At 64.6% G+C, this 222,020-nt stretch carries 224 protein-coding genes, 5 tRNA genes and 8 pseudogenes (1 of these 237 cut by a window edge); 101 read left to right on the top strand and 136 right to left on the bottom strand.

Annotation, left to right across the window (positions count from 1 at the left end):
- Nucleotides 1-674, top strand: partial view of a DUF5305 family protein gene (locus HSR122_RS13435; RefSeq protein WP_229110316.1) — the 3' portion only. Its footprint begins 604 nt before the window's first position; the window shows 674 of its 1,278 coding nt (coding positions 605-1,278); the start codon falls outside the window, past its left edge; its stop codon occupies nt 672-674.
- Nucleotides 675-1,160: 486 nt separating this feature from the next.
- Here HSR122_RS13435 and HSR122_RS13440 read toward each other — a convergent pair.
- Both HSR122_RS13440 and HSR122_RS13445 read right to left on the bottom strand, forming a co-directional pair.
- Nucleotides 1,161-1,234 (bottom strand) — tRNA-Lys (locus HSR122_RS13440).
- 179 nt (nt 1,235-1,413) lie between these two features.
- The gene (locus tag HSR122_RS13445) at nt 1,414-2,817 is read right to left on the bottom strand and encodes a hemolysin family protein (RefSeq protein ID WP_229110317.1); all 1,404 of its coding nucleotides are present in this window, start codon (nt 2,815-2,817) and stop codon (nt 1,414-1,416) included.
- A 164-nt stretch (nt 2,818-2,981) separates the two neighbouring features.
- On the opposite strand from HSR122_RS13445, the gene HSR122_RS13450 reads away from it, so the two are divergent.
- Nucleotides 2,982-3,305: a hypothetical protein gene (locus HSR122_RS13450; RefSeq protein WP_229110318.1), complete on the top strand. Its 324-nt coding sequence runs from the start codon at nt 2,982-2,984 to the stop codon at nt 3,303-3,305.
- Between the two features lie 207 nt (nt 3,306-3,512).
- Here the strand turns inward: HSR122_RS13450 and HSR122_RS13455 are convergent, their stop codons facing one another.
- Nucleotides 3,513-4,619 carry a tRNA (guanine(26)-N(2))-dimethyltransferase gene (locus HSR122_RS13455; protein WP_229110319.1) on the bottom strand — a complete coding sequence of 369 codons (1,107 nt, stop codon included), beginning with the start codon at nt 4,617-4,619 and terminating at the stop codon, nt 3,513-3,515.
- Nucleotides 4,620-4,701: 82 nt separating this feature from the next.
- Between HSR122_RS13455 and HSR122_RS13460 the strand changes: the two genes are divergently transcribed.
- The gene (locus HSR122_RS13460) at nt 4,702-5,049 is read left to right on the top strand and encodes a hypothetical protein (RefSeq protein ID WP_229110320.1); all 348 of its coding nucleotides are present in this window, start codon (nt 4,702-4,704) and stop codon (nt 5,047-5,049) included.
- A 295-nt stretch (nt 5,050-5,344) separates the two neighbouring features.
- Here HSR122_RS13460 and HSR122_RS13465 read toward each other — a convergent pair whose 3' ends face one another.
- From HSR122_RS13465 to HSR122_RS13495, 7 genes are all read right to left on the bottom strand, one after another.
- Nucleotides 5,345-6,100 carry an SDR family NAD(P)-dependent oxidoreductase gene (locus tag HSR122_RS13465; RefSeq protein WP_229110321.1) on the bottom strand — a complete coding sequence of 252 codons (756 nt, stop codon included), beginning with the start codon at nt 6,098-6,100 and terminating at the stop codon, nt 5,345-5,347.
- A gap of 135 nt (nt 6,101-6,235) precedes the next feature.
- Nucleotides 6,236-7,366 (bottom strand): ORC1-type DNA replication protein, encoded by a 1,131-nt coding sequence (locus HSR122_RS13470; protein WP_229110322.1) that lies wholly within the window; start codon nt 7,364-7,366, stop codon nt 6,236-6,238.
- 82 nt (nt 7,367-7,448) lie between these two features.
- Complete coding sequence (gene dapB / locus HSR122_RS13475; protein ID WP_229110323.1) at nt 7,449-8,213, bottom strand: 4-hydroxy-tetrahydrodipicolinate reductase; 765 nt, start codon at nt 8,211-8,213, stop codon at nt 7,449-7,451.
- Entirely contained in the window at nt 8,210-9,124 is a 915-nt protein-coding gene (gene dapA / locus HSR122_RS13480) for a 4-hydroxy-tetrahydrodipicolinate synthase (protein WP_229110324.1), read from the bottom strand. Before dapA ends, dapB begins: the two co-directional genes overlap by 4 nt.
- Nucleotides 9,125-9,361: 237 nt before the next feature.
- The gene (locus tag HSR122_RS13485) at nt 9,362-10,357 is read right to left on the bottom strand and encodes an NAD-dependent epimerase/dehydratase family protein (RefSeq protein WP_229110325.1); all 996 of its coding nucleotides are present in this window, start codon (nt 10,355-10,357) and stop codon (nt 9,362-9,364) included.
- A gap of 25 nt (nt 10,358-10,382) precedes the next feature.
- Complete coding sequence (locus tag HSR122_RS13490; protein ID WP_229110326.1) at nt 10,383-11,321, bottom strand: NAD-dependent epimerase/dehydratase family protein; 939 nt, start codon at nt 11,319-11,321, stop codon at nt 10,383-10,385.
- Between the two features lies 1 nt (nt 11,322).
- Entirely contained in the window at nt 11,323-12,498 is a 1,176-nt protein-coding gene (locus HSR122_RS13495) for an NAD-dependent epimerase/dehydratase family protein (protein WP_229110327.1), read from the bottom strand.
- Between the two features lie 81 nt (nt 12,499-12,579).
- On the opposite strand from HSR122_RS13495, the gene HSR122_RS13500 reads away from it, so the two are divergent.
- The 4 genes from HSR122_RS13500 (at nt 12,580) to HSR122_RS13515 (ending at nt 15,787) form a co-directional block, all read left to right on the top strand.
- The gene (locus HSR122_RS13500; protein WP_229110328.1) at nt 12,580-13,188 is read left to right on the top strand and encodes an MBL fold metallo-hydrolase; all 609 of its coding nucleotides are present in this window, start codon (nt 12,580-12,582) and stop codon (nt 13,186-13,188) included.
- 54 nt (nt 13,189-13,242) lie between these two features.
- Complete coding sequence (locus tag HSR122_RS13505; protein ID WP_229110329.1) at nt 13,243-14,115, top strand: CheF family chemotaxis protein; 873 nt, start codon at nt 13,243-13,245, stop codon at nt 14,113-14,115.
- A gap of 518 nt (nt 14,116-14,633) precedes the next feature.
- Nucleotides 14,634-15,203 (top strand): magnesium transporter, encoded by a 570-nt coding sequence (locus HSR122_RS13510; protein ID WP_229110330.1) that lies wholly within the window; start codon nt 14,634-14,636, stop codon nt 15,201-15,203.
- 2 nt (nt 15,204-15,205) lie between these two features.
- Entirely contained in the window at nt 15,206-15,787 is a 582-nt protein-coding gene (locus tag HSR122_RS13515) for a magnesium transporter (protein ID WP_394355574.1), read from the top strand.
- 19 nt (nt 15,788-15,806) lie between these two features.
- On the opposite strand, the gene HSR122_RS13520 is transcribed toward HSR122_RS13515, so the two are convergent.
- The 5 genes from HSR122_RS13520 to thiE all read right to left on the bottom strand — a co-directional run bounded on the left by HSR122_RS13520 (nt 15,807) and on the right by thiE (nt 19,191).
- Nucleotides 15,807-16,130, bottom strand: coding sequence for a transcription factor S (locus HSR122_RS13520; protein WP_229110332.1), 324 nt, complete (start codon nt 16,128-16,130; stop codon nt 15,807-15,809).
- Between the two features lie 36 nt (nt 16,131-16,166).
- Entirely contained in the window at nt 16,167-16,676 is a 510-nt protein-coding gene (locus tag HSR122_RS13525; protein ID WP_229110333.1) for a hypothetical protein, read from the bottom strand.
- Nucleotides 16,673-17,572 carry a hypothetical protein gene (locus tag HSR122_RS13530; RefSeq protein ID WP_229110334.1) on the bottom strand — a complete coding sequence of 300 codons (900 nt, stop codon included), beginning with the start codon at nt 17,570-17,572 and terminating at the stop codon, nt 16,673-16,675. Before HSR122_RS13530 ends, HSR122_RS13525 begins: the two co-directional genes overlap by 4 nt.
- Before the next feature lie 102 nt (nt 17,573-17,674).
- Nucleotides 17,675-18,517 (bottom strand): RAD55 family ATPase, encoded by an 843-nt coding sequence (locus tag HSR122_RS13535; RefSeq protein ID WP_229110335.1) that lies wholly within the window; start codon nt 18,515-18,517, stop codon nt 17,675-17,677.
- Between the two features lie 32 nt (nt 18,518-18,549).
- Nucleotides 18,550-19,191 (bottom strand): thiamine phosphate synthase, encoded by a 642-nt coding sequence (gene thiE / locus HSR122_RS13540; protein WP_229110336.1) that lies wholly within the window; start codon nt 19,189-19,191, stop codon nt 18,550-18,552.
- A gap of 282 nt (nt 19,192-19,473) precedes the next feature.
- Here thiE and HSR122_RS13545 point away from each other — a divergent pair, with 282 nt between their 5' ends.
- Together HSR122_RS13545 and HSR122_RS14930 are read left to right on the top strand one after the other, a co-directional pair.
- A complete protein-coding gene (locus HSR122_RS13545; protein ID WP_229110337.1) occupies nt 19,474-19,755 on the top strand; it encodes a type II toxin-antitoxin system HicB family antitoxin in 282 nt (93 codons plus the stop codon).
- Nucleotides 19,756-19,757: 2 nt separating this feature from the next.
- Complete coding sequence (locus tag HSR122_RS14930; RefSeq protein ID WP_394355528.1) at nt 19,758-20,000, top strand: type II toxin-antitoxin system HicA family toxin; 243 nt, start codon at nt 19,758-19,760, stop codon at nt 19,998-20,000.
- A gap of 99 nt (nt 20,001-20,099) precedes the next feature.
- Here the strand turns inward: HSR122_RS14930 and HSR122_RS13555 are convergent, their stop codons facing one another.
- On the bottom strand, nt 20,100-20,915 hold the full coding sequence (locus HSR122_RS13555; RefSeq protein WP_229110338.1) for a DUF6159 family protein: 816 nt from the start codon (nt 20,913-20,915) through the stop codon (nt 20,100-20,102).
- Between the two features lie 185 nt (nt 20,916-21,100).
- Here HSR122_RS13555 and HSR122_RS13560 point away from each other — a divergent pair, with 185 nt between their 5' ends.
- Nucleotides 21,101-21,517 (top strand): CoA-binding protein, encoded by a 417-nt coding sequence (locus HSR122_RS13560; protein WP_229110339.1) that lies wholly within the window; start codon nt 21,101-21,103, stop codon nt 21,515-21,517.
- Between the two features lie 41 nt (nt 21,518-21,558).
- Here the strand turns inward: HSR122_RS13560 and hisE are convergent, their stop codons facing one another.
- Nucleotides 21,559-21,849, bottom strand: a complete 291-nt coding sequence (gene hisE, locus HSR122_RS13565) for a phosphoribosyl-ATP diphosphatase (protein WP_229110340.1) — start codon at nt 21,847-21,849, stop codon at nt 21,559-21,561.
- 64 nt (nt 21,850-21,913) lie between these two features.
- Complete coding sequence (pdxT, locus tag HSR122_RS13570) at nt 21,914-22,492, bottom strand: pyridoxal 5'-phosphate synthase glutaminase subunit PdxT (protein WP_229110341.1); 579 nt, start codon at nt 22,490-22,492, stop codon at nt 21,914-21,916.
- Between the two features lie 113 nt (nt 22,493-22,605).
- On the opposite strand from pdxT, the gene HSR122_RS13575 reads away from it, so the two are divergent.
- Nucleotides 22,606-23,601, top strand: coding sequence for a PrsW family intramembrane metalloprotease (locus HSR122_RS13575; RefSeq protein WP_229110342.1), 996 nt, complete (start codon nt 22,606-22,608; stop codon nt 23,599-23,601).
- Nucleotides 23,602-23,673: 72 nt separating this feature from the next.
- The gene (locus tag HSR122_RS13580) at nt 23,674-24,930 is read left to right on the top strand and encodes an MFS transporter (protein ID WP_229112219.1); all 1,257 of its coding nucleotides are present in this window, start codon (nt 23,674-23,676) and stop codon (nt 24,928-24,930) included.
- Nucleotides 24,931-24,959: 29 nt separating this feature from the next.
- Here HSR122_RS13580 and HSR122_RS13585 read toward each other — a convergent pair whose 3' ends face one another.
- The 10 genes from HSR122_RS13585 to HSR122_RS13630 form a co-directional block, all read right to left on the bottom strand.
- Entirely contained in the window at nt 24,960-25,229 is a 270-nt protein-coding gene (locus tag HSR122_RS13585; RefSeq protein ID WP_229110343.1) for a hypothetical protein, read from the bottom strand.
- Between the two features lie 82 nt (nt 25,230-25,311).
- Nucleotides 25,312-26,391, bottom strand: a complete 1,080-nt coding sequence (locus HSR122_RS13590) for a M20 family metallopeptidase (RefSeq protein ID WP_229110344.1) — start codon at nt 26,389-26,391, stop codon at nt 25,312-25,314.
- Nucleotides 26,388-27,251: a diaminopimelate epimerase gene (dapF, locus tag HSR122_RS13595; protein ID WP_229110345.1), complete on the bottom strand. Its 864-nt coding sequence runs from the start codon at nt 27,249-27,251 to the stop codon at nt 26,388-26,390. Before dapF ends, HSR122_RS13590 begins: the two co-directional genes overlap by 4 nt.
- On the bottom strand, nt 27,248-28,495 hold the full coding sequence (gene lysA, locus HSR122_RS13600) for a diaminopimelate decarboxylase (RefSeq protein WP_229110346.1): 1,248 nt from the start codon (nt 28,493-28,495) through the stop codon (nt 27,248-27,250). The genes dapF and lysA overlap by 4 nt, the downstream gene beginning before the upstream one ends.
- 273 nt (nt 28,496-28,768) lie before the next feature.
- A complete protein-coding gene (thsB, locus tag HSR122_RS13605; RefSeq protein ID WP_394355529.1) occupies nt 28,769-30,433 on the bottom strand; it encodes a thermosome subunit beta in 1,665 nt (554 codons plus the stop codon).
- A 418-nt stretch (nt 30,434-30,851) separates the two neighbouring features.
- Nucleotides 30,852-30,923, bottom strand: a tRNA-Ala gene (locus tag HSR122_RS13610).
- 186 nt (nt 30,924-31,109) lie between these two features.
- A complete protein-coding gene (gene rpsJ / locus HSR122_RS13615; RefSeq protein ID WP_229112221.1) occupies nt 31,110-31,421 on the bottom strand; it encodes a 30S ribosomal protein S10 in 312 nt (103 codons plus the stop codon).
- The gene (tuf, locus tag HSR122_RS13620) at nt 31,418-32,689 is read right to left on the bottom strand and encodes a translation elongation factor EF-1 subunit alpha (protein WP_229110347.1); all 1,272 of its coding nucleotides are present in this window, start codon (nt 32,687-32,689) and stop codon (nt 31,418-31,420) included. Before tuf ends, rpsJ begins: the two co-directional genes overlap by 4 nt.
- 114 nt (nt 32,690-32,803) lie before the next feature.
- Nucleotides 32,804-33,760, bottom strand: a complete 957-nt coding sequence (locus HSR122_RS13625; protein ID WP_229110348.1) for a homoserine dehydrogenase — start codon at nt 33,758-33,760, stop codon at nt 32,804-32,806.
- Complete coding sequence (locus tag HSR122_RS13630; RefSeq protein WP_229110349.1) at nt 33,760-34,287, bottom strand: amino acid-binding protein; 528 nt, start codon at nt 34,285-34,287, stop codon at nt 33,760-33,762. The genes HSR122_RS13625 and HSR122_RS13630 overlap by 1 nt, the downstream gene beginning before the upstream one ends.
- Before the next feature lie 176 nt (nt 34,288-34,463).
- Here HSR122_RS13630 and HSR122_RS13635 point away from each other — a divergent pair, with 176 nt between their 5' ends.
- Nucleotides 34,464-35,054, top strand: a complete 591-nt coding sequence (locus HSR122_RS13635) for a hypothetical protein (protein WP_229110350.1) — start codon at nt 34,464-34,466, stop codon at nt 35,052-35,054.
- Between the two features lie 72 nt (nt 35,055-35,126).
- On the opposite strand, the gene HSR122_RS13640 is transcribed toward HSR122_RS13635, so the two are convergent.
- The 3 genes from HSR122_RS13640 to HSR122_RS13650 form a co-directional block, all read right to left on the bottom strand.
- On the bottom strand, nt 35,127-36,080 hold the full coding sequence (locus HSR122_RS13640) for a homoserine dehydrogenase (protein WP_229110351.1): 954 nt from the start codon (nt 36,078-36,080) through the stop codon (nt 35,127-35,129).
- On the bottom strand, nt 36,080-36,604 hold the full coding sequence (locus HSR122_RS13645; protein WP_229110352.1) for an amino acid-binding protein: 525 nt from the start codon (nt 36,602-36,604) through the stop codon (nt 36,080-36,082). Before HSR122_RS13645 ends, HSR122_RS13640 begins: the two co-directional genes overlap by 1 nt.
- A 107-nt stretch (nt 36,605-36,711) precedes the next feature.
- Nucleotides 36,712-37,977: a hypothetical protein gene (locus tag HSR122_RS13650; RefSeq protein ID WP_229110353.1), complete on the bottom strand. Its 1,266-nt coding sequence runs from the start codon at nt 37,975-37,977 to the stop codon at nt 36,712-36,714.
- Nucleotides 37,978-38,074: 97 nt separating this feature from the next.
- Here HSR122_RS13650 and HSR122_RS13655 point away from each other — a divergent pair, with 97 nt between their 5' ends.
- Entirely contained in the window at nt 38,075-39,865 is a 1,791-nt protein-coding gene (locus HSR122_RS13655; protein WP_229110354.1) for an ABC1 kinase family protein, read from the top strand.
- A gap of 204 nt (nt 39,866-40,069) precedes the next feature.
- Nucleotides 40,070-41,008, top strand: a complete 939-nt coding sequence (locus HSR122_RS13660; RefSeq protein WP_229110355.1) for a transcription initiation factor IIB — start codon at nt 40,070-40,072, stop codon at nt 41,006-41,008.
- A gap of 14 nt (nt 41,009-41,022) precedes the next feature.
- Here HSR122_RS13660 and HSR122_RS13665 read toward each other — a convergent pair whose 3' ends face one another.
- The 6 genes and pseudogenes from HSR122_RS13665 to HSR122_RS13680 form a co-directional block, all read right to left on the bottom strand.
- Nucleotides 41,023-41,844, bottom strand: coding sequence for a damage-control phosphatase ARMT1 family protein (locus HSR122_RS13665; protein ID WP_229110356.1), 822 nt, complete (start codon nt 41,842-41,844; stop codon nt 41,023-41,025).
- Between the two features lie 110 nt (nt 41,845-41,954).
- Complete coding sequence (locus tag HSR122_RS13670) at nt 41,955-44,501, bottom strand: Ig-like domain-containing protein (protein ID WP_229110357.1); 2,547 nt, start codon at nt 44,499-44,501, stop codon at nt 41,955-41,957.
- 1,335 nt (nt 44,502-45,836) lie between these two features.
- A pseudogene (locus HSR122_RS15070) lies at nt 45,837-45,932 on the bottom strand (surface glycoprotein); the annotation flags it as partial.
- Between the two features lie 285 nt (nt 45,933-46,217).
- Nucleotides 46,218-48,488, bottom strand: a complete 2,271-nt coding sequence (locus HSR122_RS13675; RefSeq protein WP_229110358.1) for a BGTF surface domain-containing protein — start codon at nt 48,486-48,488, stop codon at nt 46,218-46,220.
- A gap of 312 nt (nt 48,489-48,800) precedes the next feature.
- A pseudogene (locus tag HSR122_RS15075) lies at nt 48,801-48,893 on the bottom strand (surface glycoprotein); the annotation flags it as partial.
- 470 nt (nt 48,894-49,363) lie between these two features.
- The gene (locus tag HSR122_RS13680) at nt 49,364-49,972 is read right to left on the bottom strand and encodes a TetR/AcrR family transcriptional regulator (RefSeq protein WP_229110359.1); all 609 of its coding nucleotides are present in this window, start codon (nt 49,970-49,972) and stop codon (nt 49,364-49,366) included.
- 193 nt (nt 49,973-50,165) lie between these two features.
- On the opposite strand from HSR122_RS13680, the gene HSR122_RS13685 reads away from it, so the two are divergent.
- The 5 genes from HSR122_RS13685 to HSR122_RS13705 all read left to right on the top strand — a co-directional run bounded on the left by HSR122_RS13685 (nt 50,166) and on the right by HSR122_RS13705 (nt 59,070).
- Nucleotides 50,166-51,794: a COG1361 S-layer family protein gene (locus HSR122_RS13685; protein ID WP_229110360.1), complete on the top strand. Its 1,629-nt coding sequence runs from the start codon at nt 50,166-50,168 to the stop codon at nt 51,792-51,794.
- A 3-nt stretch (nt 51,795-51,797) separates the two neighbouring features.
- A complete protein-coding gene (locus HSR122_RS13690) occupies nt 51,798-54,242 on the top strand; it encodes an efflux RND transporter permease subunit (RefSeq protein WP_229110361.1) in 2,445 nt (814 codons plus the stop codon).
- A gap of 268 nt (nt 54,243-54,510) precedes the next feature.
- On the top strand, nt 54,511-56,127 hold the full coding sequence (locus HSR122_RS13695; protein ID WP_229110362.1) for a COG1361 S-layer family protein: 1,617 nt from the start codon (nt 54,511-54,513) through the stop codon (nt 56,125-56,127).
- 3 nt (nt 56,128-56,130) lie between these two features.
- The gene (locus tag HSR122_RS13700; RefSeq protein ID WP_229110363.1) at nt 56,131-58,656 is read left to right on the top strand and encodes an efflux RND transporter permease subunit; all 2,526 of its coding nucleotides are present in this window, start codon (nt 56,131-56,133) and stop codon (nt 58,654-58,656) included.
- Between the two features lie 150 nt (nt 58,657-58,806).
- Nucleotides 58,807-59,070: a hypothetical protein gene (locus HSR122_RS13705; protein ID WP_229110364.1), complete on the top strand. Its 264-nt coding sequence runs from the start codon at nt 58,807-58,809 to the stop codon at nt 59,068-59,070.
- 101 nt (nt 59,071-59,171) lie between these two features.
- On the opposite strand, the gene HSR122_RS13710 is transcribed toward HSR122_RS13705, so the two are convergent.
- The 5 genes from HSR122_RS13710 to HSR122_RS13730 all read right to left on the bottom strand — a co-directional run bounded on the left by HSR122_RS13710 (nt 59,172) and on the right by HSR122_RS13730 (nt 62,563).
- A tRNA-Cys gene (locus HSR122_RS13710) sits at nt 59,172-59,247 on the bottom strand.
- A gap of 97 nt (nt 59,248-59,344) precedes the next feature.
- Nucleotides 59,345-60,394, bottom strand: coding sequence for an LEA type 2 family protein (locus HSR122_RS13715; protein ID WP_229110365.1), 1,050 nt, complete (start codon nt 60,392-60,394; stop codon nt 59,345-59,347).
- A gap of 148 nt (nt 60,395-60,542) precedes the next feature.
- Entirely contained in the window at nt 60,543-60,743 is a 201-nt protein-coding gene (locus tag HSR122_RS13720) for a cold-shock protein (protein ID WP_229110366.1), read from the bottom strand.
- Nucleotides 60,744-60,889: 146 nt separating this feature from the next.
- On the bottom strand, nt 60,890-61,279 hold the full coding sequence (gene fer / locus HSR122_RS13725; RefSeq protein ID WP_229110367.1) for a ferredoxin Fer: 390 nt from the start codon (nt 61,277-61,279) through the stop codon (nt 60,890-60,892).
- A gap of 84 nt (nt 61,280-61,363) precedes the next feature.
- Nucleotides 61,364-62,563 (bottom strand): inorganic phosphate transporter, encoded by a 1,200-nt coding sequence (locus HSR122_RS13730; protein ID WP_229110368.1) that lies wholly within the window; start codon nt 62,561-62,563, stop codon nt 61,364-61,366.
- Between the two features lie 149 nt (nt 62,564-62,712).
- On the opposite strand from HSR122_RS13730, the gene HSR122_RS15080 reads away from it, so the two are divergent.
- Nucleotides 62,713-62,973, top strand: coding sequence for a DUF5789 family protein (locus HSR122_RS15080; RefSeq protein WP_394355575.1), 261 nt, complete (start codon nt 62,713-62,715; stop codon nt 62,971-62,973).
- A gap of 41 nt (nt 62,974-63,014) precedes the next feature.
- Here the strand turns inward: HSR122_RS15080 and HSR122_RS13740 are convergent.
- The 4 genes from HSR122_RS13740 to HSR122_RS13755 form a co-directional block, all read right to left on the bottom strand.
- Nucleotides 63,015-63,096: transfer RNA gene (locus tag HSR122_RS13740), tRNA-Ser, on the bottom strand.
- Nucleotides 63,097-63,343: 247 nt separating this feature from the next.
- The gene (radA, locus tag HSR122_RS13745) at nt 63,344-64,393 is read right to left on the bottom strand and encodes a DNA repair and recombination protein RadA (RefSeq protein ID WP_229110370.1); all 1,050 of its coding nucleotides are present in this window, start codon (nt 64,391-64,393) and stop codon (nt 63,344-63,346) included.
- 131 nt (nt 64,394-64,524) lie between these two features.
- Nucleotides 64,525-65,136 (bottom strand): PspA-associated protein PspAB, encoded by a 612-nt coding sequence (gene pspAB / locus HSR122_RS13750; RefSeq protein WP_229110371.1) that lies wholly within the window; start codon nt 65,134-65,136, stop codon nt 64,525-64,527.
- A 43-nt stretch (nt 65,137-65,179) separates the two neighbouring features.
- Nucleotides 65,180-65,728 (bottom strand): DUF192 domain-containing protein, encoded by a 549-nt coding sequence (locus HSR122_RS13755; RefSeq protein ID WP_229110372.1) that lies wholly within the window; start codon nt 65,726-65,728, stop codon nt 65,180-65,182.
- Nucleotides 65,729-65,779: 51 nt separating this feature from the next.
- On the opposite strand from HSR122_RS13755, the gene HSR122_RS13760 reads away from it, so the two are divergent.
- Together HSR122_RS13760 and HSR122_RS13765 are read left to right on the top strand one after the other, a co-directional pair.
- Nucleotides 65,780-66,238: a DUF7109 family protein gene (locus tag HSR122_RS13760; protein ID WP_229110373.1), complete on the top strand. Its 459-nt coding sequence runs from the start codon at nt 65,780-65,782 to the stop codon at nt 66,236-66,238.
- 42 nt (nt 66,239-66,280) lie between these two features.
- The gene (locus tag HSR122_RS13765) at nt 66,281-66,880 is read left to right on the top strand and encodes an NUDIX hydrolase (protein WP_229110374.1); all 600 of its coding nucleotides are present in this window, start codon (nt 66,281-66,283) and stop codon (nt 66,878-66,880) included.
- A 6-nt stretch (nt 66,881-66,886) separates the two neighbouring features.
- Here HSR122_RS13765 and HSR122_RS13770 read toward each other — a convergent pair whose 3' ends face one another.
- Nucleotides 66,887-67,306, bottom strand: a complete 420-nt coding sequence (locus HSR122_RS13770; RefSeq protein ID WP_229110375.1) for an Hsp20/alpha crystallin family protein — start codon at nt 67,304-67,306, stop codon at nt 66,887-66,889.
- A gap of 300 nt (nt 67,307-67,606) precedes the next feature.
- Between HSR122_RS13770 and HSR122_RS13775 the strand changes: the two genes are divergently transcribed.
- Nucleotides 67,607-68,761: a Fic family protein gene (locus HSR122_RS13775; RefSeq protein ID WP_229110376.1), complete on the top strand. Its 1,155-nt coding sequence runs from the start codon at nt 67,607-67,609 to the stop codon at nt 68,759-68,761.
- Between the two features lie 38 nt (nt 68,762-68,799).
- Here the strand turns inward: HSR122_RS13775 and purB are convergent, their stop codons facing one another.
- The 7 genes from purB to HSR122_RS13810 form a co-directional block, all read right to left on the bottom strand.
- Complete coding sequence (gene purB, locus HSR122_RS13780; protein ID WP_229110377.1) at nt 68,800-70,185, bottom strand: adenylosuccinate lyase; 1,386 nt, start codon at nt 70,183-70,185, stop codon at nt 68,800-68,802.
- 105 nt (nt 70,186-70,290) lie between these two features.
- Entirely contained in the window at nt 70,291-72,051 is a 1,761-nt protein-coding gene (locus HSR122_RS13785) for a bifunctional N(6)-L-threonylcarbamoyladenine synthase/serine/threonine protein kinase (protein ID WP_229110378.1), read from the bottom strand.
- A 312-nt stretch (nt 72,052-72,363) separates the two neighbouring features.
- Nucleotides 72,364-73,560, bottom strand: a complete 1,197-nt coding sequence (locus HSR122_RS13790; RefSeq protein WP_229110379.1) for an MFS transporter — start codon at nt 73,558-73,560, stop codon at nt 72,364-72,366.
- Between the two features lie 152 nt (nt 73,561-73,712).
- The gene (locus HSR122_RS13795) at nt 73,713-74,690 is read right to left on the bottom strand and encodes an AAA family ATPase (protein WP_394355576.1); all 978 of its coding nucleotides are present in this window, start codon (nt 74,688-74,690) and stop codon (nt 73,713-73,715) included.
- A 169-nt stretch (nt 74,691-74,859) separates the two neighbouring features.
- Nucleotides 74,860-75,408: a KH domain-containing protein gene (locus tag HSR122_RS13800; RefSeq protein WP_229110381.1), complete on the bottom strand. Its 549-nt coding sequence runs from the start codon at nt 75,406-75,408 to the stop codon at nt 74,860-74,862.
- Between the two features lie 50 nt (nt 75,409-75,458).
- A complete protein-coding gene (locus tag HSR122_RS13805; protein WP_229110382.1) occupies nt 75,459-75,659 on the bottom strand; it encodes a hypothetical protein in 201 nt (66 codons plus the stop codon).
- Nucleotide 75,660: 1 nt separating this feature from the next.
- Complete coding sequence (locus HSR122_RS13810) at nt 75,661-76,038, bottom strand: Rid family detoxifying hydrolase (protein WP_229110383.1); 378 nt, start codon at nt 76,036-76,038, stop codon at nt 75,661-75,663.
- 201 nt (nt 76,039-76,239) lie between these two features.
- On the opposite strand from HSR122_RS13810, the gene HSR122_RS13815 reads away from it, so the two are divergent.
- Both HSR122_RS13815 and HSR122_RS13820 read left to right on the top strand, forming a co-directional pair.
- Nucleotides 76,240-77,370 (top strand): serine hydrolase domain-containing protein, encoded by a 1,131-nt coding sequence (locus HSR122_RS13815; RefSeq protein WP_229110384.1) that lies wholly within the window; start codon nt 76,240-76,242, stop codon nt 77,368-77,370.
- Between the two features lie 73 nt (nt 77,371-77,443).
- Nucleotides 77,444-78,463 carry an NADP-dependent oxidoreductase gene (locus tag HSR122_RS13820; protein ID WP_229110385.1) on the top strand — a complete coding sequence of 340 codons (1,020 nt, stop codon included), beginning with the start codon at nt 77,444-77,446 and terminating at the stop codon, nt 78,461-78,463.
- Between the two features lie 36 nt (nt 78,464-78,499).
- Here HSR122_RS13820 and HSR122_RS13825 read toward each other — a convergent pair whose 3' ends face one another.
- From HSR122_RS13825 to HSR122_RS13835, 3 genes are all read right to left on the bottom strand, one after another.
- A complete protein-coding gene (locus tag HSR122_RS13825) occupies nt 78,500-78,787 on the bottom strand; it encodes a hypothetical protein (protein WP_229110386.1) in 288 nt (95 codons plus the stop codon).
- A gap of 93 nt (nt 78,788-78,880) precedes the next feature.
- Entirely contained in the window at nt 78,881-79,387 is a 507-nt protein-coding gene (locus tag HSR122_RS13830) for a twitching motility protein PilT (RefSeq protein ID WP_229110387.1), read from the bottom strand.
- Nucleotides 79,384-79,737: a UPF0175 family protein gene (locus tag HSR122_RS13835; RefSeq protein ID WP_229110388.1), complete on the bottom strand. Its 354-nt coding sequence runs from the start codon at nt 79,735-79,737 to the stop codon at nt 79,384-79,386. Before HSR122_RS13835 ends, HSR122_RS13830 begins: the two co-directional genes overlap by 4 nt.
- Nucleotides 79,738-79,911: 174 nt before the next feature.
- Between HSR122_RS13835 and HSR122_RS13840 the strand changes: the two genes are divergently transcribed.
- From HSR122_RS13840 to HSR122_RS13855, 4 genes are all read left to right on the top strand, one after another.
- Nucleotides 79,912-80,226, top strand: coding sequence for a hypothetical protein (locus HSR122_RS13840; protein ID WP_229110389.1), 315 nt, complete (start codon nt 79,912-79,914; stop codon nt 80,224-80,226).
- Nucleotides 80,227-80,338: 112 nt separating this feature from the next.
- Complete coding sequence (gene pheA / locus HSR122_RS13845) at nt 80,339-81,142, top strand: prephenate dehydratase (protein ID WP_229110390.1); 804 nt, start codon at nt 80,339-80,341, stop codon at nt 81,140-81,142.
- Between the two features lie 61 nt (nt 81,143-81,203).
- Nucleotides 81,204-81,635, top strand: coding sequence for an Hsp20/alpha crystallin family protein (locus tag HSR122_RS13850; RefSeq protein WP_229110391.1), 432 nt, complete (start codon nt 81,204-81,206; stop codon nt 81,633-81,635).
- A 223-nt stretch (nt 81,636-81,858) separates the two neighbouring features.
- The gene (locus tag HSR122_RS13855) at nt 81,859-83,562 is read left to right on the top strand and encodes a histidine kinase N-terminal 7TM domain-containing protein (RefSeq protein WP_229110392.1); all 1,704 of its coding nucleotides are present in this window, start codon (nt 81,859-81,861) and stop codon (nt 83,560-83,562) included.
- A gap of 478 nt (nt 83,563-84,040) precedes the next feature.
- Here HSR122_RS13855 and HSR122_RS13865 read toward each other — a convergent pair whose 3' ends face one another.
- Complete coding sequence (locus HSR122_RS13865; RefSeq protein WP_229110393.1) at nt 84,041-84,280, bottom strand: DUF7533 family protein; 240 nt, start codon at nt 84,278-84,280, stop codon at nt 84,041-84,043.
- Between the two features lie 109 nt (nt 84,281-84,389).
- On the opposite strand from HSR122_RS13865, the gene HSR122_RS13870 reads away from it, so the two are divergent.
- Complete coding sequence (locus HSR122_RS13870) at nt 84,390-85,013, top strand: riboflavin synthase (RefSeq protein WP_229110394.1); 624 nt, start codon at nt 84,390-84,392, stop codon at nt 85,011-85,013.
- 127 nt (nt 85,014-85,140) lie between these two features.
- Nucleotides 85,141-85,650: a coenzyme F420-0:L-glutamate ligase gene (locus tag HSR122_RS13875; protein WP_229110395.1), complete on the top strand. Its 510-nt coding sequence runs from the start codon at nt 85,141-85,143 to the stop codon at nt 85,648-85,650.
- 32 nt (nt 85,651-85,682) lie between these two features.
- Here the strand turns inward: HSR122_RS13875 and HSR122_RS13880 are convergent, their stop codons facing one another.
- Complete coding sequence (locus HSR122_RS13880; RefSeq protein WP_229110396.1) at nt 85,683-85,844, bottom strand: hypothetical protein; 162 nt, start codon at nt 85,842-85,844, stop codon at nt 85,683-85,685.
- Nucleotides 85,845-85,899: 55 nt separating this feature from the next.
- A pseudogene (locus HSR122_RS13885) lies at nt 85,900-86,031 on the bottom strand (zinc ribbon domain-containing protein); the annotation flags it as partial.
- 348 nt (nt 86,032-86,379) lie between these two features.
- Between HSR122_RS13885 and HSR122_RS13895 the strand changes: the two are divergent.
- On the top strand, nt 86,380-88,041 hold the full coding sequence (locus HSR122_RS13895) for a sensor histidine kinase (RefSeq protein ID WP_229110397.1): 1,662 nt from the start codon (nt 86,380-86,382) through the stop codon (nt 88,039-88,041).
- A gap of 80 nt (nt 88,042-88,121) precedes the next feature.
- Nucleotides 88,122-89,183, top strand: coding sequence for a glycosyltransferase family 4 protein (locus tag HSR122_RS13900; protein ID WP_229110398.1), 1,062 nt, complete (start codon nt 88,122-88,124; stop codon nt 89,181-89,183).
- A gap of 135 nt (nt 89,184-89,318) precedes the next feature.
- Here HSR122_RS13900 and HSR122_RS13905 read toward each other — a convergent pair whose 3' ends face one another.
- The 5 genes from HSR122_RS13905 to HSR122_RS13925 all read right to left on the bottom strand — a co-directional run bounded on the left by HSR122_RS13905 (nt 89,319) and on the right by HSR122_RS13925 (nt 96,840).
- Complete coding sequence (locus tag HSR122_RS13905; protein WP_229110399.1) at nt 89,319-91,238, bottom strand: PDC sensor domain-containing protein; 1,920 nt, start codon at nt 91,236-91,238, stop codon at nt 89,319-89,321.
- Nucleotides 91,239-91,268: 30 nt separating this feature from the next.
- A complete protein-coding gene (locus HSR122_RS13910) occupies nt 91,269-92,816 on the bottom strand; it encodes an ABC transporter substrate-binding protein (protein WP_229110400.1) in 1,548 nt (515 codons plus the stop codon).
- Between the two features lie 258 nt (nt 92,817-93,074).
- On the bottom strand, nt 93,075-95,516 hold the full coding sequence (gene folP, locus HSR122_RS13915) for a dihydropteroate synthase (protein WP_229110401.1): 2,442 nt from the start codon (nt 95,514-95,516) through the stop codon (nt 93,075-93,077).
- A gap of 69 nt (nt 95,517-95,585) precedes the next feature.
- Nucleotides 95,586-96,080, bottom strand: coding sequence for a hypothetical protein (locus HSR122_RS13920; RefSeq protein WP_229110402.1), 495 nt, complete (start codon nt 96,078-96,080; stop codon nt 95,586-95,588).
- Between the two features lie 112 nt (nt 96,081-96,192).
- Entirely contained in the window at nt 96,193-96,840 is a 648-nt protein-coding gene (locus HSR122_RS13925) for a WD40/YVTN/BNR-like repeat-containing protein (RefSeq protein WP_229110403.1), read from the bottom strand.
- 62 nt (nt 96,841-96,902) lie between these two features.
- Between HSR122_RS13925 and HSR122_RS13930 the strand changes: the two genes are divergently transcribed.
- The 3 genes from HSR122_RS13930 to HSR122_RS13940 all read left to right on the top strand — a co-directional run bounded on the left by HSR122_RS13930 (nt 96,903) and on the right by HSR122_RS13940 (nt 98,516).
- The gene (locus HSR122_RS13930; protein ID WP_229110404.1) at nt 96,903-97,415 is read left to right on the top strand and encodes a hypothetical protein; all 513 of its coding nucleotides are present in this window, start codon (nt 96,903-96,905) and stop codon (nt 97,413-97,415) included.
- Nucleotides 97,416-97,448: 33 nt separating this feature from the next.
- The gene (locus HSR122_RS13935; protein WP_229110405.1) at nt 97,449-97,832 is read left to right on the top strand and encodes a hypothetical protein; all 384 of its coding nucleotides are present in this window, start codon (nt 97,449-97,451) and stop codon (nt 97,830-97,832) included.
- A gap of 84 nt (nt 97,833-97,916) precedes the next feature.
- A complete protein-coding gene (locus HSR122_RS13940; protein WP_229110406.1) occupies nt 97,917-98,516 on the top strand; it encodes a hypothetical protein in 600 nt (199 codons plus the stop codon).
- Nucleotides 98,517-98,558: 42 nt separating this feature from the next.
- Here the strand turns inward: HSR122_RS13940 and hisH are convergent, their stop codons facing one another.
- The 4 genes from hisH to HSR122_RS13960 all read right to left on the bottom strand — a co-directional run bounded on the left by hisH (nt 98,559) and on the right by HSR122_RS13960 (nt 101,577).
- The gene (gene hisH, locus HSR122_RS13945) at nt 98,559-99,209 is read right to left on the bottom strand and encodes an imidazole glycerol phosphate synthase subunit HisH (protein ID WP_229110407.1); all 651 of its coding nucleotides are present in this window, start codon (nt 99,207-99,209) and stop codon (nt 98,559-98,561) included.
- Between the two features lie 22 nt (nt 99,210-99,231).
- Nucleotides 99,232-100,035, bottom strand: coding sequence for an inositol monophosphatase family protein (locus tag HSR122_RS13950; protein ID WP_229110408.1), 804 nt, complete (start codon nt 100,033-100,035; stop codon nt 99,232-99,234).
- A 106-nt stretch (nt 100,036-100,141) separates the two neighbouring features.
- On the bottom strand, nt 100,142-101,104 hold the full coding sequence (locus HSR122_RS13955) for a metallophosphoesterase family protein (protein ID WP_229110409.1): 963 nt from the start codon (nt 101,102-101,104) through the stop codon (nt 100,142-100,144).
- A complete protein-coding gene (locus HSR122_RS13960) occupies nt 101,101-101,577 on the bottom strand; it encodes a DUF7529 family protein (RefSeq protein WP_229110410.1) in 477 nt (158 codons plus the stop codon). Before HSR122_RS13960 ends, HSR122_RS13955 begins: the two co-directional genes overlap by 4 nt.
- A gap of 149 nt (nt 101,578-101,726) precedes the next feature.
- On the opposite strand from HSR122_RS13960, the gene HSR122_RS13965 reads away from it, so the two are divergent.
- From HSR122_RS13965 to HSR122_RS13985, 5 genes are all read left to right on the top strand, one after another.
- Complete coding sequence (locus HSR122_RS13965) at nt 101,727-103,655, top strand: ABC transporter substrate-binding protein (RefSeq protein ID WP_229110411.1); 1,929 nt, start codon at nt 101,727-101,729, stop codon at nt 103,653-103,655.
- Between the two features lie 86 nt (nt 103,656-103,741).
- Nucleotides 103,742-104,761, top strand: a complete 1,020-nt coding sequence (locus HSR122_RS13970; RefSeq protein ID WP_229110412.1) for an ABC transporter permease — start codon at nt 103,742-103,744, stop codon at nt 104,759-104,761.
- A 1-nt stretch (nt 104,762) separates the two neighbouring features.
- Entirely contained in the window at nt 104,763-106,232 is a 1,470-nt protein-coding gene (locus tag HSR122_RS13975) for an ABC transporter permease (protein WP_229110413.1), read from the top strand.
- Nucleotides 106,229-107,227 (top strand): ABC transporter ATP-binding protein, encoded by a 999-nt coding sequence (locus HSR122_RS13980; protein WP_229110414.1) that lies wholly within the window; start codon nt 106,229-106,231, stop codon nt 107,225-107,227. Before HSR122_RS13975 ends, HSR122_RS13980 begins: the two co-directional genes overlap by 4 nt.
- Entirely contained in the window at nt 107,224-108,780 is a 1,557-nt protein-coding gene (locus tag HSR122_RS13985) for an ABC transporter ATP-binding protein (RefSeq protein ID WP_229110415.1), read from the top strand. Before HSR122_RS13980 ends, HSR122_RS13985 begins: the two co-directional genes overlap by 4 nt.
- Here HSR122_RS13985 and HSR122_RS13990 read toward each other — a convergent pair.
- The 3 genes from HSR122_RS13990 to HSR122_RS14000 all read right to left on the bottom strand — a co-directional run bounded on the left by HSR122_RS13990 (nt 108,777) and on the right by HSR122_RS14000 (nt 110,237).
- Complete coding sequence (locus tag HSR122_RS13990; RefSeq protein ID WP_229110416.1) at nt 108,777-109,355, bottom strand: uracil-DNA glycosylase; 579 nt, start codon at nt 109,353-109,355, stop codon at nt 108,777-108,779. The two genes, HSR122_RS13985 and HSR122_RS13990, sit on opposite strands and share 4 nt — an antisense overlap.
- 33 nt (nt 109,356-109,388) lie before the next feature.
- On the bottom strand, nt 109,389-109,946 hold the full coding sequence (locus HSR122_RS13995) for an endonuclease dU (RefSeq protein WP_229110417.1): 558 nt from the start codon (nt 109,944-109,946) through the stop codon (nt 109,389-109,391).
- A 111-nt stretch (nt 109,947-110,057) separates the two neighbouring features.
- Complete coding sequence (locus HSR122_RS14000) at nt 110,058-110,237, bottom strand: DUF5786 family protein (protein WP_229110418.1); 180 nt, start codon at nt 110,235-110,237, stop codon at nt 110,058-110,060.
- Between the two features lie 145 nt (nt 110,238-110,382).
- Between HSR122_RS14000 and HSR122_RS14005 the strand changes: the two genes are divergently transcribed.
- Both HSR122_RS14005 and HSR122_RS14010 read left to right on the top strand, forming a co-directional pair.
- Nucleotides 110,383-111,612: a YihY/virulence factor BrkB family protein gene (locus HSR122_RS14005; RefSeq protein WP_229110419.1), complete on the top strand. Its 1,230-nt coding sequence runs from the start codon at nt 110,383-110,385 to the stop codon at nt 111,610-111,612.
- Between the two features lie 2 nt (nt 111,613-111,614).
- Nucleotides 111,615-112,517, top strand: coding sequence for a phosphatase PAP2 family protein (locus HSR122_RS14010; RefSeq protein ID WP_229110420.1), 903 nt, complete (start codon nt 111,615-111,617; stop codon nt 112,515-112,517).
- Here HSR122_RS14010 and glnA read toward each other — a convergent pair.
- Nucleotides 112,514-113,872 carry a type I glutamate--ammonia ligase gene (gene glnA, locus HSR122_RS14015; RefSeq protein WP_229110421.1) on the bottom strand — a complete coding sequence of 453 codons (1,359 nt, stop codon included), beginning with the start codon at nt 113,870-113,872 and terminating at the stop codon, nt 112,514-112,516. The genes HSR122_RS14010 and glnA overlap by 4 nt on opposite strands.
- A 128-nt stretch (nt 113,873-114,000) precedes the next feature.
- Here glnA and lrp point away from each other — a divergent pair, with 128 nt between their 5' ends.
- The 5 genes from lrp to HSR122_RS14040 all read left to right on the top strand — a co-directional run bounded on the left by lrp (nt 114,001) and on the right by HSR122_RS14040 (nt 117,670).
- A complete protein-coding gene (gene lrp, locus HSR122_RS14020; RefSeq protein ID WP_229110422.1) occupies nt 114,001-114,456 on the top strand; it encodes an HTH-type transcriptional regulator Lrp in 456 nt (151 codons plus the stop codon).
- 125 nt (nt 114,457-114,581) lie between these two features.
- The gene (locus HSR122_RS14025; RefSeq protein WP_229110423.1) at nt 114,582-115,739 is read left to right on the top strand and encodes a DHH family phosphoesterase; all 1,158 of its coding nucleotides are present in this window, start codon (nt 114,582-114,584) and stop codon (nt 115,737-115,739) included.
- 70 nt (nt 115,740-115,809) lie between these two features.
- Nucleotides 115,810-116,886, top strand: a complete 1,077-nt coding sequence (locus HSR122_RS14030) for an aldo/keto reductase (protein WP_229110424.1) — start codon at nt 115,810-115,812, stop codon at nt 116,884-116,886.
- A 79-nt stretch (nt 116,887-116,965) separates the two neighbouring features.
- Nucleotides 116,966-117,283, top strand: a complete 318-nt coding sequence (locus HSR122_RS14035; protein ID WP_229110425.1) for a class I SAM-dependent methyltransferase — start codon at nt 116,966-116,968, stop codon at nt 117,281-117,283.
- Nucleotides 117,284-117,331: 48 nt separating this feature from the next.
- Nucleotides 117,332-117,670: a class I SAM-dependent methyltransferase gene (locus HSR122_RS14040; RefSeq protein ID WP_229110426.1), complete on the top strand. Its 339-nt coding sequence runs from the start codon at nt 117,332-117,334 to the stop codon at nt 117,668-117,670.
- A gap of 1 nt (nt 117,671) precedes the next feature.
- On the opposite strand, the gene HSR122_RS14045 is transcribed toward HSR122_RS14040, so the two are convergent.
- On the bottom strand, nt 117,672-117,842 hold the full coding sequence (locus HSR122_RS14045) for an HVO_0758 family zinc finger protein (RefSeq protein ID WP_229110427.1): 171 nt from the start codon (nt 117,840-117,842) through the stop codon (nt 117,672-117,674).
- Nucleotides 117,843-117,931: 89 nt separating this feature from the next.
- Between HSR122_RS14045 and HSR122_RS14050 the strand changes: the two genes are divergently transcribed.
- Nucleotides 117,932-119,104, top strand: coding sequence for an MFS transporter (locus HSR122_RS14050; protein WP_229110428.1), 1,173 nt, complete (start codon nt 117,932-117,934; stop codon nt 119,102-119,104).
- Between the two features lie 221 nt (nt 119,105-119,325).
- Here the strand turns inward: HSR122_RS14050 and HSR122_RS14055 are convergent, their stop codons facing one another.
- Together HSR122_RS14055 and HSR122_RS14060 are read right to left on the bottom strand one after the other, a co-directional pair.
- Nucleotides 119,326-119,832 (bottom strand): twitching motility protein PilT, encoded by a 507-nt coding sequence (locus tag HSR122_RS14055; RefSeq protein ID WP_229110429.1) that lies wholly within the window; start codon nt 119,830-119,832, stop codon nt 119,326-119,328.
- Nucleotides 119,829-120,155 (bottom strand): UPF0175 family protein, encoded by a 327-nt coding sequence (locus HSR122_RS14060; RefSeq protein ID WP_229110430.1) that lies wholly within the window; start codon nt 120,153-120,155, stop codon nt 119,829-119,831. Before HSR122_RS14060 ends, HSR122_RS14055 begins: the two co-directional genes overlap by 4 nt.
- Before the next feature lie 253 nt (nt 120,156-120,408).
- On the opposite strand from HSR122_RS14060, the gene HSR122_RS14065 reads away from it, so the two are divergent.
- Nucleotides 120,409-121,503, top strand: a complete 1,095-nt coding sequence (locus HSR122_RS14065; RefSeq protein WP_229110431.1) for a glycosyltransferase family protein — start codon at nt 120,409-120,411, stop codon at nt 121,501-121,503.
- A gap of 91 nt (nt 121,504-121,594) precedes the next feature.
- On the opposite strand, the gene htpX is transcribed toward HSR122_RS14065, so the two are convergent.
- Together htpX and eif1A are read right to left on the bottom strand one after the other, a co-directional pair.
- Nucleotides 121,595-122,482: a zinc metalloprotease HtpX gene (htpX, locus tag HSR122_RS14070; protein ID WP_229110432.1), complete on the bottom strand. Its 888-nt coding sequence runs from the start codon at nt 122,480-122,482 to the stop codon at nt 121,595-121,597.
- A 72-nt stretch (nt 122,483-122,554) separates the two neighbouring features.
- On the bottom strand, nt 122,555-122,842 hold the full coding sequence (gene eif1A / locus HSR122_RS14075; protein ID WP_229110433.1) for a translation initiation factor eIF-1A: 288 nt from the start codon (nt 122,840-122,842) through the stop codon (nt 122,555-122,557).
- Nucleotides 122,843-123,048: 206 nt separating this feature from the next.
- Here eif1A and HSR122_RS14080 point away from each other — a divergent pair, with 206 nt between their 5' ends.
- The 10 genes from HSR122_RS14080 to HSR122_RS14125 all read left to right on the top strand — a co-directional run bounded on the left by HSR122_RS14080 (nt 123,049) and on the right by HSR122_RS14125 (nt 129,079).
- Nucleotides 123,049-123,480 (top strand): SCP2 sterol-binding domain-containing protein, encoded by a 432-nt coding sequence (locus tag HSR122_RS14080; RefSeq protein WP_229110434.1) that lies wholly within the window; start codon nt 123,049-123,051, stop codon nt 123,478-123,480.
- Nucleotides 123,481-123,521: 41 nt separating this feature from the next.
- The gene (locus HSR122_RS14085) at nt 123,522-123,728 is read left to right on the top strand and encodes a hypothetical protein (RefSeq protein ID WP_229110435.1); all 207 of its coding nucleotides are present in this window, start codon (nt 123,522-123,524) and stop codon (nt 123,726-123,728) included.
- 70 nt (nt 123,729-123,798) lie between these two features.
- Nucleotides 123,799-123,987: a DUF7470 family protein gene (locus tag HSR122_RS14090; RefSeq protein ID WP_229110436.1), complete on the top strand. Its 189-nt coding sequence runs from the start codon at nt 123,799-123,801 to the stop codon at nt 123,985-123,987.
- Nucleotides 123,988-124,044: 57 nt separating this feature from the next.
- Nucleotides 124,045-124,293: a zinc ribbon domain-containing protein gene (locus HSR122_RS14095; RefSeq protein ID WP_229110437.1), complete on the top strand. Its 249-nt coding sequence runs from the start codon at nt 124,045-124,047 to the stop codon at nt 124,291-124,293.
- Nucleotides 124,294-124,376: 83 nt separating this feature from the next.
- Nucleotides 124,377-125,642, top strand: coding sequence for a threonine synthase (gene thrC / locus HSR122_RS14100; protein ID WP_229110438.1), 1,266 nt, complete (start codon nt 124,377-124,379; stop codon nt 125,640-125,642).
- A 70-nt stretch (nt 125,643-125,712) separates the two neighbouring features.
- Nucleotides 125,713-125,886 carry a hypothetical protein gene (locus tag HSR122_RS14105; RefSeq protein WP_229110439.1) on the top strand — a complete coding sequence of 58 codons (174 nt, stop codon included), beginning with the start codon at nt 125,713-125,715 and terminating at the stop codon, nt 125,884-125,886.
- 197 nt (nt 125,887-126,083) lie between these two features.
- Complete coding sequence (locus HSR122_RS14110; protein WP_229110440.1) at nt 126,084-126,794, top strand: phosphoribosyltransferase family protein; 711 nt, start codon at nt 126,084-126,086, stop codon at nt 126,792-126,794.
- A gap of 80 nt (nt 126,795-126,874) precedes the next feature.
- The gene (locus HSR122_RS14115; protein WP_229110441.1) at nt 126,875-128,314 is read left to right on the top strand and encodes an NCS2 family permease; all 1,440 of its coding nucleotides are present in this window, start codon (nt 126,875-126,877) and stop codon (nt 128,312-128,314) included.
- 50 nt (nt 128,315-128,364) lie between these two features.
- Nucleotides 128,365-128,619, top strand: a complete 255-nt coding sequence (locus HSR122_RS14120; protein WP_229110442.1) for a glutaredoxin family protein — start codon at nt 128,365-128,367, stop codon at nt 128,617-128,619.
- A gap of 193 nt (nt 128,620-128,812) precedes the next feature.
- Entirely contained in the window at nt 128,813-129,079 is a 267-nt protein-coding gene (locus tag HSR122_RS14125; RefSeq protein WP_229110443.1) for a sensor histidine kinase, read from the top strand.
- Here HSR122_RS14125 and HSR122_RS14130 read toward each other — a convergent pair.
- Nucleotides 129,076-129,501, bottom strand: coding sequence for a DUF2391 family protein (locus HSR122_RS14130; protein ID WP_229110444.1), 426 nt, complete (start codon nt 129,499-129,501; stop codon nt 129,076-129,078). The two genes, HSR122_RS14125 and HSR122_RS14130, sit on opposite strands and share 4 nt — an antisense overlap.
- 274 nt (nt 129,502-129,775) lie before the next feature.
- On the opposite strand from HSR122_RS14130, the gene HSR122_RS14135 reads away from it, so the two are divergent.
- Entirely contained in the window at nt 129,776-130,456 is a 681-nt protein-coding gene (locus HSR122_RS14135) for a class I SAM-dependent methyltransferase (protein WP_229110445.1), read from the top strand.
- 16 nt (nt 130,457-130,472) lie between these two features.
- Here the strand turns inward: HSR122_RS14135 and HSR122_RS14140 are convergent, their stop codons facing one another.
- The 6 genes from HSR122_RS14140 to HSR122_RS14165 are packed head-to-tail and all read right to left on the bottom strand — an operon-like array spanning nt 130,473 to nt 135,149.
- Entirely contained in the window at nt 130,473-130,922 is a 450-nt protein-coding gene (locus tag HSR122_RS14140) for a hydrogenase maturation protease (protein WP_229110446.1), read from the bottom strand.
- Complete coding sequence (locus HSR122_RS14145; protein WP_229110447.1) at nt 130,919-132,244, bottom strand: Ni/Fe hydrogenase subunit alpha; 1,326 nt, start codon at nt 132,242-132,244, stop codon at nt 130,919-130,921. Before HSR122_RS14145 ends, HSR122_RS14140 begins: the two co-directional genes overlap by 4 nt.
- Nucleotides 132,241-133,044 (bottom strand): NADH-quinone oxidoreductase subunit B family protein, encoded by an 804-nt coding sequence (locus tag HSR122_RS14150; protein WP_229110448.1) that lies wholly within the window; start codon nt 133,042-133,044, stop codon nt 132,241-132,243. The genes HSR122_RS14145 and HSR122_RS14150 overlap by 4 nt, the downstream gene beginning before the upstream one ends.
- Nucleotides 133,041-133,901 carry an FAD/NAD(P)-binding protein gene (locus HSR122_RS14155; RefSeq protein WP_229110449.1) on the bottom strand — a complete coding sequence of 287 codons (861 nt, stop codon included), beginning with the start codon at nt 133,899-133,901 and terminating at the stop codon, nt 133,041-133,043. The genes HSR122_RS14150 and HSR122_RS14155 overlap by 4 nt, the downstream gene beginning before the upstream one ends.
- A complete protein-coding gene (locus HSR122_RS14160; protein WP_229110450.1) occupies nt 133,891-134,940 on the bottom strand; it encodes a 4Fe-4S dicluster domain-containing protein in 1,050 nt (349 codons plus the stop codon). Before HSR122_RS14160 ends, HSR122_RS14155 begins: the two co-directional genes overlap by 11 nt.
- Nucleotides 134,937-135,149: a hypothetical protein gene (locus HSR122_RS14165; protein ID WP_229110451.1), complete on the bottom strand. Its 213-nt coding sequence runs from the start codon at nt 135,147-135,149 to the stop codon at nt 134,937-134,939. The genes HSR122_RS14160 and HSR122_RS14165 overlap by 4 nt, the downstream gene beginning before the upstream one ends.
- A 268-nt stretch (nt 135,150-135,417) precedes the next feature.
- On the opposite strand from HSR122_RS14165, the gene HSR122_RS14170 reads away from it, so the two are divergent.
- From HSR122_RS14170 to HSR122_RS14200, 7 genes are all read left to right on the top strand, one after another.
- Nucleotides 135,418-135,993 carry an NADH-quinone oxidoreductase subunit NuoE family protein gene (locus HSR122_RS14170; protein ID WP_229110452.1) on the top strand — a complete coding sequence of 192 codons (576 nt, stop codon included), beginning with the start codon at nt 135,418-135,420 and terminating at the stop codon, nt 135,991-135,993.
- Between the two features lie 2 nt (nt 135,994-135,995).
- Nucleotides 135,996-137,879 carry an NADH-ubiquinone oxidoreductase-F iron-sulfur binding region domain-containing protein gene (locus HSR122_RS14175; RefSeq protein WP_229110453.1) on the top strand — a complete coding sequence of 628 codons (1,884 nt, stop codon included), beginning with the start codon at nt 135,996-135,998 and terminating at the stop codon, nt 137,877-137,879.
- A gap of 4 nt (nt 137,880-137,883) precedes the next feature.
- Nucleotides 137,884-139,761: a 2Fe-2S iron-sulfur cluster-binding protein gene (locus HSR122_RS14180; RefSeq protein WP_229110454.1), complete on the top strand. Its 1,878-nt coding sequence runs from the start codon at nt 137,884-137,886 to the stop codon at nt 139,759-139,761.
- On the top strand, nt 139,758-140,324 hold the full coding sequence (locus tag HSR122_RS14185; protein ID WP_229110455.1) for an NADH-quinone oxidoreductase subunit B family protein: 567 nt from the start codon (nt 139,758-139,760) through the stop codon (nt 140,322-140,324). Before HSR122_RS14180 ends, HSR122_RS14185 begins: the two co-directional genes overlap by 4 nt.
- Before the next feature lie 2 nt (nt 140,325-140,326).
- Entirely contained in the window at nt 140,327-141,745 is a 1,419-nt protein-coding gene (locus tag HSR122_RS14190) for a Ni/Fe hydrogenase subunit alpha (protein ID WP_229110456.1), read from the top strand.
- A gap of 2 nt (nt 141,746-141,747) precedes the next feature.
- Nucleotides 141,748-142,248, top strand: coding sequence for a hydrogenase maturation protease (locus tag HSR122_RS14195; protein WP_229110457.1), 501 nt, complete (start codon nt 141,748-141,750; stop codon nt 142,246-142,248).
- Nucleotides 142,249-142,309: 61 nt separating this feature from the next.
- On the top strand, nt 142,310-143,671 hold the full coding sequence (locus tag HSR122_RS14200) for a PAS domain-containing sensor histidine kinase (protein ID WP_229110458.1): 1,362 nt from the start codon (nt 142,310-142,312) through the stop codon (nt 143,669-143,671).
- Between the two features lie 52 nt (nt 143,672-143,723).
- Here the strand turns inward: HSR122_RS14200 and HSR122_RS14205 are convergent.
- The 5 genes and pseudogenes from HSR122_RS14205 to HSR122_RS14225 form a co-directional block, all read right to left on the bottom strand.
- Nucleotides 143,724-144,647, bottom strand: a pseudogene (locus HSR122_RS14205) (RNA-guided endonuclease TnpB family protein); the annotation flags it as partial.
- Between the two features lie 479 nt (nt 144,648-145,126).
- On the bottom strand, nt 145,127-145,513 hold the full coding sequence (locus HSR122_RS14210) for a type II toxin-antitoxin system VapC family toxin (RefSeq protein ID WP_229110459.1): 387 nt from the start codon (nt 145,511-145,513) through the stop codon (nt 145,127-145,129).
- Complete coding sequence (locus HSR122_RS14215; protein ID WP_229110460.1) at nt 145,503-145,751, bottom strand: AbrB/MazE/SpoVT family DNA-binding domain-containing protein; 249 nt, start codon at nt 145,749-145,751, stop codon at nt 145,503-145,505. Before HSR122_RS14215 ends, HSR122_RS14210 begins: the two co-directional genes overlap by 11 nt.
- A 106-nt stretch (nt 145,752-145,857) precedes the next feature.
- A complete protein-coding gene (locus HSR122_RS14220; RefSeq protein ID WP_229110461.1) occupies nt 145,858-146,148 on the bottom strand; it encodes a hypothetical protein in 291 nt (96 codons plus the stop codon).
- A gap of 276 nt (nt 146,149-146,424) precedes the next feature.
- On the bottom strand, nt 146,425-146,664 hold the full coding sequence (locus HSR122_RS14225; RefSeq protein WP_229112222.1) for a ribbon-helix-helix domain-containing protein: 240 nt from the start codon (nt 146,662-146,664) through the stop codon (nt 146,425-146,427).
- Between the two features lie 89 nt (nt 146,665-146,753).
- On the opposite strand from HSR122_RS14225, the gene HSR122_RS14230 reads away from it, so the two are divergent.
- Entirely contained in the window at nt 146,754-147,545 is a 792-nt protein-coding gene (locus HSR122_RS14230; RefSeq protein WP_229110462.1) for a 23S rRNA (uridine(2552)-2'-O)-methyltransferase, read from the top strand.
- Nucleotides 147,546-147,626: 81 nt separating this feature from the next.
- The gene (locus tag HSR122_RS14235; protein ID WP_229110463.1) at nt 147,627-148,097 is read left to right on the top strand and encodes a thioredoxin domain-containing protein; all 471 of its coding nucleotides are present in this window, start codon (nt 147,627-147,629) and stop codon (nt 148,095-148,097) included.
- A 15-nt stretch (nt 148,098-148,112) separates the two neighbouring features.
- Here the strand turns inward: HSR122_RS14235 and HSR122_RS14240 are convergent, their stop codons facing one another.
- The 4 genes from HSR122_RS14240 to HSR122_RS14255 all read right to left on the bottom strand — a co-directional run bounded on the left by HSR122_RS14240 (nt 148,113) and on the right by HSR122_RS14255 (nt 151,211).
- Nucleotides 148,113-148,958 (bottom strand): ribose-phosphate diphosphokinase, encoded by an 846-nt coding sequence (locus HSR122_RS14240; protein WP_229110464.1) that lies wholly within the window; start codon nt 148,956-148,958, stop codon nt 148,113-148,115.
- Between the two features lie 48 nt (nt 148,959-149,006).
- The gene (locus HSR122_RS14245) at nt 149,007-149,234 is read right to left on the bottom strand and encodes a hypothetical protein (RefSeq protein ID WP_229110465.1); all 228 of its coding nucleotides are present in this window, start codon (nt 149,232-149,234) and stop codon (nt 149,007-149,009) included.
- 75 nt (nt 149,235-149,309) lie between these two features.
- Nucleotides 149,310-150,125, bottom strand: a complete 816-nt coding sequence (locus tag HSR122_RS14250) for an HVO_0234 family beta-propeller protein (RefSeq protein ID WP_229110466.1) — start codon at nt 150,123-150,125, stop codon at nt 149,310-149,312.
- 72 nt (nt 150,126-150,197) lie between these two features.
- Nucleotides 150,198-151,211 carry a phosphotransferase family protein gene (locus HSR122_RS14255; RefSeq protein WP_229110467.1) on the bottom strand — a complete coding sequence of 338 codons (1,014 nt, stop codon included), beginning with the start codon at nt 151,209-151,211 and terminating at the stop codon, nt 150,198-150,200.
- Between the two features lie 155 nt (nt 151,212-151,366).
- Here HSR122_RS14255 and HSR122_RS14260 point away from each other — a divergent pair, with 155 nt between their 5' ends.
- Nucleotides 151,367-151,516, top strand: a complete 150-nt coding sequence (locus HSR122_RS14260; protein ID WP_229110468.1) for a 50S ribosomal protein L40e — start codon at nt 151,367-151,369, stop codon at nt 151,514-151,516.
- Nucleotides 151,517-151,826: 310 nt separating this feature from the next.
- The gene (locus HSR122_RS14265) at nt 151,827-152,771 is read left to right on the top strand and encodes a cation transporting ATPase C-terminal domain-containing protein (protein WP_229110469.1); all 945 of its coding nucleotides are present in this window, start codon (nt 151,827-151,829) and stop codon (nt 152,769-152,771) included.
- A gap of 220 nt (nt 152,772-152,991) precedes the next feature.
- On the opposite strand, the gene HSR122_RS14270 is transcribed toward HSR122_RS14265, so the two are convergent.
- Nucleotides 152,992-153,139 (bottom strand) — tRNA-Leu (locus HSR122_RS14270).
- Between the two features lie 146 nt (nt 153,140-153,285).
- Here HSR122_RS14270 and HSR122_RS14275 point away from each other — a divergent pair.
- Nucleotides 153,286-153,570: pseudogene (locus HSR122_RS14275) on the top strand (type I restriction endonuclease); the annotation flags it as partial.
- Nucleotides 153,571-154,078: 508 nt separating this feature from the next.
- On the opposite strand, the gene HSR122_RS14280 reads toward HSR122_RS14275, so the two are convergent.
- The 3 genes from HSR122_RS14280 to rnz form a co-directional block, all read right to left on the bottom strand.
- The gene (locus HSR122_RS14280; RefSeq protein ID WP_229110470.1) at nt 154,079-155,302 is read right to left on the bottom strand and encodes an IS701 family transposase; all 1,224 of its coding nucleotides are present in this window, start codon (nt 155,300-155,302) and stop codon (nt 154,079-154,081) included.
- A 55-nt stretch (nt 155,303-155,357) separates the two neighbouring features.
- Nucleotides 155,358-156,428 carry a sensor histidine kinase gene (locus HSR122_RS14285; protein WP_229110471.1) on the bottom strand — a complete coding sequence of 357 codons (1,071 nt, stop codon included), beginning with the start codon at nt 156,426-156,428 and terminating at the stop codon, nt 155,358-155,360.
- Between the two features lie 186 nt (nt 156,429-156,614).
- Nucleotides 156,615-157,541 carry a ribonuclease Z gene (rnz, locus tag HSR122_RS14290; protein ID WP_229110472.1) on the bottom strand — a complete coding sequence of 309 codons (927 nt, stop codon included), beginning with the start codon at nt 157,539-157,541 and terminating at the stop codon, nt 156,615-156,617.
- Nucleotides 157,542-157,624: 83 nt separating this feature from the next.
- On the opposite strand from rnz, the gene HSR122_RS14295 reads away from it, so the two are divergent.
- From HSR122_RS14295 to HSR122_RS14310, 4 genes are all read left to right on the top strand, one after another.
- Nucleotides 157,625-158,278 (top strand): potassium channel family protein, encoded by a 654-nt coding sequence (locus HSR122_RS14295; RefSeq protein WP_229110473.1) that lies wholly within the window; start codon nt 157,625-157,627, stop codon nt 158,276-158,278.
- A gap of 276 nt (nt 158,279-158,554) precedes the next feature.
- Nucleotides 158,555-158,701, top strand: coding sequence for a DUF7331 family protein (locus tag HSR122_RS14300; protein WP_229110474.1), 147 nt, complete (start codon nt 158,555-158,557; stop codon nt 158,699-158,701).
- 76 nt (nt 158,702-158,777) lie between these two features.
- On the top strand, nt 158,778-160,037 hold the full coding sequence (locus HSR122_RS14305) for an ABC transporter substrate-binding protein (RefSeq protein ID WP_229110475.1): 1,260 nt from the start codon (nt 158,778-158,780) through the stop codon (nt 160,035-160,037).
- A 52-nt stretch (nt 160,038-160,089) separates the two neighbouring features.
- Nucleotides 160,090-161,835: a sensor histidine kinase gene (locus HSR122_RS14310; protein ID WP_229110476.1), complete on the top strand. Its 1,746-nt coding sequence runs from the start codon at nt 160,090-160,092 to the stop codon at nt 161,833-161,835.
- A gap of 33 nt (nt 161,836-161,868) precedes the next feature.
- Here the strand turns inward: HSR122_RS14310 and HSR122_RS14315 are convergent, their stop codons facing one another.
- From HSR122_RS14315 to HSR122_RS14330, 4 genes are all read right to left on the bottom strand, one after another.
- Nucleotides 161,869-162,897, bottom strand: a complete 1,029-nt coding sequence (locus tag HSR122_RS14315; protein ID WP_229110477.1) for an AIR synthase family protein — start codon at nt 162,895-162,897, stop codon at nt 161,869-161,871.
- Nucleotides 162,898-162,943: 46 nt separating this feature from the next.
- Nucleotides 162,944-163,819: a DMT family transporter gene (locus HSR122_RS14320; protein ID WP_229110478.1), complete on the bottom strand. Its 876-nt coding sequence runs from the start codon at nt 163,817-163,819 to the stop codon at nt 162,944-162,946.
- Between the two features lie 39 nt (nt 163,820-163,858).
- Nucleotides 163,859-164,815 (bottom strand): L-lactate dehydrogenase, encoded by a 957-nt coding sequence (locus HSR122_RS14325; RefSeq protein WP_229110479.1) that lies wholly within the window; start codon nt 164,813-164,815, stop codon nt 163,859-163,861.
- 113 nt (nt 164,816-164,928) lie between these two features.
- Nucleotides 164,929-165,072, bottom strand: coding sequence for a hypothetical protein (locus tag HSR122_RS14330; RefSeq protein ID WP_229110480.1), 144 nt, complete (start codon nt 165,070-165,072; stop codon nt 164,929-164,931).
- Between the two features lie 110 nt (nt 165,073-165,182).
- Between HSR122_RS14330 and HSR122_RS14335 the strand changes: the two genes are divergently transcribed.
- The 4 genes from HSR122_RS14335 (at nt 165,183) to HSR122_RS14350 (ending at nt 168,359) form a co-directional block, all read left to right on the top strand.
- Nucleotides 165,183-165,359 (top strand): hypothetical protein, encoded by a 177-nt coding sequence (locus HSR122_RS14335; protein WP_229110481.1) that lies wholly within the window; start codon nt 165,183-165,185, stop codon nt 165,357-165,359.
- 28 nt (nt 165,360-165,387) lie between these two features.
- Entirely contained in the window at nt 165,388-166,641 is a 1,254-nt protein-coding gene (locus HSR122_RS14340; RefSeq protein ID WP_229110482.1) for an MFS transporter, read from the top strand.
- A 72-nt stretch (nt 166,642-166,713) separates the two neighbouring features.
- A complete protein-coding gene (locus HSR122_RS14345) occupies nt 166,714-167,604 on the top strand; it encodes an NAD(P)H-binding protein (protein WP_229110483.1) in 891 nt (296 codons plus the stop codon).
- Nucleotides 167,601-168,359 carry a DUF7530 family protein gene (locus tag HSR122_RS14350; protein ID WP_324254643.1) on the top strand — a complete coding sequence of 253 codons (759 nt, stop codon included), beginning with the start codon at nt 167,601-167,603 and terminating at the stop codon, nt 168,357-168,359. Before HSR122_RS14345 ends, HSR122_RS14350 begins: the two co-directional genes overlap by 4 nt.
- Nucleotides 168,360-168,385: 26 nt before the next feature.
- Here the strand turns inward: HSR122_RS14350 and HSR122_RS14355 are convergent, their stop codons facing one another.
- Nucleotides 168,386-168,727, bottom strand: a complete 342-nt coding sequence (locus tag HSR122_RS14355; protein WP_229110484.1) for a thioredoxin family protein — start codon at nt 168,725-168,727, stop codon at nt 168,386-168,388.
- A 93-nt stretch (nt 168,728-168,820) separates the two neighbouring features.
- Here HSR122_RS14355 and HSR122_RS14360 point away from each other — a divergent pair, with 93 nt between their 5' ends.
- Nucleotides 168,821-169,444: a TetR/AcrR family transcriptional regulator gene (locus tag HSR122_RS14360; RefSeq protein WP_229110485.1), complete on the top strand. Its 624-nt coding sequence runs from the start codon at nt 168,821-168,823 to the stop codon at nt 169,442-169,444.
- Nucleotides 169,445-169,568: 124 nt separating this feature from the next.
- On the opposite strand, the gene HSR122_RS14365 is transcribed toward HSR122_RS14360, so the two are convergent.
- Nucleotides 169,569-170,432, bottom strand: coding sequence for a ZIP family metal transporter (locus HSR122_RS14365; RefSeq protein ID WP_229112224.1), 864 nt, complete (start codon nt 170,430-170,432; stop codon nt 169,569-169,571).
- A 200-nt stretch (nt 170,433-170,632) separates the two neighbouring features.
- Between HSR122_RS14365 and HSR122_RS14370 the strand changes: the two genes are divergently transcribed.
- Nucleotides 170,633-171,685: an NAD(P)-dependent alcohol dehydrogenase gene (locus HSR122_RS14370; RefSeq protein ID WP_394355577.1), complete on the top strand. Its 1,053-nt coding sequence runs from the start codon at nt 170,633-170,635 to the stop codon at nt 171,683-171,685.
- A 7-nt stretch (nt 171,686-171,692) separates the two neighbouring features.
- Here the strand turns inward: HSR122_RS14370 and HSR122_RS14375 are convergent, their stop codons facing one another.
- On the bottom strand, nt 171,693-172,619 hold the full coding sequence (locus tag HSR122_RS14375) for a calcium/sodium antiporter (protein WP_229110490.1): 927 nt from the start codon (nt 172,617-172,619) through the stop codon (nt 171,693-171,695).
- Between the two features lie 365 nt (nt 172,620-172,984).
- On the opposite strand from HSR122_RS14375, the gene hjc reads away from it, so the two are divergent.
- The 3 genes from hjc to HSR122_RS14390 all read left to right on the top strand — a co-directional run bounded on the left by hjc (nt 172,985) and on the right by HSR122_RS14390 (nt 175,556).
- On the top strand, nt 172,985-173,509 hold the full coding sequence (gene hjc / locus HSR122_RS14380) for a Holliday junction resolvase Hjc (RefSeq protein WP_229110491.1): 525 nt from the start codon (nt 172,985-172,987) through the stop codon (nt 173,507-173,509).
- A 70-nt stretch (nt 173,510-173,579) separates the two neighbouring features.
- Nucleotides 173,580-174,620, top strand: coding sequence for an A24 family peptidase (locus HSR122_RS14385; RefSeq protein WP_229110494.1), 1,041 nt, complete (start codon nt 173,580-173,582; stop codon nt 174,618-174,620).
- A 39-nt stretch (nt 174,621-174,659) separates the two neighbouring features.
- The gene (locus HSR122_RS14390; RefSeq protein WP_229110495.1) at nt 174,660-175,556 is read left to right on the top strand and encodes a carbohydrate kinase family protein; all 897 of its coding nucleotides are present in this window, start codon (nt 174,660-174,662) and stop codon (nt 175,554-175,556) included.
- A gap of 16 nt (nt 175,557-175,572) precedes the next feature.
- Here the strand turns inward: HSR122_RS14390 and HSR122_RS14395 are convergent, their stop codons facing one another.
- From HSR122_RS14395 to HSR122_RS14415, 5 genes are read right to left on the bottom strand one after another with little or no spacing between them, the layout of a single operon-like run.
- Nucleotides 175,573-175,971 (bottom strand): helix-turn-helix domain-containing protein, encoded by a 399-nt coding sequence (locus HSR122_RS14395; RefSeq protein WP_229110496.1) that lies wholly within the window; start codon nt 175,969-175,971, stop codon nt 175,573-175,575.
- Between the two features lie 2 nt (nt 175,972-175,973).
- The gene (locus HSR122_RS14400) at nt 175,974-176,603 is read right to left on the bottom strand and encodes a TorD/DmsD family molecular chaperone (RefSeq protein ID WP_229110498.1); all 630 of its coding nucleotides are present in this window, start codon (nt 176,601-176,603) and stop codon (nt 175,974-175,976) included.
- Nucleotides 176,604-176,605: 2 nt separating this feature from the next.
- Nucleotides 176,606-177,748 (bottom strand): NrfD/PsrC family molybdoenzyme membrane anchor subunit, encoded by a 1,143-nt coding sequence (gene nrfD, locus HSR122_RS14405; RefSeq protein WP_229110500.1) that lies wholly within the window; start codon nt 177,746-177,748, stop codon nt 176,606-176,608.
- A 2-nt stretch (nt 177,749-177,750) separates the two neighbouring features.
- Nucleotides 177,751-178,419, bottom strand: a complete 669-nt coding sequence (locus HSR122_RS14410) for a 4Fe-4S dicluster domain-containing protein (RefSeq protein ID WP_229110501.1) — start codon at nt 178,417-178,419, stop codon at nt 177,751-177,753.
- Between the two features lie 2 nt (nt 178,420-178,421).
- Nucleotides 178,422-180,737 carry a molybdopterin-containing oxidoreductase family protein gene (locus HSR122_RS14415; protein WP_229110502.1) on the bottom strand — a complete coding sequence of 772 codons (2,316 nt, stop codon included), beginning with the start codon at nt 180,735-180,737 and terminating at the stop codon, nt 178,422-178,424.
- A gap of 266 nt (nt 180,738-181,003) precedes the next feature.
- Here HSR122_RS14415 and HSR122_RS14420 point away from each other — a divergent pair, with 266 nt between their 5' ends.
- Entirely contained in the window at nt 181,004-181,264 is a 261-nt protein-coding gene (locus HSR122_RS14420) for a hypothetical protein (RefSeq protein ID WP_229110504.1), read from the top strand.
- Between the two features lie 148 nt (nt 181,265-181,412).
- On the opposite strand, the gene HSR122_RS14425 is transcribed toward HSR122_RS14420, so the two are convergent.
- Both HSR122_RS14425 and HSR122_RS14430 read right to left on the bottom strand, forming a co-directional pair.
- Nucleotides 181,413-182,684, bottom strand: a complete 1,272-nt coding sequence (locus HSR122_RS14425) for a hypothetical protein (RefSeq protein WP_229110505.1) — start codon at nt 182,682-182,684, stop codon at nt 181,413-181,415.
- Between the two features lie 113 nt (nt 182,685-182,797).
- The gene (locus tag HSR122_RS14430) at nt 182,798-183,457 is read right to left on the bottom strand and encodes a helix-turn-helix domain-containing protein (RefSeq protein WP_229110507.1); all 660 of its coding nucleotides are present in this window, start codon (nt 183,455-183,457) and stop codon (nt 182,798-182,800) included.
- A gap of 159 nt (nt 183,458-183,616) precedes the next feature.
- On the opposite strand from HSR122_RS14430, the gene hisI reads away from it, so the two are divergent.
- Together hisI and HSR122_RS14440 are read left to right on the top strand one after the other, a co-directional pair.
- Nucleotides 183,617-183,988 carry a phosphoribosyl-AMP cyclohydrolase gene (hisI, locus tag HSR122_RS14435; protein ID WP_229110508.1) on the top strand — a complete coding sequence of 124 codons (372 nt, stop codon included), beginning with the start codon at nt 183,617-183,619 and terminating at the stop codon, nt 183,986-183,988.
- On the top strand, nt 183,972-185,111 hold the full coding sequence (locus tag HSR122_RS14440) for a DUF7118 family protein (RefSeq protein ID WP_229110509.1): 1,140 nt from the start codon (nt 183,972-183,974) through the stop codon (nt 185,109-185,111). Before hisI ends, HSR122_RS14440 begins: the two co-directional genes overlap by 17 nt.
- Nucleotides 185,112-185,122: 11 nt before the next feature.
- Here the strand turns inward: HSR122_RS14440 and glmM are convergent, their stop codons facing one another.
- Both glmM and HSR122_RS14450 read right to left on the bottom strand, forming a co-directional pair.
- The gene (gene glmM / locus HSR122_RS14445; RefSeq protein WP_229110510.1) at nt 185,123-186,499 is read right to left on the bottom strand and encodes a phosphoglucosamine mutase; all 1,377 of its coding nucleotides are present in this window, start codon (nt 186,497-186,499) and stop codon (nt 185,123-185,125) included.
- 93 nt (nt 186,500-186,592) lie between these two features.
- Complete coding sequence (locus tag HSR122_RS14450; RefSeq protein WP_229110511.1) at nt 186,593-187,192, bottom strand: DUF5789 family protein; 600 nt, start codon at nt 187,190-187,192, stop codon at nt 186,593-186,595.
- Between the two features lie 94 nt (nt 187,193-187,286).
- Between HSR122_RS14450 and HSR122_RS14455 the strand changes: the two genes are divergently transcribed.
- A complete protein-coding gene (locus HSR122_RS14455; RefSeq protein WP_394355530.1) occupies nt 187,287-188,732 on the top strand; it encodes a hemolysin family protein in 1,446 nt (481 codons plus the stop codon).
- Here HSR122_RS14455 and HSR122_RS14460 read toward each other — a convergent pair.
- The 3 genes from HSR122_RS14460 to HSR122_RS14470 form a co-directional block, all read right to left on the bottom strand.
- Nucleotides 188,721-189,911, bottom strand: a complete 1,191-nt coding sequence (locus HSR122_RS14460) for an inorganic phosphate transporter (protein WP_229110513.1) — start codon at nt 189,909-189,911, stop codon at nt 188,721-188,723. The two genes, HSR122_RS14455 and HSR122_RS14460, sit on opposite strands and share 12 nt — an antisense overlap.
- A gap of 85 nt (nt 189,912-189,996) precedes the next feature.
- Complete coding sequence (locus HSR122_RS14465; RefSeq protein WP_229110515.1) at nt 189,997-191,238, bottom strand: glycosyltransferase; 1,242 nt, start codon at nt 191,236-191,238, stop codon at nt 189,997-189,999.
- Between the two features lie 151 nt (nt 191,239-191,389).
- On the bottom strand, nt 191,390-192,094 hold the full coding sequence (locus HSR122_RS14470) for a DUF5828 family protein (RefSeq protein WP_229110516.1): 705 nt from the start codon (nt 192,092-192,094) through the stop codon (nt 191,390-191,392).
- Nucleotides 192,095-192,268: 174 nt separating this feature from the next.
- Between HSR122_RS14470 and HSR122_RS14475 the strand changes: the two genes are divergently transcribed.
- Entirely contained in the window at nt 192,269-192,961 is a 693-nt protein-coding gene (locus tag HSR122_RS14475; RefSeq protein WP_229110517.1) for a type 1 glutamine amidotransferase domain-containing protein, read from the top strand.
- Between the two features lie 57 nt (nt 192,962-193,018).
- On the top strand, nt 193,019-193,693 hold the full coding sequence (upp, locus tag HSR122_RS14480; protein ID WP_229110518.1) for a uracil phosphoribosyltransferase: 675 nt from the start codon (nt 193,019-193,021) through the stop codon (nt 193,691-193,693).
- Between the two features lie 47 nt (nt 193,694-193,740).
- Here the strand turns inward: upp and tnpC are convergent.
- The 4 genes and pseudogenes from tnpC to HSR122_RS14495 form a co-directional block, all read right to left on the bottom strand.
- Nucleotides 193,741-194,514, bottom strand: a pseudogene (gene tnpC / locus HSR122_RS14485) (IS66 family transposase); the annotation flags it as partial.
- An 8-nt stretch (nt 194,515-194,522) separates the two neighbouring features.
- Nucleotides 194,523-195,053: an IS630 family transposase gene (locus HSR122_RS14935; protein WP_267491204.1), complete on the bottom strand. Its 531-nt coding sequence runs from the start codon at nt 195,051-195,053 to the stop codon at nt 194,523-194,525.
- Entirely contained in the window at nt 195,022-195,546 is a 525-nt protein-coding gene (locus tag HSR122_RS14940) for an IS630 family transposase (protein ID WP_267491203.1), read from the bottom strand. Before HSR122_RS14940 ends, HSR122_RS14935 begins: the two co-directional genes overlap by 32 nt.
- A gap of 84 nt (nt 195,547-195,630) precedes the next feature.
- Nucleotides 195,631-196,374: pseudogene (locus tag HSR122_RS14495) on the bottom strand (IS66 family transposase); the annotation flags it as partial.
- 229 nt (nt 196,375-196,603) lie between these two features.
- Here HSR122_RS14495 and HSR122_RS14500 point away from each other — a divergent pair.
- Both HSR122_RS14500 and HSR122_RS14505 read left to right on the top strand, forming a co-directional pair.
- Nucleotides 196,604-197,206 (top strand): hypothetical protein, encoded by a 603-nt coding sequence (locus tag HSR122_RS14500; RefSeq protein ID WP_229110519.1) that lies wholly within the window; start codon nt 196,604-196,606, stop codon nt 197,204-197,206.
- A gap of 64 nt (nt 197,207-197,270) precedes the next feature.
- On the top strand, nt 197,271-197,927 hold the full coding sequence (locus tag HSR122_RS14505) for a CRISPR-associated protein Cas4 (protein WP_229110521.1): 657 nt from the start codon (nt 197,271-197,273) through the stop codon (nt 197,925-197,927).
- A gap of 25 nt (nt 197,928-197,952) precedes the next feature.
- On the opposite strand, the gene HSR122_RS14510 is transcribed toward HSR122_RS14505, so the two are convergent.
- Nucleotides 197,953-198,531: an L-threonylcarbamoyladenylate synthase gene (locus HSR122_RS14510; RefSeq protein ID WP_229110522.1), complete on the bottom strand. Its 579-nt coding sequence runs from the start codon at nt 198,529-198,531 to the stop codon at nt 197,953-197,955.
- 138 nt (nt 198,532-198,669) lie between these two features.
- Here HSR122_RS14510 and pyrE point away from each other — a divergent pair, with 138 nt between their 5' ends.
- Complete coding sequence (pyrE, locus tag HSR122_RS14515; RefSeq protein WP_229110523.1) at nt 198,670-199,197, top strand: orotate phosphoribosyltransferase; 528 nt, start codon at nt 198,670-198,672, stop codon at nt 199,195-199,197.
- A 49-nt stretch (nt 199,198-199,246) separates the two neighbouring features.
- Here the strand turns inward: pyrE and HSR122_RS14520 are convergent, their stop codons facing one another.
- The 3 genes from HSR122_RS14520 to HSR122_RS14530 form a co-directional block, all read right to left on the bottom strand.
- The gene (locus HSR122_RS14520; RefSeq protein ID WP_229110525.1) at nt 199,247-199,426 is read right to left on the bottom strand and encodes a hypothetical protein; all 180 of its coding nucleotides are present in this window, start codon (nt 199,424-199,426) and stop codon (nt 199,247-199,249) included.
- An 82-nt stretch (nt 199,427-199,508) separates the two neighbouring features.
- A complete protein-coding gene (gene serA / locus HSR122_RS14525) occupies nt 199,509-201,098 on the bottom strand; it encodes a phosphoglycerate dehydrogenase (RefSeq protein ID WP_229110526.1) in 1,590 nt (529 codons plus the stop codon).
- A gap of 96 nt (nt 201,099-201,194) precedes the next feature.
- Complete coding sequence (locus tag HSR122_RS14530; RefSeq protein WP_229110527.1) at nt 201,195-201,824, bottom strand: uracil-DNA glycosylase; 630 nt, start codon at nt 201,822-201,824, stop codon at nt 201,195-201,197.
- A gap of 90 nt (nt 201,825-201,914) precedes the next feature.
- Between HSR122_RS14530 and HSR122_RS14535 the strand changes: the two genes are divergently transcribed.
- Nucleotides 201,915-202,154 carry a hypothetical protein gene (locus HSR122_RS14535; RefSeq protein ID WP_229110528.1) on the top strand — a complete coding sequence of 80 codons (240 nt, stop codon included), beginning with the start codon at nt 201,915-201,917 and terminating at the stop codon, nt 202,152-202,154.
- Between the two features lie 53 nt (nt 202,155-202,207).
- Here HSR122_RS14535 and aroC read toward each other — a convergent pair whose 3' ends face one another.
- Entirely contained in the window at nt 202,208-203,455 is a 1,248-nt protein-coding gene (gene aroC, locus HSR122_RS14540) for a chorismate synthase (RefSeq protein ID WP_229110529.1), read from the bottom strand.
- Between the two features lie 133 nt (nt 203,456-203,588).
- Here aroC and epsC point away from each other — a divergent pair, with 133 nt between their 5' ends.
- Entirely contained in the window at nt 203,589-204,464 is an 876-nt protein-coding gene (epsC, locus tag HSR122_RS14545; RefSeq protein WP_229110530.1) for a serine O-acetyltransferase EpsC, read from the top strand.
- Between the two features lie 112 nt (nt 204,465-204,576).
- On the opposite strand, the gene HSR122_RS14550 is transcribed toward epsC, so the two are convergent.
- Complete coding sequence (locus HSR122_RS14550) at nt 204,577-204,777, bottom strand: YccF domain-containing protein (RefSeq protein WP_229110531.1); 201 nt, start codon at nt 204,775-204,777, stop codon at nt 204,577-204,579.
- Nucleotides 204,778-204,860: 83 nt separating this feature from the next.
- On the opposite strand from HSR122_RS14550, the pseudogene HSR122_RS15085 reads away from it, so the two are divergent.
- Nucleotides 204,861-204,953: pseudogene (locus tag HSR122_RS15085) on the top strand (PIN domain-containing protein); the annotation flags it as partial.
- Nucleotides 204,954-205,319: 366 nt separating this feature from the next.
- On the opposite strand, the gene HSR122_RS14555 reads toward HSR122_RS15085, so the two are convergent.
- The 9 genes from HSR122_RS14555 to HSR122_RS14595 all read right to left on the bottom strand — a co-directional run bounded on the left by HSR122_RS14555 (nt 205,320) and on the right by HSR122_RS14595 (nt 219,272).
- On the bottom strand, nt 205,320-205,748 hold the full coding sequence (locus HSR122_RS14555; RefSeq protein ID WP_229110533.1) for a hypothetical protein: 429 nt from the start codon (nt 205,746-205,748) through the stop codon (nt 205,320-205,322).
- Between the two features lie 355 nt (nt 205,749-206,103).
- Nucleotides 206,104-207,369, bottom strand: coding sequence for a saccharopine dehydrogenase family protein (locus tag HSR122_RS14560; protein ID WP_229110535.1), 1,266 nt, complete (start codon nt 207,367-207,369; stop codon nt 206,104-206,106).
- A 119-nt stretch (nt 207,370-207,488) separates the two neighbouring features.
- Entirely contained in the window at nt 207,489-207,698 is a 210-nt protein-coding gene (locus tag HSR122_RS14565; protein ID WP_229110536.1) for a TOBE domain-containing protein, read from the bottom strand.
- 213 nt (nt 207,699-207,911) lie between these two features.
- Nucleotides 207,912-210,767: a hybrid sensor histidine kinase/response regulator gene (locus tag HSR122_RS14570; protein WP_229110537.1), complete on the bottom strand. Its 2,856-nt coding sequence runs from the start codon at nt 210,765-210,767 to the stop codon at nt 207,912-207,914.
- A 56-nt stretch (nt 210,768-210,823) separates the two neighbouring features.
- Nucleotides 210,824-211,240: a chemotaxis protein CheW gene (locus tag HSR122_RS14575; RefSeq protein ID WP_229110539.1), complete on the bottom strand. Its 417-nt coding sequence runs from the start codon at nt 211,238-211,240 to the stop codon at nt 210,824-210,826.
- Nucleotides 211,237-213,606 (bottom strand): HAMP domain-containing methyl-accepting chemotaxis protein, encoded by a 2,370-nt coding sequence (locus tag HSR122_RS14580; RefSeq protein WP_229110541.1) that lies wholly within the window; start codon nt 213,604-213,606, stop codon nt 211,237-211,239. Before HSR122_RS14580 ends, HSR122_RS14575 begins: the two co-directional genes overlap by 4 nt.
- 870 nt (nt 213,607-214,476) lie before the next feature.
- The gene (locus HSR122_RS14585) at nt 214,477-216,327 is read right to left on the bottom strand and encodes a PAS domain S-box protein (RefSeq protein WP_229110542.1); all 1,851 of its coding nucleotides are present in this window, start codon (nt 216,325-216,327) and stop codon (nt 214,477-214,479) included.
- Entirely contained in the window at nt 216,320-217,813 is a 1,494-nt protein-coding gene (locus tag HSR122_RS14590) for a two-component system sensor histidine kinase NtrB (RefSeq protein ID WP_229110543.1), read from the bottom strand. Before HSR122_RS14590 ends, HSR122_RS14585 begins: the two co-directional genes overlap by 8 nt.
- Entirely contained in the window at nt 217,806-219,272 is a 1,467-nt protein-coding gene (locus HSR122_RS14595) for an ATPase domain-containing protein (protein WP_229110544.1), read from the bottom strand. The genes HSR122_RS14590 and HSR122_RS14595 overlap by 8 nt, the downstream gene beginning before the upstream one ends.
- 423 nt (nt 219,273-219,695) lie before the next feature.
- On the opposite strand from HSR122_RS14595, the gene HSR122_RS14600 reads away from it, so the two are divergent.
- Together HSR122_RS14600 and HSR122_RS14605 are read left to right on the top strand one after the other, a co-directional pair.
- A complete protein-coding gene (locus tag HSR122_RS14600; protein ID WP_229110545.1) occupies nt 219,696-219,995 on the top strand; it encodes a hypothetical protein in 300 nt (99 codons plus the stop codon).
- A gap of 219 nt (nt 219,996-220,214) precedes the next feature.
- Nucleotides 220,215-221,489: an IS4 family transposase gene (locus tag HSR122_RS14605; protein WP_229109028.1), complete on the top strand. Its 1,275-nt coding sequence runs from the start codon at nt 220,215-220,217 to the stop codon at nt 221,487-221,489.
- Nucleotides 221,490-222,020: the final 531 nt, after the last annotated feature.

Raw genomic sequence — 222,020 nt, forward strand, 5'->3', positions numbered from 1 at the left:
CCTACCGGCTCCCACTCACGATCGAAGACGGGCTCTATCGCGTCAACGACACCGGCCCCGTCGTGCACGAGGGCGAGCGAACGGTCCGCGACGAGCGGACAGTGCCGGTCACGGTCGGTCCGATCCGGACGTACGGCGGCCCGCTGCTCGCTGTTCTCGGACTCGCAGGCTTGGCTGGACTGGTCGCCGGCCGCTGGCGGGGCTGGCTTGCGGTCAGCGAGCAGGAGCGTGACTACCTGTCCTACCGGTCGGAGCGCCGCGAGTTCGACGAGTGGATCACCGAGGTCAGGCGACCGGCAGATCGGATCGCCGACGCCGACAATCAGGCCGAAACGACGTCGCTCGCTGGACTGGTCGATCTGGCGATCGATACCGACCGGCGAGTGCTCGAAACGCCCGACGAACGGTATCTGGTCTTCGAGGACGACGTCGTCTACAGGTACGAGCCGCCTGACGTATCTGTCGGAGACCGTGATCCGCTTGCGACGGCCGCTGAGACAGACGGTTCGTCCGGGTTGTCTGACTCGATCGGGAGCCTCCTCGACGGCGACCGCGACGTATCAGAGACGGACGACGGAGAATCGGGGACTGACGAGGCTGATACGCAATCGGATTCCGACAGCATTGATCGATCTGAATCCGTCAGCGACGACGCACGGGACGTCGAACGGTGACGGCGATTTCCGCTCGAGAGGCTGTGACCGACTGATACGGTCGGTTGTAACGATCTACCGGTACGATCGCATACCGGGTGCGATCGACCCGGAACAGACTTACAACCGACCGTATGACACTGGTGGCGATACCATTTCGAACTGATCCGACACGCCGTCGTGCCGGATGTCTTTCCGAACGGATAGCCACCAGTGTGAACAACCGGGACTGCGTCGCAGAAGCGGACCGGGCGCGATTTGAACCGGAGGAAGACGGTCGCTCACTTCGTTCGCGCTGCGACTTCCAGGGTGCAAATCGCTTCGGCAACGTACAGCAACCGCTCGCGATTTTGCTCGCGGTAAAAGTACGGGCCGGGCGCGATTTGAACCACGCGAAGACGGTCCTGCTCGCTCACGATGTTCGCTGCGCGGGCTGCAGCTTCTCTCATTCAAATCGCTCCGGCAACACACAGCAGTCGCTCGCGGTGTTGCGAGCGACAGCATGAACGGGCCGGGCGCGATTTGAACACGCGACCGTCTGATTAAGAGTCAGACGCTCTGCCGGACTGAGCTACCGGCCCTCGCACTACGAGGTAACGGCAGGGCGGTAAAATAGGTTTCCTTTCGGGACTGTCGACGGACGGCGACGCGGTTCGACACTCCGTGATTCGATGGGAGCCACGACTCGATCTCTCCTCGGGCGAGAGTCGCATGGCGTTGCCGGTGACGGCAGTCACATTGGTAATATCCCAACGGAGATCTAGTAATCACCGGACGGTTCGTCGATGTCGCGGCCACGGTCGTCGGTGTCGCCGGCACCGTCATCTCGGTCGTCGGTATTGCTGACCTCGGGGCCCCGGTCCGTCTCGTCTCGGGTGAGTCGTACCGACTCGATCCGGGAGCCGTCGACGGCCGTCACCGCTGCGAGAAATCCATCGAGCGAAACAGTGTCCCCCTGTTCGGGCGCGCGTGCCAACTGATCGAGCACGAGCCCAGCGAGCGTCTCGTAGCCTGCAGCCTCGAAGTCCGTCCCCAGGACATCGTTGACGGTCGAAAGCGGGACGGCCCCGTCAGCGTCGTAGGCGTCCGGGCCGTCCTGGCGGATTACCGGTTCGCTGGTTTCGACATCGAAGTCGTCGCGGAGATCGCCCACGACGGCCTCGACGGTGTCTTCGATGGTGACCATTCCCTCGAACGCGCCCCACTCGTCGACGACAGCGGCCATCTGGCGGTGTTCGTCCTGAAACTGCAACAACAGCTCACGGAGTGACGTCATCTCCGGGACGACCATGATCTCGCGGGAGAGTTCGGCGGCTGTCGTCTCCGCCTCGCCGGCGCCGAGCACGTCCTTCACGTCGAGATAGCCGGTCACCTGATCGTGATTTTCCGCCGCGACAACGGGGTACCGGGTGTGACCGGCCTCGAGAACGGTGGCGCGAATCTCGGAGAGGCTCCGGTCGCCGGAGAGGGTCACGACGTCCGGTCGGGGGACCATCGCTTCTCGGACAGTCGTATCGTCGAGGTCGAAGACGCTCTCGATCATCTCGACCTCGGACTGGGCGACGTGACCCGCTTCGCCGGAGCGGGCGAGGACGCGTCGGATCTCGCGTTCCTCGAGCGTCTCGTCGCTCTCGGAGGCCGGCGGGACGCCGAGCAACTGGGTGAACGCGTTCGCGGTCCCGTTGAACACGACGATCCCGGGTGCGAACAGCCGATAGGAGAGTTTCATCGGTGGCGCGAGAAACAGCGAGAGCCGTTCAGCCTGTGAGATGGCGATCGTCTTCGGGGCGAGTTCGCCGAAGACGACGTGCAGGAACGTGATGATGCTGAAGCCGATCGCGAACGCGACAAGGTGGACGAGCCCCGCGGGAAGCAACGGCCCGAGGACGGGTTCGATGAGTGCCGCGACCGCGGGTTCGCCGACCCACCCTAGACCCAGCGACGCGAGCGTGATCCCGAGCTGGGTCGCGGCCAGGTAGTCGTCGAGGTTGTCCATTACTTCCTGTAGCGTCGCCGAACCCGTCCGTCCCTCCGCGGCGAGCTGCTCGACCGACGTGGCGCGCACCCTGACGAAGGCGAACTCCGAGGCGACGAAAAACCCGTTCAACACCACGAGCACGAGCGCGAGCACCAGCTGCAGTGACGAGACAACGAGATCTACCATCGACGTTCACCGGGCCAGCGCCCGCAGCGAATCTGTGTGACCATACCGTCGTCTCGTGCGGCCCACACTAAAAGGTCGATCGATCTATAATTTGGATTTCATGACGAGGCGGGCCGAGACTGCTTCAAAAGTTTTTTCAGTTCCGAGTTAATAGATACACCTGTATGGGACGAGAGGCATATCGACTGACCGAATCGGTCGCTGGGTTCCCGGAAGGTGAGGTGCTGGACGTGACGGCGCGGTTCGGAAACTGGCACATCTACGACATGGAACTGGAGCCGCGCCGCGAGACGGCGACGACGCCGAGCAAGGTCGTGGTTTCCGAAGAAGACGCGGGGTTCAGCGAAGAAGAGATCCTCGACGAGACGGCACGGATCGGCGACTGGCACGAGTACGAACTGGCGTTCGAGCCGGGCAGGTCCGACGACGAGCCGACCGCGCTCACGATGGACGATCTGGAGACCGTCGCCGAGCGCGTCGAAGGCTAGCTACCACCAGGCTGCTTCGGCCCCTGCTTTTCCGTTCCGAGCGACATGTGATCGTCTCTCTCGAGACGCTGCAGCGGTAGTGAGGCGAACGCCCGTCTGTAGCCGGAGGACGAGAGTGACGAGGAAGTCATACTGCCGGCTGTAAGTTCGTAAAGATATTCGCCACCCTGGGTGGCGAATTCCTTCAGTGTGTTACAGCCGGCAGTATCAATCCGTGTGGATCGCTGCGTCGATCCCGGTCACGTCGGCGTCGGTCTTGAATGTCGTCCCGCCGTAGTGGGTGCGCGACGCCTCGTGGCCCGCGTTCCGGAGTCGCTCAAGGAAGTCGTCCATCGCCATCGCGCCCTCGCCCCAGCGCTTGGCGAGCCGGTGCTGGTCGTAGTGGGTCGGCGTCGCCAGTTCGGCGGCCAGCCGCTCGGTCAGTTCACGGGCCTCCTCGGCGGTTCCCATCCCGTCGTCGACGTGCTGGCCGACCCGCTCGAGGAACTCGCGGTCGTGAACCGGCCCGAGCCACAGCGGACCGGCGGTCTGGAGGTGCTCGCCACAGTTGGGACACTCCGCGGGCGGGTCGGCGATCAGCCCGCGTTCGTGAGTGCGCCACAGGCAGTGCTGGCAGTGATGGACGTGCCCGAGTTCGTCGAGCGCCCGGTTTGCGACCGTCGCGCCGTCCGCCAGCGCGAGGTAGGTCCGGACGTAGTGTTTCGTGGCGTGTGTCGTGACCGGCGTGATCGCCCGGTCGTATCGGGCGGCGGTCCGGGCCAGCGCTCCCAGCAGGATCCGGACGCCCATCTCCCGGTGATATTCGGTGTTGCGCGGGACCGCGCTGTAGGACCGGACGCCGCTCTCGAAGTGTGCGCCACAGAGCGGCGCGGTGTCGGTCGCGGTGACCGCGAGCAGATCGATGGCGCTCCGGACGGCGGCATCAGCGAAGGGGATCGGCGTGCCGAACGGATCCAGATCGACGACGTCGAAGCGTCGCTCATGCATGAGCGCGTTGACGTTCCGGTTGACGACCTCGCCGGCGAGCCCGTTCCGATCGAGGTTGGTCCGGCAGAGTTCGACCGCGTCCTCGTCGCGGTCACACAGCGTCACGTCCCAGCCCTCGGCGGCCGCTCGCACGCCCCGGACGCCGCTCGCGGCGGTCGCATCGAGGTACGTCTCGGCGTGTTCGAAGCGCTCGCGGGCGGCCCGCAGGACCGCCACCGTCAGATCGCGGTTCAACTCCTGGACGGGGTTGTAGAAGACGCCGTCGCCGATTCCCGCCTCGGGTTGTTCGGGGACCTCGATCTCGACGCTGCCCTCGGTGACGCGCATGTCGACATCTCGACGACCGGGACGCAAATCCGTTGCGCTCCGGTGCCGAAGCGTTTTGTCCTCGCTGTCCATAGCCGGAGACGTGAACGCCGTCGAGCAGTGGCAGGCAGCTCTCGCCGACGCGGGCGAACTCGACCCCGACGTAGTCGATCGGATCATTTCGGTCCACGGGTCACGCGGCGTCCAGGCGATCGAGGCCGTCTCCGAAGGACGGGTCAAACAGTACAACGATTTCACGGTCGTAGTCGGTCACGACGACGAGTACATCGTCGAGGACGGTGGCTGCACCTGCAAGGACGCCGAGTACAACCTCGATCCGGCGGATCCGACCGAACTGTGCTGGCACGTCCTCGCCGTGAAGATCGCCCGCGAAATCGACGCCGTCGACGACCACGACATGTTCTACTCCGAAGTCCGGGACTTGCTCTAGAGCAAGAGTCTCATACGGTCGGTTGTAAGTCTGTTCCGGATCGATCGCATCCGTTATGCGATCGCACCGGTAAATCGTTACAACCGACCGTATCAAAGACGGCGCTGTATCTCCTCTCTACTGCGTCCTCAGAACGCGAGCGTTCTGATGTGCGAACGAAAGGTCTGCGCTCGTTAACGCTCCTTGTCCGCTTGCGCTGACTGCGGTGTCGTCCGGAAATCTTCGATTTCCGTGATCACGAGAATCGGAGATTCTCGAACCACTCCTTGAGGGAAGCGTAGCGCCTACATTCAGGTCACTGACTGGTGTATCCGCCGTCAATCACAAATGTCTCGCCGGTGACGAACGTGGCGTCATCCGAACAGAGCCACACCGCGGCGTCACCGATCTCTTCGGGTTTCCCGAGTCGGCCCAGCGGTGTCGCAGCGATTGCCTGCTGTGTGGTCTCGTTTTCCTCAGCGGACGCTTCGACCATCGGCGTCTCGATGACGCCCGGCGCAATGACGTTGACCCGGATCCCCTCGCCACTGTACTCCAGTGCCGCGGTCTTTGTCAATCCGATCGTGCCGTGCTTGCTGGCGACGTACGGGCTGATCTGCGGGAACCCGACCTCGCCCGCGATCGAAGAGACGTTTACGATCGATCCGCCGCCACCATCGAGCATCACCGGGATCTCCGCCTTCATCGACTGGAACACCCCTTTCAGATTGACGTCGATTACCTGTTCCCAGTTCTCAAGGGGCTGGTCGCCGAGTGCCTCGTTTTCCCCTTCGATACCGGCGTTGTTGAACGCGAAATCCAATCCGCCGTATGTGTCAACTGCTGTGTCTACCATCGCCTGGACGTCGTCCCAGTCACTGACGTCTGTCTCGACGAATGTTGCCTCCCCGCCCATCTCTTCGATTTCTTCGGCAGTTGCCTCGCCATCCTCCACGTTGACGTCCGCGGCGACTACACTCGCCCCTTCTTCGGCGAAACGCAACGCTGCTGCGTGTCCAATACCTGTGCTCGCTCCGGTAACGACTGCAACTTTGTCGTTGATGCCATCCATAGCGGTTCACGTCTGTCTGCCAGACAGAACGAATTCGCCCGAACATATGTTATATCTTGCGCCGTCAGAGAACTGTTAACATGCCAATCGACGGCACGAAAACCGGCAGTCAATTTCTGCCAGGACGGAACAGCGTCACTCCAGTCGCTCGAGGACGGCGTCGGCGTCGTAGTTCAGCGTCAGTTCCCGCGAGCGGCCGCGGCCGTCGACAGTGGTGTACTCGGTGTCGATGATGTCCAGCTGGTCGAGCTTGTTGATGATCTCCGAATAGCGGGTATAGCCCAGCTCCGAGCGGTCGTGAAACGCCTCGTAGATGTCGCCCGCGCGGCCACCGCCCTCTTCGGCCAGTACCTCGACCAGCATCTGTTCGGAGTCAGACAGTCCCCGGAGATGCCGGGAGAGGTGTACGTACTTGGACTTGTCGTAGGCCGCCTCGACGTCCTCGAGTTCGACAGTCCGACTGGCACGCATTTCGGCGTGCATGCCCGCCCGCCGCAAGAGATCGATACCGACGCGCAGGTCGCCGCCCTGCGCTGCGGTCAGGCCCGCGACGCGGTCGAGCACCGTCGGGCCGACGGCGTCCTCGTGAAAGCCGCGATCGACCCGCTCCCGCAGGATGTCGACGATCTCGCGCTCGCCGTACTTGTTGAAATAGACCTCTTCCGGGCGGAAAACGCTCTGGACGCGGCTGTCCAGTTCCTCGATCACGTCCAGATCCAGGTCCGAGGAGATGACGATGACGCCGATCTTCGCGCCGCTGTGTGCCTCGTGGGCGCGCAACAGCGAGTACAGCGTCTCGCTGGCCTCGCCCTCGTAAAAGAGATAGTTCACGTCGTCCAGCGCCACCGCGAGGACCTCGTCGTCCTCGACGAGTTTGTCGGTGATCTGCCCGAACAGCTTCTTGAACGAGATGCCGCTTGCCGGCGGTTCGTACTCGAAGACGTGCTCGAACAGCCGCGAGAACACCGAATAGCGGGTCGAATCGACCTGACAGTTGACGCGAGCGACGTTGACGTCCGTCCGGGCGCGCAACTCCGAGAACAGCTTCTGGACCGCGGTCGTCTTGCCGGTCCCGGGCGGACCGCGCGCGATCACGTTCAGCGGCCGCGATCCCCGGACAGCCGGTCGGAGCGCGTACTTCAGGCTCTCCATCTGGCTGTCACGATGGCGAAAGGTTTCGGGGACGTAGTCGATCTCGAAGACGTGCTCGTCGCGGAACACCGACTCGTCCCAGGACAACATCCCCTCCTCGGGGTCGTCGCTCATCACTTTCACCGAGCTTCCCGCACCACTTAACTGTTGGCCAGAAGCTGGGAGTCAGCGTCTGACGGGCGTCTTGCCCGGCGTATTACCCGTCGATCATATCATCGAACTCGTACCAGCCGGGATCCTGATCGGCCAGCCAGACGGCGGCGTCGATCGCGCCCGCCGCGAAGACGCCGCGGTCCTCCGCCCGATGAGAGAGGCTGAGGACCTCGTCGTTGCCGGCGAGCACGACCTCGTGTTCGCCCCGGATGTCGCCGGCGCGGCGGACGTGGACGCCGATTTCGCCGTCCTCGCGGGGCTGGATCCCCTCGCGACCGTAGACTTCCCGGAAGTCCTCGTCGCCGGCGTCCCGGATCGCCTCGAGGATCGTGTTCGCGGTCCCGCTGGGGGCGTCGCGCTTGCCGTTGTGATGGGTCTCGGTGAGTTCGATGTCGTAGCCCGGCAGCGCCTCGACCGCCGCCGAGACCGACCGCAGCAGCGCCTGGATCCCGCGGGCGAAGTTCGTCGCCTTCAGGACCGGCGTGCGTTCGCTGGCGGCCGCGACCGTCTCGAACTGCAGGTCGTCGTGGCCGGTCGTCCCGGTCACAAACGGCACGCCCGCCGCCGCACAGGCGGTCGCGAACGTCGTCGCCGCTCTGGGGACGGTGAAGTCGATCACCGCGTCCGGCTCGTGGGTTTCGAGCACCGTCTCGAAGGCGTCCGGGTCCTCGACCGGGACGCCCAGCACGTCCTCGACGTCGGCGGTATCGACGCCGAAGACGACCTCGACGTCGTCGCGATCGGCAGCGGTCTCGACGACGGCCTCGCCCATCCGCCCGGCCGCGCCGGTGACGCCGAGCGAGATCATCGTGCACCTCCCCTGTCCTTGAGGTCGGCCTCGGCCAGTCGACGGAGTTCGGCTTCCAGCGTCTCGCGATGGGGCTCGGAGAGGCGCGTCAGCGGCGACCGGATATGTGGCGTGCCGTGCCCGCGGATGTGCATCGCTTCCTTGATCGGGATCGGGTTCGTCTCGACGAAGAGCTGTCGGGTCAGCGGCCCGAGTTCGTGATGCAGGCGTCGCGCGCGCTCGTAGTCGCCGGCCAGCGCCGAGCCGACCATCGCGCAGGTCCGCTCGGGTTCGACGTTGGCGACCACGGAGATGCAGCCGTCGGCCCCGATCGACAACAGCGGCAGCGTCATGCCGTCGTCGCCCGACAGCACCGCGAACGCCTCGTCGCGGGTGCGCTCGATGATCTCGCTGATCTGTCCGACGTCGCCGCTCGCGGCCTTGAAGCCCGCGATATTCGGATGGCTCGCCAGTTCGACCGCCGTGTCGGGGTCGACGTTGCGGCCGGTCCGCGAGGGGACGTTGTAGACGATCTGGGGGAGATCCACCTCGTCGGCCAGCGTCCGGTAGTGCTCGAGCAGTCCGTCCTGTTCGGGCTTGTTGTAGTACGGCGAGATGAGCAGCAGGGCATCGGCTCCCGCGTCGGCGGCCCGCCGGGAGAGCTCCAGCGCCTCTCGGGTGTTGTTCGATCCGGTGCCGGCGATCACGGGGACATCCTCGACGGCGTCGACGACCGCCTCGACGACCTCGACGTGTTCGTCGTGGCTGAGCGTCGCCGACTCGCCGGTCGAGCCGACGGGGACGAGCCCGTCGACGCCCGCCGCTTCCAGTCGCCGGGCGTCCGCCCGGAGCTGTTCGAAGTCGATGCGTCCGTCCGTCTCGAAGGGCGTCACCATCGCGGGGTAGACGCCCTCGAAGAGCTGTGTCGTCATGTGTCGTGTCTCGTTGTCGCAATACTTCGCGCGCGAGCAGTTAACAGGACCGACCCGGGACGGGACGCCACCCCGCCACGAGTCACCGCTCGCGTTTCGAGACCGCCGTCTCACCGAGGGAATCGCGCACGTCGGCGGTGAGACGAGTCATATCAGACTGGTACTCGCTCATCGACTTAGGGCTTGTGTGTGGAGCGTGGACACATCCCATCCGGGAAAAGCGGACGAACCGCGGTCCTAGGCATCCTCGGCCCGCCGTTCGAACAGTTCGCTGACGGCGTCTTCGATCGAGTGTCGGGTCTCCCAGCCCAGCGTCTCGTGGGCGCTGGTGGTATCGACTTCGAACTGTTCGACCAGCGTTTCGTCGCCCGCCCGAGGGTTCTCGACGAGTTCGACGTCGACGTCGATCCCGTACTCGCCGGCGATCGACTGGACGCGCTCGGCGACGGTCATCACGCTCGGGTCCTGATCGCTGGCGATCTCGTATTTCTCGACGCCGGTCTCGCCCGCCGCGAGTTGCTCCTCGAACCGCTCGGCGCTTCGGACGTAGGCGCGGGCGACGTCCTTGACGTGGATGTAGTTGCGGGCCTGCGTGCCCGGCTCGTAGACCGTCAGGGGCTCGCCGGCCATCGCGCGACCGAGGAAGAAATTGATCACCGTTCCCTTCGAGACGATCCGATCGCCGACGCGGTGATCGCCGTAGAGGTTCGATTTCATGAACAGATGTGCCGGGAACGCGCCGTCGGCGTAGGTCTCGATCAGGCGCTCGCCCAGCACCTTCGTCCGGCCGTACCAGTTCATCGGGTCGCGTGGCTGGTCGATCGTGATCGGGAACTGTCCGGGATCGCCCAGCACGGCCATGCTGAACGGGAACGTCAGCGCGGCACCGGTCTTCCGGCAGAACCAGGCGACGTTCGCGGTCCCCTCGACGTTGACCGCCTGCGCGAGATCGGCGTTCTCCCGGCAGTCGTCGACGCCGCTGATCGCGGCCAGATGGAGCACGACGTCCGCGCCGTCCAGCGCGGCTTCGAGGCGGTCGCGCTCGCGGATGTCGACGTGCTGGACCTCGACGTCGCCGACCTGTCGGACGTCGCCGCGATAGAAGTTGTCGATGGCAGTGACGGTCCAGTCGGGGTGTGTCTCCTGGAGTCGGTCGAGCACGCGACTGCCGATGTACCCCGCGCCGCCAGTCACCGCGACGTGAAACCCGTCCGTCGTGGATTCGTCAGTCATAGATGTCGCTGTGTGGGCATGGCGGTTATCGCTGTCGTTCCGTCAGCGTCGCCGCGAGATCACGAACCCCATCGCGCAGCGTCCACTCGGTCTCGAAGCCGGTCTCGGCCACGCGATCGAAGTTGACGTGATAGGACGGGCCGGGGTGTTCGTCCTCGAGGTACGTGATGTCGACGTCACCGACTTCCTCGCTGACGACCTCGGCGATCTCGCTGATGCGGTAGTTGCCCTCGTTTGAGCCGACGTTGTACACCTGCCGTGGCCAGTCACCGGGCGAGACCGCGGCGTGTTTGAACGCCCGGGCGGCGTCCCGGACGTGGATGAAGGGTCGCCAGTTGGTCCCGTCGCCGTACACCGTCAGCGGGCGATCGGTCAGCGCGCGGAAGACGAACAGGTTGACGACGAGGTTGAACCGCACCCCGGGCGCGTACCCGAAGTTCGTGGCCATCCGCAGGGCCGTCGCGTCGAACCCGCTCGTCTCGGCCCGCTCGGCCAGTTCGCGCTCGGACTCGACCTTGGTCTCGGCGTAGGGATTCAGCGGGTCCATCGCCGTCTCCTCGTCGATGTTCGTCTCGGTCGTCCGCCCGTAGTTGTTACACGAGGAGGCGAAGACCACGTTCTCGACGTCGAGTTTCGCCGCGGCGGTGAGCACGTTCGTCGTCCCGTCGCGGTTGACCGCGAAGGTCTCCTCGCGGCGGTCGTGCGTGCTCGAGGCACCGGTGATCGCCGCCAGATGGACGACCGTGTCCGCCCCGCGCATCGCGCTCTCGACGTCGCCGTATTCGCGGACGTCACCACGGCGAAACGCCAGCCCGTCGCCGAGTTCGGCCTCCAGCAGGTTGCGCGGCGACCCGTTGGCCAGCGAGTCCAGTACCGTGACTCCCTCGACGTCCGGGTCGTCCTGCAACAGCGGGAGGAGCGCGCTGCCGATGTAGCCACAGCCGCCGGTGACGAGTACGTGCATCTTACTCGTCGGGTTCGAGCACGCCCGGCAGGAACCGGTCCTCGTGGGACTCGATGCGGCCCTCGTAGTCCGTCAGCGTCTCGAAGACGTCCTCGATTCCCTCCCGGAAGGTGACGTCCTGTCCGTCAATGAGATCGAGATAGCGGTCGTTCTCGATCTCCATCTGGTGGGTCTCGTCCTCGTCGCGCGGGTTCTCGAAGTGCTCGACCTCGACGTCGAAGTCGTGTTCGCGGGCGACCTCCGCGATAGTCTCGCCGACCTCGACGATGGAGATGGGTCGCGTGACCTGATTGTAGACGACGTGGTCGTCCTCGCGCTCGTCGGGGTCCATTACTCCAAGACGCGCGAGCCCCTCGACGGCGTCCTCAAGGCTGCCGAACGGCTTGCGCTGCTCGCCCTTGCCGTAGATCGTGACGGGATAGCCCGCGACGGCCTGGGCAGCAAAGCGGTGGGCGACGACGCCGAAGTAGTAATCGAAGTCGAAGCGGGTCTTCAGCCGGGGGTCCTGTCGGGTCTCCTCGACCTCGGTCCCGTAGATGATCGAGGTCCGGACGTCGCTGATCGGGATGTCGAACTGCGAGTTGGCCAGCCGGAGGTTCGCGGCGTCGTGGCTCTTCGTGAGGTGGTACCACGAGCCGGCCATCGCCGGGAACGGGACCTCGTCGCGCTCGCCCTGGTTCTCCATGGTCGCGCCGCCCTCGGGGATGGGGAACTCTGGGGCACCGTAGACGCCCGTCGTGGTCGTCTCGATGAAGTGCGTGTCGGTCATGTCCTGTTCTTCGAGCCCCCACAGCAGGTTGCGCGTCGCCTGCATGTTGTTGTGCTGGGTGTAGTTGGCCCGCTCGCCGTTGATCTGGCTGTAGGGCGCGGAGGGCTGGGCGGCGGCGTGGACGATCGCCTCGGGTTCGTGAACCGCGAGCAACTGGTCGACGAAGGACTTCTCGGTGAGATCACCCTCGACGAAGGAGAGGTTGCTCAGCCCGAGGACCTCCTCGGCCGCGTCGAGGCGCTCGTCGATCGAGGCGATCGGCACGGCGCTGACCGACCCGATCTCCTCGACCCACTCCCGTCGGGCGAAGTTGTCCACGAGGACGACGCGGTCGTCGGTTCGGTCCGCAATACGCAGGGCGGCCGGCCACCCGAGGTAGCCGTCGCCGCCGGTGACGATGATCGACATGAGTGTTACTCAATTTCTGAGTAACGGATATAAATCTTCTCATCCCGAAGTATCAAGCCCGTCACGGCCCTGTCCCCGTCCATGGACGTGTACAACGTCACGGCCGACGCGGAGACGTTCACCGCCAACGCGTATCTGGCCGTCGGCGAGCAAACGACGCTGGTCGACGCGGGCGCGATGGAGGGTGTCGTCGACGTCGTCGCTTCCCACGTGGACGACCTCGACGCCGTCGTTCTCACCCATCAGCACGGCGATCACGTCGCCGAACTCGACGCCGTCGTCGAGGCGTTCGAGCCCGATGTCTACGCCTACGCCGACCACCCGCTCCGGACGCATGCGATCGCGGACGGGGACACCGTAGCCGTCGGCGACGAGGACTGCGAGGTGATCTACACGCCGGGTCACGCCGACGATCACGTCTCGCTGGTCGGCCCGGCCTCGCTGTTCAGCGGCGACCTGGTCGTCCACGACGACGGGGCCTTCGAGTACGGGAGTTTCGGCCGGACCGACCGGCCCGGCCAGTCCCGCGAACGCCTGATCGAAAGCATCCGTCACCTGCTGGATCGGCTCCCCGAAAGCGTCGAGCACATGTACGCCGGCCACGGGTCGGTCTTTCACGGCGACGTCCGCGACGTCGTCGAGACCGCGCTCGAACGGGCCGAGAAACGCGAGCCGAAATATCCCGACTGAGAATCGGGGCCCAACGCTCAAGTCGATACACGCGAATCGTCGAACAACTGGGAGATGCCGTCGGTCCTCGCGGATTTCACTGGCCGGTTCAGCGTCGCCGGGTCCGACCGTGACGGCCCCGTCGAGGGGCGGATCCTCCTCGGCGAGGAGCAGTTGATACTGGCGGCGAGCGAAACCGACCGGCAGACGATCCCGCTGACCGAGGTCTTCGACGTCGCGAGCGGCAACGAGGCCGCGCTGATCGATCCGATGGCGGGGACGCCGCTGACGGTCGCCTACCGGAACGGTTCGAGCCGGACGACCGCCGTCGTGGCCGGCGAGGAAGCGACCATCGAGAAGTTCACCACGGTGCTGTTCAAGGCACTGCTCAACGGGACCGCAGTGCAGGTCAAACACCCCGCGAAAGTCGGGGGTCGCGTCCTCGAGACGGCGTTCGCCGGCGGCCTCCTCTCGCTGCGGTCCGGCGGCGTCGTCTTCGACACCGAGGACGGGCCGATCACGGTCCCGCTCTCGTCGATCGTCGATTTCGACCGCAGGGAGGAGTCCGTCGGCGGTCACAGGCGGCCGGTCGTGGCCGTCGCCCACGTCGACAGCGGGCAGGCGCTGACGACCGTCGCCGCGACCGAGACCTCGCGGGAACTGTCGCTGCTCGGGCGGTATCTCCGACGGACCTACGAGGACGTGCTGGCGTCGCTGCGGGACCTCTCGCTGAGCGAACGCGAGACCGAGACGCTCGCCGCACTGTACTCGACCGGCGACGCAGACGTCTCGCTGTCGAGCGTCGTCGATGCCGACGCCCGGACCGTCAAACGCATTCTGCACGCGCTCCACGAGAAGGAGCTCGTTGAGTCGGGCGAACACAATCCCATCCTGACCGCCAAGGGGCAGATCGTCGTCAACCAGTACCTCGAACGCGTCAACGAATGACATCCTCCTCGGCGTAAACGCCGAGGTTTCCACGCGCTTGGGGCCGGCAAGCCGACACCAACGGTGGCAAGATTCCCTTTGCAGGTACTCCGGTTTGCACGCAAGCCGTCAGTCCCGCGAGGGAGTGGTGTGCTTGAGTATCTGCTTGGCCCGTGCGGGCGGTGCCATCCGCCTGACTGCGCCTCGCGGCGGAGTCTGACTCGGGCAGGCTCGCGTTTTTGATGACGGGTGAACGCCAAACCACACCCACTTTTCCCGAGTAACTACTGGTGTTTCCGGCCCCAACGGGTTTCAGTTTTTCGCTGGTTGCCCGGAGTGGACGCGCTTCACGCCCGCCCTGTTCGGCGCTCGGTTCCGACAACAGAGTGTCGGAACACTCTCGCCTCACGGGAAGGCCGGGACTCTCGCGCTGTTACAGGTAGGGACTGGCCGGGCCATCGCTCGCGACCGCGTGTGGCCGACAACGGGCCCCGCTACCACCCGCTGGATTTAACCGCTGTCTCCGAGAAACGCCGTCAATGTCGGCTTCCGAGGAGTTCGCCTCCATCTACCGGGAGGCGCTGCCGGTCCTGCTGATCTCGCTGGTCGGGGGCCTGTTCTCCGGGCTCGTACTCGAGATCGTCATTTCGCAGGCCGACACCTTCCCGGGGCTTCTCGTGGCAGTGCCGGTCTTTCTCGCGACGCGGGGCAACGTCTACGGCGCGCTGGGCGGTCGGATCGCCAGCGGCCTCCATCAGGGGTTGATCGAACCGCGGTTTCAGCGCGACGAGCGGCTGCTCAACGCCGTCCTCGCCTCGTTCACCATCGCGATCAGCATGTCGATCGTGATCGCGACCCTCTCGTGGGCGGCGCTCGCGCTGCTGGGCTGGGAGTCGGCCTCGCTTCCGGAGTTCGTCGCGATCCTGCTCGTCGCCGGCGTGCTCACGTCGGTCGTGCTGATCCTCGGATTGCTGGTCGTGATCTTCGCCGGGTACAAGCGTGGGTACGACCCCGACAACCTCGTCGGGCCGATCGTGACGACGCTGGGCGACGTCTTCGGGATGTCGTTTCTACTCCTGGCGACGATCCTCGTGGAGGCGATCGGTTGATGATGATCGGATCGAACGAGTCGCTGGGCTCCTGGCAGGCGAACCGGATCGTTCGACACATGGCTCCGCTGTTGATCGCGCTCTCGATGATCGTCCTCATCGCGGGGGTCACGCTCGAGGACGCCCGGGGACTGCTCGCGGAGTACGGCATCCTGGCGGTCATGGTCCCGACGATGATCGCCGCCGGGGGGAACCTCGGAGCGATCCTGAGCGCGCGCCTCTCGACGCGGCTGCACCTCGGGCTGGCGGACCTGCGAGTCCGCGACCGGACGCTGTGGGCGAACGTGGCGGCGATCTACGCGCTCGGGCTGACACTCTTCGTCGCGCTCGCGGTGGGTGCCTACACGATCTCACGACTGACCGGCGATCCGGCCGTCACGCTGTTCGAACTACTGACGATCGCGCTGGGCAGCGGGCTCGCCATCGTCTCGATCGCCGTCGTGGCCAGCATTACGGCGACGTGGGCCTCCTACCGGCTGGGAGTCGATCCCGACGACGTCACCATCCCGGTCGTCACGAACGTCGTCGACGTGCTGGGCATGCTCGTGTTCGTCGCCGTGTCGTCCGCCGTGCTCGGGTTCTGAGAGTTGCAAGTTCGGGGGCTCAGTTATACTCCCGCCACCGATGGCCACACTCCTGGCATTTGAAAAACCGCGTCGGCGGCTCGTCGGCCGACCCGGTCTGTTTGATCGTGTACCAGGCTTTCGTGTGGCCACACTCCTCACAGACGACGTCGTCGGCGGTGGGCTTGCCCTCGAAGTTCGCGCCCTCTTCGGTCTCGATGACGTCGTCGGTGCTCTGAGATTCCGTCGAGACGAACTGTTCGGCCGCGGCCTCGTCGCGCGGCTGCTCGTGCCCGCAGGATGAACAGACCATCACGTCGCCGTCGGCGTGCATCATCGAACCGCACTGCTCGCAGAACTGCATCCTTGCGAGGAATTGGCGCCGAGAGGATGTTAAGTGCTACTGCTCGAAGCCGCCCTGTTCCAGCCGTTCGCGCTCCTCGACGATCGGACAGTCGACGACGCGGACGGTGTCCACGTCCGGGAACGACAGGATCTCGGTCCCCTCGTGCGTGCAGGCGATCTCCGGCGGTTCGGTGAAGTGCCGACATCCCTCACAGAAGCGGTGCTTGTCGACCGCCGAGATCCGCCGCCCGTCTTCCGCCTCGGTCTCGATCTCGGACTCGGTCGAGAGGTCCTCCCAGACGGAGTCGTCGGTGCCACTCCCCGTCCAGTCGCCGCTCTCGAAGGGGTCACCCTCGACGTCTCCGGCGAGATCGGCCAGCGGATCGGCCTCGATGTCCCGATCAAGGTCGTCAGCCTCGGCTGTCCGGTCGAAGTCATCCGCCTCGGCGTCCGGTTGCCCCGCAGAACGGTCCGGGAAGGGGTGGTCGTCGAACGGGTCCTCGTCGGGCACCTCGTCCGCGAGGCCGTCGAAGGGGTCGACGTCGTCGGTCGGATCCTCGCTCACGGCTGCTCAACCCCCGTGTCGATACCGTCGACGGCGTCGCCCGTCTCGTCGGCCCCGGAACCGATCCCCGAGGCGGCGGTGAGCGTGGCGCTGCCGAGCCCGAAGATCCGGCCCGAGGGCTCGAACCCGTCGAGCGCGGCCGAGCAGTGCGGGCAGGACGGCTCAGTCAACAGCCCGATCTCGACGCCCTCACCGCAGTTCTCACACCGGGCGCGACGGACGTCGTGTTCGGCCGCCTCGCGTTTGATCGCGTCGACGGTCGTTCCGTCGCCGCTCTCGCGGAGGTCCCGGACGACCCAGGCGACCGTCCGGAGCTTCTCGCGGGCGTCCTCGAGGTCTTCCGCCAGCGCGGCCACGTCGTCGCTCGCGGCGGTGTCCTCGAGGTGTCCCCGCAGTTCGTCTTCGAGGGTCTCGACGCGGTCGAGTTCGCCGTCGACCCGCTCGATCCGGGACTCGACGGCGTCGAGGCGATCGACGAGCGTGTCTAGCCGGTCGTGGGTGTGATCGGCGGGCGCTTTCGCGTCGGCCTCGCGTTTGACCTGGATGACGCGCTGGCGGACGTCGTCGAGCTTGTCCTGGAAGTCCGCTTCGAGGGCCTCGACCCGGGCTTCGAGCCGATTCCCATCGTCGGGCGAGCCGTCCTCAAGCTGTGACTGGACGGCCTCGGTGATATCGGGGAGCCGGTCGGCGACGACGGATCTGACCGCCGGTTCGAGGAGTTCGGCGTCGAACGCCTCGCCGTCGTGTTCGGCGAGTTCGCGGTAGGACGCGAGCAACTGGACGAGAACGGTTTCACGGTCCAGATCGCGTTCGGCGGCGTGCTGGTCGAGCCACGACTCCAGTTCCGGCGGCAGCGAAACCGTCAGATCCGTGCTCTCCTGTGACTCGCCCGCCATCACCCGGATATCGGGCAGCGCGTAGTTAAGGGTTCCCCACGGATTTTCAGGATCGAATCTGGCGGATGTGCCGGCGTCACCGCTGTCGAGGCCGGTACGGGATCAACGGATCTTCCGGACGTCGCTGATGTCGAAGCCGGCGTCGGTGAACTCCGTCTCGAAGCGGACGATGTCCTCCGATTCGAGCTGGCTCAACACGCCGCGGAACTGCTTGACCACCATCGTCCGGGCGAGCGTGCTGCCGCCGCTGGCCCACTCGAATTTGAGCGTCCCGTCGGCGGCGTCGACGAGCTGCCCGTTGCGCTCCTCGGAGATCGTCTCGAAATTGAGATACGTCAGGATGAGCCCGCCCCAGTCGTGGGCGACCTTCTGCAGGCCCTTCAGGAAGAACGTGACATCGGCCCACTCGATGTCCGCGCGGTCGCCGATAGCGGTGATCAGGTCGGTCAGCGAGTCGATCACGACCAGGTTGTTCGCGGCGTGATCGCTCAGCAGGTCGCCCAGGACCGTCAGCAGTTCCTCGCGGTCGTCGCGCGTCCGGATGTCCTTGATCGAGGGGGCCCGATCGGCGTACCACTGGCGAGGGACGGGGCTGACGTGGAAGTACGTTGTCGAGAGGTCGTGATACTCGACCGCCTCCATCCCCGTCTCGAACAGTTCCGACTCGAAGGCGCGGCTGGCCTCCTCGCGGAACTGCGCTTCGCTCGCGGTCAGCGAGATATAATGCACCGCTTCAGGAAGTTCAGCGGCCGCCGGCAAATCGCCGTAGTACAGGTCGAACAGTTCCGGATCGGCCGTCGCGAGCCCGGTGATCAGCGGACTGGTGTACATGAACTCGCGAGCGCCGGCCCCGGCCTCCCCCGAGAGCAGCACGACGCTCCCCGGCGGGGCACCGCCGTCGATCGTCGTATCGAGCTGGCGGATCCCGAACGGAATGCGGACCATACAACCCAGTTTCGGGGCCGTCCGCTTGTGCGTTACGGCGATCGTCCGGCGCGGACAGCCTCACCCAGCTCGCGCGTCGCGGCCGCCGGATCGGCCGCGCCGGTGATCGCGGAGATGACCGCCACGCCGTCGGCACCCGCCGCCGCGACGTCACCGGCGTTGTCGGCGTCGACGCCACCGATCCCGACAACCGGGATGTCGACCGCCTCGCAGATCGCTTCGAGGCGCTCGAGCCCGATCGCGTACTCGTCGTCGTCGATATCGTCTTTCGAATCGGTCGGGTAGATCGCCCCGACGCCCAGGTAGTCCGCGCCGAACCGCTCGGCCTCGCGGGCGTCCTCGACGAACGACACCGATCGGCCGACGATCGCCTCCTCGCCCAGCAACTCCCGCGCGACCCGAACCGGCAGATCCTCATCGCCCAGATGAACGCCGTCGGCGTCGATCGCCTGCGCGATGTCGACCCGATCGTTGACGATCAGCGGCACACCGGCGTCGCGCGTCAGCGCGCGCAGTTCGCGCCCGAGGTGATAGCGGTCACGGGCGGGCACGCCCTTCTCGCGCAACTGGACGATGTCGACGCCGCCCTCGATCGCCTTGCGAACGATCGCTCTCGTTTCCCGTCCCTCCGAACGGCCGGCCTGCGTGACGAGATACACGTCCCAGTCGGTCATTGACCGTGCTACTGGCGGGACGGAAGTGGGTCTTGCGATCGGATCTAGTGGCGCATCAACTGTGGAGTTCGAAGTCCCGCAATCGAATCCCCCACCTATCGATTAGCATGCATGTATTTTGAGGGGTGCAAGACAGAGGGCGACATTCGTACTGCCGGCTGTAACAAACTGAAGGAATTCGCCACTCCGGGGTGGCGAATATCTTTACGAACTTACAGCCGGCAGTATCAGCAGTCACCAGACTACCGAAGCGTTTTCACGTTCGGTCAAGTACTGAAGAATATGGCACGAGCTGACACCGGGAATTCGGATTCGGAACGGCGAGAGATTCGCCTCGTCGAAGAGGAAGACGGCCGGTGGTCAGCAATCGACGAAGGGGTGGGCGTGGCAAGTCAGGGCGAGACACGGTCTGAGGCGCTCGCCAATCTGGACGAGGCAGTCGCACTGCACAGGGGAGAGATCGGGGACCCGGTAACAGACGCCGATCTACACGACCTCGGGATCGACCCGGATACAGTCCCGGACGAACCCCAGGTACCTGATGCACCGTGGTTTTCTGAGTAACTGTGCCTGCCCCGTATTCGTCTCGAGAACTCGTGAACGCGCTCACTGAGATGGGATACCAGCCAGTTGACCGAGCTGGCAGTCACCTCAAACTCCGGTATATCCATCCAGAGACCGGGGAAGTCCGAAATGTTACGATCCCAATGGGCAAAGAAATCAGCGGCGACACGCTCCGAAACATCGCTAATCAATGCGGTGCCGACGACTTCCAGCGATGGTGTGACTGGATCGACGACATTCTCTGAGGCGGAATTGCGAAGTATTGTACGGCCGTTATATCAAAACAACCACCTTCTCGCGAGTAACCGAGGGCGTGGACTCGCAAGTCGAGGCTTGAAGTACCACTAGATCCGGCCGCCGACACTGCTCGACCCGCGGTCTCCGCCGAGTCCGGAGAAGTCCATATCCTCGAAGAACTCGGGTGCGGTCTGTTCGGTCGCGTAGACGTACAGCGCGGTCTTGGCGATGCCGGTCAGGGACTTGCCGATCAACAACCCGAGGACGATCCCGCTGAGTCCGACGACGACCGCGGCGGCGACGCCGATCCCCGACGGGACGACGAGGAAGGTGACGACGCCGAGCAACGCGCCGACCAGCACGAACGCGAACGTGACGAGGTTTATCGCGCCCATTGCGCCGATGGACTCGCCCCAGGTGTCTTTGAACGTGCGCGCACTCTCGGAGAATATCCCCGTCACCGAAGTATCCTCGAAGACGATCACCGGAACGACGAAGTACGTCATCACCGACCACGCGACGGCGAACAGCCCGGCGAGGACCTCTGCGACGATGTTGTCCTGTGATTCGATCGCCTGGATGATCACGCCGACGACCGCCGCGATGACCGACCAGACCAGCAGCGGCCACTTGTGGTCCCAGGCCTGTCGCATCGCGCCGGCGACGGTCGGTTCGTCGCCGTGGAACACGCTTCGCGTCGCCGCGACCAGCGCCGCCGCGAAGAAGGAGGCGACGAACGTCTCGACGAGATAGATCACGAACAGTGCGACATACAGCATCGCGCCGCCGCTATCGTAGACGCCGCCGGCGTACAGCGCGCCGAACAGCGTCGCGACGAACGCGATCCCCGCGATTCCACCCAGCAACGGCAGGATCAGGAGGTTCGGATGCGCACGCAGGACGCGACCGCTCCGACGCGCCATACCGAACCCGATCTTCAGTCGTCTGAAGACCCCGAACATGGTCGCCCGAGTGGTACACGAGACCCGATGTTAAAAGTACCTGATCGGCCTGCTGCAATCAGAACGGTAGCGACAGGCGTCCGAGAATCACAGCCGGACCATCGGACCGACGACGACCTTTTCGCAGGTGACGCCGTATAGATTATATGCCCGTCGAGACAGACGCAGACATCCGAAATATACTGGAATATGACACGGTCGCTGTCGTCGGGTGTTCATCGACGCCCGGGAAGGACGCCCACGAGATCCCGAAATACCTCCAGGCGCAGGGCTACGAGATCATCCCGGTCAATCCCACTGCAGACGAGGTTCTTGGACGGCCCGCCTACGACTCCCTCGCCGACGTCGAGGAGGAAGTCGATATCGTGGACGTGTTTCGACCGAGTCCCGAAGTCGCCGGGATCGTCGACAAAGCCCTCGCCCGTGACGACCGCAAGGTCGTCTGGCTCCAGCTCGGTATTCACGACGACGAGGCCGTTGCCAGAGCGGAAGCGGCCGGCCTGCGCGTCGTCCAGGACCGGTGTATGGAACCGGAACATCGACGGCTAGTCGAATCCACGTGAATCACCCCGGAGTCGGTCGGAGTCGATAACCGGCAGTACGATTACCGCCGATCTTCCAGTTCCGATCGCAGGTCGGCAAGGTCCATGTCCTTCATCGAGAGCAACACCAGCATGTGATAGACGATGTCGGCCGCCTCGTGGGCGATCTCCTCGCGCTCGTCATCTTTGGCGGCCAGCACGAGTTCGGTCATCTCCTCGCCCAGTTTCTCCAGCACGGCGTTCTCGCCTTTCTCGTGGGTGAACAGCGACGCAGTGTAGGAGTCCTCGGGCAGAGTCTCCTTGCGGTCCTCGATGACCTCGAACACCTCGTCGAGCACGTCAGCGTCGGTCATACTCGGGGCGAAGCGGCCGGGAAGCAAAAAGGTCGCTACTCGACAGTGACCGCGAAGATCGCGCTCACTCGAAGAATGCCAGATCGTGGACCCGCGAGTCGCCCGTGAGTTCGGGATGGAACGAGGTCCCGAGGACCGGGCCGTCCCGGACCGCCACGGGGCGACCGTCCCAGGAGGCCAGCACTTCGGCGTCACCGACCTCGTCGATGACGGGCGCGCGGATGAACACGGCGTGGAACGGCTCTGTGAGACCATCGACGTCGAGGTCGGCCTCGAAGCTGTCCCTCTGGCGGCCGAAGGCGTTGCGCTGGACGCTCACGTCCAGCAGATCCAGCGTCTCGACGCGGTCGTCGTTGGCGTCGCTCGAGGCGACGATCAGGCCCGCACAGGTCGCCAGCAGGGGCTTGCCCTCGGCGACGTGGGCTTTGACCTCCTCGTCGATCCCCTCGCGGGCGAGCAGCCGCGAGATCGTCGTCGATTCGCCGCCCGGGATCGAAAGCAGATCACATTCGGGGACGATCCCCGACTCGCGGATCTCGACGACCTCGGCGGACTCGCCGTGGGCGGCGGCCGCCGACTCGATCGCCGCGGCGTGTTCGCTGACGTCGCCCTGGACGGCGACGACACCGGCTGTGAGACTCATCACCGGCGGTAGCTGATCGACCGCGAAAAGCCTCTCGTTCCGGAGCCCGAACACGTCGGGACTGCGATGCTGGTCGCCGGGAGTATTAGGTACTGGGAGTTCGAGAACCCGATATGGACAGTCGTCGGGATCCGGTGCAGGCGCGCAACGACGGCTCGCTCGACCTCCACGACATCGCCGACTGGGACCAGCGGACGGTTCTGGACGCCGTCTCCGTGTTCATCTATCAGGCGCTGCTGATCGCGGCGCGGGCGTTCGTCGTCCTGCTCGCGCTGTTCATCCTGCTGGCGGAGATCGCCCTCGGGACGCTCGGCGGACTGGCCGACCCCTGGATCGGCGTGCTGACGGCGCTTTCTGCCGTGCCGGCGCTCGGACTCGCCGCGTTCGTCTGGTACGCGGACGTGACGACACAGGAGCCGCTGTCGCTGCTGGTCGGCACGTTCCTGCTCGGCGTGCTCGTCGCCGGGTTCGCCGGCGTGCTCAACGCGACGGTCCCGGCCGTGTTCCTCGAGGCCGGGATCGACCTCGGGCTCGCGGCGTTTTTCTTTCTGGTCGTCGGTCCGGTCGAAGAGGGGGTCAAGTTACTCGCCGTCCGGCTGTATCCGTTCCGCGACGACCGCTTCGACGCCGTGATCGACGGCGCGGTGTACGGCGCGGTCGCGGGACTCGGCTTTGCGACCATCGAGAACGCGCTGTACATCACCCAGAACGTCGCCGCGGCAAGCACGAACTCGCTTGCCATCGGCGGCGGGACCTCAGTCGTCCGCGCGCTGGCCGGGCCCGGCCACGTCATCTACTCGGCCATCGCCGGGTACTACCTCGGGCTGGCGAAGTTCAACCCCGAAAACGCCGGTCCGATCGTGATCAAGGGATTGATGATCGCGTCGGTCATCCACGGCGGATACAACACGCTCGCACAGTTCGTCCCGGAGCTGCTGGCGACCGTGACGGGACTCGGCTGGTTCGGCGGGTTCGTCCTGTTCGTCGTCGTCTTCGACGGCGTGTTCGGGCTCGTACTCGTCTGGAAACTGCGGGCCTACCGCCGGGCCTACCGGCTCGTCCACGACCGACCGGCCCCGAGATCGGAGCCGACGGAGTTCGAACCGTGACGGTCACACGTGGTGGGTGATTCGACAGTGTTCGATACGGACTCGCGGGTGCTGACGCTGTCGGTCGCACGGATGGCCGACGCGCTGGGCAACTCGTTTCTGATCATCGTCCTCCCGCTGTACATCGCCAGCGGCGAGATCTCGCTGGCCGGGATCGCGGGCACCGAGATTCAGCTCGCCGGGATCGGGGGGTTCGTCCTTCGGAAGGAGACGCTGATCGGGGTCGTCCTCTCGCTGTTCGGCCTGGTCAACAGTTTCGGCCAGCCCTTTACCGGTCGCTGGTCCGATCGACTCGGCCGCCGGCGGGCGTTCGTCCTCGGCGGACTTGCCCTGTTCGGAATCGGGAGCGCGGCCTATCCGTTCGCTGGATCCTACTGGACGGTACTGCTGGCGCGGGCGATTCAGGGGATCGGCGCCGCCTTCACCGTCCCGGCGACGGTCGCGCTGATCAACGACTACGCCGAAAGCGACAGCGAACGCGGGGGGAACTTCGGCGTCTACAACACGCTCCGCTTGCTCGGGTTCGGCTCCGGGCCGATCGTCGCCGGGATCGTCGTCACCGGTGGGCTCGCCGCCGAGGGCGTCGTCACCTACGATCTGTCCGGACTCGCAGTCTCCGGGTTCGACGCCGCCTTCGCCGTGGCCGCCCTCGGCGCGGTCGTGAGTGTGGCGCTGGTCGTGCTGTTCATCGAGGACCCGCCGGAAGCGGCCGACGCCGCGAGCAAGGACCTCTCGATTGCGATCCGAGATCCCGACGGGCGGGGTCTCGACTCGGTGTTCGTCCTCGGAGTCGGCACGTTCCTGATGGCGACGACGATCGCCCTGTTCGCCACGCTGGAGGGGCCGATCCGGGCGCGGCTCGACGAGTCGACCTTCTTTTTCAGCGTCCAGTTCGCCGCGGTGACGCTCGCGAACGTCGTGTTCCAGGTCCCGGTCGGACGGGCCAGCGATCGTCACGGGCGACGCCCGTTCGTCGTCGCCGGGTTCGCCGTGTTGATCCCTTCGGTGTTCGTCCAGGGGATCGTCACCGATCCCTGGCTGATGCTGGGCGCACGCTTTCTCCAGGGCGTGGCCGTCGCGCTCGTGTTCGCGCCGTCGCTGGCGCTGGCCGGCGATCTGGCCGGCGAGCGCGGCTCGGGAACGACGCTGTCGGTGCTGACGATGGCCTTCGGCTTCGGCGTCGCCGTCGGACCGCTGGCCTCCGGCGTCCTGTACAACGTCGGGAGCTTCGGGACGCCGTTTTTCTTCGGCGCGGTCCTGAGCGCGCTCGCGCTCGCGCTCGTCTACAGTCAGGTCGAGGAGACGCTGCCCGCATCTGCTGCCCGGTGATGGCGATCGCCGATGAGACGCGGGCTCGCTTAGGCCAGCTGGATCGCGCGTACGATGACGTACATGAGCACGATCCCCGACCCGACGGCGAGAATGAGCTGTCCGAGCCACGTCAGTGCTGTCCCGATCAGCGACGAGAACCCGGTCGCCGCGGTGACGGCCGCGCCGAGATACAGCGGGAGCAACCCCAGGATCCCGAACAGCAAGACCAGTCCCAGGATCGGATAGGCTTCCCGCCAGATCTGTTCGAAGTCGAACGTCCCGGTTTCCCTGTCGATGAACGGCGTCGAGGATGGCATCGGGTACCGCTTCGACCACCCGATCAAAATCACTTCGGGAAAGTACAGTGGCTGTTTGGGTTTCCCGTCGGGAGTAGCCCGTTCACCGGAGCATCGCTTCGAGCGTCCCGGTGACGGCCTCGGCGGCGGCGTGTACCTCCGGCAGACGGACGTACTCCCGGTCGCTGTGGGCGACGGCACCCTCCTCGTCGGCCAGCACGCCCGGCCCGAACACGACCGTCGGCGCTTCCTGGGCGAAATACGAGGCCTCGGTCGCGGCCCCGAACGGCCGCACCGCGCCGCCGCTTTCGGCCGCGAGCGTCTCGGCGAGCGGGTCGTCGGGATCGGTCGCGAACGCCTCCAAAAACGGGGTGTCGCGATCGCTGAGCGCGACCGAGAGGTCCACGCCCTCGGGCAGTCGCCGGCGGAGCCACTCGGACAGCCCCGACCGGAACCCATCGGCCGTCTCGGGCGGGACGCTCCGACGATCGAACGTGACGGTACATACGGCGGGGATCTGGTTCGGGGCCTCGCCGCCCTCGATCAGCGTCGGCACGAGCGACGGCCGACCCAGTTGCTCGTGCTCGCCGGGCCCGCAGCCCTCGTCGTAGGTCGCCACCCCGTCGAGGATCGGTCCGGCAGCGGCGATAGCGTTGTCGCCGCTTTCGGGCTCGGCCGCGTGCGCGCTCGTGCCCGTGATCGTGATCGTCCCCTCGAAGCGACCGCGAGCAGCCGTACAGACGTCCAGCCCCGTTGGCTCGCCGACGATGAAACCGTCAGCGTCGAACCGCCCCCGCAGCGCGGCCGCGCCCGTCGAGTGGACCTCCTCGTCCGGCGTGATCGCGAGGGTCACCGACCCCCGTTTCGGGTCGACAGCCAGGAAGGCCGCGAGCAGCGCGGCAAGCGGCCCCTTCGCGTCACAGGACCCGCGACCGGTGACGACCTCGCCGTCGCGCCCGTAGGGAATATGCGGCGGGACCGTGTCGATGTGGGTGTTGAGCACGAGACGGGGGCCGTCCTCGTTCCCCACGCGGGTCGCCAGCACGTTCCCGGCGTCGTCGACGGTCGGATCGATCCCCTCCTCTGCCAGCGTCTCGACCAGCAGCGTTCGCATCTCGGCGACCGACTCGTGAGACGGGGTCTGCACGGCCCGCTCGTGGAAGACCTCGAGGTCGAAGGTCATCGTTCGGCGACCGCTCCGTCGGCCGGTACGGTCGTCTCGAACTCGCGCTCGACCGGGCCCTGCAAGATCGCCCCGTCGGCAGTGCGCGTGACGACCAGCCGCCCGCCAGGCGGATGAACGGGGACGGACTGGTCGGTCTCGACGCGACCGAGTTCGTGGGCAGCAGCGACGATCGCGACCGCGCCGGTCCCACAGGAACGCGTCTCGCCCTCGACGCCGCGCTCGAATGTGCGCTGGTCGTAGCCGAACACCGAACCGTCCGTCCGCTCGGAGGCGACCGTGACGTTCGCGCCCTCGGGGAACACCGCGGCGTGGCGCACCGGCGGGGCGATCGCTTCGAGATCGATCTCCGCGACGTCTTCGACGAACGCGACGGCGTGGGGGACGCCCGTATTGACCGCCGTAACGGTCAGGCCCTCGGTCTCGCGCTCGATCAGCGGTTCGTCGAGGGTCGTCGGCACGGCGTCGGGATCGAACGTCGGTTCACCCATCTCGACGGCGACGCCCTCCTGCCCGACTTCGGCGGGGTACTCGCCGGCCGGCGTGTCGATGACGAACTCGCGGTCGCCGGTCCGGCCGGCCGCCCACGTCGCGACGACTCGGGCACCGTTGCCACACATCTCGGCGACCGAGCCGTCGGGCTGGACGAGCGTCATCTCGACGCGCGTCGGCGCGGTGCTGGCGTCCAGCTTCAGAAACAGGACGCCATCGGCACCGACTCGCTCGCCGTCCGGGTGGTCGAGGCCCGTCTCCCGATCGGCGAGTCGACGGGTAAAGGACGCTCTATCTTCGATAGGGGCGTCGGCCTCGACCACGACGAAGTCGTTGCCAGTGCCGTGGTACTTCTCGACGGTGATCATTGCTCGATCTCTAGTCGGGTCAGCTCCGAAAGGGTTTCGCGTTCGACGGCGAGCCGCGACTCGCCTCCGTCGAGGGAAACGACGGCCGGACGGGGCCGGGAGTTGTAGTTCGAGGCCATCTCGTAGCCGTACGCGCCGGCGTTGCCGATCGTCAGCACGTCGCCCCGTTCCGGGCCCGGCAGCTCGCGGCCGCGGCCCAGAACGTCGGCGGTCTCACAGATCGGGCCGGCGACCGTCGCCGTGACCGACTCGCGCTCGTCGGCGTCGGGTGCCAGCGTCCGGATCTCGTGGTATGCGTCGTACATCGCCGGGCGCAACAGCGTCGTCATGCCCGCGTCGACGCCGACGACCGTCGTCTCGGGCGTCGGCTTGACGGTGTTGACCGTCGTCAGAAGGACACCTGCGTCGGCGACGACGTACCGGCCGGGTTCGATCCCCAGTCGAGCGTCCAGTTCGCCGACCGCCTCGCGGGTCGCCGCCGCCACGCTGTCGAGATCCAGCGGTTCGTCTGTCGGTCGGTAGGGGATGCCCAGTCCGCCGCCGACATTGAGAAAGTCGAGGTCGTGATCGAGCTCGCGTGCCAACTCGCCCATTCGAGAGACGAGTTCGCGGTGGGCCGCCAGATCCGACGCCTCGTGGATCCCGCTGCCGGCGTGGGCGTGCAGGCCGACGAGGTCGAACCCCCGACTGACGATCTCGCTCGCGAGTTCGGAGACGCGATCGTACGGGACGCCGAACTTCGGGGCGTCGCCGGTCGTGACCTTGGCGTGGTGGCCCGCACCGACGCCCGGGTTGACCCGGATCGCCAGCGGGCCGTCGTAGCCCCGCTCGGCGAGCGCCTCGAAGGCGTCGGCCGCGCCGACGGTGATCACCAGATCGAGGTCCCGGGGCGGATCCGCAGCGAGGTCGACGACGTGATCGAGATCCCCGGCGGGCGGGTTGACCGCAGTGTATCGGAGCCGGTCGAAGCCGGCGTCGACCGCACGCTGGAGTTCGCCGGCAGAGGCACACTCCGCGCCGATCCCCGTCTCTGCGATCGTTTCAAGCGTCGCGCGGACGGTGTTGGCCTTGACGGCGTAGCTGATCGACTCCTCGTGAAAAGCGGCTCGGAGGTTGGCGACGTTCTCCCGAACGCGTCGCTGGTCGAGAACGTAGAGCGGCGTCCCGTGTCCGTCGGCGAGATCGCGCAGCGTGGCCGCGTCCCAGTCGGCCAGGCGGCGGATCGGTGGTCCCTCGGTGGTCATTACGGGTCGTTCGATCCGGCCGCAAATCATAGTGACTATCCTGACCCGCCGTCAGAGATCTGCAAAGAGAACTGTCGGTGGAGATAGAAACCGTCTGACGTCGCGAACGCGACTGTGGGGGGTATCGCCCTGTTTACCGCTATTTACGCTGTGAAACGATCACAGCCGGATATCTCGAAAAGTACGACAGACGCGCCCGGCGGGCACTGATCTCGTCCGTACGACGGCTGATGAGGGGCCGGCGGCCCGCCCGGAGAGCTCCCGACGGTTCTCCTACATCATGCCGCCCATGCCGCCGCCCATACCGCCCATGCCGCCGGCGCCGGGTCCGCCAGCGCCTTCCTCGTCGCCGCCGGACGTCGACAGGTCGCCGGCAGCGATGATGTCGTCGATCTTCAGCACGAGGTTGGCGGCCTCGGCGGCCGAGGACAGCGCCTGCGACTTGGCGTGGGCCGTCTCGACGACGCCCGCCTCGTAGGTGTCTTCGATATCGCCGGTGAAGACGTTCAGCCCGGCGTTCTGGTCGCCGTCCTCGTGGGCGGAGCGGAGTTCGACCAGCGTGTCGATCGAATCGAGGCCGGCGTTCGCCGCCAGCACTCGCGGGATCAGTTCAAGCGAGTCCGCGAAGGCCTCGATGGCGAGCTGTTCGCGGCCGCTGATGCCGTCGGCGTAGTCGCGCAGCCGGCTCGCGAGTTCGACCTCGACGGCACCGCCGCCGGCGAGCACGAGCCCGTCCGCGACCGCCGCGGCGACGACGTCCAGCGCGTCGTTGACGCCGCGCTCGAGTTCGTCGACCACGTGGTCGGTCGACCCGCGCAGCAGCAGCGTCACGCCGTGGGAGTTGTCGCCCTCGACGACGAACCACTCGTTGTCGGCGTCGTAGGTGACGTCGCCCGATCCCAGATCCGCCCCGGAGAAGTTGTCCAGATCGGAGACGATGTTCGCATCGAGGACCTCGCGCATGAACTCGATGTCGGACTTCTTCGCTCGCTTGACCGCGAGGATTCCCTCCTTGGCCAGCATGTGCTGGACCATGTCGTCGATGTTCTTCTGACAGAAGACCACGTCGACGCCGGCGTCGGCGATCGTCTCGACCATCTCCTCGAGCTGCTGTTCCTCCTGTTCGACGAACTGCTGGAGCTGGGACGGGTCGTCGACGCTCAGCTGGGCGTCGGCGTTGGCCTCTTCGATCTCCAGTGCCGTGTCCATCAGGAGGACCTCGGCGTCCTCGAAGTCGGTCGGCATGTCCTCGTGGACCGGATCCTCCGTGAGGAGGACGCCCTCGACGAGTTCCGAGTCCGCGGCGGTTCCGCTGGCCTCGGTCGTGATATCCAGGAACTCCAGATCGACGACCGAGGAGCCGTCCTCGGCTTCGACCGTGACGTTCTCGACGGCGTCGACGATCAGCTCGCCGAGCAGATCCTTGTTCTGCTCCGCGCCCTTGCCGGTCATCGCCGTCTCGGCGACCTGCTTGAGGACTTCCCGGTCATCGACGCTGACTTCCTCAGCCACGTCGTCGATCTGGCTTCGGGCCTCCTTGGCGGCCATGTCGAAGCCCTTGATGACCGTCGAGGGGTGGATGTCCTGTTCGAGCAGGTCCTCGGCGTTTTTCAGCAACTCGCCCGAGATCGAGACGGCCGAGGTCGTGCCGTCGCCCGCCTCGTCTTCCTGGGTCTCGGCGACCTCAACGATCATCTCCGCCGTCGGGTTGTCGATGTCCATCTCCCGGAGGATGGTCACGCCGTCGTTGGTGACCGTGACGTCGCCCGTCGAGGAGACGAGCATCTTGTCCATCCCCTTCGGACCGAGCGTCGAGCGTACCGACTCCGCGACCGCCCGGGCCGCGGAGATGTTGTGGCTCTGTGCGTCCTTGTCCTGCATCCGCTGAGAATCCTCGCCCAGAATGACCATGGGCTGTCCCTGCATTCGCTGACTCATACTCAGTCGTGGATTGAATGTGGTTCTATATAAGCGTGTGGGTTCGAAGTCGCCTCGCGTCTCGTGGTCCTCGCCGGTGAGTCCGCGCGGCAGCAACAAGCATCCGCGCCGCGCGGTTCACCGGACACGAGGCCGACGGCCGAGTGGCCGGCAGTTTTTCGCCACGTTTTTACGAGGAGTGGTGCCCGCAGGGCCGAAGGCCCGAGGACACCCGACGAAGTAAAAAGTGGTAGTGGTCCACCGAAAGACTCACTCCGTTCGTCTTTCGAGCCCTCACTCGCTCACGACGCTCGTGAGGACGACGGGGATTTGAACTGAGGAAGACGATCGCCTCGCGTTGCTCGGCGCTGCGTGTTCTCTCATTCACATCCCGCCTCTCAGATTTGCGTCGCTCGCGGTTTGCGAGCGACAGCAAATATGGACCGGCGGGGATTTGAACCCCGGGCCTCTTCCTTGCGAAGGAAGCGATCTGCCACTGATCTACCGGCCCGCGTATGTCGTCCCACGAAGCGCAGGCGTTTGAATGATGCGATTCCCCTGCGCGTGAGACCCGCGTTCCGAACGGCGCGGTGCCGCTTGACTCCCAAGCGTCGTCATAGTGACCGTTGTAAGTCTGTCCCGGATCGTCCGCACGCAGTCGTGCGGTTGCACCGGTACATCGGTACAACGGTCACTATCAGTCCTCGAGCACGATCTCGATCGAGACGTCGTTGGGCACCTGGATGCGCATCAGCTGGCGGAGCGCCCGTTCGTCGGCGTCGATGTCGATCAGCCGCTTGTGGACGCGCATCTCCCAGTGCTCCCAGGTCGCCGTCCCTTCGCCGTCGGGCGACTTCCGGGCAGGCACTTCCAGCGTCTTGGTCGGCAGCGGGACGGGCCCGCTGAGCTTGACGCCGGTCTTGTTGGCGATCTCGCGGACGTCGTCGCAGATGTCGTCCAGATCGTCCGGGTTCGTGCCCGCGAGCCGAACGCGTGCTTGCTGCATTATTCGCGCTCTTGAACGCTCAGGACCTTCCCTGCCGCGATGGTCTGACCCATGTCACGGATGGCGAAGGACCCGAGCTCGGGGATCTCGCTGGACGGCTCGATGCTGAGCGGCTTCTGCGGCCGAACGGTGACGACCGCCGCGTCACCCGACTGGATGAAGTCGGGGTTCTCCTCGGCGACCTCGCCGGAGGAGGGGTCGATCTTCTTGTCGATGGACTCGACCGTACAGGCGACCTGTGCGGTGTGGGCGTGGAAGACCGGCGTGTAACCGGCCGTGATCACGCTGGGGTGCTGCATGACGACGATCTGCGCCTGGAAGGTCTCGGCGACCGTCGGCGGGTCGTCGGCCGGACCACAGACGTCGCCGCGGCGGATGTCGTCCTTGCCGATACCGCGGACGTTGAACCCGACGTTGTCGCCGGGGCCCGCGCTGTCGACTTCCTCGTGGTGCATCTCGATGGTCTTGACCTCGCCACCGACGTCCGAGGGCTGGAAGCTGACGTTGTCGCCGGGGTTCATCGTCCCGGTCTCGATCCGTCCGACGGGAACGGTCCCGATGCCGGAGATCGTGTAGACGTCCTGGATCGGCAGTCGCAGCGGCGCGTCCGTCGGCGGCTGGGGCTCCGGCAGGTTGTTGAGCGCTTCCAGCAGGGTCGGGCCGTCGTACCAGGGCGTGTTGTCCGAAGCGGACTCGACGTTGTCGCCCTCGAAGGCCGAGGTCGGGATGAAGCTCGCGTCGTCGGTGTCGAACGACACCTGGTTGAGCAGCTGCTTGACCTCTTCGACGACCTGCTTGTAATCGGACTCGCTGTAGTCGACGAGGTCCATCTTGTTGACGGCGACGATGAGTTCGTCGATACCCAGCGTCTTCGAGAGGAAGACGTGCTCCTGGGTCTGGGGCTGGACGCCGTCGTCGGCGGCGACCACGAGCACGGCGTTGTCGGCCTGGCTCGCGCCCGTGATCATGTTCTTCACGAAGTCGCGGTGCCCGGGACAGTCGACGATGGTGAAGTAGTACTCGTCGGTGTCGAACTCCTGGTGGGCGATGTCAATGGTGACCCCGCGCTCGCGCTCCTCGGCGAGGTTGTCCATGACGTAGGCGAACTCGAAGCCGCCCTTGCCCTTCTCTTCTGCTTCCTCGCGGTACTGTTCGATGACGTGCTCGGGGACGGACCCTGTCTCGAACAGGAGTCGCCCGACCATCGTACTCTTTCCGTGGTCGACGTGGCCGATAATGGCCAGGTTCTGGTGCGGTTTGTCCTCACTCATTGGTATCTCACGCGCAGAGGCGCTGTATCGGAATCATTCGGCAGAAGCAATTAAAACCGTTTCGATACGGCGTAAGCGGTATCCCGTTGCTGTCTGGCGATTTGGGAACTGCTGTCACGGATCGGGCCGGGGAAGGCGATTAATATCGGCCAGTATCGCCGTCGCAGTTTCCGGGCCGCCAGCACCCCGCCCCGAGAGGTTGAGTCGGCCGGCGTTTTCGGTTTCCAGCTGGACGATATTGGTCGTCCCCGTAACCGCGAGGTCGGCCTGTTCGGGGACCAGCCGCGGCCCCACGCGGATCTCCCCGCCCGCAACCTCGCCGATCAGCCGGATCGTCCGGCCGTCCTCGCGGGCCAGTTCCAGCGCGCTGGGCGGGATCGCGTCGATCCCCTCGACGGTCGCGTCAGCGAGTGTGTACTCCCGATCCTCCGCGAGGACGTTCGCCAGGATGACGCACTTCAGCGCGGCGTCGGTCCCCTCCACGTCGAAGGACGGGTCCGCTTCGGCGACGCCCAAGTCCTGGGCCTCCGCCAGCACGTGCTCGTAGCCGAGCCCCTCCGCGGCCATCCGCGAGAGGACGAAGTTCGCGGTCCCGTTGAGCACGCCCCGGGCGGCGGTGATCGTCGACGGGCCGTAGTCCTCAATCGTCGACAGCACCGGGATCGCACCGCCCACCGTCGCTTCGAACCGAACCTCGCCAGCGCTGTCCTCGGCCAGCGCCGTCACCTCGCCGTAGCGCTCTGCGACCGGCCCCTTGTTGGCCAGCACGACGTGGCGGTCCCGTTCGAGCGCACGCTCGACGTGACCAAAGCCAGGCTGGGCGTCGCCCAGCGTCGTCGGCGTCGCCTCCACGAGCGCGTCGTACTCGGCCGCCAGCGCGTCTTCCGGATCTGCCGTCCCGACAGCGCCCTCGCTGTCCTTGCGTTCGAGGACGGCGTCGATGTCGAGACCGTCGGGGTCGACCGCGGCCGAACGCGAGTCGGCTATCGCGGTGACGTCGTGCCCGTCATCGCCGGCCAGTTGCGCGACCGAGCGACCGACAGCACCGGCGCCTGCGATCGCCAGCCGCATCAGACGCCACCTCCCGCCGCCAGCGGCTCGATCACGCGCAGCTCCTTCTCGTCGGCGACCGTCCGCACGGCCGCGAGCGTCTCCTCGACGGCACCCTGATCGGCCTTCAGCCGGAGTCGGGCACTCGACTCGTCGTCAGTTCCCTCGGGTGCGGACAGCGACAGGTCCGCGACGCGGCTGTTCGCTTCCGTCCGCAACCGCGAGAGCGTATCCGAGAGGTCGGTGTCGACGAGATGGCCCACGAGGACGATCGTCAGCTCCTCGCTGTAGCGTTCCTGGCCGGCCTGAACGACGTTGACGCCGGCCTCGCGCAGCGCCTCGACAATCGTCTCGAACCGCTCCGGCGTCGCCTCCAGGTCCACCTCCACGGGGATCCGACCGCGCGGCGTGACGTTGCCCCGCTCGTGGAAGATCGACAGCAGGTTCCCGCCGTTGTCGGCGATCGGTTCCAGCGCTCGGAGCAGTTCCCCTGGTTCGTCGACCAGCTCCAGTCGCACGGTGTAGGCCTGGGTTCGCGTCTCGCTCATCGGACGCTCACCCCGCTCTCGATCGGGTTCATGCTACCTGGCGTACGCCGGACGCCGTCAAGAAAGTTCGGACGAGAAACCGGTGGCGGTCGCCACAAACCAGACGTATCGTCTTCGCTCGACACCGCGCTCCGAAATAGCATACACCTATCACCTTAGACAGCCAACATATGGGCATGGATATACGATCACGAACTCGTAACGCCGAACTCGCCCGCGGGGCGGTCGCCGGCGCTGTCGGTTTCGTCGCTGGCTATCTGCTCACGTGGATCTTCGCCGGCGCAAAGATCGCGGATCTCACGATCGGCGGGGTCTTCGGCGGCGGTGTGCCGGACTGGCGGGCGGTCCTGTGGGTGTTTTATGACAGTCATTTCGTCGGCACGCGGACGCCCGAGGTATTCGGCCCGGGCGGCGATCGCTGGGCCGGCGGCGACCTCATCGACACAGTCGAACTGCTCGGCGTCGAGTACCTCTATCTCGTGCCCGTCGTCGTCCTCCTGATCGGGGGCGTGGCGATGGCACGTTTCGCCGGCGCGAGGACGGCCAGGGACGGAGCGATGGCCGGCGCCACGCTCACACTCGGGTATGTCCCGCTCGTGGTCCTCGGGCTCTTCGTCGCCACCCAGGGCGGCGTGGCGCCCAGTCCGCTCCGCGCGCTCGTGATCGCGGGTGTCGTCTACCCGATCGCGCTCGGTGCGATCGGCGGTGCTGTCACCGGTTTCTATTTCGATTCAGCGAGAGAAACCGGCCACACCCAGCGGACGTGAACGGCGTTTCGGCACGCTGTCGGCGTGCAGCCGGGCGGTGAGAAATCGCTGCTCGGAGTCGCGTGACGGCTGTCAGAGCGGCGGGAGCCGACCCACGTCCGCGAGCATCGCCGTCGCGGTCTCGGGGCCGCCGGCACCCCGCCCCGAGAGGTTGAGTCGGCCGGCGTTTTCGGTCTCCAGCTGGACGATGTTGGTCGTCCCCGTGACCGCGAGTTCGCTGTGTTCGGGGACCAGCCGCGGCCCCACGCGGATCTCCCCGCCCGCGACCTCGCCGATCAGCCGGATCGTCCGGCCGTCCTCCTGGGCCAGTTCCAGCGCGCTCTCGGGGATGTCCCTGATTCCCTCGACTGTCGCGTCCGCGAGGGTGTACTCCCGATCCTCCGCGAGGACGTTCGCCAGGATGACGCACTTCAGCGCGGCGTCGGTCCCCTCCACGTCGAACGCGGGATCGGTCTCGGCGACGCCCAGGTCCTGGGCCTCCGCCAGCACGTGCTCGTAGCCGAGCCCGGCGTTGGCCATCCGCGAGAGGATGAAGTTCGCGGTCCCGTTGAGCACGCCCCGGGCGGCGGTGATCGTCGCCGGACCGTAGTCCTCGATCGTCGACAGCACCGGGATCGCACCGCCCACCGTCGCCTCGAACCGGACCTCGCCAGCGCTGTCCTCGGCCAGCGCCATCACCTCGCCGTAGCGTTCGGCCATCGGCCCCTTGTTGGCCAGCACGACGTGGCGGTCCCGTTCGAGCGCACGCTCGACGTGGCCAAAGCCAGGCTGGGCGTCGCCCAGCGTGACCGGCGTCGCCTCGACGAGCACATCGTACTCGGCCGCCAGCGCGTCTTCCGGGTCGGCCTCGCCGAGGTGGCGCTCGCCCTCCTGCTGGCGTTCGAGCGCGGCCTCGACGTCGATCCCGTCGGCGTCGATCGTCGCCGCCTCGACGTTGGCCATCGCGGTGACTTCGTGCTCGTACTCGCTGGCGAGTTCCGCGACGGAACCCCCGACGGTGCCGGTCCCGACGATCGCCAGCCGCATCAGACACCACCTCCCGCCGCCAGCGGCTCGATGACGCGCAGGTCCTTCTCCTCGGCCACCTGCCGCACGGCCGCGAGCGTCTCCTCGACGGCACCCTGATCGGTCTTCAGCCGGAGTCGGGCGCTGGACTCGCTCTCGGCACCTTCCGGCGCGGACAGCGACAGGTCCGCGACGGCACCGTTCTCAGCGCGCAGTTGCGAGAGCGTGTCCGACAGATCGGTATCGACGAGATGGCCGACCAGCAAGACTGTCAGTTCCTCGCTGTAGCGTTCCTGCCCGGCCTGAACGACGTTGACGCCGGCCTCGCGCAGCGCCTCGACGATCGTCTCGAACCGCTCCGGCGTCGCCTCCAGGTCCACCTCCACGGGGATCCGACCCCGAGGGGTGAGGTTGCCCCGCTCGTGGAAGATCGACAGCAGGTTCCCGCCGTTGTCGGCGATCGGCTCCAGCGCGGCCAGCAGTTCACCAGGCTCGTCGGCCAGTTCGAGTCGAACCGTGTAGGACTGGGTGCGCGCCTCGCTCATCGGACGCTCACCCCGGGATCGGAAACGCTCATGTTGGGTTCAACTGGTCGCGGCGATTGTAAGTCAATTTCGTCTCTGGGGCGCTGTGCGAGGTGTCGGCCACGGCTCTAGCCGATATACTCGAACAGCGTCCCGAGCAACAGCCCGGCCCACAGCAGGAGCCCGGCGACGAGCAGGCGGTTCCGGTGGGTGTCGGCGGTCGCGCGCTGGGCGGCCCCGCCGGCGATCAGCCCCAGCGCCAGGACGACCCCCACCCGCTGGAGGACGATCTCGATCGGCAGCACCTCGACGCCGAGATAGCCGTAATCCAGGAAGAACGCGACCGAGAGCGCGCTCGCACCCGTGACAGCGGCGTCCATCCGTCGCCGGATGCCGCTGGCGAACGCGTAGGTCACGATCGGAATCCCGACCGCAACGAACGGATACAGCAGGGCTGCGATCGCGTGCATCGACAGGGCGGGCACGTACCACTCCAGCAGGACGCCGGCAGCGCGAACGCCCAGCACGAGCGCGACGATACTGCCAAAAAGCAGGCCGTGACGAACGGTCACCCGGTCGACGACCGCCCGGATCCGCCTGCGATCGACCGCGGTGAGTCGCTGTCGCCAGAGCTCCCGTGCGGAGACGAGTCCGAGCCCGACGGGAATCGCGACGAACAGCTCGACGACCGTCGCCCAGCCGTCGGCGTCCGAGGGCCCGTCGTTGTCGAGATACGCCCGCCAGACGCGCTCGACGTACGGTTCGGACATGAGATCCCGTTCGACCTGTCGTTGCCCCCGCTGGACGCCGTCGACGGCGTGGCGGAGCGTGAACCAGTCGAAGTGCTCGGTATGCACCTGCATGGCGACCCACGGCTCCTCGTCGGGAACCGGGGACTCGTAGAGGCGGATGTGCGTCCGGTAGCCGTAGTAATCCCCGTTGTGGAGCTGGTCGGTCTCGCGGATCCACTCGCCGGACTCCCCGTCGTGGACGTAGGCGTAGCGGGCAGTCCCGGTCGTCTCGCCCCACTCGATTGTCGTCCCGGTGAGGTTGAACCCCTCGGGGACCGGATCGGTCGGCTCGGCCGGTCGCTGTGTCTCGTCAGTCCGGTTCCAGGTATGCTCGTCGCTCGAGCGCAGCAGCTCGACGACGGTGTCGGCGTCCTCGCGGACGACCACGTTGATCGGGCTGCGCTTTCTGAACTCCCGGCTGGGGCTGAGATACGTCCAGACGCCGCTGTCGTCGCCCTCGAAGCGGAACAGCTCGCGCTCGTCGCTGTCGGCCGTCTCGGGTGGCAGCGTCTGTACCGTCGGGGTCGTGAACACGACGAGAACCGCGCCGAAGACGACCGCCAGCGCGAGTATCGTCCCGGCTATCCTGACGCTGCGACGCATAGTCACGATATCGAGACGCCACGAGTATGGTTCTACTGGTCGATCGCGGCCGAGAGCCAACCTACAAGGCCGGCCGGCACGTGGAGACACCAACGCGATGCAGCCTGAGTCGTCGGGGCGGACCGCCGAGCGATCGAGTGCTGAATCGGAGGCTCCAGCCGCCGGTCTGCAGGCCGCCTCGGCGACCGGGACGGGTGTCCGGCTTCGGGCGCTGTGGCGGCTGCTGGTCGTCGTCAGGACGTTCCTGCCGCTTGCGATCGCCTGGTGGCGCGACCGTCGTCGGTACCTGCTTTTCGGCGGCCGGCGTGACGTCTCGGACGAACAGCGCCGCGAGCGGGCCGAGTACCTGCTCTCGGCGTTCGTCTCGCTCGGCCCGACGTTCATCAAGCTCGGGCAACTGCTCTCGACGCGCCCGGACGTGCTCCCGCGGGCGTACGTGGACGTGCTCTCCCGACTGCAGGACCGGGTGCCGCCTGACCCCTGGACAGAGGTCGAACCGTTGCTGGAGGGGGAGATCGGCGACGTCGAGTCGGTCTTCGACTCGTTCGACCGCGAGCCGATTAGCGGGGCGAGCCTCGGGCAGGTCTACACCGCGAACCTCGACGGCCAGCGCGTGGCGGTGAAGGTCCTGCGGCCGGGCATCAGACGACGCGTCGAGGCCGACATCCGCGTGCTGTCGGTGCTCGTCCCGGTGCTTGCCAGGTTTGCACCCCGATCCCAGCAGTTCACGCTTGAGAACCTCACCGAGGAGTTCGCGGCCTCGATCCGCCGGGAGATGGACTACGAGCTGGAGGCACAGACCCTCGAGCGGATCGCCGAGAACTTCGCCGACGACCCGAAGATCCGCCTCCCTGAGGTCGAACACGAGTACTTGACCGACCGCGTACTCGTCATGGAATACGTCGACGGGATCAAGATCACCGACCTCGACGCGCTCGAACGCGAGGGGATCGACCGGTCGACGGTCGTCGAACGGCTGGAAGACGCCTACATCAGGATGATCGCCGAGCACGGGCTCTTTCACGCCGATCCCCATCCAGGGAATCTGGCGGTCCAGCCCGACGGGACGATCGTCTTCTACGACTTCGGGATGGCGGGGCGACTCGACGATCGGACCCGCGAGCAACTGTTCGAGTTCTACGTCGCCGTCGCCGAGGACGACGTCGACCGGATGATCGACGCGTTCGTCGCGATGGGCGCGCTCGATCCGAACGCCGACCGACAGCTGATGACGGAGGCGTTCGGGCTCGTGCTGGACAGCTACCGGGGCGAGGACATCAGCCAGTACCAGGTGGCCGAGCTGTTCGAGCAGTTCCAGGGGACGATGCAGGAGATGCCGATACGGCTCCCGCAGAACCTCGCGCTGGTCGTCCGCGTCTCGAGCGTCCTCGAGGGGGTCTGTCGGACGCTCGACCCCGAGTTCGACTTCATCAGCGTCGTCAGGGAGTACGTCGCCGAGCGCGCGACTGAGACGGCGACGACAGAGCGAGTCCGCGAGGAACTTCGCTCGCGTGCGGTCGATCTCGAACGGAGCGTGCGGCGTCTCCCCGGACAGGTCGACGCCGCCCTCGATCGCGAGGAACGCGGCGCGCTCGGAATCTCGATGGATATCGAGTCCGACGACGACGTCTTCGGTCGGCTGGCCCGGCAGGTCGTGTTCGGGAGCGCGACCGCGGCCGCCGTCGTCGCCACTGCGGGCCTGTACGGCGTCGGCAACGGGACATGGGCGGCCATCGGCGGGGGCACGGCGCTGGTGCTCGGCGCGCTCACGAAGCGAGCGTTCGCGACCGACGGACCGCGGCGGGACGTCCAGGCCGGCACCACGATGGCCCAGCGTAGCCTCCGGGGTCGAAAGCAGGGCGACAGCGAAAGGCAGCGCGGCCGGTGAGCGAACCGCGTCGCCGATCGAGCCACCGGATTCGATGTCCCGGGCACGGCCGATGGATTTCTTTTCGGGTTTCTAACTGTTTCGGACGGAATCAGAAATTTTAACCTGTTTCTTCGTTCTATCATCGGCTGTATGCTGTCACGGGGGTGGCCGTGCGGAGGTCGTGGGGACCTGTCGGTACCGATCGTGGCGGCCGTGTGAGACATGTATCGAGGACCTCTGTCGTCTGCGGACAGTCGCATCGACACCTGCCCGGAGTGTGGCGGTCGCGTGACAGGCGGAGCCGAACGCGTGTGTCAGGCGTGTGGGCTCGTGCTCGAGGCCTCGCCGCCCGACCGGCGTCCGCGACAGACGCGGCCGCGAGCGCGCGACGGCGGCCGCGGGACTGGTGCGCCATTGCGTCCGGCACGTCCGAACCAGCGGCTCACCACGCGAGTGGGGCGGCGACGGGACGCACGCGGACGGCCCGTCTCGGCCCGGACGCGGCGTCGCCTGCACAGACAGCGGACACAGCACCGGCGGGCCGCCCGGGCGGCGAACAAGGAGACGCTCCGGCCGGGGCTCTCCGAGATCGCCCGCGTGTGCGCGGTGCTGGATGTCTCCGATAGCGTCCGTGCGAGCGCGAGCGTGCTGTTCCGGCGGGCACTCGGGGAGCATCTGCTGTACGGCCGGGCCTACGAGTCGATCGCCGGTGCGACGGTCTATCTGGGAGCCCGACAGGTCGACGTCGTGCGGACGCTCACCGAAGTGGCGAACGCGAGTCGGTGTCCCAACACCACCGTCGTTCGTGACGTCCGGTTTCTCCAGCGTGAACTGAAAATCGCCGTCGGCCCGCTCTCGGCGGCCGTGTACCTCCCGCGGTTGCGGTCGGCGCTCGGCCTCGACGAGCGGGCCGTCCGGTCGGCGCGCAGGCTTCTCGAGGCCGCGATCGCGGAGAACCTTCACAGCGGGCGCGACCCGAAAGGCGTCGCCGCCGGCGCGCTGTACACCGTCTCGCGACTCGACGGCTGCGCTGCGGACCTCAGACAGACCGAGGTCGCGGCGGCGGCCGACGTCTCCCCGGAGACCGTCCGCACGCGGTTCGACGAGTTCGCGTCGTGCTGTCCGGAGGTGCTCGCCGGCGGGAACGCGGCGTCCCCGTAGCCGTCGCGTCGCGGTCACGCGACGACGATGCTCCCCTCCGGCGCGCCGACGCTGTCGGCGACGACGCCGCACTTGACCAGAAACAGGAAGTAGACGTCGGCGTCGACGTCGCTGAACAGTTCGTAGTTGCCCTGGCCCTTGCTGATGACGACGTCGGCCTCGCGGAGGCGCTGGTCGAACCGCTCGGAGATCGTCCCGACGCCGTCGGCCCCGCGCGTTCGCACGCTCGCAACGTCCCCCAGCCCGACGGCACGCGCCTCCGCCGCCGTCGCGTCGTTGAGAAACGGTCGGTCCTTGACGACGACCTCGACGTCGGCGTCGAGGCGTTCGATCAGCAGCCGATCGAGGACGATCTCGCCGGCGTTATCGGCCAGATACAGCACGTCCGAGGCCGTCTCGAGGTCGGCACGCAGTTCGTCGAGTCGGTCCACCGCGAAGGGCTGCTCGAGGACGTCCTCGATCGTCGCCTCAATGTCGACGTCGTGGCCCGGGCCGACGTCGATGACGTTGCCGGCGATCGCCAGCCGGACGCCGTGTTCGAAGGGGTCGTCGGCGCGTTCGAGGCCCGCCCGCAGCTCCGGCACGAGGCCCTCGACGGTCTCGTTTGCGACGCGTTTGTGCTCGGCGAACGGGTCGCCGTCGCCGGTTTCCTCGCGGACGATCGACTGCGCTCGCGCGGCGATCTGCATCGGCGTCGCCGCGAACGACATCTCGCTGATCGCCGCCGCCGCCCGTCGCAGGACGCGCTCGCGGGTCGCGTCGCTCGCGTCGGTCTGCTGGGCTGTCTCGAGGGTCTGTCGCAGGACACAGGGTGCACACTGCAGGTTCGCGTCCATGTCCGGACGGTCCACGGCGAGGACGAAAACAGCGACGATCGCGCTCGGAGAGGGCTGTGGCTATCGGGCGTGAAAAAATGAAAAATCGTCAGGAGTCAGCGGCTGCTGACTTAGTTGTTGCGGCGGGCCGCGAGCATCGCAGCACCGAGCAGCGCGACGAGCGCGACGGCGATACCGAAGCCGGGTCCGTCACCGTCACCTGCGTCGGTGGTGGTGTCGGCCGGTTCTTCGGTCGGCTCCTCGGTCTCGGTCGGTTCCGGCGTCGGTTCCGGCGTCGGCTCCGGCGTCGGTTCCGGCGTCGGTTCCGGCGTCGGCGTTGGCTCTTCCTCGGCCTCGACGACTACGCCGTCGGTCGTGTCGTCCAGAGTGTAGCCAGTGCCGGTCGTCCGCACTTCGAATTCATCGTCGACCGGGCGGTCGCTGAAGTCGAAGGTCGCGCTGAACGTGCCGTCCGCTTGGACGACGACGTCCTTCATCTGCTTGAGGTACCCAGCGTCACCCGTGCCGGTGGCACGGACGTCGAACTCGGTCCCGGGCGCGAGCGTGGTCGTGCCGGTGATCGTCTGGTTCTCGGCGCTCTCGACGACCACGTAGTCCTCGTCATCGACTTCCTCGGTGTCGAATTCGACGTCAGGATCGACCATCTCGAACTCGGTCGTCATCGTCTCGTAGAGGTCCGTCCCGTCGTCATCCCAGTCTTCATCGTCCTCGTTAAGCAACCAGGAGTCCTGAAGCGCGAACTCCATCTCGAACTCGTCACCGTCTTCGACCACTTTGTCGCCTTCGTCAAGGTTGTCAGCGATGGCGTTCGTGTCGACCACGACGTACCAGTTGCCTTCACCGTCGTAGAAGACCTCGAGGTCGTCTTTTTCGAGGTCATCCCTGAAGTCAAGCTCGTTGGCGTCTTGGTTGGAACCAGGGTTGAGCTGCTCCAGCGTCAGCGCGAAGTTATCGGCGAGGTTGTCAGAGTCGACATCGGAATCGTATTCCTCAAGCGCGGTCCAGAAGGCGTCAGTCGCGACGCCGTCCTCGTCGACGGAGTCCTCGTCAACTTCGACAAGGCCTTCAAGACCGGAGCCGCTGATCTGGGCGACCATCGTGTCGCCGGTGGCAAGCGAGGTCGACTCGGTCAGCTCGCCGTCTTCGGCGGCCGTGGTGACGTCACCGATCGTCTCGATGTCGCCCGCGTTGCTGTCCGAGATCGTCCAGGTGTTCAGCGATTCGAGCGAGGGCTCCTCAACGAACAGCGACGCCACGTCGTCCGGGCTGTCGATGGCGTCCGCGTACGCACCATCACCGACGATGGAGGAGACCGTGTAGCCACCCGTGTCAAGCACGGAACTCAGATCGTCCCAGCCCTGGCCGCTGGCTTTAACCGAAATGGTGTCGTCTTCTTCCTCTTTGTCGACCCACACATCGTCCTTGGGAGTACCGTCACCAGCAGCAGCGGTGTCGAAGTAGACGATGACTTCGCCGTCACCGTCGTCTTCGACGGTCGCGTTCAGCTGGTACCCGTCTTCCTCGTAGTCGCCGATGGCGAGCGTCCCGATATCACCCTCAGCTTCGCCGTCGAAGCTCAGGACCATCTCGGTGACGTCACCCTGAGCGACGTCCTCGACACTCTCGATCGTGACCTCGCCGTCACCGACGTCGGTCACCGTGATCGAGTCGGAATCGGACGCGTCCGTGTCGGCGACATCGAAGTCGAAGTCGTAGTCACCGGCGTCCTGGCCGTCGAAGTCAGCATCAATCGACTCGCCATCCGCAGCTGGGACGACAACGTAGTCCGGATCGTCGTCTTCCTCGACTGCCTTCGTGGCGGACGGGAAGATCTCGTCAAGCGTGTCGTACTCGACTTCGCTGCCGTCGAGTTCGGCACTGATCTCGACATCGAACTCGGGGCGCAGCGACTCGATGTCGATAGCGGTGGTCTCGTCGTTGCCGACCTGATCGTTGTCCTCATCGAATTCGGCGCTCAGATCCTGCGTTAGCAGCTCGAACTCAGTCATATCCTCCCCAGGGGAGGCACTGAAGCTGCCACCGGCGAGGAACTGTCCGCCCGAACGAAGGACGTAGAAGCCCTCACCGCGCAGGCGATCAGTTTCCACATTGATGAACAAGTCATTGCCAACTTCGTACGACCGGGCCTGACCGGTGGTCACTGGGTCACCGTCACTGCCTCGATCCTGCACGATGCGAACATCGACCTGGTCACCGGGGGCAACACCGGTGCCAGACAGGTCGATCGCGACTTCCTGACCGATCCAGGCGAGTTGGCCGTTGGTTTCCAGCGTCGCGTCCGTCGCGGTCGCAGTGAAGTTACCGGGCGAGTCGTTCGTGTTCCCGACCGCGTCAGTGAGTGACGTGAAATTCACGAGGAGGTCTTCGCTCGGTGTGACGTCCCGTTCGAGTTCCACGGTCACTTCGCCGTTCGTGGCATCCGCGTCCACGTTCGAATAGCTCAGTTCGCTTCCGTCAGCGTACACCGACAGATCACTACTAACATCCGTCGAATCGAGAGGTTCACTGAAGCTGATCTTGAGACGGCTCTCACCAGTAGCGGAGTCCTCGTACTCGGAGGCCGCATCGATCTCGGGGGGCGTCGTATCGGGTAACGCTTCGCCCGTCCACGGTGCATACTCTACGTTGGAGGTCACGGACGCGCCGCTACCGGGACCATCTCCACCCGGTCCATCAACTGCACCCCACCAGTTCGAGGTGGCATCGACATTGCTTGAGGTCTGCTTGAGATTTGGACCATCAACATCAACAGAAACACCTTCGGAAACATCAGCGATGTTGTTTTCAGTGACGACGGTACTACTGGCGACATCAGACGCTACTTCGACACCAGTACCGCCGTCGTTCACCAAGCTAAATCCAGAGACCGTTACGTCTGGTACATCAATATCAATCACAGGCTGCTCCGAATTAGGTGCGTCAATAGTCGTCTCTCCAGCACCGTCCGTCGATTCGACCGTGACATCCTCCGTGTTGATGCTCACTCTCTCGTTGTAGGTGCCAGGCGAGACCTCAATCGTTTCTCCCGAGCTGGCCTCACTGTTAGCGAGATCAATGGAGTTCGCTACCGAGGTGACGCTAACACTGTCACCAGTTCGTTGTGCGGCGCGGTCGAATTGGTTGTTGTCAACAACGTCCTCCCTGAACTCGCTTTGATCGTCAACATAGATGACCTCCGTGCCGATATCGGACGAGAAGTCATTACCTTCGAGTGTGGTGACGCTTGAACTGCTGGAGATTTCGACACCCTTAGCCGGGTTAGTACCATCATCGGCGTTGGTGGTTACGATAGTGTTATCAGAGACCACACCATCTTGAGCGGCATTATCGCCACTATCGACAGTGAACAGAATTCCAGTGACGTAATTCGCCCGATCTACCGGTGACTGGTGGTCATCTGAAAGTTGAATCTCATTGTTCGTGATTGTGACGCCGTCACCGACCACCTGAACGGTGTCTCCAAATGTCTCGGTCTGTACCGTAGAGTCTTCGATTACGTTGGACTCTATTGTGGCGTCTTCACCTGCAACAACACCAGCTTGTCTCCAATCGCCTCCGATAGTGAGACCGCGCACTTCTGCGCCGTCATTGATATCAAAGACAGTGGAAGCGGAGGCACCAGAGCCATCGAAGGTGATAGTTGTTTCTCCAGGCCCGTCATATGAGGCTACCTGATCAACAACGTCCCCGTCAATGATGACTGCAGGATTGTCCGCACCATATGGACTGGAGCTGTCACTGTCCCCTCCAGACTGATCGATATTCGTCTCGGTCGTGTCGGAGAAGACGAGGATTGAGTGCGGACCATCACCTGCGTCATCAGCAGCCTGTACTGCTGCCCCTATCGTTTGATACGATTCTTCAGCAGTGAAGTCACCTGCGCTAGGTGCATTTCCGTCACTGGTAACTGCGTAATCGAAGTTTGCCGGATCAGGCTGTTGGTAATTGCTGAGATCTGCGTCTGCCGCCGCACTCCCGGCAAACGACGCGCCCATCACGAAGACCGACATTACCATCAGCGCGGCCAGGAAGACCGCACGGACTTGCTCACCTGTGCTACTATTCATGCTGTTTCCTCCTGCGGGAGAGCCGCTCCCGCACTACGCGGGTTCGCTGTTCCCTCCAGAGAGTATCCACCGGTCGCCGGTACGCGCGTTTCGGCGTTGGGATACGTAGACCTGTTGTCGAGTATACCGGTCGTCATTGTATGATACGTCCAAGTCATATATTTGATTAGATATAAAAATAATGGTCTCTACAACACGGGGCCAACACTGGCCAGCGCCACGACGAGTGCTGTGGCTATCGGGCGTGAAAAAATGAAAAATCGTCAGGAGTCAGCGGCTGCTGACTTAGTTGTTGCGGCGGGCCGCGAGCATCGCAGCACCGAGCAGCGCGACGAGCGCGACGGCGATACCGAAGCCGGGTCCGTCACCGTCACCTGCGTCGGTGGTGGTGTCGGCCGGTTCTTCGGTCGGCTCCTCGGTCGGCTCCGGCGTCGGTTCCGGCGTCGGTTCCGGCGTCGGCTCCGGCGTCGGTTCCGGCGTCGGCTCCGGCGTCGGTTCCGGCGTCGGTTCCGGCTCGGCGTCGACGACTACGCCGTCAGTCGTGTCGTCCAGAGTGTAGCCAGTGCCGGTCGTCCGCACTTCGAATTCATCGTCGACCGGGCGGTCGCTGAAGTCGAAGGTCGCGCTGAACGTGCCGTCCGCTTGGACGACGACGTCCTTCATCTGCTTGAGGTACCCAGCGTCACCCGTGCCGGTGGCACGGACGTCGAACTCGGTCCCGGGCGCGAGCGTGGTCGTGCCGGTGATCGTCTGGTTCTCGGCGTTCTCGACGACCACGTAGTCCTCGTCATCGACTTCCTCGGTGTCGAATTCGACGTCAGGATCGACCATCTCGAACTCGGTCGTCATCGTCTCGTAGAAGTCCGTCCCGTCGTCGTCCCAGTCATCCTGGTCTGCGTTGAGCAGCCATTCGTCCTGGAGCGCGAACTCCATCTCGAACTCGTCACCGTCTTCGACCGCTCCGTCGCCTTCGTCAAGGTTGTCAGCAATGTCGTTCGTGTCGACCACGACGTACCAGTTGCCTTCACCGTCGTAGAAGACCTCGAGGTCGTCTTTTTCGAGGTCATCCCTGAAGTCAAGCTCGTTGGCGTCCTGGTTGGAACCAGGGTTGAGCTGCTCCAGCGTCAGCGCGAAGCCTTCAGGGTTGGCCTCGTCGTCGTCAGACGGGCTGCCATCGTAGACATTGAGCGCTTCCGTGAAGTCGTCAGTCGCGACGACGCCGTCCTCGTCGACGGAGTCCTCGTCAACTTCGACAAGGCCTTCAAGACCGGAGCCGCTGATCTGGGCGACCATCGTGTCGCCGGTGGCAAGCGAGGTCGACTCGGTCAGCTCGCCGTCTTCGACGGCCGTGGTGACGTCACCGATCGTCTCGATGTCGCCCGCGTTGCTGTCCGAGATCGTCCAGGTGTTCAGCGACTCGAGCGAGGGCTCCTCAACGAACAGCGACGCCACATCGTCCGGGCTGTCGATGGCGTCCGCGTACGCACCATCACCGACGATGGAGGAGACCGTGTAGCCACCCGTGTCAAGCACTTCGCTCAGGCCTTCCGTAGTGTCGCCGTTCTCGACGACGACATTTTCGGCGTTAACACTGTCGTCTTCTTCCTCTTTGTCGGCCCAGACACGCTGCTCGTCTGTATCAGTACCGGCAGCCGAAGTATCGAAGTAGACGATGACTTCGCCGTCACCGTCGTCTTCGACAGTCGCGTTCAGCTGGTACCCGTCTTCCTCGTAGTCGCCGATGGCGATCGTTCCAACATCACCCTCAGCTTCACCGTCGAAGCTCAGGACCATCTCGGTGACGTCACCCTGAGCGACGTCCTCGACACTCTCGATCGTGACCTCGCCGTCACCGACGTCGGTCACCGTGATCGAGTCGGAGTCGGCCGCGTCCGTGTCGGCGACTTCGAAGTCGAAGTCGTAGTCACCGGCGTCCTCGCCGTCGAAGTCAGCCTCGAAGGATTCACCGTCGGTGGCTGGGACGACAACGTAGTCCGGATCGTCGTCTTCCTCGACTGCCTCCGTGGCGGACGGGAAGATCTCTTCGAGGTCCTCGTAACTGAGTTCGCTCCCGTCGAGTTCACCGCTGATCTCGACCTGGAAGTCCTTGCGGAGCGACTCGATGTCGACATCGACGGTCTCGTCGTTGCCGACCTCGTCATCGTCATCGTCGAATTCGGCGCTCAGGTCCTGAACGAGGAGTTCGAACTCGGCGATGTCATCGTCAGTAAGTGAATCATCAAAGTCTCCATTTGAGGCGTTAAAGTAATTGCCATCGAAGCGGAGGGCGTAGAAGCCTTCCCCACGGAGACGATCCGTTTCGACGAGGATCGTCTCGTCGTCACGGACAGTGTACGAGCGGGCCTGACCAGTGTTGGCCGGATTTCCGCTGTCGTCGCGGTCAGTAATATACCGGACGTCGATGGTATCACCAGCTACAACGTCATCACCTTCTGAGTCAGTCGCACTGGAGAGGTCGATTTCGACTTCCTGGCCGCTCCAGAAGAGCTCCCCGTCGACGCTATCAGGCTGCTCGTCACCATCGTCAATGGTCACTGTGGCCGAGTCTGAAGTGTAGATCACGTCCTTATTAGGACCTTCAGCATCCCCCGGATGCACCGCAGCTACAATGTCAGTGGACTCGGTGATGTCTGTATCTAGTTTGATAGTCGCCTCATCTCCTGTGATATCGGTAAACTTGGTAAAACCAAGGACCGTATCGAGTTCCCCGTCAGTAACGTTCCAAATTGCAACGTACTGAGTACCAGTATCAGACGTATTCTCATTCACACCCGTAACTGTAACTTGAGTGACATCACTACCGGAGGCGATGTCATCGACAGTCACGGCCTCACCTTCTGCCGCAGCACTTCCTGTGAGCGCGATGCCACCAGCGAAGACGCTGAGTACCATCAGCGCGCTCAGGAAGAGAGCGCGTATCTTGTCTGTTTTGCTTGTCATAGTTTGTGTTGTTGTTCTGTTTGTGCTAGCAGTTTTGCAGGTCTACCGTACCTGCGACCCGACTAGCAGCGGGCAGTACGTCGTGAGGTTCCTGTGCCACCCATAAATACTTTCTGAACGATATTGGCATCCGTTGACACGCCGCGTCCGGCGATTTCGGGCCCCGAAGCCCCTCCCCAGTCGGGTGATCTCCACCCATCCCGGCGGACGACATTCCCCGATCCACATCCCGCCGTAACTGGCGATTCCAACCGAGTCGTCATACTGCCGGCTGTAAGTTCGTAAAGATATTCGCCACCCCGGGGTGGCGAATTCCTTCAGTTTGTTACAGCCGGCAGTATCACGAACCGCGAGCAATTGTCGTTGACATCGATATTGATCCTCCACACGTGCGGGCGCGTGATCACCACCCGTGTATCGAATCCCGTGTATCACCGAATCCCGTGTATCGAATCCGCCGTCCCTGCTGCTCACGCAGGCTCGACGAAGCCCCGGACCAGCGTCTCGATGAGGGCGTCACGGGCGGCTTCGTAGGCCGCCACCGACCGCAAGGTCTCGAACGCCTCGCGGGTCCGCACCGTCTGGGCGAGCATCCGGAGGACGTTGACCACCTCCTGTGGCTCGTCGACCCGGAACCGGGGATGGTCCGTCCACCGCTCGGCCAACACGAGCAGCGTGTCCTCGCCCTCCTTGAACTGCTGTTGCCTCTCGGGCGCGAGGCTCCGCAGGAGCTGCTGGCGTTCGTTCTCGACGACCGACCGATAGAACAGCGGATTGGTCTCGAGCTCCTCGAAGAGGATCTCCAGACCGACCCGGACTTCCGACTCGATATCGGGCTCATCGCGCAGGACGTCCGTGTACGACCGGGCGAGACGCTCGATCTCGTCGTCCAGCACGGTCAGATACAGCTCCCCTTTCGAGTCGAAGAACGTGTAGAACGTGCTCGTCCCGATCCCGACCTCGTCGGTCAGATCGGTTACCCGGGTCCGTTCGAGCCCCAGCCGCGAGAACAGGTCGGAGCCAGCCTCGATCAGGTCGCGGCGGATCCGTTCGCGCTCCGCGCTCGAAAAGCCGCTCATCGATCGCTACCTCCCGATCGCCCGGCGTTTGCGCTCATGCTAGCTCCCGCTACGAACGCAAGAACAAAATCGTTTTGTGTTTCTGACCCGCAGGATGGACCATGCAGCGACTAGCGACGACGGCCGCGCTGCCGTCGACTCAGTCCGATCGGTATCGACCGACAACAACCCACTCACACGGGAGGCCGACTCGATGAGCCAGCGCCGATCAGCCGTCACGATCGCGCTGGCGCTCGCGATCGCACTGTCCGGGACAGTCGCGATTGCGGGCGTCGGACTGGCACAGACGACCGACCCACCCGCACCGACGGGAGTGGCTCAGGGCGAACCGGATATCGACGTCCATCTACCGGAAGACACGGTCCTCCCCGGAGAGACAGCCCGGCTTAATCTACAGATCTCGAACGGCGGGGAGATGCATTACGGTCCACCCGAGATGCAGGAGACGGTGACCACCGCCCGCAACGTGCGCGTCGAGGCCGAAGCGGAGGGACCACTGACCGTCGAGACCGGCCAGCAGGCGATCGGTGGGGTGACGACCACCCGGCCGGGATCGTCGACTATCGCACTGACGGTCCCCGAAGGGACCGAACCGGGGACCTACGAGATCGACGTCGAAGTGGCGTACAGATACACCGATCTCGTTCGACTCGGAGGGACGGTCATCAACGAGGACACCGAGACCGTGACGCGCACGGTCGAAGTGACCGTCGACGACGCCCCGCGCTTCGAGATCACGAACGCCACGACCGACGTCCGATCAGGCGATCAGGGAACGATGGACGTGACCCTGCAGAACACCGGGTCACAGACGGCCGATGACGTCCAGCTAGCGCTCGACTCCACGAGTTCGTCGTTCCTCTTCGGACAGGTCCGGACGGACACGGCCCGCGTCGACACGCTCGCGCCGGGCGACAACACGACGCTCGAATACGACGTGACCGTTCCTCCGGACACGACCGCTCGCGACTACGCTCTTTCCGGAACCGTGACGTACACTGACCCGGACGGAATCCCGGGCGTCCATAAAGGGTTGTCCGTCGGCGTGCGGCCGCTGGCCGAGCAGACGTTCGCGGTCGAGACGGTTGCGTCGACGCTCCGGGTCGGCGAAGAGGGACAGCTCCGGGGCACGGTGACGAACACGGGCCCGAGTACGGTGAACGACGTCGTCCTCCAGTACGCTGACGAGTCGGCGACTTCGATCGTCCCGACGGTCAGTAACGTCGCTATCGGCGACCTCGAACCCGGCGAGACGGGCACGTTCGAGTTGCCGCTGGAAGTGACCACGAGCGGCAAGGCGACCACGCGGTCGCTGGATATGGCAGTCACCTATCGCAACGACGAGAACGAAAAACGGGCCTACGAGGCCGCGAACGCGATCGCGTCGATCGAGCCGCGCCGCGATCAGTTCGCGATCGCGGTCGACGACGACACCGTCGCTGCCGGCGGCCAGCGGACCGTCACGGCCACGGTGACGAACCAGCTCGACGAACCCGTCTCCGACGTCAACGTGCGAATGTTCGTCGACGATCCCCTGGATAGTACCGAAGACGAAGGCTACATCGGCTCGCTCGCGCCCGGCGAATCCGAGACGGTCACGCTACAGCTGAGCGCGTCAGGTGACGCGGTCGCGAAAGTATATCCGACCGATTTCGACGTCAACTACGAGGATGCCGACGGCATCTCGAAGAACGCCGATACCGTGACCCTCCCGATCACCGTCACAGACGGGGGCGATTCGGGGCTCCCCGTGATCGCGATCGCGATCGGTGCGTTACTCGTCGTGCTCGTGGTCGGGGGCTTCTGGTACTGGAGGAGCTGACGGATGAGCGCGAGGGGTCGTATCGACGCGTGGGTCGAACGAGTCACGGGTTTCGTGACCGAGCGACCACGGGTCGTTATCGTCGGGTTCCTCCTGATAACGGCCGTCTTCGCCGGCGGTATGGGTCAGGTATCGATGGGAAGCAGCGATCAGACCGAATCGTTCACCGAGGGAATCCCCGAACAGGAGGCCCTCGACAGTATCAACGAAGAGTTCCAGGGCCCGTTTGAAGCCGATACGCCATCCACCCAGCTGATTCACGAGAGCGAAAACGTCCTCTCGCAGTCCAGTATGCTCGAGATGCTGCGGCTTCTCGAGCGAATCGACCAGCGCGAAGAGCTGTACGTAGCATCCACAGCGGGGCCGGCACCGGCAGTCGCACAGGCACTCGACCCGACGGCGACGACGCCCGAACAACAGCAGCGAGCCATCAGACGGGCGAGCGAGACCGAGTTCCGGAAGACTGTATCGGCCCTCGCCGAACGGCCGGGGTTCTCGCGATCGCTGAGTGACGACTTCAACGCCCGCGAGGGCACTGCATCCGCCGCGATCACCGTCGTGACACACTCGCCGCCCGACCAAGGCGACCACACGGAAGAGATCCAGACGACGATTCAGTCGCTGGCCGGGGACGGGGACGCGACAGTCTACGTCCTGGGTGACGGGATCGTCCAGTCCGAGATGAACAACGTGATCAACGACTCGCTCGCGATCGTGATGCCGCTGGTCGTCGTGCTCATCCTGGGCTTTCTGGCCGTCGCCTACCGTGATCCGATCGACATGCTCCTCGGGCTCATCGCCCTGGCGATGACGATCGTCTGGACGTTCGGGTTCGTCGGCTTCGCGGGCATCCCGTTCGATATGACGATGATTACCGTCCCGGTGTTGCTGTTGGCCGTCGGGGTCGACTTCGGGATTCACATCATCAATCGCTACCGCGAAGAGACGGTGATCGGCCGCGAGAAGATCCCCTCGATGCGGGTCGCGCTCTCCCAGCTACTCGTCGCGTTTGTCATCGTCGCGATCACGACGTTGTTCGGCTTTGCCGCGAACATATCGTCCGATCTGGAGCCCATCCGCCGCATGGGCTTCGTCGCGGGGATCGGCATCCTGTTTACGTTCTTCATTTTCGGGATCTTCCTCCCGGCGGCCAAGATCGAGTCCGACCGGTTTCGCGACCGATACAACGTCCCCGAGTTCGACAACACGCCGGTTTCGAGCGGCGACTCGGTACTCGGGCGGGTGCTTGCGGTCCCGGCCCGGATCACGAACCGGGCGCCCGCAGCCGTGGTCGTGGCCGTACTGTTGGTGACCGCCGGCACTGCCGTGTACGGTGCCGGCGTCGACAACACCTTCGAGACCGAGGACTTCCTCCCGCCGGAGGAGCAACCCGATGTCGTTGAGAACCTGCCCGGCGATCTCGCACCCAGCGAGTACACGATGACGGCCACGTACAATTTTGTCGAGGACAATTTCGAGACGGCGACTGGCGAGGAGGTCATACTGTACGTCGAGGGCCCCTTCGAGCAAGCACACGCTCTCGACTCGCTCGTCGCGCCAAACGACGACCCGCCGGAACCGTTCGCCGTCGGAGAGCACGGCCGGGCAGAGAGCGAGAGCATCGTGACGGTGATCCAGTCGTATGCTGAGGAGAACCCGGAATTCGCCGCACTCGTCGCCAGAAACGACCTCGACGACGACGGCATCCCCGATCGGAACCTGGTACAGATCTACGACGAACTCGATCGATCACCGTACGGCGATCGGGCGTCGGAGTACCTGACCGAGGACCGACGAGGGGCGAAAGTCAGTTACTCGGTCGATGCCGAAGCGTCGCAGGGCGAGATCGAAGCGGCCGGGCGAACGTTCGCGGACGATTTCCAGTATGAGGCGACCGCGACCGGCAACACGATCGTCTTCGGGGCCGTCTCCGACATCGTCTTCGAGTCGTCGATCCAGAGTCTCGCTCTCGCGATCGGGCTCTCGGGCGTGTTCCTGATCGTCGTGTACTGGCTGCTCGAGGGACGGCCGATGCTTGGTGTCATCAACACCTTCCCGATTATCGTCGCCGTCGTCGGCCTCCTGGCCACGATGCGTGCCCTGGGCATGGCGTTGAACGCGGTCACGGCGACGATCCTCTCTATCGCGCTGGGCGTCGGTATCGCCTACTCCGTCCACGTCATCCACCGCTACGTCGACGAGGTCGGCGACGGAACCGGGACCCAGGAAGCGCTTCTCACGACGCTGACCGGGACCGGCGGTGCGCTGACGGGGAGTATGGCCACGACTTCGCTCGGGACGGGAGCGCTCGCGTTCGCCATCTCGCCAGTCCTCGGCGACTTTGGGTTCCTGATGGCGATCAGCGTGTTTTACTCCTTCGCGACGTCGATAATCGTCCTGCCCCCGACCGTCCAGGCGTACGCCCAGTGGGACGGCTATCCGAAGTGACAGCGTTGCCCGCTCACGGGCCACTTCGTTCGGAAGTCCCCTGCATCTCCGCGAGTTCACGTCGTCGAAGCAGCCGATCGGGTGGTTCGGGATTAGCGTCGGGGCGAACCGGCTGGTTAACCGACACGTTGCTGACCGGTCAACTGTGCAAAAAGTATACCAATACGTGGGCCAACATTCGGTGCATGAACGAGAAGCGTGCTACCGAGACGGAGGAGTCGGGGCAGGCGGTCACCGCGAGTACCGCACGACAGGGAGGCACCAGCTGATGGGCCGGATTGGTCCCCGAAACACGGTCGCAGTGACGCTCCTCGTCGTGCTCGCCGCGACCGTTGCCCTCGTCAGTGCGACGGGCGTATTCGCGCAGGAAATAGAACGGGACGGGGGCATAACGCGTGGTGAACCCGAACTGGACGTCTGGGCCACAGAGGACGAAGTGACACCCGGAAGCGACTCGCCACTGGAGGTCACGATACAGAACAACGGGGATCTCGACTTCGGCAGTCAGGCCGAGACCGTCCTCACCGCTCGGGGCGTCACGATCGAGGTCGAGGACGCGGGCCCCTTCGAATCGGCAGCGGGGAAGACCGGCCTCGGCCGGATTCAGGACGGTGTGTCACGGACCGTCCCGCTGGAACTCGAGGTCCCTAATGATATCGAACCCGGCACCTACGACGTCGAGGTCGAAATCGAATACGAGTATACGAACCGGGTGACCAGCGACGGGAGACAACAGCGACTCTCCGAGAGCGATACCCATGAGATCGAAGTCGTCGTGCCCGACGAGCCGCAGTTCGAACTCGGAGCCGTAGAGACCGATATCGCGCCGGGAACGACCGATACCGCGTCGGTCGAGATCGAGAACGTGGGCACGGAACCGGCGAACGAAACGCGGGTCTCCTTTACCGGGGCCGGTGGCGTGACAATCGACGGTGGGGCGAGCGAGAACTACCTCGGCGACCTCGAGCCGGGTGAAGCGGCAACGACGACCGTAGAGGCAGCGGTCGCTGAGTCGAGCGGCGCGGCAACCACGTCCATCGAGGCCGCGTTCACGTACACGGACGGGAACGGAATCGAGCGACAGGGAACGTCAGATCGAGCGCGATTCTCGCTCGGCGAATCGCAGTCGTTCTCGATATCGAACCTGGAAGGGACGCTCGCGGTCGGATACGACGGGATCGTCTCTGGCACGGTCCGCAACGACGGTCCCCGGACTGTCGACGATGCCGTGTTAATCGTGGAGCCGATGAGCGACTCGATGGTCGTCGAAGATACCCGCTATGCACTCCCCGAGATGAGACCCGGAACGACGGCGAACTTCAGCTACCCGACTGACGTCACCGGCAACGCCGACCCGGGCGATCGGCAAGTCCGGTTCACCGTCGAGTACACGGGGAGCGGCGACACGACACTGCAAGACGGGCCACTCTCCGAACGGATCACCGTCAACGACGTGAGCGACGAGTTCTCGATCGGCGGCGACAGGGAGTCGATCCGCCAGGGTGAGTCGCGCGAGATCGTCCTAGAGATAACGAACGAACGCCCCGAGACACTGTCAAACATCGACGCGAAGCTCTACGACGACTCGCCGTTCGATGCCACGGACGACGAGGCGTTCGTCTCCGAACTCGAACCGGGCGAGTCGGCACAGCTCCAGTTTGCTGTCTCGGCTGAGCGCGGCGCGCCCGTCGAGACCCACCCGATAGAACTCGACTTCGAGTACGACACCGAACGCGGTGACACGGTCCTGTCCGACACGTACCAGTATCCGATCGACATCGAAGCGTCCGAAGACGACAGTGGTGGCGTTCCCACCTGGGTTCTCGGAGCCGCGGCCCTGGCCGTGATTGTCGTCGGCGCAGCGATCTGGTCCCGGTATCGATAACGAATGCGAGAATCCACACAGCCTGTCGCCAGCGAATCGGACGGCGACGGACCGGAACGCGGGCGTCGGCTTCCCACCGACCGCATCTCGACGGCGATTACCCAGTACTCCGGCCGAGTGGTGCTCGCGTTCCTCCTCGTCACGGTCGTGCTGGCTGGCGGGATGACCAACGGCGGCGGGCAGGAGTCGGGGACCGACCAGTTCACCGAGAACTTGCCCGAACAGCAAGCGCTCGACGATATGGAGGCGGACTTCCGACTCGATGGACGGTCGGAGGGCGGCTCCACGGCAACCCTGTTCGTCAGTGATGATCGGAACGTCCTATCGAGGCAAGGCCTCTTGCGGATGGTCGAGTTTCAGGACCGGGCCGAGAACGAAGACGGACTCCGGATCCGGTCGACGACGAGCCCGGCGTCACTGGTCGCACAGCAACTCGATCCGAGCGCCGAGACGCCCGACGAGTACCGCTATACCATCGAAGGGGCGACACAGCGAGAGCTAGAAAGAGCCATCGCAGCGGCCGATCGAAGCCGTGGGCTGCCGGTGAGTACGGATTTCACACGCGAGTCCGTCTCGGCCAAGGTCGCCCAGGTCGCGATGACCTACGACACCGCCCCGGCCGCGGACACCGACGACGAACTGGCGCTGCAGACCGATACCGTCGAGTTAGTCAACGAGATCGATGGCTACGAATCAGGCGAGAACGTCGACGTCTTCGGCAACGCGATCATCGACAGCGAGAGCCAACAGTTGCTGCTGGATACCTCGATCGTGGTTTTCCCGGCCGCGGCCCTCTTGATCCTCATCCTCCTGCTGTTGGCCTATCGCGATCCGGTTGACCTCGTGCTTGGGCTGGTCTCGCTGATGATGACCATGGTCTGGACGTTTGGATTCATGGGTTACGCTGGGATCCCGTTTTCGGAGTCGTTTATCGTCGTGATCGCACTCCTGCTGGCCGTCGGGATCGACTTCGGCATCCACAGCATCAACCGCTACCGCGAGGAGCGAGCGAAAGGGACGGACATCACGAACTCGATGACTGCGTCGATCGACCAACTGACCGGCGCGTTCCTCCTGACCACTCTGACGACCGCAATCGGGTTCGCATCGAACCTGACGAGTTCGATCGGGCAACTGCGAGACTTCGGGCTCGTCTCGGCCGTCGGAATCATCTTTACGATGTTGATCTTCGGGGTATTCCTTCCCGCCAGCAAAGTCGGACTGGACCGCCTCCGGGAACGGTTCGGCCTTCCATCACTCGGGGGCGCACCTCTGGGAAGCGAGGGATCGCTCCTCAGCCAGGCCCTCACGGTCGGGGTAAAGATGGCCCGTATCGCCCCTGTCGTCGTTCTCGTGAGCGCACTGCTTGTCGGTGCCGGCGCGGCGGCGTACGGAACTGGCGTCGAGGCCGAGTTCTCACAGGAGTCGTTTTTCCCGAACGAGGATCGCATCGAACAGTACGAACAGCTGCCGGAGCCGTTTTCGCCCGGCGAATACACCTTTATCGCGGTGCTCGATCACCTGGAGGAGGACTTTGACCAGGGATTTGTCGGCTCGGTGACCGTGTACGTAGACGATCCGGACGTGCGCTCGGCTCGCGGGTTCCGGGACGTAGATCGCACTCTGGACGATCCGCCGGACGCGATCAAACAAGAGCGAGGTCGGGCGGACGCGACCAGTATCGTCTCGATCACCAATCAACAGGCCAACAGCGATCCCGCGTTCGCAGCCAAACTCGCGCGGGCGGATTCGAACGGCGACGGACTCCCAGAGCGCGATATCGACAAGGTGTATGACGAGCTGCTCGAGAGCGAAACCGCCCGGGAATACGTCACGAGCGAGCGGGACGCGACGCGGATCGTCTATCAAGTCGACAAAGACGCGGACGAGACCGGGGCAACGCGCGCTGCGGCGGCGATCGCCGAAGAGATGGAGATGGACGCGACACCGACCGGCGAGCTCGTCGTCTTCAGCGCGTTGACCGACCGGCTCACTGAATCAGCACTCGTCGGGCTTGTACTCGCGTTGCTGCTGACGGCGATCGTGCTGATGGTCGCCTATCAGTGGCTCAACGGGCGTGCGATATACGGCGTGATCAACCTCATCCCTGTCGTCGTCACGGTCGCGGCGATCGCAGGTTCGATGCGATATCTCGGGATCTCGATCTCGGCGTTCAACGCGCCGATCCTCTCCGTCTCGATCGGGCTGAGCGTCGACTACACGGTCCATTTCATGCACCGATTCGTCGACGAGTTCGAATCCGGCAAGGACGTCCACGACGCACTCGACGTGACCGTCCGCGGCACGGGAAGCGCACTCACGGGCAGTATGCTCACGACTGTGTTCGGATTAGGCGTGCTCGCACTGGCGTTGATCCCCCTGATCGCCGAATTCGGGATCCTACTCGCGATGAGTATCTTCTACGCCTACGTCGCGTCGATACTGATCCTTCCTTCGACTATCGTCGTGTGGGATCGGTTCGGCGAACCGATCGTCGAACGAGTCGCGACAATACGCGCGATGCGGTGAGTACTGTCCCGAAAACGGCGAGCAATCGACGCGAAGCAACCGGGACCACGACAGCACGATGGCGGTGACACTACGAGCGAACAGCCCGAGCCGGTCTCGGCGTCGCGCTGGCGCCGGTCAAGGTAACGCGACCCGATATCGAAGCCGAATATGAGCGACTCAAACGCGCGTGAACGCCTCGATGCGAAGCACGAACGCAACCGTGACCACCGTATCGAAGGCATCAGGCGCTGGGTCGAATACATCGAGTCCGAACCCCCCGAAACATGGGGACCACAGCAGAACGCAATCGTCAACGACCAGATCGAAGCGGCCCAAAGCATACAGACTTCGACATCCCATCAACAGAAAATAAATGGCGTAGCAGCGGAGAGTCTCGAAGTGACCGACGAGTCTGACGCCGATTCGAAGTGAAGTCTCAAGAGGTTCGACTCAGAAAGCAGACATAGCATCGCCAAGACAAAGTCATCTTGGGCTTTGCCGTTTGCTCGCGACGCACTGTCGCTCGCAAAACAAGCCAAGGGCCGGATTTGAACCGGCGATGATCCGCTCTGCAGGCGGACGCGTTCGGCCGGACTCTGCCACCTTGGCGCAGGTTAGACTAACCGGCTATACTGCTTAAGGCTAGCGCTTTCGATCGTACGAATCACTTGGGGATATCGGACACGAGCACGTTGTACCCGGAGAGTCAGCCGGCCGAGACCGAACCGCCGGACCCGCAGTTCGAGCCGCTCTCCTGGTCTTCGAGGATCGCCGTCCGGAACTGACACTGATAGCCGACGCCGTCTTCGGGGATCGTGATCGAAGTGCCGGTTTCCGGAACGGCGAACTCCAGCCGAGGGTCGATCACCAGCCGCGAGGACTCGCCGTTGGCGATGTGGCTCAGGAACCAGTCGTCGACGTTCTCGTTGGTCATCGTCACCGTGTACTCGACAGTCCTGGTTTCGCCGGGCGCGAGCACTGCGTCCCTGTCGACGCTGTCCGTCGAGAGCGCGTCCCCGCTTGCGGTGAACAGCGGCACGTCATTGGCCGTGGCGTCGAGTCGGAACCCGTCCGGGACCAGCGCAACTGGAACCGATCCGGAGTTGTGGACATGCATCGTCAGCGTCATGTTCGAGCGGTCCTCGGTCACTGTCGCCCACTCCGCGCCGGCGTCGCGGATTTCATAGCCGGCGGTCGCCGGTCCACTCCCGGCCGTGTATTCGCCTTCCATCGTCGAGACGGCGGCCGAGAACGCCTCGATCACGGGCTGGCGGTCCTCAAGCAGCGTGCGCTCGTGCTCCGGGAACGAGACGTGTTGCTGTCCGAACGCCTCGACCGTCGCGTTCCCGGTGGCGCGCAGTTCGATCGTCTCGTCCGCGCGGACGTACGCGACCCACCACGGCACGATCCTGTCGTTGTCGAGCGTCGATGTGAGCGTGATCGTGCTCGATCCGCTCGGGACCGATACCGAGTCGCGCTGGCCGTCGACGAGTCGCACACCGTTGAGGTCGACCCAGTACCGCGCGTCGAACCTCTCGGAGAGGCTGATGCCGAGCGGGTTCGGGTTCTCGACGCGGATCGTCGTCTCTATGTCGGTCGTCTCCTCGGTCGTCGTCCCCCACTCGCCCGGATCGTCGACCGTCACGCTCGGGACTCCGAGAATACCGGTCGCGAAACCGAGCGCGACCAGCACGACGCCGAGAACGAACAGCACGCCGACGAGCTTGAGGAGTCGCTTCGCCAGCGAGAGTACCATATCCGAATGTATCTGTAAGTCAATATACGTCTGGTGGCCGCGGAAACGCTGTCGACGGTCGCGTCGGGGTCGCCGATCCGATACGACAGCCTAACCGCTCACCGCCTGAAAGAAACGAAAATTGTGTGCTCGCGTCCGCAGTCAGAGCCTACTCGTCGAGGCGCTTGACGTTGGTCGCGCGCGGGCCTTTGGGGGCCTGTTCGATGTCGAATTCCAGTTCTGTGCCTTCCTCAAGGTCCGGGCCGCCAACGTCTTCCATGTGGAAGAAAACGTCCTCGTCCGCGTCCTCAGTCTCGATAAAGCCGTATCCGCCCGTGTCGTTGAAGAAATCAACCGTACCTTTCGCCATTGCAGGTAGACAGACGCCACGAAGACTGATAAACGTTGCGAGGTTCGCCGGGATGTCTCCTCGATCGACGAACGAGCGGCTGGCCGTGGACGGCAAACGGGGTCGAACCGCTGTGACCCCGGAGAACGGGTCAGTGCGCGTAGCGTCTAGATGACGCGGTTCTGCAGGTAGTCGAGGTGCTTGGCGTTGTATACGATCTGCACCTCGTCGCTGCCGGGCGTGCCGACGCAGGTCAGGCGGACGCCCTTGTCTTCGACCTCTTCGTCGCTGAGGATCTGTTGCATGTCCATCTCGACTTCGCCCTCGCGGACGATCGACGCACAGTTCGCACAGGCGCCCGCCCGGCACGAGAACGGCCAGTCGAACCCTTGTGCTTCGGCGGCCTCGAGGATGTACTCACCCTCGGCAACCTCGAGTTCACCGTGATCGGCCTCGTCGAGGTCGGCATCTTCGGCCTTCTCGAAGAGGTCGTCGTCGTAAATGTCCCAGTCCTGGTCGTCGACTACTTCGTAGTTGAGGTACTCTACTGTGGGCATCACCCGAAGTATACTGAGGCCTCACGGTTAGACTTTGCTGTTTGATGTGGTGCACGATAACACGCCTGCGTGTTCGGGACACGGTCAGACGATCGGGACGAACCGGAACACGAGGAAGGCGGCGATCGTCGCGATCGACGGGACGAGATTCTGCATGAGTACGACTCTCGCGGTCGTCTTCGGTTCGAACAGTTCGTCCGCCGCCGGGATCTCCTCGCTCCGTTCTTCGCCGATCGGGCGGGTCTCGACGTCGGTGGGTGTGCCGGTCTCCCCGCCGACGGTCGGCGCGTCGTCGGCGGCGGTGAGCGCACCGACCGAGACGTCGGGCGTCTCCCCGTATACCGTCTCGCCGAGTGTGACCGTCCGCGTCGCCCGACCCCATCCCAGACCGACGATGCTCATCGTGGCGATGACGACGAAACTCGCCGGGATCCCGATCGCCGAGAGCCCGGTCACGACGGTCGAACTGACGACGGCGACGACGATCGCCGCGAGCAGCGGCAGGTCGGTCAGGTCGTTGCCGACCGTGTCCATCGTCCGGCGGGCGATCGTGAACGCGCCGAGCCCGATCGCGCCGCCCGCGAGCAGGATCCCCTCCGTCTCGCCGAGCGATCCGCTGCCGACCAGCGGCGCGACCGCGTTCGCGACGTTCGAGGCCCCCGCGGCGAAGGCCATATAACAGCCGATCCCAACGACGACGACCGTCCCGAACACCTCCCGGGACGTCGTCTCCTCGCCCAGCCGCGGTCGCGGAAGCGCCCCGGTGCGATCGAGGACGAACAGCGATCCTCCGGACTGGTCAATCGCGAACCGCTCTACGAGCGTCGGATAGAGATACCGCCCGATGACGCCGCTGACCCAGAAGGCGACGACCGGCGCGACCAGCCACCAGGCCACGATCTGCCCCATCGTGCTCCACTTGAGGGTGTGTTCGGCCAGTCCGAGCCCGGCGATCGCGCCGACGGCCGTCATCGACGTCGAGGCGGGTACGCCCGCGACGTTCGACAGAAAGAGCGCAAAGCCGACGAAAAACAACACGACAATGCTCACGACCATCGTGAACTCGGTCGTGACGATGTCCGATCCAAGGGTGTCGACGACCTCTCGGCCAACGGTCAGCCCGCCGGCCAGCGCGAACACCGTCATGAGCGCCGCCGCGCCGAGTTTCGAGATCGTCCCCGCCCCGACCGCCGGCCCGAACGCTACGCCCGTCGAGGACCCGCCGATGTTGAAGCCGACGAAGGCGGCGACGAGGATGCCGACTGCGAACAGTACCCCGTCCATCGTATGCGATGACAGGGCAACCGGCGGCTAAACTGTGACGCATCGATCTGAGAAGTGCTAATCGACACAATGCGCGACTGCGAGCGGACCGACCTGACGTATCAGATTCACAGACAGGGCAGTTAATACCGCGCCGTACATAATGATTAATCGTAACGGATAAAGTAACGCTCAGTGAAAGCCAGTCGGTCCTCAGCGAACTCACATACCCGGTTGATCGGACTGTCGCAGCGGACGAGTTCGCCGAAGTCACCTTGCAACTGGCCGACGGAGAGAGGAACCTCGGCGAATTGATCTCACAGACGACCAGCGAGACGTTCGACACCCCCCGTGACCTCGAAACCGAACTCCACAACGTCCTGCCACGCGAGGCAGTCGGGGAACCGTTCCAATCCGAAGGTGAAGGATAACAATCTAGTCGAGCTTGGATTCGCTGCTCGCGGCAAAAGTACGCCAGGACTGGGATTTGAACCCAGAATCCCGAAAGGGAACACGCTTTCCAGGCGTGCGCCTTACCGTTCGGCCATCCTGGCTCGTTCGAATCGTGAGTCTCCCGTCGATTAAGGGCTTTCGTTATCCGGCGACTGATTGGATACTCGCGGGCCGCCGCTCCGCCACACGCGAGTCGTTCCCAACCCCCTGTCTTCGGATCGAAACCAACCTACGTATTGCGATTACGGCCCGTTCCGTTCACTTTCACTCCGGGGCTAGATACGAACGCGGCGCCGGAGCGCGCTCGACACGAAACGAGGGTCGGGACGGAAACCAGTGATACCGGCGCTACTCGGCCATCAGGCCGCCTTCCTCGACGCGCATGACCGCCTCGCCGTCCGGCAGGTTCGGCGCGTCGACCAGCTTGACGATCCGCTTGTTGTTCTTCGACTTCCGGAGGTACATCCGGAACGTCGAGGTGTGGCCGAGGATGTTGCCACCGATCGGCTGGGTCGGATCGCCGAAGAACGAATCGGGATTGGAAGCGACCTGATTGGTGACGACGACGGCGGTGTTGTTGAGGTCGCCGACCCGCATCAGGTCGTGCAGGTGCTTGTTGAGTTTCTGCTGGCGCTCGGCGAGTTCGCCACGACCGACGTACTCCGCGCGGAAGTGGGCTGTCAGTGAGTCGACCGCGAGCAGCCGGACCGGGAACTCGTCGTCCTGGGACTCGCTGGCGATCTCCTGGGCCTTCTCGGCCAGCAGGATCTGGTGGTTGGAGTTGAACGCCTTCGCGACGTGGATCTTGTCGAGCATCGACTCGACGAGTTCCTCAACGAGCGCTTCGTCACCGGCGTCAGCGTCGTCCGCCTCCTCGACGATCCCGTGCAGGACCATCGTCGCCTCGATGGTCTCGTCATCGAGCCCGTTGACCATCTGCTCGATCCGCTCGGGTCGGAACGTGTCCTCGCTGTCGATGAAGATCGCGCTGCCCTCCAGTCCGCCGTGTTCGGCCGGCAACTGGACGGTTACAGCCAGCTGGTGGGTCACCTGGGACTTGCCGGCCCCGAACTCGCCGTAGACTTCGGTGATCGACTGGGTCTCGACGCCGCCGCCAAGCAACTCGTCGACCTCCTCGACGCCCCAGGAGAGCTTGCCGATCTGCTCGCGCCGCTCGAGGACCGTCGCACCGCTCTCGAACCCGCCGATGTCGGCGGCCTCGCGGGCGGCCTGAATGATGTCCGCCGCCGACGATTCGCCGACGTCGGCCGTGTTCGACAACTCGCCCGGCGAAGCGACTGCGATCCCCTGGTAGGACTCGTATCCGTTCTCGCGCAACTTTTCGGCTGTCGCCGGGCCGACGCCCGGCAGGTCTTCGAGGTCTTCGGTCGCTGCCATACCCCTCGCTTGTATCGGATGGGTCATAAACCCTCGTTAACAGCAGACTGAAAGTGAAAGCGCATGACGTAAGTCCCACGGTTCGTGCTCGAATCGCCGGGTTTAGGTGAGAAGGCGACGGGACGAGACCGTCACTCCCAGGGGTGTCCGTCGTCTTCGGGCCAGAGCGGATACCAGTAGGCTTCGTCGGCTTCGAGGTCGAGTTCGCCGTCGAGCACGCTCTGGAGTTTGAACTCGGCGCTCGAATCGCGCTCGCGCTTGCCGGGCAGCGGCGCGAACGGATAGTATGCCCCCCGGCGGAACGAGTACACCCAGTAGACAGAGCGGTCCTCGGTGGGGTGCTCGAAGGCGAACAGCGCCGCGAGCAGCCGCGAGCCGTACCCCTGTTCGATGAGTTCGTCGGCGGCGAAGTGGATGCTCGTCACCAGGTCCTCGAAGGTATCGTCTTCGAGGACGACCCAGTGGTAGCCGTGGCCGTCCTCGACGAACTCGGCGGTCGTGCCCGTCTCGGCCTCGCCGGCCCGCAGAATCGCCTCGACGTTCTCCAGCGCGTCGGTGAAGTCCGTGCTGTCGACGGCGGCGAAACACAGCGCGGCGTCGCCGGTCGGCGCGTAGTCCAGATCGGCCTCCATTGTCACGTACGCGGTACTCATCCCCCAGAGGTCGTCGGGATCGGCGTCCCGGGTCGCGTCGGCCTCGGCCTTGAGCCCGAGCGCCTGCTTGAGCCCGTCGAACAGTCCCATGGCTGTCGGTTCGGCCGTGTGCTATATACATTCGACGGGTGACCTACAGTTCGAACGCAAGCCTGTCCCCGGCTTCGACGCCCCGGTCTGCCGTCCACCCGTAGGCGACTTCGAGGACGTACTGTCCGCGACCCGGATACCGCTGGTCGTTCCCGTCTTCGTCGGGGGCCGGCACAGGCGCGTGACGGATCGCTGTGATCGTCTTCTCGCTGTCGGCGTAGACGATGTCGATCCCGAAATCCATCCGCCGCATGACGAACGAGCGATCCGCGACGCCGTCGAAAACGAACAGCATGCCGCGGTCGACCGGCAGCGTTTCCGTCCCGCTGAGACCCCGATATCGAAGCTCCGGGGTGTCCGCGATCGCTGCCGTCACCTCCCCGAGCGACTCCCGGTCCGGTGTCAGCGCACGAACCGTCGTGGTCTCGTAGCCTCGGTGAACGCTCGAGGCGGTCGCCGGACCGGACGTGCCGGCGCTCGTCGATCGGTTCGCCGTCGATTCCGCGTCCGTCCGTTCGGACTCACGACTGGCACAGCCTGCCAGCACCGCGACGCCGGCCCCGACCCCTCGAAGATACGTCCGGCGGTCCATGGGTCGGGTTCGACCGCCACCGTCAAGACAGCGGCGGTCGCTCTATCACGCATGGAGTTCACGCCGGACGAACTCGCCGGGATCGTCGACCTGTTCGGCGCGCTTGACCGGTCGGCGCTCCAGCGGGCCTGCGTCGAACTCGCCTACAAGCGCGGCGCGGACCGCGAGCCTGCGGGTTTCGACGACGCCATCGACGCGGCTGTCGCCGACTACCACCTGCTGGTCCTGGACGACGAGTTGCTGGTACCGGGACCGATCGCGTTCCCCGAATTGCCCGAGGGCGCGACCGACCTCCCGCACATCCTCGATGTCGAGTCACGGACGATCGATCGCGACCGGCTGGCCGAGGCCGCTCAGCGGCGGTTTCGAGCTGACGCCGCGGCGGCCGTCGAGGCCGGCGACCGCGAGCGCATCGAACACCTGCTCGACGTCAGTTACGAACTCGAGGTCTGGGCACCGGTCGAACTCGCGCAGGCGCGACGCCGACTAGACGACGCGCTCGGGGAGTGACCTTGCCGGACGAATTATTAGTGCTCGCGTCCGAGTACCGGTATGGACCTGGGGCCGATCCGCGAGTACGATCCTGCCGACCTCGACGGGGACGCCCGAGAGGCGTCGGTGTTGCTCCCGATCGTCGATCGGCCAACGGGCCCGCACTTGCTGTTCACCAAACGCGCCGACCACCTCGAGAATCATCCCGGACAGATGAGCTTTCCCGGCGGCCGCCGCGAACCCGAAGACGACGACAGGGTCGAGACCGCGCTCCGGGAGGCCAGAGAGGAGATCGGGCTCCGGCCGATCGAAGCACGACTGCACGGCCGTCTGGACGACCTCGAAACCGTCTCGGCGTACGTCGTCCGACCCTACGTCGGGACGATCCCCGACCGGTCGTACACGCCAAACGACGGCGAGGTGGCCGAGATCACGGTCCTGCCACTCTCGGGCATCCTCGACTCCGACAACCACGAGAGCGAGTGTCGCGATCACCCACAGTACGGGGAGATCCAGCTGCACTACTTCACCGTCGACGGCTACACCGTCTGGGGGGCGACGGCCGACATCCTCGTGCAGTTTCTTGAACTCGCGACTGACTGGCGTGCCCCCGCCGAACCCGACTGTGCGGCAAGCCACGAGACCGATCTCACGACGTGATTCGGTTCACGCTTCGTCTTCTGTGTCGCTGTCCGGGGACTCCGCTTCGTCGGCTTTCGGCACCTCGACCCGAAGCGTCCCGTTGTCGTGCAGCGTCGCGGTCGCGCCCTCGGCCTCGATCGCCGCGTCGTCCGGGAGCGTCACGGTCCCGTCCAGCGACAGCCCGCGACCGGGCAGCACCATCTCGAAGTGCTCGTAGACCTCCCGGAACCGGTCGACCCGCACGTCGATCGTCCGACCGCTCAGTCGGACCTGCACGTCGCTGCTGGTCGCACCCGGCGCGTCGAACACGGCCAGATACGCGTCGTCGCTCTCAAGCAGATCCACCGGGAGCGGCGTCCGTTCCTGTGCCTGTCCCATCGCCCGGCCGACGTTCTCGAGCACGGCGTTGCTGATCGTCTTCCCCACGTCTCGAATCGAGGTCATACGTCTCCTTGGGACGGTAGCGTCTTAGGGGTTATGTCCTCGGCAGAACGACAGGACTGTTCGGGGCCCGGCAGTTCGAGAGTCGCGTAGCGATCTGCGGACTTCGCCCGTGAAGCCGACCTCGGTCAGTATGACTGTATACGTCATGCAAGCAAGCCGACTTCCCTGGAGTGGAACCGGATTTGAGTCAGCGCCCGGGACAGCAATCGAGAATTAATAAACCCTGTGCTGATATGAACGTTTAACTCCAATCTAGCGAAGATATTTTGAGCCAGGGGTGGTTTCGGGTGAGTAACTACAATGCCCACCGAGGAGCTACCCGAGCGGGCACCCGGCAAATACGTCCCGTTCGGACAGCAGTCGTACTACCTTCCGGAAGAGCTGCCGCCGTCGCGTGAGATCGAACTCGGCCCGAAGTTTCACGAAACGCTCCAGGACGCGATCTACCAGCTCGGTCGACTGGAGGGAATCAGCGAAGAGACGGACGCGAGCCCCATCGTTTACACCTCTCTAGTGCGGCGTGAGGCCGTCGAGTCGGTACTCATCGAAGGTGCGGACCTCGAACTCGAAGACCTGTTTCGACCCTCGGACATCGATCGCGGTGAAACGACCAGAGACCTCCGCGAGGGGTTGAACTACGAGAAAGCAGTCAAAGAAGGGGCGAACCGCGTCACCGAAACCGGCGGGATATCTATCGAGTTGATCCATGGCCTCCACGAAACGATCATGGCGGGCGTCCGCGACGAGGGAGATGAAACCGGCAGATTCCGGTCACAGCCGGTACACATTCCGCCACCCGAGCCCCATCGCGCACCGTTCATCCCGCCCGCCCCTAGCCATGTTCCCGGGCTCATGGACAACCTCGTAACCTACATCAAGCAGGGCGGCCCCTACCACGATCTCGTTGACCTCGGAATCGTCCACTACCAGTTCGAGACGATCCACCCTTACGGCGACGGGAACGGTCGGATCGGTCGACTGCTAATCACGCTGCAACTTGTCCAGCAGGGGTACCTGAGCGATCCCTACCTCTATCCCAGCGCGTACTTCAACGAGCACAAAATCGAGTACGTCAAACTACTGCGGGCGGTGAGCGAAGACGGTGCCTGGGAGCAGTGGCTTCACTTTTTCGTTGACGGCATCCGCCAGCAGGCCGCCGACGCGGTGGCGAGGACCGACGAACTTCGCGGATTGCGCCAGGAGTACGACGCGCGGTACGGCCACGAGAAGACCGCAACCGACCGCCTCGCAATGCGCCTCTTCCAGTATCCCTATGTGACGACCAACGACGTGGAGGAACTGCTTGACGTGTCTCATCAGACGGCCCGGAACGCGATTACGGAGCTAGAGCAAGACGGTGTGCTTCAGGAGACAACTGGCAAGAAACGTTATCAGGAATTTAAAGCGGTGGACATCTTCGACATTCTGACGCGGTCGTTCGGGAACGAGTCGTGAGCGGCAGATTAGGTAAGGCTATTCACACTTCCCGTGTGTCACCGTCGGTCGGCGGCCAGTTCGTCAGCGAGCCCGGTGTATTCGGCGGGCGTCAGCGCTTTCAGTTCCTCGCGTACGGCTTCCGGGACGTCCATGTCCTCGAATCGCTCCCGGAAGTCCGCGAGCGAGACGCGCCGGCCGCGCGTGAGGTCTTTCACCCGCTCGTAGGCGTCGTCGTAGCCCTCCCGCCGGAGGATCGTCTGGACGGCCTCGCCGATCACCTCCGGGTTGGCCCGCAGGTCCTCGGCCATGACGTCCTCGTTCGGCGTGACCTTCCCCAGTCCGGTCTGGAGTTTGTCGTAGCCGATCAGACAGTGTGCCAGCGCCGCGCCGACGTTGCGCTTGACCGTCGAATCCGACAGGTCGCGCTGGAGCCGGGAGTGAGTGACGTAATCGCCCAGGAAGGTTAGATCGGAGTTGGCCTTCGAGAGGTTGCCTTCGCTGTTCTCGAAGTCGATCGGGTTGACCTTGTGCGGCATCGTCGAGGAGCCGGTCTCGCCCTCGCGGGTCTGCTGGCCGAGATACCGGTCGGAGATATACAGCCACATGTCCCGATCGAGGTCCAGCAGGACGTTGTTCGCCCCTCGAAGCGCGTCGAACAGCGCCTGGAGGTCGTCGCCGGGGTTGACCTGCGTCGTGAGCGGTTCGTGTTCCAGCCCCAGCGAGGCCACGAACGACTCGGCGAAGGCGGGCCAGTCGACCTCGGGATAGGCGGCGTGGTGGGCGGCGTAGGTCCCGGAGGCCCCGGCGAGCTTGCCCGAGAGGTCGTCGGTCGCACGCTCGATCCGGCCGATCGCGCGCCCCAGCCGCGAGGCGTAGACGGCCATCTCCTTGCCGAAGGTCGTCGGCGTCGCGGGCTGGCCGTGAGTCCGCGCGAGCATCGGGACCGCCCGGTTTGCCCGGGCGAGTTCGGCCAGCGCGTCGCGGACGGCGCGCAGCTCCGGGAGGAGCACGTCCTCGATGGCCGGGCCGAGCAGGAGCCGGTACGCGAGGTTGTTGACGTCCTCGCTGGTCAGCCCGAAGTGGATCCAGTTGTCGATCGCCAGCCCCTCGGGCAGGCCCTCGCGGACGAAGTACTCGACGGCCTTGACGTCGTGGTTGGTCGCCGGGTAGTCCCCGTAGCCCGTCGTCTCCAGTCGCTTGACGATCTCCGCGTCGCTCTCGTCGAACTCCTCGTACAGCGCCTGCAGGTGCGCGCGCTGGTCGTCGGTGAGTTCGAGCGGCGTGGCCTCGAGGTCGGCGAGCGCGAGGAGGTACTCGACCTCGACCTCGACGCGAGCGCCGATCAGCGCCTGCTCGCTGGCGTACGGCACCAGCGGCTCGGTGTATCGGGCGTAGCGACCGTCCAGCGGCGAGACGGCCTGGAGTGCGGACCGGTCTGTCATGGCTGTGGCTCCGCGGCAGATCCGCAAAAGCGTGCCGAAACGCGATACCCGCGTCCGTTCCGACCGCGGGGCCAGCACAGCCGTCTCGGCACATCCGGCTCTCGGTCACTGATACCGGCCGCGCCCCTCGATCTCCCGGAGACTGTCGAGGACGGGCTCAGGTGCCGAACTGGCCGTCCGGTAGGCCCCGCGGGCGGCCGCGATCAGCGACTCGCTGTTGTCGGCGGTCCCGGTCAGCGACTGGTCGAAGACGTGCAGGTCCATCGCGTAGTCCTCGGGATCGTCGGTGAAATACCCCAGGCCGAAGTCGATGAGATAGCGACGGTCGTCGCTCGCCGCGCGTTCGATCCGGACGTTGCGCGTGGTTGGATCGCCGTGGACGAACCCGGCGTCGTGAATCGTCGCGAGGTGCCGGGCGACGGCCCGCACGTGGCGCTCGGCCGGGTCGTCCCGCAGGTCGGCGTCGCCGACGCGCTCGAAGACGAGCAGCCCCCGCTCGGGGTCGACGTCCTCGAGGATCGGTGTCGGGACGCCCACGCGGCGGGCCTGACTGGTGAGCCTGGCCTCGAGACGGGTGCGCTCGCGGCGCAGGCGCGAGTCGAGGCGCTCGTGGCGATAGGCCCGCGGGTTCCGCCGCTTGGTGACGGTCCCGTCCTCGATCGTGACGGTCGCTTCCGCCCCCTGCAGGGCGTCTACGTGGGCGCTCTTATTTCGGCTGTCGTTGCCGAGCCGAACACTATCGTCTCGGCTGTCGCTGCCGAGCCGAACACTATCGTCTCGGCTGCTAGTGCCGAGCCGAACACTATCCCCATCTGCGGTCCAATCTTCCTCCTCGCGCCAGGTGACCGGTACCTGATCGGGCCGGAAGTTCGAATCGATTCGGGAGTCTTCGATCGCGATCGTGTCGCCGGCCTCGTACATCTTCGCGCCGAGCACGGCGATCATCCCGGCGTTATCCCGGAGAAATCGGGGTTCTGGGGCGTAGAACTCGGCCCCGCGCTGTTCGCACATCGACGCCAGCATCTCCCGGAGTCGCTCGTTCTGGGCGACCCCGCCGCCGAGGACGAGCTGGCCGCTGCCGGTCAGCGACAGCGCTCGCTCGCTCACCTCCGTCAGCATCGCAAACACGTGCTCCTGCAGGCCGAAACAGACGTCCTCGACCGCTTCGCCGCTGTCGACGGCCTGTTTGGCTGCGCTCATGATCCCCGAAAACGAGAAGTCCATCCCCTTGACGACGTACGGCAGGTCGAGGAACTCGCCGTCTTTCGCGCGCGCTTCGACCTTCGGACCGCCGGGATGGGACCATCCGAGGTGGCGGGTGAACTTGTCGATGGCGTTGCCGACGCCGGTGTCCATCGTCTCGCCGAGCACGCGATAGCGGCCGTTGCGATAGCCCAGGACGTGGGCGTTCGCGCCGGAAGCGTTCAGACACACCGGCGAGGCAAACTCCGAGCGGTGGCGGCCGATCTCCAGATGGGCGACCATGTGGTTGACGCCCACGAGTGGAACGTCGAAGCGCTGAGCCGTCGCGCGAGCTGCGGTGGCGACGATCCGCAGGCAGGGCCCAAGTCCCGGGCCACGCGAGAAGGCGACGGCGTCAATGGCGTCGTCCCCGCCGCGCTCGTCGGCCCACTCGCGGGCGGTCTCCCGCGCCTGAGCGACCACCTCGGGGATCGACTCGTGCATGTGCTCGGCGGCCTCGCGGGGATGGATCCCGCCGCTGTCGGGTTCGTAGGCGTCGGTGTAGATCTCGACGCGCTCGTCGTCGGTCCGACGGGTCGGATCGGTCGTCTCGAAGACCGCAGCCGAGGCTGCCCAGGCCGTGCCTTCGATCCCGAGGATCCGAAGCGGTCGACTGCGGGCCATTGGATACTGCTCGGAGGGGGACCGAAAAGACGACTTCGATATTCGGTCGTACCGGCGGCGACCGCTCTCATACGGTCGGTTGTAAGTCTGTTCCGGATCGATCGCATCCGTTATGCGATCGCACCGGTAAATCGTTACAACCGACCGTATCATACAGTCGGTTGTAATACTGGTGGCGATACCATTTCGAACTGATCTGGCACGCCGCTGTGCCAGATATCTTTACGAACCTATAGCCACCAGTATAAGTCTGTTCCGGATCGATCGCACCCGTTATGCGATCGTACCGGTAAATCGTCACAACCGACCGTATCACGCCGCGCCAGCGGCGGATCGCCCGCGACGGGCCAGTGCGAGTCCGAGCGCCGCGAACGCCGCGAGCGCCGCTAGCGTCGCAGCGGCGAACACGCCTCGGATCTCTGCCACCCCGAGCACGGCACCGAACACGACCGGCGCGGCGAACTGCCCGAGATACCCCGCCGAGGCGAGATACGAACTGAGACTGCCCTGCCGGTCCGGCGGCGCGAGCGACTCGATCCACGCGAACGACGACGGGAACACCAGCCCGAGTCCGAGGCCGAACATGACGACCGGGACGAACGCGGTCAGCCGCGTCGAGACGACGACCGCTGCGCCGAGACCGCCGATCCACAGCGCGAACGCACCGAGCACGAGGGCATGCCGGTCGAGAGCTCCCAACAGTCGGTCGTACAGCACCGCCGAGACGCCGCCGGCCGCGCCGTTGACCGCCAGATAGAGCCCGACGAGTCCGGTGGAGGTGACGCCGAGTTCAGCCAGCAGTTGCGGGTAGAACACGACGATCGCGTACAGCAGGAGGTTCGCGCCGAAGTACAGGAGATACACCGCCGGGATCGACGGAACCCTCCGGAACACGCCGAAGAAGGCTTGCAGGCGCTCCAGACGGCTCCGGTCGTCGTCCGGTCGCCCGCCGTGGCCGGTCTCGGGGATCGCCGCGATCGCGGCCAGCCCCAGCGGGATCGCGACGAGGTAGACGGCGAAGGGTGCCTGCCAGGAGAGGGTCCCCAGCGCGCCCCCGACCAGCGGCCACACGGCCGCGCCGGCGCTGTTAGCGCTACTGCGCAGTCCCAGCGCCCGATCCATCCGCTGGCCCTCGTAGAGCGTATAGAGCAACACCGTGATACCAGTGTAGACGAAGGCCACGCCGACCCCGAGGACGACCCGCGAGAGGAGCAAGGGGACGAACGAGTCGACGAACACGCCGGCTCCGCCGCCGATCCCGTACAGAAACAGCCCGAACACGTAGGGGCGACGCGGCCCGACGCGATCGACGATCGTTCCTGCGATCGGGCTGACGACGACGATCAGCGCGCCGTGCGTCGTGATGATCAGACCGGCCAGCGACTCCGAGACGCCCACGCCGAGCTGGATCTGGCGGACGACCGGCCCGATGATCGCCCCCGCCATCACTGTCAGCGTCGCGGAAGCGAGGATCACCGCGAGCGTCCCGCGGTGTCGGTCACCACTCATCGTGTGGTCGGTTCGGACCCAGCGTCCAAACGGCGTTTCGGTTCGGTCGTCTCCGGCGGGGCGGCGCTGTCATAGTGACCGTTGTACGTCTGTTCTGGATCCACCTGACGAAGCCGTGCGGTCGCGCCGGTAAATCGGTACAACGGTCACTATCAGTACTCCATGCCGAACCGGCGCTCCCGGAGTTCGGGCGTGATTTGGATCCGGTCGACGCTCTGTCCAGTCCGATACCAGACGAACGCCGCGCGGATGAACAGCTCCCGACACTCGATGCGAACCTCGCGGGGGTTGCCCTCGGTCACCTCGTGGATGTCCCGGATCGCCTCGCGGGTGAACAGGTCCGGAAACGACCCGTCGTACTCCTCGCCCCGGAAGTACGCGAGCGATCGCCCGATGTACTCGGCGATGTCGGACGGCTCGAACGGATCGATCCCCTCGTAGTAGCGAAGCCGCGAATCGAGCGTTCCCCGCAACTCGGCGACCCGGCGCTTGCCCTCCGGCGTGCCCATCAGGAACAGTCGCACTCCCATGTCGCCGGCGACCTGCAGCGTCGAGAGTAATTCCTCGGGTAGCACCTCGATCTCGTCGACCAGCAACAGCAGGGTCTTCCCGTCGGCCCTGATCTCCGTGACGACCGCTCGGACGGCGTCTTTGGCCTCCTCAGTGATCCAGGGGACACCTTCTCGCACCTGTTCGTACTCGTCGGGATCGATCCCGTAGCCGTCCCCGGCGGCTGCGTCCAGCAGCGCCGCGTACAGCTTCCGGGGCGTGATCTCCCGGGGGTTGTCGAGCGTCGCCAGGACGTACTCGTCGTGTTTGCCCAGGTCCCGGCGGACGATCTCCCGGAAGGCGGTCTTGCCCGTCCCGTAGGGGCTGACGAGCCCGATGTGCTGGTCGCCCAGCAGCCATGCGGTAACCTGGTTGAGCATTTCAGTGTCGTGGCGGACGTACAGCGGTTCAGGCATCCGCGACAGCCCGGCCTCCTCGGTAAAGGGTAGATCCGTCACTTCCTCCGGGTCGCCACCCAGTTCCCGCCCGAACGACAGCAGGCGCTCGCGGACTTCCTCGAGCTGATCGAGCAACACCCCCTCGGACGGCGACTCCGAGCGCTGCTGCTCGTCGGCCCGCAGCTCGCGCAACCGCTCGACGACGTCCCCGACGCGCTGGTCGTCCGATCGAGTGACGTCGACGCCCGAGTCGGTGTTTTCTGTCACTGTCGTGCGGTGGTTTTCGGAGCGGACAGATATATGTTCCGGCACTTCCGAGAAAAGCGGCGTCTCGTCGGCGAAACCGCCGAATTCACCCGGTGAACTGGTGGTAGTCCATCCCGCGCTGTTTCATCTCGTTGTGCTTGCGTTCGAGGAACGAGTAGACCGATCCGTGCGGTGCGCCCTCGATGATCATCTCGGCGGCTTCGCGGGCAGCCTCGACCTGTTCGGGATCGCCGATCATCCCGAACGTCGACCCGTAGATCGCGACCGACGCGCCGGACAGCTCCTCCATCAACTCTCGCGTCCGTCCGTTCTCCCCGATGAGTCGCCCCTTGATCCGCTTGAGGTCCTTCTTGTTGCGAGCAACCTCGCCGATGTCGATCACATCGAACAGCATCAGTTCGTCTTCCAGCAGCGCCAGCGCGTCCTCGGGCGCGAACCCGCGCCCGATCGCCTTCACGATATCCGGGCCTTTCAGTGCCGTCACGGGATCGCCCACCGACTCGACTTTGACCGCGCCGCTCTCGCTGTCAATGTCCAGACGGACCTCCGCCCGGGACTCGATCTCACGCATCGTCTCACCACCCTCGCCGATGAGAACGCCGATCCGGTCCTGCGGAATCTTCACGTGTTGCATGAGCGACGCTATGCGACGAAACTGGATAAGCGTTCGGTACCGCAGTCGTACTACCGTGGCTCAGCCGATAGCCTGGTCTGGACGCCCTGCGTGACGGCGGTGGTCACGACCCCGACGCCGACCGCGACGCCGAACTTCACGAGCAGGTTGACTCGTCGGTCGGCCAGCAGCTCGTAGCCCTGCAGCAACACCAGAAACGAGAGCGTCCCGATCACGCCCCACAGGACGGCGGCCCGGTGCGTTCGATCCATGCTACTTCGTCGCCACGGCCTCGATCTCGACGTCGACGTCTTTCGGCAGGCCGGCGACCTCGACGGCGCTTCTCGCCGGCGGCTCCGCCTCGAAGAACGTCTCGTAGATGTCGTTCATCGCCTCGAACTGCTCGATGTCGGTCAGGTAGACCGTGACTTTCAGCACGTCGTCCATGCTCGAACCTGCCGCCTCGAGGATCGCCTCGACGTTCTCCAGAGCCTGTTCGGTCTGGACGTCGATCGCGGTGTGATCGAGGAGGTCCCCCTCCGGCGTCAGCGGGATCTGCCCCGCCGTGAACACGAGGTCGTCCGTCTCTGTCGCCTGACTGTAGGCTCCGACCGCGGCCGGGGCGTCGTCCGTATTGACAATGCGGCGCATGCGTGTACAGTCGCGGGGATCGACCATAAATGTCGGCCGCTACTCGACTTCTTGCTGGCAGACCTCGCTTGTCTGGTGACGGGCAGTGACTATCTGTAATAAATCAATAATCGATATATGAAATTGCTTGGGGTGGCGCTCTTCGCCCTTCCGTATCGACACCGAAACGTCAATCAGCCCCGATCAACATTATTAATATGTATGAAATCGATCACCGAGAGCGATCACGAGCAACTCAGAGCAGCATTCGACCGTCAGCTCGCTGTCGGCCTGCATCACGGTGCGCAACTCGCGGTCTACGTCGACGGCGAGCTGGTCGTCGATTTCGCAGGCGGCACGACCGGACCCGAGGGCGAAGAGACGACCTCCGAAACCCGCCATCTGCTCTTCTCGTGCACGAAACCGTATGCAGGCGTCGGACTACATCAACTGATCGAGGACGGCAAAGCCGAGTATGACGACCCGGTCGTCCAGCACTGGCCCGGCTTCGCTGACCCCGGCACACGGAAAGCCGATATCACGATTCGGCACGTCCTCAGTCATACGGCTGGCATCCCCTACGGCGAATTTGACGAGCAAGCCGAGAAGTGGAGCGACTGGGACGCGGTCGTCCAGGCCATGGAAGACATCGAACCGGTGTTCGAGCCGGGCGAGCAGCCGGCCTACCACACGTTCAACTACGGCTGGCTCGTCGGCGAACTCATCCGTCGCCTTAGCGGACAGCCCGTCGAGGAATACGTCGCCGAGCACGTCTTCGATCCGCTGGGGATGGCGCGGACGTCGATCGGGCTTGCGCCCGATGCAGACGACGTCGCCACGCTCACCGGGTTCGAGGTGTTCGACCGCTGCTGTGATCCGGGCGAAGGTCTCGGTATTCCGGCATCCGAATCGGCAGCTGCGTTCAACGACGAGGGCGTCCAGAGCGCCGTGGTCCCGGCTGCGACCGGGATCGGGACCGCCCGCGACATGGCGCGGTTCTACGCCGCTATGGCCAACAGTGGCGAACTCGACGGGACTCGCCTCCTGGAGGAGACGACCGTTGCGGAGGCGACGCGGACGCACGCCGAAGCTGACTCGGACGGCACGCTCTCGCGGCCGGCACGCTACGGCCTCGGGTTCTGGACCGGCGGCCTGGCAAACGACATGTTCGGGTCGCTCAGCCGCGAACGCATGTTCGGTCACGCCGGTCTCGGCAGCGTCTTCGGATGGGGTGATCCGGAACTGAACGTCGGGTTCGCCTACGTGACCAACGGCATCCGCGAGGAATCCTGGGAACACGCCGCCCGCGTCGCCGGGCTGTCCGACGCTGTGCGGCTCGCACTCCTGGAGTAGCGGGGCATGTCTCCGTCACCGACGCAGTTGCTGGAAGGGGAACTGCTTTCGGTGCGAGACCGCAAGACGGCATATGCGTGACTCGAACCGCGAGTGGGTGTTCGCACAGCGCCCCGACGGCGAACCGGACATGGACAGCTTCGAACTCCGTGCGGGCGACGTCCCGGAGCCACACCACGGCGAGCTCCTGGTGCGCGTGCGCTACCTCTCGGTCGATCCCTACATGCGAGGCCGAATGCGCGACGCCGAGTCGTACGCCGAACCGTGGGACGTCGGCGACGTGATGGCGGGTGCCGTCGTCGGCGAGGTCGTCGAGAGCGAGAGCGACGCCTACGAAGCGGGCGACCTCGTGACCGGCAACGGGACGTGGGCGGACTACAGCGTCCTTGACGCCGATAGCGTCGCTCCCGTCGACCCGTCGGTCGCGGACCTGCCGGCGTATCTCGGCGTCCTCGGCATGCCCGGTCGGACCGCGTACTTCGGGCTGCTGGAGGTCGGCGAGCCCAAACCCGGAGACACCGTCGTCGTCTCGGGTGCCGCGGGCGCGGTCGGTTCCGTCGTCGGCCAGATCGCGACGCTCAACGGCTGTCGCGTCGTCGGGTTCGCGGGCACCGACGAGAAAGTCGAGTGGCTCACCGAGGACCTCGGCTTCGATGCCGCGATCAACTACAAACAGGTCGACGACTACCGGGCGGCACTCGACGATGCCGCGTCCGACGGCGTCGACGTCTACTTCGACAACGTCGGCGGCCCGATCACCGACGCCGTCTTCACGCGGCTGAATCTCGACGCCCGCGTCGCCGTCTGCGGACAGATCGCCCATTACAACGACGAGGGCGTCCCGACCGGGCCGCGGAAACTCCCCCAGCTCATCTCGGTGCGCGCGAAAGTTCAGGGGCTGCTCGTCGGCGACTACGCCTCCCGGTTCGAGGAGGCGAGCGAGCGACTCGGCGAGTGGGTCGCCGCCGGCGAGATCACTCATCGCGAGAGTGTCGTCGACGGGCTGGAAAACGCGCCCGACGCGTTCCTCGGACTCTTCGCCGGTGACAACATCGGCAAGCAAGTCGTCGCCGTCTCCGCGGACGGGCTCTGATCCGGCCGGGATCGACGTCGTCCGTCTGCCGGGCAGTCAAATCACGTCGCCAGGCTCGTGTGCGTCCCGCATCCGTCGGGCTTCGCTCGCGTATTGCTCCCGGCGGTCGGAATTGTCGACGGAACCGAGATTGTCCGGGTCGGCGTCGACGGCGGCCGTCGTGTCGCGGGCGTCGGTGAACGAGGTGAGCGCCCGCTCCTTGCGGTAGTAGCGCTCGCCGTCCGTGGTCGCGTAGGTGAGGATGATGAGGTTCTGCTCGTCGTCGGAGTACGTTCGCTCAACGAGCCAGACGCGAACACTCCCCGAATCGGAACCGCTGGACATGGGTGTTCGTTCGCTCCCTGGCCGGAAGTCATCTGCGCCCGAACGCCATGCGGGGGAAGGCGAGACTTTCAACATCACGGCACACTAAGCCCGTCATCGATACTCCGAAATCGTTTGATACGGGACATAGTAGCCGATCTCATCGATCCACGTCGACAGCCACTCGTCAGCAGTGGCTTCATCGATCTTCCCAGCATCGATTGCAGCCAACAGCACGCCAACCGACCCGACAACGGTCACGCCCTGGTCTTTCGCAAACGACCGGGCATCTCCGTCGTCTGTGAGCAGTCGACCGTCGTGTGCGTCGGCGAGGGCAAATGCCTGTGCTTCCCCGGGATCAAGATGCCCACCAACAACGGTTTCTCTGTTTGCGACAGTATCCGAAATCGTCGCGACTGGGATTTCGTCATCGAGTGTATCGAGTGTTCTCTGGAGATATGGGTGGTCATCAACGCCGTGTTCGAGTTCCTCACGAACGACGGGTACCGTACAGATTCCAGAGAGGTCAGCAACTACCCACAGTTGATCGATGTACGCAAAATTCGAGAGGACAGTCGTGTTCAGGACGCTCGGGCTCGCTGGGAGGTCGTCATCTGTCATTTCGCACGTGAGTCCGCATCGTCGAAGTCGAGTTCGCGTGCTGCTTCTCCCTCGTAGGCTGCATCGTCTTCGTCAGCGAGTCCGAGGCGGAGTTCAACGCCGTGCTCACGGAGGATCTCACGCATCGTCCAGCGGTCGACATCAGCGAGTCTCGCAGCATCACCGAGTGTGATCCGCTCGCGTTCGTAGAGGGCGACCGCAGCTGCAATCCGTTCGTTCTCGTGGTCCTCGAAGTATTCACGCACAAATTCGCGCAACGCGTCGCTCTTGCCCCCGAACACACCAGCCTCAACAGCACCCTCGATGAGGAGGTCGAGGTCATCTGGGTAAGAACCGGTGATTCGCGTCATCGTTCTATCCAAAACTACGGCTTCATACTATTTATGAACTGCGCCAGGCTGCCATATGCATTGAGAGGCCGGCCTCACTACTGACAGAGCGAATTCTATATATCGATATCTGGTTTACCTCGGGTCGGACACCGAAGGGAGCGTTTAACATCACACCGCCCGGAGACGCCAGCCATGGCGCGTTCGGTCGGCTCAGTGGTGGTTCCGCGTCGGCTCTACGGGATCGGGCTGCTCGTCCTCGGCGTCGGCAACGTGAGTTTCGGCGCTGGCCAGTACGTCAACGGGTCGCAGCTGCCCGTGCTGTCGCTCGTCCAGCTGGTGATGGGAGCGACGCTGCTCGCGATCGGCGGGCTCGTCGTGGTCGACTCGGACCGACTGTCGACGCCGGATCTCTCGGATCGGGTGCTGATAGCGATCGGTATCGTCGGCACCGTCGTCGGGCTGTACATGGCGGTCGCGGGATTCGTCCTGCTGTCGGGGCCGGCGTGATCGCCGTCGTCCTTTCGGGATCGATCACACGACTCGTGTGGTTGCAGCGGTATCGCGCCGTCTCTTCGGAGACACCGGGCGGTTTTTGACGGCCTACGGTCTATCGTGACGTATGCAGACGCTCACGCTGGGGCCGAGCGGGACCTACTCACACCGGGCGGCACAGTCGGTCTCCGAAGATATCGAGTTCACCGAATCGGTGACGGAAATCGTCCAGGCGGTCGCAAACGGCGCGTACGATCGCGGGGTGATCCCCATCGAGAACAGCATCGAGGGCAGCGTCACCGAGAGCCTGGACGCGCTGGCCGAGTACGACATCGCGGTCGTCAGAGAGATCATCACCCCGATCCGCCACGCGCTGCTGGCCCGGGGGGAGTCGTTCGAGACCGTCGCCAGTCACGCCCAGGCGCTGGCTCAGTGTCGGGGCTACCTTGAGGAGCAGTATCCCGACGTCGAACTCGAGGCGGTCGCTTCGACCGCCCGCGGGGTCGAACGCGCCCGCGAGGACGACTCGGTGGCTGCGATCGCTCATCCCGATAACGCGGGCGACCTGGAGACGCTCGCGACTGACATCCAAGACAAGACGTCCAACGCGACGCGGTTTCTGGCCATCGCCGGGGCCGACGAGCGCTCGCCGGCCGGCGGCAAGACCTCGATCGTTATCTACCCGAACTCCGACTATCCCGGGCTCTTGCTGGAACTGCTGAAACCGTTCGCGGAGCGCGATATCAACCTCTCGCGGCTGGAATCACGACCGAGCGGGGAGCGCCTCGGCGACTACGTCTTCCACGTCGACTTCCAGGCCGGCCTCTACGAGGACCGCACGCAGGCCGCCCTCGAAGAGATCGAGACCCTCGCCGAGAACGGTTGGGTCCGCCGGCTCGGCTCGTACGATACCGAACACGTCGTCTCGTAGCCCACCTTCTGACCTCTCGCCATCAACATTAAGTCGAGACGGAACGTACTAGCGACCGATCATGCCATCTAAATCAGATCCTTTCGACGACATCGAGCGGATGTTCGACCGACTGAGCGAGCAGTTTTCGAACGTCGATCCGGTCGAGTTCGGCGGTCGGCTCTCGGGGCCGGCGGTCGATCTCCGGGACGAGGGCGACGACCTGGTCGCCGTCGTCGACCTGCCCGGCTACGACACCGAGGACATCGACGTGACGCTGCCCGACGAGCGGACGCTGCGAATCACCGCCGAGCGCGAACGCGAGGTCGAAGCACACGAGGAAGGCGTCTACGTCCGGAGCGAGCGATCCCACGAGGCCGTCGAGCGGTCGATCCGGCTGCCCGATCCGATCACCGAAGACGGCACCAGCGCGGCCTACGAGAACGGCGTGCTGACCGTCACGCTCCGAAAACAACACCCCGACGACGAGGGGCGGTCGATCCCGGTCGAGTAACGGTCTGTGGTTCTTCAGCAGTTTCGAGGCAGAGCCTCCGGCCTCACGTTGTGATACGGTCGGTTGTAAGTCTGTTCCAGAGCGATCGCATCCGTTATGCGATCGTACCGGTAAATCGTTACAACCGACCGTATGAGAGGTCGGTAGTCATACTGCCGATTTGAATATCAAAAGTGAGAATAAAGGCACACATATCAAGTGAGCGTAGTGCAGACAAATCTGCATGGCGTGGCAGTTTTCCCCGTATCTGATCCTTCTGTTTTTTGCGGCGATCGTCGCAGTTGGGTGGGCACTGTATGGGGCACATACGGTTCCGTTTCAGGAATGGGACTATCAGATCGGTGGGTTCGTCGTATTGAACCTCGCAGTCGCGGTATGGACGTCCGTCTACGGGATTCAGATCGCCAGTACGACGCTGGGGACAAAACTTCTCGCATACAAACTCCTCCACATCGGCGGTGTCACTGTCCCGCTGGCGTGGTTTGTGTTCTCATTGGGGTACGGTGGACTCGAAGACCGTCTTTCACTATTGAGAATCGGTGGGCTTGCTGTGATCCCCGCCACGCTGTTGGTCACCCTACCGACGAACCCTGAGTCGCTCGCACTCGCGTCTATCACACTCAGGCGGTCCGGAGACATCTTTTTGCTCGATGTCCAGCACGGTCCAGTGTACGCGCTCTTTTTGTCCTATTCGTACGTGTTACTGCTGTCGGGAGGGTACGTGCTTGTCCGGACGGGACTGCGACAGAACCGGGTGTTTCGGGGCGCCTCCAGTCTGCTACTGGTCGGTGTCGCCGTCCCGTTCGTTGTTAATCTCGTCCACGTCTTCGGACTCCAGCCATCCGGGATCAACTACACGCCGATATCGTTGTCGATCTCTGCATTCCTGTTCGGCGTCGCAGTCTTTCGCTACCGGGTCCACGATCTCACGCCCATTGCGCGAGAGGAGACGTTCGAGAGTATCCAAGAAGGGATCGTCGTCTTCGACAGCAACGACCGAGTCGTCGATCTGAACCCGGCGGCAAAGGCGATACTCGCGCTCGATTCGACCGCCATTGGCCGTCCTGGAAGCGACGTATTGCCACAGTACGAGGAACTGGGCGACACCGATCAAGAGTCCCGGGAACTGACGGTCGAACGGGGCGAGACCACACGGATCGTCGAAATGCGCCAGTCGTCAATCACCGCCGACACGACACACGGACACATTGTCGTCCTACAGGACATCACCGAACGCAGAGAGTACATCCAGCGGATCGAACGCCAAAACGAGCGACTCGACGCGTTCGCCAGCGTCGTCGCCCACGATCTACGCAACCCGCTGAGCGTGATCTCAGGTCACACCAAGCTGGCCGAGGAAACCGACGATCCGGAACACTTCGATACGATCAACGACGCGGTAAAACGGATGGACAGTCTGCTGGAGAATATGTTAACGCTGGCGCGTCAGGGCGAGGCGATCGACGACCCTGAGGAGGTGTGTCTGGATACCATCGCTGACAAGGCGTGGTCGGTCGTCGAAACCGGCGATGCAACCCTTTCGACGCGGACCGAACTACGAATCGAGGCCGACCCAGAAGGGCTCCAACAGATCTTTGAGAATCTGTTTCGGAACGCTATCGATCACGTGGGCGAGGATGTCACCGTCGTCGTCGGAGCACTACCGACGGGGGGGTTCTACGTGGAGGATGACGGCCCCGGTATCCCGGAAGACGACCGTGATCGTGTGTTTTCTGCAGGCTACTCGACGGGTGAAGGCGGAACCGGTCTGGGGCTGAATATCGTCGCCGAGCTCGTTGAAGCCCACGGCTGGACGATCAGCGTCACGGACGGTCCCGACGGCGGCTGTCGGTTCGAGATTACGGATATCCAGACTGTCGGTAAGGCGACCACCGGACAGCAGAAAGCGTATCGATATCCCCAATGACATCCTCCGCGCCGTGAACAGAACGGGACTACGTCCAGCAGGCAGTCGGCGACACTCGACGACGGCGCGGTTTCCTCCGTGGGAGTCTCAGCCAGTCGAAGATCGCCGGAGGCAACAGTCCTGTTGTGGTAGACCGTACTCGGGTCTGTGTGCTGTTCTTCGGGCGGTGAGAGCGTGGTGACTCCGACCATTCGTGGTCGTCCCACTCGAACCGTGCTTGAAAACGCTGCGCGTTTTCAGCATCCCGGAAACCGTCGGTTTCCGAGGACACGGACCGTGCCATCGGCCTGACTGCCTGCTCTGTCTGCCGTTGACGAGACGCTCGATTTCCGGTGTGCGAACGAATCGCGCAGCGATTCGTCATCGCCTGTGGAGACTGCGCTCCCTACGGGAACTGCGGTTGTTCCTGCAAAGCGCGTCGTGGAAGCAGGAAGCCCCACCCTCAGCGAGCACGTCAGCGCGAGCAGGGTGGGATAGTTCACTCGTCTTCGTCGGGCGGTTTGGCGACCCAGCCGACGACTCGCTGAGCGGCCGACGCCGGCACGTCCGACGGCCGTTTCACGTACTCGGAGATCCCGACCATCAGGGCCGCGATCGCCAGCAGCGCGGCACCCGCGCTGGTCTGCCCGCCGACCAACAGGTGCGCGCCGGCCACGGCGACCGGGACGACGAGCAGCGCGGTGGCCATCCGTTCGACCGTCTCGACGACGCCTGCCATCGGCGCGTGTTGGCCGGCGAGCGACAAAAGCACACCGCTCGGCGGTGGCGTTCTCCCGGCGTGAGAACGAAGGGGAACGCTTTCGCCGGCAGGGGCCGAACGGTCGGACATGTTCACCGGCATCGTCGAGACGACGGGTACGGTCACTGAGATCACCGACACCGAGGGCGGCCGCCGACTCACCATCGAGTCGCCGTTCGACGACCTCTCGGGCGGGCAGAGCATCGCGGTCGAGGGCGTCTGTCTGACCGTCGAGGAGTACGGCGAGGACGACTTCTCGGTGTTTCTGGCCGAGGAGACGCTCGATCGGACCTTCTTCGACCAGCTCGAGGAGGGCGACGGCGTCAACCTCGAGCGCGCGCTGCCGGCCGACGGCCGCTTCGACGGCCACTTCGTCCAGGGTCACGTCGACGGGACCGCCGAGATTCTCGACATCGAGGCGGTCGGCGAGGACTGGCGCTTCACGTTCTCGATCCCCGACGAGCACGACAAGTATCTCGTCGAAAAGGGCTCGATCGCCATCGACGGCATCTCGCTGACCATCGCCGCGCGCAACCCCGACTCGATCGAGGTGGCGATCATCCCCGAGACCTACGAGGTGACGACTCTCTCTCAGAAGGCGGTCGGCGATCCGGTCCACGTCGAGGTCGACGTGATGGCCAAGTACGTCGAGCGGATGCTTGAGGCCGACGACCAGCAGCCCGGCTGGGTCGCACAGGCGACCGAGGAGTGACCGCGAGAGCGCCCGCGACTGGCGATTACCTGACTACCAACAGCGCAAACCGGCGGACATGAGCGGGCCATTTCTCATATAATCCTGACAACTACTCCCCGTGACAGTTGACAGAAACGTGAGGTGCGTGGCGATCGAGGAGCTGCCGTCGGCGCTCGTGACCGACCGGGACGGCCGACTCTGCACGAACGCCGGGATCGACTGGTCGAACGCGCCCGAGGGCGCGATGACGCTGTTGCCCGAGGATCCGGACGCGAGCGCCCGGCGGATTCGCACGGCCCTCAAGGAGCGGACTGGGGCCGAGCTGGCGGTCGTGCTGGCCGATTCGGAGATCCTCGGCCCGGGGTCGATGGATCTCGCGACCGGCTGTTCCGGGATTCAGGTCGTCGACAGCAACTTCGGGCGGACCGACCTTTACGGCCAGCCGAAGATCGACGGGATGGACATGATCGCCAGCGAACTCGCCGCCGGGTCGGCGCTGCTGTTCGGGCAGGCCGACGAACAGATTCCAGTCGTCGTCCGGGGCTTGGAGTACGAGTCCGGCGAGGGCGTGCCGAACTCGGGCGGGCTGATCCGGCGCGGGCTCCGGAAGACGATCCAGCTGACGACCCAGCTGAAGGCCCGGGAGTGGTTCTAGCTATCGCCGGGCATGCCGGATTTGATCGCTGGTCACCCCAGAATGGCGTCACACGAGGGGCAGACGTAGAGCGTGTCGCTTTTTTTGCCCGCCCCCATCGGCGCGATGCTGTCGCTTCCGACTTCCAGTTTCTCGAGGTCGTCGCCGGTCAGTCTCGTCCCGCAGTGGGGACACATTGCGCTGTCGACTGGCATACTAGCGGGTGCGTCCGATACGATATTGAATGTTCCCCGCGCACGGTGGCGCGGAGAATCCTGCTCTCGGACAGGAGTGGTCCCTGACCCAGATCGGCTTTGCCGTCGCCACGCCGCATCGAGCGCACTCTTTCGTTGTCCCCTCGGGTTCGACCTGCACGACGTGACACCCGTACAGGTCGGCCCGGCGGTTCGAGGTGAAGGCGATCCGCTCGCCGTCGTGGCTCCAGCCGCCCCAGCGGTGCTTGGCTTCGGGGATATCGGTCATCGCGTGGACCTCGCCGCTGTCGGGCGCGAGCCGAAAGAGCTGTGCCGTCCCGGTCGTGTCCATCAAGAATGCCAGCGTTCCGTCGACGGCGAGCGAGGCTCCGTAGGCGCTGCGGACGTTGAGATACCGTTCGAGGTCGAACTGCAGGTTCATCCACTCGATCGATGGACGGGGACTTCGTAGGGATCGCTGTGCATCTGGCGGCGTGCGACCGACCGGTACGGTCGAGGGACAAGCCTTTCTACAGCCCCGGCGCGTATCGTTCCTGTGGTAGTCTCGCTCGGCCCGTCGCTCGATCCGCTGTACGTCGTCTACGTCGCCGTCTTCGCGGTCGCCGCAGTCGCCAGTTACGCCAGCGTCGCCGCGACGCCGCGAATCGAGGACCCCGGCACCCGCCGCGGACTCGCCGCACTGTTGCTCGCGACCGGCGGCTGGGCGACCGCCCACGTGGGATTCCTGCTCGCACCGACGGCCGACCTCGCGCTGGGGTTTTACACCGTCGGTCTCATCGTCGGGCTCGCGGCTGTCGGGCCGTGGCTGTACTTCACTTCGGCGTACACCGGCCGGACGCTCCATCAGGATCGGACGCTCCGGATCGCACTCCTCGCGGTCTTTCTGGCGATCGTTATCATAAAGGTGACCAATCCATATCACCACCTCTACTACGAGGCTACTTTCGTCACCCACCCCTTTCCGCATCTGGCGATCCAGCACAAACTCGCTCACTGGCTGGCGATGGGGCTGGCCTACGGGCTGTCGATCGTCGGCTACTTCATGCTGTTCGAGCGGTTCCGGCAGGTCAGTTACGACACGCGACCGCTGCTCGCGCTCATGGGCGTGACGGCGTTGCCGATCGTGTTCGACGTCGCCGGGTTCGCGACGCCGTATCTCATCGACATCACATACGAACCGATCGGCGTGGTCGTGTTCGCCCTCGGGCTGCTGTTCGTCTACTTCGCGCGGTTTCAGGCCGTCCAGGCGACCGGCAGCCACGACGAGCCGATGGTCCTGCTCGACGAAACGGACCGGATCCGCGAGTACAACGACAGCGCCGAGTCGCTGTTCCCGTGTCTGCAGGGCGGGACGGCGCTGGGCGACCCGCTGTGGTCGGCCTTGCCCGAGGTGGCCGACGCGCTCGACGCCGACGAACCCATCGTCGGACTGGAGCGTGCGGACGGCCGCCACTACTATCGCGTCTCCGAGCGCCCCTTCGCGGCCGACCGCCCACAGCTCGGCCGCCTGATCGCCCTTCAGGACGTCACCGAACGCGAGCGCTACCGGCGGGAACTCGAACGCCAGAACGACCGGCTGGAATCGTTCGCCAGCATGGTCAGCCACGACCTGCGCAACCCGCTGAGCGTTGCGATGGCCCGCCTCGAACTGGCCCGCACTGAACGCGATTCCGGCGACCACCTCGACACCGCGGCCGACGCGCTCGAGCGGATGGAGACGCTGATCGACGACGTGCTCGCGCTCGCACGACAGGGCCAGCCGATCGACGAACCGACGACCGTCAGTCTCGCGGCGCTTGCCGGGGACGCCTGGGAAATGGTCGACGCACCAGATGTCGACTTCGAAACCGAGGACTGCAGGTTCGACGCCGACCCCGATCGGCTCCAGCAACTGCTCGAAAACCTCTTCCGCAACGCTGTCGAGCACGGCCGCTCCGATCCGGAGACGCGACTTACTGTCCGCGTCGGCCCGCTGTCTGACGGCGAGGGATTCTACGTCGAGGACGACGGACAGGGAATTCCCGAGGACGGGCGCGAGGAGATCTTCGAGAGCGGCTACTCGACGACCTCCACCGGAACGGGATTCGGACTGGCGATCGTCGGGGAAATCGCTGCCGCCCACGGCTGGTCGATCGCAGTCACCGAGAGCGACGAGGGCGGTGCACGCTTCGAGATCACCGGTGTCGAATCCGCGTGACGCGCTCGGCTGTTCGCATTCGGGCCCTTGCCGGCGGGAAACCGCCCGTCTTTTTGACGGTGCCTCCCCACCAGTGGCGTATGCGGGTCGCGTTCGTCTCGATGGAGACGACTCGTCACGACGACAGCGCGGGGAGGCGTCGCCTCGAGCGACTCGCCCGCCTGCTCGCCGAACGCGGCCACGACGTGACCGTCTTCTGCGCACGGTCCTGGGACGGCGAACGCGAGACGGCCACCGACGCCGGCGTGGTCTATCACGGCGTGACCGACGCGCCCGCACCGACGTCGTTCGCGCTTCGACTCCCGTGGGCGCTGACCCGGTTCGATCCCGACGTGGTCCACGCGCTGCCCACGCCCGCCTCGCAGGTCGTCGCCGCGAACGTCGGCGGGACGCTCGCGCGCGCACCGCTCGTTCTCGAGGCCTTCGGCGACACCGATCCCTCCGGGTCGCGGTGGGCCGGGCGCGCCCTCTCCGCGCCCGACCGGATCGTCACGCCCTCCGAGCTGGTCCGGACCGAACTCCGCGAACGCGGCGTCGCGGACGACCGCCTGCGGACGCTTCCCGAGAGCATCGACATGGACCTCGTCCGCTCGGTCGACCCGGCCGAGGACGTCGACGTCGCGTTCGCACACCCGCTCGACGAGACGGCCAACGTCAAGAGCCTCCTGCTGGGACTCGCCGAACTCCGCGACCGGGGCTGGTCCGCGACGATCATCGGCGACGGACCCGCCCGGGCGGACTACGAGCAGGAAGTCGAGGACCTGCGGATCGACGACCGCGTCGAGTTCGTCGGCGGGTGTTCGCGCGAACAGCGGCTGGCGATCTACAAGGGATCCCACGCGTTCGTCCAGACGGCCTACCGCGAGCAGTTCGCCACCGAGTTGCTGTGGGCGCTCGCCGCCGGCTGTGTCGGGATCGTCGAGTATCAGGCCGAATCCAGCGCCCACGAACTGATCGAGAACTACGACCGCGGCTTCCGGGTGACGACACCACAGCAACTCGCCGACGCGATCGTCGACGCCGGTGAGTTCGAACACCTGACGATCGAGGACTCGTGGGCCGACTACGACCACGAGGCCGTCCTCGAAGCGTACTTGCAGCTGTATCGGAATCTGCAGGGCGAATACGGGATGATAGGTTGAGAGGGATCGATGTCCACGCGTCTCGCATCGATCGCACGTCGATAACGAACACTCATACGGACTGCTGTCCGTCTGTTCCGTATCGACCGCCCGTAATCGGGCAGTTAGAGCGGTACATCGGTACAGCAGTCCGTATCACTCGTCGCTCGGTTGCGCGTCGCTGCTTCCGGGGCCAGTCGGGAAGTAGAACTTGCGTTCGGATTCGGTCTGGAAGCGGTCGAGCACCTCCTGTAGCGGTCCAGCGTAGCGCACGAGGTCACCGGCGCGTTCCGACACTTCGTTCAGTTCCGCGGCCTGTTCTTCGGCGGCCGTCGCGGCGTCTTCGGCTTCGTTCAGAACCACATCGGTTTCGGTGAGTACTTCGCCGATGAGAGTGGCTGTGTCTTCGAGACGATCGAGGGCGTCATCGAGATTGACGTTCTCGTGAGTAGCGTCGAGATCATCGAGGTCGGCGACGACCTGATCGAGGGCACCGGCGATGTCCTGGAGGCGCTGTTTCTGGTCGTCAGCCTGGTTCGACACCGTGAGTGCAGCGTCGACAGCGTCCTCGCTGGTTTCGCGGACGACATCGGCCGACTGCTGGACGTCCCGACCCGCCGTCTCGACCTCCTCGGCGAAACTCTTGAGCTGGCCGGTCGTCTGCTCGAGTTCGTCGATCATCTCGTTGAACTCAGTCGCGATACGGTCCATCGCCTCGTTCTCGCCGTCGGGGTCCATCCGCTGGGTGAGGTCACCGGTGGCACACTGTTGCATGATCCGGGCGTACTCGTCCGCCCGATCCTGGAGGTAACTGTTCAGTTCCATCGCCTCTGCGCGTGAGACTTCGGCCTCTTTTCGGGCTTGTTCGGCCTCTTCGATCCGCTCTTTGAGAGAATCACGCATGGCCGCGAACGAGGCGGTCAGCGTTCCGAATTCGTCGGCACGCTCAACCGAGAGATCGACGTCGAGGTTCCCCGACGCCAGTTCGTTCGCCTTGCCGGTGAGGCGACTCAGCGCGCTGACGGTCCCGCGACCGAAGACGAATCCGACCACGAGGAACCCGAGAAGCACCGTTCCGACGAGTACGAGGAGGCTGTTCGTTACCGTCGAACGGAGTGAGAACGCCTGCGATGTCGGTTCTTTGGTAATCACGACGAGGTCGCTGTTCGCTACCTTCGCCCATCCGGCGACGTGCGGTTCCTCTAGCTGGCCGCCTTCGGTGACAGACTCGGCGAACCCGGACTGACGTTCCGCATCGACGAACGACGGAAACCCACTCTGTCCGTCGATATAGTCCGGGAAGCTGCTCGTCCCTGCAGCCAGCGTCGTCTCTTCGGACGGTCGAGAGTCGGCGATGATCTTCCCTTGGTCGTTGACGACGACAGTGAACTGGTCCCGTGCGTTCGTCCCGAGGTCGCCAGCTAGCGTGTCGATGTCCGTTTGCATCGCGAGGACGATGTCCCGGTTGTCGTCAGTTTGGACCTCGCTGACGAAGTAAATGTTCGATCGCTGATTGGCGCGCACTGGATCAGAAATGAAGAGGTTGTCATCGCCGAGCTCGAGGTTGTCGATCGAGAGGGTGACCCAGGGCGCGTTGTCGGTCGAGAGCGTGTCGAAGTCGGGGTTCTCATTCGAGAAGTCGGGCTGGAACGCGTCGCTGCTGGTCGCCAGCACCTCCCCGTTCGCGCTGAGATCGATGTAGTACAGGTTCGCCACGTCTTCCGGGAGCCGCTTCATCTCTTCGTCGATACGCTCCTGGACGGTCTGAGGCTCGCCGCTCTCCATGTCGGCGAGATTTGCGAGCCGAATCGTGGTGTCCCCACGCTCGTTCTGCCAGGTGTCGAGTTGGAACGCGCCCTGTTGGGCGATCCCCGTGTACTCTGTCTCCGTCTCGTCGGACAGTTCCTGGGAGGTCTGCGTGAACGTGTATGCACTCACGCTCCCGACGAGTACTAACACCACTACCAGCGCGAGGAGGAACTTCGCGACGAAGCTCCGGCCGATGAATCTCGGCAGTAGCGTGCTCCCCGTCGCGCGTTTGCTTGCACCGTCACCGTCTGTAGTTTTCTCTGACATATATGTGCCCTGAGTTCGAACTGTCTCGATTTATGCGACGTAATTTATATACCGATCCGGGATCCGCTTGGCGTACTCGCCAACGGACGAAGCGATGGCGTCGAGTTCGTCACGTGCGGTGTCGGGTCCGTTCGCGACGACGCGACTCATCGCCGTCGCTGCTTCGTCCATGATATTCATGTTCTGTGGCGTATCGACTGGGACGGGTGGTGGCGACGTCGGGACGAGTTTCATCCCGTCGATAAATGTCTGTTCGTAGCCTTCACCCGCGACCTCGGGATACGCGCCCGCGACCTCGGGATACGCGTCAGCCTCGTACCGCCACTCGCTCCCGCTGTCGTCGCGATACATGTTGAATCGTGCGTGGCCCGCACGCGGTTCGTCACCCTGCCACTGGTGGGTCGACAGCAGGAAGTTCGCTGCCCGTGAGTTCGCCCACTGGATGAACAGCCACGCCGCCTTCTGGCTCTGTTCGTCGGTATAGGAACTGATTCCAGTCGCCCAGATCCACGTATCGCCGATGCGTTCGCGTCCGTCCTCGGTCCGCAACGGTGGTATCCACTTGGTGTTGGCCATCCGCTCCTCGTCGACGATTCCCGAGGTCTGTGGTGTCGAGTAGATCATCCCCACGTCGCCCCGATTGTACGTCTGGTTGTTCGCGTACCAGTCCATGGTCCAGGCCTGGGACGGCCCGTAGTTGTGGAGGATACTCCCGAATCGTTCCAGCGACTCGACGCCTCGATCGGAGTTTATTAGCGCTACGGCTTCGGGATCCGGATCGTCCTCGTTCAGCAGCACCTCCCGGTCGATCCACTTGGCACCGTGCGAGCGGAACATCGTCCCCCAGTTCGCGCTCGATAGCGTTGCGGACGCGGTTCGGGAGACCATTCCCTCCTGGTCAACCTCGCTCGACTCGGAGATCGCCTTCGCGTTCTGTTCGAGCTCTTCGAACGTCGTCGGTTCCTCGAGACCCAGCGTGTCGTACGTCTCCATGTCGTAACCGACACACCCGTATATCTCGATACCGTTCGGGAACCCGATGAACGAGTCTCCCCCGTCCGGATCGGGGAACGTCATCAATTCGATCGTCTGGTCCATGAAGTCCTCCATGGCCAGCCAGTCCTGATCGGTAAGCGTCGCGTCTTCGATGTACGGCCACAGGTCTTCGACCCAGGGATCCCCGTCGGTGCCCTGGTGGTAGCCACCGGCCGGCCAGAGCCCGACCATGAAGCCGTCGTATTCGCCGCTTTGGTCAGCCATTGCGTTCCTGGCCTCACGCCAGTACCGGTTCTCCTCGAAAATCTCGTACTCGACCGAGATGCCGGTTAGCTCTTCGAAATACGGGAGCAGAGGCTTGGTCGTCGTCGAGTACTTGTGCAGGCCCATCCCGAACTTCAGCTCGATACCCTCGCCAGCGAACATTTCCCAGTCGATACCTGCCTTTCTGGCGTGTTCGTTCAGCTTCTGTCCCCACTGTTCGATACCGTCCTCCCGCGTCGGGAGTTCACTCTGCTCGGGCTCGGTCGTGGGGCTGCCTGACTGTGTCGCACATCCCGCGAGTGCGAGTGTGCTGGCCACACCCAGTCCTGCGAGTGCCTTGCGGCGTGTATATGTGCGTTCCGTCCTGTTTGTCATAGTTGATCTCCTGGTAGACAGCGACGCCACTACGGACGGTACGGATCTCGCTACGAACTCCGCGTTAACGCGTCATACTCTAGGTCGAGTGGTGCCCTGCCCTTTGATGGGTCAATATGATTAATGAATCATAATAATGGTTGCGGCAGTAAAGAAATGCTCCCGGTGCCCAATTCGGCCTCCCGTGCCGGAACTGGCCTGTTACTCGTTCGCAAATGCATCCGGATCGTCGGCGGCAGCCACCACGTCCCGGGCGGCGACGTTCTCCTCGACGTCGTGGACGCGGATCACGTCCACGCCGCGCTCGGTCGCCAGTGCCGTCCCCGCGATCGTCGCGGCCATCCGCTCGTCGGCCTCGAGCCCGACGTGTCCGAACATCGATTTGTGTGAGTGCCCGACCAGCACCGGACAGCCCAGCGCTTTGAACTCGCCGATCCGACCCAGCAACTCGAAGTCCTCGGCGGGGGTCTTCCCGAAGCCCACCCCGGGATCGACGAGGATCTGTGCCCGGTCCAGTCCGGCTTTCTCGGCCAGCAAAACGCGCTCTTTCAGCTGGTCGAGGGCGTCCTCGACGACGTCGTCGTACTCGATCTCCCGGTCGGGATCGACCGGCGTGTCGATGCTGTGCATCACGACCACCGGTACGTCGTGCTCGGCGGCGAGATGGCGCATCTCCGGGTCTTCCAGCCCCGAGACGTCGTTGAGGATATCCGCGCCCGCCTCCAGTGCGGCCGCTGCGACTACGGCCTTGCGCGTGTCGATCGAGACGGCCACGTCCAGTTCGGCGATCCGCTCGATCACCGGGACGACGCGATCGATCTCCTCCTCGGCCGGGACCGGCTCCGCACCGGGCCGGGTCGACTCCCCGCCGACGTCGACGATGTCGACGCCGTTGTCGACCATCGTTTCGGCTCTGGCGACGGCGTCCTCGACGGCGTCGTACTCCCCGCCGTCGTGGAACGAGTCCGGCGTGACGTTCAGAACACCCATGATCGCGGTCCGGTCCTCCCAGGGATAGCCCCGCCGATCGGGTTCGACGCCGATCCCGAGGTGTTCGCGCAGCCGATCCGCAAGCGGGGAGAGACCGTACGGCTGACCGTCGAGCTTCCCGACCAGGCGCTTGAACTGCGCCATCGTCGCCATCATGACCACGTCAAGCGGTTCCTCGTCCTGATTGTTCAGCCCCGAGATCGCACACTCCCCGCCCAGCGAGAGCAGTTCCTCCTTGAGATACTGGGCCTGTCGGGGCTGGACGCGCGTCTTGACGGCGCGGTGGACGCCCTTCCCGCGCATCCGCCAGACGCCGGCGTCGGTCACGTGTGCGCCCGCGAGCGTCTCGCGAGCGTCGTCGAGGTCCTCGATCCGCTTTTCGATCGTCGCTCGCGTCCAGCGCGTGCGCGCTTCCCGGACAGCGTACAGCGATCCCGAAACGAGCACGGCGTCGCTCTCTTCCGCGGCGTCGAGCGCGATGTCCAGCGCGCCCGCCACGTCCGAACGCGTCTCGACGGTCGCCTCGGGGTACTCGCTCTCGAAGGCGGCGGCGATGACCGTCTCGTCGTCCGCCCGGTCGACGTCCGCCTGACAGGCCACGACGTGTTCGGGTTCGGGCAGCGCGGCGGCGATCCCCTGGTGGTCCTTCCCGACCATCGCACCCACGACGAGATGCAGGTCGTCGTACTCGAACGCCTCGAGCGTCTCGGTGACCCGCTCGCAGCCGCCGGGGTTGTGCGCGCCGTCGAGGACGACCAGCGGTTCCCGGCCCATCACCTCGAACCGGCCGGGCCAGTGGGCGTTTCGCAGTCCGGTGGCCAGCGTCGTCTCGTCGACGTCAGCGACCTGTCGAGCAAGCGTCGCGGCGACGCCCGCGTTGCGGGCCTGGTGTGCGCCCGGTAGCGGCAACCGCGTCTCGACGTGAAAGCCGTCGCCGTCGAGTTCGACCCGGCCGTCCGTCCCCTCGATACCGTGGTACGCGACCGTCGTGTCCGCCGCACTCTCGTCGACGGTCACGACCTCGCCGGCGACCGATCCGATCGCCTCGCGGGCGGAGCCGGTCGCACCGGTCACGATCGGCGCGTCCGCAGGTGCGACGTGGGCCTTGTCGCGAGCGATCTCCTCGACGGTCTCGCCCAGCAGGTCCGTGTGTTCGAGCGTGACGCTGGTGACGGCGCTGGCGACCGGATCGACGACGCTGGTGGCGTCGTAGCGGCCGCCGATCCCCACCTCGAGCACCGCGACGTCGACGTCGGCGCGGGCGAACTGCCACAGCGCCAGCACGGTCATCGTCTCGAAGAACGTCGGCGCTTCCCCCTCCGCCGCTCGTTCGGTCACGTACGGCTCGATCCGCTCGACGAACTCGACGAGCGCGGCTTTGGGGATCTTGCGGCCGTCGACGGTGATCCGCTCGCGCACGTCCTCGAGGTGGGGCGAAGTGTACAACCCGACGGAGAGTCCCGCCTCCCGGAGCGTGGATTCGAGCATCCGGGCCGTCGAGCCCTTGCCGTTCGACCCGGCGATCTGGACCGCCTGCAGGTCCTCGTGGGGATCGCCCAGTTCCGCCAGCAACGCCTCGGTGGCGTCGGTCTCGCGCCGGGGCGGGAACCGGCGCAACTCCAGACAGAAGTTCGCCGCCTCGTGGAAGTCCATGCCTGTTGCATCCGGGGCCGATCGCTTTAGGCTGTCGAACCCGGTCGTTCCGGCGCTCGGGGTTGACGGCTACGCTTCCAGTTCGTCCTCGCCGGCAAGTCGACGCACGAGCACCTGGAAGGCCAGCCCGACGACCGCCGCGACCGCCTCGGCGTCGGGTGCCGGCTCCGGCCGTTCCGCCTCCGGTTCGGCGTCGACGATCACGTCGTCCCCCTCGGATTCGTCCTCGCCGAGCAATCGACGCACAACTGCGGCCAGCACGGCCAGCGCGGCCCCGCCGACCGAGACGCCGAGCAGCGCTTTCCTGGCCTGTTCGCGCCGTGACGGCGTCTCCTCCTCTTCAGGCTCGTCTTCGTCGCCCCCGGTCTCGCCCACGCTGTCGTTGACCGCTTCGTCGGCCGGCCCGCCTTCGTCTCGCGTGTCCGCCGTCGGTGGAGCCGCGTCCGACCGTTCGGTCGGCTCGTCGAACGAGTCAGGCGGCTCGGGTTCGGACTCGCCGCCGATGCCCGGCACCCGGTCCAGCGAAAGGTTCGGTAGTCGATCCGTGAGGTCTCCGCGGTCCATACCGTCAGTATCGCCGGCCAGCGTCATATAGCCCGTGCCCGAGGCAGTCATACTGTCAGCAGGATCGCGACACTCGGGCGTCGAAAATCCCACGAACGGACAGCCGACAGTATCAGACGACTGCCAGTCCCCGCGGGAGCGACGCCCGATACCGCTGTTGCCAGTCGACCGGCAGGCGGTGCCAGCCGTCGCCCGTGGGCGATCGGAAGAGACCGTGATTGGTCAGCGCGTGAAACGCGTCGTCTGGCCCGGTCGCGAGTACCGCCCGCGCGAGCCCGTCCGGTCCGGGAAGTCCGTCCATCGTTCGCTCCCAGCGGTCGCCGACGCGGCGATAGACGTAACTCTGCCCGCCGGGGTCGTGCGCCCGATGGGCGCTGGTCGCAGCCGAGACCAGCACGTGCTCGGGGTCGTCCGGATCGACGGCGACGCTCCAGACGTAGTGGTGGTCCAGCCCCTGCTGTCGAAACCGCCAGCTGTCGCCGCCGTCGGCTGATTCGGCGTACCCGTCTCCGGCCGCGACGTACACTCGTCCGCGCTGTCTGCCCGCTCCGCTGGTCGCGATCTCGTGGACGTCTCGCGGCGCGTTCTCGGGACGGTCCTGCCAGCTCGACCCGCCGTCGGCGGTCCGGACGAGCGCGCCGGCCTCGATCCCGACGTAGAGCCGGCCCGGGTCGTGGGGATCGGGTTCGATCCACCGGACGTGGTGGGTCTCCGGTCGCGGCGGAAACGACCACTCGTCGGCCGACGGCAGGTCCGTCAATCCGGGGTGACGGGCGGTCTGCCGTCGGCAACTATTTACTCGCGCCGGTTCGGAACACGCATATGTCCTATCGCCGTCAGCCCTCCCCGTTTCTTACCGGCGTCGGCGTCGGAATCGGCGTCTGGATCGTCGGCTATCTCGTCGCGCTGGTCCTGGTCGTCGTCGTTCGACCGCCGGCCATCGAGTCCTTCTCGCCGCCCGGGTACGCCGGTGCGATCTACGTGTTCGGCTCCGCGTTCGTCTTGCTGGCTCCGTCAGGTGGTGCCCCGCCGCTGTTGATGGCCGTTCCCGCGTTCGTCGGCTTGCTCGTCGCCGTCGCCGGCGGGGCGATCGTCCCGGTTCGCGCCGGGCGACTCGCCGACGGCTGGGCCGCGACGAAAGCCGGCGCGACCGTCGGGATCGGCGTCTGTCTGGCGACGCTCGCGGCGCTCGCGCTGTATCTGCTCCCCTCGACGCCGGTCTCGAACACGGCCATCCCGCTGCGCTATCTCGCGCTCGTCTTTGGCAACCTCCTGCTACCGGCCTTCGCGGGCGCGCTCGGAGGTGCGCTCCAGCACGCGGCGACCCAGCCCTAGCAGACTTTTCAACGCCCCGCCCGTAGCCCGGATATGGCCGACGAAGCGTACCAGCCCGGAGCGTGCAACATCGGCGCGGGTGAACAGCGAAAGCGCCGCCTGCTCGGCTACGCGAGCTTCGCCGTCGCGTTCGCCTACATCGCGGCGGTCCTGCTCGCCGGCTATCCCGAGACCTACGTCCTGGGGAGTTTCATCTTCCTGTACGGAGGCGTCCTCGGGGTGTTACAGGCCCAGCGACAGTTCTGTGCCGGCTACGCGGTGGCCGGCCGCTACGGCTTCGACGACGCCGAGGGGTCCGTCGAGGACAGCGACGCCCGCTCGCAGGACATCCGCCAGGCGCTGTTGCTCTCCGCCAAGGCGCTCGCCGCCGCCGTGTTCCTCGTCAGCGTCATCTACGGGGCTGCAGTGTCAGTGTGACCGGTGTCTTCGCACGCCGATCGCTACTCAATCGGGCGAAACGATTAACACGGGAAACGTCCTCTAGTCGTGCTCACACGACCCATGGACGACCGGCCGTCCGACGATCCGATAACCGACGCGATCCTCTCGACGTCCCAGTACGAACGGCTCCGCTACGCCGAGGGGATCATCACCGTTCCCGTCTCCCGGGTCCTGACCTACCAGGCCGTGTTGCTCGCGCTGCTGGCCTCGATCCTGCCGCTGTATTCGCTCTATCCGCCGACGATCGGTGCGCACGTCGGGACGCTCGATCCGTTTCTCGCGGCCCCGAAGATCCTGTTTCTGGGGCTGGTCGGCTGGGTGATCGAAGTCGCCTCGGCGCTGGCGCTCGCCGCCCTGTACTGGTATCGCGTGGGGCACGAACCGCTCGAAGAGGGGACAGCCCGTGCGATCGTCAATCTCGAGCAGATCGCTATCGGGCTCTCGCTGGTGACCGGCGGACTGGCGATCGGGGCCACCGTCGCGCTCGTCTCGCTGGGCGTGTTCGGTGGCTCGCTCCTCTCGACGTATCTCACTGACGTCGCCGGGACGAACGTCTTCGCACACGGCGGCACGCTCTCTGTCGGCCACCTCGCCGTCCTGTCCGTGCTGGGCTGTCTTGTCGTCGTCTCGATCCGACTCGCGCTCGGACGCGCCGGTTGACCCGTTACGCTCGCGAGCGAAACGCGCCACAGGCGCGTCCGTTCACCGCTCCGCGCAGTAGTCGACGAAGTTCCGTAGAATCTGCAGTCCGGTCTCACCGCTCTTTTCGGGGTGGAACTGCGTCCCGAAGACGTTGCCGGCCTCGTTAGCGACGACGCTCGCGAACTCGGTGCCGTAGTCGGTCGTCGTCACGACGGCGTCGGGGTCGTCCGGCTCGGCGTAGTAGGAGTGCACGAAGTAGGCGTACTCCCCGTCGACACCTTCGACGAGGGGATGGTCGCGCTCGACGGACAGCTGGTTCCAGCCCATGTGCGGGATCTTGCGATCGCCGGTGAACCGGCGGTTCGCCCCCGGGATCAGGTCCAGCCCTTCGACGTCGCCCTCGCCGGCGTGTTCGGCCTCCTCGCTCGTCGTGAGGAGCATCTGCATGCCGAGACAGATCCCGAACAGGGGTTTTCCGTCCGCCGCGAGTTCGACCAGCGTCTCGCGGAACGGACCGGCGTTGTCCATTCCCTCGGAGAACGCCCCGACGCCCGGCAGGACGATCCCGTCTGCGGCCTCGAAGTCGGCGAGATCGTCGCTGATCTCGACGTCTGCGCCGGCGCGTTCGAGGCCGCGGGTGACGCTGCGGAGGTTCCCCAGTCCGTAATCGACCACCACGATCGACGCCGTGGTCGCTCGCGTGTTGCTCATACCCGCTGTTGGTGGAGTGTCGTCAAGTTCCTTTCCGTTCGCGCAACCGGTCGGCCTCGCGGGCCACTGCCAGCATCGCCCCGTGATCGCGGCCGTTCGAGGCGACCAGTCCGTGGCTGTCGTGGTGCCAGTCCTCGCCGTCGATATCGGTGACCCGTCCGCCGGCCCGCTCGACCAGGTGCACGCCCGCGATAGAGTCCCACGGGTTCGGCCGGACGTTGGTGATCGCCCCTTCGATCGACCCGGCGGCGACGAGCGCGAGGGCGACCTGAACGGATTTCAGCCGGACGAGGTCGCCGAACCGGGTCACGATCCCCTCGGCGGCTGCCGCGTACTCGTCTCTGCGGTCGAAGTCCCACCACACTGTCGGGGCGACGGTGAACGTCTCCAGGTCAGTCCGTCCCGAGACGGAGACCGACTCGCCGTTGCGCCGGACCCCGTCCCGTTCGGCGACGTAGGTGTCGCCGACCGCCGGCAGCACGTTCGCCGCCGCGATCGGTTCGCCGTCCTCGACGACTGCGACGCTCGTCGCCCAGTGACGCATCCCGCGCACGTAGTTGTTCGTCCCGTCGATCGGATCGATCACCCAGGCTCGCCCCTTTTGGGGTACGTCCGTTCTGGCGTCGTTTTCCTCACCGACAATCATACCCTCCGGGTCCGACTCCCGGATCGTCGATACGATCCGCTGCTGTGTCCGGCGGTCGGCCCGGGTCACGTAATCGGTCTTGCCGGCCTTGCGCTCGACCGGGAGATCCGTCCGGAACAGGTCGACGGCGGTCGTCGCTCCGGCTTCGGCGGCCTCGCGAGCGAGGTCCGTGATCGTCATACTCCCACCGATGGTGAACACACATGTATCAGTATCGGTCGGATATCGAATATATAACGATACGTATTGAAAAATAGACGAGGCGATGAGAGATAGTCGATCAGTGCTATCTGTCGGAACAGTCGAGGCGCGGAGTCTGGCGGTCGTCGATCAGGGGGAACGAAGCGACGCGAGCGGCGGCAATAGCAGTGAGGCCGCGGGCGGTCGTCGAGTCCGCGCTCCGGCGGGCGTGGGCCATCTCGAGGCCCGTCTCGTCGGCGACCGGGACGAACCGGACAGTCGTTCCCTCGGGCGAGACCTCGAGCAGGAGATACGACTGCGGGAACGAGCACGTCGTCGGCGCGGCGATCTCCCGGACGCCACGGTAGTGATCGGCCGTCGGCAGGTGGTAGTGGCCGGTCAGGGTCAGGGCCGTGTCACCCGCCGCGAGCGTCTCGGCCAGCGGCGTCGGTTCGCGCATCGTCGGCGGGACAGCCATCTCCGGTTCGATCGCCTGGTGGGCCGCCAGTTGCTCCGAGACCGGCGGGAAGTTGTGATGCACCAGCACGACGGGGTCAATGGCGTTTTCAAGCGCTTCGGCCAGCCAGTCGCGCTGGGACTGCTCGACGTGGCCGTCGTGACTCTCGGTGAGGCGTTCAGCAGTGCCGGCGCTGTTCACGCCGAAGACGTCGAGCCCGGCGACCTCGGCGTGGAAGGGCAGCTCGCCCGGACCGTACTTTCGTGCGAACCGCTCGAGTGGGGGTGTCTCGTGTTCGTCGCTCGCCTTCGGCACGTCGTGGTTGCCGGGCACGGCAAGAAACGGCACGTCGAGGTCCGCGAGTACGTCGTCGACGGCCCCGTAGTTCCAGGGTTCGCCGTCCTTCGTCAGATCGCCCGGCGACAGGACCGCGTCGACGTCGCGCCGGCGCATGTCCTCGACCGCCGCCGCGAAGTGATCGACGGTGTGCTCGAACAGCTTCGAGGTCCCCTCCGCCCGGGTCGAGAGGTGCGGATCGGCGACGACGCCGACACGCGCTTCGGGTCCCCGGGGCCGGTCGAGATGTGCGAGGACGGGGCCCGACGCCGTCATAGTTCCCCCGGGAAGAACGGCGTCGGATCGTCGTGATAGAAGCTCCCGAGGCGAGTGCCGTCGAGCGTCTGGACGTGCGAATACATCTCGCCGCGCTCGCGGACAGCCGTCACGAGTCCACCCGCGTGTGTCATGTCCACGCCGCCGACAAGCAACACGGCGATCTTCCGATCGGTGTCAGTCACCTTCGTGATCGTGAACAGGTCGCTGCTGAGCCGTCGGTTGAAGACCTCGTAGGCGTCGAACGAACCGTCGGCAATCGCCGACTCGACGTCCGCCGCGACGTCGCCCGGAGCGACGTAGACGAACCCGAATCGGTCGGTCTCGCCCGCCGCAGGCGGTTCGGGTGTGGCGTGTGCCGCCCGCACAGTCGTCACGTCCCAGCCGTCCGAGGCCATCGACTCGGCCATCTCGGTCGCCATCGAGAGCGTCCGTCCCCACGCGTTCTTGCCGCCGTCAGAATGGGCTGCCATATCGGCGCTTTCGAGTACCGGTACAAGAAGATTCTGCCTTCGTGGCCATTTGATAGTGATATATAGAGCAATATTCGGAACATTTCTTTATTACATCATTATATTTCAATTAGCAGCTTTCGTAACAGTTCCATCCCGAGGTGGCGTTGATGCCCGAGAAAACGACTCGACGCGGGTTCCTGACAGCAGCGGGCGGGGGCGCAGCCGCGGCACTGGCCGGTTGTTCGAGCGGACCATCCGACGACGGATCGACGCCGACCGAGACTGGCGGAGCGCCGTCGTACGGTGGTGACGGCGACACGGCGTCCGAACAGACCGACACCGACGAAAAGGAGACGCCCGCCGAGCCGGGCGGGACGTTGCAGATGATGGCGAGTGGCTCCATCCAGACGCTCGATCCGATCAACGCGAAGGGGTCGGGCGCCGGCTACGACCAGTACGGTCGGTCGCTCATGGAGTTCAAAGACGGGCTGTACCCCCCGGAGGCCGAACTGGCGACCGATTACACCGTTTCCGATGACGGACTGACCTATACCTTCGACCTGCGCGAGGACGTCACGTTCCACGACGGCTCGGAGCTGACCGCACACGATATCGTCTACTCCTACCGTCGGCTGGCCGGCTCGGAGAACTCCCGCAACCGGGACGACATCATCGGCGAGACGATGACGATCGCCCACGAGAAGGATCCATCACGGACGGAACCGACAGACGAGACCACGCTTTCTGATTACGTCCCCGGTTCACTCGCGGTCGAGGCAGTCGACGATTACACGTTCCGGTTCGAACTCGAGAGCCCGTTCCAGTACACGCTCTTCCAGATCGCCGGCGGCGCGTTCGCGGTGCTCCCGGAGAACGCAGTCGGGGACATCGAAGGCTACGACGGGGAGTACAGCTACAACGAGTTTTTCAGCACCGAAAACGGGGGGCCGACATACGCCGGGCTGGGACCGTTCGAGGTCGACTCCTGGACGAAGGGCAGCCAGATCAAGCTCACGAAGTTCGAGGATTACTACGGCGACGGACCGCTGCTCGACGGGATCACTTACACGGTCGTCGGGAGCGGGCAGACGCGCCTCCAGCGGTTCAAAAACGGGAACGCGGACGTCCTCGAGGGGATGCCGACGGCGTCGTTCAACCCCGGTAACGTCTCCATCGAGGAGACGAGCGGGAACCGCTCGACCGGGACCTACACCTTCGACGACGGGACGGAAGTCAACTACGGGCAGATCCCGGCGCTGACGACCGAGTACCTCGTGTTCAATACGCTCGAGGTGCCGATTCCGGTCCGGAAAGCGTTCGCCTACGCGATGAACCAACACGAGATCGCCCAGAACGTCTACAAGGGCGTCGCCAAGCCAGCCTACCACATCACGCCCCCGGCCCCGTATCCGACCTTCGAGGACGGCGTCTCGTCCGTCGAGACCTACGACCGCCACGCCGAATCCGGCTACCAGTCGGTCACCGACTACGGCGCGGACGGCTATCCCTACGGCTACGGGGAGAGCCTCGTCGGCGAGGCGACCGCTGTCATGGAAGACGCGGGGTACGGGTCGGAGGACATGTATTCGATTACGGCGACGACGATTACCGGCGACAGCGGCTACCAGTCCGTGTTCACGCGCCTCCAGCCGAAGTTGCGGGCCGCACACATCGACATGAGCATCGAAGAGGCCGAGTTCGGGACGATCATCAGCCGCGCGATCAGCGGCGACATGGAGGTCTTTGCCCTCGGTGACGGGATGGAATATCCCGGCCCCCAGAACTTCCTGCGGTTCCTCTACGGCGAGAGTCCGAGCGGGCAGTTCACCCGGTGGGGTGCTGAAGGAAGTTACCACGACGCCGACCGCCGCCAGCAGGCACTCGACGCCTGGGAAGAGAACTACGCCGCAGACGACGCGACCCAGGCCACCCGCAACCGTGCCTTCCAGGCGATCGAGGAAATCAACTGGGCGTCTGTTCAGGAGTTGCCGACCGTCCACCCGACGGCCCAGCGCTTCTGGCACGACCACGTCGACGTCGAGATGTACGGCGTCATGGAGAACCAGACCTTCGACGACGTGACGCTGAACCGATAACGGAGTCGACCGGCTGTGATATCTCTGTATGTGACTGTGCGGGCGACCGCCCGACGCCCGACGAACGTCTCTCCCGAGTGGCAACCATGAGCAGATTCAAATATCTCGCCAAACGGTTCGCACTGAGCGTCCCCGTCATCTGGCTCGGCACCTCGATGACCTGGTTCATCATCTACATGGGGCCGATCGATCCGGCCTCGCGGCTGCTCAGTCAGGGCCAGATTCGCAATCCAGCCGCCTACGAGGCCGCACAGACCCAGCTCGGACTCGACCAGCCGCCGCTGCAACACTACGTCGACTGGATGACGAGTCTGCTCACGTTCGATCTGGGCCGAACCTGGCTGCTCTATCAGGGGTCAAACGTGAACGCGCTCATCCTCGATTTCCTGCCGCGCACGCTGTGGCTGGGGCTGTGGTCGGTGCTCATCGCCGTGTTCATCGGCGTCTCGATGGGCTTTTACGCGGGGATGCGCTCGAACAGCGTCTCCGATTACGTCGCCTCTATGGGCGGGATCGTCTGGCGGGCGATGCCGAACTTCTGGCTGGCGATCATGCTCCTGACGCTTCTGAGCACGCCGGCCTGGCTGTTCGGCTTCGACTACCAGCAGTTCGGCGTCCCGCTCGACGGGCTCACCGGTAGCCCCGACATGTCCCGCATCGGGACTGTCGACGGCTTTCTGGCGGCGACGAAGAAAGTCCTGCCCGCGGCGCTCGTGCTCGGGTCGGCCTCGATGGGCAACGAGATGCGGATCGGCCGGACGGCCGTCCTCGAAGTCAAAAACCAGAACTACGTCGACCTGGCGAAAGCCAAAGGCGTCTCCGACCGCGCGCTCGTCTGGAAGCACATCTTCCGCAACGCGCTGGTCCCGCTCGTCCCAATCGTCACGACCGAGGCCTTCCTGCTCATCGGCGGGAGCGTCCTCGTCGAGACGGTCTTCGGTATCAACGGGATCGGCTACCTGTTCTTCGAGGCGGCCACATCGGGCGACCTGCCGCTGGTCGGCACGCTGATGTACATATTCATACTCATGACTGTTGGAATCAACCTCTTTCAGGACCTGTTGTACACGATCATCGACCCGCGAGTCGGACTGGAGGGGACCTGACATGGCCGGAACGACCGCGGACGAAACGGAGTCACGGTGGTCGATGGCTGTCCCGTCGGACTGGCGCGTGCTCGCGTGGTCGAGCGCGGGCTTTCTGCTGGTCGCCGTCCAGGCCGGAGCGCTCGCGGAGTTCGTCTTCGGCTTTCTCGCCGACGCGCTGGCGTTCGTTCCCGCCGTCGGGCCGCTTGAGTCGGTGCTGTCGTGGTCAGTCGGCGCGGCGAAGACGGCCGACGCCGCGGCCGCCGAGGTCCCGACGCTGCTCTCGCGGGCGGTGTTCCCCAACGAGGGATACTGGAACGGCGAGCGCTGGGTCGGGACCTTCATCGGGTTCCGGCCGGGGATCGCCTGGGCGGTCCGAGTGCTGGCGGTGTACGCCTACGCCTTCGGGTTCGCCGCGTGGGCCTTCGTCGGCTACCGGCTGTATCGACGCCGCTACCGCACCGCCCAGTGGACGCCGCGCGACGACATGGTCGATCGCTTCCGCTCGCACGGGTGGGGCAAGTTCGGTCTGGTCGTCGTGTTCATGTTCGTCGTGATGGCGGTCTTCGCCCCGACGCTCGGCCCGACAACAGTCGATCAGAACATGCGCAACTCATACACCCACGAAATCGACTACTGGAACGCGGACACGGGGCAGGTCGAGACGATCACCGTCGGGGAAGCGAACCTCAACACGCAGTCTCGCGGTGACAACCCCCAGACGGTCATGCCCTTCCAGACCGACCAGTACGGCCGGTATCACCCCTTCGGGACGCTGCCCAACGGGCGTGACCTGTTTACCTTTATCGTCGCCGGATCGCGTATCTCGCTGCTGATCGGGCTGCTCGCGGTGGGTCTGAGCGCGTTCCTGGCGACGTCGCTGGCACTGGTCGCGGCCTACTACAAGGGCCGTGTCGACCTCGGGCTCGTGTTGACGTCAGATTCGGTGATGGCGATGCCGCAGCTGCTGTTGTTGATCATGCTCACGTCGGTCCTGGCCGGGACGTGGATCGACGGCATCTACAGCGGCGGGTTCCTGCTGGCGCTCATCTTCGCGTTCACCGGCTGGACGTACATGTGGCGGTCGCTGCGCGGTCCCGCCCTACAGATCTCCGAACGGCAGTGGATCGACGCCGCCCGGAGTTACGGTCAGACGCCCCGGAAGATCATGCGCAAGCACATGCTGCCCTACATCACGGGCTACCTGCTGATCTACGGGTCGATGACCCTCGGCGGTGCGATCATCTCGATCGCCGGGCTGTCGTATCTCGGACTGGGCGTCTCGGCCCCGACGCCGGAGTGGGGCCGGGCGATCGAGATCGGCCAGGAGTACGTCAACACCGGCTCCTGGCACATCTCGCTGATCCCCGGCGTCCTCATCACGGTCGTCGTCACTGGCTTCAACGCCCTCGGTGACGGGATCAGAGACGCGATCGATCCGCAGTCCGACGCCGCGGACGGCGGGGTCGCAAGCACCGGAGGTGGCGCATGAGCGACCCCTTGCTGGAAGTTCGAAACCTCCGGACGGTCTTCCACACCGAGCGGGAGGCGATCCACGCCGTCGACGGCGTCAGCTTCGACATCCGCGAAGGCGAGTCGGTCGGCCTGGTCGGCGAGTCCGGCTCGGGCAAGTCCGTGACGGCCCGCTCGATCCTCGGCCTCGTCGAGCGACCCGGTTCGATCGAGAACGGCGAGATCGTCTTCCGGGGTGAGGACCTGACCGAGGACAACTGGGAACGCCACCGCGGGGACATCTCGATCGTCTTCCAGAACCCGGGGACGTCGCTCAACCCCGTCTACACGGTCGGCAACCAGATCAAGGAGGCGCTGAAGATCCACGAGGGTCTCAGGGGGAAAGAAGCCACCGAGCGAGCGATCGAACTGCTCGAAGCGGTCGGCATTCCCGACGCGGGCATCCGCGTCGAGGAGTACCCCCACCAGCTCTCCGGCGGAATGCAACAGCGTGTCGTCATTGCGATCGCGCTCGCGTGTGACCCGGACCTGCTGGTCTGTGACGAACCGACGACCGCGCTCGACGTCACGACCCAGGCGCAGATCCTGGACCTCCTCGAGGACCTCCGGCGCGAGGAAAACCTCTCGCTGCTCTTCATCACGCACGATATGGGCGTCATCGAGGAGGCGACCGACCGCGTGAACGTGATCTACGCGGGCGAGATCGTCGAGACGGCACCGACCGAGCAGCTGTTCGACGAGCCGGCCCACCCCTACACGCGCGCCCTGCTCGAGAGCATTCCCGGACAGGTCGACCCCGACGAGCGACTCCCGACCATCGAGGGCGAAGTGCCGACGCCGACCGAACCCGCGACCGACTGTCGGTTCGCCGACCGCTGTCCGGCCGCCGGACCGGCCTGCCGGAACACCCATCCCGACACGATGGATGTCGGAGACGGCGACACCGAGCACACGGCCGCGTGTCTGTTGCACGACGGCCGCTATCACCTCGAGGAGGACCCTGTCGAACAATGAGCAATCGCGTATCTCCACGTCACGACGCCGCCGACGAGTCGTCCGACGAACCGTTCGTCTCGATCCGGAACCTCAATACCTACTACGACAGTTCCGGGATCGTCACTTCGTCCGATCCGGTCCGCGCCGTCGACGGCGTCTCGCTGGACATCCACGAGGGCGAGACCGTCGGCCTGGTCGGCGAGTCCGGGTCCGGAAAGACGACACTCGGCCGGACGCTGCTGGGGCTTGAAGACGCCGACGCCGGGACCGTCGAAGTCGAGGGGAGGGACGTGACCGCCCTCTCCGGTGACGAGCGCCGGGAGTGGCAACAGAAGGCCGCGTTCGTCTTTCAGGACCCCGAAGAGAGCATGAACGAGCGGATAACGGTCGGCGAGATCGTCCGCGAACCGCTGGAGGTCCACGACTGGCCGACGGTCACCGTCGAGACGGTCGGTCAGTCGCTCGCGGTCGCCGGCGACGCCGTGCCCGCCGAGGGGGACACCCCCGATCTGTTCGTCGACGTAACGGGGAGCGACCCCGAGGTAACGGTCCGGGACCGACTGCCGCTGCGTCCCGACGACATCGCCGTCGAGCGTGACGGCGACACGGTCGCAGTCGAACTCCGAAAGCACCCGGAGGAAATCCGCCAGGACCGCGTGTTCGATCTGCTGGCGGCAGTCGGACTCAGCGAGGAGCACTACTACCGCTATCCCCACCAGTTCTCCGGCGGACAGCGCCAGCGGATCGGCATCGCCCGCGCGCTCGCGCTCGACCCCGAATTGCTCGTGCTCGACGAGCCCGTTTCCGCGCTGGACGTGAGCGTTCAGGCCCGGATCATCAACCTCCTCGAGGAGTTGCAGGACGACCTCGGGCTGACGTACCTGTTCATCGCACACGACCTCTCGGTTGTCAGGCACATCGCCGACCGAGTCGCAGTCATGTATCTCGGAACGATCGTCGAGTCGGGACCCGCAGCGGACATTTTCACCGACCCCGAACACCCCTACACGGTGTCGCTGCTGTCGGCCATCCCGGGAAGCGGGTCGCCGTGGGACGGCGACCGAATCACGCTCCGCGGGACGCCGCCGAGTCCTCGCGATCCGCCGGCCGGGTGTCCGTTCGCGACGCGGTGTCCGGCGAAGATCCGACCGGACGACTGGGACATCCCGGAAGCGACATGGCGCGCACTCGACACGCTGTATGCGGTCTTTCGCACCCGTGCCCGATCGGAAACCTCGGCAATGGACTACCTGAACCGGCTGCTCGGCCGCGAGATCGACAGCTCGGCGCTCACCGAACTCCGCTCGGAACTGATCGACACCCACGAGCTACCGGAAGACGCCCTCGAGATCGTCGAATCGGCCTTCGAGACCGCCCGACACGGCGACGACGAGGCGGCCGCAGTGGAGATTCGTGAGGCCTTCGGCTCCCGATGTGACGCCGAACATCCGGACCCCGAAGACGGACCGCGAACGAACCGGTGTCTCCGACGCGAACACCAGTACGACGACGCGCTGACGACGCTGTCGCGTCGAAGCGGTGACGACGACGCGGGCCTCGATTCGAACTAGAACTCCCCGAGTCGCGCCTGATCGCCGCCGTCGGTGAACTCCCCGGCGCGCTCGATCGTCGCCGCGAAGGTCGCTTCCTGACTGCGGTCGTACAGCGTCGCCGCCGGATGGACCGACACGAGGACGCGTCGCGTCTCCCCGGCGACCTGCGCGTCGAACAGTTCGCCGGCCTCGCTCGTGACGGCCACGTCTCGCTCCAGCAGGTGCTCGCTGGGCACTTTCCCGAGCGTGACGATCACCTCCGGATCGACCCGATCGATCTCCGTCTCGAGGTATCCCCGGCAGTTTTCGAGTTCTTCGCTCGTCGGATCGCGGTTCTCGGGCGGGCGACACCGCACGCAGTTGGTGATACGGACGTCCGGCCGCGCCAGTCCGGCGTCGCGCAGCGCCTCGTCGAGGACGTCACCGCTGCGACCGACGAACGGTTCGCCCTCCTGGTCTTCCTGAGCGCCCGGCGCTTCGCCGACGAACAGTAGATCCGCGTCGGTCGGGCCGACGCCGTTGACGATCCGGCTCCGCAAGTCGACGAGGCCACCACAGCGCTCGCAGTCTGTCACGCGCAACTGCTCGTCCATGCTGTCGAGTGAGGGGTCCGGAACCATTAACGCTCACAATTCCCGCCGGAACGCCGCGGCGGCTCTGGCCGCCGCCCGGGCGACTCGCAACGGCTCGGGCCGGCCGCCCTCCGGTGTGAACGCCCGGACGATTCGGTCGGCCTCCGACCCCGAACACCCGACGGCCCGGACGTAGACGGTCTCACCGTCGAGATCGACCACCCGCCGCGGTGGCTGGTCGCGATAGGTCTCCAGCCGGCGTGCGAGCGTCTCACCGTCGAAGGCGTCCCGCAGGGCCGGCTCCAGCCCCTCGCTGTCCTCGAAGGAGACGGACAGCACCGGCCGATCGACCGCCTCGGCGATCGCATGCAGGTCAAGCAGGTTGTACCAGGCCGGGGCGATCCCGGCCAGCAGGACGTACCGGACGTCCGGGCGATCGAGCCGGTCGAACAGTTCGATCACCGACGGGGTCGCGTCGCTGCCGCCGACCGTACACTGCCCGAAAACGAAGCCGTCGACGACGCGATCGGCACGCACGACCGCGCCGGCGAGCGTGCTCGTCGCCCCGCGATAGGACTCGGCCACGCCGAGGGCCCGAACCCCCGACTTCATGGCGATTCATACTGCCGGCTGTACGTTCGTAAAGATATTCGCAGGGTGGCGAATTCCTTCAGTTTGTTACAGCCGGCAGTATCAGAGACGGTTCGATCGGATCCGGCCACGTCAGGTGTTCTCCTTGATGTCCGAGAGGCGGTCGATCAGTTCGTCGTTCGAGGCCGTGAACTCGAACTCGACATCGCCGTCGTGGGCGTTCTGATCGGCAGAAACGCCGCCGTCGTCATCGAGGTCCGTGTCGTACTCCTGGTTCTCCTGTTCGGATTCGTCGTAGCTCCCGAACCCCATGTTCGTCTAGACGTGTGGGTCGGAATCCAAAAAATGTCGCTGAAAATTACCATCGGGTGGTCCGCGGAACAATACGGCGATTTTCCGGGACGTTTCGACGGGGCGATCCCCATCATATTTGTTTCCGACCCACACATAGAGGACCGTGAACGAACGGGCAACGCGGGCGCTATCGGTCGGGCGGACGCTACTGGGAGTTGTACGTCGGTCGCCGCTGACGCTGTTGGCCGCGGCGATCGCTTACTACGCGTTCGTTTCGCTGCTTCCACTGTCGTTGCTGGCGCTGTCGATCGCCTCGGCGCTCGGCGGGGACGCGCTGGCCGAGACAGTCGTCGCCCAACTGGGCGACGTCCTCACTCCGAGCGGCGAAGAACTGGTCCGGTCAGCGCTGACGACCGCTCGTGGACGCGGCGGCGCGACCGCGATCGGGGTCGCCGTCCTGCTGTGGGGCGGACTCAAGTTCTTTCGGGGCCTGGATATCGCCTTTTCGATGATCTACGGCACTCAGCGGCAAGTGACGCTGTTCACGCAGTTCCGGAACGCCATCACGGCGCTGTTCGCTGTCGGCGTCGCCGTCGGCGCGGTCGTACTCGCGGCCGCGCTCGCCGGTCTGGTCGGCGTCTCGGCCCCGACGGTAATCGCGCTCCCGGTCGTCCTGACGGCCGCGTTCCTGCCGCTGTACGTGATCTTTCCGGACGTCGACCTGCGCGTCCGCGAGGCGCTGCCCGGCGCTGCGTTCGCGGCCGTCGGCTGGACCGCTCTCAGTGCCGTGTTCCAGGTGTACGCCGCCAGTACGGGCGGATCGGCGCTGTACGGCGTCCTCGGCGCGGTCCTGCTGCTCGTGACGTGGTTCTACGTCGGCGGCCTCCTGTTGCTTGTCGGGGCGGTGCTCAACGGCGTCCTCGCCGGCGATGTCGAGGCCGTCGAAGACCGGCAACTACAACAGGGTGCGCACCGAGACACCGAACAACGAATGAGCGACTCGGGGGCCGACGACGCCGACGGTGGCACCGGCGAGTCCAGACAGCGCGAGGACCGCGATCTGCAGGCCGAACTCGAGGAGTTGCAGACCCGGATCGACGAGCGGACGCTCCATCGCGACGAGATCGAGCGCGATCTCAAACGCTACGTCCGCAAGCGTGTCCGGCGTGGCCACGCCACCGGCTGGGGCCCGTATCTCGTGCTCCTGTACGGCACGGTGATGACGCTCGGTGCGTTCTATTTCCTGTCGGGCTGGATCGCGTTCCTCTCGATGATCGTGATCTGGCTGTCGACGCTCGGGCTGTACGCGCTGATGCTGCTGGTCGGCGTCACCGTCAGTGCTGCCGGACTGCCCGGAGCGCTACTCGATAAAGCGCGGGACTTCCGTCGCTGACGATGCGGGGGATCGGACTCCCGTCGCTACTGGCGGAACTGTTCGGTCCGCTCGTCGTCGTCTTCGCACTGCTCACCCAGCTCGGTGACACCTGGTTTCTCTTCGCGCTCGTCGTGTCGAGCTACTGGTTCGGGCCGCACACGCCCCGGATAGGCGACGGACTCGACCGTCGTCGTGGCGCCATAGTCGTCGGGCTGTTGTTGCTGGCGTTCGTGCTCGTCTATACGACCAAGCCGCTGTTCGGCTTGCCGCGCCCGCCTGGTGCGGCGGTTCCCCCTCGCGGCGACCTCGTTCCCGACGCACTGGCCGGCGTCTACGAGTGGCTCTCGACGTCGAGCGGCTTCGGGTTCCCGAGCGGACACGCCACGGGATCGACGCTGGTCTACGGCGGACTCGCCTGGGCCGTCCGGATCGGCTCCCCTCGACGCCGGGCAGTGATCGCGGCCGTCCTGATCACCGTCGTCTCGCTGTCGCGACTCGCGCTGGGAGTGCACTACCTCGTCGACGTGCTCGCGGGGACGGCGCTGGCGCTGACGGGGCTTGCGGTCGCGATTCGACTCGCGACGCCCCGTCGAGTCTTCGGGCTCGCGGCGGCCGTCGGATTCATCGGACTGACCGCCGTCGGTCCGACCCCGGATCTCCTCGCGAGCACGGCCATGGCAGTCGGCGCGACGGTCGTCTGGACCGGGTTCGGTGACGAACTCCTCGCGACGCCCTCACGAGCGGGCGCGCTCGCGACGGCCGGCGTCGGCGCTGTCGTCGCCGTCCTGGGTGGGGGGCTTGCGCTCCTGGTCCGGACGGGCCCCCTTCTGAGCGGGGGCGGAGCGCTGCTGGTCGGCGCGGGAATCGTCGCGATGCCGCTGGTCGGCGACCGCGTCGCGAAAACGGTCGCTGCGCAGAACTAGAACGTCTCCAGGTAGCGGTCGACCTCCCACTCGGAGACGTCCACGAGGTAGTCCTGAAACTCCGAGCGCTTGGCCTCGACGAACTTCTCTCCGATGTGCGGGCCGAGCGCCTCGAGCACGACGTCGTCGTCTTCGAGCGCGTCGATCGCCTCGCCGAGGTTGGTCGGCAGCGTGTCGATGCCGTACTCCTCGCGTTTCTGCTCGTCGAACTCGTAGATGTTCTCCCGGACCGGGTCGGGGCAGTCGAGGTCGCTCTCGATCCCGTCGAGCCCGGCGTGGATGAGCGCCGCAAAGGCGAGATAGGGGTTGCACGACGGGTCGGGGAAGCGAGCCTCGATCCGGCTGGCGGCCGGGACGCGAGCGGCAGGTTTGCGGATCAGCGCCGAGCGGTTGCGGTCGCTCCAGGCGACGTACACCGGTGCCTCGTAGCCGGGTACCAAGCGCTTGTAGCTGTTGACCGTCGGGTTGGTGACCGCGGCGAGCGCGGGCGCGTGTTCCAGCACGCCGGCGATGAAGCTGTGGGCCGTCTCGCTGAGGTTGAACTCGTCGTCCTCGTCGTGGAAGGCGTTTTCGCCGTCCTCGAACAGCGAGATGTGGGTGTGCATGCCCGAGCCGTTGATCCGCGGGATCGGCTTGGGCATGAACGTCGCGTGCAGGTCGTGCTCGGCGGCGATCGCTCGAACGACCGCCCGGAAGGTCGCGACGTTGTCGGCGGTCGACAGTGCGTCGTCGTAGGTGAAGTTGATCTCGTGCTGGCCTCGCGCGACCTCGTGGTGGCTGGCCTCGATGTCGAAGCCCATGTCCTCCAGCCCGTAGATGATGTCCCGGCGGACGTCGCTGGCGAGGTCTTTCGGCGCGAGGTCGAAGTATCCCCCGGCGTCGCTGGTCTCCGTCGTCGCCCGCCCTTTCTCGTCTTCCTCGAACAGGAAGAACTCGGGTTCGGGCGCAGCGTTGACCGTGTAACCCATCTCCGCGGCCCGGTCGAGCGCGTCTTTCAGCACGCCGCGCGGGTCGCCGACGAACGGTTCGCCGGTCGAGGTATCGTGGACGTCACAGATGAGCCGCGCGCTGTTGCCGCCGTCGATCTCGTCGCGACTGCGCCACGGGAGAATCGAGAACGTCGACGGGTCCGGAACCAGTCGCATGTCCGATTCCTGGATCCGCACGTAGCCTTCGATCGAGGAGCCGTCGAAGTAGATCCCCTCGGTAAACGCCTTCTCGGCCTGATCGGCCGGGATCGAGACGTTCTTGACCGTCCCCAGAATGTCCGTGAACTGCAACCGCAGGAAATCCACGTTCTTTTCCTCGATTTCGTCGAGGACCGCCTGTTCCTCCGTTGTGAGTTCGCCTGTCATTGTGATCTACAGGTGTGAGATATGGGGCTGGTATAAAAACCCTGCTGCTTTGCGCAATTCTGGTCGAACCACGAGCCAGAAACCCATATTCGTAAAATTCTAATGGGCCGGTTGCGAGTAGCGCTAGTATGACGTACGAAAATCTGGATCGGAAACTAGTGAATGCGCTTCTGGGTGACGGGCGGGCGAGTCTCCGGAGTCTCGCCGACGACCTGAACGTCTCGGTAACGACCGTCTCGAACCACCTCTCGACGCTCGAAGACGAGGGGATCATTCAGGGGTACACGCCGAAAGTCGATTACGACAAACTGGGCTACGACGTGACAGCGATCGTTCAGTTGAAAGTCGAAGGGAGTGCGCTCCCGGAAGTGACAGAGACGCTCCGCCAGCACGATCAGATGATGAGCGTCTACGAGGTCACCGGCGATTACGACGTCATCGCCGTCGGGAAGTTCCTCGACACCGACGACATGAACGACCAGATCAAGGGTCTGCTGACCGACCCCGAAATCAACGAGTCGAACACGAGCGTCGTGCTCAACGCCGCGAAGGAACACGAACAGTTCGACCTGGATACCGAGTGAGAGGAGGCCGCTGTGACGATTTGCCGCTCCGCCCGGACGTCGTCGATAGCGTCCGCTCCGCCGATCGGATCGGTCGGCTGGCAGAATGGGGAACCTTCATGATCGTCGGCGAACCATGCAGTCGTATGTTGCCCGGGGATGACGGGGGTGTCGTTCCGCAGATCGACGCCGTCACGTCGCTGCTCGGGGAACGCCCAGCAGTAGCAGTCGGTGCTGTCCTCGTCGTCGCACTCGTCGTCGGCTGGGCGCTGTTCTCTCGTCGGGGACGGTCGCCGGCGACTCGCTTCCGGCGCGTGCTGGACGACCACGACGAGGTCGCGATCCTGCTCCATCCGGACCCCGACCCGGACGCGATGGCCTCGGCGATGGGGGTCCAGTCGCTCGCGCAGGCGGTCGAGACGGACGCGACGATCCACTATCCGGGACAGATCCGCCGGCCGGAGAACCGCGCGTTCGAGACCGTTCTCGAGCAGGACTTCGAGCACGTCGAGACGGTCGGCGACCTCGAGACGGAGGCCGTCGTGCTGGTCGACCACAACGAACCGCGGGGGTTCCAGGGTTCGGAGGGCGTCGACCCGGTCGCCGTCGTCGACCACCATCCCGGCGAGGGGACGGGCGAGGCGTTCACCGACGTCCGTTCCGAGTACGGGGCGTGTGCGACGATCATCGCCGAGTATCTGCAGGAACTCGGCTGGGTACCGATCGATGCGGAGGACGGGCCGACGATCCCGGACGCGCTCGCGACCGGGCTCCTCTATGGCATCCAGTCCGATACGAAGTATCTGACGAACGGCTGTGCTCCGGCGGAGTTCGACGCTGCCGGGTTCCTCTATCGGGGCATCGACGAGGAACTGCTCAATCGGGTCGCCAATCCGGGGGTCGACGCAGAGGTGCTCGAGGTCAAGGCGCGGGCGATCACGTCCCGCGAGGTCCGTAACGCCTTCGCCGTCAGCGACGTCGAGGCGGTGAGCAACGTGGACGCGGTCCCGGAGGCGGCGGACGAACTCCTCCGACTGGCGGGCGTGACAGCAGTCGTCATCATCGGCCGACGCGACGAGACGCTCCACCTCTCCGGACGTTCGCGAGACGACCGCGTGCACATGGGCAAGGCGCTGAAAACCGCCGTCGAGGACATCCCGATGGCCCAGGCCGGCGGCCACGCCCGCATGGGCGGCGGCCAGCTCTCGATCGAGCACATGGAGGGGATCGGGCCCGGGGACGGACTCTCTGTCGAGGAGTTGCGCGATCGCCTGTTCGAGGCCATGACCGGCGAGTTGCAGTGACCGCGACGCGCGTCGGTTCGGAAACCGCCGCCACCACGCGACTTTTGGGCGTTCCCGCCCAACCGCGTCCATGGCGACCTACGAGGGGACCTGGGCCTACCGCGACCGCTTTCATGAGACGTTCGCCCGGACGTACTTCCGGCCGTTCGGCGACCTCGCCGTCTCCTCGATCGGGGTCGGCACGTACCTCGGCGACCCGACCGACGAGGTCGATGCGTCCTACCGGGCGGCGATCGTCGAAGCGCTCGAGTCCGGAATCAACGTCCTCGACACGGCGATCAACTACCGCCACCAGCGCAGCGAACGGGTCGTCGGCCGGGCGATCGATGAGAGCGAAATCGACCGCGAGAGCGTCTTCCTGGCCACTAAGGGCGGGTTCCTGCCGTTCGACGGGGCTCGACCGGACGATCCCGGCCGGTACGTCTCCGAGGAGTTCGTCGCGCCCGGGATTGTCGACCGCAAGGATCTGGTCGCGGGCCAGCACTGCATCGCGCCCGCCTACATCGACGACCAGCTCGACCGCTCGCTCGACAACCTCGGCGCGGATCACCTCGACCTGTACTACCTCCACAATCCCGAGACGCAACTCCGGGAGCGATCCCGCGAGGCGGTCTACGACCAGCTCGAGGCGACCTTCGAACGCCTCGAACGCCGGGTCGAAGCCGGCGACATCGGCGCCTACGGCGTCGCGACCTGGGACGGGTTTCGCGTGCCCGCCGGCGACCCGAGCCACCTGTCGCTTCCCGAAGTGCTCGGTCGCGCCGAGCGTGCGGCCGCGGCGGTCGGGGCCGACGCACATCACTTCTCCGCCGTCCAGTTGCCGTTCAACGTCTCGATGGCCGACGCGTTCACGACCGCGGCCCACGACGGCCGGACCGCGCTGACGGTCGCGAGCGAGCACGACCTGCACGTCTTCGCCAGCGCGAGTCTCATGCAGGGGGAACTGGCCCGGGAGATGCCAGATCGGGTCGAGGCCGAACTCGCCGGCGAGACGCGCGCACAGCGGGCGATCAACTTCGCACGGAGCGCCCCCGCCGTGACGAGCGCGCTGGTCGGGATGGGGTCGCCCGAGCACGTCGAGGAGAACGTCGCCGCCGGGACGTTCGAGCCGATGGGCGCGAACGCCTTCGACGCGGTCTTCGAGTGACACCGGTCTGACTGGCTGCCCGCTGCAGTGTGACCTCTCCGTCCGGAACGTTCGTGTCGGAACGGGGCGTAGTCCGCCCGTGCCCAAGACAGCGCCCTTCGAGGAACACACCGGTCGATACGAGCAGTGGTTCGAAACCCACGAAGCGGCCTACCGGTCCGAGCTGGCGGCGCTCGAACGCCTCGTCTCCCCGGCGGGGGACGGAATCGAGATCGGCGTCGGGAGCGGTCGTTTCGCCGGCCCGCTCGGGATGGACGTCGGGATCGACCCCTCGGCGGCCATGCTCGGACGTGCCCGCGAGCGCGGGATTGAGGTAGTTCGAGGCGTCGCGGAGTCGCTCCCGTTCGACGCGGCGACGTTCGACACCGTGCTGATACTGCCGGCTGTAACAAACTGAAGGAATTCGCCACCCCGCGAATATCTTTACGAACTTACAGCCGGCAGTATGAGCGTGACGACGATCTGTTTCGTCGACGACATCCCGCAGACGCTGGCCGAGGCCGCCCGCGTGCTCGAACCGGACGGGGAACTCGTACTCGGCTTCATCGACAAGCACAGCCCCGTGGGCGAGATTTATCAGGAGACGAAAGACCAGAACCCCTTCTACAGGGACGCGGTCTTCGTCTCGACCGACGAACTGATCGAGGCGCTCGAAGCCGCCGGATTCACCGACTTCGAGTTCGTCCAGACGATCTATCACTGGCTCGATGAGATCGACGGGCTCGAGCCGATCGAGTCGGGATACGGGGACGGCTCTTTCGTAGGGATCAAGGCGACGCGGTAGCTCAGCCCACTTCCTTCCACTCCCGGCCACACTCCGGACAGACCCGGACCGTGCCGATCTCGTCGGGGTCGTTCTCGGATTTGAGCGTCTCGTCGCACTCGGCGCACATGAGCCGTTCGTAGGTGTCCTTGACGATGTCACCCGACCGGAGCCCCTTCCTGACAGATTCCATACGAGGGGGTATGCGAGGGACTCTCAAAAAGCCCGTGGCAAGTCGAGTCGGTTCGCAACCCTTGAGACGCGGCCGTTCGAAGGCGTGGTGTGACACGACGCCGGCTGTTCGGCTCGCTGTGTACGCTCGTCTTCCTCGTCAACCTCGCCCGCGTGGTGTTCGCGCCGCTGGTCGAACCGCTCCAGGCGGCGTTTACCACGACCAACGCGACGATCGGGCTGACCGTGACGCTGGCGTGGCTCGGCAGTGCACTCCCGCGGATCCCGACCGGTTATCTGCTGACGCGCGTCCCGCGTCATTACGTCGTCGGCGCGACCGGACTGGTCCTGGCCGCCGCCTCGGCGTTCATCGCCGCGGCCGACACCGTCCCCGAGGTGATGGTCGGCGCGTTCCTGATGGGGATCGCCAGCGGCGCGTACTTCATCGCGGCCAACCCGCTGGTGAGCGAGCTGTTCCCCCGTCGAGTCGGCACGGCGCTGGGCGTCCACGGGATGGCGAGCCAGATCGGCGCGGCCGTGGCCTCGCTGCTCGTCTCGGTCGCGCTGTTCGTCGGCGACTGGCGGACGACCTTCCACGCCATCGGCCTCGCCGCGCTGCTCTCGACGGTCGGCTTCGCTCTCATGGCCCGGCGGACCCAACTCCCCGAAGCCGGTACCGACGACCGGGACCTGCTCGCGGCCGTCCGCCACCAGTGGCGGATCGTCCTCGCCGGCGTGGTCGTCATCAGCGCCAGCGGCTTCGTCTGGCAGGGCGTGTTCAACTTCCTCGACAGCTATCTGCGCACCCGCGGCTTTTCCGGCGGTGACGCTCGATTGCTGCTGACAGGCGTGTTCGCGGCCGGCGTCCCGGCGTTCGCAGTGACGGGGTGGCTGGCCGACCGCGTTCGGATCGTCCCCCTCCTGCTGTCGATCCTGGCCGGCTTCGCGCTCTGCGTGTTCGCGCTGACGCTGCCCTTTGGCACGGTCTGGGTGGTCGCGGTCGCGCTGGTGATGGGGTACGTGATCCACAGCCTGTTCCCGGCGATGGACACCTACCTGCTGGGCTCGCTGCCGGACCGTCACCGCGCCAGCGCCTACGCCGTCTACAGCGGGACGATGATGCTCCTGCAGGCGACGGGCAGCTGGGCCGTCGGGCTGCTGACCGACGCCGGGTTCTCGTTCCCCCTGATCTACCGATCCTTTGCCGTCGGGCTGGCCGTCATCCTGCTCGCGCTCGTCGTCACCTACCGGGCGGGCCGGTTACCGACCGGGGCGCGAGCGTGATGGATCTTCGTCCGACTCCGACCCATTCATAGTGATCGTTGTACGTCCCTTCCGGATTGACCGCACGCAGTCGTGCGGTCGCACCGGTAAATCGGTACAACGGTCACTATCATACTGCCGGTTGTAACAAACTGAAGGAATTCGCCACCCCTGGGTGGCGAATATCTTTACGAACGTACAGCCGGCAGTATCACTCTGTGGACGGCCAACGACGAGAACGCTCACTCGTCAAGAAAGACATCGAAATCGCGGGCGGGCGACCGAAAGCCACCCTCGTCAATCCATCGTTTGAGATATGCGTCTGCTGTCTCTGCAGCGATACGTCCGTCCTCGACGAACCGTACCAGGAGGCCAATTGATCCGGTCAGGTCTACACCGCGCTGCACAGCGGTTGTACGCGCATCACCGTCGTCAGTGACGACCATGCCATCTGTGACTTCAGCAACGGCGAGCGCCTGTGCTTCTCCGGGATCTAGCGATTCGAGAAGGTTCTTTTCGATCTCCTTTGCCGACCCAGAGGGATTGACAACGGGGATCTCCTCTCCAAGGACAGCCAACGCGTGCTCGACGTACCGGTGGGTTTCAGCTCCGTCGTCAAGCTCTTCCTGAACAGCGTCCACTGTTACGAGGCGAGGAAGGTCCACCAGTAACTCAACGCTGTCTACGTGCGCAAAGTTCGAAAGAACAGTCGTGTTGAGAACTGTCGCGTGTGTCGGTGGGTCTCTCATTCGAGGTTACGAGCGGCTTCAATTTCGTCTCTCGCGGCATCCATGTCTTCGGGACCGAACCGCAGTTCCACCCCTTCCTCTCGCAGTATGTCCCGCATCTCGAACCGGTTGACACCGGCAAGCCGAGCAGCCGTACCGAGGGTGATCTCACCGTCTTCGTACAGCGATACCGCAGCTGCGATCCGTGCGTTCTGGTTTGCTTCGAAATACTCACGGAGCACATGCCGAATCGCGTCGCTCTTGTTTTCGAAGATTCCCGCTCTGATAGCACCCTCCATGAGATCGGTGAGGTCGTCTGGGATGGTCGCAGTCGTTCGGGACATGCCTCTACCCCAATCTACGCGTTCATACATCATATGAATTATGCCGTGGCTCTTTCGGCCTGGTCGATTGTCATACTGCCGGCTGTAAGTTCGTAAAGATATTCGCCACCCCGGGTGGCGAATTCCTTCAGTTTGTTACAGCCGGCAGTATCAACTTGGAACACCTGCCGGCGCTGGTATCCACTGGGTTTCCCGCATCCAGACCGACGGCACGGGCGAGCGTTTATCCCAGTCGCAGCCGCAGTTGCCGGTGATGGAATACGTCCAGGAACGGGTCACGACGCTCCACGATTTCGACGGGGCCGACCCGGACGCGCCGACCGATCGAGCGACGGTCGTCGTCCCGATGACCGAGCGCGATCACGCGAGCCTCGCCGCCGAGCGGGTGTTCTCGACGCTCGAAACCGTCTCGCCCGGTCGCGTGCTCGTCGCGCTCCGTGCTGATCCGGGCCGCGTGGGCGAGGTTCGCACGTGGCTTGAGACGTTCGACCTCTCGCTTTCGATCCTGTGGTGTGATTCGCCGCCGCTGGCCGAGGCGCTCGCGTCCGCGGGGCTAGACGGCCGCCGCGGCAAGGGTCGGGACATCTGGCTGGCGCTGGGCGTCGCCGCCGCAGAGAGCGAGTTCGTGGTCGTCCACGACGCCGACGCGAAGAGTTACGCACCGACGCACGTCCCGCGACTGCTCTTCCCGCTGGCTCGCGGGTTCGCGTTCGCGAAGGGCTACTACGCCCGCGTCGAGAACGACCGCCTGTACGGTCGGCTCAACCGGCTGTTCTACGCGCCGCTCGTCCGCGCGCTCGAAGACGCTCACGACGCGCCGATCCTCTCGTATCTGGCGGCGTTCCGGTACCCGCTGGCCGGCGAGTTCGCGACGACTGCCGACCTCGCCCGTCGGCTCCGGGTGCCCCGCACCTGGGGGCTGGAGGTCGGGACGCTCGGCGGGGCCTTCGAGTACGCCGGTTTCGAGGACACTGCGCAGGTCGATCTCGGCCAGCACGAACACGACCACCGCTCGGTCGGCGGTCCCGACGGCCTCAGCGAGATGTGCCGGTCCGTCGGCCGGGCGCTGTGGTGGGTTCTCGAAGACGCCGGCGTCGAACCCGACTTCGAGACGCTGCCGGGGACGTATCGCGAGCACGCCGAGACGCTGATCGAACAGTACGCGGCCGACGCGGCGTTCAACGGGCTCGCCTACGACCGGGACGACGAGCGCGAGCAGATCCGGACCTACGCTGAGACGATCGCTCCGCCGGAGACGGACACGCGCCTTCCCGCCTGGACGGACGCGCCGATCCCGCCCGAGACCGTCCGCGAACGCTCCCGGGAAGGACTGGACGCTGCCGAGTGATCTCATACTGGCGGCTCCTGACCTCCACCCACCGTGAACAGCAGTTGCTGAAGCGGAGGAGAGCCGATTGTCGGTGTCTCGATCTCGGGTGCTACGCGGTCTCGATCTCGCGTTCCATCTCGCGCAGGCGCTCGACCCGTTTCTCCGTCGCAGGGTGGGTCTTGAACAGTCGGCCGACGAATCCCTTGCTGATCGGGATGATGAAGAACGCGTTCATCTCCGCCTGATCGCGGAGGTCGTCCTCGGGAACCCGGTCCATCCGGCCGGAGATTTTCATGAGCGCGCTCGCCAGCGCCGACGGTTTGCCGGTGATGATCGCGCCACCGCGGTCGGCGCTGTACTCCCGATAGCGAGACAGCGCCCGGATGAGGACGAACGAGAGGATCCAGACGACCAGCGAGACCACGATCGCGACCCAGATCGGTGCCTGATTGCCGCCGCGACCGCCCTGCCCGTGACCGCCGGAGAACAGCCACCCCCAGCGGACGATCATAAAGGCGATCGTCGAGAGGAACGACGCGATCGTCATCACCATGACGTCGCGGTTCTTGACGTGAGCCAGTTCGTGGGCGAGCACGCCCTCGAGTTCGTCCTGGTCGAGCGTCCGCATGATCTCGGTCGTCACGGCGACGGTCGCGTTCGACTGTGATCGGCCCGTCGCGAAGGCGTTGGGCACCTGCGAGTCGGCGACCGCGATCTCCGGTTTCGGCAGGTCGGCCTGCTGGGCGAGCCGCCCGACCGTGGCGTGCAGCTCGGGATACTCGTCCTCGGAGACGGTCCGCGCGCCCATGCTCCTGAGCGCGAGCCTGTCGCTGAAGAAGAACTGCCCGAAGCTGAACAGTCCCAGAATCAGGACGATACCGAGGAGATTGATACCGGAGACCGCCAGCGCGGCGATGAAGCCGACGTACAGGAGCCCGAGCAACACCATCGTCAGGCCCATCCGGCCGCGCAGTCCCCAGTCAGCTTGCCATTGCATCACCGGAGGGTACGCGTCTGAGACTCATATACTTCCCTCTCTGCGCGGGAATCGAGCGCCAAAACAGTCCCGTCACTCCTGAATGTGACCTTCTTTGCGCAACTGGTCGGCTTCCTGCTTTTCGTATCGCCAGGTGATATCGGCCTTCTCGTCTTGCCAGTCCCAGGGTTCGATGAGGACGACGTCGTCCTCGCGGATCCAGATGCGCTTTTGCATCTTCCCCGGAATGCGCGCCGTGCGCTCTTTGCCGTCCATGCACCGGACCTTCACGCGGTTGGCCCCCAGCATGTTCGTGACGACGGCAAAGACTTCGTCGTCGTCTGGCATGCGGAGGTCCTTGCGTCCGCTGTCGTCGCTCATACATACGGCTTCGCTAGCGGACGGTTTGATAGTGACGGTTATCGATCCGCCGCCACCGTGCGCCGTCGAACCGGCGAGTCGTCCGGGACGCGTGCGATACATCCAAGCGAGTGAGGTGATACTGCGTTCGGAAGGATATCTGGCACGACGGCGTGCCAGATCATTTCGAAATGTTATAGCCGCCAGTATGAGAAGTCCCGTCTACGATGGCGATCGCGCTGCCAGACGAGGCTGAAACCTGGGTCGAGTCGTTCCGGGAGCGTCTCAACGACAACGCCGACTACGAGGCGGCCGCCGACGGCTGGGGGGTCGGCTTCGACGGCGACTTCGTCCTCGAGATCCTGCCCGACGACGCGTACGACGGACAGCCGCTGTACTTCTATCTCGAACTCCGGGACGGCGACTGTCTGCAGGCGGCCGTCCTCGAGGACCCCGACGAGGTCGCACACGGCTACGCGCTCCGCGGCACCTACACAGACTGGAAGCGGATCATCCGGGGAGACGTCGACATCGTCTCGGGCGTGATGGACGGCACCCTCGAGGCCGACGGCTCGACGGTCCGGGCCATGCGCTACCAGAACGCACTTGTCGAGATGGGCGAGACAGCCACCCGCGTCGAGACCGAGTTTCAGTATTAGTCACCGAAGATCATATGTTCTCTTTCGAAGATAGATAATACATGGCCGAGTCAGCGATCGTCGATTTCATCGAGGAGTATCAGGCGGGAGTGCTGATAGCCGTCGGGACGCTTACCGGGGGCTTGCTCGTCCTCGTCGCTGCGGGTCAGATCGTGGACACGCTCGAAAGTATGGCAGCACTCGGCGTGTTCGTTGCCGGTGCGGTCGTGACGTTCCTCTCGCTCTCGTATCTGCTGTACGGTCGCTGATCGATCCGCGACTGACCATCTGTCGGCTCGATCCGGCACCGTTTTGTCTCGGCCGTTCGCCCGGACAGACATGCTTGACAAACTCGGTGCGGTCGGTATCGCCGGAATCGTCGTCTCGCTGGCCGGACTCGGCGTCATCGCCTACGAGGCACCGCTGATCGCCGCCGGCGTCGCGCTCGTGCTGGCCGGGCTCGGACTCGCCGCCTTCGCGGTCGTCCGGAACCTGCTCTCCTCGCTCGGCATGGGCGCGATGGTCTAGCGCCCGTCGAAGGCCGCCGATGACAGGTTTACCTCGTTCGAGTCCGTATCGTGGGGTATGGTACCGTGGGAGCCGCTGCTCGTGTACGCCCTCGTTCTGGTCTGGGCAGCCCTGCTCGGATGGCTCCCGTTTCGCCTGCTCGAACGCATCTCGATCGTCGATCAGATCGACGCGAGCGCCGTCGAGCGGAGCAGAGAGGCGACGACTGACTCGACGGTGATCTGTCCGCATTGCGGGCAGCCGAACGATCGGGGATACACCTTCTGTGAGTCGTGCGGCGGCAAGCTGCCGACCGACTGGGAGTGACCGTCTGTCGCGGGGGCAGGGTGCCGGTCCCGGCGAGCGCCGAACCACCGCGTTTTTTCTCTACCGGCCCGTCGGGTACGGTAATGGCTAATCTGCAACTCGACGAGCCCGAGCCCGACGTCGCCGACGACGGCGTCTGGCTGACCTGTATCGAATGCGGGGAGACGTTCGCGCCGTTCGAGGAGATCCGCTACACCTGCGACGAGTGTGGCGGCCTGCTCGAGGTGCGCTACGCCGATCTGCCGACCTTCGAGGACTTCGACTCGAATGCGATCGCCGACGGCGTCTGGCGCTACAGTGCTGCCCTGCCCTTCGACGACGGCGTCAGCCTGCCCGAGGGCGGGACGCCACTGCACGAGGTCCCGCGCCTGGAGGAGGAGCTCGGCGTCGACCGGCTCCGCGTCAAACACGAGGGGATGAACCCGACCGGCTCGTTCAAGGACCGCGGGATGACCGTCGGCGTTCGCGTCGCCGAGAAAGTCGGCGTCGATCGACTGGCCTGTGCCTCGACCGGCAACACCTCGGCGGCGCTGTCCGCCTACGGCGCGCGAGCCGGACTGGAAACGCTGGTGTTGCTTCCCGCCGGCAAGGTCGCCGCGGGCAAGATCGCCCAGGCGAGCCTTCACGGCGCGCGCATCCTCGAGGTCGACGGCAACTTCGATCGCTGTCTGGACATCGTCCAGAACCTCGCGGATCGCGGCGAGGCGTACCTGCTGAACTCGCTGAACCCCTTCCGGCTGGAGGGCCAGAAGACGATCGGCCTCGAGATCTTAGAGGAGTTCCGCGCCGACGAGGGAACCTATCCCGATCGGATCGTCCTGCCGGTGGGCAACGCCGGCAACACCGCCGCGCTGTACAAGGCCTTCCGCGAGTTGGTCGAGAGCGGCGCGCTCGATGAGTCGGACGTGCCCAAACTCACCGGCGTGCAGGCCGCCGGATCGGCCCCGATGGTCGAGGCCGTCGAGGAGGGCTGGGACGACATCCAGCGCTGGGAGGACGTCGAGACGATCGCGACCGCGATCCGGATCGGCAATCCGGTCAACGCGCCGAAGGCACTGCCGGGGATCCGCGAGACCGGCGGGACCGCAGTCGCGGTTTCCGACGAGCAGATCACGGCCGCCCAGCGCGATCTGGCCGGTGAGGGCGTCGGCGTCGAACCCGCCTCCGCGGCGTCGGTCGCGGGCCTGCGCAAACTCCGCGAGCGGGGCGTCGTCGACGCGGACGAACAGGTCGTCTGTCTCACGACCGGCCACCTGCTGAAAGACCCCGACGCCGCCGCCGAGGCCGGGAGCGACCCCGAACCCGTCCCCGACGATACCGATGCCGTGCTCGATCTACTCGCAGAGTAACCCGCTCGCCGCGCGACCGCTGACGCGCGTCTGACGGCCATTTATGCTACTGAGTACCATACCACAGTGTATGGCGGCACAGGAGCGTCGTAGCGACCAGCGAACAGCGGGAGGTGCAATCGCGGAGCGGGGCCGCGACGACAGGGAGGAGTCGGGGGACAGGTGGATCGGGGCGATGCGGGAGCGTCTGCGCCGGGAGACGGGCGCGGACGGGACGTTCGTGTGGACCGGCCAGGACGACTAGGTCGGGTGTCGGAGCAGCCCTCGAAGCCGCCGGGGAGACAGCAGACAGTCACCGGAACGTTTCGATTCAATCACCGTCGCAGGTCGTGTGCCCGAGCGACGCCCGGCGAGTTTCGAGACGAGATACACATGGAAGTGTCTATTTCCGCGCGACTGGCGATCGATGTATTCATATTTGGGACGTGACGACGGAACAGCATGAACCGCATCGAGAAAGCCACCCTCCAGTTGCGCGCCGTCGAGATCCTGCGGACGCGCAAGGAGTCGCTGACCTACGACGAGCTGGCGGCCGAAACCGGGCTGCCGGCCAGCGATCTGAACCGCTACGTCAACGGCCACGTCCTGCCCGGACTCGAGCGCGCCCGCGAAGTCGTCGCGGGGTTCGGCCGGGAGACGGTCGCCGCGGAACTCGATGCGCGACTCCGGACCGACGAGGAGGGGTACGTCGACAACACCGACGTCGTCTTCGATCAGTCCCTGCTCGACATCGCGGCGGTCGTGCTCGCCGAAGACGTCGGCTTCGACCGCCCGGACGTGGTGTTGACCGCCGCGACCGACGGGATCACGTTCGCCTCGGCGGTGGCGCGGTACTACGGCGCTCGCACCGCCTACGCCAAGAAGTCCCGCGAGACCGCCGTCGAGGAGTTCGTCGAGGCGCGCCAGCGCGTCACGCCCGGGATCGAATTGACCTACTCGCTGCCCGCCAGCGCCATCGACACCGGCGACCGCGTGCTCGTCGTCGACGACATCGTCCGCTCGGGCGAAACCCAGTGTCTCCTGCTCGATATCGCCGATCAGGTCGACGCCGAAGTCGTGGGCGCGGCCGTGCTGGTCGTCGCCGACGAGTCGGGCCTCGACAGTGTCCGCGACGCGACCGAGGCTTCGGTGGTCGCGCTGACGAGCACGTGATATCCATATTTGTGTATAGAAACTGCGCCCAAGTCATAAAGACATAAAACATATGGCGGTGATATGCTCGTTTGTGTAAGATGGTACGGGAGACACTCGCGGAGTACTTCGGGTTCGAGGAGCACGGAACCGACCTTCGGACGGAGATCATCGCCGGGATCACGACCTTCCTGGCGATGAGCTATATCGTGGTCGTGAACCCGGCTATCATGACCTTCTTCCCCGGAGAGGACGGAAAGCCCGGGATCGCGATCGAAGGGTACACGCCCGGCGAAGTCCAGCAGATGCTGACAGTGGTCACGATACTGGCCGCTGCCGTCGCCATTTTCGTGATGGCCTTCTACGCGAACCGGCCGTTCGGCCAGGCCCCAGGGCTGGGCCTGAACGCCTTCTTTGCGTTCACGGTTATCGGACAACTGGGTGTTCCCTGGGAAACTGCGCTGGCCGCCGTCGTCGTCGAGGGTGTGATCTTCATCATCCTGACGGCGATCGGCGCACGGGAGTACATCATCAAGCTGTTCCCGCAACCAGTGAAGTTCGGCGTCGGAACGGGGATCGGGCTGTTCCTCGGGATCATCGGCTTGCAGGCGATGGGAATCGTTTCAAACGATCCCGAGACGCTCGTCACCCTCGGTAATATCGCGTCTAGCCCGCTTGCCATCCTCTCTGTCGTTGGACTGTTCTTCACGCTCGCACTGTACGTTCGTGGTTTTCCGGGATCGATCGTTATCGGGATCATCACGACGACGCTCGCCGGTATCGTGCTGACGTTTGCGGGTGTCGTGAGTCCGGGCGTCGTGGCCGGTGAGTTCGTGAAAAATGGCTCGTTCCAGCCGTCGGCCCTCACGGGTGCACAGTACGACATCACGCCGCTGTTCGGTGCCTTCATCGACGGGCTCCAGAACGTCGAGGGGCTCACCTTCGCGCTGATCGTCTTCACGTTCTTCTTCGTCGACTTCTTCGATACGGCGGGGACGCTCGTCGGCGTCGGGCAGGCGGGCGATATGCTCGACGAGGACGGCAACATGCCCGACATCGACAAGCCGCTGATGGCCGACGCCGTCGGGACGACCGCCGGCGGGATCCTCGGCACGTCCACGGTGACGACGTACATCGAATCGGCAACCGGCGTCGAGGAGGGTGGCCGAACCGGCATGACCGCGCTGGTGATCGGGATTCTCTTCCTGCTGGCGCTGGTCGTCGTCCCGCTCGCGACGATCATCCCGCTGTATGCCTCCCATATAGCGCTCGTCGTCGTCGCGCTGCTCATGCTGCGCAACGTCGTCGACATCCAGTGGGACAAACTCACGCACGCGGTCCCGGCCGGGCTGACGATTATCATCATGCCGCTCACCTACTCGATCGCCTACGGGATCGCTGCCGGGATCATTTCCTACCCGATCGTGAAGGCCGCGAACGGCGAATGGCGCGACGTCCACATCGGCCAGTGGCTGATGGCCGCGGCGTTCGTGCTGTACTTCTATATCCGCACCAGCGGCGTTCTCGAAGCAACCGTCTGATATTCCCGCAACCGCTGGGCTCTTTTGGCGTCCCCTCGTAACTACGCTCGATGACAAATCTCGAAGTGTACGTCCTCTCGGGCTGTCCGTACTGTGCGAAAGTCACGACGAAACTCGACGACCTCGGCCTCGAGTACGTCTCCCACGAAGTCCCGGCCAGTCACAGCGAGCGAACCGAAGTCGAGGAGATCAGCGGTCAGACCGGCGTTCCAGTACTGGTCGACCCCGACAACGGTATCGAGGGCATGCCCGAGAGCAGCGACATCGTCGAATACCTCGAAGAGACCTACGGGCAGGCGGCGTAGCTCGGGACGGCAGTCACGGCCACGCTCGAGCTCGACGCCGACCTGCGGCTCCGGGCCGACCGCGACCGTCTCCGGCAACTCCTCGCAAATCTCGTCCGGAACGCCGTAGAACACGGTTCCACGAGCCCCCAGTCGCCAGTTCCGCGACGCGGTCGAGCACGGCACGAGAGACAGTCGACGATCGGCTGTCGGTGTGCTCGAAGACGGCGAGAACGTGACCGTCACGGTCGGCCGACTTGAGACGGACAGGTTCTACGTCGCGGACGACGGCCGGGGAATCGACGCCGACGATCCCGACAGGATCTTCGAGTCGGGCTACTCCACGAGTGCGGACGGGACGGGCTTCGGACTGACTGTCGTCTCGCGGATCGCCGAATCGCACGGCTGGACGGTGACCGCGACCGAAAGCGAGAGCGGCGGTGCCCGGTTCGAGATCCGCGATGTCCGGGTCCTCGACTAGAACACCGAGTCTGCGGTCGCCGCGCCGACGACGCTGAAGATCGCGCCGACGGCAACGGCCCGCGCAGTGACGATCGCCTGTCTGCGACCGGTCAGGTCCCCGAGGAACTGGTCGGGCGCAGTCACGACCAGCGACAGGAGCACGACCGAGCCAAAGGAGATCGACATGAGCGAGATGAATCGAAGCGGGATCCCGGCCACCTCGGGTTCGCGCTCGGGATCGCGATCGTCGTCGGCCTCGTACAGCGCGCCGTACCCGATCGCGAGCACGATCCCAACGATCAAAAGCGCGTGACAGTTGGTCATGTTCTCGGCCAGATCCCACACCTCCTCGGTGACGACGAACGGGCCCGCGAGCAGAAACCCGCCGACGAACTGCTGGGCGACGTCGTCGAACCTGAACCGCGGGATCGATCTGGCCATACCCTCTGGTCGACGGGGAGCCACAAACCGATTCGGGTTCGGACTGGCGGTCGTTCCATCGGAAACGTGGGGCGATATCGTTCCACTGGACCCACCCGAAACGCACCTCGTCGGTGGTACGTACGCCTATTGAGATCGCTCTCCACGCGAAACGAAGGGGTCGAGCGCGGTCGCGTGGACGCGCCGGCGGCGAGACGACTGTGACGCTGGTCGCGCAGCACGTCGGTGTCCGCCAGTCGAACCCGTTTTCACGACTGCACTACTGGACTGAGACATGAGCGTTCGCGAGGAGTTCGACGAGTGGGCGGCCGAGGGCCGCGACCGAGGCATGGAGGAGCGACACTGGCACACGGCCAAGCACGCGCTGGCCCGGATGCCGATCGAGGACGGGGAGACGGTCCTCGATCTGGGCTGTGGCAGCGGCTACGCCGCCCGGGCAATGCGGGAGGCCGGCGGGGCCGGCCGCGCCTACGGAGTCGACGGCTCGCCGGAGATGGCCCGCAACGCCAGCGCGTACACCGACGACGAAGCCACGGGCTTTCTGGTCGGCGACTTCCAGCACCTGCCCTTCGAGTCCGGCAGCGTCGATCACGCCTTCTCGATGGAGGCCTTCTACTACGCGAGCGACCCAATGGCGGCACTCGAGGAGATCCGACGCGTCCTGCGATCCGGCGGGACCTTCTACTGTGCGGTGGACTTTCACGCCGACAACCCACACACTGCCGAGTGGACGGAGTACGTCGACGTCGAGATGACCCGCTGGTCCCGGAAGGAGTACCGCCAGCGCTTCCGCGAGGCCGGCTTTCACGTCGCCGAACAGGATTCGATCCCGGATCGGGAGGTCGAGATCCCGCCGGCCGGCGCGTTCCCCACCGAGGACTGGACGAGTCGCGAGGCGATGGTCGAACACTTCCGCGAACACGGGACGCTGCTGACTGTCGGCGTCGCGCCCTGATCGAGGAGCGCGTCGGTCACAGGCCCTCGATCGCCTCGACGAGCGCGTCGGTCGCCGGTGGCAGGGCCGCCGCCACCTCGTCGGTGAGTTCGTCGCCGAAGTCGACCGACTCGGGCTGGACGCCGAACACCCGAACGGTGGTCGGTCCCTCGACGGCGTCGGCGACCTCGAGCAGCTCGAAGACGTCCGTCCTGTGCGAACTCCGCTCGGCCGGGGTCGTCCCGGTGTCGGCTGGATCGAACACCTCGAAGGTACCCGGCTCGGCACCGAAATCGACCGCGTCGACGATCACCACCGACGAGTAGTCGCCGAGGACGTGGATCAGCCGGAACCCGGGATCACCCAGGTCGACCAGCTCCACGTCCGGTAGCTCCCGATCGCCGAGCCGGTCGAGCAGCATCGGTCCGACGCCGTCGTCCATCCGAAAGGGGTTGCCGAGCGCGATCACGGCGTCGCAACCAGTCATCGCTCGGGCAGGGTGTCGACGAACTCGACGTCGAGGTAGTGCGTCGAGCAGGAGATGCAGGGGTCGTACGCCCGGACCAGCATCTCCAGCGTGTGCTCGATCTCGCCTTCGGGCTGGTCGATGATCGTCGGCACCAGTCGCTCCATGTCCAGCTGGATGTTGGCGTGGTTCTGGTTGGTGGGGATCACGCAGTTGCCCTCGAGGGCCGTGCCCGTCTCGTCGAGCGTGTACTCGTGAAAGAGGATGCCACGCGGCGCTTCGATCGCCCCGACGCCCTGCCCCGCCGTCACGTCGACGTCGGGTTTGTGGTAGTCGGATTGCGCCTCGAGGCCGGATTCGAGAACCGAGTCGATCAACTCGATCGAACGCTCGATGAGGTGGGCCGTCTCGACGAGCTGGGCCACGTTGTTCAGATAGGGGTTGTGACAGACCGGTTTGAGGCCGAACCGGTCGGCGACGGCCGTCGCCATCGGCCCCAGCTGCTCGTAGTTGTTGTTGAACCGAGCCAGCGCCCCGACCATGTAGGAGTCGCGGTTGTGCTTCGTGAACTTCGCCGTCGACTGTTCGACGACGTGCTCGTTGACGATCTCCCGGTAGTCCGCGAGGTCGAGTTCGCCCGTGTCCGAGGAATACGGCACCCCGTTGTAGAGGGCGTACTCGTCGGGGTCGGTCAGCGAGATGAACTCCGTTTCGCGGGTGAACTCGGGGAGTTCGTCCGCGAGCGACAGGACGAGATCCACGACCGTCTCGACGTCGTTCCAGGACCCCTCCAGCGAGGCCCGGAGGTCCCGAAGCTCGGCCTCGCTGGGAAGCTGCGAGAAGCCACCGGGGATCGTCCGCTGAGCGTGGGTCGACCGCCCGGCGACGGTCTCGATCAACTCGTTGCCGAGCTTGTGCAGCCGGATGACCGTCCTGACCTCCTCCTCGTGCGTGTTGGCCATCGGCACGACGGATTTCGCGCCGACGAGGTCCGGCAAGGCGAGATAACCCAGGTGCAGCACGTGACTCTGGAGGGTCTCGCCGGCCAGCGCGAGTTTGCGCAGTTTGACGTCCTGTTCGGACAGCTCGACGCCCATCGCGTCCTCGACCGCCTTCAACCCGGTCATCGTATGCGTGACCGAACAGATGCCGCAGATCCGCGAGACGATGTGGTGAATCTCGTCCCAGTCCCGGCCGACGACCATCGACTCGAAAAAGCGGGGCGATTCAACCACGTGCCACTCACACGCCTCGAGCTGTCCGTCCGTGGCGTTGACGACGATTTCGCCGTGCCCTTCGACGCGCGTGACGAGATCGCCCTCGATATCGATGTCCTGACTCATTGTTCGACCTCCTGCATGTCGGCCTGTGGCCCGTGTTCACGCTGCCAGCTCCAGTAGAGGGTAAACTCGTTGAGCAGTTCGTCGGTGGTCACTCCGTACTCCTGTAGCACCTCGCTGTAGGCGTCCTCGGCGGGGTTGTCCACTAACCCCCGACAGCCCCAGCAGCGGGTGCCCTGCGAGACGCAGGTCGCGTCGCAGCCGCCGCCGCGCGTGATGGGGCCGAGACAGATCTCGCCCCGGTCGAACGCGCACGTGTTCTCCGCGAGCTTGCAGTCGACACAGACCGGGTGGTTCGCAAGCGACGGATCGCCGCCCTGCAGGATCGCGGTGACCGTCTGGATGAATTCCTCGCCGTCGATCGGACAACCGGGAACCTCGTATTCGACCTCGACGAAGGCTTTGGCGGGCTGGGCCTGCTCGAACGAATCGAACAGTTCCGCGTCCGGGTCGTCGAACATCGCCGCGTCCTCGCCGTAGGCCCGTTCCGTGACCGTCTGGAAGTCCTGTTCGTTCCGGATCGAGTTGATGCCGCCGAACGCCGCACAAGAACCGATGGCGATGACGGTGTCGGCGTTCGACCGCACTTCTTCGAGCCGTTCGACGTCGTGTGGGGTCGTGATCGACCCCTCGACGAAGGCGATCTCGTAGTCGTCGCTGTGTTCGGACATCGCTTCCCGGAAGCTGACCACCTCAACGACCTCGACGAGGTCGAGCAGGCGCTCCTCGAGGTTGATGATTTCGAGTTGATCGCCCTCGCACCCGGCGAAGTCGAAGAAGGCGACTTTGGGCTTCGAGGTCATACTTCCGCCTCCTGTTTGTCACGGACCACCGGATAGTGGAACACCGGGCCGTCGGTGCAGACGTACAGTTCGTTGATCTGACAGTGGCCACAGAGACCGCGACCACAGTGCATGTTGCGCTCCAGTGAGAGGTAGATATTCTCGTCCGGGACGCCCATCTCGTCCAGTTCCTGCAGGACGAACGTGTACATCACCGGCGGCCCACAGACCAGCACGTTCGTCGTCTCGACGTCGATGTCGACCTCCGGGATGACGCTCGTGATGACGCCCGTCGGGCCGTCCCACTCTTGATCCTGCGGGCACTGATCGACCGTCTCCAGATACGTCATCTCGTCGCCCTCGGCCCATTCCTCTAGTTCGTCCGGGTAGAGTTGTTCGGCCGGCTCTTTGCAACCGTAAACCGTCGTTAGCTCCCCGAACCGCTCGCGCTCGTCGAGCGTGTAGTTGATCATCGACCGGAGCGGCGCAAGCCCGATGCCGCCGGCGATGAACAGGATGTCCTCGCCCTCGAACACGTCCGGATCGAATCCGCTTCCGTAGGGGCCCCGGATTCCGACTGTGTCTCCCGGTTCCATGTTGTGTAGCGCTCTCGTCACGTTACCGACGGCCCGGATCGTCAGCTCGAAGGGCCCGGGTTTGGTCGGCGAGGAGGTGACCGAGAACGGCGCTTCGCCGACACCCGGAACCAGCAGCTGGACGAACTGGCCGGGCTGGTGACCGAGCTCTTCGCCGTCGGGCAGCTGGATCTCGAAGAGTTTGTCCGCTCCGGTGAAGGATCTGGTCCTCGTGATGAGGCCGTTGACCGGTTGATACTCGTTCTCGCCGATGTCGAATTTCGCCGTCGTACTACTGCGCATGGGCCTGTGCCTCCTGGTAAAGTTTGTTGTAGACGTCACACGGATCGGCGACGTCGGCGACACATTCGGAGGTGCACCGGCCGCAGCCGATACACGCGATGTCGCCGTACCGTTCGTAGATGTACCATCCCTTCCGCATGAACCGATGGCGGTGGCGCTCGGCGACTTCCTCCCGGAAGTTCTCGTCGCCGGCGACCGACGCGAAGTCCTCCAGCAGGCAGCCGTCCCACCGGCGGGACTCCCGGCCGCTGTTCGTTCCGAGATCGCGGATCATGTCCACGCTGAAACAGTAGCACGTCGGACAGACCATGTTGCAGGTGCCACAGGAGAGACACTTCTCGGAGTAGTCCTCCCAGAACGCCATGTTGTCGTAGTTCTCTTCCAGGATCGTCGGCAGCAACGCCGGCGAGAACTCGAGTTCCCGCTCGAAGAGGTCGGGGACGACCTCCTGCTCGATCCGCTCGACTTCCTGAACCTCCCCGGCCGTGGCCTTCCTGACGTCCGCGGAATTGAGGAACTCCTTGCCCTCCAGGGTCCCGATGTTGACGGCGTACGTCTCGCCCAGATCTGTCAACATGAGGTCGTAGCCCGAATCGGTCGTGGCCGTCCCCATGCTGGCGGCGAAAGCCGTCTCACTGGCGTCCTGCATGTTCACCCCGATGAGCAGCGAGTTCTCGCGCTTTCGCCGGTAGGGTTCGTCCCGGAGCGTGTCGATGAAGATCTTGTCGAGCTGTTCGATCGCGACGAGGTCGTAGGGGTGGATCCCGACGATGACCTTGCCGTCCGGCTCCGCCTTCGCTCGCCACTCGAACTCGCCGTTCGCGTCGCGATATTCCAGGATCGTCTCGCGCTGGGGCATGAGATACTTCTTCGGAGACAGCATCGTCACGTCGTACTCGAGCGCGAGATCCCCCGCTGAATCGAGGTCGTCGAAGACGTACTTCTCGCCGTCGTCCTGGACGCCGACGACGTCCCGCCGGTCGGACGAGATCTTCTCGTCGATTAACGCCTCGAACTCCGGTTTATCGATGACTTTCATTGGCCTGTCCCTCCGTCGGGCCGGACGAGACGCGCCGCTCGTCCCGGTTCCCGAACCGTCATGCCGTATTCGAGATCGAGGTCGGACGGGACGTCGAGGCCGTCGAACACGGAGTGCCCGCCATGCCATTGCGGGCCGACGGCAGACCGTGGCTCCGACTCGACGTGCCCGTCGATCAGCGTCTCGAACGCTGTTGCGAGTGTCTTCATGCCATCCATCCGGCCGGCCCTCTCGCCGGCCACCACGCGTACAATCGGGCCCAGAGCGCCTAACAGCGGTGATGCTTCTCACTTGTTGAAAAATATATAGACGTCAAATTGGTCGCCTCCGAAATCGCTATGCTCGCTTTTCACCGGCATTTTTTGCCTGTTTTTTCACACGGGTTCGTATCGGTCCTTCACATTCTAACAAATATGTTTTCAGGCGCTGAGAATCCGGATAGGGTTGCTTTAGGAGCAAGACTTAGGTAAATGCAGGATGGCATCGCTAGACTCGATCCGACAGTCGGTCCGCGGGTCGGACGCCGACGTGGGCGGCGACGACTCGGGGATCATCCCGGCCGAGGCAGGCGTCGAAGACGTCTGCGACGAGGAAGTAGACACCGTCCGGTCGCGCGTCGCGCCACACGCGGGCGACGAGGGCGGCATCATTCCGTCGCTGCAGGCGGTTCAGGACGAGTACGGCTACCTGCCGCGGTTCGCGCTCCAGGTGATCGCCGACGAGTGCGACACGACGATCGCACGCGTGTACGGCACGGCGTCGTTTTACTCGCAGTTCTACTTCGAGCCGCGCGGCGAACACACGATCAAGGTCTGTACCGGGACGGCCTGTCACGTCAAGGGAGCGGACGACATCTCCGAGAACCTCCAGGACGAACTGGACGTCGACACCGACGAAGTCACCGACGACGGCCAGTTCACGATCGAACACGTCCGCTGTGTCGGGGCTTGCGGTCTCGCTCCGGTCGTCGTCGTCGACGACAACGTCCACGGGCCGATCGAACCGGGGAACGGAACCGAAATTCTGGACGAATACACCGACGAGGAGGCCTGAACATGTCACAGACGATCCAGCGTCCGGCGGATCCGGACACGGTGGATGGCAACGTTCGCGTCGTCGTCTGTCAGGGGACCGGCTGTGTCTCGTCCGGTTCCGACGAGGTCTACGACGCGCTCGACGAGGCGATCGACGCGCTCGACGACAGCGAGGACGTCGTCCTCTCCTACGGCGACGGCGACCTCGACGAACTGGGCATTGAGACGAAAAAGAGCGGCTGTCACGGCTTCTGTGAACTCGGCCCGCTCGTTCGGATCGACCCCATGCACGTCCTGTACACGCAGGTCGGGGTCGAGGACGTCGATGACATCGTCGAACGGACCGTCAAGAACGGCGAAGTCATCGACGAGCTCTGCTTCGAGGACCCGGACGGCAACCGGCAGAGTCGCACCGACGACATCTCCTTTTACACCGAGCAGAACCGGCTCGCGCTGGGCAACTGCGGGGACATCGATCCGGAAAGCGTCGAGGAGTACCGGCTCCGCGACGGCTACGACGCCCTCGAGAAAGCGCTCACGGGGATGGACCCCCAAGACGTCTACGAGGAAGTCGAGGAGTCGGGGCTGCGCGGTCGCGGCGGCGGCGGCTTCCCGACCGGGACCAAATGGAAGTTCGCCAACGACGCCGACGCCGACGAGAAGTACGTCATCGCCAACTGCGACGAGGGCGACCCCGGCGCGTTCATGGACCGCTGTCTCGTTGAGGGCGATCCCCACCGAGTCATCGAGGGGATGGCCATCGCCGGCTACGCGACGGGTGCAAACCAGGGCTACATCTACATCCGCGCCGAGTACCCCCTCGCGATCGAACGGATCGAGCAGGCGATCGACACTGCCTACGACGAGGGGTACCTCGGCGAGGACATCTTCGGCACCGGCTTCGACTTCGACTTCGGGATCGAGAAGGGGGCCGGGGCCTTCGTCTGTGGCGAGGAGACGGCCCTGATGGCCTCGATCGAGGGACAGGCCGGCCGACCCACGCCGCGCCCGCCCTACCCCGCTCAGTCCGGCCTCAACGACCAGCCGACGACGATCAACAACGTCGAGACGCTGAGCAACGTCCCGCTGATCATCGACAACGGCGCCGAGTGGTTCCGCCAGTACGGCACTGAGGACAGCGCCGGGACCAAGACCTTCGCGGTCTCCGGGGACGTCTCTGCGACGGGACTGATGGAGATCCCGATGGGGCTGACTCTCGAGGAGATCATCGAGGTCGCCGGCGGCATGGAGGGCGACTCGGAGTTCAAGGCCGTCCAGATCGGCGGCCCCTCCGGCGGCTGTCTCGCCGAGAAGCACCTCGACATGCCGGTCACCTTCGACTCCCTGCAGGAGGAGGGCGCGATGCTCGGTTCCGGCGGGCTAGTCGTGATGGACGACGAGACCTGTATGGTCGACGTCGCCCGGTTCTTCCTGGATTTCACGCAGGACGAGTCCTGCGGGAAGTGTCCGACCTGTCGGATCGGGACCAAGAAGATGCTCGATATCCTCGAGCGGATCACGAACGGCGAGGGCGAGCCGGGAGACATCGAACGGCTGCGTGACCTCGGGGAGACGATCACCGAGGGATCGCTGTGCGGGCTCGGACAGACGGCTCCGAACCCGGTGTTGAGCACGCTCGAACACTTCGAGGAGGAGTACGAGGCGCACATCTACGACGACGAGTGTCCGGCCGGCGAGTGCGAGCTCGGCGACGGGAGCCACGCCGGGACGTACAAGATCGCCGCGGCGGAGTGTGTCGGCTGCCAGCAGTGTCTGAGCGCCTGTCCGGTCGACGCCATCGACGGCGAACAGGGCGAGACCCACGAGATCGACCCCGAGACGTGTATCGGCTGCGGGCAGTGTGTCGAGGCGTGTCCGATCGACGCCATCAGCGAGCGGGTGTGATAGCATGAGCAAGGCAACACAGAGCGAGGCCGAACCCGGCGTCGCTCTCGAGATCAACGGTCAGGAGGTACAGGCGCGCGAAGGACAGACGATACTCGAAGCGGCCCGGGACGCGGGTATCGAGATCCCGACCCTCTGTGAGCACGAACCGCTCACCAACGTCGGTGGCTGCCGGATGTGTCTCGTCGAGATCGACGGCAAGCGCACCGAGACCGCCTGTACGACGACCGTCCAGGACGGCATGGAGATCGAGGTCGACACCGACGACCTGTGGGACCATCGCCGGACGATTCTGGAGCTGATGTTCTCCGAGCAGAACCACTACTGCATGTACTGCGAGATGGAGGGCGACTGCGAGCTCGAGGACCTGTTCAACGAGGCCGGACTGGACGCCTGCGACTATCCCCTCGAGTACAACGACGTCGAGGTCGACACCTCCCACGAGCACATCACGCTCGATCTCGATCGGTGTGTCCTCTGTGGCCGCTGTGTCCGGACCTGCGACGAGATCGTCGGCAACGACACGCTGACGTTCAAGGACCGCGGTCTGGAGACCGAGATCGTCGCCGACGACGGCGTCGCGCTCGGGGACTCGTCCTGCATTTCCTGCGGTGCGTGCGCGCAGGCGTGTCCGACGGGGGCGATCTACACCAGCCAGAGCGCCTATCGCGGCCGCGAGGAGGACTGTGACGTCGTCACGACGACCTGCACGGAGTGTAGCCTCGGCTGCGAACTCGAGGTGTACACGAACTCCGGTCGGATCGTCAAGATCGAGGGCGTCGAGGACGGTCCGGACGGCGGCCAGCTCTGTGAGATGGGGCGGTTCGGACTGTTCGGCGACCGACGCGAGCGCGTCGACACGACGTCAATCCGCGGCGAGGGGACGGTCGAGGTCAAGGACGCACTCGATCGAACGCGCGAGTTGCTCGCCGGAGCCGAGACGGTCGACGCCGTCGCCTCGGACCGGTTGCCGACCGAGGTCGTCGAAGCGTTCGCCGACTCGATGGACGCCTACGACGCCGCCGTCGAGATCCCCGGGGCGCAGCGAGCGGCCGACGAGCGCCGGATCGCCGAGCGGGTCGCCCCCATGTTCAACAAACACGCCGGCAATCTCCGGGCGCGGGGGCCCGAAGCGGTGCTCGAGGCCGAAGCCGTCGCCGTGTTCGACACGAGCATCGTCGATACGCACCCGGTGGCCGCGTCGTACGTCCGCCGGGCGGCCAAGGACGGCGCGACGCTCATCAGCGTCGACTCGGACGAGGACCGCTTCGGCGCGAAGTCCGACGCGTCGATCGAGTCGGGGACGGGACTGAGCCGCCTCACGGAGGACGCGTTCGAAGTCGTCGACGAGGACGCCTCCGCGCTTGCGGACTCGGACACGGAGACGCTGATCAACGCCGTGCCGGCCCTCGAAGACGGCGCGGAGAGTTTCATCGTCCTCGGCCCGGAAGTCGAGGAGGAGGACACGCTCATCAACGCCTACGCGCTGGCCGGGATGACCGACAGCAGAGTCCTCAGTCTGCCCGACCGAGTCAACGCCTTCGAGAACGGCGTCGGGACCGACGACCTGCACGAGGATCCCGACGTGGCCTATCTCTTCGCCGGCGACGACCGCGACGACGATCTCGATCGGATGCTCGAGGTCGCCCGCAAGGCCGACACGGTGATCGTTCAGGCGACTCGCGAGTCGATCCTGACGAAGGCCGCCGACGTCGTCGTCCCGGCGCTGGACTGGTTCGAGCGCACCGGGACGATCACCGACGCGAGCGGGACCGACCGCGAACTCGCGCGCGTGCTCAAACCGCGCGTCGCGGTCGACTCCGACCGCGAGGTGCTCGCGACGCTTGCCGACACTGCCGAACGAGCGGAGGTGGAACAATGAGCAAGACGGAACCGCCACAGCAGGACGACCGGGCGACCGTCGCGACCGTATGTCTCGGCGGCTGTTCGGGCTGTCACATGGAGTTTCTGAACATCGACCACGACCTGGTCGACCTGCTCGAGGACGTCAAGATCGAGGCGAGCCACATGATCGTCGACGAGAAGGGCGTCCCCGAGGCCGACATCGGCATCGCGGAGGGCGTCGTCACCAACGAGGAGAACGTCGAGGTCGCTGAGGAGCTACGCGAGAACTGCGATACGGTCGTCGCGTGGGGGGACTGCGCGGCCCTGCGCGGGATTATGTCCCTGCGCAACGACGACGATCCCGACGAGATGATCGACGAGGTCTATCTGGACAAGGCCGACGAACACAGCGAGAGCCCGCGCGACGACGTGCCGGTGCCGGCGCTGCTTGAGGACGCCCGGCCGCTCGACGAGTACATCGACGTCGACGTCTACATTCCGGGCTGTCCCCCGGACGCCGAGGTGATGGCCCACGGTATCGAAGCGCTGCTCGAGGGCGAACGACCGGAGATCGTCGACGAAAAACTCCAGTACGACTAACAATGAGCAAGAAGCAAGTCATCGATCCGGTCACGCGGGTCGAAGGACACGGCAAGATCACGATCGAATTGGACGACGACGGCGAGGTCGAGGACACGCAGTTCCACGTCACGGAGTTCCGCGGGTTCGAGGAGTTCGTCGAGGGCCGCCCCGTCTGGGAGATGCCCGAGATCACAGCCCGAATCTGCGGGATCTGCCCGGTCAGCCACCAGCTGGCCGCGGCGAAGGCCGTCGACGAAATCGCCGGCGTCGAAATACCCGAGGGTGCGAAGAAGCTGCGGGAACTGCTGCACATGGGGCAGGTCCTGCAGAGCCACGCGCTGAGTTTCTTCTATCTGTCCAGCCCGGACCTGGTGCTGGGCTACGACGCCGACCCCGAGAAGCGCAACATCGAGGGCGTCTTAGAGGAGAACCCCCAGCTGGCCGAGCGCGGGATCGACCTGCGGAAGTTCGGCCAAGACGTCATCGCGGCACTCGGTGACAAGAAGGTCCACCCCGACTTCGCGATCGGCGGCGGCGTCACCAACACGCTGGATCCCGAGGACGGCGAGCGATTGCGCGAACAGTCCGAGGAACTGGACACCTACGTCCGCGAGACGATCGACCTCCTGCAGGAGATCTTCGCGGAGATGGACGACGACACGCTTGATTACGCCACCTACGAGACCGGGTACATGGGCCTGGTCAACGACGAGGGCGGTCTTGAGCACTACGACGGCGACATCCGGCTCGTCGACGAGGACGGCGACCTGCTTGAGGAGATCGACGACTCCGCGTACGCCGACATCATCGGCGAGCGCTCCAAGGAGTGGAGCTATCTCAAGTTCCCCTACTACAAGGAGCGCGGGTTCGAGGACGGCCAGTACCGCGTCGGCCCGCTGGGGCGGCTCAACGCCGTCGACCAGTTGTCCACGCCACAGGCCCAGGCGGAATTCGAGCGCTACATGGACGCCGCCGACGGGGCCGTCCACGAGCGCTCGACGTACTACCACTGGGCGCGGCTCATCGAGATCCTCTACTGCATCGAGCGCATCCGCGAGTTGCTCGAGAACGACGCCGTCTACGAGGGCGTGCCGAACGTCCCGACCAAGCCCGAGAATAACAACGGCGTCGGCGTCATCGAGGCCCCGCGGGGCACGCTCATCCACGAGTACGACGTCGACGACGACGGGAAGGTCACGAACGCCGACTTCATCGTCGCGACGACTCACAACAACGGGGCGATGAACAAAGGGGTCCGGACGGCCGCCGAGACGTTCGTCGACGGCCCCGAGATCCCCGAGGGGACGCTCAACAAGATGGAGAGCGTCATCCGGTGTTACGACCCCTGTCTGTCGTGTTCGACGCACGCCATCGGTGACATGCCCCTGGAAGTGACGATCGAACGGGACGGCGAGGTCCTCGACGAGGTCTCCCGATAGCCATGGACACGCTCGTGTTGGGTATCGGCAACGAGATCAAACGCGACGACGTGATCGGGCTGGACGTCGTCGAGGCTCTCGAAGCGCGACTCGACCGACCGGGCGTCGCCTTCGAGACGATGAACTCCGGGCGACTGCTGTTGATCGACGAGTTGAGCGGTCACGACCGGGTCTGTATCGTCGACTCGATCGTGACCGAGGACGGCGAGCCCGGCGACTGGTACGCCTTCGATCCGCAGGCAGTCGAACCCGACAGGGAGAGCGGCGGGCTGGCGACCCACAACGTCGGGCTGGGGACGCTGACGACGCTGGGCGAGGCGATGGGCGAGTCGATGCCGGCGATCACGATCTACGCCATCGAGGTGGCCGACCCCTTCGAGTACGGCGAGGGGATGACCGATCCGGTCCGCGAGGCAGTGCCGGCACTGATCGACGAGATCGGCGACGAGATCGAACGCGAACTGGCGGCGGACGAGGGTCAAAACGCGGTCGGCCGGTCGTGATGCTGACACTCAATTTTCATCTGGCCCCTACTTTCATACAGCGTCCGAGCCTACGGAGCGTATGACCGGTCGTCCGAAAGATACGGGGCCGAGCGAACAACGGGACGACCACGACGTTTCGTTCCTGTCACTCGATACCAACGGCGTCGTGCGGTTCGTCGATGCGGAGTTACTCGCGTTGACCGGCCACAACCGCGGGGAAGTGCTCGATCGCCCGTTCGTCGAGTTGCTCCCCGAGAGCGAGCGCGACGCGTTCGAAGCGGTGTTCGCCGACGCGCTCGACGGCGACGGCAGTTCGTGTGTGATACCGGTCCGCGTGACCGACGACTCGACAGTGTCGACAACCATCGACGTTCGCCCGGAGACAGGGTCGGAGGGGGCCGTCTCGCGGGTGCACTGTCGCGTCGACCCCCGGGGTTCGGCTCCCGATCTCGACGCCTACGAACGCCTGATCGAGGTCGCGCCGGTCGGCGTGTTCAGGACGACGACCGACGGGCGCGTGCTGTGGCTCAACCGAAAGCTGGCATCGATGCTCGGCTACGACGGCCCGCAAGCGGCGATGGCGGCACACAACGACCTCGCTCGCGATCTCTACGTCGATCCGGTACGGCGCGAGGAGTTCCTCGAGCGCCTGTCCGAGCAGGGGACGGTCGAGGACTTCGAGTACGAGGCCAAGACGGCAAGCGGCCGCCAGCGCTGGTTCTCGATGAACGCTCGGCTGCTCGATGAGACACACGACGGGACGCGCGTGATCACCGGGTTCGCGCGGGACGTTACCGACCGCAAGCGCCGGAATCGTCAGCTCGCAGTGCTTGGCCGGATCCTGCGACACAACATTCGCAACGCGCTGACGGTGGTGCAGGGACAGGTCGAGTTGCTACGCTGGGAGCGCACCGACCCACAGGACGTGGTCGGGACGGTCCTCGAACGGACCGACTCGCTGCTCCGGCAGGCGGAAAAAGAGCAAGCGCTCACCGAACTGCTGCGCGGATCGGCGAAGTCGGTCGAGCGTGATCTCGTGCAACTGATCGAGGCCGCCCGCGAAGACGTGCTCGAGACACATCCCGACGCGACCGTGACCGTCGACACTCCCGAAACCGCGACGGCGACCGTCGTCTCGGGGTTCGAACGGGCGCTGGTCGAGTTGCTGGACAACGCGTACCGTCACGGCAGCTCGGAGGTATCCGTGACAGTGGGCGACCGACCGGACAGCGTGGCGATCGACATCGCCGACGAGGGGCCGGGAATGCCGGAGATAGAGCGGAAACTACTACGTGGTGACGTCGACGAGACGCCGCTGTTTCACGGGGCCGGTGTCGGGCTCTTCCTTGTCAGACAGCTCGTCGTCCGCTCGGGCGGGACGATTACGGTCACGGACAACGAACCGCGCGGCACGGTCGTGACGGTCAGCCTCCCGGAATGACATCCTCCCCGTCGTTCACGACGGGGTTTCCTCCGTGGGAGTCTCAGTCGGTCTACGATCCCCCGGAGGCAACATTCCCGTTGTGGTGGACGGTACTCGGGTCTGTGCGCTGTTCTTTGGGACGATGAGAGCGTGGTAACTCCGACCAGGTGTGGTCGTCCCACTCGAACCCACACGGACAGGTGAGCGTGTCCTGATGCCGTGTCGTTCGGTCTGTGCCGCCACACTGGGGACACTCCTGACTGGTCCACGCTTCCGACCGGACTTCCACCGAGATGCCGTATTCTTCAGCGGTACACGCCAGTCGCTCGGTAAATTGCTTGAACGCCCAGAAGTTGTGGGTCTTTGCGTTCACCCTGACCGACCAGTGCGTGTCCAGCACGTCGGTCAAGCCACCGATATACACCGTGTCCACGCCCTCGGCGTACAGTCGTTCGAGCAGGTCACGACACAGGGCTTCTTGTGCGTGGTCGCGGCGACGAGTCCGTTTCCGATACAGTCGTCGGATGCGCTCGCTACTGTATCGGCCTTCTTCGAGTTTGGACTGCAATCGGGCGATTTCTCGTGTCGTGTCACGGAATCGCTGGAACAACTCCCGGCCCTCGTACAGGTATTGCTCGCCGGTCGTCGTGGTACAGGCGACGAGATTGTTTGCACCAATGTCCAGAGCGGCTGTTTCGGAAGCCAGTGGAGTCGCCCGTGCATCGTCAGAAACAGTCACGGGTTGCCAAGCTCGGAAGGTGCTGTCTGTCTCGTCGTACCACAAGTCCAACCGGCCCTGCTTCTCATAATCGGGCCAATTCGGGTCGCCAGCGATTTCAAGCCGGAGACGCCCGGTATGGTCGTATCGGTCTTTCAATTCACTCCCGACCAGTATCTCAAGCCGGGACCGCTCGCCCCATTCGACGGTGTAAGCGTCCTTTCGGACAACGCCTTTGAGAACACGTCCGTCGTCCTCGTTACCACGGAAGCGAGGCGAAAGCCCACCGGCTTTAGCCGTGGGATGAAGCCGACATGATATGCCGCAAACCATGCAATCTAGCCAGCCCGTAATCCTAACGGTTATTTTATTGGAGAGGCTATAAACGCAATAGACATGCGACATGCTGCTGCGGGGAACGCGCTCACGCTCAAGACGGCCACGAGTGCGTCTCAACTCCTATACTCACACACCTACGCAGTCCAACCAGCAGCGGTTGGCATGTCACTACAGTACTCCCCACTTGTGGCTGCAACGGGGAGTGGGGCCGATGGCCCGGCCCGCTGCTCACGGTGCTGGACGCCCGTGAGTGCCACTCCTGCCACGGGAGGGCAACACCGAGCGGATACTCAACACGCCACACTCTTGTTCGAGGGCCGAAGGTGCATCAGCAAACCCGCAAGTTCACAGCCGGGGTAATCAACTGGCTGGATTACCCACGGAGGAATCCCACGGCTTCAGCCGTGTGGAGGAGGTCAAGCTGTGGAATCCTCGTTCTCGTCGGGTTCGAGTCGAACACGCTCGACACCACCGAGATCATCGTATGCACCGTCACTGGAGATGATGCTGCCACCGGAGAGCGCCGCGTGGAACGCATCGAACGTATTCAACCCTTCATCGACGTTCTCCGAGGCCTGATACACGACGTTTGGGTCGCCGTCATACGTCGCCAGTTCGAGAATTGCCGTCACGGCACGTTCGCGGTCGAAGGAGAACCGCTCTTCGACGAGGAACAGTTCGATGAATGTCGCCAGAGAAACCTCGAGATCGTCCTCGTGTTCGTCGAGGAGCGACTCGGCGCGATCGGCCAGCCAGTCGTCGTCTTTCAGGAGCGCCAGCCAGAAGTCGAGATCAGCGTACATGTTCGCTGGCCTGTTCGCGTGCCTGTTCGCGAGCCGCTTCTTCGAGATCATCGAGCGACGCCTCGCGAAGCTCATCGGAAGCGGCCGCTCGTAGTTCCTCCAGTGGATCGTCGGGGATCGGCACCAGTTTGATACCGCTGTCCAGTTCGACGAGGCGGAATTTCTCGCCGTAGCGGTCGCGTACCTCCTTCGGAATCGTCACGCGTCCACGCTCGTCCGTTCGCACTTCTCCACTCATATCCGAAACGATGGCGTGGGAATATTTAATCCTTGTTCCCACTTTCATTTCTAAGATGGGTTCGGATCGCAGATGGATTCATCAGTTATCATCTCGTTCGAGATAGCTAGATAGCGGTTCCGCCTGACTCCCTCGCCAGAGACGTCAGCTTCACCCTCTGCGAGGCGTTCTCGGACAACGCTTTGCGCCTGCTCGAATCGGTGTCGGCGGCAGCGGCGATCCACTCCATCCCCCGCCACCGCGGGCACTCGTTCGTGAGGATGTGTTCGACTCGCTCTTCCGGGGTCATCTCGGCAGGATAGTCTGGCTCCAGCTCGCCGGGATCGGCAGGTGGCTCGAATCCCTCCTTGGCATCGTCGAGCGCGTCTCGGACAGAGTCGTGGAGGTCATCGGTCATGACTCCGGATTCTCCGTACGGTAACTTATACTGCCGGCGTCGCGATCAGAAGATCGCTCAGTGCCACGCCTGATGTTCTCGCGATGATGCTCTGCCTCACCCATCCTGCCGTTGATGGCTTTCTGGAGATCATCCAGCGTGTCGAATTCTCCCTCGCGCAATTCCTCCGGAGACACTACCTCGTCCAACTTCGAAGTGACTCGCTGCTTGGATTCGGAATCCAGTTGTGCAAACTGGTCGTCTGCTCGTGGGGACAGTGCCCAGCCCCACTCGTCGTCACTCGCCGTCGATCCCATGCTTCTGTTTGACCTCGTCGCTCGAAAGCCCCTCTCCCTCGTCGAACTGCGCCTCACTGATGGCGAGATCTTTCCAGAAGCCCGCACCTTCGGGGTGGTTCACCGCATCGCGGAGAGCGTACCGAATATACTCGCTTCGACTGTTGAATCCCCGCTCTCGCCACGCCTCGTCCACTACTTCGAGGAACGAACGCGAAATCCGGAGATTGATCCGGTCGATCCGGCACCCCTTTCAGCGTCGACAGCCTGCCTAGCGTATGACCGGACGTTCGCACGACTCTCGCGTTCGAAGTGTGTCTCGAGGCATTCATGTCAGGTAAAGATAAATACTACAACAAGGCCAAACAGGAGGGGTATCGCGCCCGGTCGGCGTACAAACTCAAGCAGCTGGACGAGACTGCGGGACTGCTCGGAGAGGGCAACACCGTGATCGATCTGGGAGCGGCCCCCGGCGGCTGGCTGCAGGTGGCCGCCGAGCGCGTCGGGCCCGACGGCACGGTCGTCGGCGTCGACCGCCAGCGGATCGACCCGCTCGAGGATCCCGAGGCGACTGTCGAGTACGTCCGCGGGGACATGACCGACGAAGACACGAAGGCCGAGATCCGCGAGCGCGTCGGCGCTGGCGACGACACCGGCGGGCCGGCCGACCTGGTCGTCTCGGACATGGCTCCGAACGTCACCGGCGAGTACAGCGTCGATCACGCCCGGTCGGTCCATCTGGCCCGGCAGGCGTTCGAGGTCGCACTGGAGTTGCTCGACTCGGGCGGGGACTTCGCCGCGAAGGTGTTCGACGGTCAGGATCTGGACGACTTCGAGGCCGACGTCGAGGCCGAGTTCGAGTACGCCCATCGCGTTCGGCCCGACGCGACCCGCGACTCCTCCTCGGAGGTGTATCTCGTCGGCAAGGGACGGCTCACTGCGCCCGTCCGCGAGGGCGACACCCGGGACGTCGAGATCGTCGACACCGGGCGGGACGGCGACGGGATCGCCAAGATCGAGGGCTTTACCGTCTTCGTCTCGGGCGTCGAGGAGGGCGAGACCGTCACCGTGCGGATCGACGACGTGAAACCGCGCTACGGCTTCGCCCAGCCGATCGAGTGACGCCGCCCTCGTGTCCGACCGGCGAGTGATCGAGAGAAACCGATAGATTCTCGGGCCGATACAGGCAATTCTTTCCCCAGGATGGCATCCGAGATCACGCGGATACTCCTCGTCGTCACGCTGATCGGCGTCGCGCTCGTGGCCGGGATCGCGGTCGTACAGACTCCACCGGAGAGTCCGGCCGATTCGGGCGAATCGATCCCGACGGTGACCGAACAGTCAGGAACGGACGACACAAGCGTCTGTGTCGTCTTCTTCTATCACCCCAGTTGCCCTCACTGTGAAGACGTTGAGGAATATCTCGACCGCGTCAAGCCGCAATACAACGTGACCGTCCACCAGCACAACACCGGGAACGACGACTCCGTCAGGCTGCTCAAACAATATTACGAGGCCTACGACGTTCCGGAGCGCGATCGGGGCGGTGTCCCGATCGTGTTCGTCGCCGACAACTACGCCGCCGGGAGTGCCGGAGGGATTGACCTGATCCAGTCGGCGATCGAGTCGAACGAGGCTGTCGCGTGTCCGACCGTCTCACAGTCCGCGGAGTAGACGCCGGCGAGTTGCTCACAGCTGCGCTGCGATCGCGGGCGCGACGCTGACCTCGCTGGCGGCGCGCTCGAGCGTGTCGGTCCCGTAGATCGCTTCGACGCCGGCGGAAGACAGTTTGAGGACGGCGTTGCGAGCCAGCATCGGGTGGACGCAGGTGACGAGCACGCGGGCGGCGTCGCGGGCGTCGAGTGCGTCCACGGCCTCGGCCATCGTCGAGCCGGTCGCGACGATATCGTCGGTCAACACGACGTCACGACCGGCCACGTCGGCGTCGCGGGGCTCGATCTCGACCTCGGTGCTGGAGTGGCGCGTCTTCTCGAAGTAATCGGTCGCGCCGCCGCCGTAGGCGTCCCGGACGGTCTCGGCGATCCCGACGGCCCCGTCGTCGGGCGCGACGAAGACGGGATCGGACAGGTCCGAAAGCGGCTCGGCGAGTCGACCGGCGGCGTCGACGGTGTCAGCGGGCACGTCGAAGAAGTCAGTCACGGCCGGTTCGTGCGGGTTGACCGTCAGCACGCGGTCGGCACCTGTCGAGATCGCACGTGCCATCGCCCGCGCGGAGATCGGATCCCCCGTCTCGAAGACCTTGTCCTGACGGGCGTACCCCATGTACGGCAGGACGGTGACGATCTCGGGGACGCCGGCTTCCCTGAGCGCGTCCTGCAGTTGCAGGAGCTCGAGGTGGGCGTCGCTGGTCGGCGTCGAGGCGACGACGATCGCCCGCTCTGTGGGCGGATCCGGGACGCGGACTTTCAGTTCCCCGTCGGGAAAGCGATCGTACTCGACGGTGGCGAGCGATCGGCCGGTGACTGTGGCGAGCTCGGCCGACAGGATCTGGGAGTGCGAGCCGCTGACGATCATACTCGGTCGCAAGCGGGCCGGGATAAACCCGTTTTCGATATCCGGAGGTTACAGCGACGGCCCCGGCGTCTCGAGGGTGATCGACCGGACGGCAGGGGCGGCGACGGCGGCGATTGCGAGTTCGAGTCCGCCGACGAGCGCGAACGCCGCGAGATAGCAGGCCGCGCCGCCGAGGGCGGCGATGAGGTCCGCGAAGCCGGGATAGAGGAACGTCTGTGAGAGCAACACACGCCAGACGACGACCGCGAGGCGCGTCTGCTCGCCAGGCCGGGTCATGTCTCTCGATACAGCCGAGGATCATAAAACAGGTCGGCAACCGGCACGTCTGCGTGACGACCGGCGATCCGCCGCCTACCGGTCGGGGACCGCAAAGCCCGCCGTCCCGTCGAGTCCGAGCGCGCGGGAACGCCACCCGCTGGCGCCGTCTTTGGCCGCCACCGGATCCACCAGAAACCGCCCCGTCTCGGTGACGGCGATCACGCCGCCGTCCGCAATGTAGCCGACGTCGACGAGCCGTTCGTCCGTCGGCACCTCGCGCTCGCGCCAGCCGTCGCCGGCGTCGACCAGCAACCCCTCGGACGTCACGGCGTGGACGCGATCGCCGTCGGCAGCCACGACGAACGACTCCGTCTCGAGTTCGTGCGTCCATCCCGGGCCGAGCCGATAGAGGCCGTCGGCCGTCGCGGCGTACGGCGTCGGCCCGCCGAGAACGTCCCGGGCGTCGCTCAGTCCGACGTACTCCAGTCCGTCGCCGGCGCGGACGACGCCGTCCGCAGTGGCGACCAGCGGCCCGTCGATGGCTCGCGGCTCCGAGACAGCGCCCAGTTCGGTCCACCCGCCGTCGGTCCGTCGGGCGACGGTCCCATCGGGCGCTGCCGCCAGCGGCGCGTCCGCCCCACCAACCGCCACCGCCGGGCCGAACGAAAGCCGTTCGACGGTCAGTTCGTCGCCGGTGGGATCGATCGCGAGCACGTCCTCGTCGGTCGCGACCAGCAAGTCCGTTCCGTCGGCGGCGATATCCCGAGCCGGACAGCGGTGTGCGAGACTGAACTGCCCAATGCGGTCGTTCGAGACCGACACTTCGACGACGCCGAGTCCCGCGGCGACGTAGACGTCGGTCTTGCCGAGCGTGTCGGCGTAGATCCGGTCTTCCTCGAGTTTACCCATATGCGTGAACGCGCGATAGAGCGTCGAAAACGTGTCGACATCGTCGCGAGCGCAACGGAGTCGTCGGAACGATCAGTCCGGCAGCGCCGAGACGAGCTGTTCGAACTGCTCGCGGTAATAGGCCTTCACGCGGGCCTCGGCGAGCCCGTCGGCGTCGGCGAACGCGTGCTCGAACCCGCCCATCCGCCACAGCAGCGTCGAGAGCTGATAGAGCGGCCGCCGTCGCTCGTAGCCGTCCTCGGCTGGGAACTCGTGGTGGGTGCGATACCCCTCGTGGAGCCGATCGCGAAGCGACTGGCGGGTGTCAGGGTCCCGAAACACCGAATCGACGAACAGCAACTCCGCCTGTGCGACGTTGTACTCGGGATGGCCAGCGAGGGCGTTCTGCCAGTCGAGCACGGCCGTGATCGGTTCCTCGGCCTCCGGATCGAACGTCAGATTTGCCGGTCGGAAGTCGTCATGAACGAGCCGCGGGGTCGCCGTGGTGGGAATCGCGTCGATCGAGCGTTCGATCGCACGCGTGGTCGGTCTCTCTAAGTCGTCGAACGGCGTCGATTCGAGCTGTCGGAGGTGCCCGCGCGTCAGTGACTCGAAGAACTCCCGCCAGTCCCAGGTGAGGTTCTCGACGACGAGCCGATCGTCTTCGAGACCGAAATAGCCGAATCCCTCGAACGCGATCGTCGAGTGCAACTCCCCGAGGATAGTGCCGACCTGCGTCATGATCCGAGTCTGCAGGGCGTTCTCGAGGCCGTCGAACTGCTCGGAGAGGCTCTCGCCTTCCATGCGCTCGGTGACGAAGTACGGCGGCACGTCCCGGGCCGGCTCGGGTTCGAACACGAGGATCCGCGGTACCGGGATCGACGTGCGATCGGCGACGTACTCGTGCAGTCGCGGTTCGAGCGCGAACGTGGCGTCGTCGTCCGGCTGGAACTTCACGACCACCTCGTAGGTCTCCCCGCGGTGCCGGAGTGAGACGATATATACGTCGCTCTGTCCCCCGCTCGTCGGCTGCTCGTAGGTGAACTCTTCGTAGTCCGGGCCTGACTCCTCGAGCACAGCCTCAATATCTGCAGCGGGAGCGGACACACCAGTACGTATGCGGACCCCCCAAGTGAATTTTACCCATGGTGGCACGGTATATCAGTGACCTTACACCACACGTTTGTCCGCGAACGGGGCGCGAACGAGCGTGGCTGGAGGAAGCAACCTTTAAACGCGCAGGTGAAGAAGGCTGAGTCACCATGGCCAGTTTCGACAAAGCTGAGGGACGGATTCTCGACAAACAGATCTGCATGCGCTGTAACGCCCGCAACCCAGAGCGCGCTGACCGCTGTCGCAAGTGCGGCTACAAGAACCTCCGACCGAAGGCCAAAGAACCCCGAACGGCCTGACAGTGACCGCTGTATCGATGTACCGGTGCGACTGCACGACTTCGTGCGGTTGATCCGGTAAATCGGGACAGTAACCACGATGAGCTTCTCGACGGCGATACTGCCGTCGCGGAGACGTGTAGTGATTGTTGATACTGCCGGGTATGCGTTCGGTGAGAGATTCGCCACACAGTAGCGGCTGCTCTCTCGAACCCGTAGGCGCGTCGAATACTTTTATTTCGGTACGAAAGAAATATCAGTGATACGAGAGCGATATGAGTAGCCCGCGGGATCCCCGCTCCGTCCGGGGCAGGCCGGTCCGACAGTGATAGTGACACGAGACAGCGACATCGAGACGCCGTGGTCGCTGTCCGCGAGCGACGTGCTCGAGCGGCTCGACGTCTCGCCCGAGGGGCTCTCCGAGGAGGCCGTCGAGGGCAGGCGGGCGCAGTTCGGCTCGAACGAGTTGCGCGAGGCTGAACGAAAGCACTGGACTGTCGTCCTGGCCGACCAGTTCGAGAGCTTCATCGTGCTGCTGCTCGCTGTCGCCGGGGTCGCGGCGTTCCTCCTGGGTGACGTCGTCGAGAGCGTCGCGATCTTCGCCGTCCTGGGCATCAACGGTGCCATCGGTTTCGTCACCGAGATGCGCGCGATCGGCTCGATCGAGAGCCTGCAGGAACTCGCGGAGATTCACACTCGCGTCCGTCAAGCCGGAGAGCAGAGAACGGTGCCGGCCGACGAGCTCGTTCCGGGTGACGTCGTGGTGCTACAGGCCGGTGATTTCGTCCCTGCCGACCTGCGGATGGACCCCGACGAACCGATCATGACCCGGACGAACTGGACGGAGCTGGGCTTCTACGGGGTGGTGATCGCGGCCGCCACGGTCGGCGCGTTCGTGATCGGCGGCCGCATCTCCGGCGGGATGGCGACCGACGAGGCCGTCACGATCTCGTTTCTCACGCTCGCGTTCGCCCAGCTCTGGCACGTCTTCGACGTCCGGGAAGTCACCTCCGGGATCGTGCGAAACGAGGTCACCGAGAACCCGTACGTCTGGGGGGCGCTGGGGCTGTCGACGCTGATCCTCGTCGGAGCGGTCTACCTGCCCGGGATCTCGCTGGCGCTGGGCACCGCCCCGATCGGCGTCGACGCGTGGTCGGTCGTGCTTGGGATGAGTCTGCTTCCCCTCCTTGTCGGCCAGCTCGAGCGTGAGGCGCGGCGACGGTTCGGCGCGAGCAACGCGGAGGCGGGTGAAGGCGCGCGCTCACCGAAGCCGTGAGGCGCGGGACCGGATTCGAACCTCGTCGAGACGGTCGGTCTCGCTTCGCTCGATCGCTGCGACTCGTCCGGCTCGGATCCTCATTTGCGTAGACACGACTCTCACGTTCGTTTGAGCCGGTATGCGCGGGACCGGATTTGAACCGGAGCCACTTCGCTCCCTTCGATCGCTCGTGGCAGGGCTCAAACCGGTCCTGCTCTTCGCTCACTTCGTTCGCTCATGCGCGGGACCGGATTTGAACCGGCGGACCCCTACGGGACAGCGTCCTAAGCGCTGCAGTAGGGCCAACTCCAATTCCGGTGTATCTCACCGATTTCCTGCCTGACAATCCTGATTTGAGCCTATAACATTATAAAACCACCCACCCCACAGGGCCAAACGCTGTTGTCGTTTGGAGAATTGAGTCGGGTACATTGATAACATTGGCCTGAACAGTTTGTAGACAATTATGGAACAGGAAGCGGTGAGAGCGTACGTTGAACACGCTCAATCTACTATTGAGAGTTCACCACAGATGGGGGAAGCAACCACAAAGGCGGCTGTTCTACAGGACTTTCTTGAACTTCTCGAATGGGAAATTCCCACGAACACAGAACTTGAGTACTCAGTCAAAGCGTTTGGCCGGACGTTCAAGGTGGACTATTCTTTGGTGTTAGAGGGCACGCCGGTAGCGTTTCTTGAGGCGAAGGGCGTTGATACACCGCTTACGGATGAGCATAGAGAACAGATTCAAGAGTATATGAAGAGCGAAGACGTGAACTTGGGGATTCTAACCAATGGTAAGGAATATGCGTTCTTCAGGCGGCAGGTAATCGATTCCAAGGTCAATGTGAATACACTCGCTGAAACTACGCTTCAGAATTTACCCAACAGAATCAGTATTCTCCGAGCGTTCACGAAAGAGGCGATTCAGAACGAAGAATGGATAGATATTTTCAATCGAATTGAGGAGTTGGAAGACGCCAAATCTCAACTTGAAAGGAATAAGGGGCGATTTGCGGCCCGAATTTCGGAGAATATGGCTGATTGGGTGTCTGATGGCATATCTTCTCCGGCTGAGACTCAAGCCAAGGAGATGATTGACAGACTGATTCAGGATATTGAAACGGAGATAGTTTCAGATGGTTCTGTTTCTACAGATGAAGAGGAAGAAGTATCCTCACCTGAGGTTGAGGATGTTCAGAACGCGACCGGCAAGTACGTCATCAAAATAATGAACGGTGATACTGCTATTGCCACCCTTGCGGATAACAACCAAAGCGATGCAATGGCAGAAGCAACAAACTACCTCACTCGGCTCTGCACGTTTATATACAACCCTCAGAGCCCCCTGAATGGAGGAAGAGATGGTCGATTTCTTCCATCAACCCATCGAGATCCCGCTCTGGCTGCTCGCGCACCCACGAAAACATGTTGTAGATTGCCTCTTTGAGACCGTGTTCAAGCTGGGCTCGGAGCGACGAGGCTTTCGAGACGAGTCGCTCCGAGACGCTCGACGGAGAACCAAGCCGAAGCAGACTGTAGGTGAGCATCTGAAGGTGCCAGTGACGACTGGCACCATCAGAATCACGCACCTCGCAGCCTCCAAGGCCAAGATCCTCTTTCGAGTCCTCGAAGAATGTCTCAATTCGCCACCGCTTGGAGTAGCTTCGAATGATATGGGCTGATGGAGCGTCAATCTTGTTCGTCGCAAGATACTTGACCGGATTCTCTTCGTCCTCGTCAACTTCTTTCTCGGTGATTACTAGCCGTACCTCACCCAATTTTGATACAGGCAGCGTTTTCGTCCAGATGTTGTAGACCTCATCGTCAATCTCCCGTTCTTCAGTGTCGATGCTCTCTGCGAGCGCATCGACCCGCTTCTCTTCGCCATCAAATGTGACCTGTCGATTGCTCCGGAGAGGTCCAATCCAGTCCTTTCGGTGGGACTCGACATGCTTGATCAGCTCAGAACCGTGAGCGAACCACGAATCGAAGAGATAGGTGGCCGCAGGCACACCTATCTCTTCTTCGAGTTCTGTGATTATCTCCTGTGCAAGCTCGTACTTTGTCGCTTCTACGTCCTCCTCGTCGTCATCAGCTTTCTCGTACTGGCGAAATGCTAGTGGATAGGACGTTTTGTGGTCAGTATAGAACGCATAGACGAGATTTTGTCCCCAGACAGGCTTGCCTTCGCTGTGATCATAGAACGATCCAGCACCGGGAAGTTCCTTCCCGGTTCGCTGGAGCACTGAATCGTCGATGACAATGTAGCCGTCCTTCGACCACCGCGTCTCACCGTGATTTTGCAGTTCCTCTAACCGTTCGTGATTAAGTTTGTCTTCGTCCCAGTTGTACTCGGTGATGAACTTGTTGAGTGCCCGGTCGCTTCCGGCCGGAAGGACTTCTCGTGCAATCCCGGTGACGGTCTTGCTGCTGGCCGCAGCAAGACCTGTCACGTACGTTTTGGCATGCTGAGTCTGATGATACGATAGCGAGTCGAACTCATCCAACGGGTCAGTACACGAGAGGAAGTCTGTGATCGGCAGCATCAGCTGTCAACGCCATCTATATCGCGGCCTTACTTAAACGTGCAGAGCCGAGGACCTAGGACAGCAGCTCGACCGTCTCCTGCGACGCACTGGCGGCCGCAGTCGTCGCCGTCGACTCGACGCGGGGGAGTTCGATCTCGAAGGCAGCCCCGCCGATATCGCTGTCTTCGACGGTGATCGACCCGCCGTAGCGGTCGACGAGCATGTCGACGATATACAGTCCGATGCCCGACCCGTCGCTATCAGGGCCGAGTTCGCCGCGCTCGAACAGCGTCTCGCGTTCCGCTTGCGGGACCCCGGGCCCGTCGTCCGCGACGCGGATCGACACCGTCTCCGTGTCGGCTTCGACGGTCACGACGACACGCGGGTCGTCACCGTCGTTGTGTGCGACGGCGTTCGACAGGAGGTTGTGCACCACCGACGCGAGCAACTCGTCAGCCCGGACGGCGACGTCCGGGACCGACTCGAGCAACACCGTCACGCCCGGATGGCGCTCCCGGAAGTTCTCGACCTGCGTGCGAACGACCTGTCGGACCGCGACCGGCCGGAGGTCTGCGCCGTCGTCTTCCATCGCGGAGACGAACGTCCGGAGACGCTCGGTGAGGTCCATCGCCTCGCTCGTGGTCCGCTGGAGGCGCTCGAGGGCGTCCTGTCCGTCGGGATCGACGTGTCGTTCGAGGATATCCGCCGTGCCCGCGATGACCTGCAGGTCGTTGCCGACGTCGTGGCGGACGATCCGGTTGACAAGCGCCAGTTTCTCGCGCTCGTCGGCCAACCGCTCGCGCTCGCGTTCGCTGGCGACTGCCAGCCGCCGCGCGTCGTACCACCCGACGATCAGTCCGCCGAGCCCACCGGTGGCCCCGTTCCCGGCGACGATAACCGTCGAATCGACGGCCACGACGCCGCTGGACGCCTCGAACAGGACCAGTGCGAACCCGGTCAACACCGAGACGCCGGTCCCGATCGCCCACCAGACCCCGACGTGGCCGCTCTGCTCGGCGGTCAACTGACACTGCCAGATCAACAGTCCGACGACCGCGACGACCGCTGCGAGCGCAAGCGGGAACACGCCGCCAAAGAGCAGGCCGATCGACGAGGGAAACCCCTGGAGGATTCGAGCGGCCATGGTGGCCGACAACCCGACGCCGGTACCGGTAACTGCCCCGCCGACGAGAACGCGGACGGTCCGATCGGATCGACCGGCGACCGCCCGGGCGACGATCGCATCGAGTGTCAGTTCCCCTCACAACTTGCCCGCCGTACGGATCGATCGTACCTAATCGTTCGGGTTCGCGGGAATCGAGGCCGTGGGCTATCCCTCATTCGGGAACGGGACGTCGATCGCCCGTCCGTCCTCGGCGACGAACGCGCGTTCGCCCTCGAATACCGCCCGAGCCTCGTCTTCGAGCTGTCCGCCCCGTCCCGCGTAGCGCGTCGAGATGTGTGTCAGCGCCAGCCGTTTCGCCCCGGCCCGGTTGGCCAGCTCTGCGGCCTGCTTCGCGGTCGTGTGACCGGTCTGTCCGGCCCGGTCGCGGTGGTCCTCGCCGAAGGTCGCATCGTGGATCAGCAGGTCCGCGTCGTCGGCGGCCTCGACCGTCGCGGCCGTCGGGCTCGTGTCGCCCGTGTAGACCACCCGCCGACCCGGGCGGGGCGGGCCGACGACTTCCTCGGGCCGGATCGTCCGGCCGTCGTGTTCGACCGGCTCGCCGGCGTGCAGTTTCGAGTACTTCGGTCCCGGCGGGATACCGAGTTCGTCTTCCGCCTTTTCGCGGTCGAACCGGCCCTTTCGGTCGCCCTCGATCAGGACGTACCCGACCGACTTCGTGCGGTGGTCGGTCTCGAAGGCCTCGACGGTGTAGGCCTCGCGGTCCAGCACCGCGTCGCCGGGAGCGACCTGATGGATCCGGAGGGGATAGGTCGGCCGTTCGCCGGTCGCCTCGATCAGCTGTTCGAGGTGACTGCGGGTCCCGTGGGGCGCGTGAATCGCCAGCGGGTCGGTCCGATCGTTGAAGTCCAGCGTCTGCAACAGCCCGGGGATTCCGAGGACGTGATCGCCGTGCAGGTGCGTGACGAAGATGTGCGAGACGTCGAACCCGGTCGAGAAGCGCATCATCTGGCGCTGGGTCCCCTCGCCGCAGTCGAACAGGAACCGCTCGCCCTCCCTGCGCAACAGCACAGCCGAGGGGTTGCGCTCGGTCGTCGGCACGGCCCCGCTGGTCCCCAGGAACGTCACGCGCATCTCGTCGGCCACTCACAGGTCCGCGAGTAAACCCCCTTCGGATCGCCGCAGTGTTTTTACCTGTGGTTGTGTATGACACACGCATGAAGTTCGTCATCGTCGGCTTCGGCCGGGTGGGCATCCGCACCGCGCGGATTCTCAGCAGCGAGAACCACGAGGTCACAGTCATCGACAGCGACCCGGAAAAAGTCGAGCGTGCCAGCGAGGAGGGGTTCACCGCACTGCAGGGCAGCGGCGACGACGAGTCGCTGCTAGAGGAGGCGGGCATCGAGACGGCCGACGCGATCGCGGCGCTGACCGACGACCTCAACGTCAACTTCTCGGCGTGCATGATCGGCAAACATCACGGCGCGCGCACAGTCATGCGGATCGACGCGGACTACCGCGAGGAGATCTACGAGGCCTACGCCAGCGAGGTCGACGAGGTCGTCTATCCCGAGCGACTGGGCGCGGCCGGTGCCAAGACGGCCCTGCTCGGCGGTGACTTCAACGTGCTGGCGGACCTGACCGAGCGACTGTCGGTCGCGACCATCGACGTTCCGGACGGCGCGGACGTGGTCAGCAAGCGCGTCGTCGAGGTCGAGTTGCCCGGCGACGCGCGCATCTACGCGCACGGACGACGGAACGAACCGATGTCGATCCCGCTGCCCGACACGACGATCGAGGCTGGCGACACTGTCGCGGTCACCACCGATCCGGACTCGCTCGAGGCCATCAGGGCGACGCTGGGCGCGTGAACAGAAAGGGAAACGAGAGGGGTGGTAGTGGGTGCCCGGGCGCGCGATGAGGATGGGAGGCATACCGAAGCCGTTGTGCGCGCCCATGCGGCCGGTGTGTTCGCTCGCCCATAAATTCACGTCAGACGAGCGCAAGACCCCCGGCCAGCGGCCCGATATCTCGTTTCTCGGATGGTTTCGATCGGGAGATTGTTCCGTACCCCAACGATTATGATCCCGCGCCGCGGAGTATCTAGTACGTGTGTGGTGGTATCATCCATCACACTCGACCCACCCATGACCACGGACAAACCGATGACCGACGCGGACGCGGACGGACGGTACGCCGCAATCGAGACCGGCAGCGGCGAGACGGTGATCTACGACCGGGACAACCCGGACGCGTGGGTCCAGTCGGACTATGCCGTCGACATCGGGACTTGACATCCTCCACACGACTGAAGTCCGGTAACGACGCTACACACGAAGGGTTTAAATCTTATTTACTCGAGTGTTGCTTATGGACGAGCGGGCAGGCGGCCCGAAGCCGCGGCTCGGGCGTCGGGCGTACCTCAAGGGAGTTAGTCCGATCGTGGGGGTCGGAGCAGCTGGGTGTCTTGGGGTCGGGACTGACTCCGGTCCGATCCGTGTCGGCAACCTGTCCCCGTTTAGTGGTGGCCTCGGGTGGATCGGCCCCAACTCACGACGCGGTATCCGGACCGCGCTCGCGGGCAACGGCGGCGTCAACCGGGCCACGATCGACGGCAGGACCGTCGAGATCGTCGAGCGAGACACGGAAACCGATCCTGAGACGGCGATCGCTGGCTTCCGCTCACTCGACGACGCGGGCGTCGAGACGATGGTCGGCCCATCGAGTGTCGTGGCGGCGAGCCTTTTCCGGCCCGCGCTCACTGCTCGTCTGTCGTTCGTCTCGCCGGTATCGGGGACGACGCAACTCGACAACATCGGCGGGACGTACATCTGGCGAACAGTTCCATCGGACACAGTCGGCGCTCGCGCACAGGCTCGATTCGCATATCAGGAACCAGGCTGGCGACGGATGGCACTAGCATACAGAGATAGCAAAGGGTCCTACAGCTTCTCGAAGGCCTCCGGGGAGTACTTCTCTTCGCTCGGTGGCGACGTCGTAACTGAAGTCGAGCTCAACCCGAACGCCACCGATTACCGGTCGGCTGTCCGAACGATTCAGGACGCGGGAGCCAGTGTGGTGTCTCTCACTGCCGGTACCACGATCACCGGCCAGTTCATTCGCGACTACGTCTCGCTTGGCGCGGACGACGACTTCGCGATCTTGCTCGGTAACGACGTCCTGACGTCGGCGTTTATCGATGAGATGGGGGCTGACACAATGGAGGGGATGGTGGGACAGACGCCGGCTCCTGGTCCAGCCATCGATGCTTTCACCGAGCGATACGACGCGATCCACGGCACGCCCCCCGGCATATTCGCGGCGGCGGCGTACGATGCGATGAATCTCATTGCACTCGCGTTCGTCACGGAAGGCGAGCCAAACCGGCGTGCCGTCCCGGACCATCTCCGGAAGATCGGGAACCCACCGGGAACAGAGGTTTCGACGTTTGCAGCCGGGAAAGCGGCGCTTGAGGCCGACGAGCCGATCAACTACGTCGGTGCCGCGACCCCACAGAACTTCAACGAGTACGGCGATCCGCTCGGTTCGTTCGCGATCAATCAGGTCGTTGATGGCTCCTGGCAGACCGTCACCACCTACACCGCTGAACAACTATCCGAAAGAGGATAATTATGTATGGGTGGCGAGTGAACAGGACAGTCACCTGGCGACTGCTCCAGCAATGTTCGATACACTCACGCCCCACGGATGGAATCTCAAGCGGAAGGTGATCCTGGCGTTTGCTCTCACGGCGTTGCTCGTTGCCGCGACCGGCGTAGTCGGGTTTGTCGCCGTTTCGACGGTGTACGATAATTCTAACGCAATCAATACGAATGCCGAAACTGTCGATACGACCAAAGAGCTCCTGATCGCCATCGAGCAGGAACAGGTCGCAATCTATGCCGACATTGCGGGGGAGCCAGGAGCAAGAGAGGAGTTTGAAACTGCCGCGTCAAACTTCGATCGGTGGGCCGACGAGATGAATGTCGAGCGACTGGATGGCGAACAACGGCAGCTGTTCACAGCGCTCGAGGCCAAACACGCGCAGTACACGAGACTTTCCCGGGAAGTATTCAACGCGACACAAGCCGGCGATATCGACCGGGCTAACACCATCATCGAAACGCAACTCGATCCGCTGTCCGTCGAGATGCGCGGTATGGCGTATTCACTTCAGGGACTTGCTCTCGAAAACAAACGGCAAGCTACGACCCAAGTCGCCGATACGGCCGAGACGACACAACGACTCGTCCTGTTGTTGAGCGCGGGTGCGTTCGGAGCCGCGATCCTCATTGGCTTGTTCGTCTCCAACCGACTCACAGAGCCAGTCAACCAGCTCTCGGCGTCCGCGATCTCGATCAGCGAGGGTGACTTCAGTACCGAGATCGACGAGTATCACGCGGACGACGAAATCGGACGGATGGTCGAAGCGTTCGGCGAGATGCGGACAAATCTCGAAGGCGTGTTCGCCGAGCTTGACGCCATCAGCCAGCACCTTCAGCAGGGCGATCTCGACCACGAAATCGACACCGACTACCCCGGCACGTACGGGGAGATTATGCACAACATCGACGAGAGCATCACACAGCTCACCGCGAGTTTCGATGAAATCAGAGACGCCAGCGAGAACCTACGGGCTGGCGAACTCGATTACGACATCGATACCGACCGGCCGGGCGAGTACGGGGCCGTGCTGTCGGATCTCGAGGGTGATCTGGCTCAGCAACGCGACCGCGAGCGAGAACTCCAACGGCAAAAAGACCAACTCGAGGACTTCGCGACGATCGTCGCACACGACCTGCGAAACCCGCTTACCGTCGCTCGGGGACGGATCACACTGCTCGAAGACGAGTACACGAACCCGACCGCAGCGCCCCACTTCGATGCCATTCAGCAGGCTCACACTCGGATGGAAACACTCATCGACGATATACTGTCGCTGGCACGAGCCGGACAGCCCATCGGGGAGAAAGAATGGGTGGACGTCAGCCAGGTCGCCCGCGATGCCTGGGCAACGATCGACGCGCCGGGAATGACGTTACAGACGACCGGCCACTTCGAGGTCAAAGCGAGTCGTGAGCGATTACAACAACTCCTCGAGAACCTGTTCGGTAACGCAAACGCCTATGCGGGAGACGAGGTGACTATCTCGGTCGGCTCGATCGAGGCGATGCCGACGACGACGAGGGATTCGACCGCCAATGAGTCCGGCTTTTTCGTCGCCGACGACGGGTCCGGCTTCGACGAGGGGCAACAATCGAAAGTATTCAAGCCCGGCTACACGACCGACGATTCTGGAACCGGCTACGGGCTCTGGATCGTCCAGACGATCGCTAACGCCCACGGATGGCGGGTCAGCGTCACTGAGAGCGAGACTGGCGGAGCGAGGTTCGAGGTCACGGGCGCACGCGTTCGCGAGCACCGCTAGTTGATACGGAATAGACGTCACGATCTGCCAGTATCAGGACTGCAGTTCCGCCATGTGTTCCTCGAAGGCCGCCCAGAACGGGTCCTTGCCGGGGTGATCGACGGCTTCGCCGTCGACGGTCAGCCCCGATCCGGTGACGACCTCACCGACATCGGCCGCGGGGATCCCCTCGCGTTCGAGGGCCTCGAGCACGTCCCCGACACCGTCAGGGTCGACTGTCGCCAGCAGCGTTCCCTCGCTGATGGAGATCCAGGGATCGACCCCGAAGAACTCGCAGGCCTCGCGGACGCCGGGCTGGACCGGCACGCGGTCGCGCTCGATCTCGATCCCCACGTCGGCGGCGCGCGCCATCTCGAAGAGCCCGCCGTAGATGCCTCCCTCGGTCGCGTCGTGCATCGCCGTCACCGGTCCGGCCGCGGCCGCTACCAGCGCGTCCCGGACCGGGCTCATGTCGTAAAAGCGATCCTGGGCGTCTTCGATCGTCGACTCCGGGAGCTCGCCCGCCAGCAGCGACTCGAACTGAATCGACAGCAGGCCCGTCGTCTCGATTGCAGGGCCTTTCGTGACGATCACGCGGTCGCCAACGTTCGCGCCGTTCGGGCGGACGAGGTCGTCCGGATCGCCGACGGCCATCGACGTCCCGCCGCCGACCATCGGGTAGTTACAGCCAGCGTAGCGGGCAGTGTGACCGGTCACGATCGACACGCCCAGCTCGCGCGCCTCCCGATCGAAAGTCCCCCAGACCGTCTCGAACTCATCGTCAGTGATCTCGGGCGGGAGGTTGAAGTCGACGCTGAGATACGCCGGCTCCAGCCCCGAGACGGCGACGTCGCTGAGCAGGACGTGAAACGCGAACCACGCCGCCCGCTCGAACCCGACGGCGGGCATGACGAACACGGGATCGGTCGCCATCGCCAGCGCCTGCTCGCCGATCTCGACGACGCCGAAGTCGACGCCGTGGCTTGGCCCGAGCGTCACGTCCTCGCGGTCGGCCCCCAGCCGCGGATAGATGTACTGGTCGAAGAACTCCCGATCCGCCTTGCCGAGCTCGGGGTCGCTCATTACTGGTTGGTATCGCCCCGTGGTAGTAAGGCTTGCTGGTTCGGTGCTAGCCGATCGTGATCAGCGTGATACCGGCGACGGCCAGCCCTGCGGCGACCAGCCGGATCCGGAAGGCATCCTCGTTCAGGAGGATCCCGCCGAGCAGGACGGCCACGACGGCCTGAGTGTTGACGATCGGCGACCCGATGCTGGCGGGCAACAGCTGAAAGGCGAGCAACACGAGGTGGTTGGCGACGGCGACGAGCAACCCCGCGGCGGCGAACTTCGGCAGGTCCCGTCGTGTCTCGGCCGGCCAGGACGCACGAGCCGCAAGCGGCGCGACAAACAGCGTGACGATGAAAAACATCACCGGGAGAAACGTCTGTGGCGGGAGCGAGAGCTCCTGCATCAGGTAGCGCTTGCCCACGTCGACGACGCCGAACGCGGCGGCACTGGCCAGCGCCAGCTGGGCGGCGGTCGTCGTCGCGGCCCGCCGGAACGGTTCGAGGAGCTCGCCGGGCTGGTAGTTGGCGACGTAGACGGCGGCCGTCGCGACGAGGACGCCCGTGACTTGCAGTGGGGTCAAGTGTTGGCCAAGCAGGAGGATCTCCAGCGGCAGGACGAACACGGGAACGATCTTGCTGATCGGGGCGACGTACGAGACCGCGCCGCGCCGGAGCGCTGCCAGAAACGACAGCAGGGCCAGCCCGGTCATCGCCGAGACCCCGAAGACGACCGTGAACAGCCACAGATCGGCACTGGCCGGGAGATAGTCGCCATCGACGGTACACGCGGCGACCGGCAGATACCAGAGGAACGCCGCCCCTTCGACGAGCACGAGGTACACCGGCGAGGGGTACGGCGAGAAGTACCGTTTGATCGCGTAGAGATACGCGCCGAGCAACAGCGCCGACGCGATCGCGTAGCCGAGTCCGAGGTTCACAGCGCGACTATTCGACCCGACACCAAGAGGCGTTCGTTCCTACCGCAGATCGAGTTCGTCGAGTCGCTCCTGGAGCGTCTCGGCCGAGGCGTGGAGTTGCTCGTGTTCCTCGTCGGTCAGATCGTACTCCAGCACCTGCCGGACGCCGCGGCGGTTGACGACGCTGGGCAGACTGAGGTACACGTCGTCGAGGCCGTGCTGGCCCTGCATGAGCGTCGAGACCGTCAGGATCGTGTCCTCGTCGCGGACGATCGCGTCGATGATCTCGGCCGTCGCGAGCGCGACCGCGTAGTTAGTCGCGCCCTTCTTGTCGATAATTTCGTAGGCGGCACCCGCGATTTTCTCCGACAGCTCGTCTTTGATGTCCGGACCGCAATCTCGCAGACAGGCCGAACAGAAGTCGTCAAAGGGCATCCCTGCGAGGTGAGCGCTGCTCCAGACCGGCACTTCGCTGTCGCCGTGCTCGCCGATGACGTAGGCGTGGACGTTCTGGGCGGCGACGTCACAGTGCTGGCTGAGGACCTGCTTGAACCGGGCGGTGTCAAGCACCGTCCCCGAGCCGATGATCCGCTCGTGGGGCAGGTTCGAGACCTCCCAGGTGACATACGAGAGAATGTCGACGGGATTGGTGACGACCAGCAACACCGTCTCGGGGTCGATCCGCTCGGTGATCTGGGGGACCATGTCCTCGAAAATACTCACGTTGCGCTCGAGCAGTTCCATGCGGCTCTCGCCCGGCTTCTGGCTCGCGCCCGCAGTGATCACGACCACGTCGGCGTCCCAGCAGTCCTCGTAGTCGCCGACGTAGACGTCGACCGGTTCGACGAACGCCCCGCCATGGGAGAGGTCCATCGCCTCGCCCTCGGCTTTCTCGCGGTTGATGTCGATCAGCGCGATCTCCGAGACGGTGCCGCTGTTCATCAATGCGAACGCCGTCGTCGCGCCGACGTTCCCGGCTCCGACGATGGCGACCTTGCCCTTGATGCTGGTGGTCATTCCTGTTGGCTTCTTTCGGGCACGCAGACATAAAGTTGCGGACAGTGGACAGCCGTTCACGGCCGGCGGTCACGAGTACTCGAACGTCTGTTCGTCCGACGATGCGGTTCGTCCTACGACCGCCACTCGTTGCCACAGCGGTTGCACTCGAAGTACCGCCAGTCGGTCCCGCCCGGCACGCGTTCGCGGGCGGTCGTCTCTCGGTCGCAGCTGCCACACACCGGACAGGCCGTCATTGCCTCGGTACTGAGGGACATATCAGTTCGTACGTACCACTCGTATATATTCTTTCGGAAGTGAGTAAAGATTTCTGGAGTCGGTCGGGTCGGCCGAAACGTCAAGGGGTCTCGGTCTCGAAATCCCGAGTATGACCCGAACGACGTACACCTGTGACGGGTGTGGGACTCAGCTGGACAACGAAAAGGACATCCAGAAAAGCACTGGGACGATCCGCCCGGACTGGCAGTGTCGGACCTGTGGGACGACCGTGCCGTCGGTCGTCGCCGAACGGATCAGCCATCAAAAGCAGAACGCGACGGAATAAAGGCCGCTGGCACCCACGGACTGATCGAATGGACGGAAACGAGCGATCAATCGTCGCGTTCGCGAGTTCGGCCCACGCGCTCGTCCACACCTACGAGCTGTCGATCCCGATCTTCGTCGTCGTCTGGTTGCAGGCGTTCGACGCGACGACGGCACAGCTCGGACTGGCGGTCACAGGAGGGTACGCCCTGTTCGGGATCGGTGCGCTGCCCGGCGGCGTGTTGGCCGATCGGTTCGGCTCGCGCCGGCTCGTCGCCGGCGGCCTCGCCGGGATGGGACTGTCGTTTCTGGCGCTGAGTTTCGCGAACGGGCTGGTCGCCGTCGCACTCGCGCTGGCCGGCTGGGGCGTGGCCGCGAGCGTCTACCACCCCGCCGCCCTGTCACTGCTGTCGACCGGCGTCGAGAACCGCGGGACGGCCTTCGCCTACCACGGGATGGCCGGCAACGCCGGGATCGCGCTCGGGCCACTCGTCTCGGCGCTGCTTCTGGTGGCGCTCGACTGGCAGACCGTCGTCCGACTGCTCGTCGTGCCGGCGGTCGCCGTCGCTGGATACGCCCTTGTCGTCGAGTTCGACGAGATGGCCGCCGTCGATGCGGACGTCCGCGAGTCCAACGCCGACGGGCCGGGTCGCGCAGTCTCGCCGTCGTCCGTACTCGCCGACAGCAGGACGCTGTTCACCGCCGGCTTCGTGCTGGCGCTCGCGGTCGTGATGGCAAACGGACTGTTCTACCGCGGGACGCTGACCTTCCTGCCGGAGACGCTCGGGGACTTCCTGCCGCCGATCGACGAACTCCTCGGCGTCGTCGGGTCCGACAGCGTACTGGCCGCGGAACTCGACACCGCATCGCTGGTGTACGCCGGCCTGCTGACGGTCGGCATCGCCGGCCAGTACGCCGGCGGGAAACTCTCCGATCGCGTCTCGCCGACGCTCGGCATCGCCGGCGCGTTCGGAGCGCTCGTCGCTGTCGCCGTCGCGTTCGTCCCCGCCGCCCGGATCGGACCGGTTCCGCTGCTCGCGGTGAGCGTCCTGCTCGGCCTGTTCCTGTTCGCGCTCCAGCCGCTCTATCAGGCGACCGTCGCCACGTACACGCCGCCGGACGGCCGGGGCCTCTCGTACGGATACACGTACCTGGTGTCGTTCGGCGTCGGCGCGACCGGGGCGACGATCGCCGGCTATCTCCTCTCGACGCTCGGTATGGGCGGGACGTTCCTCGTACTCGCGGTGTTTCCGGCGCTCGGGGGCGGATTCGCGCTGGCACTATATCGGTGGGATCCGGCGTGATGGTGACCGCTGCCCCGATTCACCGGTATGACCGCCCGGCGGCTTTTTGCGCTCCGGCCCACTCTAGGAGGTATGCGCGTACTCGTCACCGGGGCAACGGGATTCGTCGGCAGCCATCTCGTTCCGGCCCTGCTCGATGCTGACCACGACGTCGTCGCGATGACCCGCGATGCCGACCGCTACGACCCGCCCGACGGCGTCGAGGTCGTCGAGGGCGACCTGCTGGAGCCGGAGACGCTGGCCGGCGACCTCGACGGCGTCGATGCGGCCTACTATCTGGTTCACTCCCTGCAGACCGGCGGGGACTTCGAGGAGCGCGACCGGACGGCCGCGACCAACTTCGCGGCGGCCGCCAGCGGGGCCGGCGTCGAGCGGGTGATCTATCTCGGTGGCCTGGGTGAGACCGGCGACGACCTCTCACCGCACCTGCGCTCGCGCCAGGAGGTCGAGCAGTTGCTGGCTCGCGGGAGCTACGATCTGACGACGCTGCGGGCGGCGATCATCGTCGGTTCGGGCAGCGTCAGCTTCCGGATGGTCCGCCAGCTGGTCGCGAAACTGCCCGTCATGGTCGCCCCGCGGTGGGTGTACACCGAGTGTCAACCCATCGGGATCGCGGACGTCGTCTCGTATCTCGTCGGCGTGCTCGACGCTCCCGAGACTGCCGGCGGGACCTACGAAATCGGCGGCCCGGAGGTACTGACCTACAAGGAGATGCTCGTCCGAACCGGCGAGGCGATGGGGAAGCGACCGCTGGTCGTCCCGGTCCCCGTGCTGTCGCCGAAACTCTCCTCCTACTGGGTCGATCTCATGACCGACGTGCCCAGGTCGATCTCGCATCCGCTGATCCTCGGACTGAAGAACCCGGTCGTCGTGACCGACGACAGCATCGATCGGCACGTCACGGTCGATCGAATGCCGTTCGGAGAGGCCGTCGAGCGCGCGCTGGCGGAGGCGTCGGCGTGAGTGACGGCGGTCCGGAGACGAGCGCGGGGACGACGAACGCGGATACGCCCCCCGAAGCGATCTACCGCGAGGACCGGTGGGTCTACGAGAGCATCGTCGGTTCGATCCCCGGCATGGAGTTCTCCCGGACGCAGGCGATGGCGATCCAGCTCGGCCTGTTCGGGATCGGGGTGATCGTGATCGCGGCGCTCACCGACCGGTGGACGGCGGCGCCCGCGGGGCTGGCCGCCGTCGCCGTCGTCTCGGCCGGGAGCGTCCTCATGCTGACGCTCGGTCGCCGCATCCGGAATCTTGACGTTCCGGGATGGTACACCCACACCCTGTTCGGCACGGGGATCGAGATCGTACTGGGCGTGTTCTCCTACGTCGGACTGATCACCTACCTGTTCGTGGCCGAACCGCGCCAACCCGGCCCGTCGCTACTGGAGACGCTGCTCGGGCCGGAGCCGTCGGTACTGGCGGTGGCGTTTACGCTGCTCGTGCTGTGGGACGTCTGCTATCGCATCGGCACGGGCTGGTGGGCCAGTATCGTCGGACTGTGGCGCTCAGTCCTGTTCGCCGACCGGCTCGACCGGCCGACGAGAGCCGCGCTGATGGAGGCCGACCTCGTGACGATCGGGTTCGCGGCCGTCCAGCTCGTGTTGTTGCCGTTTCTGGATGGCCACCGGCTGCTGGCGCTGCTGGTCGCGGGCCACGTCGTGGCAGTCACGCTAGTCTCCGGACTCTCGGTGCTGTTACTGCGGCAGTCACGCTAGTCTCCGGACTCTCGGTGCTGCTGAGCTTAGCCCTGAGCGAACGCCTGCAGTTGCTCGCCGGGGACGAACCCCTCGGAGATGCGGTCGACCGGCTCGCCGTCACGGAACCGCACGAAGGTGGGAACGCTCGCGATCCGGTATTCATCGACCAGCGGCGGGTCGTCCCGGGGGTTGATCGTCCCGACGACGGCGCCCGAACGGGCGACGCCGCTCAGTACCGGTTCCATCGACGCACAGACGCCACAGCCGTCGGTGTAGAACTCGACGAGGACGTCATCGTAGGTCTCGACAAAGGCCGTGAGCTCGTCGCCGTCGGCCAGATCGACCGGGCGCTCCGGCGGCTGTTCCGCGTTGAACGGTGTACTCATTACTCGCTGAAACGGGCCCGAGCAGCCTTAGTGCTACGATCCTGTCTGAATCGGAAGATTCTTTTCTGTCATTAACTGATCGGTTAGTCAGGAATGGACGTACCGACCGGGGACCCCGCGGGGGAGCTGAGCGAGACACGCCGGGAGCTGATCGAAGCGACGCGGGACGCGATGTGCAAACATGGTTTCGCCGATCTGACGATGCAGGCGATCGCCGACGAGTCCAAGAAGAGCAAGGCGGCGCTGCACTACCACTTCGATACGAAGGCCGAACTGCTGGCCGAGACGCTGTCGTACCTGCTCGCGGAGTTCATCGAGGAGGTCGATACCGGTCCGAAAGGCGATCCCGAGGCGCGACTGCGGGCACTCACGGAAGCCCAGCTGTTCGGCCCCGACGGCCGGGACGGCGACTCAAGCGACCACTGGGAGTATCACGCGATGCTAATCGAGATCCAGTCGCACGCCCCCCACGACGAGACGTTCGCACAGCAGTTCACCGCCAATTACGAGTACGTCAGAGGACTCTACGCCGATATCATCCGGAACGGCATCGAACAGGGTGTCTTCGAACCGGTCGATCCCGACCGGACCGCGGCGCACATCCTCGCCGCGATCAAGGGCGCACGCGTCCACCACGTCACCACCGAGCGCGAGGACGTCGCCGCGACCGTCTACGACGCGCTGATCAAGCAGGTGCTCGAACCGCTCCGCGCCTGATCGTTCGACCGTCGCGATCCTCGCGGCGCTCTCGTTGTTCCATCATACGGTCGGTTGTAACGATTTACCGGTGTGATCGCATAACGGATGCGATCGATTCGGAACAGACTTACAGCCGACCGTATCAGCCCAGCGCGACGTCGAGATAGAGCATCAGGACGACACCGACCATCAGTCCGAGCGTCGCGACGCGTTCGTGGCCCCGGGTGTGGGTCTCCGGGACGATCTCGTCGCTGATGACGAACAGCATCGCTCCGGCGGCGAATCCCATCGCGTAGGGAAGGAGCGGTTCGAAGACGACGACCGCGGCCGCGCCGGCGACCGCCACCGGGATCTCGACGACGCCAGCCCGAACGCCGGCGAATACGGCGTATGCTCGGCGGTCGAGGCCGGCGTTGATCGCCGCGATCGAGACGGCCAGTCCCTCGGGGACGTTCTGAATACCGATCGCGACCATCAGCGGCAGGGCGTCCCTCACGTTCCCCGAGCCGAACCCGACCCCGACTGCCAGTCCCTCGGGTATGTTGTGCAGCGTGATCGCCAGGATGAACAGGACGACCGACGCCACCCGGGGATCGTCGACAGAAGGGATCGACTCGTCCGGGTCGGCGGCGTCGCGGCGCTTGCGGCCAGTCAGCAGATAGTGGGCATGGGGAACGACCGCGTCACCCCTGTCGAGGACAACCGTCCCGAGCAGGATGCCGAACAGGACAGGCACGGGCTGGAACGGTCCGTCAGCCCACCCGACTGCGTCGGGCGTCAACTCGATCCCGGGGACGATGAGGCTGGTGAACGCCGCGGCCATCATCACGCCTGCGGCGAACCCGAGCGCACCGTCGAGCGTCCGCTCGCTGGGGTCGCGCCAGACCAGCACCAGCGACGCCCCGATCAGGTTCAGCGTCGCGATGAACAGCCCGCCCACCAGCCCGTGGACGACGGGATTCGTCCCGAAGACCGCTTCGAACTGCGTCGCGACGCTTCCGACGATCACGGTCGTCCCTCGCGTCGTGTCGCCATTTCTGATGCCCGGGTCACGATACAGTTCGGGGTACGCACCTCTCCCGTATGAAACCACCCGGTGGGCGGGGAATGGTCGCCCGGGGGGACGATGTCATAGATAGCAGAAGAATTTACTCATACCTTAGTTATTTGTCGCTTGCGCTCGAAGACGTGTGTGGAAGGATGGCAATGAAAGCATTCGTCATGAAAGAGATCGGAGAGACGGACGTTATCGAGAAAGAGCGCCCGGAGCCCGGGCCGATGGACGCGATCCTGAAGCCGACCGTCGGGCTGGTCTGCACGTCGGACACGCACACGGTCCACGGGGCGATCGGCGAGCGCGAGGACCTCACGCTGGGTCACGAGATCGTCGGCGTCGTCGACGAGGTCGGCGAGGACGTCGAGGACTTCGGGCCAGGCGACCGCGTGGCTGTCGGCGCGATCACACCGGACTGGAACTCCGAGGCCGCACAGGACGGCCACCCCTCACAGTCAAACGGAGCGCTGGGCGGCTGGAAGTTCGCCAACGTCAAGGACGGTACGTTCGCCGAGTACGCGCACATCAACGACGCGGACGGCAACCTCGCGCACATTCCCGACGGCGTCACAGACCACGAGGCCGTCTACACGGCCGACATGCTCTCGACAGGGTTCGCCGGCGCGGAGAACGCCGATATCCCGATGGGCGGGACCGTCGCGGTCTTCGCGCAGGGCCCGGTCGGCATGATGGCGACGAAGGGCGCGGAACTCCAGGGAGCCGGGCGGATCATCGCCGTCGAGACTGTCAAAAACCGGAAGGAACTGGCTCGCGAGTACGGCGCCACCGACATCGTCGACTTCGAGGACGGGGACCCGGTCGAGCAGATCATGGACCTGACCGACGGCGAGGGCGTCGACGCCGCGATCGAGGCGCTCGGAGCCGACCAGACCCTCCAAGACTGCATTAAGGTCACCAAGCCCGGCGGGACGGTCTCGAACGTCGGCTATCACGGCGACGGCGAGTTCCGGCGCATCCCCCGCGAGGAGTGGGGCGTCGGGATGGCCGAGATCGACATCGTCACCGACCTCTGTCCGGGCGGCCGCCTGCGTATCCGGCGGCTGCTGCGGCTGCTCGAACAGGGCAAAGTCGATCCGACGAAGATGACGACCCACGAGTTCGACTTCGAGGACATCCAGGATGCCTTCGAGATGATGGAGGCCAAAGAGGACGACATCATCAAGCCGCTGATCCGGTTCGACTGATCGTCCGCTAGACGAGGTTGACCGCCCAGCGGATCCCCGCGAGCACGACCAGCACGGCCCCCTCCAGGCGAGTCAGCTGTCGGCCGGTCCACAGCAGCGTGACGACGAGCAGGACCGTCCCGAGCAACCAGACGACGCTCCGAGGGGCCTCCGGCGAGACCGAGAGCGGCCCCAGCAGCCCGGCGACGCCGAGCACGCCGAGGACGTTGAACAGGTCGCTCCCGAGGAGGCTGCCGACCGACAGTCCAGAGTGGCCGCGCCTCGCGGCGACCACCGCGGTCACCAGTTCCGGCGTCGAGGTCCCGGCGGCGACGACGGTGACGCCGATCGCCCACTCGGAGACGCCCGCCGCGGCCGCCAGCGTCGAGGCGCTCTCGACCAGCAGTCGCGCGCTCCCAACCACGAGTACGAGCCCGGCGAGCAACCGCCCCGCGTCGGCCAGTGGTCGCGTCGGCTCGACCGTTTCGGCGACGGTCGCGATCGTGCCGCTGCGGATCAGTATCGACAGGTAGACCACCAGCCCCAGCAGGAACAGGCCGCCCTCGGGGCGGGTGAGCCGACCGTCCCGCAACAGGACGAGCAGGACGGCGGAAGCGAGTACGAGCGCGGCCCCGTCCCGGTGGACGAGCCGACGCGTGCGGTCGAGCGTCCCGAGCAGCGCCGTCGTGCCGAGGACGAACCCGAGGTTGAACACGTTCGAGCCGACGACGTTACCGACGGCGATATCACCCTGACCGGCCAGCGCCGCCTCGGCCGTGACGGCGAACTCCGGCATCGAGGTCCCGAACGCGACGACGGTCAGCCCGACGACGAGACGGCTGACGCCCAGCCGCGCCGCCAGCGCCGACGCGCCCTCGACCAGCAATCGCGCGCCGATCCAGAGCCCGCCGATCGGCGCGAGGATCACGACGAGCTTGAGGGCGGGGGTGGCCATCGTCGGTCGTTTGGATCGCCCCCGTCGAAAAGACGTTGGTGCTGAATCTGACACGTCTGGGTCTGCCCGTACCGACCTTTTCGTCCGAGCAGTCGCGCTTGCGATCGCTTTGAATCCCCGGCTATTGGGACTGGGTTTTATTTTGAAGCACTCATAGACGATAGATACAGGGCCGTTTCCGGGCGTTCGATCACGGCGGCCGTCGCCGAGGAGGGCCAGAACGACGCCACCGAAGCGATCGGGGTCATGGAGGACGCGACGGCGTCGACATCGCACACGTGCAGTGTCCTGCGACCGTCCGAGACGCGTGCGACGAAGCGACCGTCCGAAAGCAGTAACACCGACGCGCTCCGAGATGGCTTCCGATGGTAGTGTCCAACGAGAAGGGCGACCGCCGCGAGCGCGAGCTCGTCAACGCCCTCGATGCGGCCGGGTTCGCGGTGATGCGCGCGCCGGCCAGCGGGAGCGCGACCGAGCGGGAACTCCCGGACGTGCTGGCCGGCGACGGCACGACCTTCTACGCCATCGAGGCCAAATCCAGCGGCGGCGACCCCATCTATCTCTCGGGCGAGGAGATCGAGGCGCTGGTCTACTTCTCGCGGAACTTCGGCGCGAAACCGCGGGTCGGCGTCCGGTTCGACCGCGAGGACTGGTACTTCTTCCACCCCGGCGACCTCTACACGACCGACGGCGGCAACTACCGCGTCAAAAAGGAGACCGCGCTGGCAGAGGGAACGGACTTCGAGGAGTTCGTCGGCCACTCGGAGAAGGTCACGCTGGACGACATCGCCGAGGACGACGGCCCGGACCAGACCGTCCTGGACGTGCTCGCGGCCTTCGATCGGGGCGATCTGGACATCGACGAGGCCGCGGCGATGCTAGAGGACTAGGCGTCGTCACGACCTGCTCGGCGGCCGTTCCGCAACTGATAACACCCTGCCCGCTGAGCGTTCGACCAGCGTGTACGCCGCAGCGATCACCGACCTGTTGCGCCTGATCGCCGTCCCGGTACTCGGCTGGGCGGCGGTCCGCGACCTCGAGACCCGTCGCGTCCCCAACGAGACGTGGCTCCCGCTGATCGGACTCGGGGTCGCACTGCTTCTGTGGGACGGACTTGCCGTCTGGATCGACACCGCGTGGATGCTGACTATCGACGGTCTCAAGGTGGGCGTCGAGGCCTGGTCGGCCGGCGAAACCGCACGGTCGCTCGCGCTCCGGTCGGCGATCAGCGTCGGCTTTCTCGTACCATTTGCCTACGCGTTCTGGTGGTTCGGCGGCTTCGGCGGCGCGGACGCGAAGGCGCTGATGGCACTTGCGGTCCTGTTTCCGACCTATCCGGTGTTTTACTTCCCATCGCTCACGCTGCCGCGGTTCGAGGCGACGCTCGGCGTGTTCGCGCTGACGATCCTCTCGAACACGGTGCTGGTCGGGGCCGTCTACCCGATCGCGCTCGCGGGCCGGAACCTGCTGCAGGGAGCGGTGAGTCGGATGATGGTCGTCGGCCGCCCCGTCGCCGTCGAGACGCTGCCCCGGCGGTACGGCCGGTTGCTGGAGCGGCCCGAGGGATTCACCCGGCGCGGGATGGATCTGGACGTGCTGCGGATGTACTTCTCCTGGCGCGGGCTGACGCTCGCGCAACTGCGGGGAGACCCCGAGCGCTACCGCGACCCCGCGAGCCTGCCGTCCGAGCCGAACGATCCCGGTGACGGAACGGTCCCCGAGGGGGACCGCTCGCTGGTGCGCACCGACGGCGGTCGTGAACAGGACGGACGCGAGGACGACCCCTGGGGCGCGGACGCGTTCTTCGAGGACATCGGCGGCCCGATCTACGGGACCGACGCCGAGGAACTCCGGGCCGGGTTGACGCTCCTCGCGACGAGCGAGCGGGTGTGGTACTCGCCGGGACTCCCCTTTATCGTCCCGATGTTCGGCGGACTCGTCGCGAGTCTGCTCGCCGGTGACGTGCTGGTCTGGCTGCTCCTGCAGGCCGGACTCGGCTAGATCGACAGCGACAAACTGCCCGGTCGGCTTTCGGAACGTATGGACGTCTTCGTCGCCGGCGGCTGTTCCTGGGACTCGATCGTCTATCTCGATACGTTCCCGCGGGAGACCGAGACACACTTGGCGCGGGACTTTCAGGAGACGCTGGGCTCGAGCGGGTCGGGCAAGGCGCTGAACCTCGGACGGCTCGGCGTCGACACGCGCTTCCACGCGATGATCGGCGACGACCGCTACGGTGAGTCGATCCGCGAGCGCTTCGAGTCCGAACCCGTCGCGTTCCGGTTCGATTACGACCCGAACGGAACCGAACGGCACGTCAACCTGATGAACGACGCCGGCGAGCGGATCTCGATTTTCGTCGTCTCACCCACGCAGGAGCCCGACATCGACTACGAGCGGCTCGAGCAGTGGACCGCCGAGGCCGACGCGCTCGTCGTCAGTCCCGTCAACTACTCGCGGTACCTGCTCCCGGCCGCGGTCGAGGCCGGGACGGCCGTCTGGGCCGACGTTCACGCCTACGACGGCGAGGATCCCTATTACGACGACTTCCTCGAGGCCGCCGACTACCTGTTCATGAGCGAGGAGGGGATGGCCGACTACCGCGAGTTCATGCGCGAGCGGATCGACGCTGGCAGACAGCTGGTCGTCTGCACTCGCGGGAGCGACGGCGCGGTCGCGCTGACCGCCGACGGCGAGTGGATCGAGGTCCCGGCCGCCGAGTTCGACACAGTCGACACCAACGGGGCGGGCGACGCCTTCTTCGCGGGGTATCTCTACGGGCATCGACAGGGGCTGTCCGTCGAGACGAACCTGCGCCTGGGGACGCTCGCCGGCGGATTGGCGGTTTCCTCGCGGGATCTGGCACACCCCGATCTCTCGCCGGATCGGCTGGCCGACGAGTACGAACGGCGGTACGGGGAACCGGTGCGTCGGTGAGGTCCCGTGCCAGTCATCAACGGTCGACAGCGCCGCTCTCCCCGTCATTCGCGTCGACGAACGAGCGGACGAGATGTCGCTCGACGGCGTTGAGCCGCTGCGAGATCGCCGACTCCGAGCGGTCGAACGCCGCGGCGATGTCGGCGAGGCGGGCGCTTCGCGGGTTGTCGTAGTACCCGCACGCGACCGCGTAGCTGGCGGTCGAGCGCTGTGCGTCGGTGATGTCGTCGACGGCGATGACGTGCGGGCCTGCATCGGTCGAGCCGACGGCGTCGATCGAGAACGACTCGTCGTCCATCGATCGCCCGAGAAACAGGAGCAGTTCGCGGGCCGCGTCAGGCTCGGGAAACGAGAGCGTCATTCTGATGCCGGCCTCGTCCGGGTCGGCCGTCGCCCGCGTCTCGTGCTGTGACACGGTTATCCCTCCGCGTGCGTGCTCGCCCGGTCGACCATCCGTTCGACCTGCGCTTCGTCCGGTCCCGCGGCGTCGAGTTCCGATCGCAATCGCTCGATCGCGGCGACCAGTTGCTCGACACACCACCGATGGATCGGGGCCTGCGCGGCCGCCCGGTCGGTCAGCGCGGCGAAGGCGTCGATCCAGTCGAGTTCCGTCTCGACGAACGCGGCGAGTTCGTCCCACTCGCCGGCTTCGGCCAGCAGACTCGCGTACTGGAGCTGGAGCGCGACGTGATCGGGCGGGTACGCCTCCGGAACCGTCGCCTCGAGCGCGTCGTACCGGCGCTGCATCGCGGCGGCCGGCGGGCCACCCATCAGCCCGCTGCGGTCGCCGTACCACTCCTTGTAGGGAGAGGCGGCCGGCGGCGCGAACGGCGTCGCCAGCGCCCCGAACAACGCCTCGTAGTCCTCAGTGAGGTTGCGCCCGGAAACAGGAGGTGGATCGTCGGGGGCGATCCCGACCCGTTCCAGCAGCTCGGCGAGGGCATCGGGCTCGTTTTCGAGGGTCTCCTGAACCGCTCGATCCGGATGGCGCAGACAGTTCGACAGTCCGACGAGCGCGTCCGCCCACGCGTCGTTTCGTGCCGACATCGTCACAGTCCCGGAACGGCCAGCGGCGTCTTGACGGCGGCCATCAGGATCACGTACCGGAGCAGGAACCCGCCGACGAGCACGAGCGTGTACTTCAGCGCGTAGCCGCCGGTCAGCAGTCGCTCGCCCCACAGCGTCTCGCCGACGTCGGTGAACTGATGCAGCATCGTCACCGTGATCGAGAGGACGACCGGAAGCCCTGTCCCCAGGATCAACACGCCGCCGACGAACTCCAGCCCGTAGGTGCCGAACAGCGCGGTCTCGGTCACGTTCGCGGCGACGTCCGGGGAACTGGCCAGATACGACACCAGCAGCCCGATCGCCACCAGTTCCACGACGATGATCGCGTCGTCGGTCAGGCAGAACCGGTGGTTGGTCCGGGTCAGCGCGCCGCCGCTGGCGACCGTCCCAAGAAGGGCCGCCGAGATTCCCGTCGAAACGCCGCTCAACAGGAAGATGAAGGGCAGGTACGTCCGCTCCCACAGCGGGACGACCGCGACGTCGCTCAGCAACATCGCCGTGTACGCGATGAGCAGCAGCGCGAGCGCCCCGCCGACGAGCCGGAACGCGCCGTGGACGCGGCTGGGCGGGCGCGTCGTGTCGGCGATCGTATCCAGCAGCCACACGATCCCGCGGTCCGCCGACCACGGTGCGACGCCGTCGATCCAGCCGAGGATCCGCCGAGGGAACATGCTCAGGCCGGACTGGGACTGCAGGTTCGCCCCGAAGTGCAGCCACAGCGTCTCCAACGCCGCGACGACCGTGAACAGCACGATCACCCACGTCCCGATGACCAGCCACGAGCCGAAGTTGGTGAAAAGCACCGGGAACGTGAGCGCGCGCAGCGGCGCACCCAGGTGCGACAGCAGGGCGACGCCGCCGACGGCGATCGAGAGGACGCTGAGCACCGATCCCCAGCGAGCGGTCTCGGCGCAGGCGTAGCGGTGCTCGTCGTCGTCGGTCCTGGCGAGCAGGATCTTGCCGAGCCAGCTGTCCGTGTCCATCAGGCTCTTCATCAGGCTCGCCCACGAGGAGGTCACGTACGCCCCGCCGGCGGTGCCTCCGAGGAAGAGATACAGCGCGATGAACTGTGCCCAGTGGACGTGGGGCAGCCAGAGCCATTCCGAGCCACCTGTGACACTCATGGTTAGTCCCCTGCGTTGTCAGGCGTCGCGGCGTGTTCGACCATATCGAGGTTTTCCTCGCCCTGGAACGGCTCGACGATGACCCGCTCGTTGTTCGATTTGAACCGCTCGGCCGCCGCCTGGGAGGCCTCTTTGACCATCTCTTTCTCCGGCCCGGCCTTGATTGCTCCGCCAACGCAGTCGGAGACGCAGTTGGGCTGGATCGGGTTGTCCTGCTCGTTTTTCGACTCCGCGCCCGCACCGCTGCCCGGCCCCTGATCGAGACACATGTTACACTTCGACATCAGCCCGTTGTCGCCGTAGGTCGGCGCGCCGAACGGGCACGCCCAGCCACAGTACTTGCAGCCGATGCACTTGTCCTGATCGATGGTCACGATCCCGTCGCTGTCGCGCTTGACGATCGCCTCCGTCGGGCAGACCTCCTCGCAGGGCGCGTCGTGACAGTGCATACACGACATCGAGATCGGGACGTTCTCGATCGGCGAGGACGTGTCGGCGTCGTACTCCTCGGACGCGGGGTGGGTCCCCTTCTCGTGGTGGGTAACGGTCCGCCAGTCGTCGGCGTCGGAATCCCGGCCGTGGAACTGCTTGCAGGAGATCGAACACGCGTGACAGCCGATACATCGGTTGGGATCGAAGTAGAACACCCAGTGGTCCTGTCTGTCAGCCATGGTCAGTCACCCCCCGCCGGCGTTACGTCGACCGCGATGTGTCTGTCTACCTGTCCCGTGATCGGATCCATCTGTGTGTCGTGAAGGGTCATCGTGTTCATTCCGTCCGCCGACCGCTCGCGGGCGTCCTCACCGGTCGTGATCGCCGAGGTCTGGCCGAACCCGTACTGTGAGGTGACGAACCCGGGCCGTGCGCGCTCGGTGACGATCGCCATGAGATCGCCGCTGCCGCTCTTGGATTCGATCGTCACCAGATCGCCCGTCTCGATACCGCGCTCCTCGGCATCCCGCGGGTGGAGATAGAGGTAGTTCCCGCGGTAGTCCTCCTCGCTCAACTGGTTTCGCTTGGCGAACTGGTCCTGCAGTCGCTCGTGGGGCTGGTTGCTCCCGTGGGAGAAAAACACCGAGCGAACGTCGGTGAACTCCAGGGGGTACTCCTCGGAGGTCGAATCGCCGTACGTGCCCGGCGAGATCCACTCGGGGGCCGTGTCCATCCCGGCCTCCTCGGCGGCCGTCGCGAACGACGATACCTGATCGAGGTCGAATCGGAAGGTGAAGTCCTCGCCGTACTGCTCGTAATCGTACTCCTCGAGGAGCTCGTAGTTCGTCTCGCCGCTATCGAGCTCTTCGAGGGTCAGATCCAGCGTCGAGAGCTGGTCGTCGATGTACTCCTCGTGGGAATCCCACTGCTGGAAGATCGTCCAGTCGTCGTTGTCCGTCCGCTCGGCCATCGCGTCGGCGATCCCGGTCAGGATGTCGAAGTCGGGCTTGGTGTTCCACTGCGGATCGACGGCGGCTTTCGAGCCCGTGATCCACTTGTGGTTGGGGTAGGCACTCCAGTTGCCGGTCCCGAGGGTGTCTTTCTCCAGCTGGGTCGCCTCCGGCAGGACAATGTCCGCCCGCCGGGAGACGCCATTCCAGTAGGCGTCGATCGAGATGACCAGATCCATCGCCTCGATCGCCTCGATCCACGCGTCGGCGTTGCCGTCTTTCAGCGGGTCGTCGTGGTGACAGACGATCCCGTTGATGTGGTCGTTGTCGACCATCTCCGGGACGAGGTTGTGCGCGATCCCCTCGATGTGCCGGACGGGGTAGTCGGAATACTCGTCGTATTTCTTGAGCGCCGGCTCCTTGTACTCGGCGCGCGGCGTGTAGTCCTCCTCACAGACCTGGCCGAACGATGCCGTCGCGGGGTACTTCCAGAGCCGGAGCCCGCCGGGCCTGTCGATATTGCCGACCAGGCCGTTGAGCGCGGTGATGTTCTGGGTCGCCTTCCAGCCGTTGCCGGCCTGTGCCGTCCCCGTCCAGACGGAGATACCCGCCTGCGGGGCGGCCTCGGCGAACCCGCGTGCGACCCGCCGGATCTGGTCGGCGTCCAGACCAGTGATCTCGGCCGCCTCCTCGGGGGGCATCTCGGCGGCCGCCTCCCGATAGGCCTCGAAGCCGTAGGTGTGGTTCTCGACGAATTCCTCGTCGTACAGCTCCTCCTCGATGATGACGTTAGCCATCGCGAGCGCCAGCGCCCCGTCCGTCCGGGGCTCGATCGGCATCCACTCGTCGGACTTCTGGGCCGTGATCGTGTGCTGTGGGTCGATCGTGACCAGCGTCGCGCCGTTCTCCTCGATCGCCTCGAGGACGCCCTTGGCCTCGAACTGACCGGCGAAGGAGTTCAGAATGTTCCGGCCCCAGGCGATGATGTACTCGGAGTTCTGGTAGTCAGGGACGCGATTGTTCGAGCCGACGCCCATCATCCCACCGGTGACGAACGTCGGGCCGGCACAGACGTGGATCCCGCGGCTGATCCGCTCGGGCGAGCCGTAGAGGTCCCGCCAGACCGTCCGGAAGATGCTCGTCTCGGCCCAGCTAGTGGCGTCGAGGAACGTCTCCGAACCGTTCTCCTCGGCGAACGCGACCAGCCGTTTCGCGGTCTCCTCGAAGGCCGTCTCCCAGTCCACCTTCCGGAGAGTCCCGTCCTCGTCCCGAATGTGGGGCTCTTTGATCCGCTTTGGGTCGTGGGTCTTGTCCAGTTGTGCCAGTCCTTTCGGACAGAGCGTCCCCTCGGTGTCCGGCCCGGCACTCCCGCGCGGATGGCCGTCGACGCCCGTGAGGTTGACGACGGTTCCGTCCTGAACGTAGGCTTTCTGTCCGCAGTTGTGGCTGCACATCCAGCAGTTGCCGAACGCCGTCGACAGCTCGCCGGACGGGGCGCTGTCCGTCCCATCGCCGGAGAGACAGCCACCGAGGGCCGCTGCCCCAGCAGCCGCGCCGGCCGTCTTCAGCAGGTTTCGACGAGTGAGCGTCCCCTCGCGTTCACTCATCGGAACCACTCCAGCAGCCGCCAGAACGACTCGGTCGGTCATCGCACGCGTCGCACCGTTCGAAATCCGCTGTCGAGATCTGCATTGCCACGATCATGACTCTCCCATACCTCTAGAGAGCACTCGTACCAGCAAAGCCGACACTCGGGATAAATTAAGGTTTTATATACTCCGGGTCGGGGTCGCGCACACAGTCTTGTTCGATAAATCCAAGAATAGACAACAACGCTTTGTACCGGGCGGTACAAGTTTACCTGTGAGACAACATGGCTACTGAACGGTCCGATTCGCTCGACACGCTAGTTCGGGTCGCGGAAGGAGAAGACGACCTCACGAAAGCGGGGTTCGAGGAGATCGTCGACTCGATGGAGACGCGAAAGAAGTACAGCGTCGAGTCGTACAACATGCTCTGCACGTCGGCCGACGTGGTGGTCGTCTGTGATATGGACACCCAGGAGTTCATCCAGATCGAGATCCCCCAGGACGCAGCGCCCGAGGACGAAGTTATCGTCACCCGGGACGCCTGATAGTAACCGTCGTACCTCCCTTCCGGGTGCACCGCACGCGTGCACCGGTAAATCGGTACAACGGTCACGATGATCGCTGCCGATAGCGAGTCTCTCGAAAAACGTTTCTTTCGAGTGCCGTCGTGACGCGATTTCGTACGATGTCGGATCAGGACCCGCAGCCGAATCCGCCACCGCCGGTGTCGCCGCCCATGTACTCGATGTCGGCCTTTTTAACCTGGTTCGACGAGAGCTGCGCGAGTTTGGTCAGTTCCTGATTGAGGTCGGACTGGATTTCGAGTCCCGTCGCGGTCGGTTCACCCTCCGTCCGGTCGTCGATGTCCACCCGCCAAGCGTCGTTCGGCGTGGGCGTGTTCTCGGCGTTGTAGTGGTTCCACTGCTTGGAGACGGAACCGTCGTAGACAGCCACGTTGTCGTACCCGAGGATGCCGTCTAGCGCGAAGAAGGCGATCGCGGCCCGGTAGCCGCTGCCACAGAAAGTGACGACCTTCTGTCCCTCTTCGACGCCGTCCAGCCCCCAGACGTGCTCTTCGATCGTGCTTGCGTCCTGCCAGGGAGCGTCCGCCTTGAAGCTGTCCGCCTGCAGGTAGCTGGCCGGCGGGTCGGCGGTCGATCCGGTCGGTCGCGGCGTGGCGTCCCCTCGGAGGTCGAGGAACGCGGCGTCGCTCTCGCCGGCGTTTTTGGCGTCGACCTCCTGAATCATCTGATTCAGACCGAACCGGAGCCCGTAGTTCGGCGTCCCGAACGCCTTGACGGTGTAGGCACAGGTCGGCGCGTCTGGTGCTTCGAACTCCAGATTGTACTGCTCGCCGTATGCCGTCTTCCCGCCGTTGAGAACTTTCACGCGCTCTCGCGGGAAGCCCCAGTATCGCATCGTCCAGTAGGCCCGGGCGACGACGTACGGTGCCGATCCCGTGAGAACGACTGTCGTGTTCTGTCCGACACCGGCGCTCTGGAGGACGGCGTCCATCACCGAGCCGCTCGGGACGAGCGTCGGAGTCTCCGCGAGCCCTTCGAGCCGTTTCTCGGTGAGCGCTGCAGCCCCCTCTGCGTCCTCGGTCGACCACTTGAGCGCACCCGGTACGTGCCCACCGTCGTAACCCGACGTGTCGAGCGTCAGAACGACGACGCGTTCTTCGGCGGTGTCGTTCGTGTTCACCAGGCCCGCGTCCTGCCATTCCTTCAGCGTCGCGGGTTCGATCAGCGCGCTCTCAGTCGCTGTCGGATCGGGTTGCTCCGTCTGCTGTGGCTCGGTCGTTTGCTGTGGCTCGGTCGTTTGCTGTGGCTCGGTCGTGGTCGTCGCATCTGTCGGTTCGGTCGTCGCCCCTCCGTTGTCGCCACCGGAACAGCCAGCGATCGCGGCGGCACCGGCGGCACCGGACAGTGTGAGGAACGTTCGGCGGTCGAGTTCGCGTGCCATATCTGTACACATGGCTTCTGGTTGGATCGGTCTAGCTCTGGATCAATTTGGGCTTTATATACCCGCTCCGCGATCGGCCCGGTTCCACGGTCGTCGGACCCGAAGCGGACCGATCAGTCGACGTCGTCCCAGCAGTCACACTCCACCGAGAGCTGGCGAAGGACGTTACCTTCCGCCCGGCGGAGGCGCTGTGACAGCGCCGAGGTTGAGATGCCGATCCGGTCGGCCAGCTCGGCCAGCGAGACGTCGGCGTCCGGGTCGTAATACCCCATCTCCTGTGCGTGGTAGACGGCTTCGCGCTGCTTGCGGGTGAGCGCGGAGACGTCGACCGAGCAGTCCTCGTTGAACTCCGACCGGTCCGTCGAGACGATGCTCCGGAGCGAGACGTTATCACACACTGACCGGATGTCACTCACGAGATCGGCGACGGCCTGGGTGTCGGCGACGTAGGTCTCGACGACGAACGACCCCTCGTTGATCTCCCGGTAGCGCGGGAGACAGCCGTGCTCGCCGAACACCTTTCCCGGACAGTGATCGCAGAGCTGGTTCTCAAAATACTGGGTCGAGACATTCTCCTGCGCAGGATCACGAACCACGGCGTCGACGTTACAGACCTCCTCGCTGAGGCGCACGTCGATCCCGATGACCTCACCCTCCATGCGGTCCAGCCGACAGGGGCCGCCCCGCTCGATCTCCAGAACGACCCGCATCTCCCGGTCCTCGACTGGCGGGTCGATCGGAGCGCTTTCCCGTCCGATCCGGTTGATCGCCATATCCGGTATATCGGATCTACCACTCAAATGAACGGGGTCGTTTCTCACGTACTGGAAACATCCGTGATCGATCAGCAGGGTCCGGCGACGAGTCTCGCTCGTGTCGCCTGCGCACGCAGACGCAAAAGGCCTATGCGAGCCTGTGCCGACCACAGTGGTATGAGCGAGACAGAGCCGAGACTGGCCTTCGAGGACAACGAGTACCTGCCGGCGGTCGCCCAGGACGCCGACAGCGGCGAGGTCCTCATGCTCGCGTACGTCACGCCCGAAGCGCTGGAACGGACCCGCGAGACCGGCCGCGCCCATTACTACTCGCGGAGTCGGGACGAACTCTGGGAGAAAGGAGCCACGAGCGGCCACACCCAGCACGTCGAAGAGATCCGGGTCGACTGCGACGGCGACGCCCTGCTGTACCTGATCGACCAGGAGGGCGGGGCCTGTCACACGGGGTATCACAGTTGCTTCTACCGGACGATCGACGGCGACGTGGTCAGCGAGAAGGTGTTCGATCCCGATGACGTCTACGAGTGAAGCGTCGGTCGACGAACTGATCGAGCGCTACCGGCGTCGCGCGGACGCCTACGGGGAGGCCTGCGACCGGGTCGAGGAAGCCGGCGAGGACCGACTGCAACGGCTCGCGGGGTACTACGACGAACTCACGGGGCTGTTCGACCGCTACGAGTCGCGGATCGTCAGCGACGGCGAGAGCGAGGTCGACATGGAGGCGTTCATCGAGTATCAGGACGAGCTGGCCCACTTCTTCGAGCACCTGCCCGAGGACCTGCCCCACCGCGAGGACTTCGAGGCGATCGACGACATGATGCACGAGCGCTATCTCAAGCACTCGGACTTCGAAGCCGCCCGCGAGGCGCTGTCGCCGGTCGCCGATCTGGTCGGCCGTCTCGAGGAGCGTGCTCGGGCCGAAGAACGCCTCGCCGAGGCGAGACGCGACCTCGAACGGCGGCGGCGAGAGATCGACGAGCGGATCGACGACCGCGAGCGGCTGATCGAGTTCGGCGAGGCCGATCTGGACGCGCCAGTCGAACGGCTCCGCGAGCCGATCGAAACCTACGACGAGGCTGTCGTGGACGCCTTCGAGACGTTCACCGGCGAGGCGAGTGCCCGCGAAGTGCTTTCGTTCGTCGAATCGACGGCCGCGTTCCCCCTGATCGAGTACCGCGAGCCGCCCGAGGACCTCCTCGAGTACGTCCGAACCTCCGGGGCCGGGGCCGAGTCCATCCCACAACTGCTCGAGTACGCCGACTACTCGGTCTCGAAACTCGATCACTACGTCGAGGACGCTCGCGCGCTCAAGCGCAACGTCGCGACGCACCGGACCTACCTGCAGCGACTCGACGGCGATCCGCTGACAATCGGCTGGCCGCCGCCGACCGCTGCGGCGCTGCAGTTCCGGTGTCGGGAGCTCGTCTCCGTCGTCGACCGGTTCGACCCGCCGGACACGGTGCTGGCCGCACTGCACGACGTTCGGGCGCTCGCCCGGCGCGAGGACTACGAGCGGCTGCGAGAGAGCGCCGTCGCCAGAGAGCGACTCGACGACGACGAACGCGAGCGGCTCAAGCGCGGCGAGATCCGGGACGAGCTCGAACAGTTGCGCGAACGGTACGAGCGACTCGCGAGCGTTCTCGACGAGTAGGACGGCAGCGGCTATGACTTCGCCGCGGCGTCCGTGATCGCGTCGTACATCAGTGACGCGAGCTGTTCGGCGCGGTCGCGGTCGCGTGCCTCGGCGTAGACGCGCACGAGCGGTTCGGTCCCGCTGGGACGGGCCAGTACCCACCCGTCGTCGAACTCGAGTCGGTGGCCGTCGATCGTCCTCACCTCGGCGTCGGTCTCGTGGGCGACCGTCTCGATCGCGTCGATCATCGCCGAGCGCTCGCCCTCGTCGGCGTAGGAGACGTTCTTCCGGACGTTGTAGTACGCGTCGTAGTCGGCGGCGATCTCGCTGGCTCGTCGGTCCGCGAGCAGTTCACAGAAGCGCGCGGCGGTATAGGCCCCGTCCCGGATAGTCCGGTAGCCCGGGAAGATGATCCCGCCGTTGCCCTCGCCGGCGATCGGGACTCTCGTGCCCGCCTTCTGGAGTTGCTGTACCTTCGTGATGATGTGACTGGACCCGATCTGCGTGAGGTGTAACTCCGCGCCGACCTCGTCGGCGACGTCGACCAGCCGCTGGGAGGAGCTGACCGCCGAGACGACGCCGTCACCCGCCCGGAGTTCCTCGCGGGCCAGCGCGGCCAGCGCGGCGTCGCCCTCGATGAACGAACCGGTCTCGTCGACGAAGATCGCCCGATCCGCGTCGCCGTCGTGTGCGACCCCCAGGTCGGCGTCGCTGGTCTCGACCAGTCGCTTCAGGTCGCCGAGGTTGTCCGCGACGGGTTCGGGTTTGCGGCCGGGGAAGTGCCCGTCGGGCTGGGCGTTGATCGTCAGGACGTGACAGCCCAGCTCGCGGAAGAACTGCGGGCTGGTCACCGCGCCGGCGCCGTGACCCGGATCGAGCGCGACTGTCAGGTCCGCGTCGGCGATGCGCTCGCGGTCGACCGCCTCGAGCAACTGGTCGATGTACGCCTGTCGAACGCCGTCGATCGTCCGGGTCTGCCCGATGTCGTCCCACTGGCTGCGTTCGAAGCGCTCGCCGAGCAGGCGCTGCTCGACCTGTTCGAGGTCGTCAACTGCCAGTTCGATGCCATCCGGTCCGATCAGTTTGATCCCGTTGTGCTGGGGCGGGTTGTGCGAGGCCGTCACCATCAGCGCCGGAATCGACTGCTCGTCGGCGTAAGCCTGCGCTCCCGGGGTCGGGATCGTTCCCAGGTAGTCGACGTCGAAGCCGACGCTGGCGAGTCCGCTCCGCGCGGCATCGGCGATCATCCCGCCGCTGGTTCGGGTGTCGTGGGCGACCGCGACGCGCGAGACGCCCGAGTCGGTGCGCCAGACTGTGCCAGCGGCCATCGCGACCTGGAGCGCGTATTCGGGAGTCAGCGTCTCGTTGACGACCCCGCGAACGCCGCTCGACCCGAAGACTTTCATCTGGATGGCTCTCGCACGTCAGGGAGCATAGGGATTCCGGAGTGTCGATGGTCGGGACGGCTGTGATCGGAGTCGGTCCCGTGGGGACTGGCGCTATATCCCGAGCCACTCGTCGTTGCGGATCTCGTACCCGTTCGCCTGGCAGAACTCGGCCGCTCGCCGGCGGACAGCCCGAGACCCCGGAAGTGTCTCCTTCTCGTGGATCCGATTGACGGTCCAGTCGGCGACGACCTCGATCCCTTCGTCCTCGTCGTCGGCATCGATCGCCTTCAGTTCCCGAAACGTCTTCTCGTAGGTTGTACGCTGTGAGTCGCCGAGTTCCTCGTTTCGCAGCGTCCCGGCAGCCTCGACGACCCGTTTCATCGCCGTCGCGACCGTCGGCCGCTGTACCCGGACTCGGACCGACTCGGGCGTGTCGAAGCGTTCCGCGTCCGTATCGGCGACGAGTTCTTCGACCGTGTACGGCCCGTCGACCGATTCGATCTCCCGATCACCGACGGTCTCGACGACGTCTGCCCCCGTCGCGGGGAACGAGACCGATTCAAGCTCCGATTCGAGGTCGGCCAGTACCGCAGGTTCGACCGGCGGCTCCGGCTCGTCGCCCCGCTCAAGTTCCGCGGCGATCGCACGCGCTCGCTGACGGCGCTCTTCGTTTCGGGCCTGATCTTCCCGTCCGCGCTTGTCGTCTGCCATCGATAACATACGTGTGCCGGAGTCATAAGTCTGCGGTCCTCCCTGACACGTTCACAAAAGAGTTAATTCGACCCCACGGAAACAGTGAGTGTTGATGGGGATATCCGCACTTGCAGCGGCGTCACGGGCCGGCATTGAACTATACACCGTACCGATCGTCGGCGTTGAGTTGTCACAGACAGTGGTCACGGCGATCGGCATCCTCATGATTCTGTTTCTCCTCGTTGGATCGGGGTTCTTCTCCTCGTCGGAGATCGCGATGTTCTCGCTGCCGCCGCATCAGGTCGACGCGATGGTCGAACAGGGCAGACGCGGCGCGAACGCGGTCAAGTCCCTCAAGGATGACCCGCACCGCCTGCTCGTGACGATCCTGGTCGGCAACAACATGGTCAACATCACGATGTCCTCGATCTCGACGACCATCGTGGGCTTTTACCTCGACGCGGGAACGGCAGTGATCGTCTCGTCGCTGGGCATCACGTCGATGGTCCTGCTGTTCGGCGAGAGCGCGCCGAAGTCCTACGCCGTCGAGAACACCGAGCTGCATGCGCGACGCGTCGCGCCACCGCTGAAGGTCGTCGGGAAAGTCCTCCTGCCGTTGATCGCGGTGTTCGATTACCTGACGCGGCAGGTCAACAAGATCACGGGCGGTCGCTCGGAGATCGAGAGCACCTACGTCACCCGCGACGAGATCCGCAACATGATCAAGACCGGGGAGCGCGAGGGCGTCCTCGACGAGGAGGAACGGGAGATGCTCCACCGAACGCTCCGGTTCAACAACACGATCGCCAAGGAGGTCATGACGCCGCGACTGGACGTGACAGCAGTCTCGAAAGACGCCGACATCGCCGAGGCGATCGAGACCTGCATCCAGAGCGGGCACGCCCGCCTGCCGGTCTACGAGGGGAGTCTCGACAACGTCATCGGCGTCGTCCATATCCGGGATCTCGTGCGCGATCTCAACTACGGCGAGAACGAGCAACTCGAACTGTCCGATCTGATCGAGCCGACCCTGCACGTCCCCGAGAGCAAGAACGTCGACGATCTCCTCAAGGAGATGCGAGAGAACCGCATGCACATGGTCGTCGTCATCGACGAGTTCGGGACGACCGAAGGGATCGTGACGATGGAAGATCTCACCGAAGAGATCGTCGGCGAGATCCTCGAGGGCAGCGAGGAAGAGCCGATCGAGTTCGTCGACAGCGACACCGCGATCGTCAAAGGCGAGGTCAACATCGAGGAGGTCAACGAGGCGCTGTCGATCGATATCCCCGAGGGCGAGGAGTTCGAGACGCTCGCGGGATTCATCTTCAACCGCGTCGGACGGCTCGTCGAAGAAGGCGAAATTATCGCGTACGACGGCGTCGAGATCCGCGTCGAACAGGTCGAGAACACCCGAATCATGAAAGCCAGAATCAGCCGGATCGACGAGGTCGAGATCGATTCGGACGGGGACCGCGACGAGACGGACGACGACAAGAGCGGTGAGACAGCGTCCGACGACGAGTCGTCCGCCGACACCGGGCGATCAGACGACTGACGTCCAGACGGCAAACAGCCCGTACCCGAGACCGAGCGCCAGCACCAGCGAGCCGATCCACGCGAGCACCGTCTTGGCCATCTTCTCGCCGCTGACCGCGCCGCCACCGGCCGCGTAGCCGCTGCCGATAATTGCGCTGACGATGATCTCGTTGAACGAGACGGGGATGCCGAACAGGACGGCCGTCTGGGCGATGGCGAAACTCGGGATCAGCGCCGCGATCGACCGGCGCGGCCCCAGCGAGGAGTAGTCCTGCGCGATCGCCTTGATCATCCGCGGTGCGCCCGTCCACGACCCGGCGAGCAGGCCGATCCCGCCGAACAGGAGGACCGTCTCGAGCGGGACCTGCACGCCGGTGTCAGGCCCGAGCAGCGGCAGGAGCGGCCCGATCGCCAGTCCGACCTGACTGCCGCCCGCCGAGAAGGCGACCAGCCCGCCCAGAACGAGCAGGAAGTGACGCTGTGCGGCCGCCGCATCGGCCTGCAGATCCCGATACAACAGCGCGGCGATGACCGCGGCGAACGCGACCGAGACGCCGGCCCGGCCGACCAGCGTCGACTGGCCGGCGAGGGCGGCGAGTTCGACGGCGATCGAGGACTGTTCGCCCGGCCCGCCGAGCAGGACGAAGTTCACGTTCGCCAGCAGGACGGCGACGACGGCCGCAAGCGCCGGGACTGCGAGTCGCTCGGGAACACGCTCGTCGCGCAGCGTCGTCGCGACGCCGTAAGCGATCCCGCCGCCGACAAACGGGATCGTGACCCACAGCGTGACGATTTCACGGTACTTGGCCCACGCCGGATCCCCGCCCGCCGCGAGTCCGATCCCGACGACGGCCCCGGTGACGGTGAACGCCGTGGCGATCGGATAGCCCGTGAACACGCCGAAGGCGACCAGGCCAGCGGCCAAAAGCAGCGCTAGCGTCGCCCCCGCAGGCGAGAGCGTGTACCCGCCGATCAGTTCCTGTCCGACCGCCTCCGAGACGTTCGCGCCCTGTAGTGTCGCCCCGGCCAGTCCGAGCAGTCCGACCAACAGTCCGGCTCGTAGCACCGAGATCGCGTTGGCCCCTACCGCTGGCGCGAACGGCGTCGACCCCGAGGACCCGGCACCGATCGCCCACGCCATGAACAGGCTCGCGAGCGTCGCGACCGCAAGCGTCGCCAGCAGTGTCGGCTCGACCATCACGAGCGTGTTCGGCGGCGACCCGGAATAGCCTACCGGCTCGCGTGTCCGTGTCTCGTTGCCGCACAGTGCCCTCTCGATTCCGTCAATCGTCACCGAACAGGGACGAATCGAAGCCGCTCCGGTCCCTGAGTCGCCCGGTCCCGTCGTGGTCGGCGATATCTCCCTCGCTGAGGTCGTCGTTGACGGCTTCTACAGTCTCCGGTTCGACTTTTTCGGTCACCTCGAACGTCTCGACGGGGCTGAGCAAGCCCCAGAGCGCGCCCAGCGAGTGGGGGACGAACGCCACCGGCGTCAACGCGAGATACAGCGGCCACAAAAGCGGCGACTTCCGGTACCCGAACGAACCCGCGAGCATATACACGAACAGCATCCCCAGTAGCGCGAGCGAGAACAGCTCGTAGTAACCCATCCCGGGGGCCGTTCCGGGGAAAGCCACCGCGGCCACGACAAGAAACGGAACCAGCGGTGACAGCGCCCAGGCGACGATCCGGGTGTGATACAGCGGCCGATACCGGAGCGGCAATAGCCCCCCGTCCGCGCGCGTCCCGGAGATCCACCGGCGGCGCTGTTTGATCATCGACCGGATCGACGGCGGTGCCTGATTTCTGAATCGGGTGTCGAGCACTGCAAAGGAAATGTCACGTTGGTCGGCGGCCTTCCAGATGAAGTTCGTGTCCTCGGTGATCGTCGCCCGGTCCCACGTGATCGTGTCCTCTAGGGATTTTCGGATTGCCACGCCCCCGCCCCACGCGTACAGCGGGTACCGCAGACGGTGAAACCCGAACTGCTCGAACTGGTAGCCGACGCGAAACACTTCACTGAGATAGGCGATCCGCGAGCCGGTGTACAGCGGCTTTTCGGTGAACTGGACGACATCGGCGTCCTGGAGACCGTGGAAGTCAGTGACGATCGTGTCCTCGTCCAGGTACAGGACGTACTCCTTCGAGCAGGGGACGTTGCGCCTGGCCCACTCGACCGCACGGCCCTTGTTGGTCGCTGCACACTCGAACGATTCCGGGACGACGTGGACGGCCGCACCGTCGACGTCGATCGGGGCCTCCGCGACGACGTGGACGTCCTCGATCTCGTCCGGGATCGACGCGACCGTCCCCTGCACGACGGCTTCGGCGTCGATCGTCATGACCCGCACCTGCACGTCCGAGAGGTCCCACTCGACGTCGTCGGGCCCGACGGAGCCGCCCCGAGCGAGGACAACGGTCTCGAACAGCCACCACAGCGCGGACAAGCCGTAGAGAACGAGCGCGATCCACAACCCGAGCACGACCGTGCCCACGAGCGGGTTCGAGAGGAGGAACTCGATCATGCTGTGCAGGGCTCCTGTCCGATCGATGGTGGAATGAGGTGCATAGTGTGAGAGACGCTCCACCGGAGGCTGGCGGACCAGCGAAAATTCAACCTTTCGACGTTACGCGCCAGTCCGCTCTGCCGGACCAACAGGTCGCCAGACCAGTCGATCAGGTGTTCGTCGGGTCGGCGTCGTCGTGGTTCCGGTTGGGAACCTCGATACCCTCGGCGGCTTCCGGCGTCTCGGTCTCCTTCTCGGCGTCGATGTGCCAGCGGTCGAGTTCCTGCTCGTAGTCGGCCAGCTGGTTCGACACCCTGATCTTCAGGTCGTCGTCGTTGACGTTGATCTCGAAGACGTACTCGGGGTCGTCGTCGCTGACGCGCCTGACGTTGGCGCTGATTAGCTCGTTGTCGAAGTAGTAGGGCGCGAGCTGGGTCATCACGTTCTGATAGACCGTGTCCTCGACCTTCCGGATCGCCTTCCGGCCGGCGGAATCGGCCGCCCGGGCGACGTAGTCGATCGACTCGCCCCACTTGTCGACGGCCTCGTCGGGATCGTCCAGGTTCTCGTAGGACTCGCTGAGCTTCTCGCCGGCCGTCTGGAGGTCCTCGTCCGGGCCTTTGCCCTTCCTTTCGCCTTCGCCCTCGTCGACGCTTGCCTGTTCGGCTGTCTTCTCGCTGACGTCCTCGTCGAGCCGCTCGTGGCTCTTGGGCCGCCACTCGTCGAACTCCTCGAGGGCCTCGCTATCGACCTCGACGTCGTCCTGTCGGGCGATGTCTTTCAGCGCCCGCGTGAGTCGCTCGCCGTGCTCGACGATCGCCGCCCAGCCGCCCCGGATCTTGAACCCGGAGACGCTCTCTTCCATCTCAGACATAGTCGGGTGTTCGGTCGCTGTGTTCGGCGTCCGTGCGCCGCAAGACGTCCATCTCGAATAGGCTTTCGGGTCTAACGAGGTTAAGCGTTTCCGACCGCGTCCGTGACGGAGCGACAGTCGGCCGGTGTTGCCGCGCTCGGACGATATATCCGTCTCACGACCCACTGTTCGACGATGGTATCCGCACTGTTGATCGTCAGCGAACACGGCTACTGGGGCGAGGAATGTATCGAGCCGCTCACGACGCTCGACGACGCCGGCGTCGACGTCACGGTCGCGACGCCGTCGGGGAGTCCGGCCGTCCTCGACGAGCGATCGGTCGACCCGGACGAGGTCGACGAGGAGCTGGCCGAGCGCGTCCGCGAGGTCCACGAGAACGACGAGCGCCTGAACGATCCCGAACCGCTCGCCGGGGTCGATCCGGCTGCCTTCGACGCGGTCGTCTTCCCCGGCGGCCACGGCACGGAGTGGGACGTCAACCAGGACAGGCACGCCCGAGAAGCCCTGCGGACGGCCGTCGAGGGCGAGGACGGGAAGGCGATGACCGTCTGTCACGCGGTCGGGATCCTCGCGTTCACGCGGGACAGCGACGGCGACGTCCTCGCGGCAGGGCGATCGGTCACGGGCTTCCCCAACGAGTGGGAGGAGGGCATCGTCGACGAACACGACCGGATGCCCGACGGCCGCAAACTCCCCTACTGGGTCGAAGACGAGGTCAAGGCAGTCGGGGCCGACTGGAACGCCCGACTCGAGCAGGACACCAGCGTCACCGTCGATGGGGACCTCGTGACCGCGCGAGGACCACCGTCCTCTGCGACTGCGGCACGGACGCTGCTCGACGAACTGGGTGTCGAGTACGACGGCTGAGCCGTGCTTCGGCGGCGTCTCGTCAGTTATTTCTCCCCGCCAGCCACACGCTCGGGTATGACCATCGAAGACCGCGGCGAGGCGAAAGTTATCACGCACGCGCTCGCGAAACACACGCTCACACAGTTACGAAGCGTCGAGACCGAGCAGGTCGCCTTCCGGAAAGGACTCGTGAAGCTCGGGCGGATCTGTGGCTACGAGATTATCGACGGCGTCATGGAGACGGCCTACGAAACCGTCCAGACGCCGCTGACCGAGACGACCGGCGAGCGCGTCGTCGGCATGGACGACGTCGTGATCATCAACGTGCTCCGGGCGGCGACGCCGTTCGTCGAGGGGCTGCTCAAGGCCTTTCCCCGGGCGCGTCAGGGCGTCATCTCCGCCAGTCGTGACGAAGCCGGCGGGATGGACGACGCCGGCGAGTTCGACATCGAGGTCGACTACGTGAAACTCCCCGAGATCCACCCCGAGGACACGGTCATCGTCGCCGATCCGATGCTCGCGACCGGGTCGACAATGGCGACCGTTCTCGAGCACGTCCAGGGGATGGGCGACCCCGAACGGCTGCTCGTGCTCGCGGCCGTCAGCGCTCCCGAAGGGCTGGTCCGGCTGAACGAGCAGTTCCCCGACGTCGAGGTCCTGTCGGTCGCCGTCGACGATCACCTCGACGAGGACGGCTACATCGTCCCCGGACTGGGCGACGCCGGCGACCGGGCGTTTCGGACGACCTGATTTCTCGCACGAATTCATACTGGTGGCGATACCATTTCGGTACGTGTTTACCCCGAGGACGCGACAGCAGGCACAGCCTGAGCCCGTGAAATCATCTCGTTGTCTCGGGCGACTCGCTTGAACTCTTCGTAGGGATTGCGTCCCTGCTGGCGCCAGGTCGCCAGCAGGGACAGCAACGTCTCATGCACGAACATACCGCGGTCGTTCCGTAGCGTTCCAATGAGCTTCCGGAGAACCACCGGCTCACGGAGCGCATTTTCAGCGGCGTTATTCGTTGGGGAGACCGCTGGCTCACCGATGAAGGTGAGCCAGTGGTCGAGGCCTCCTTCGATCTTGCCGAGCAGTGTTGCCACTGGTCCGTCGGGAACTGACCGCTCAATCAGAGATTCAAGCTCTCTCCGCGCCACACGCTGGAGTTCTGCTCGCTCACGGACTGTCAAGTCGCTCTCCAGCCGAGTCTGGAGAGCGACGTACAGCTGTTTGAGGGCACGGTAGATCGGTTCGCCTTCCGCCTGCTTCTCGGCGGCGTCTTCAGCCTCCCGGAGAATATGCGCCCAACACCGCTGGAGGTTGCTGCTGAAAGCCGGATACGCCGTCCACCCATCACAGACGATCGTTCCCGCGAAGTCCTCGCCGAGGACTTCCGCGGGAACATCACTTCCGCGACTCTCTCTGACCGCGTACAGCGTGTGGTTCTCGGTGGTGAACGTCCAGATCCACGCCTGTTCGCCGTCGCGTTTGATGCCAGTCTCGTCAACGTGGACAACGTCGGCTTGCTGTATCTGGCGGCGGATCTGCTCGTACTCATAGCGACCGGCGCGCGGAGTGGTCAGCGTAACTTCTGGACATCTGGGAGGAACGTCTCGATCCAATCACTAGCGAAGCTGACCTGCTGACTCAACCGGTGGAATGTCTCGGTGAGGAACTCTCGAAAGTTGTCTTTGTCATCGAAGATTTCAGGAGAGATATCTCGTTTGAGGTCTTTCCAGAGCGGTTCGATTGCGTTCAATGTCGGTGAATACGGCGGAATGAAGACGAACTCGATGCCGAGTTCGTCGGCCCGTTGCTGTGTGAGTTTCGCATGGTGAGAGCCGTAGTTATCGGCCACGAGCAGAATCCGGCCCCGCGGATTCTGCTCGCGGATCTCCTCTAACGCCTCGACGATTGTCTCTTTGACTAACCGCTTTTTGAACGTAATCACACTTTGACCAGTCAGCGCGTAGAAACCGATCGACCGCCATGGAAACGTCACTAGCGGTTTTGCGATCGTGACCGTCCGATCAAACGACCAGAGTCGCTGTGAATTCTCGAACGGTTGAGGCCACGCTTCATCGAAAAAACCCCAACACGACGGGATCATCCTCCTCGGTATCGTGGTCGTCCTCGCCGAGCGCCTCAGTCAGGCGCTCGGCGAGAATCTCATCTGCGTCAGCCGGACTACGCGGATCCATCGGCCGCGGCTTGGCGTAGTTCATGCCCGCGGCACGAAGTTTCCGGCTGAGATGCGCCGGGTGGTAGGTGACATCGTAGCGGTCTTCGATTAGGGCGTGAATGGCTTGCGGTGTCCAGGGTTGATCCTCTTCGAGGATACCACAGAGTTCATCGAACTGCGTGGGAGTGAGCTTCGGCGGCCGGCCGCCGCCGAAGCGCGGGCGGAGTCCCTCTACACCGTCATCATTCCACGCGCGAGCCCATCGACGCGTCGTAGATCGGGAGATTCCGACGCGTCGGCCCGCCTGCTTGCGGGTATCGCCCTGATAGAGATTCTTGATGAAACACAGCCGCCGGACGAGACGGGTCTCGTCCGCCGACTGTGCATCTTCGATAGCCTGCTCAAGCTCTTCTTCCGACAAATGCCGCACTAACTCTCCGCGTTGGCTTGTGTTCATCGAGAGCTATACGCTTCCAGAAGAGTCAACTCTTTCGCAGACCACTCCAGCGCGCTCGGTCGCGTGCCACGCGGCCGCGCCTGACAATTCCAGTCCGTGAAGTTGCTCGAAACGGTCGCCGATCTTCCGATAGGGAAGTCGGTGGTCGTACCGAGAGAGCGCTGCCTGTGCGATGACGTTCACCCCGAACTGCCCCTCATCGGGGCAGTCGGGGTGTGATGCGACAGTCTCAGATCCACAGGAGTGGCACTCGTAGTGGTGTCGGTTGTACTGTGTGACTTCCGGTGGCTGTGGATCGGGGAGTTCCTCGACGAGTCGGGGGCTGACGCCCGCCGACTCGTCAAACGCTTCACCACACTCTGGACAACAGTCACAGGTGACCTCGATTTCTCGATCTGGATCAGGAGCGTCGCGCCATTCCGGGTCGTGTCCAGACTTTCGTCCGGGTGTGCCACCGTCAGTCCGTGGTTGTTCGTCGTCCTCGTCCCCGCCGGACGAGGACGACTCCTCTTGCTCCGATTGGTCCTTGCTCGGCGGTGTATGTGGTCCCTCGTACCATCGGACCTTGGCTCTGAGCCGCTTGTTCTCTTGACGGAGTTGCTCGTTTTCCTTGCGGAGCTCCTCATTCTCTTTGCAGAGTTCTTCGTGTTCTTCTCGGAGTTCTTCGTGTTCCTCTCGTCGTTCCTTGAGTTCCTGTTCCAGGTCAGCAAGATGAGCGAGGATCTCTTCTCTGGTGGGCTCCGAAGAAGTCATGAACAGACGAGACGGGATGGTCTCCGGCCCGGAGACCATCCCTCAAGGGCACGCTTGCTCGCCTGTTGCATCGATCTACGTTACCGGTGTCGCCGCTCCTACGAGAGACTACCGAAATCGATCTGGGGGTAAACACGTACCCATTTCGAAATGATTCGGCACGATGATGTGCCGGATATCTTTACCAACGTATAGCTATCAGTATCAGTTCCACGGACGTGAAAAGAGCGGACGGATTTTTATCCCCGGATCGTCGTGTTTCGGTTCGATGGACAAGAAGACCGAACAGTTACGCGACATCTTCGTCGACGTCGCCGGCGAGGAGACGGTCACCGAGCGCCAGCAGGAGGGGCGGGGGTCGCTGGCGGACGGCGACGACGAGCGCATCGCCCAGCGGCTGATCGAGGTCATCGAGGACATGCGCGAGCGCGACGGCTTCGAGACCGACTGCGACGACCGGACGCTGGCGGCGATCGTCAGGGGGTTCTACGAGGGGGAGAGCGACGAGACGCTCGCCGAGAAACTCGATCTCGACCCGGAGACGGTCTTCCGAGCGCGGATGGACCTGCAGCTGGTCGACGACAGCGATACCGACGCGCCGTTCTCGATGGCGACGCTCCGGGACCTGCTGGCCGCGGACGCAGACGGCGGGACGATCGCGGCCGAACTCGACGCCGACCGCGAAACGATCGAGCGGTTCAGCCGGGTCGCGGCCGCCCAGAACCGGGCCCGGCGGACGAGCCACCGGTTCAGGACCGCCTTCGAAGAAGTGCTGACCGACGTCGACCTCTCGATTCAGTTGACCGAGGGCGTCAGGGAGGACGGACTCGAAGACGCTACCGAAGACATCGAGACAGACGTGTCGATGTGACGGCCGGGAGCGTGACGGGGGTCACGGGCGGAGGTTTATATTCGAATCCGCCACCACGCGTGGTATGCACGCGTTTCGTGACGTGGCGACGGCGGCCTACTGCCCGCGGAAACTCTACTATCGGCGGCGCGATCCGGACGTCGGCGAGTCGATCCCCGACCGCGTTCGGGGCCGTCGAGAACTGGCGTTCGAGTACGACCGGCTCGTGACCGACGACGCCGCACTGCGGGCCGCGCCGATCGAGGTGACGCCGACGACCTTCCGGTCCCGGATCGGCTGTCACAAGGCCGGGCTGGACGCCTGGGATGAACTCGCCGACCCGCCGGCCAGCGAGGTCATGCTCGAGGGGAAGGACGCTCGTGGCATCGCTCACAAGGTGCTGGAGACGCCGCTGGCCCCGTCGCTGGTCTTCACCGGGCGACCGCCCGAACAGGGCGTCTGGGAGCCGCAGTCGGTGCGTCTCGTCGCGGCCGCGCTGGCGCTGTCGTGGGAACGCGAACGGTCAGTCGAGCGCGCCTTCGCGGAGTATCCGGCCTACGGCGTGATCCGCGAGATCGAACTCTCGGCCCGGCGGCGGTCGCAGTACCGGGCCGCACTCCGGACCGCCGAGTCGATCGACGGGCCGCCGAAACGGACCGAGAACCGCGAGAAGTGCCAGGCCTGCGAGTACCGCGAGGGATGCGGCGTCAAAACGCGGTCGCTCCGGACGCTGCTGAGCTGATCGTCATCCGAAGCGACCGACGGCGCTATCGGTCGGCCAGCCACGCCTCGATCGCGTCGGCGTCGGGACCGCGGCGGTGGATCTCGCCGGTCTCGACGTCGACGACCGTGCTTCCAGTCCCGCCGGTCTCGCCGCCGTCGAGGACGACTTCGGCCGAGTCGGTGATCGAATCGAGGTCGGCGACCCGCCGGACGCTGGGCCGGCCGCTGACGTTCGCGCTCGTGGCCGTGATCGGCGCGACCTGTTCCAGCAGGTCGAGCGCGAGCGGGTGGTCGGGCACGCGGATCCCGACCTGCTCGCGGCCCGCGGTGAGGATATCCGGGACCATGTCGCGACGCTCGACCAGCACCGTCACCGGCCCGGGGAGGAACTCGTGCATGAACGCCCGCTCGGTGGCCGTCGGCGCGGTGTACTCGATCGCGGCGTGCAGGTCGGGAACGGCCATCGAGACCGGCTCCTCGCGGTCGCGCCCCTTCGCTGCGAACACCCGCTCGACGGCGTCAGGATCGAGCGCGTCCGCGCCAAGTCCGTAGACGGTCTCGGTCGGGTAGACGACCAGTTCGCCGGCTTCGATCGCCTCGACGGCCGCTTCGAGGTCGCTCATCGTTCGCGTGTGGGCGTCTCGCGGATAAAAGGTCGCCGGTGACGGCAGCGGCGGTCGTACCCGACGGCCCGGCTCGGGCGGGACGACCCCGAGCGCGAATCCGATGGGTATTACCCGAGCGCTGGCACACTCGACAGTATGGACACCCAGCGACTCATCGACGCGTTACGCGAGACCGAGGCGGTCCGTTTCGGCGAGTTCGAACTGTCCCACGGTGGGACCAGCGACTACTACGTCGACAAGTACGTCTTCGAGACCGACCCGACGAGCCTGTCACTGATCGCCGAGGCCTTCGCCGAGTCGCTCGGCGACGGCGATACCAAACTCGCCGGGGTCGCGCTGGGCGCGGTCCCGCTGGTCGCGGTCACGAGCGTCGAGACCGGCCGGCCGTACGTCATCGCGCGCAAGCAGCGCAAGGAGTACGGCACCGCGAACCTGATCGAGGGCGGCCTCGAAGCGGGCGAGGAGGTCGTCATCATCGAGGACATCGCCACCACGGGTCAGAGCGCGATCGATGCCGCCGAGGCGCTGCGCGAGGCCGGGGCCGTCGTCGAGCGCGTGCTCGTCGTCGTCGACCGCGAGGAGGGCGCGGCCGCAAACCTCGCAGAACACGACCTCCGACTGGAGGCGCTGGTGACCGCCTCCGAGTTGCTGGCCGATCGCTGATCGGACGTGCGTCGTTCGCGACCGACACGAACTGCCCGGTCTCCCTCAGCTAGGCGTCCCGCTCGACGCCGTCGAACTCGAAGCGCGCGCCGCCCGCTTCGGAGTCGGTGACCGAGACCGACCGGCCGTGGGCCTGCGAGTAGCCCATCTCGAAGACCCTCTCACGGGCGTTCGGCTCGATCCCTCCGCCGTCGTCGGCGACGTAACGTCTCGACCGACGGCTCGACACGCATCTGTACGTCGATGTTTCGCATGCCCTACAAAAATGCTGCCGTGCGAAATCAGGTACAGTCGAGAACGGGGGCGATCGGTCACTCGCCGTTGTCGAGCGAGATGTGCGTCGCCTCGATGATGCGGTCGTCGTCGTTGAGCTCGTCAAGCAGGTCCTCGCCCGGCGCGCTATCGAGGTTGTAGACGGTCAGAGCCTCGCCGCCGCGGGACTGGCGGTTGTTGAACATGCCCGCGATGTTGATGTCGGACTCGCCCATGACCGAGCCGATGTACCCGATGACGCCGGGCTCGTCGCGGTTGCGTACCACGAGCATGTGGCCGTGGGGAATCGCCTCCACGCGGTAACCCTGGATGCGGACGATCCGCGGGTCGTCGTCGGCGAACTGCGTGCCATCGACGGTGACGGTGTGCTCGCCGTCGCTGACCTCGACGGTCACGAGGTTGTTGAAGTCCTCGACCTGCCGGGTCTTCGATTCGGTGACCTCGACGCCGCGCTCCTCGGCGATGCGCTCGGCGTTGATTGCGTTGGCCTGCCACTCCAGCGGCGAGAACACGCCCTGCAGGGCGCTGGCGGTCACGACGTCGACGTTCTCCTCGGTGATGTCCCCGGTGTACGTGATCTCGACCGATTCGACGTGACCGCCGAGCAACTGCATCGCGACCTTACCGGCGGTCTCGGCGATCTTGACGTACGGTCGGATCACCGGGTAGACGCCCTCGCCGGCCGAGGGGGCGTTGACCGCGTTGGTGACGATGTCGCCCTCGAACGCCGCGAGGATCTGATCGGCGATGCTGATCGAGACGTTCTGTTTCGCCGACTCGCTGCTGGCGGCGATGTGCGGCGTCACGATCACGTTCTCGGCCGCGAGCAGCGGGTTGTCCGGCTCGACCGGCTCGCTGTCGAAGACGTCGACGGCCGCCCCGTAGAGGGTTCCGTCCTCGACTGCCTCCGCCAGAGCCGACTCGTCGACGATCCCGCCGCGTGCGCAGTTGATCAGGTAGCCGTCCTCGAGTTTCGACAGTAGTTCCTCGTCGACGAAATGCTCCGTCTCGGCCGTCTTCGGCGTGTGCAGCGTGACGAAGTCCGCCTTCTCGAAACAGGTCTCGATGTCGTCGACCAGTTCGGCGCCCAGCTGTCGGGCCCGCTCCTCGCTGAGATACGGATCGTAGGCGACCAGATCCATCTCCAGGTTGCCGAGGCGCTTGGCCACCTCCTGACCGATCCGGCCGAGCCCGACGACGCCCAGCGTCTTGCCGTTGAACTCCGACCCGAGGATGTCGCCTTTCGCCCAGTAGCCGTCCTTCAGTTGCATGTGGCCCTGTGGGATTTTGCGCCCGGCGGCGAACGCCAGCGCGATGGTGTGCTCGGCGGTCGCCCGGACGTTGCTTTCGGGCGCGTTTGCGACGACGACCCCGCGGTCGGTCGCCGCTTCGACATCGACGTTGTCGATGCCGATGCCCGCGCGCCCGACGACGACCAGTTCGGGCGCGGCGTCGAGTAGTTCCTCGTCGACGGTCGTCCCGGACCGGACGATCAGTGCGTGTGCGTCGGCGACGATCTCGAGCAGTTCCTCGCGGTCGGCGTCCGTGGCCAGTTCGATGTCGTGGCCCGCCTGGCGCAACCGTGCCAGCCCCGCGTCGTCGACGGCGTCCGCAACTACGACGTTCATATCTGACGTGACTTCCCCGCCCGGCATAACGCTTGCCAAACGGCGCTCACAGATGCCGGCGTCGATCTGCTCGAAACGGACGTGCAGCAGTCGCTGTCAGCGCCCGCGCCGTCCTTTCGTCTGTCTGTAATCCCGGTCCAGAATCCCGAGCAGGTGCTCGATCAGCGCCTCGGTCTCGGCGTCAGTCTGCTCGCGGGGTTCGATCATGGGGACGATCTCGAACCCGCGTCCGCGGACCGTGCTCGCGTGTTCGGCCTCGACGTCGAACTCCTCGGCGCTGCGAGTGGTGTACTCCCAGGCCAGCGCCTCCAGGGCGTGCTGGCCGACGGCGACGATGATCTCGGGGTTGATCATCCGCAGTTCGCTCGTCAGATACGGCTCGCAGGCGCTGAACTCCTCGTCGGTCGGCTCCCGATCGGGATGGTGACACCGCGCGGCGTAGGTCAGCACGACGTTGTCCAGTTCCGGCTCGGTCGTCTCCGGTGGCGAGTCGGTGAATCCGGTCGCCCGCAGGATATCGAGGATCGTCTCTCGACCCGCACCCATAAAGGGAATCCCGGCCTCGTCGGCTCCGGCGTCGGGATACCCGCCGACGAAGGCGAACTCCGCGCTCACGTCGCCGTACCCGTGGACGACCCGCGATCGGCTCTCGGCCAGTTCGGGACAGTTCTGACACGACTCGTCCATCCCGAAGGGGTTGTACGGGGACTCCTGGTTTGCGTCCATACGTCCGTGTCCGGCCGAACGATCAAAACAGGCGCGGTCGCGGCGATTTCCACCCCGCAGACTCTTGTCGATCGACTCCTAACGAGCGGTATGGCCGACGCCCTCGCACCGTCCGAACTGCTGAGCGCGCGGCGACTCGCCCGGTTTGGCTACCTCGGGCTGTTCGTCGTCGTGGCGTATTTCACGCCGCTATTCGAGCAGTATCCGCCCCTGCAGTGGCTCGGAATCGCCGGGCTCCTGATCGTCTTCTTCGACGCCGTGATCTGCGCACGGCGACGCTGGCGCGAGATCAGAGAGACGATGGGAACCGACGAGCAGGAGCCGAACTAGCGCGGTGAACGGCCGTCGTCTCGGCGCGGAGCCGACCTACTTCTCGTCGAAAACTACTCCTCGTCGACGGTTTCGGCGTGCGTGTCGGCGTCGTCAGGGTCGGTGACGGGACTCGAGGGATGGTAGTCAGTGTCGTACTCGCCGGGTCGGTCGTCCAGCCGGTCGGGGTTGAGCCGCCCGCCGAGCAGCATGAAGTCGAGCACCGTGCTGTACAGCAGTGCCTCGACGACCGGGACCGCTCGCGGCGGCAGCGTCGGGTCGTGGCGGCCGACGACCTGGATCTCCTTGCGCTCGCCGGTCTCCCAGTCGACGGTCTCCTGCTTTTTCGGGATCGAGACCGGCGGGTGCCAGCTCACCTCGCCGTAGATGGGATCACCGGTCGTGATCCCGCCCTGGATCCCGCCGTGGTCGTTGCCGACAGGAACGGGGTCGCCGTTGTCTCGCGGCTCGTCGCCGCTCGACGGTTCCGAGTCGCTTCGCGACTCGCCCTCGAATTCCCAGTCCTCGTTGTACTCGCTGCCGGCGGTCGTCCGGGCCTCGCGGCCGATGCCGTACTCGAAGTCGTTGACGGCGGGGATCGAGTACATGAGCTGGGCCATCCGCGAGGGGAAGCTGTCGAACCGCGGCGCGCCAAGTCCCCGCGGGACGCCGCGCATCTCGAAGTAGATCGCGCCGCCGATGGAGTCGCCCTCTGTCTGGTACTGGTCGGCCAGCTCGCGCATCCGCTCGGCCGTCTCGGGGTCGGCACACCGCACTTCGTTCTCCTCGCTGTGCTCGAGGATCTGCTCGAAGGAGACCTCGGGGGCCTCGACGTCGCCCAGCTGGCAGACGTGGGCCTTGATCCGGACATCGTACTCGCTCTGTTCGAGCACCTGCTTCGCGATCGCGCCGGCGGCGACCCAGTTGACCGTCTCGCGGGCGGACGAACGGCCGCCGCCGCCCCAGTTCCGGGTGCCGAACTTCGCCGAGTAGGTGAAATCGCCGTGGCTGGGCCGGGGCGCGGTGACGAACGGTTCGTACTTGCCAGAGCGGGCGTCCTTGTTCTGGATGACCATCCCGATCGGCGTCCCCGTCGTGTAGCCGTCCTGCAGGCCCGACTTGATCGAGACGGCGTCCGGTTCGTCCCGCGAGGTCGTGATCATCGACTGACCCGGCTTGCGCCGGTCGAGGTCTTTCTGGATGTCGTCCTCGTCGAGTTCGACGCCCGCCGGCACGCCCGAGACGGTACACCCCATCGCCTCGCCGTGGCTCTCCCCGTAGGTCGTCACCTGGAAGAGCCGACCGAAGCTGTTACCGTTCATTGTCAGTCCGTCAGGGGCGGAGGCATTTGAAGCCTCCCACTTTCGGCAGTTCCCATCGTCGCTGGTGACCCCGATTGCCGCTATCGACCCGACAGAGCAATGAATATTGGGAGGCACCTCCAAGACCAGACGAATGAAATACGAGTACGCAGGCGACGTCCACAGCGAGCTTGTCGAGTCGTATCGAGCAGACGAATCCCCGTTTCCAACGGATTCATCACGGACGTATCCGCGCCGCGAGTTCCTGCGTGAGGAACCCCCCCTTCTCAAACAGCTCCTGTTTCCCAGATGCTGGAACGCGACGGAGTTGCTGGACGATCCCGATGCAACCCACAGTCGGCTGACTGAGCTGGGTCGCTGCGTGCAGACGGGCATCACCGCCTATTCGGATCACGACGAAGCGGCCGTGACGGAGCTGGTCGACGGGACGCTTGACCAGTTGCCGGCGATTCGACGCACCCTCAAAAAAGACGTCGAGGCCGCGTACAAGGGCGACCCCGCAGCAAAGAGCTACTGTGAGATCATCCGGTCGTATCCCGGGTTTCACGCGATCCTGACCCATCGTGTTGCGTATGTCCTCTACGAATCGGACGTCTTCGCCTACGCCCGGGAACTCTCCGAGTACGCGAGAACCGAGACCGGGATCGATATCCACCCGGGTGCTGATATCGGCGAGTACTTTTTCGTCGATCACGGGTCGGGCGTCGTCATCGGTGAGACCGCGACGGTCGGTGACTGGGCCCGAATCTATCAGAACGTCACGCTGGGTACGCTCCACTTCGAGGAAGAAGAGGAGGGCGAAGACCACATGCTTGCAAAAGACTACAATCGCCATCCCGACATCGGCGACCACGTCGTTATCGGTGCCGGAAGCAACGTGCTCGGGACGGTCGAAATCGGCGATCACGTGAGTATCGGTGCGAACTCCTGGGTGACCGAGGACGTTCCGGACGATACGAGCGTGTTTGTAGCCGATCATCCCAAACAAAAGCGGAAATCGAACAGGTGACTGTCGAGACGCGTCTCAGACATGCAGTCCACTCTCACAGGTACGACACGGTGACGGCACTATCGGTTCGCGCGAGCCGCGAACGGTGCTGACCGGGCAGTGGCCGTTGGAGTTATCCGTGGAACCGGTACAGTGAGGTGACGTATGGCAGCCGGTTGAGCACTGTCGGCACGAGGTTGATCAATTTGATCCCGATCGGGAGCAGGACGACCGTGACGTTGAGTAGCCACGCAGTGTTCACGACGATCGGTGTTGCCCACCAGCCGACGAACACGAACCACAGCGCACGAACCCAGAAAGAACGTTGTGCCATCAGTTGTCCTAGATGTCCAGAAGGTAAATCCGTACCGTTGGGTCCGGCGTGGGTCGCGTCGCTCAGACGTCGTCTCTGCACGTATCGCGGATTCGAAAACGCGAGAGCTCATCGTCACGCTCGACCTCTTGACACGCGCATTCGTCTCCGGGAGGATCGAGACGTTCGACACACTCTGACTCAATGAGCGATTGATTTCCTCTGGTGGGCCAGTGTGGCCGGACACGAACTCCCGTAGCCATCACTCGCCCGGTCACGCATCGAACGAAAGCACACACATTCCAACAGTAGAACAGGAAACGCCGGAATCTGAGCCTGTCGGCCGTGATTTTGGGACGAATCGCAGCGATGGGCGCTGGAGGCGCTTGTCCGACTGTCAAATGAATCTCCTTTCCAGGCGTGAGGCGTCCGAATCCCGGTAGCTCAGAAACAGCGATTTGTCAATTGGAATTCCTTTTGTGACGATAGTAAAAGATATAGAGCGTGCGTATCTCGCCTGCTTGGTCGTGCCGGGCTCCCAGCCCCGACCGACAGAAATATGCCTAATTTCCTTTTGTTGCGGTCCAGGTCGCACTCGCTTCGACAGCATTCTTGACTGTGAGGCGAGCTACTTCCGGTGGGGAATCGCCGTCACCGCCGGCGGGAAGAAACTGGAATTCAATCGGGGCTCCCTCTTCCCTGAGTTGGGCCGCTAGAGTGACGACATCGCCTCTCTCAGCGGTGACGAATTCACGCCGGACGAGTGTCTCTCCGTCGCCAACGGTTGTATCGAGCGAGGCATCGTATTCCTCAGGGCTGGCAGTCACTGATACGTCTACAGCCGCCTGGTCCGTGTTCTCGACGACCAGTGTTCCGCCCGGATACTCTGGACTCTCGTTCCCATGCCCGAGCGGGGCGAGACCCATACAGCCTGCAGAAGACACGCTCCCGAGAGCGGCACCGATCGTCCCGAGATAGCGTCTTCTGCGCATATACAGGCCTAGACAAACGGGTAGAAAAGTGTCTTTTGCCACTTCGATACTCTGGTGCCGATCCGTTGATCGGACTCGCCCCCAGTATCTTTCATATAGATTGTATATGATTTGAAACCGATAGAGAGATCAGAGAGAGAACTCCGCAGGTTGGCAGCTATTTCGATCTAGGCACGCTGAACCGGACGTTTTCCTCAATCAGAGCGACGCTTCAGTTCCGCTATTCATACCGGTTGGGAAGTGCCGAGGTTGTGAGCCAGCCCAGTTAGCCCTTGCCGTGACCCGGACGGCACACACCCCTCGCCAAGAGTGAAAACTGGATACCTCCGAGCCACACGCTTTTTGTGGCTAACTCTCACACTCCCGGCCCTGTCGCCTCGCTCACGGTTGCAGTGAATCCGACTGCCCGCAGACGGTCGGCCAGCGGCGTTCCGATTGCAGCGGCGGGCGTCAACACGCCACCGGACAGCGGTGAGTCCGTGTCGTCCTCATACAGACACATCCCGGCCTCGCCGAGCATCCGCGCCGTCGCGCCGTACCCCGGCCCCCAGTCGGCCCCGAACTCTGCCTCGACGGTAAATCGGTTGCCGTCAGCCGTCCCGCGGCCGAGCACCCGGATCGTGAAGTACCCCTGGTCGGTCTCCTCGCTCGTCGGCCCCTCGCCAGGGTCGGGGAACACGTACGTCCGGATGCCCGACCGGAGCGGTCCGACCGACATCGCCGCCGAGAACAGCCCCAGACCACCGGCGACTGCGCCCGCTGTCGCCGCGCCCCTGAGACCGCGCCCGGTAGGAACAACCTCCGAACAGCGAAACTCCCGACCCCAGGGATAGCCCAGGAGAGCGTTGCTCCGCCTGACGATACGCTCGTTGACGGGGGCCATCGGTGACGGTGCCGTCCACTCGTCTCGCAGTGGGTCCTGCTTGGGCCACCGTTGTTGGCCCGGGTCGACACCGTCTCGCTCGCCGGGCGGGGCCAGCGAGTAGGGGTTCGCCAGCGTCTCCCGGGCGACCGGGTCCTCGGCGGCGGTCTCGAACAGCTCGCCGAAACTGGCCAGCGTACCGCCGCTGACGCCCTCACTCCCGTCCTCAACATAGATGCGGACCGTGTCGCAGGGGACACCGAACGTCTCGCGAGCGAACGACTGGACGAGAGCAGTCCCGATGTCGGCGGGGACGGAATCGAACCCGCAACTGTGGACGATCCATGTCTCTGCCTCGACCGCCGCGTCGTGGAACTGGTCGACAGTCTCGCGGATCCAGTTTACTTCGCCCGTCAGATCGCAGTAGTCAGTTCCAGCGCCGATACACGCCTCGACCAGCAGTGTGCCGTACGTGGTGTACGGGCCGACGGTCGTGCAGACGACTGCCGTACTGGCGGCCAGCTCTCGGAGACTCGCCGGGTCGGTCGCATCGCCGAGGATGATCGGAACGTCGGTCCATTCAGTCCCTTCGGCGAGGTCAGCCGCCAGCGCTTTGAGGCGTGTCTCGTTCCGGCCACCAATCGCCAGCGTGACCGCGCTCGGGTCGTATTGCTCGGTGAGGTACTCGGCGACGAGCCGTCCGGCAACGCCTGTGGCGCCCCAAACGACGATGTCGTACTGTCGATCGGTGTCGGCCATCCTTCCGGTGTAGGGTTCCCGGGGTCTACACCCTTTGGGGAATGTATGTCACGACTCCCGGATCTCGGGATGTCGTTCCCGCAAGTGCGTACAGCAGTATCGCGGCAAAAGCCCGCGCGCTAGTCGTTGCTGACCATGACTTCGCTGGCCTTGATCACGGCAGCGACCTCATCGCCGGGTTCGATATCGAGCCGTTCGAACGAGTTGCGCGTGATCGTCGAAGTGACCTCCTGGCCGTCGCCGAGTTCGATCACGACTTCGGCCATCACTTGCCCGGTTTCCACGTCTGTGACGGTACCTTCGAGATGGTTTCTGGCGCTGAGTGCCATCATCCAATTTACCGGGTCATAGCAAGTTGAATGTTCCCCCGCGTGGGGGGACCCCTATGCTCACGAGAGCAAGCCTCCTGTTTCGAGGGGATGCAGATCCTTGAAACGCAGATCCACCGTGTGCGGGGGAACATTCAACTAGCAGTTCAACGTTGAAAGAGCACTAATTGACTGACTCGATGGGGAAGGAGATCGACTATGATCGCGTGAAAGTCATCGAGAGCGGGGCAACTCGATTTTGACGCGGTTTCCGCTGGGATCGTTCTCCTCGAAGACAACCGTTCCGTCCGACCGCGTGACGATCCAGTACACCAGCCACAGCCCGAGACCGCTCCCATGATAGAGCGGATCCACCTTCTCGCCGCGGGTGCCCACTTGCTGTTCCATATCCGGAATCGCCGGCCCGTTGTCCGCGATCTCGAGGGAGACGTGTTCATCGTCCCGGGAGACAGTCGTTTTCACGACTGGTGACGCCGTGTCGTTGTGTTGGATCGCGTTGACGAGGAGTTCTTCGACGGCCTGACCGATCCGGGACGACGCGACGACCGTGATGTCGTCCGGACAGTGGACGTGGATCGTCGCGTCGGGATAGTCTTCGGCGACCGACTGTGTGACGCGCTGGAGGAGATCGTTGATCTCGAAGGTGTCCTGAACGGGTCGCTCGAGCAAGACCTCCGTGATCATCCGCTGTTTGTTGGCCGTGTCCACGAGCTGGTCGCTCTTGGTGCGGATCGATTCGGCGTGGGTGGCGATCGTCCCGGACGTCGCGTCCTGAATAGCTTCGGCGAACCCTCGTATGACGTGTATATCGTTGCGGATATTGTGTCTGAGAACACGCTCGAGTACCTGCAGGTGCTGTTCGCGCTCCTTGCGCTCGGTGATATCACGCTGGGTTCCCAGCCAGCGGACTAGATCGCCGTCGGTATCGTAGACGGGTGTGACCGTGACCTGGCTCCAGAACATCGTGCCGTCTTTGCGGTAGTTGCGCAACTCCACAGTGGTCTGTTCCTCGTTGTCGATCGCCGCGCGGAGATCGGCTACCGTCTCCGGATCGGAGTCGGGGCCCTGGAGCAGCCGACAGTTCTCGCCGAGGAGTTCCGCCTCAGAGTAGCCGGTGAGATCGGTGAACGCCTCATTGATGTAAACCATCGGGTTGTCGTCTTTCGCGGGATCAGTCATTGTCAGGGGAATGTGGGCCTTGTCGATCGCCTGCCGGAGGCGGTATAACTCGTCTTGCTGTTTCCGCATCTCGGTGACGTCCTTGTTGACGGAAACGAAGTGAGTGGTCTCATCGCTATCGTCGGTTACCGGTGCGATCGTCTTGTTGACGACGTACCGGTCGCCCTGCTTTGTCGTGTTGATTAACTCGCCGTGCCACGTATCTCCCCTGAGGATCGTGTCCCACATCTCTTCGTAGAGTTCCTCGTCGTTTGCCTCCGAACGGAGGATCGCCGGCGTTCGCCCGACTGCTTCCTCGGCACTGTAGCCGGTGGTCCGTTCGAACGCCGGATTGACGTATTCGATCGTTCCGTTGCAGTCCGTGATATAAATCGAGTGCGCCGAGGCCTCGATGGCGCGCCTGAAACGCCGGAGGTCCCACTCGCGCTGCTTGCGCTCGGTGATGTCCTTGTTCGTACAGATGAGTTTCCCGTCGTCGAGCCGGGAAAGCGTGAGCTCGTGGTGGACCCGCGTTTCGTGACGAGTTTGCCCGACTGCTTCGCCTCGCCACTTCCCGGCGTCTTCGATCTCCGGGAACACCGTATTTTCGAACCGCGCGATTTCCGCTTCGTCGTAGAGACAGCGCCACGTCCGTCCGAGGAGGTCCTCGGGATCGTATCCGAAGACGTCGGCGTGGGCCTGATTCATGTAGATGAACTCGCCGGTTTCGTCGAGGAGAGCGATCCCCTCCATCGACACTTCCATGGCCTCGGCCTGCGTCTCCAGGCGCGATTCGCGCTGCTTGCGTTCCGTGATTTCCTGAACGATCCCGATAGCACTCACCGGGTTCCCTGCGTTGTCGAACTCGAAATCGGCGTTCGCCCTGACCCACTTTGTCTCACCGCCATCCGTCACGATCCGGTGTTCGATGTCGTACGGTTCGCCCTCCTTTGCGGCCTGCCACTGCTTCGCGACGGCGTCCCTGTCGTCGGGGTGGACGTACTCCATATAGGTGTCCTCGTCGATACTCCGGGTACCGTCCGCGAAGCCCCAGATATCACAGATTTGCTCGGACCAGTACACCTCGCCGGAGCGAAAGTCCATAGACCAGTAGCCGAGATTCGCCACGTTCTGGGCCTTTTGAAGCTGGATCTCTCGCTCGCGGCGATCGGTAATGTCGGTGTAGACCCCCAACGCTTTCGATCCGCCGTTGTAGACCGCGTTCTGCAGAATGAAGTGCCGTTCGCCGCTGTTCGTTCGACGCGTGACTTCCTCGGAGACGAGTCGCCCGGTCGACTGGACGCGGTCGTTGATCTCCCTGGCGCGTTGCTGGCGGTCCTGTGGAACGATATACGAATCGAGTGACTCCCCGATGATCTCCTCGGCAGAGTAGCCGAACGTCTCTTCGAACGCGGAGTTGACCTGTCTGACGATCGGCTCATCGGACTGGTACTCGATCTCGACCGTCGGCTGGGGGAACTGTTCGAACAGGGTTCGAAAACGACGACGGTGCTCCTCTAGTTCGCGTTCGTACTGTTTGCGTTCGGTGATGTCCTGAACAACACCGACGGCAGTACCAGGCGTGCCGTCCTCATCACGCTGGACCGTCGCCCGCTGGCGGACCCACCGGGTGTCGCTGTCGTCCGTCACGAGCCGGTGTTCGATGTCGAACCCGCCATCCTCTCCGAGTGTGCTCCAGTTCTCCTCGACGACAGCTCTGTCACTTGGATGAACGCGCTCCAGAAACCGCTCGTCGGTGAGAGGTGTGTCCCTGGGCACATCAAGGAGCCGTTTGAGTTCCGCCGACCAGTACACCCGGTCGTCGGTCAGATCCCGCTCCCAGCTACCAAGGTTCGCGATGGCCTGTGCGTCTCTGAAGTGGGCGTCTCGGCGCTCACCCGAGTCGGACACGCTATCAGTCGAGGAGTCGTGTGATTTGGACATGAAGCGGTCTTTCCCCCTGTGGATCAGCTACCGGTATCGGTTATGACGTCGTTGACCCGGCGTGGCTCGACCCACAGCCTCTCGCCGATGACGCCGTGGACGTACTCGTTGTCGGTGACGGGATCGACCTCCGGGTCCGGGACCGTCGTGACTTCGTGGGCGCGGTCGACCAGCCAGCCGACCTGCTGACCCTCCTGCTCGAAGATGATAACGTGATCGGCGTCCTGGCTGTCGGCAGCCTCGATCACCGAACCGGGGTCGACGACCGGCGTCTCCTCACCTCGGTACTCCATCGTCCCCACGACCTGTGGGGGACCCTCCGACGTCGGTGTGACAGACTCGTGTTTGACCACTCCTCTGATCCTGCTAATCTCCACACAGCACCACTCCTCGCCCAGCGTGAACGTGAGGACTGCCGCCGACGGGCCGGCCTGTGTCATCGTTGCCCCTCCCGTGGGGTGGTCGTCTCGCCCGGTGACGTGTGGCCGCCGTCGGCCTGTGCCCGGGCCGACGGGCCACTCTCGCCCTCGCTCGCCAGCGACGCGCCGGCGGTGACACTGTCGCGGATCTCGAACATCGAAACCTGGTCGTGGAGGGTCTCGGACAGCGCAGACAGGTCTTGGACGCTCTCGGAAACGCCCGACAGTGACGAGGTCTGTTCCTCGGTCGCGGCCGAGACGTTGCTCGCCTCCGCCGCCGTCTGCTGGCTCACGCTCGACACCTCATCGACCATCGCGACCACCTCTTCGGAGGATGCCGCCTGATCGTCGGTCGCATCGCTGATCTCCGTGATGCCGGACTCGGCCTCTTCGACGGCATCGGCGATTTCGTCGAACATCTGGATCGCCTCCTCGATAGTTTTCGACCCCCGGTCGATGCGCTCGCTCATAGCCTCCATCCCCTCGACCGTCTCGGCCGTGGTCGACTGGATTTCGGTTATCCGGCGTTCGATCTCGGTCGTCGCGTCGGCGACTTCCTCGGCGAGGGTCTTGATCTCGTCGGCAACCACGGCGAAGCCTTCGCCGGCCTCGTCGGCGCTTGCCGCCTCGATCGAGGCGTTCAGCGCCAGCATATTCGTCTGCTCTGCGATCCTCGTGATCATCTCGACGATATCGCCGATCTCGTCCATCTTTTCATCGAGTGCCTTGACCTGACTCGACGTCTCTTCGGCCTGGGCCTCGATGGACTCGATCTCCTCAGTCGCTTCATTGGCGTACTCCTGGCCGGTTTCGCTCCGCTCGACGGCTGTCGTCGCCGTCGCAGCGACCTCTTCAGCCGATGCGGCGATCTCCTCGACGGTTGCCGACATCTCGTTCATCTCGCTGGCTACCTCCTGGAGGTTCTCGCTCTGGGTGTCCGCGCCGTGTGAGATCTCCTCGACCGACTCCGCGACTTCCTCGCTTGCGGCCTCGATCTCTTCGGTACTGCTGGCGACCTCCTGGCTGGAGGTCGCGACCTCGTCCGCGATATCCTGAACAGTCTCGATACTGTCGCTCAACTGTTCCAGGCCCGATTCGAGATCGGTGAGAACCTCGCCGTACATCCCGGGATAATCAGTGTCGAGACGACGGTCGAGCTGGCCCGTTTTGAGCCCCTCGCTGGCGGTCGAGATCTGCTCGAAGCCCGCCGCGAGCTGTGCCGTGCCGTCGTCGATGTTCGCCAGCACGGTCCCGTACTGACCGGGCTGGTCCGTGTCGATGTCCCGATCCAGTTTCCCGGTCTTGAGCCCTTCACTGGCGGTCGAGATCTGCTCGAAACTCGCCGACAGTTGCGTCGTGCCTGCGGCGAGGTTGTCCAGCACGTCCCCATACTGACCGGGCTTGTCCGTCTCGATCGACTGCTCGAGCCGGCCGTGCTTGAGATTGTCGCTCGCCCGCTGGATCTCCTCGAAACTGACGGTGAGCTGATCGGTCCCCGAATCGAGACTCCGCATTATCTCGCCGTACGTCCCGGGGTAGTCCGTCTTGAGATCACGGTCCAGCTCCCCGGTTTCGAGGTTCCGGCTGACGGCTTCGAGTTCGGCAAAGACGCCACGAAGGTTCGTCTGCATCGTCTCGAACGCCTCGACCATCCGTCCGAGTTCGTCGCTTTCGACGTGATCGTCGAGATCGATGTCGAGATTGCCCTCGCTGGCGGCGCGAGCGGCGTCGGACAGCTGGGAGACGGGCGTCATGATCCGCCGTGAGACGAACAGGCCGATAGCGATAGCAACGACGAACGCTCCGATCGTCAGGCCGATTACCTCGGTCTGTGCGTTCTCGGTCGTCTGATCGGCAGCAGCGACCTGTTCGTCCAGATCCGCCTGTGCGGACTGCTCGATCGAATGGGCGTTCTCTTCCATCGACGTGCCCAGCGACTCCATCTCGCTGGCCGTCTGTTCGGTACTGGCGTCGTCACCGGCTTCGACAGCCCTGAAGAACTCCTCGCCGAGCGTGTTGTACTCCTCGTGTTGGGACTTGATGTCGGAGAACTCCGCCTGCTGGTCGGCGGAGAGGCTCGCCGAGTCCAGTTTCTGGGCCTGCTCGTCGAACAGCTCGTTGGCCGCCTCGAACTCCTGTCGGGCGTCGGATGCGCCGAGCTGAGCGGCCAGAACGGCTTCCTGCTGTTGCTCGACCGCCACGATAAGCGACGCTGCGGCGTCCATCTTTTCACCGTCCTCCGCGATCACGTGCACCTCCTCGTCGACGGCACCAACGGACGTGTATCCGATCGCGCCGGTCACGGCGACCAGCGCGGCCACGAGGACGAACGCGAGAATCAGTTTCGGTCGCAAGTCGAGTCTGTCAATCGTCAATTTCTCAATCATTGTGTGTATGTGGCCAGGTCGAGGATTACAAGCATAAATAATTTCTTCTCGATTGTCAACTATGATATTGGGAGAAGAGAAATATATATTCCTATTATCGATACATAACATATATATGGCGAGTATGTAGACGAATTCTCATACTTCAATGGTTAGACTAGTGGTGCTTCAATTATGATTGAAGAAGACGTCCGGTTCGATCTCGGGCATGGACACTCAGAGAACGAACGCCTCATCCTCTAACTTAACGCGACCTGATGGACCTCCCATCCTATTTCAGTTTCCTGGTGGAAGCTGCGATTCTTGTTGCCGTCCTGCGTATGCTCTACCAGCTATACACGTGGAAACCGCCGCAAACGGTCTAGACAACCGTCCACAGACTTCTCGGCCTGTCCAAGGCCGCGGGCTATCTATAGCTGCCACTGTGCTGAATTCACACTCTAAGTCTTACACGCGGATTCTGACAGAATGTGAAGCAGTAGTGTCTATCAGCGATTAATCTTCTCTGTTGGGACCAGTGTGGCTGGATGCGAGCTCCCGTGGCCACCACTCGCCCAGTCGCCCATCGAACGAAAGCAAACACATCTCAACAGCAGAATGCGAAACGCCCGAATCAGGGGCTGTGAGCCGTAGTTTCGGGAAGAATCTCGGCTATGGGCGCTGGAGGCGCTTGTCCGACTGTCAAATGAATCTCCTTTCCAGGCGTGAGGCGTCCGAATCCCGGTAGCTCAGAAACGACGATTTACCAATTGAAATACCGTTTGCGGTGACGGTGAAAGAGATAGAGCGCGAATCGGTCGCCGGTCTCTCTGGAGTTGGTGAGGAGACGAATCGGTAGAGACAGTTGGGCCCATCACCACAATTCCGGCGTCACGCCGTTGGAAGTTGGACGGTAACGATGGTTCCACGCGGCCCGTTCTTCTCAATCATCAGCGTCCCATTGGAGTGGTCGACGAGCAGGTTGACAAGCCAGAGTCCGAGTCCTTTCCCGTGATATAAAGGCTGCACCTCTTCGCCCTTGATCAGGACTTGTTGTTCGATCGCCGGGATCCCCGGGCCGTCATCTGCCACGCGAATCTGAACCGTCCCCCCGTCGCAGTCAAGACCCACCGTTACGGATGGGGCGGCTCGATCCGAGTGAATGATGGCGTTCTCGACGAGTTCCTCGATGACTTTCTCGAAGGAACTGACTGCAAACGCGGCTTGTGCGTCGGGTACGTCGACCGAGATGTCGGCATCTGGATAGCGGTCACGAAGCCCCTCTATCGTCGTGGTAATGAGTGGGACGATATCACGTGATACAGGTTGCGGGTTATCAGCCAGGAACTTCGTGACGTCCCGTTCCTTGTCTGTTGTTTGTATGAGTCGCTCACCACTCCGAATAATCGTCTCTGCGTATTCCTCCAACTCACCGGTTGATCCGGTTTGGATCTGTTCAGCATGGCCCAAGATGACGTTCATATCGTTATGGAGGTTGTGCCGGAGGACGCGGTCGATCATTTTGAGCTGCTGCAATCGGTCCTGGCGATCAGAAATGTCCCTGATGACTCCGATATGTCCAATCAGATCTCCCTCCGCGTCACGGAGATCGGAGACGCTCGTCTCCCCTGGGAAGACACGTCCGGACTTCGTCTCGTAGGTCACCATCTTGGTGAACTTCGCCACGTCGGTGTGGTGGTTGATCTCCGCACCCATCGCGTCGAATTCGGCTTCGTCCGCATAGAGGAAGCTCGTCGGCTTGCCCTCGATCTCTTCCAGAAAGTAGCCGAAGGTCTCGACGAAGGCGGCATTACACTCGGTGATCCGTCGGTCCGTGTCTACGACCAAGATTGCGTCCTGGATGCTGGTGAACAGCGATTCGTAGCGTTCGCGACTCTCCTGCAACTGCTGTTGGCGTTCCTTGTGCTTGGTGATGTCCGTCTGGATCGCGACGAACTCCACGATGTCGCCGTCCGGACCGGGGACCGGCGCGATCGTCTGGTTTGCGTGGTAGCGCTCACCGTTTTTGCGCTCGTTTATCACTTCCTCTTCCCAGACGCTGCCTGTCTGGATCGTTTCCCATAGCTCCTCAAAGTACTCCCCGGGCATCTCGCCCGAGTTGAGAATCTGGGGTGTCTCGCCGACGGCCTCTTGCTCGGTGTAGCCCGTAATGCGCTCGAACGCGGGGTTGACGTACGTGATAGTACCGTCAGTATCAGTCATATAAATGGCGTGGCCCGCGGCGGCAACCGCACGCCTGAACCGGCGAAGCTTTCGCTCTCGACTCGCTAGCGTGTGCGTCTGGCCCCGCATTCGAAGCAGCGACTCGATTCGCCAGCGCAATTCGAACTGGCGAACCGGCAGCGACAACATCTCGTCGATCGTCTCCTGGACTATCGTATCTGGGAGCTGGCCGCGCTCATTCCGAAGAAAGTCAGGATTTTCTTCCGGCAACAAGAGGAGATACGGCAACAATACCGGCTGTTCAGCTTGTTTGCGCTTTTTGAGCGCCTCGTAGTTCTCCGTGAGGCCGCCCTGGTCGACGATGCAGAGATCGAACGACGCGTCCTTGATGGACACCGGTTGCTGGACGACCTCGTATTCCTCGACAGTATCGAGCCACTCCACGAGCAACTGCTCGTTGCCGGGATCAGTGACAAGCGGATAGATCCGTGCCGGGTCGTGGTACTCGGAACTCTCGTTTGCGAAGAGATTCGTCGTCTCCTGCACGTTATCAGTCACAGTACTCACCCGATTCGCCCATTGATTGGTTTAGCACATCGAGTTCGACACAAAATACTGCTCCGGTAGGGTCGTTGTCTTCGACCCAAACCTCGCCGCCGTATAGATCCACCAGCGTCGAGACCAGATACAGTCCCATTCCAGTCCCCGAACTGTCCAGACCCTGCACCTCGTCGTCGAAGATCTCGTCTTTGATCGTCTCCGGCACCCCCGGACCGTTGTCTGCGACACGGACCTGGACACGATCGTCAGTTTCACGCACGGTGATCGAAACGACTGGCTCGTCCGCATCGTTGTGCTTGACTGCGTTGTTGATGAGGTTCCGGAACACCGACGAGAGCAACTCGTTCGCAGCGACAGTGACGTACGGTGGTGATGTCGGGAGTTCGATGGTCGCATCTTCGAACACCTCTTGACGCTTCTTTCCCTCTTCGAGGAGTATCTGGGTGAGAGAGATCGGTTCGAGATCGGGCTCCGCGTCGGAACGCATTGTCTTGACGATGTCACCAGCCGCAGTTGTGAGTTCGACCACACGCTCTGCGGAGGATTCGATTCGGTCGAGTTCCGACTCCAGTTCTCCCTCGCAGTGGTCAGCAACGTAATCGAGCCAGCCGAGTACGACCGTCATATCGTTTCGGATGTCATGCCGGAGCACTCGATTCAGAATTTCGAGCTGTTCGGACCGCTCACGTAGCGATAGTTCGAGATCTTTGAGTTCCGTGATATCGTGGTTGACAGCGATGAATCGCTCGATCTCGTTGTCCGGTCCTGTCACAGGTGCTATCGTCTGGTCAATGACATATTGGCCACCGTCCTTTCCTCGATTTGTCATCTCGCCGTGCCAGACATCGCCGGAAGTAATTGTCTCCCACAAGTCTTCGTAGAACGCCTCGTCGTGTTCGCCGGATTTGAGGACGGCCGGTGTCTGGCCGAGTACTTCCTCGCTTGTGTATCCCGACTGCTCTTCGAAGGCAGTGTTGACGTATTCGATCCGTCCGTCGGTGTCGGTAATCACGACTCCGTGGCCAGCGTGCTCGTCCCGAATGGTCTGGAGTTGCTCTCGCTGGCGGGTGAGTGTCGCGGACTGAGTGCGGAGTTGCAGCAACGTATCGACCTTATCTGCCAGTTCGTACTCTCGAACGGGCATCCGAAGCATCCCGTCAACGAGATCCCATAGTGCCGGGCGTTCCTGACGCAGTTCCGTGTGTACCGACCCAGCCTGCGTGTCTGGGACGAGCAGGAGGACGGGAAGGATCATCGATGTCTCCCGCTTGCGTGCTGTCAGCGTAGTTGCTTCCCGTTCGAGCATTTCGGTATCGAGCACGCAGAGATCGAACATTGCCGTGTCGGGACGTTCCTCGATCAGTTCGTATCGATCGTGACTGGTGATCCAGTCGGTGAGCATGCGGCGGTTCCCGCTGTCGGCCACGAGCGGGAGCAAGGTCGCTGTATCGCCTCGCTGGCGTGATCGACGTTGATTAGCCATCTGTCTCGCCGGTCGATTCCGAGTCGGCCCACTCCGGTGTGCCCGTGAGCACACCTTGCAGGTTTTCGAGCGGATCACCGACACTGACACCGTATTCGGTAAACTCTAGCTTACGGAGCATGCGCTCGAAATCACTCGTCCGCATCTTGAGTACCCCGATGACCTTCTCTAATTTCCCACGCGATTCGACATGCCGTATGAACACAATGTTGTCCGCAAGATTGCTCATTTGCTCTTCAGTCGCGCGGAACTGTCCGGTAATGTCGTGGACCTCGTTAGTCACGATAGTAGTGACACCCATCTGGCGGAGGTAGCGGCCGATCTCAATCAGGTTCGTTATCGGATTCTCCCCATGCCCACGGAGATTCTGTTTGAATCCCTGCGTCCCGTCGATGAGGACGACTTCCACACCATCCGCTTCGACCGCGTCTTGCACCTTGTTCGTGAGTTGGTTCACCGTGTACTCTCGCGGTTGCACCTCGACAATGTCGAGTACGCCCTGTTCGATCATCTCCCCGATCGGCATATTCAGGGCCTCCGCGCGCTGGAGCAGTGTCCGCCGCGACTCTTCGAACGAGAAGATAATCGACTGACTGCCGCGTCCGGCGGCTTCCTGGACAAACTGCAAACTGGTGGTCGTTTTCCCCGCGCCAGTCGGGCCGCTGAAAAACGTGACTGTTCCCCGGTCGAGGCCACCGTCGAGCAACTGATCCAGTTCCGGAACACCGGATGAGATGTTCTCTTCTGGGAAGTCGACCTGCGCATCCGGTACTTCGAGACGTGGCCACACGTCGACACCTGACTCGGTAATCTCGTAGGCGTGGGGTCCTCGCTGAGCAGCGGGGCCCCTGAATTTCGTTATATCGACAGTCCGTACCTCCGAGGTCTGTTCGAGATTGATGACTGCGTCTGTCAGGAACTGCAGATCCGTATCCGAGAGATCGGCCGCTGCCTGTGACGTCATGAGCACTGTTGCACCGGTCGATCTGAGGAAATCGAGCAATCCCAATATTTGTGACCGGAACTGGTGCTCGTCGGTCGTCAGGAACCGAAATTCGGTAATCGGATCGATGAGGACACGATCCGGCTGCAGCTCTTCGACAGTCTCACGCACCTCGCTGACGAGTGACGGTTGTTCGGCCTCTGCCGACGAGAACAAAGTGTAGGTGCCCTCTTCGGTGAACTTTTTCTCGTCCGGAGAGAGTTCGAGAAATTGGAGCGTCTCCGAGTTCAGTCCGAAGTGGTCGGCTGTTCGCTGTACGTACTGGGTTGGTTCACCGAGGTTGATGTACAGACTGTCCTCCTCGTCGGTTCCTGCTGCCAGGAAGTGCAGTCCGAAGATCGTCTTGCCGGCACCGGGTGGCCCCCGTACGATCACGTTCTGCCGCTCGATCAAACCGCCATCGAGAATCGTATCAAGACCATCGATCCCTGTCGATAATCGACTCGTCGTCGTCATAACATAGATCTCAATCCCACTGGTAAAACGTTACTCACCCCATATTCAAATTCGGGAATTGACGTTGTGTCCACGCGCGTGACTTTCCATGAGTAGGTAAACTACCCCACCCTACTTCGCTCACCCTGAAGGGTTCGCTCGTGGAGGGTGGGGCTTTGACGTGGACTCCCGTTCTAAACGAAAAGTAGCGCGAGTTCCCCGACAGACCGGGATACGGCCGCTCGGACGCACCACCGGGGGGTCGGGGACTGATGGACTGACTCGGCTTGATGCTTGCTGCTGACTGCACGCTCTAAATGTTGCACGAGTGTTTTACCAGTTAGTGAATCGTTCGTAGTTCTCCGCGTTACTTCGGCGGCCTAGATTTTGTATCAAGACTTTCCTGAACGCGGCATCATGATTGAACGACGGATGACACCACGAGTGCAACTCAACGAGTGGGAGACACTGATTGATGAACTACGTCGATTCGGTCGCGCGGGTGATGTAACAGCGACTGATAATCGGATTCACATCGACTTCGGCTCTGCACGTGTCGAATTGTCGCGCGATGGGACGCTCCAGACTGGGATGCCATTGCACGATTTCACGCACGATGACACCGTTGCGGTTGTCGTGGATCACGACGCCGGCACCCTCATAGTTGATACAGATACGGTAAGCTACACGTTCAGGCATCCATCTTCGGTTAAGGAGTGGAACCGTAAGCCGACGGCTATCTGAACATGCAGCGATGAGGAGGAAGTGGAATGAAACCCTCCTCATACTGCCGGCTGTAACAAACTGAAGGAATTCGCCACCCCGGGGTGGCGAATATCTTTACGAACCATCCGTCTTTAGCTAAGAGAAGAACCGCAGTACAGCAGTAGCTTATCGAGGCTTCTTTTCGAGAGGAATGAGGAGGTGTCGGTTGTGCACACTAAAACCTCCTCATCGAGAGTTATGCGTCGGCTCACTACACTGTTTCCCTCCGAGTTCCTCGAAGAGCACGCCGAGGAACTCGGCGTGGTCGAACGAGAGGGAAAACTCCAGGTTCCAGTCCTCGTGTGGGCGCTCGTGTTCGGCTTCGCCGCAGGCGAGAGCCGAACACTCGCTGGGTTCAGACGCAGCTACAACTCCACAGCTGACGAAACGATCTCGCCCGGTGGCTTCTATCACCGGTTGACACCGACGCTGGCGGAGTACCTCCGCGACCTCGTTGAGCGCGGTCTCGACGAGGTCGCTGTTCCCGACGCTGTTGACGCTGATATCGACCGATTCAGGGACGTGATGATTGCTGATGGAACGGTGTTGCGGCTCCACGAGTTCCTCTCTGATGAGTTCCAAGCCCGTCACGAGGAGCAGGCTGGAGCGACGCTCCACCTGCTCCATAACGCCACCGACAAGACAATTGAACGGATCGACGTAACAGACGAGAAAACGCACGACAGCACGTTGTTCAATACAGGTTCGTGGCTGCAAGGACGGCTCGTTTTGCTCGATCTAGCGTACTTCAAGTACCGCCGCTTCGCGTTAATCGACGAGAACGACGGCTACTTCGTGAGTCGGCTGAAGAAGAGCGCGAACCCGGTGATAACAGAGGAATTACGGGAATGGCGCGGGCGCGCCATTCCCTTGGAGGGCAAGCAGATCCACGATGTGGTCGATGACCTCTCGCGGAAGTACATCGACGTAGAGGTCGAGGCGGAGTTCAAGCGAGGACCGTACGAAGGGACGCGCTCGCTGGATACGAAGCGGTTCCGCGTCGTCGGCGTCCGCGACGAGGACGCCGACGACTACCATCTCTACATCACGAATCTGCCGAGAGAGGAGTTTCTCCCGGCAGATCTAGCAACGCTGTATCGGTGTCGCTGGGAAGTAGAAACGTTGTTCCGTGAGCTGAAGACACAGTACGAACTGGATGAATTCGACACAAGCGACCCGGATGTCGTGGAGATTCTGCTGTATGCGGCGTTGCTGTCACTGCTGGTGAGTCGTGAGCTGTTGGATCTGGTCACCGAGCAGGCTGACGATGAGATCGTGTTTCCGCCGGAACGCTGGGCGGCGACCTTCCGGTCGCACGCCCAGCTCATCCTCCACGAACTCGGTGAGTACCTTGGCTACTCGCCACCGCCGCTGTTGGAGCGGCTGATCGAAGACGCACAGAAGATCCACCAGCAACGACCGATCTTACAAGAGACGCTCGCTACCGCCACGCAACCGAGGTGTGAGTCTTAGCTAAAGACGAATGCTTTACGAACTTACAGCCGGCAGTATCAGATACAGTACGGTCTCTGCTGACGCTGGTGGTCAGCAGAGCCATCCTTCGAACGATCTGCGACCACGCCGCTCAGCCCGTGGCAGGTGTGCCGAAGGAACGCTGGGCGGCGACCTTTCGGTCGGCCGCCCAACTCATCCTCCACGAACTGGCGGCGGTCTACAGCTATCCACCACCCGATCTAGAGGCGTTTCTCACTCAGGAAGCACTCAATCAACCGCCATCACGCCAGACACTGATCGGGGAGGTGAGTGACGCGCTATCTGGCGGTTTGTCCGCTTAACCGAAGATGGATGCACGTTCAGGCGGCCAGGTGGGTGATGACTGCATCCTCGAAGTCTTGCACGCGGATTCTGACAGAATATGAAGCAGTAGTGTCTATCAGCGATTAATGTTCTCTGTTGGGACCAGTGTGGATGGATGCGAGCTCCCGTGGCCACCACTCGCCCGGTCGCCCATCGAACGAAAGCAAACACAGTCCAACAGTAGAA

It is taken from the genome of Halapricum desulfuricans, from assembly GCF_017094525.1.
In the GTDB taxonomy this organism is placed as follows: Archaea; Halobacteriota; Halobacteria; order Halobacteriales; family Haloarculaceae; genus Halapricum; species Halapricum desulfuricans.

Bases quoted from the DNA above. Each gene is read 5' to 3' on its own strand.
- HSR122_RS14550 (WP_229110531.1), bottom strand. From the start codon at position 204,777: ATGGCACAACGTTCTTTCTGGGTTCGTGCGCTGTGGTTCGTGTTCGTC.
- glnA (WP_229110421.1), bottom strand. From the start codon at position 113,872: ATGACAGGCGAACTCACAACGGAGGAACAGGCGGTCCTCGACGAAATC.
- HSR122_RS14340 (WP_229110482.1), top strand. From the start codon at position 165,388: ATGGACGGAAACGAGCGATCAATCGTCGCGTTCGCGAGTTCGGCCCAC.
- HSR122_RS14560 (WP_229110535.1), bottom strand. From the start codon at position 207,369: ATGGCCGACACCGATCGACAGTACGACATCGTCGTTTGGGGCGCCACA.
- HSR122_RS13935 (WP_229110405.1), top strand. From the start codon at position 97,449: ATGGCCGACGAAGCGTACCAGCCCGGAGCGTGCAACATCGGCGCGGGT.
- HSR122_RS14590 (WP_229110543.1), bottom strand. From the start codon at position 217,813: ATGGCTAATCAACGTCGATCACGCCAGCGAGGCGATACAGCGACCTTG.
- HSR122_RS14190 (WP_229110456.1), top strand. From the start codon at position 140,327: ATGAGCAAGAAGCAAGTCATCGATCCGGTCACGCGGGTCGAAGGACAC.
- HSR122_RS14430 (WP_229110507.1), bottom strand. From the start codon at position 183,457: ATGGCGATCAACCGGATCGGACGGGAAAGCGCTCCGATCGACCCGCCA.
- HSR122_RS14305 (WP_229110475.1), top strand. From the start codon at position 158,778: ATGGACGAGCGGGCAGGCGGCCCGAAGCCGCGGCTCGGGCGTCGGGCG.
- HSR122_RS13660 (WP_229110355.1), top strand. From the start codon at position 40,070: ATGTATCGAGGACCTCTGTCGTCTGCGGACAGTCGCATCGACACCTGC.
- HSR122_RS14025 (WP_229110423.1), top strand. From the start codon at position 114,582: ATGTTGCCCGGGGATGACGGGGGTGTCGTTCCGCAGATCGACGCCGTC.
- HSR122_RS13580 (WP_229112219.1), top strand. From the start codon at position 23,674: ATGGCCGACGCGCTGGGCAACTCGTTTCTGATCATCGTCCTCCCGCTG.
- pheA (WP_229110390.1), top strand. From the start codon at position 80,339: ATGCAGACGCTCACGCTGGGGCCGAGCGGGACCTACTCACACCGGGCG.
- HSR122_RS14390 (WP_229110495.1), top strand. From the start codon at position 174,660: ATGGACGTCTTCGTCGCCGGCGGCTGTTCCTGGGACTCGATCGTCTAT.
- HSR122_RS13535 (WP_229110335.1), bottom strand. From the start codon at position 18,517: ATGGTCCGCATTCCGTTCGGGATCCGCCAGCTCGATACGACGATCGAC.
- HSR122_RS14440 (WP_229110509.1), top strand. From the start codon at position 183,972: ATGACGTCTACGAGTGAAGCGTCGGTCGACGAACTGATCGAGCGCTAC.
- HSR122_RS14105 (WP_229110439.1), top strand. From the start codon at position 125,713: ATGGCGGCACAGGAGCGTCGTAGCGACCAGCGAACAGCGGGAGGTGCA.
- HSR122_RS13515 (WP_394355574.1), top strand. From the start codon at position 15,206: ATGATCGGATCGAACGAGTCGCTGGGCTCCTGGCAGGCGAACCGGATC.
- HSR122_RS14130 (WP_229110444.1), bottom strand. From the start codon at position 129,501: ATGGCCAGATCGATCCCGCGGTTCAGGTTCGACGACGTCGCCCAGCAG.
- HSR122_RS13720 (WP_229110366.1), bottom strand. From the start codon at position 60,743: ATGGCGAAAGGTACGGTTGATTTCTTCAACGACACGGGCGGATACGGC.
- HSR122_RS13450 (WP_229110318.1), top strand. From the start codon at position 2,982: ATGGGACGAGAGGCATATCGACTGACCGAATCGGTCGCTGGGTTCCCG.
- HSR122_RS13850 (WP_229110391.1), top strand. From the start codon at position 81,204: ATGCCATCTAAATCAGATCCTTTCGACGACATCGAGCGGATGTTCGAC.
- HSR122_RS14235 (WP_229110463.1), top strand. From the start codon at position 147,627: ATGGCATCCGAGATCACGCGGATACTCCTCGTCGTCACGCTGATCGGC.
- HSR122_RS14060 (WP_229110430.1), bottom strand. From the start codon at position 120,155: ATGTCCCGAACGACTGCGACCATCCCAGACGACCTCACCGATCTCATG.
- pspAB (WP_229110371.1), bottom strand. From the start codon at position 65,136: ATGGGACTGTTCGACGGGCTCAAGCAGGCGCTCGGGCTCAAGGCCGAG.
- HSR122_RS13955 (WP_229110409.1), bottom strand. From the start codon at position 101,104: ATGACGGCGTCGGGCCCCGTCCTCGCACATCTCGACCGGCCCCGGGGA.
- HSR122_RS13690 (WP_229110361.1), top strand. From the start codon at position 51,798: ATGAGCGCGAGGGGTCGTATCGACGCGTGGGTCGAACGAGTCACGGGT.
- HSR122_RS14555 (WP_229110533.1), bottom strand. From the start codon at position 205,748: ATGCGCAGAAGACGCTATCTCGGGACGATCGGTGCCGCTCTCGGGAGC.
- HSR122_RS13560 (WP_229110339.1), top strand. From the start codon at position 21,101: ATGCCCGTCGAGACAGACGCAGACATCCGAAATATACTGGAATATGAC.
- HSR122_RS14475 (WP_229110517.1), top strand. From the start codon at position 192,269: ATGGTATCCGCACTGTTGATCGTCAGCGAACACGGCTACTGGGGCGAG.
- HSR122_RS13820 (WP_229110385.1), top strand. From the start codon at position 77,444: ATGCGTGACTCGAACCGCGAGTGGGTGTTCGCACAGCGCCCCGACGGC.
- HSR122_RS14400 (WP_229110498.1), bottom strand. From the start codon at position 176,603: ATGTCGGCACGAAACGACGCGTGGGCGGACGCGCTCGTCGGACTGTCG.
- HSR122_RS14045 (WP_229110427.1), bottom strand. From the start codon at position 117,842: ATGGAATCTGTCAGGAAGGGGCTCCGGTCGGGTGACATCGTCAAGGAC.
- HSR122_RS14530 (WP_229110527.1), bottom strand. From the start codon at position 201,824: ATGGACGCAAACCAGGAGTCCCCGTACAACCCCTTCGGGATGGACGAG.
- HSR122_RS14510 (WP_229110522.1), bottom strand. From the start codon at position 198,531: ATGAGCGACCTCGAAGCGGCCGTCGAGGCGATCGAAGCCGGCGAACTG.
- HSR122_RS14030 (WP_229110424.1), top strand. From the start codon at position 115,810: ATGGCGACCTACGAGGGGACCTGGGCCTACCGCGACCGCTTTCATGAG.
- folP (WP_229110401.1), bottom strand. From the start codon at position 95,516: ATGGACTTCCACGAGGCGGCGAACTTCTGTCTGGAGTTGCGCCGGTTC.
- HSR122_RS14180 (WP_229110454.1), top strand. From the start codon at position 137,884: ATGAGCAAGGCAACACAGAGCGAGGCCGAACCCGGCGTCGCTCTCGAG.
- HSR122_RS13640 (WP_229110351.1), bottom strand. From the start codon at position 36,080: ATGCGGCTGGCGATCGTCGGGACCGGCACCGTCGGGGGTTCCGTCGCG.
- HSR122_RS13680 (WP_229110359.1), bottom strand. From the start codon at position 49,972: ATGAGCGGCTTTTCGAGCGCGGAGCGCGAACGGATCCGCCGCGACCTG.
- fer (WP_229110367.1), bottom strand. From the start codon at position 61,279: ATGCCCACAGTAGAGTACCTCAACTACGAAGTAGTCGACGACCAGGAC.
- HSR122_RS14195 (WP_229110457.1), top strand. From the start codon at position 141,748: ATGGACACGCTCGTGTTGGGTATCGGCAACGAGATCAAACGCGACGAC.
- aroC (WP_229110529.1), bottom strand. From the start codon at position 203,455: ATGAACGGTAACAGCTTCGGTCGGCTCTTCCAGGTGACGACCTACGGG.
- HSR122_RS13770 (WP_229110375.1), bottom strand. From the start codon at position 67,306: ATGACCTCGATTCGAGACGTGGGGAAGACGATCAGCAACGCCGTGCTC.
- HSR122_RS13760 (WP_229110373.1), top strand. From the start codon at position 65,780: ATGGAGTTCACGCCGGACGAACTCGCCGGGATCGTCGACCTGTTCGGC.
- nrfD (WP_229110500.1), bottom strand. From the start codon at position 177,748: ATGAGTGTCACAGGTGGCTCGGAATGGCTCTGGCTGCCCCACGTCCAC.
- upp (WP_229110518.1), top strand. From the start codon at position 193,019: ATGACCATCGAAGACCGCGGCGAGGCGAAAGTTATCACGCACGCGCTC.
- HSR122_RS13920 (WP_229110402.1), bottom strand. From the start codon at position 96,080: ATGGACCGCGGAGACCTCACGGATCGACTACCGAACCTTTCGCTGGAC.
- HSR122_RS14370 (WP_394355577.1), top strand. From the start codon at position 170,633: ATGAAAGCATTCGTCATGAAAGAGATCGGAGAGACGGACGTTATCGAG.
- HSR122_RS14200 (WP_229110458.1), top strand. From the start codon at position 142,310: ATGACCGGTCGTCCGAAAGATACGGGGCCGAGCGAACAACGGGACGAC.
- HSR122_RS13810 (WP_229110383.1), bottom strand. From the start codon at position 76,038: ATGCGCCGCATTGTCAATACGGACGACGCCCCGGCCGCGGTCGGAGCC.
- HSR122_RS13505 (WP_229110329.1), top strand. From the start codon at position 13,243: ATGCCGTCGGTCCTCGCGGATTTCACTGGCCGGTTCAGCGTCGCCGGG.
- HSR122_RS13685 (WP_229110360.1), top strand. From the start codon at position 50,166: ATGAGCCAGCGCCGATCAGCCGTCACGATCGCGCTGGCGCTCGCGATC.
- HSR122_RS13630 (WP_229110349.1), bottom strand. From the start codon at position 34,287: ATGAGCGAGACGCGAACCCAGGCCTACACCGTGCGACTGGAGCTGGTC.
- HSR122_RS13530 (WP_229110334.1), bottom strand. From the start codon at position 17,572: ATGGCGGGCGAGTCACAGGAGAGCACGGATCTGACGGTTTCGCTGCCG.
- HSR122_RS14010 (WP_229110420.1), top strand. From the start codon at position 111,615: ATGCGGGGGATCGGACTCCCGTCGCTACTGGCGGAACTGTTCGGTCCG.
- HSR122_RS14150 (WP_229110448.1), bottom strand. From the start codon at position 133,044: ATGACCTCGAAGCCCAAAGTCGCCTTCTTCGACTTCGCCGGGTGCGAG.
- HSR122_RS13965 (WP_229110411.1), top strand. From the start codon at position 101,727: ATGCCCGAGAAAACGACTCGACGCGGGTTCCTGACAGCAGCGGGCGGG.
- HSR122_RS13700 (WP_229110363.1), top strand. From the start codon at position 56,131: ATGCGAGAATCCACACAGCCTGTCGCCAGCGAATCGGACGGCGACGGA.
- HSR122_RS13855 (WP_229110392.1), top strand. From the start codon at position 81,859: ATGGCGTGGCAGTTTTCCCCGTATCTGATCCTTCTGTTTTTTGCGGCG.
- HSR122_RS14425 (WP_229110505.1), bottom strand. From the start codon at position 182,684: ATGGCACGCGAACTCGACCGCCGAACGTTCCTCACACTGTCCGGTGCC.
- HSR122_RS14095 (WP_229110437.1), top strand. From the start codon at position 124,045: ATGGTACCGTGGGAGCCGCTGCTCGTGTACGCCCTCGTTCTGGTCTGG.
- HSR122_RS14535 (WP_229110528.1), top strand. From the start codon at position 201,915: ATGGCCGACGCCCTCGCACCGTCCGAACTGCTGAGCGCGCGGCGACTC.
- HSR122_RS13990 (WP_229110416.1), bottom strand. From the start codon at position 109,355: ATGGACGAGCAGTTGCGCGTGACAGACTGCGAGCGCTGTGGTGGCCTC.
- HSR122_RS13775 (WP_229110376.1), top strand. From the start codon at position 67,607: ATGCCCACCGAGGAGCTACCCGAGCGGGCACCCGGCAAATACGTCCCG.
- HSR122_RS14460 (WP_229110513.1), bottom strand. From the start codon at position 189,911: ATGGTCGAGCCGACACTGCTGGCGACGCTTGCGGTCGCGACGCTCGCG.
- HSR122_RS14055 (WP_229110429.1), bottom strand. From the start codon at position 119,832: ATGAGAGACCCACCGACACACGCGACAGTTCTCAACACGACTGTTCTT.
- HSR122_RS13865 (WP_229110393.1), bottom strand. From the start codon at position 84,280: ATGGCAGGCGTCGTCGAGACGGTCGAACGGATGGCCACCGCGCTGCTC.
- HSR122_RS14000 (WP_229110418.1), bottom strand. From the start codon at position 110,237: ATGGGGTTCGGGAGCTACGACGAATCCGAACAGGAGAACCAGGAGTAC.
- dapB (WP_229110323.1), bottom strand. From the start codon at position 8,213: ATGATCTCGCTCGGCGTCACCGGCGCGGCCGGGCGGATGGGCGAGGCC.
- HSR122_RS13830 (WP_229110387.1), bottom strand. From the start codon at position 79,387: ATGACAGATGACGACCTCCCAGCGAGCCCGAGCGTCCTGAACACGACT.
- HSR122_RS14450 (WP_229110511.1), bottom strand. From the start codon at position 187,192: ATGGCAGACGACAAGCGCGGACGGGAAGATCAGGCCCGAAACGAAGAG.
- HSR122_RS14310 (WP_229110476.1), top strand. From the start codon at position 160,090: ATGTTCGATACACTCACGCCCCACGGATGGAATCTCAAGCGGAAGGTG.
- HSR122_RS14110 (WP_229110440.1), top strand. From the start codon at position 126,084: ATGAACCGCATCGAGAAAGCCACCCTCCAGTTGCGCGCCGTCGAGATC.
- HSR122_RS13950 (WP_229110408.1), bottom strand. From the start codon at position 100,035: ATGACGATCACGGACCTCGCTCGCGAGGCCGCCGAAGCCGGAGCGACG.
- HSR122_RS13975 (WP_229110413.1), top strand. From the start codon at position 104,763: ATGGCCGGAACGACCGCGGACGAAACGGAGTCACGGTGGTCGATGGCT.
- HSR122_RS13495 (WP_229110327.1), bottom strand. From the start codon at position 12,498: ATGTCGATCATCGTCACCGGCGGCGACGGCTACCTCGGGTGGCCGGCC.
- HSR122_RS13880 (WP_229110396.1), bottom strand. From the start codon at position 85,844: ATGCCAGTCGACAGCGCAATGTGTCCCCACTGCGGGACGAGACTGACC.
- HSR122_RS13755 (WP_229110372.1), bottom strand. From the start codon at position 65,728: ATGGACCGCCGGACGTATCTTCGAGGGGTCGGGGCCGGCGTCGCGGTG.
- HSR122_RS13510 (WP_229110330.1), top strand. From the start codon at position 14,634: ATGTCGGCTTCCGAGGAGTTCGCCTCCATCTACCGGGAGGCGCTGCCG.
- radA (WP_229110370.1), bottom strand. From the start codon at position 64,393: ATGGCAGCGACCGAAGACCTCGAAGACCTGCCGGGCGTCGGCCCGGCG.
- hisE (WP_229110340.1), bottom strand. From the start codon at position 21,849: ATGACCGACGCTGACGTGCTCGACGAGGTGTTCGAGGTCATCGAGGAC.
- HSR122_RS13825 (WP_229110386.1), bottom strand. From the start codon at position 78,787: ATGTCCAGCGGTTCCGATTCGGGGAGTGTTCGCGTCTGGCTCGTTGAG.
- HSR122_RS14505 (WP_229110521.1), top strand. From the start codon at position 197,271: ATGCACGCGTTTCGTGACGTGGCGACGGCGGCCTACTGCCCGCGGAAA.
- HSR122_RS14040 (WP_229110426.1), top strand. From the start codon at position 117,332: ATGAGCGTGACGACGATCTGTTTCGTCGACGACATCCCGCAGACGCTG.
- HSR122_RS14935 (WP_267491204.1), bottom strand. From the start codon at position 195,053: ATGATCCCGTCGTGTTGGGGTTTTTTCGATGAAGCGTGGCCTCAACCG.
- HSR122_RS14575 (WP_229110539.1), bottom strand. From the start codon at position 211,240: ATGACACAGGCCGGCCCGTCGGCGGCAGTCCTCACGTTCACGCTGGGC.
- HSR122_RS14420 (WP_229110504.1), top strand. From the start codon at position 181,004: ATGGCTACTGAACGGTCCGATTCGCTCGACACGCTAGTTCGGGTCGCG.
- HSR122_RS14325 (WP_229110479.1), bottom strand. From the start codon at position 164,815: ATGACCACCAGCATCAAGGGCAAGGTCGCCATCGTCGGAGCCGGGAAC.
- HSR122_RS14285 (WP_229110471.1), bottom strand. From the start codon at position 156,428: ATGGCCGCTCGAATCCTCCAGGGGTTTCCCTCGTCGATCGGCCTGCTC.
- HSR122_RS14185 (WP_229110455.1), top strand. From the start codon at position 139,758: ATGAGCAAGACGGAACCGCCACAGCAGGACGACCGGGCGACCGTCGCG.
- HSR122_RS14160 (WP_229110450.1), bottom strand. From the start codon at position 134,940: ATGAAAGTCATCGATAAACCGGAGTTCGAGGCGTTAATCGACGAGAAG.
- HSR122_RS14565 (WP_229110536.1), bottom strand. From the start codon at position 207,698: ATGGCACTCAGCGCCAGAAACCATCTCGAAGGTACCGTCACAGACGTG.
- tuf (WP_229110347.1), bottom strand. From the start codon at position 32,689: ATGAGTGAGGACAAACCGCACCAGAACCTGGCCATTATCGGCCACGTC.
- HSR122_RS13455 (WP_229110319.1), bottom strand. From the start codon at position 4,619: ATGCGCGTCACCGAGGGCAGCGTCGAGATCGAGGTCCCCGAACAACCC.
- HSR122_RS13575 (WP_229110342.1), top strand. From the start codon at position 22,606: ATGGACAGTCGTCGGGATCCGGTGCAGGCGCGCAACGACGGCTCGCTC.
- HSR122_RS14605 (WP_229109028.1), top strand. From the start codon at position 220,215: ATGCGTCGGCTCACTACACTGTTTCCCTCCGAGTTCCTCGAAGAGCAC.
- HSR122_RS14085 (WP_229110435.1), top strand. From the start codon at position 123,522: ATGGCCGAGTCAGCGATCGTCGATTTCATCGAGGAGTATCAGGCGGGA.
- rnz (WP_229110472.1), bottom strand. From the start codon at position 157,541: ATGCGCGTGACGTTCCTGGGGACCAGCGGGGCCGTGCCGACGACCGAG.
- HSR122_RS14090 (WP_229110436.1), top strand. From the start codon at position 123,799: ATGCTTGACAAACTCGGTGCGGTCGGTATCGCCGGAATCGTCGTCTCG.
- HSR122_RS13695 (WP_229110362.1), top strand. From the start codon at position 54,511: ATGGGCCGGATTGGTCCCCGAAACACGGTCGCAGTGACGCTCCTCGTC.
- HSR122_RS13665 (WP_229110356.1), bottom strand. From the start codon at position 41,844: ATGGACGCGAACCTGCAGTGTGCACCCTGTGTCCTGCGACAGACCCTC.
- HSR122_RS13650 (WP_229110353.1), bottom strand. From the start codon at position 37,977: ATGCGTCGCAGCGTCAGGATAGCCGGGACGATACTCGCGCTGGCGGTC.
- HSR122_RS13470 (WP_229110322.1), bottom strand. From the start codon at position 7,366: ATGAGCGACGACCCCGAGGAGGGGATGTTGTCCTGGGACGAGTCGGTG.
- HSR122_RS14065 (WP_229110431.1), top strand. From the start codon at position 120,409: ATGGAATACGTCCAGGAACGGGTCACGACGCTCCACGATTTCGACGGG.
- HSR122_RS13960 (WP_229110410.1), bottom strand. From the start codon at position 101,577: ATGGCAGCCCATTCTGACGGCGGCAAGAACGCGTGGGGACGGACGCTC.
- HSR122_RS13995 (WP_229110417.1), bottom strand. From the start codon at position 109,946: ATGAAGTCGGGGGTTCGGGCCCTCGGCGTGGCCGAGTCCTATCGCGGG.
- HSR122_RS13520 (WP_229110332.1), bottom strand. From the start codon at position 16,130: ATGCAGTTCTGCGAGCAGTGCGGTTCGATGATGCACGCCGACGGCGAC.
- HSR122_RS13500 (WP_229110328.1), top strand. From the start codon at position 12,580: ATGGACGTGTACAACGTCACGGCCGACGCGGAGACGTTCACCGCCAAC.
- HSR122_RS13790 (WP_229110379.1), bottom strand. From the start codon at position 73,560: ATGAGTGGTGACCGACACCGCGGGACGCTCGCGGTGATCCTCGCTTCC.
- HSR122_RS14455 (WP_394355530.1), top strand. From the start codon at position 187,287: ATGGGGATATCCGCACTTGCAGCGGCGTCACGGGCCGGCATTGAACTA.
- HSR122_RS13900 (WP_229110398.1), top strand. From the start codon at position 88,122: ATGCGGGTCGCGTTCGTCTCGATGGAGACGACTCGTCACGACGACAGC.
- HSR122_RS13805 (WP_229110382.1), bottom strand. From the start codon at position 75,659: ATGGATCGAACGCACCGGGCCGCCGTCCTGTGGGGCGTGATCGGGACG.
- HSR122_RS14170 (WP_229110452.1), top strand. From the start codon at position 135,418: ATGGCATCGCTAGACTCGATCCGACAGTCGGTCCGCGGGTCGGACGCC.
- HSR122_RS14595 (WP_229110544.1), bottom strand. From the start codon at position 219,272: ATGACGACGACGAGTCGATTATCGACAGGGATCGATGGTCTTGATACG.
- HSR122_RS14335 (WP_229110481.1), top strand. From the start codon at position 165,183: ATGACCCGAACGACGTACACCTGTGACGGGTGTGGGACTCAGCTGGAC.
- hisI (WP_229110508.1), top strand. From the start codon at position 183,617: ATGAGCGAGACAGAGCCGAGACTGGCCTTCGAGGACAACGAGTACCTG.
- HSR122_RS13800 (WP_229110381.1), bottom strand. From the start codon at position 75,408: ATGCAACACGTGAAGATTCCGCAGGACCGGATCGGCGTTCTCATCGGC.
- HSR122_RS14240 (WP_229110464.1), bottom strand. From the start codon at position 148,958: ATGATCGTCAGCGGCTCGCACTCCCAGATCCTGTCGGCCGAGCTCGCC.
- HSR122_RS13585 (WP_229110343.1), bottom strand. From the start codon at position 25,229: ATGCCATCCTCGACGCCGTTCATCGACAGGGAAACCGGGACGTTCGAC.
- HSR122_RS14220 (WP_229110461.1), bottom strand. From the start codon at position 146,148: ATGACCGATGACCTCCACGACTCTGTCCGAGACGCGCTCGACGATGCC.
- HSR122_RS13980 (WP_229110414.1), top strand. From the start codon at position 106,229: ATGAGCGACCCCTTGCTGGAAGTTCGAAACCTCCGGACGGTCTTCCAC.
- HSR122_RS14315 (WP_229110477.1), bottom strand. From the start codon at position 162,897: ATGAGCGACCCCGAGCTCGGCAAGGCGGATCGGGAGTTCTTCGACCAG.
- pyrE (WP_229110523.1), top strand. From the start codon at position 198,670: ATGGACACCCAGCGACTCATCGACGCGTTACGCGAGACCGAGGCGGTC.
- hisH (WP_229110407.1), bottom strand. From the start codon at position 99,209: ATGAGCAACACGCGAGCGACCACGGCGTCGATCGTGGTGGTCGATTAC.
- HSR122_RS13715 (WP_229110365.1), bottom strand. From the start codon at position 60,394: ATGGTACTCTCGCTGGCGAAGCGACTCCTCAAGCTCGTCGGCGTGCTG.
- HSR122_RS14080 (WP_229110434.1), top strand. From the start codon at position 123,049: ATGGCGATCGCGCTGCCAGACGAGGCTGAAACCTGGGTCGAGTCGTTC.
- glmM (WP_229110510.1), bottom strand. From the start codon at position 186,499: ATGAAAGTCTTCGGGTCGAGCGGCGTTCGCGGGGTCGTCAACGAGACG.
- HSR122_RS14355 (WP_229110484.1), bottom strand. From the start codon at position 168,727: ATGAGTACACCGTTCAACGCGGAACAGCCGCCGGAGCGCCCGGTCGAT.
- HSR122_RS13445 (WP_229110317.1), bottom strand. From the start codon at position 2,817: ATGGTAGATCTCGTTGTCTCGTCACTGCAGCTGGTGCTCGCGCTCGTG.
- HSR122_RS13590 (WP_229110344.1), bottom strand. From the start codon at position 26,391: ATGACCTTCGACCTCGAGGTCTTCCACGAGCGGGCCGTGCAGACCCCG.
- HSR122_RS13785 (WP_229110378.1), bottom strand. From the start codon at position 72,051: ATGGCCCGCAGTCGACCGCTTCGGATCCTCGGGATCGAAGGCACGGCC.
- HSR122_RS13870 (WP_229110394.1), top strand. From the start codon at position 84,390: ATGTTCACCGGCATCGTCGAGACGACGGGTACGGTCACTGAGATCACC.
- HSR122_RS14210 (WP_229110459.1), bottom strand. From the start codon at position 145,513: ATGTACGCTGATCTCGACTTCTGGCTGGCGCTCCTGAAAGACGACGAC.
- HSR122_RS13705 (WP_229110364.1), top strand. From the start codon at position 58,807: ATGAGCGACTCAAACGCGCGTGAACGCCTCGATGCGAAGCACGAACGC.
- HSR122_RS14140 (WP_229110446.1), bottom strand. From the start codon at position 130,922: ATGACTGGTTGCGACGCCGTGATCGCGCTCGGCAACCCCTTTCGGATG.
- HSR122_RS13765 (WP_229110374.1), top strand. From the start codon at position 66,281: ATGGACCTGGGGCCGATCCGCGAGTACGATCCTGCCGACCTCGACGGG.
- epsC (WP_229110530.1), top strand. From the start codon at position 203,589: ATGAAATACGAGTACGCAGGCGACGTCCACAGCGAGCTTGTCGAGTCG.
- HSR122_RS13730 (WP_229110368.1), bottom strand. From the start codon at position 62,563: ATGGACGGGGTACTGTTCGCAGTCGGCATCCTCGTCGCCGCCTTCGTC.
- HSR122_RS14230 (WP_229110462.1), top strand. From the start codon at position 146,754: ATGTCAGGTAAAGATAAATACTACAACAAGGCCAAACAGGAGGGGTAT.
- HSR122_RS14115 (WP_229110441.1), top strand. From the start codon at position 126,875: ATGGTACGGGAGACACTCGCGGAGTACTTCGGGTTCGAGGAGCACGGA.
- HSR122_RS14260 (WP_229110468.1), top strand. From the start codon at position 151,367: ATGGCCAGTTTCGACAAAGCTGAGGGACGGATTCTCGACAAACAGATC.
- thrC (WP_229110438.1), top strand. From the start codon at position 124,377: ATGGCTAATCTGCAACTCGACGAGCCCGAGCCCGACGTCGCCGACGAC.
- HSR122_RS14580 (WP_229110541.1), bottom strand. From the start codon at position 213,606: ATGATTGAGAAATTGACGATTGACAGACTCGACTTGCGACCGAAACTG.
- HSR122_RS13985 (WP_229110415.1), top strand. From the start codon at position 107,224: ATGAGCAATCGCGTATCTCCACGTCACGACGCCGCCGACGAGTCGTCC.
- HSR122_RS14300 (WP_229110474.1), top strand. From the start codon at position 158,555: ATGACCACGGACAAACCGATGACCGACGCGGACGCGGACGGACGGTAC.
- HSR122_RS14145 (WP_229110447.1), bottom strand. From the start codon at position 132,244: ATGAGTCAGGACATCGATATCGAGGGCGATCTCGTCACGCGCGTCGAA.
- HSR122_RS14470 (WP_229110516.1), bottom strand. From the start codon at position 192,094: ATGTCTGAGATGGAAGAGAGCGTCTCCGGGTTCAAGATCCGGGGCGGC.
- HSR122_RS14135 (WP_229110445.1), top strand. From the start codon at position 129,776: ATGAGCGTTCGCGAGGAGTTCGACGAGTGGGCGGCCGAGGGCCGCGAC.
- eif1A (WP_229110433.1), bottom strand. From the start codon at position 122,842: ATGAGCGACGACAGCGGACGCAAGGACCTCCGCATGCCAGACGACGAC.
- HSR122_RS14330 (WP_229110480.1), bottom strand. From the start codon at position 165,072: ATGTCCCTCAGTACCGAGGCAATGACGGCCTGTCCGGTGTGTGGCAGC.
- pdxT (WP_229110341.1), bottom strand. From the start codon at position 22,492: ATGAGTCTCACAGCCGGTGTCGTCGCCGTCCAGGGCGACGTCAGCGAA.
- HSR122_RS14345 (WP_229110483.1), top strand. From the start codon at position 166,714: ATGCGCGTACTCGTCACCGGGGCAACGGGATTCGTCGGCAGCCATCTC.
- htpX (WP_229110432.1), bottom strand. From the start codon at position 122,482: ATGCAATGGCAAGCTGACTGGGGACTGCGCGGCCGGATGGGCCTGACG.
- HSR122_RS14295 (WP_229110473.1), top strand. From the start codon at position 157,625: ATGAAGTTCGTCATCGTCGGCTTCGGCCGGGTGGGCATCCGCACCGCG.
- HSR122_RS14415 (WP_229110502.1), bottom strand. From the start codon at position 180,737: ATGAGTGAACGCGAGGGGACGCTCACTCGTCGAAACCTGCTGAAGACG.
- serA (WP_229110526.1), bottom strand. From the start codon at position 201,098: ATGAACGTCGTAGTTGCGGACGCCGTCGACGACGCGGGGCTGGCACGG.
- HSR122_RS14250 (WP_229110466.1), bottom strand. From the start codon at position 150,125: ATGGGTAAACTCGAGGAAGACCGGATCTACGCCGACACGCTCGGCAAG.
- HSR122_RS13970 (WP_229110412.1), top strand. From the start codon at position 103,742: ATGAGCAGATTCAAATATCTCGCCAAACGGTTCGCACTGAGCGTCCCC.
- HSR122_RS14410 (WP_229110501.1), bottom strand. From the start codon at position 178,419: ATGGCTGACAGACAGGACCACTGGGTGTTCTACTTCGATCCCAACCGA.
- HSR122_RS14500 (WP_229110519.1), top strand. From the start codon at position 196,604: ATGGACAAGAAGACCGAACAGTTACGCGACATCTTCGTCGACGTCGCC.
- HSR122_RS13930 (WP_229110404.1), top strand. From the start codon at position 96,903: ATGTCCTATCGCCGTCAGCCCTCCCCGTTTCTTACCGGCGTCGGCGTC.
- HSR122_RS13485 (WP_229110325.1), bottom strand. From the start codon at position 10,357: ATGACTGACGAATCCACGACGGACGGGTTTCACGTCGCGGTGACTGGC.
- HSR122_RS14360 (WP_229110485.1), top strand. From the start codon at position 168,821: ATGGACGTACCGACCGGGGACCCCGCGGGGGAGCTGAGCGAGACACGC.
- HSR122_RS13545 (WP_229110337.1), top strand. From the start codon at position 19,474: ATGGCACGAGCTGACACCGGGAATTCGGATTCGGAACGGCGAGAGATT.
- HSR122_RS13815 (WP_229110384.1), top strand. From the start codon at position 76,240: ATGAAATCGATCACCGAGAGCGATCACGAGCAACTCAGAGCAGCATTC.
- HSR122_RS13655 (WP_229110354.1), top strand. From the start codon at position 38,075: ATGCAGCCTGAGTCGTCGGGGCGGACCGCCGAGCGATCGAGTGCTGAA.
- purB (WP_229110377.1), bottom strand. From the start codon at position 70,185: ATGACAGACCGGTCCGCACTCCAGGCCGTCTCGCCGCTGGACGGTCGC.
- thiE (WP_229110336.1), bottom strand. From the start codon at position 19,191: ATGACCGACTGGGACGTGTATCTCGTCACGCAGGCCGGCCGTTCGGAG.
- HSR122_RS14375 (WP_229110490.1), bottom strand. From the start codon at position 172,619: ATGGCCACCCCCGCCCTCAAGCTCGTCGTGATCCTCGCGCCGATCGGC.
- HSR122_RS14165 (WP_229110451.1), bottom strand. From the start codon at position 135,149: ATGAAGACACTCGCAACAGCGTTCGAGACGCTGATCGACGGGCACGTC.
- HSR122_RS13905 (WP_229110399.1), bottom strand. From the start codon at position 91,238: ATGTCAGAGAAAACTACAGACGGTGACGGTGCAAGCAAACGCGCGACG.
- HSR122_RS14245 (WP_229110465.1), bottom strand. From the start codon at position 149,234: ATGACCCGGCCTGGCGAGCAGACGCGCCTCGCGGTCGTCGTCTGGCGT.
- HSR122_RS14465 (WP_229110515.1), bottom strand. From the start codon at position 191,238: ATGATCGAGTTCCTCCTCTCGAACCCGCTCGTGGGCACGGTCGTGCTC.
- HSR122_RS14120 (WP_229110442.1), top strand. From the start codon at position 128,365: ATGACAAATCTCGAAGTGTACGTCCTCTCGGGCTGTCCGTACTGTGCG.
- HSR122_RS14175 (WP_229110453.1), top strand. From the start codon at position 135,996: ATGTCACAGACGATCCAGCGTCCGGCGGATCCGGACACGGTGGATGGC.
- lysA (WP_229110346.1), bottom strand. From the start codon at position 28,495: ATGACCACCGAGGGACCACCGATCCGCCGCCTGGCCGACTGGGACGCG.
- lrp (WP_229110422.1), top strand. From the start codon at position 114,001: ATGACGTACGAAAATCTGGATCGGAAACTAGTGAATGCGCTTCTGGGT.
- HSR122_RS14215 (WP_229110460.1), bottom strand. From the start codon at position 145,751: ATGAGTGGAGAAGTGCGAACGGACGAGCGTGGACGCGTGACGATTCCG.
- HSR122_RS13645 (WP_229110352.1), bottom strand. From the start codon at position 36,604: ATGAGCGAGGCGCGCACCCAGTCCTACACGGTTCGACTCGAACTGGCC.
- HSR122_RS13835 (WP_229110388.1), bottom strand. From the start codon at position 79,737: ATGACGCGAATCACCGGTTCTTACCCAGATGACCTCGACCTCCTCATC.
- HSR122_RS13625 (WP_229110348.1), bottom strand. From the start codon at position 33,760: ATGCGGCTGGCGATCGCAGGCGCCGGTGCTGTCGGTCGCTCGGTCGCG.
- HSR122_RS13465 (WP_229110321.1), bottom strand. From the start codon at position 6,100: ATGGATGGCATCAACGACAAAGTTGCAGTCGTTACCGGAGCGAGCACA.
- HSR122_RS13635 (WP_229110350.1), top strand. From the start codon at position 34,464: ATGGATATACGATCACGAACTCGTAACGCCGAACTCGCCCGCGGGGCG.
- HSR122_RS14155 (WP_229110449.1), bottom strand. From the start codon at position 133,901: ATGCGCAGTAGTACGACGGCGAAATTCGACATCGGCGAGAACGAGTAT.
- thsB (WP_394355529.1), bottom strand. From the start codon at position 30,433: ATGAGTCAGCGAATGCAGGGACAGCCCATGGTCATTCTGGGCGAGGAT.
- dapF (WP_229110345.1), bottom strand. From the start codon at position 27,251: ATGATCACCGTCGAGAAGTACCACGGCACTGGCAACGACTTCGTCGTG.
- hjc (WP_229110491.1), top strand. From the start codon at position 172,985: ATGGTAGTGTCCAACGAGAAGGGCGACCGCCGCGAGCGCGAGCTCGTC.
- HSR122_RS13840 (WP_229110389.1), top strand. From the start codon at position 79,912: ATGGCGCGTTCGGTCGGCTCAGTGGTGGTTCCGCGTCGGCTCTACGGG.
- dapA (WP_229110324.1), bottom strand. From the start codon at position 9,124: ATGACGACACAGCTCTTCGAGGGCGTCTACCCCGCGATGGTGACGCCC.
- HSR122_RS13940 (WP_229110406.1), top strand. From the start codon at position 97,917: ATGGACGACCGGCCGTCCGACGATCCGATAACCGACGCGATCCTCTCG.
- HSR122_RS14280 (WP_229110470.1), bottom strand. From the start codon at position 155,302: ATGCTGCCGATCACAGACTTCCTCTCGTGTACTGACCCGTTGGATGAG.
- HSR122_RS13490 (WP_229110326.1), bottom strand. From the start codon at position 11,321: ATGCACGTACTCGTCACCGGCGGCTGTGGCTACATCGGCAGCGCGCTC.
- HSR122_RS13555 (WP_229110338.1), bottom strand. From the start codon at position 20,915: ATGGCGCGTCGGAGCGGTCGCGTCCTGCGTGCGCATCCGAACCTCCTG.